The organism is Prevotella communis, assembly GCF_022024115.1.
Lineage (GTDB): Bacteria > Bacteroidota > Bacteroidia > Bacteroidales > Bacteroidaceae > Prevotella > Prevotella communis.
Window position 1 is genome coordinate 1,901,885 of the sequence record NZ_CP091792.1, and the last position, 230,686, is coordinate 2,132,570.

Consider the following 230,686-nt stretch of genomic DNA (forward strand, 5'->3'; position numbering starts at 1 on the left):
ACCGTCCTATCCTGACCGACTCGGGTGGTTTCCAGGTCTTCTCCCTGACCGGTATCCGAAAGTTGCGCGAGGAGGGATGCGAGTTCCGTAGTCATATCGACGGTTCCAAGCATATCTTCACCCCTGAGAATGTGATGGATACCGAGCGTATCATCGGTGCCGATATCATGATGGCGCTCGATGAGTGTCCTCCGGGCGAGAGCGACTATCAGTATGCCAAGAACTCCCTGGGACTGACCCAGCGCTGGCTCGACCGTTGTATCAAGCGTTTCAACGAGACCGAACCGCTCTATGGTCATCGCCAGACCCTCTTCCCCATCGTTCAGGGCTGTAAGTATAAGGACCTCAGACAGGATGCCGCCAAACATGTGGTCGACCGTCTGGGTATGCTCAACGATGGTGGTGGCGCCTCTATTGGCGGACTGGCCGTTGGCGAACCTACCGAGGTGATGTACGAGATGATTGAGGTGGTCAACGAGATCCTGCCCAAGGACCGTCCCCGCTATCTGATGGGCGTGGGCACACCCCAGAATATCCTGGAAGCCATTGAGCGCGGTGTGGATATGTTCGACTGCGTGATGCCTACCCGTAATGGCCGTAACGCCATGCTCTTCACCTATCAGGGCACGATGAACCTGCGCAACAAGAAGTGGGAACAGGACTTCTCGCCTATCGATCCCGACGGTTGCGACATCGACCGTCTGCACACCAAGGCCTACCTGCACCACCTCTTCAAGGCTCAGGAACTGCTGGCCCTGCAGATAGCCAGTATCCATAACCTGGCGTTCTATCTCCGACTGGTTACCGATGCCCGTCAGCATATTGAGCAGGGTGACTTCACCCAGTGGAAACGTTCAGTCATTAATGATTTAGGTCGCAGAATATGAAGAATCTATTGGCACGTATCTTTCCGCGACTGGATCGCTATATTATCAGTAAGTTCATAGGTACTTATATCTATTCTATCATACTGATAATCAGTATTAGTATAGTATTCGACTTCAACGAGAACTTAAACAAGTTTGCCACGTATCACGCACCTTGGACGGCTATCGTTTTCGACTACTATGCCAACTTCGTGCCATACTTTGCCAACCTCTTCTCGCCCCTGTTTGTCTTTATTGCCGTCATCTTCTTCACGTCAAAGTTGGCCGGCAATTCCGAGATCATCGCCATGCTCTCGGCAGGTGCCAGTTTCAAGCGCTTGTTGCGCCCCTACATGTTCTCTGCTGCTATTATTGCCGCCGTCAACTTCTACCTGGGCGCCTACGTCATTCCCCATGGCAACGTGGTGCGACTGAATTTCGAGACGCAGTATAAGAACAAGCGCCGTGTCACCTCAGCCAGTAATGTGCAGTTGCAGGTGGCACCCAATGTGATTGCCTATCTGCAGCAATACGACAATACCACCCGCCGCGGCTATGGCTTCTCGCTCGACCATTTCGAGGACAAGAAACTGGTGAGTCATATGACGGCCAACGTGATTCAGTATGACACCATCTCCGATTCCCGATACCATTGGAAGGCCTTGAACTACAAGATTCGTACGCTGAAGGGACTGCGCGAGAAGATTCAGACGGGCACGGAGATCGACACGATGATTATGATGGAGCCGATGGACCTGATATTCAATACCGACCAGCAGGAGACGTTCACCTCGCCCGAACTGAAACGCTATATCTCCAAGCAGCAGGAGCGCGGCTCGCAGAATGTGATACAGTATGAGGTGGAGTACCACAAGCGCATAGCCACCTCGTTTGCATCCTTTATCCTCACCTTGATAGGTGCCTCCCTCTCTGCCCGCAAGCGCAAGGGCGGCATGGGACTCTCTCTCGGCATCGGCCTGGCTCTGTCGTTCTCGTATATCCTCTTGCAGACCATCAGCGCCACCTTTGCTATCAATGCCGGCATGCCTGCTCTCCTGGCAGCATGGATTCCCAATATGATTTTCGCCGTCATAGCATACTTCTGCTATCGACTGGCACCAGATTAAAAATTGAAATTGACAATTAGATGACATTTGAAGAAACATATCTCAACGATAATATCCTTGATGCGCTGTACGACATGCACTTCGAGGAGATGACACCCATTCAGGAGCGATGCATCCCCGAAATCCTTGATGGTCACGACGTGCTGGGCGTAGCTCAGACGGGTACTGGTAAGACAGCCGCCTATCTGTTGCCTATTCTCTCCATGCTCGACGACGGCGGATTCCCCGAGGATGCCATCAACTGTATTGTGATGTCGCCCACCCGCGAACTGGCCCAGCAGATTGACCAGTCGATGGAGGGCTTTTCCTACTACCTGGAGAATGTGAGCAGCATCGCCGTCTATGGCGGTAACGACGGTTCGCGTTTCGACCAGGAGATTAAGAGTCTGCGTGGCGGTGCCCCTGTGGTCATTGCTACCCCCGGCCGCCTGCTCAGTCACCTGAAGGTGGGCAACCTCGACCTCTCGCGTACATCCTTCTTTGTATTAGACGAGGCCGACCGTATGCTCGACATGGGATTCATGGAGGACATCCTGCAAATCAACAAGCTGTTGCCCGACACCTGTCAGAAGGTGATGTTCTCGGCCACCATGCCCGACAAGATCCGCGAGCTGGCCGTATCGCTGCTGAAGAATCCCGTGGAGGTGAAGCTCAAGGTGAGCCGTCCTGCCGAGAAGATCCACCAGATGGCCTATATCTGTTACGAACCCCAGAAGGTGCGTATCATCGAGGATATCTTCAAGAAGGGCGACCTGAAGCGCGTCATTATCTTCTGTGGCAAGAAAGAAAAGGTGAAGGAGATCAACCGCACCCTTCAGAAGATGAAGATCAACTGTGCCCCGATGCACTCCGACCTCACCCAGCAGGAACGCGACGACGTGATGTATCGCTTCAAGGCCGGACAGGTGGATGTGCTGGTGGCAACCGACATTGTGGCACGAGGCATTGATATCGACGATATCGGTATGGTTATCAACTACGACGTGCCCCATGACAGCGAGGACTACGTACACCGCATCGGTCGTACGGCACGTGCTGCCCGCGATGGTGAGGCCATCACCTTTGTGAGCGATGCCGATTTCCGCTTCTTCAAGCCCATCGAGCATTTCCTGCAGAAGGATATCGAGAAGCTCCCCTTGCCCGAAGGACTGGGCGAAGGTCCCGACTATGCGACCTACAAGAGCAACAAGCCAAAGAAGTCGCACGGCTCCCATAAGTCCCGCAAGCCCCATAGAGGTGGCCATAAGGGTCATTCCTCTGGCACGCAATTTGCAGGAAAGCCTTCAAACCAACAGAAAGAAAGGAAGTAAATGACAAGTCAATTTTCACCAAAAGTCTCAGAGATACTCGCCTTTTCACGTGAAGAGGCCGCACGCCTGTCAAGCACCAGCGTGACCCCGGAACATCTCCTTCTGGGCATGATGCGACAGAACGACGGTCCTGTGAGCGATGTATTCAAAAGACTGAATATCAACAAAGAAGACATCAAATTCTCCCTGGAGATGAATGTGCAGCAGAGTGAAGGATTCATTCACCCTGAGAACCCGGATAATCTGGAGCTCAACGATAACGCATCCAACATCCTGAAGCTGGCCGTTCTCGAGGCCCGCCTGCAGCACGTAGAGTCTGTAGACCTGCAGCACGTGCTGTTGGCTATCCTGCACGACCGTGGTAACAACGGTGCCAGGAAGGTGTTGGAAGAGCACAATATGAACTACGACAACGTGCAGGATATCCTGAAGCCAAAGGATGTCCAGAATCCGACACAGACACCACAGGCGTCACAGCCTGCTCCGACGCCCCAGCCCCAGGATGCCCTGATGCTGCCCGAGGACGACGAGGAAGAGTCTCTGTACAAAAAGAATGAGCGAACCTCCAACACCACCACCGACAAGCCCAAGGAGAAATCAAAGACTCCCGTACTTGATAATTTCTCTACCGACCTGACGAAGGCTGCCCTCGACGGCAAACTCGACCCATGTGTCGGTCGTGAACAGGAGATACAGCGCGTGATGGAGATTCTGGGTCGCCGCAAGAAGAATAACCCCATCCTGATTGGCGAGCCCGGTGTGGGCAAGAGTGCCATCGTGGAGGGACTGGCCCAGCTCATTGCCCAGCGCAAGTGCTCACCCATGTTCTTCAACAAGCGGATTGTGAGCCTCGACATGACGGGCGTCGTGGCAGGTACCAAGTACCGCGGACAGTTTGAGGAGCGTATCCGTGCCCTGCTCAAGGAGATTGAACAGAACCCCAATATCATCGTCTTCATCGACGAGATCCACACCATCATCGGTGCCGGCAGCACGCCTGGCAGTATGGATGCTGCCAATATCATGAAACCTGCGCTGGCACGCGGCACTATCCAGTGTATTGGTGCCACCACGCTCGACGAGTACCGCAACAGCATTGAGAAGGACGGAGCCCTGGAGCGCCGTTTCCAAAAGGTGCTCGTAGAACCTACCAATGTGGAGCAGACCCTGCAGATTCTCTATAATGTCAAGGACCGCTACGAGGAGCACCATCATGTAACCTTTACCGATGATGCCATCCGCGCATGTGTCACTTTGACAGAGCGTTATATCACCGACCGAGCCCAGCCCGACAAGGCTATCGACGCCATGGACGAGACTGGCGCGCGCGTACATTTAAAGAATGCGCAGATTCCACCTGAAATCGAGGCTATCGAGAAGCAGTTGGACGAGGTGAAAAACAAGAAGCACGAGGCTGTGGTCAATCAGAACTACGAACTGGCAGCCAGCTATCGCGATAACCAGGTGCAACTGGAACAGCAGTTGGCCGAGGTGCAGAGAACCTGGACAGAGGACAATAACGAGAAACGTCAGACGGTAACTGAAGCCGAGGTCTCTGACGTGGTATCGATGATGACCGGCATCCCCGTGCAGCGTATGGCCGAGAACGAGGGTGTGCGCCTGAAGAATATGGCACCCACGCTCAAGTCGTGCGTCATTGCCCAGGATAATGCCATCGACAAGATGGTGAAGGCTATCCAGCGCAACCGTGTGGGCCTGAAAGCCCCCAACCATCCCATCGGCGCCTTCATGTTCCTTGGTCCTACGGGTGTGGGTAAGACCTACCTCGCCAAGAAACTTGCAGAACAGATGTTTGGCTCTGCCGATGCCCTGATTCGTGTGGACATGAGCGAATATACCGAGTCCTTCAACGTGTCGCGCCTCATTGGTGCGCCTCCGGGCTATGTAGGTTATGAGGAGGGCGGACAGCTCACCGAGCGCGTGCGCCGCAAGCCCTACTCTATCGTGCTGCTCGACGAGATTGAGAAGGCCCACGGCAACGTGTTCAACCTCCTGTTGCAGGTGCTCGACGAAGGACGCCTGACCGATGGCAACGGCCGTTTCGTGGACTTCCGCAACACGGTGATTATCATGACCTCCAATGCCGGCACCCGCCAGCTCAAGGAGTTTGGCAACGGCATCGGCTTCACCGCCTCCACCTTTGGTCTGAATATGAACGAGAAAGACCGCGAGCACGCCCGCAGCATCGTGCAGAAGGCCCTCTCAAAACAGTTCTCGCCCGAGTTCCTCAACCGTCTCGACGAGATCATCACCTTCGACCAGCTCGACCTCGACGCCATCAAGCGTATCATCGACGTCGAACTGAAAAGTGTCTTTAAGCGCATCGGCGACATGGGCTACCAGATTCAGCTCAGCGATGCCGCTAAGGAATTTGTGGCCACCAAGGGCTATGACGTGCAGTTTGGTGCACGTCCCCTGAAGCGTGCCATCCAGAACTATATCGAGGACGGTATCTGCGAACTGATCCTTGCCGACACCATTTCCCAGGGCGACACCATCGCTATCGACAAGCATCCTGAGAAAGAGGAACTGAAATTTGAAGTATTAAAAAACAAAGTTAGTAGAAAAGAAACGAAATGATTACAGTAACCAATCTGGCGATTCAATTTGGTAAGAAGGTTCTCTACAAGGACGTGAACCTGAAGTTTACAAGTGGTAACATCTACGGCATCATCGGTGCCAACGGTGCCGGTAAGTCTACCCTGCTCCGTGCTATCAGCGGAGAGCTGGAGCCCAACAAGGGTACTATCGAGATGCTGCCTGGCGAGCGCATGAGTGTGCTTGAGCAGGACCACTTCAAATACGATGAATTCTCTGTGATGAACACGGTGCTGATGGGACATCAACCACTGTGGGAGAATATGAAGGAGCGCGAGGCCCTCTATGCCAAGCCCGAAATGAGCGAGGAGGATGGCGTGCGCGCAGCTGAACTGGAGATGGCGTTTGCCGAGATGAACGGCTGGGAAGCCGAGAGCGAGGCAGCCCAACTACTTCAGAACCTGGGTATCAAGGAAGATATGCACTATGCACAAATGTCAGATATCTCTAATAATGAGAAGGTACGTGTGATGCTGGCTAAGGCCCTCTTTGGCCACCCCGACAACCTGTTGCTCGACGAGCCCACCAACGACCTCGACCTCGACACCGTGCAGTGGCTTGAGGAGTACCTCAGCGGCCTGGAGCAGTGTGTGCTCGTGGTCTCTCACGACCGTCACTTCCTCGATGCCGTCTCTACCCAGACCGTAGATATCGACTTCGGCAAGGTGACCCTCTTCTCTGGTAACTACTCCTTCTGGTACGAGTCCAGTCAGCTGGCTCTGCGCCAGGCCCAGAACCAGAAGATGAAGGCCGAGGAGAAGCGCAAGCAGCTCGAGGAATTCATCCGTCGTTTCTCTGCCAACGTGGCAAAATCAAAGCAAACCACTTCTCGAAAGAAGATGCTCGAAAAGCTTAATGTTGAGGAGATTACACCCTCTACACGTAAGTATCCCGGCATCATCTTCCAGATGGAGCGCGAGCCTGGTACACAGATTCTCGAGGTAGAAGGACTGAAGGCCGTAGATGCCGATGGCACCGTCCTCTTCGACAACGTGAACTTCACCATCGAGAAGGGTCAGAAGACCGTGTTCCTGTCTCACAACCCCAAGGCTATGACCGCCCTCTTCGAGATTATCAATGGCAACCGTGAGGCCCAGGCCGGTACCTATAAGTGGGGTGTTACCATCACCACCGCCTACCTGCCCCTCGACAATACCGATTTCTTCCAGAGCGAGATGAACCTCGTCGACTGGCTCAGCCAGTGGGGACCCGGCAACGAAGTCACCATGAAGTCGTTCCTCGGTCGTATGCTCTTCAAGGAAGAGGACGTGCTGAAGCATGTCAACGTGCTCAGCGGTGGTGAGAAGATGCGTTGTATGATTGCCCGCATGCAGTTGAAGAATGCCAACTGTCTGATTCTCGACACCCCCACCAACCACCTCGACCTGGAGTCTATTCAGGCCTTCAACAACAACCTGATCCAGTTCAAGGGCAACATCCTCTTTGCCTCTCACGACCACGAGTTCATCAATACCGTGGCCGACCGCATCATCGAGCTCACGCCTAAGGGCACCATCGACAAGCTCATGAGCTATGATGACTATATCTACGACGAGGCCATCAAGGAGCAGAAAGCCAAGATGTACGAATAATATTATTCCCCTATCCACTATACAAATGCAGCTACATTCCAAAGTGTTTGTAGCTGCTATTATTATAGCAATGAAGATTATTCATGTGGACATGGACCAGTTCTTTGCGGCTGTAGAACAGCGTGACAATCCAGAACTGAAAGGCAAGCCAATAGCTGTTGGCCACGATGCAGAGCGTGGTGTGGTCTCAACAGCAAGCTATGAGGCACGTCGTTTCGGCGTTCATTCTGCCCAGTCCATACAGGTGGCCAAAAGACTCTGTCCGCAGCTCATCATCGTGGAACCGCATTTCCAGCGGTATAAGGAGGTGTCGGTGCAGTTACATGGAATATTTCACGATTATACGGATCTCATCGAACCAATCTCGCTTGACGAGGCATTCCTTGATGTGACGGAGAATAAGAAAGGAATTGATTTGGGTGTTGAGATAGCAAGGGAAATCAAGCAGCGCATTTTGGAGACGACAGGACTGACTGCCTCTGCTGGCGTGAGTTACTGCAAGTTCCTGGCAAAAATTGCCTCTGACTGGCGTAAACCGGATGGCTTGACAGTTATCCATCCTGACCGGGCTTTGGATTTCATCGCTCAACTGAAGGTGGAGAAGATTTGGGGTGTTGGCAACAAGACGGCTGAGAAGATGCACCGCATGGGCATCTTTACCGGAGCAGACTTGAGAAAGGTGTCACTTGCTCGTTTGAATCAGGAATTTGGTAAGATGGGCAGCGTGTTCCACGATTTTGCCAACGGCATTGATACACGCCCCGTCATATCTGAATGGGAGCGCAAATCGGTCAGCTGTGAACGGACTTTTGAGAAGGATATCTTCGACAATGCTGCTGTCACCATCCATCTGTATCATACAGTCCTGGAGCTAGTACGCCGAATTGAGAAGGCTGACTTTGAAGGGCATACCTTGACACTCAAAGTAAAATTCCAAGACTTTCAGCAAATCACACGCAGCGTAACTGTTGATTATATCCTCAGGACAAAGGAAGATATTCTTCCATTGGCTAAACAACTGATGGGCGATGTAGAATTTCATTCGCATCCCATCCGTTTGTTAGGACTAGGAGTAGCCAACCAAAAGTCTTCAACTGTTCACGAGGATCCCCGTTGGGTGGAACTTGAACTAGAGTTCGAACCGTGGCCAGAGGCTTAGTGCCATTCCATATATTAACAAGAATCCCTGGCCTGCTAAGCAAGTCAGGGATTTACTTTTGTCAGGTCCAAACCTCATAGCCTTAAGCTAATCATTTTTTCTGGAATCTTTCACCAACGAAGCCTTGTCCAACCTCGCCTGCAATGAGGTCAAAATGCTGAAATACAGGTGGTGTTGGAGATAAATCATAATAGTCCATCTCTGCTATTGGCAGACAAAAGTATTCCATCTGGTCATAGCTCGTATAGAGTCGTGAAAGCACATCGTTATGCTCGTAGATCCACCGCTTTACATCATCATCCACATTAAAGTTCACCATCCCTGAACACCGAACAGAGATATTACCTTCATAGGCCAGTATTTCAACATTGGGATTCTGGCGTAACTCGTGCCAAACGGCTTTCTTGGCAGAAGTAGCAAAGTAAAGCACATGCCCTTCCTGCTTCATAATCTGGAAGATGCGTAACTTTGGCAGATTGCCCTCGCTGGTTGCAAGGGCAATCTCTTTGTGGTCTTTCAGAAACTGAATAGCTTTGTCGAACATCTCGCTTACCATTTCAGTTCTTCCTGCAGGATGACACCATCGGTCATGGGGCTGTCAGCCTCGGTGAAGGCATTGGCCTTGTACTGGATGCAGAGCATAGTCAGGTTCTCGCTGCCCGTGTTCTTCAGCGCACGCTTGCCATCGGGAGCGACGCGGATGATGGTGCCCTCGCTGACAGGGAAGATCTCACCATCCACCTGATACTGGCCTTCACCCTTCAGGATAATGTAAAGTTCCTCGTGAGTCTTGTGGGTGTGCAGGAAACCGCTGTCCTGACCAGGAACGAGTGTCTGGAAACTCAGTTCGCTGCCTGTAGCACCTACGGCCTGACCTGCGAACACCTTGCCCTGAATGGTTACGTTCGGTCCCATGGGGAGCACGTGCTCGATAATCTCACTCATCTTACCTACGCTTACTGCGCTGAAATTCTTTCCACTCTTAATTGTTTCAATCTGTTTCATAATTCTTATTCGTTTAAAATGTTATTTATTCGATTTCGAGTGCAAAGGTATGACAAGAATTTCACTTCCACAAGAAGGCACTTTTTGGTACCATAGTTACCAAAAAGTAGGAATTAGGATGTTATCGGACTCCCGTGAATGTAGCGTTAACTTAGATTAACTAAGTATAATTTGGTAATTCAGTAACTATTGGTTACTTTTGCATTAAAATCATGAATTATGGCAGATATCAAAGCTGAGTATTTAGCCTGTCCTATCAGGCAAGTAGTGAGTCGTTTCGGCGACAAGTGGTCCATGCTGGTGCTCTACATGCTTCACACCAGCGAGACTGGTGTATTGCGCTTTAACGAGATCCGTCGTCTGATGTCGGACTGCTCTCAGAAGATGCTTTCGCAGACGCTGAAGAATCTGGAGCAGAGTCATCTCGTTCATCGTAAGGTCTATCCGGAGGTTCCACCCCGAGTGGAGTATTCCCTGACAGAGACAGGCAAATCGCTGATGCCAGCACTTACGGCTCTGATAGCTTGGGGCAAGGAGCATTTCAATGAAGTGGTAACAGATTAAAAGTTACAGATAGAGTATTATGACTGACTACAACTCAATCTGGCGCACGCAGGACGAGATAAGGACAAAAGCCCTGGCCTGCAAAGCAAGTCAGGGTTTTACTATTTAACAAGACGAACTGTTTACGAGACCTCAATGGCCTTGGTGACTTTCTCCTTCGCCTCGGACTTTGGCATGGTGATGGTCAGGATGCCGTCCTCTACCTTGGCAGAAATCTTGTCGCGGACCACATCATCAGGCAGCGTGTAGTTCTGCTCGTAGTTAGAATAGCTGAACTCACGGCGCAGGTAGTGGCGGTGACTGTCCTCATGCTTGTGTTCCTGTTTGTTCTCAATAGCGATGGTGAGGTTGCCCTCGTCATTGACGCCTACGCGGCAATATTCTTTCTTGATGCCTGGAGCTGCAAGTTCCATGGTGTAGGCCTTTTCACTCTCCTTGACATTGACTGCGGGTGCTGTACTGTTGGCACGAGGCATCCAATCATTGTTAAAGAAATCCTCAAATACTGTTGGCATCCAACTGTTCTGAAACATTACTGGTAACATAATCAATACCTCCTAATTATACTTTTAGTTTAACTTATTTGTTCTTGATCGCCTCGGCTCATTCCCGAGCAAGCTCGCCTACCCGTGGCCTTTCGCTCCGGCTTACACCTACAAATAAGCAAAGTACATGCCCAAGAAAAAAAGCGCTCGTAATCTTGTCAAGATGGCAAGGATTTTAAACTCGATTAAACGATGCTGACAATTCCTTAAATTCAATTTAACATGACTGACATTCCTTTAAAATCCCTTAAACTTTGGACGGAAAGTCTGTCAGTCTTCAGGTCCAGAACTCCTTTTCTCCAGTCTGCTCCATCCGGCCCTGGCACTTGGGACAAGTATGTCCGTCCCATAGTCGGATATGCTCGCTGCCGCATTGCAAACAAAGCCTGCCGACCTCGCTTCTGTACGAGGGTGCCACGTCGGCAATGATACCGCCCACCACAATGTTCTGGATGCTCTTGCAGTCGGGACACGACACGGCACGTATCTCTTGGCGGAAGAGTCCTCTGCCTTCGTACACCTCGGCTTCGTAGCCACACTGGCTACAGCGATATTTGAGTTTCCAGGCCATTTCTTTACTGAAAATCGGTTTTGCTGGGGCAAAAATACATAATTCTGCCCGATTTTTCGTACTTTTGCAGCAAAATTGCAATTAAAGATGATTAGAAATCTGTTATTGGTAGCATTAGGTGGAGCCGTCGGGTCTGTATTAAGATATCTGATATCTTCTTTGAATACCTCATTCCCTTGGGGTACTTTCGCCGTTAATATACTTGGCTCCCTGCTGATAGGACTTTTGGTTGGCTTCGTAAGCAAGGGAGTGCTGTCACCTGAAATGAAACTGCTGCTCGTGACTGGTTTCTGTGGTGGTTTCACCACATTCAGCACTTTTGCCAGCGAATCCTTTGGCATGATAAAGGCAGGTGATGCCCTGCAGATGGCTCTTTATGTTGCAGCCAGTGTTATTGTCGGTATCATGGCAGTCTGGAGCGGCATGGTACTCTCAAATCATCTCATTCGTGGATAGCAGTATGACGCTCCGTGAACTCATAAACTCAGTTGATGCAGAGCAATATAGTGAATCAACACTATTCCTGCAGCTCACAAAGACCAAACCCGAATATGGCACCAACCGACATATTCAGGTGGCCGAGTCAGATGGGCACCATCGACAAGCTCATGAGCTATGATGACTATATCTACGACGAGGCCATCAAGGAGCAGAAAGCCAAGATGTACGAATAAAAAAAACGATTATATAAAATGAGCCTTCACCATCGCTGCAATCATCTGTTTGTCATGCAGTTTCGGTGAAGGCTCTTTTTTTGTCCCCAAGCCTTTGAATTTACGAAGTTATTTCATAAGCACTTTCTTACCATTCACTATATTTATACCGCGGCTAAGTCCTTTTTGTCTTATCCCCATCAGATTATAGACTGGTTCCGTTTTCCTTTCACATATCTCCACGTTATCAATTTCATTAACCTGATAGTCTTTGCTTGTTTTATGTTCAGCAGTAATGTTTCCAGAGCCCTCATTGTACCAATACCAGTAATAGAAGGACTGCAATGGTTTATCCCACAAATTAATACCAGCCCTGGAAAATTGAGTCATTCCCTGACTTAGAATAATCAGATTTCCGTCATATCTTCCAAAATAATCTCCATTAGGGTTGGAATTCTTGAATGTCGGGTCTGTAGGAATCCATCCATAATCTTCATGATAGAAGTCTGGCCACACATGATAGCCACCATTCACCCATACACCCATATTATGACGGGCGGGAATCCCCTTATATCTCATCAGATTGACAAACAATGTCGAAAAGTCTCCACATTCACCTCCTCCTGCCCGAAGGATTTCAGCAAGTGTACGCCAGCTGCCATTGATATAGCTATAGTTTTCGGCCACATATTCATAACAGCGCTTCGCATAGTCCAGGATGTCAGAGGACTGACCCCACAATTGATCCCCAATTTGCTTGATGGTATTGTTATCAAGATCAATATAGTAGCCATCACTATCGAGATATTCATCCGGATCTACATCAGTACATATATTCTTTTTCGACTTATCATTGAAATCTATCTGTACCGTTTTTGTCTTGTATTTGAATGACTCATAAACACTAAAACTTTTGCCTTCAAAAGTGCCATCGTAGAACAACACCTTATTAGTGGCGTTAGCATCAATAAACGTACCACAGTTTGATTCCAACATACTAATCTCCTGATACTCATTTGTAACAGGTGCAGGAAGCAAGGTGATTAATCTTGTGACATTCATGTTCCCTGTTTTCGAGAACACAGCCTTGTTCGTAAAACTAATCTCACTCTGGCTATAGACAGACAATGAAACTAGCGAAAGAATGACGACGCAAAATAACTGTCGAAAATCGTAATAAACTGCTTTCATAAGGTAAAAATTATATAATCTGCTACAAAAGTAATACTTTTCTATCAATTCCAATGATTCTTGTTGTATTTTTTTAGAAGCAACTTCATTTTCCCTCAGCCCTCAGCATTCTGCCTTCAAACATCAGCCTTCAGACATCAGACATCAGACATCTTACATCTTCCCTCTTACATCTCCCGACATCAGCCCTCGGCCTTAATACGCCAATTTCGCCTCTTTGGCCAAAACCTGGCGTACAAATGCATTAATTGTAACCCCAGCCTGCTGAGCCATAGCAGCAATCGCACTATGGATTTCGGGAGAGACCCTTACATTAAACGTTCCGCTATACGGCTTACATGGTTCTACTCCACGTTCAGCGCAAGAAGCCAAATAATCCTCAACAGCACCCTCAAAGTCCTGTCTCAGCTCATCCAGTGTTTGTCCTTCATAAGTAATCGTATGCTTGCTCATGCCTTGCACTTTCCCAAACAGACAATTATCTTCTTCACTATACTCCACACTTCCCGTGTAACCTTTGTACTTCAGAAATCCCATAATTATTCCTCCTTTTTCTTTAAATATCCGTTTGCATCTAAATAGGTAGACGCAAAAGTAACTAATTTTAGTTACACACCCAAATATTTACGAAACTTTTTTTGAAAATCATCCCTCATCCCTCAGCCCTCTTACATCTTCCGCCCTCAGACATCTTACATCTTCCCTCTTACATCTCCCGCCATCAGACATCAGACATCAAACATCAGCCCTATAGTATCCCTTCGCGTTGCAGAATCTCCAGCATCTCTGCAGGTGTAACCACAATGGGCTTCTTTGGAAAATGCTTTGTATTGCCTGTCACAAGATAGGCATCTTCTTTCGACATGGCAACTTCATAGAAAACGACATCCTTAGGATCAGGAAAGAATTCATCACTCAACACACGTTCTCCACGAACTCCATTACTGACTATTTTGTCTAACGCCCATTTAACAAGATGCTCAGGGATGCCAAACTTCTTACGACGTAGCACCTCTGAATACTCACTGAGAATCTCCTCATTGTAAATGGGCGTCAGTTTACATTGCAAAACAGCCTCCCATAGTTTGGAAGTTGCTGCTTCCAGATTCTTAGTTATATATGCCGACACAATCACATTTGTGTCAATGACTGCTTTAATCATTTCCGACCAGCCCTTTCTTTACGTGCCAGTCGAATTTCTTCGTTGATTTCATCCAACGTGAACTCAGGTCTGTCGCTGGCTGCAACCATATTTCTGAATTCACGAAATTCCCTCAAGGCCTCATCCTCCACATCCTTTGGATTTGCACTTATCTTAAAAGGAATGCTGCGCGTTCTCACAACAGCATTTGCGAAGATGTTGATAGCAGCATTAACACTCATGCCCATACTTGAACAGAGTGCATCAAAATTCTGTTTCAGCTGTGAGTCCATTCTCACCGTCATTGATACCTGTGCCATAATCTTTCATGTTTTAACGCTGCAAATATAAACAAATTATTTCATTCTGCAATCATTTTGACGTAAATTTCAATCTAACAGCATCGTTTTTTACTCATTTTTATATCTAAAGACTGAAAAATGAACTCAGACATCAGCCATCACACATCATAGATCAGACATCTTCTTGCCATACTGCTGCCATAGTCTAGCCTTACTCTAGCCATACTCTAGCCATACTCTAGCCTGCTTCGTGAGTGCTCCACGGAGCAGCCTAGGAGCAGCCTAGGAGCAGAGTGATTGCTGCCTAAGAGCAGGCTAGAAGCAGAATTAGTGCCTTTTCCTAAACTCACTTGACAGTTTTCACTGGGTTAAACTGAATTACTTGTCAACATCGTTTACATCGTACTGAAAACCTTGTCACTCTCTGCAGGCTAGAAGCTGAATTAGTGAAAACACAAAAAAGTTGTGACATGAATTTCATTCCATCAGAATCAGATTCGCATAGCCTATACACAGGAGATTTCCGCGATTTTATGACAATACAGAGTTGTGACACAAACTGAAATAAAAAGGATGCAAAAAGATAAAAATATACATCGTTAACCATAGGTTAACACATCGTAAACCATAGGTTAACGACTTAAAAACCATAGAGTAATGAAGCAATGAATCAGTACATTAGTTCCCTTCTCATGATCGTTGAATTGTTAAATCATAGCAAAAAATTAGCTAAAACGCTCGTGGTATCAAAAATAATTCCTATCTTTGCGAAAGAAAGAATAAGGAGAACAAGCCTATGAAGATTAAGGAGATTTGGTTCGATGCCGAACACATTTACGGCCGTGACGAGGAAGGACATGAGTACAGCCAGTCGCTCCTTTGGTATCCTAAGTTGCGAACGGCTACCGACGAAGAAAGGGCTGCTTACACTTTTGGTTTCGACGGTATCCATTGGCGTGGACTTGACGAAGACATCAGTTTCGAGAGTTTCGCATATGACGATAACGAGCCAACGCCCCTGCAACGATTCTTCCTTACTCATAAGGAAATCAATGTCGCCGAGTTTGCCCGTTCCCTGGGCATGAATGCCACCCTGTTACGCAATTACATCAATGGTTTCAAAAAGCCTTCTGCCGAACGTGAGAGTGCCATCCTCGCCCACATCCATAAGTTGGGCAAAGAAATGCTGGCAGCATGTTTCTGAAACGACCTTCTCATTATTGATAAGATTATATAAAGGTCATCAGGGAGAGGCGCTCGTCTTGCTCCTGATGTCCTGGACAACAGGAGGTTGGAAATACTGGAAACTATGGTTGAAAGGTAAGTTCAAGGAGTAGCAAGGTTAATGATGGTCATTGACACGAGAAACATGTGCTCTCATCTGCAGAAGAAGCTATTTGAAGAGGATGGCTTATATCATCCTCTTTGGATAGCTATGCAGGATGATGCTGAGCTGACGGCCGTAGTCCGTTCCCGCCAACTCCATATCTACCGCAACGGTAAGAAAGTTTTGGTGTTGGCTGGCAAATCAGCTCCTAAAATTATCAGAGAAGATAAACTCTGTGAAATGCTACAACAATGACGCTGACCTACATCTTCCATAGCGGCTTTGTGCTAGAAACAGAAAAGTCCATCCTGATATTCGACTACTGGTTGGACGTGAGTGGCATTGTGCCACCGTTCCTGAAGAAGGATAAGCATGTCTATGTCTTCTCCAGCCACTTCCACGAAGACCATTTCAATAGTGCCATCTTCGAATGGCGAAAGCAACATGAGAACATTACCTATATCCTTTCTAAGGACATCTACAAGCATCGGAGAGCCAATAAGGAAGATGCAGACGTATGGTTGGCCAAGGGCGGAGCGTGGTCAGACGACACTTTGTCCGTATGGGCATTAGGCAGCACAGACAGCGGTGTTTCGTGGATAGTAGAGACAGAGGGGAAAAGTATCTTCCATGCCGGCGACTTGAACAACTGGTATGCGCGGTTCCTGCCAGAAGCCGTGCCTGGCGAGACCATCTATAGTGAGGAGTTTGACGAAGAGATTGACCCAATAGCCCATGAAAAGCAATACTTGGGCGAGCTGAAGGATATCCGCAAGATTACCGATAGTTTTGATGTGGTGATGTTCCCAGTTGATGGGCGCATCGGCAACGGCTATACCCTTGGAGGCCGACAGTTCATAGAGCGCTTCAAGGTTGGTCTCTTTGTGCCTATGCATTTCGTGTCCAGCGGCTTTGAATCCGCTTGGCGCATGAAAGAGTTCACAGATGAAAAAGGCATCTCCTTCTGGGAAATCAAGAAAGAGGGAGAAACTATAGATATCTGAATGATTGAGAAAAATACAGGGGTTGCCAGGGGACTGGTACCTGCCAACCTTTTTGAAGAATATTTTCAATCTCATATCAGGAAAAAAAAGCATATACCTAAAAACACTTAAATATCTCAGCAAAAATACCCAAATAAGCTCTTAATTCCGTATCTTTGCAGAGATATTTGAGTTTAGATAGAGAAGATATGAAAAAGGTTATAGTCTGGTGTATATCAGCAGTCCTGGTGATAGTCATTATTAGTATCATCGGAGGCAGTTTCTATATGCTTGACTATTCCCTATCTCCTGATCCTGAAAGGACTGATACTGCCCAATGTTTCCGTGAACAGTTTAAAACCTATCCAGAGACACAACCTTGGATCGACTCTTTGAGGAAAAGCGGTGCGCTAAGAGACACTTTCGTTACCATGCCGACGGGAGAAAAGCACCATGCACTCTTTATAAGAAAAGGTGGAAGCAAAACGGCTATGGTACTGCATGGATGGCGTAATTGTTCTATCGACTTCCTGTGGCTGGCACGGATTTACGAAAAGGAGCTAGATTACAATGTCGTGATGCCAGACCTTCATGCACACGGACTAAGCGAGGGTGACGTGATTCAGATGGGATGGCTTGACAGGAAGGATGCCCTATACTGGTTATCCATGTTTCAGTCTGACACGATGGTTGTACATGGTGTGTCAATGGGTGCTGCAACTACCATGATGATGTCCGCCGAGAAAATGCCGGAGCAGATTAAGGACCTTCGCTTTATAGACGATTGCGGATATACAAGTGTTTGGGATGAATTTTCAGGTGAGCTGAAGAATCAGTTTAATCTTCCGGAGTTCCCATTGATGTTCTCAACAAGTCTGATATGCAAACTGCGCTATGGGTGGAGTTTTGGAGAGGCATCGCCCATCAAAGAGGTTAGCAAGTCTCCCTATCCGATGCTATTCATTCATGGTGCTGCCGATACCTTTGTGCCTACAGATATGGTGCACCGCCTTTATGATGCCAAGTCCTCGAATAAAGAGCTTTGGATAACCGAAGGAGCAGAACATGCAGAGTCATACTTGAAGCACAGGAAAGAATACGTCAAACATCTAAAGGATTTCTTGTCGTGTACAGCATTATAGACTGTGATATCTGTCAATCGCCGGTCCCTCGTAAAGGATTGGGGACTGGAACCTCTTAAGAAAATTGGCAGAATGCTTGGTTATTCGCCTAAGAATACCTATCTTTGCAGCGTGAAAAGGAGAAACCAAGTAGAGCCACGATGTGCGGAACGGTGGCATGGCTGTGGAAACACAGAGATGATGAGCGATTCGACCTCGCCGCATGGTTTCTTTCACTCAAATAAAAAGCTGGTCACACGTGACCAGCTTTTATTGTATCCCATTTTAGGTTGGCAGGTACCAGTCCCCTGCCAACTATTGTAAAATACGGATTAAAAGTCAGTAATATCGGTTTTGTTTCTAGGTTAAACAGACCGACATCACACATCAGACATCCTCCTCTTCTTCCTTATTTAGTAGTGATGAGTTTTTGGGAAGAGAGAAAGAGAAGAGAGGAGCGTTTTCGTAAAAGCGCTTGCGTCTTTCTGCCCTCACCTTTTCCAGCTCCCGTTCCTTTTCCCGTTCTGCCTCTTTGCGTTTCGCAATATCAGCCAACTCATTCAAAGCACGGATTAATCTTTCTTCATCTTTCATAGGCAATACATGTTAATGGATTCGTATTGACCAAGGGGTGTAGCATACCATAACAAATTCTATGCGACCAGTAATAATGCAGCAAGAACACCAAGTCCTTCTGCTGCGATTTTACCATTCCATGAGCCATCCGTCAACTTATGTTCAATGATATACTCACGTAGTTTTATTCTCCACTCCCTATTTTGCAGCAATATCCATAGCGATTCGTCGAAATAAGCGAATTCAACATTGTCTTTTAGCCAAGCCTTAGATGGAGTGCGACCCTTGCTAAGTCGTTTTCCCTGATAGTTCAAATGCCAAAAACCATCGGTTTCCAAATGCCAGAATGGCTTCTCTATACTTGTACTATCATCAAACTGCGAATTCCTAGCATATTGTGACATCAGCATTTTGTACCTTCCTTCTAGCCAATCATTAATGGAAAACTGGTTGTTCCTAAATACATTTCCCTCAATACCATCTATGATTGCCACCATGAACACAGGCTTCGCAACGATAGTCTCGCCATGAATCTTGGCCTGCCTGATGCTCATTATTCGCTTAGTGTAGTATTTATAGCATTGTTCGTAACTGAAGAATTGGATTGTTCTATTCATAGCCCTTCATTATTGGTTTTCGAGGGCAAAGATAGCAAATAATTACATTCATTGAGTATAATAATAAGAAAAAAGTGGCAAACTCAAATGAATTTGCCACATAATCGTATTTTATCTACTTTGGGAATCTATTTTATCACCATAATAGTCATACCATATACCTCTAACTTTAATTTTATTTTCTTCGCGCTTATTTCCCTCGACGAAGTCCTCTATATCATCCATAAAGTTTGAACTTGAAAGTTTAGGATACAAGGCGGATTCTGTATATGCGACAAGCATCTTACTGCCCTTCACCCATTCGCCACCAACACGTTTAATATCTTTGACTGTCATACACATGGGTTTCATATTGAAGCGATAAATCTTGTCATTGAAAATTTTTAGAGGTGCTTCATCAGTATAAACAACCTTGCCAGACTTATTGATAACAGTTCCTCCATTTTCTGTATTTTTTACTGTAACATTTAGCGGCATTCTAATCAATCCTAACTGCGACAATTGATATTGAACAGAATAGAGAGATTTTTCTAATCTTTCTGCTATTCTATTTAGTTCCATGTCATGTTCGAAGTACATGGTCAACCTTTCAATTTCATCTTCATTCCATGGCTTCTCTGCTTCTGCGCGCAAGGATTCTTCATCTATGGAATCATCTTCTAATTCTTCATCTTCGAACGACTCTATATCTTCTTCAAAATTTTCAACATCATCATTTCCTATATTGTCATCAGAGATAAATGACGTGAATATCTTAAGAAACGCTGAGTCCTTGAACAAACTATTCGGATCATCCTCTAACATATCTTCCAAATAATGAAATCCGTAATTTGCATACTCTTCCATTTTATGCTTTAGGGAATTAGCAGCGTCATCAACACTCACTTCTCCCTTTTCCAACGAAATAAAATCAATGTCAGTTTTTGTGATAAGAGCTGCAAACATATACTCTTGAATCTTTTTGTACGATGTTCGCCCTAGTTTAAGCTTACCTTCTTGACTACCCCAAAACATTATTTTATGTCCAAAGTGCTTACGCTTCGATTTGTCATCTGTCAATTTCCTTGTCTTATCAAAATATAATCCAATGAAAAAGCCAATGATAAACATCTCATATCCTGCACCAAAAATTTTACCTCGTGACTCAGTGTACTGACTAGTTCCTCTACCATAGTCAGTAAAGGGCATCATTAGCAACTCTTCGTATTTTTTCTCCCATTCAGGGTCTTTATTGCTCCAAGCATCAAATAGAGATTTCATAATTAATCCTCCGTTTTAATTTCTTTCACTAATGTTCTTATAGTTGACAAATCCGAGCTATTGAATCCTTCCGCCTTCTGTATTCGATATACCCGGCATGTAAGTTTGTCAACATCGTTCATTCTGACTTTTCCTCCTGTAATGAAGTCTTTCGTAATAACAATACATTGCTTTTTTACATCATTGATAATGTTATAGAATTCTTCTTCTTTAGCATCACCAAATGAAGAAGTAGCTGCATCGAATATGAGAGGATACTCTTCATCCGTCTTCTTATGGGCAAAATCAGAAACAGCAAATAATATTGAGATATACATTACTGTTTTCTGAGAATCCGATGGTTTTGTAATATACGTACCATTGGAACTTTTCAGTCTAATTCCAGCCTCATCTTTGTCTTTTTTATAGAAAAGACTTACTTCTCCATGGAAGTCCTTTGTGCTCAAACGATCCATGTACAAATTTGCACCTTCCCTTAATGCGTTAAGAAAGTTATAAAGATTCTTTTCTTTTGCTCTCATCGAAGCCTGTGCGATTTGATCAAATGCAAAATGTACTTTTTGGTATAGCCTTGATAAAGAATTTCCGGGTTTGAGATTAACCATTTTCTCTTTAACTTCTGCTTCACGATTCAATTTGTCTTTAAGATCAAACTCAAGATCTTTGATTTCTAATTCAGCTTCATTCTTCCTTCTGAACATATTATTTACGTCAGAATTGTTTTTCTTCATCATTTCCTCGGAAATATTACCCGCCTGTATCAGTAAACGAGAAATATCCTCCTCTATTTCCTCTATTTCTTTTTTGACCTGTGATAATTCATCCGATTTTCGACTTACCACCTCAAGTCTGTCATTGATATCATTTGCAATACCTGAAATAAAAGCCTCTTCCGGTCCTGACAGTCTGTTTGCCAAAACATTGATTTCGTCTATGTATTCCTCAGTGAAGAGCTGTTTTTTACTTAACTTAACTTGTTCTTCTTTAATTCTTGCTCGTTCATTGATGTGCTTCTTATATTCTTCAAGCTTATTGACCATGAAACGATATGCCTCTGAACCTTCTGGAGCAGGAGTATTGCATACTTTGCATCTATGCACCATGATCATCTCCTTCATATATTTATCATCAGGGATATACCAAGGCAATTTAGCATCGTCGTTTAGAAGTGATTCATTCTCTTTTTTCAGTGCGTCTAGTTCACCTTGTTCTTTACCTCTTTCCAATAGAAATTCATCGTGTAGCCTTTCTTTCTCTCGTCTCAACTGGGCACATTTGTCCTTGAAGGCAGAAAGGATATCAGGAAAAGCACACATTATCCAATACTGGTCAAGGAGACTTGTGTTCAGGTTAACCTTGTCTATGCTCGCTTTTAAACTTGTTGCATTAGCTTTTTTCCCAGCCAAAGCTTGCGACAATTCATTATATCTGTCTCGCGTGTCTTGATTCTGTTCCAAATCTTTTAGCATAGTTTCGTAAGAGCTTACAGCAGTAGACAATTCCTTGATTTGCTTACGAATATCCTGTATTTCTCCACTCAGTTTTGTCAATTCATTATCGAATCTAATAGCTTCACTTCTTGTATTCTCATCGTTCTTACTTTCCTTACGAAAAGCCTTATCTGCAGAACTTTCAAAGTTTGAAGTAAGATTCACGAGTTCATCAAAATACTTGATGTCAGAGTATTTGTCAACAAGCATTTTTAATGCTTTGGGGCCATCAAGCACATCAAGTCGGGACTCACCTTTGAACATTGAGAAATGTTGCATTTCTGCATCAAAACAGCGTTTTATCAATCCTCTTCCGTCTGGAGAAAGTCTTCCTTCGTCCGTATCTTCTTTGCCCTTGAATTTTATATCACTCACATCATAATAGTCCTCTCCTTTTTTTGTAATGACAAATAGTTTCTCCACAGACTTATGTCCATCATGTTCAAAGTCCATCTTCACCCTAAGGTTGGCTGATTCACCTATTTCAAGTTTGGACTTCCTCATTTCAGAGAAGTTGTCTAATGCATGACTTTTCTGAGCATCATCTGTGCTGGAAATGTCAAGTAGCCACTGAAGAGCTTCGAAAACAGTTGTTTTACCATCGCCATTGTCACCTATAATCAAAGTAAGGCCTTCCCCAAATTTAAAAACGTTTTCGTTACCATAGTAGCTACGAAAATTTTCTATCTCTATTCTACGTATTATCATAGCTTCTTTTTTAGTAATTCGTTTACAGTATTATATATCTCTTTTTCCGACTTCTTTTCACTTAGTCCTTCAATGATAGTTGCAACAGCACCAACAATTGCATTGTTAGAACCAAGAGCATATTCAAGAGACGTAATCTCAGAAGGTTCATACTGGGCATACTCCATTAATTTTTCATCTAGGAGAACTGCCTCAAGAATCTTGTTATAATTCTCATTGTATCTTTTATTCTTTGCCATAGTGTATAATGTTTTAGGTATTATGTTAATCTAAAAGTGGAACATTATAGAAGTTTAGGACCTCTTCTAATTCTCTGTAAGAATAGTCAAGGTTTCTTGATAATGATGCGAAATCTCTTACTCTCTTTAATTCAGAAAGTATAAGTTTTCGCTCCATCTCATAATCTACACAATCTGCACCAATATCAGGAACGACCACAAGATCGTGAATATAAGCATATTTCTTATCCTTGTGCGTTCTAAGAATACGACCTCTGCGTTGTATAAATTGACGAGGGTTCCCTGTACTTGCACAAAATATAGCCATTTCACTTCTTGGTACATCCACACCCTCGTCAAGGCATTTCATAGACGTCAAAACTTCAAGGTCGCCATTCGCAAAATCTTCAAGGATGGATTCCCTGTCCTTTTGCCCTGAAACAAATTTCCTAACCGTAGTTGTTTTGCTAACATTCATTACTATTTGTGTATATTCATCAATTAGTTTATCTGATTCTGCATCATCTCCAACAACATCAAAACTATCATAAACGTCAGCAATAGAATCAGGCTTTAGGCCTTCTGGAACATATACCAAGGTATATTTGAGATTTCCTTTTTCCTTGTATCGTTCTTCAATGATGTTCTTGAATGCATCTTTTTTGTTTCGTGCTTTATGTATAATGCGTCTTCTTTTCAAGAGTAGAGCCCTAACAATCTCATCTTCAAGGTCAAGATAACCACCATTATACCTATAGATTTTACCAAGTTTCTCAGAGATCTCCATGTAGATATACATTTCGTCATCGCAAAGTCGTACTACATGCGGATAATAGTAATATTCACAAAGGAACTTATTCTTGATAGCTTCCTCCATTGTATACAAAAAGGTATAGCCATTTTCTGAATTAAAGAAATGCCTAAGTTCTTTATTGCCTTTTTCATCAAACTGACGTTCTGGTGTTGCAGATAAACCTATTCGACGTTTAAATCTTTTGCTAACACTATCTATCCTATCAAGGATTCGTTTAGATCCCATGTTATGTGCTTCATCCGCAATAAGCAAGCATTTCTTAGAAAGCGACATCAAATCATGAAATACATTATCTCTGGCAAATGACGCATAAGTCGAAATGACGACATAGTTGATAGGTGAATTTGTTGGGTTGAAATTCTCTTTCATCGTGAGCCTATCTATCTCACCTTTCCAGTCTTTGTTTTTCGAGCAAACCTTTACTATATGTTGAAAATTGAACTTTCTACATTCCTTTTCCCATTGCTCAACCAATGTAACTGTCGGAACAAGAATTATTGCCTTATAGTATCCAAACTTTTTATAAATTTGCAAAAGACAATTGAGAGATGTCAGCGTTTTACCTGTACCTGTAGCCATATTAAACAGGCCACATTGACTTTTTTTCCAATTATCGAACGCTTTCTTCTGATAATCACGAGGACCACTTGGGTAAGGGAAGTGAGGCTCAATTTCTACAGTTTCTTCTGCAGCCATCCATGGCGTTTGTAAGTTCTCCGCATCCTTCCGTTTCTTATGTTCTCTCAGTTTCTTTTCCACATCAAGAAGTTCTTCAATATCGGAATCACCATAGTTAGTGCTTATCGCTTCAACCAAATCTTTGGGCGAGAGATAATCAATCCCATTCTTTTCCCTAGACATAATGGCGTCAAAATCCTTTCTTTGCTTTTCAATTCTTTTCTGCACCATTCTATCAACAGAATCACTTCTGTCAATCTTTATTTCCTCTATATTATTAAAGAGTCCACTTATCGTAAAATTGGCAGAGCCGGTAAAAGCAGTTATACTGTCGCCATCTCTGAATTGACCAGATTTTGTATGTGCAATTCCCTTCTGTCCTTTAGGTTTGATGATTCTGATATCAATACGTTTTTGCGATATCATATAGGCCAGACAACGGAAAAACTGCTCTTGGTATTCATTGAACGTTGTCTTGAGATACTGGAAATTTGAAAGGTCTGTACAGTCTATGACATTCCCCATTACACCATTTATTATTGCTTCTTTATCCTTTTTCGAAACAATATGGTTGATGATGAGACGCATATAGCCACCTCGTGAGATAAACGTAGCAAAGCCTTCTGCTAACACACTAATCGCAGCAGAACTAAAATAGCCCAGTTTCAAATCAAACTCTGTGCTATTCTTTAGCCCATCATCGAAGAAACGTTCTGGTGAGTATTCTTCACCTGGTACATACGTTCCGTCATCTGCCCAATCTACCTCGTAAAGCATATACGTTTATTATATAAAGCAGTTTGTACACATAATATCATCGCCAAGGATTTCAGCGAGGGTGGTTCCCTTGTTGTTGGCTAGATTTTCTTTTTGGCGACGGATGATGTCGAGCTTTATCTGGCGAATACGTTCTGGTTTGATGAGGTCTGCAAGACTCTCATTCTGATTCCACGTATAACCATCTTTCTCGAACTCCATTGCTTGTTTAAAGAGGTCAGGATGTTGCTCATAGAGCCATATCCATTCTATCTTCTGCTGGAAGAAACAGAAGTAGCATCCAGAACGACTGCGGCAATAGGTACCCGTCTCGCCATCTACCTCGAAAGGAATCTCCTCGTAGTAGGCTGGTACACCTACTCCACTTTCTCTCAGCAATCTGAAGATATCGTCCTTTACCAATATGTCTGTATTATCAAGCAGGGGGAATTCATCAAGTTTTCCCACCGGATAGTCAGTCGTTTTCAGAAACTCAAACACGGCATGGTTGAACAGTTTGACGTCGTAGTCAAGTAGCGCATTCATCTTCTTTGAGTAGTAGAACTGCTTCGTGATGGGCTTCCTTACCGTTTCCAAAATCTCCTCACGCAGGAATCCCTCAGGACATAGACGCTCGTAGATTTCAGTAATCTGTTCCAAGTTCTCATTGTGCAAGAACTTGTTAATGACATCTATACTCCATATGTTCTTGCGGAACGGGAATACTGCCTGTATATTGGGTTTTGAAGATATATAACCGTCTCTGTCCTCATCACCACGGATGCCAACGTATGACACAGCATAGTCATCACCCACATATTCTTCAAACTTGTCGAGTTTCATCTTCTTGGTACACCAGCGAGCCTGTGGCGAAGGCAGGAAACCTCCCATCGCTTTCAGAAAATGATGGAACGGAGTTGGCTCTGGACTACCCTCAGCAGCTCTCAGTCTTTCAATCTTACCTAGATAGGCCTCCAGGCGATTAATCAACGTTTCGGTTTCTGCCAGTTCACAACCAGTATCTGAATTGTAGTACTCAATCTTTAGCGATGGGTACGTTTTCTTCAGATAGATGGCGAGAGCAGCACTATCCTTACCTCCTGATATACCTAATATATGTCTAACCTTTGTCATTTATTCATTTTCTTATTGAGTATCGACAGCAGAGTGCAAACGTCGATATTGTTATCACCTGAGAGCAGTTTGCTGATTTTCTGTTCCAGGTCTTTTGCCTTAGACTTATCTTTTTCAGGCAATACATATGTCTGAGTCCTTACGCTGGTTCCTTTATTCGTCACCATATCGAAGGAATAAGCCTCATTCTTCTCAGAGTCACCCACCTTTTGGGAAATGTCTGAGTACTTCTCACATTCTCTGAACAGATATACCAAGTCATCAGCCAACTTGTCTTCCTGTTCGTCCCTCAAAGCATCAAGACGTTGTTCGAGAATTGTATAGCAGATTGACTGATACCATTGGATGCGATTATCATATTCTGTCATCACATGATGATAGAACTCTCGCTGTTTTCCAGTTAACAGATAGTCTTTCACATGGGCAAGTCGCTCACGTACTTCAACGATATATTCCGAATAGTCATAGCTCTGCAAGCCAAACTCTTCTACCAAACGAGCCTCAATTCGGTCTATCAGCTGACTATAGCAAGAACGCAATTCTCTGATTGCTCTCTGGATGATTTTGCCATACTCGTTAATAAACTCTTCTTGCTTCAGTTTCTCCTGAGTAAAGCCAAGAGCCTCTGGTAAATCCTCAAAAAAAGCTTTCTCTGGGTCTTTTGCTTTGGCCAACACATCACGGAATCTCATCGTTGACTCATGGTCAAACTTACGAGTGTGCTTGGTGTATTCATCCAGACGTACATAGAAACTGAGGAATGGTTTGATGGTCTCAATAAAATTGGTATTCGTAATAGTGAACTCATCACCCAGATTAACGAAACGTCGATACTGATTAAAGAAGTCCAACTTTACGCCATCGACTGCATACTTCTTGATTTCAAAATCACCAGGATGTTTCTGGAGCAAATCAAAGAACTCCATATTCACGTTAGGCATGAATGCGCCCTTTGAAGCATCATAAAGCGCGAAATCCTGACGCTTAATGAATAAATATGTAGGAATCCAGAACTCCAGGAATCCCTGTTTCAACTTATAAGGCTGTGCAGATAGTATCTTTATCAACTCTGATATTTTTCTAGCCTTATTCTCAGAACTTTTCAGGAAATCTTCACAAGCATCCCACAACGGCATGAAGCCCTTGTTGGTAGGAGCATCTGCAAAATCACCATTTTGATGCAGACCAGTATTCAACAGCAACGAAGAATAGATGGTTTTCTCTGGTGGAAATTTGTCTTCTGGGAAGCCCATTCCATTCTCAGAGTAGTGCTCTGTCAAGTAAGTAAGATAACTCTTACGAGCAGCTGTAATCGTACCACTAAGCTTATGTTTGTTGAACAACTCGTTAATCATCACAGGCGTTTTGCTGTATACTTGGTCGCATACTTTCGAAAGCAGCTGGTTGAAGTCACGATGGGACTCAACCTTCTGTTCCTTTCCTGCAAACACCCAAACAACTCGTTTCTTGTATGAGAAGAGATTATCGCTAATGGCCTTATTAAGCATAGTCTCTTCGTACTCCTTTAACTTCTGGATTTCAGACACAGCCACTCTATCGTTCTTATCGAGTACACGCTCCAACAGATACATGTACTTCTTGATGTTGTAAAGGTGGTCAATGATGTCCTCCGTATTTGTGAAATAGGCAAAAATCAAAGCGTGATCAGTTTCTGAACTGAACTTCTTGATTTCCTCCAAGGCCTTCTTGTGAGTAGAGAATATCAGCTCTATGTAGCCGTCTGTGTCGCCAGTAGGTACTGCATCCAAAGGCTCTTCACGAATCATGTAGTCAAAGAATCGTGGTGTACCTTTCTGGTAGAAATGCGCCTTCACAGGAGAAATTCTGCGATTGAAGAACACATTCAGTTCATCAACAAAGGTAACAGGACGTGATACCATCATTCCTGCTTCGCGAATCTCAGCTTCAATATCTACGTCAGTACCCTCAAACAGCATCAGACGTTCTTTGTATGCCGCATATCGAATGATTTTCTTAGCAGATAGTTTCTGGATAATTTCCTTTGCATTGCCTATCGCCATTGCCTCACGAGCATAGTCAGTCAGATTTCTTTCTGTGAGCTTGAATCCAGCTGTACCAAAAAGGTTCAATAGGCCTATAGCTTTCACTAATTGTACAGCCTGCAGCATTTCCTCTTCATTACTCCAGTCCTGACCTTCCACACGTTCTATAGATACCTGAATAGTGCTCCAGCTCATTGAATCAGCATTGGCATCCTTCAGATATGAATAAAAATTGTGGAGCACGTAATCATAAACCTTTTGCAGGTTATATGTCAGATGCTCTGCTGGTTCGAACTCAGAAATTGAGTTCGTGCCTTTGGCGGCCAAGAATGTAAAAAGCGAACGTTCATTCTGACCATATCGTTGAATAGCCGTAGTAATAGTGTATGCGGAAAAGAGATCCAACGGGAATAGTTGTTTGGCAGTTTCCATTGAGAAGTCTTTCGCAACATATCGTGTTTCTTTAGCTAGTTCATATAGCGGCACCACATTCTCTGCATCATATTCTTTCCTTTCTTCTTTAAGCTGCGACGATGCTAAATACAGCAACTGCTCAACAGGCTCCACAAAGGTTATCTCCTTGAAACGTCCTTTTACCTTTGTCCACTCATTGGCTTGCTCTTCTGTAAGGCCTTTGGCATATGCACCAAAGTTCTGATGAAGCGTAGTAAGAAGCATTATCTGACGAGTGGGTACATTCACCAACTCAGAGAGCTTCTGCAAGAAATACAATTCCTTTTCTGGATTGTTCTTGGCAGCATGTTCTAGCACTTTACCAAACTCGTCAACAACAATCAAAAGGAATTTTCCTTTCTTCTGGCATTGGTTATAATAATCTTTCAAACTATCAAGAATGCTGGTGGAATTACCCTCCACATTCAAAGCCTTACTCAATAGTGTAGACATTTCGGCATAGTCGCCCACGATGTTCATAATCTCGAACGACTTCGCATTTGATAGATTCTTGGCATCTAGCAGATACTTATGCTTGCCTGTCTTTTTCAAGTCAGCCTCCAACGCCAGCAGGAAGCTCGACTTACCTGTACCGTACGAACCAATGATAGTGAAAGAATGAATGCCAGTACGGAAATCGTTCACAATGTTGTGAATAGCATTCTGGGCATTTGGCGTTACCAGGTATTGCATCCCTTCGGCAAAGCCGTTCTCTATATTTGCAGATAAACTAAATGTCTTTGCCATAATAATCGTCTAATACCTGTTTAACATCCAAGTCCTTAGTAAACTGAACTTGTTTGATACCAGCCACATCACTATAAGCGAGATACTGACTGTAATCGCTAGCCAACTGTTTCAGCATTTCAATAGTTTCAAAATCCTGCATACAGAATACGAGTCCAACTCTTTCATGAATAGTATCGAAAGATATGGTATTATCACCCTCTTGCTCCTTCAGTTTCAGAAGACCATAAAGGAAAATCTCATTTGTTACCTTGCGCTTACCATCAACATTGAAGAAGTAGCCCTTACCTTCAGAATTCTGACGAATCAAGTCAAGATCAATCAGTAATGATGAGAAATCCTCATTCGATTGTGGCTTACGTGGCAGAGTGTAGTTTTGAAGCAGTACACCAATATCTTTCTTTACTGTATTGGCATTGAACAATCCGTTCTTATTAGCTTCCGCCATTTTCAGTTTGACATAAGTAAGAACTTGTTCACGTTCAAAACGAGTACGTTCGCGCTGTACTCCACAGAAAAACATCTTGTAAAGGGTAGCTTCCTCCGAAAACACTAAGTTAAAATGGAGCAACCATAAAGTTGCAATATCTTCCAAATATTTGTCTTTACCCTTGTTTTCATCAAAGAGATAACCACCAAGTGAAGTTATCTCATCATTCTCAGTAATCCCAAAAGCCTTAAGCCAATACCGGATAGATGCTACCATATTTTTGCCAACACCTAATCCAATGACAGCTTCAGGACTATTGAAGTCGTTTCCTGAAACAACAAAATCATATCCTTTTTTTAGCCAAAGCGACTTGCAAGGAAACGACTCGTGCCCTGAAAAAGTGTATTTCACGCCTTTTGCTTTATTTATAGCACTCATTGTTTTAAGTTATTAAAGTTAGGGGAAAAAGAAAGCGCACCCTCATCCCTTATGCATTTACACTCTAGCCGTCGGCAAACAGGCTATGACACATTACACAAGGAAGGGTACGCCTATACAGGCGTATCCCGAATCCCGCAGAGCTGTGTCAATATTAGTTTTGCCGACTATTTGAGTGTAAGCTCTATCGAAATTTGAATACTCTAATTTCATCCCACGATGTCCTGCACCGCAGTCCTTACTCTCTTCAGAGCTAGGTTTATGCTCTCAAAAGCACATGGCAATTTCAAGCAAACACCGCAATGCGCCTACAAAGGTAGTAAAAAAAAGTAATCTTGTCAAATAGTACAAGAAAAAAATGAGATTTAGAAAGATTTCCTCTCAAAAATTTGACCCGACGGGCGAATTTTTTCACGACTCAGCAATACAAATGCAAGCATTTATTGCATTCGCTGCTCAAAAATTTGGAATTAACGAAAATACTTTCTATCTTTGCAACGTGAAAGGAGAAATCAGGTAGAGCCACGATGTGCGGAACGGTGGCATGGCTGTGGAAACACAGAGATGATGAGCAATTCGACCTTCTTGCGTCCCTTTGGTAGCAAGCGAACAAGTTCGAGCGGCCGCCTGATTTCTTTCACTCAGATATAGAGCTGGTCACGTGTGGCCAGCTTTTATTGTACTTTGATATATCGCTTCCCGTTAAACTCCTTTTTATCAGTTCTGCGTGTGGCTGTGATAAAGTTGGGTGATGAGAAAAATGCGTATCCATCTCCATTTTGCCAAGGAAAAAGCAGAAAATTCACCCTATATAGCTGAAATCATGAATTCACTCGAGTGATTTCATGACTTGAGCTAGCTAATTCGATGAAATCACTCGAGTGAAGATTTTGGGGGTATTACGTGACAGGAAGGATTGATGTCAATCATGAATTGCCTAATAAAGTCTTGATTGCGCGAATAAAATCTACTACTTTGGGAGTGTATTCGTCTATCATTTCCTTATCGCAATATACAAAGTCGTCATAATCTCCACTATGACGGATTTCGAATAATCTACTGAAGGTCTTACCGTATTCATTAGAGAGTAGCCCTTTAGAGACAAAATGTAAGCCCAATAATGTTTTGGCTCCAGCATGTGACTGTGTATTTAGGCCATTTGCAATAAGAAGTGCAGAAACAGCATAATAACACGCATAATACAATCGGTTAGCTGCTGCATTATAATGCGCTTCCTTGGCAAGAATCTCAACTTCTTTAAGAGTCTCGTCTGCCCTGTCAAGTCTATACTGTATAAGTGCCTCTCGACTCTGTTCGTCTAATGTCTCTTTCATAGTTTTATTCCTTCATTCATTACATTAACATAGAATGGGGTCTTGAATGGACGATTTTCCCACTGTTTGCGTAGTATTATCATAGGACTGATCAGAACACCAGTGTTGAGTTCCAAGTCATATAACGCACCAGATATTTCTTCCTCTCTACGAAGATTCCTCTTATCGCCTTCAAGCAGAATCAGCACGTCAATGTCGCTATCAGCACGGGCATCGCCTCGTGCTTCTGAACCATATAAAATCGTCGTTGCCGTAGGCTCCGTCTTTTCAATGGTTTGCTTGATTTGCTTAACAATCTCTAATCTTCTCATTCTCTTGGAAGTTAATTTCTCCGAGTGCAAAGATAAGAAGTTTTTCTGAACTCCCAAAATAAAAAGGATACTTTTTGAGTAACTCGTCCTTTTGCAACAAGAGAAACGTCGTTTCTCGATGAGCAACACGTCGTTTCTCGGACAGAGATACGACGAAGTGAAGTGAGAGGCTGGTATTGATTCCAAAGATAAAAAAGTGAACAAAAAAACGGGCCGAAAATGGCCCGTTAACTAGATTAATCGTTTGAGTTAACTCAAATCACCAATCGAGTTAATTCAAATCATGATTTTAGTTAACTCAAATTTTCAGGGGTATTATAAGGGGGAAATATAAGAATTGAAAATACTATACAAAACAAAAAAAACGGCTCCTGAAGCGGAGGTGCTTCAGGAGCCGTTGGAGGGGGTTATAAGGGGCTGTTATCTCAGGACATCATCATCATCCAGATCGTCGTTGGGATCATAGTTTAATTCCTCGGCATTACTGCCGCCCAATAACTGCACATCACCACTAGTAGCCATCAGGTGTCCCTGGTGTTGCAGCACCACGGTCTGCATCTCCGGTTTCATATATATCTTCTTCATAATTCTTTTGATTCTATAATTTATATTCTACGGATTTATTTTGTCTACGGACTTCAAGGACTTTTTGGACCTTGCCGCCAAGGCGGCGCTGGCGCTGCCACTGTCCTTTTAGTCCCAAGAGTCCGTAGACCTTTATCACTCCTTAGCGAACAAATTTCTTTTTGCCATTCACGATATACAGCCCCTTCTTGGTCGGCTTCCCGCTGAGCTTCACACCATCGAGCGTGTACCACTCAGCAGCGGTAGCAAATTCTTCACTCTTCACTATACCCTTTTCCCTTAACAAAGTTGTGTCGTCGTCGCCGAAGTTCATCACAAAGCTGCGGGCGGTCTGGCTGTCAGAGAAATAGAAGTATGCGCGGCAGGTGCCCAGTGCCTTTTTGTTAGCGATAGTGCGGTCCGTCTTGGCATAGCCCAGCTTATTGTTGCCAGACAGCAGCAGCACTTTGCTGCGGTTGGCATCGGTAATCTCCAGCGGAGCGTAGGTGCCCTTGAACGAGCCGCCCGTGAAGTTCACGTCGCGGTTGCTGTTGTCGATGGTAACGCCGGTGAACACAGGGTTCACGAGGTCATAGTTGCTCGGATTGGCATCATATCCAGCATCCTTGCTCCACTTCACGATATACGGCTTACCAGCCTCGATGGCCGTCAGGGCATCGCTGAAGTTCAGCTTCAGCGTGCCGTTGTTGTCGAGGTTCGATGTCGTCAGCAGTTCCTTCACCGTAGCGTCTTCCAGCGGTGTGCCCGTGAAGTCGCTGATAGCGAACGGCAGCACCAGCGTGTTCCAGTAGCCGTCCTTGTAGAGCGTGCGGCCAGAGAGGATGACGGGAGTGGTCTGACCATTGAGAGCAGTGATTTGGGTGCTATTGTCCGCGTTGTTAGCCAGAGAAACAGCACTCACTGCACCGTTATTCGGAGCCCAGTCAGTAGTGCGTACACCTGAGTCCTTTATATATTCGATGTTTTCATCCCAATTCTCATACTCGTAGCCGAAGCCCACGTTGGTGGCATTGGCCACACCGCCGACCGTGCAGTTGGCGTAGAAGTTGCTATTAATGTAGCCATTGAAATTGGCAGCGAATAATGCACCCTCTACGTATAGTGCTTTGGCGGTTGTGCTTCCGATAGCACCATAGTACTGGCCGACGGCGGGCACAGTGGCACCGACTGCGAGGCAGTTATTTATATTGCCAATCGCTTTGCCAGCAATACCGCCATAGTAATTGCAGGTAGTGGCATCCACATTAGCGTCGATGCTGAGCTGGACGGCGCTGGTGCAATGGCTGACGGTCACCCCAGTTCCTATGGCATAGGGACCACCTGCGATACCGCCATGATAGTCTGAACCCTCTTGTTCTGTGTTGATGGTGACGCTATTGGTTACGTGGCAGTTCTCAATGGTGCCACCGTTATAGTAGCCTGCAATGCCACCAACAAACTTATAACCAGTGATGACAGCATCTGTCAAAGTAACATTCTTAATCGTTGCTCCCGAAATACATCCGAAGAGACCTTGACAGTGAGCGTCATCGCCTGTGCCATCACGATATATGCGGATGCCGCTGATGGTATGACCATCGCCATCGAATGTGCCTTTGAAAAAGTTGAAATCCCATTCGATACCTGATGTCCCCTCGGCTTTACCTATGGCGGTATAGTTGCTCTCGGTGGCGCTGCCGCCAGTATAGGTAATGTCACGGTCCAGCTTGAAATAGTAGCCGTAGAAGGGCTCGCCAGCGTTGACTATCGTTGCCAGCTGGTCGAGGTCGGTGGGGCTGCTGATGATATAGGGGTCATTCTCGGTTCCCGATCCCTCACTCCAAACGAAAGAGAAATCCTTACTCCATATGGCCGTGAGGGTCATATTGACCATTGTGCCAGTGGGTACGGTGATGGTGGTCTGCGGCGTGTCATATATCCATCCTGTCCATCCTACAAAGGTGTAGCCTTCGCGGGTGGGAGGATTGATGGTGAAGGTCGCTGTCTCAATGTTATATTTGTCGGGGTTGCCAGCGGCGTTTGTACCGCCATTCAGATCGTAAGATATCCAATAATTTTTAGTTATCCATGTGGCTTTGTACGAACGGTTGCCCGTAGAGCCTGCGGGGATGGTAATATCATTTGTAGGGATGTCAGTGTCAGTAACCTCCCAACCATTGAAACTATAACCATCACGAGAAGGGGTGTATGTGATTTCGAAATCTTCATTCGACTCGTTGTAGCCAGTGGGGACTGTCACCAAGGGATCAAATGCGCCGCCATTCAGATTGATGGTGATGGCGTATTGGTATTCCGACCAGTTGGCCGTATAGCTCTTATCGCCCATCGAACCCTGGGCAATGGTGATGGTGGTTTCAGGCGCTATGCCGTTGCTGCCCGTCCAGCCAACGAAGTTGTAGCCCGGACGCAATGGGTCGCTCAGCGTGGGGTTGTTCAGCGTAAAGGTCTCGGTCTCTATGTTATAAGTGGTGGGGTTGGCTGTGGCCACGCTGCCGCCATCAAGGTCGTAGGTGATATTGTAAGTGATGGGGGTCCACTGCGCCGTATGCGTGATGTTATCGGCAGGCATTGTTGCAGGCAGTGCCGGACTCCAGCCCGCGAAGTCGTAGCCCACGCGCGAAGGGTCGGCAGGTGCAATGATGTCGGTGCCGTAGTCCTGTGTAATAGCATCGATGGTGGCTGGTGTTCCGCTGTTGGTATCGAATGAAATCGTGTACTCGTTAATCGTCCACTTAGCATAGAGCGTCACCGTGCCGCCGTCAGTAGTAGTGAGGTTATTGACGTTCTCGCCGTCGGCGTAAACCACATCACTATTAGCTGACTTTGCCCAACCGGCGAAGGAATAGCCTGTGCGGGTAAATGCGTTGGCGGTAAGGTTCTGAGCAGCGTCGTAGGTAAAGTTCTGCGCATCCATACTTCCTCCTGTATTGCCATTGCCGTCGAATGCTACGGAGTATGTGATAGGCGTCCACTTGGCATAGAGCGTGGTGGCTTCAGCAATGTTCCATGCAGTTGCACTCGTGCCGTCGGCATTATAGTACTTGGTGCCGCCGCCATCGGTTGCTGTGTAGTAGCCACCAAAGGTGTAGCCCGTCCGTGAAGGCACGGTGATGGCGGGCATCGCTGCGTCGTAGGTGGCGGTGACCTCAGTAGTACCGGCAGTGGTGGCGCTCTGACCATCGAGTGTCACGGTATACTCGTTGGCCGTCCACTTAGCGTAGAGGTCCAACGTACCGCCGTCGGTAGTGACGAGGTTGCTGACGCTCTCTCCGTCAGAGTAAAGCACGTTGCCATTGGCCGACGTTGCCCAGCCTGCAAAGGTGTAGCCCGTGCGGTTGAAGGCGCAGTCGGTGAGGTTCTGTGCTATGCTGTATTCAAAGCCTTGCGGGCTCATGCTGCCACTCGTAGAGCCGTTACCCTTGAAGGTGACGGTATAGGTGAAGTTGCGCAGCGATGCATTGATGGTGACATCGGCAGAGGCAATGGTCACCGTGGCGCTTGTCTTGTTGCCGGACAGGGTGTAACTGGAGCCCGTTCCGCTGGCACTGAAGTCATTGTTGAAGGCCTTGTAGGCAGGAGCCGTCAGCGTGATGGTAGAGTTGGCAGCGAAGTAGCCGTAGTCACCATGACTGACGCAGAGAGCAGCACTGGTAACACCGCTGGGAATGCCGCTAACGGCACGCACAAGGGTGGTGCTGGCTTCGGGGGCGCCATGACCGTAATCGCCTACGGGACGGTAGTAATTGTTGGTGACAACATTATCGCTGCCGTTAGAACATCCTATGAGGATTTTGAAATAGCTGAGACTGGATGTGACGTCGGTGCTATAGCAGAGGCTGCCGCTCACGGGCGACGCCCCGTAGTTATAGCCCACGATGCCACCGAAGTGTGCTTCGTTTTGACGGTTAACCAAAACAAACTTTGCTCCCACGGTGCAGTTGGTGATAGTGCCGATATCGGTGCCAGAACTGGTGTTGCCTCCATTCTGGGCAGTGATACCTCCACAATACTCACTGGTACTGGTTGTGTTCGCCGTGAGTGTGACGGTACTTTCCACATGGCAGTTGCTGATGGTACCCGAGTTTTTACAGGTGATACCTGCCACCCATCTGTCAGCGGTGAATTTACTGTTGGCCACGGTGAGATTGCTGATGGTACTCCCTGTAGCTAGATTTCCGAAGGGGGCTGCGAAGTTGTTGCTTCCCCTGTTCATGCTGATGTTCTGGATGGTGTGCCCCTTACCGTCGAAGTGTATGTAGCAGGAACCAGGCGTTGACTCTTGGGGATTCTGACCGAAACGATTAAAAGTGCTCCAGTTGAAGTCAATGTCGGCATCCAACTCAATATACACATGGTTGCCGTCATTGTAGTAATACTTCGAGTCCTGACCAGCAGTGTTCCAGTCGCTCGCGTTGTGGATGATGTAAGGGTCTTGCTGCGTGCCGCTACCCGTAATCGTTGCCCACGCCGTGGTGGTCGTGAGCAGCATCATGAGCAGCGCGAGGGCCGCCCTTGAAAACAATCTAAATGGTTTTTGTCTCATGTTTGATATATTTTTAATGTTTATTTTCTATGGCCGAAGCGTGCCCTTAGGGACACGAAAGTATCTAAACGGCTGCAAAGGTACACATTTCTTATGAAATAAGGTGTTTAAAATTCGGAGTAGGTGTTAGAAATTCAAGAATTAGGTGTTAAAATTCCGCGAATTCTAACACCTAAACCGATGAAATCACCAAAAATGATGCCGGGGACTGGTACCTCTCTATACAAAACAATAAAATAACGGCTCCTGAGGCGGATGTGCTTCGGGAGCCGTTGAAGGGGTTGTAAGGAGCTGCTAGTCCTCGTCGTCCCATGAGAACGCGCGCGACAGCTGTTCGTCGGCATCGGCCTCTTCTTTTTCGTTTATGTCAAGGGTGAGAGTCAGACCGCCGCCTTTGGGATCGCTAGCCATTAGCAACTGAGTCTGGGTGATTCTCACTACCGTGGTCTCTGGCTGAATATATATCTTTTTCATAATCCTATAATTACTATTATTTATATTCTACTTTTTTTATTCTACGGACTTTAAGGACTTTTTGGACTTTGCCGCCGAGGCGGCGCTGGCGCTGCCACTGTCCCTTTAGTCCCAAGAGTCCGTAGACTACTCCTTAGCGAACTACGACCTTTTTGCCTCCATGGATATACAGGCCCTTCTTGGTCGGCTTCCCGCTGAGCTTCACACCATCGAGCGTGTACCACTCAGCAGCGGTAGCAAATTCTTCACTCTTCACTATACCCTTTTCCTTTAACGAAGTTGTCTCGTCGTCGCTGAAGTTGAGCACAAGGCCACGTGACTTGATGGGGTCTATGTGCAACTGCAGGTAGGCGCTGTAGGGTTTCAGGGTGCCTTTGCCGCTGAGCGGATAGAAGCCCACATTGCCGTTCTTCTTTGCCAGGATATAGTGAGTCCAATAACCGTCGGTCTTGTCAATCTCCATAGCGTCTATCACATGATGGAGTCGGTTGTTCTGGTAATTCTGCATGTTACTATTGATCGTGGGCACAACATAGGTGGTAGAGGGCTCGCCGCAGAGCACCATACCCGTCAAGCTCTTGGGCTTATAAGTGCGTGTCAGCGTGATATTGCCTTTGTCATCAGCATCGCTCAGGGCCACGTAGGCACTCAGACCGCTGACGTTGGTAAAGTCGAGACTTTCCAAACAAGAAAAGCTCATGATGCCAATGCTGTTCATGGTCAACTTGACTCTTTTCGTGCCGGTACAATCGGCAACAGGGAAATGGTGGGCAAGCAGGACAGATCCCATCATCATATCACCATTTACATGAACAAAACGTACGTTGGCCGTGCAATTGAAGGTGCCGCCATTCACTGTCATGCTGCCATTGTTGAGATAGATGGCATAATCGCCGCCATTCGCATTGATGACGCCACCGTTTACAACGAGGTTGCCGTAATCAACATATAAAGCCTTACCCTTCTCATCAGCTACATTGACCGTAAGCGTGCCGGTGTCCTGACTCTGGCCGTAGATGCAGAGTTTATTAAAGGCATAAATACCATAGCTACCTCTACCGTTGACGGTAAAGCTGGCGCCGTCGCATAATATAATATGTACGCGTCCGTAAGTTTGGAGATAAGTAGCATTGAAAGTATAATTGCCGCTGGCTACGTACCAGGTGTCCAGCAGTGTGTTGCCAATTATGTTATCCGAGATAAAAACGCCATTGGAGAGGATTTGGTAATTGCTGCAGGTCTGAGTTTCACCGTTCTCATCGATGTAGCTGACGTCGCCCAGAGCCTTCATCATCGTCTTGCCTGCAATGGCAACCTTCTGCTCGTCGGTGAGGGTACCGGTGTATGTATTGGCAGAGTAGCCATCGGTAAGCGTCTGGCCGTCAGCAATAGTGAGGGTAGCGCAAGCATAGCTGCTGGCAGTGATGCGGTCGTCGACAGTGGTATAGCCGAGGGTAATGGTGCCAGTGGCGTCGTAGCCTCCGGCTTTGATGACGGTGGCGGTGACATTGCCGCCCAAGATACTGATGTTGCGATACGCGCTATAGAGGCCAATGCCGCTGGTGCTGTGAGCGGTAGCGTTGACGGTGCCTCCAAGAATGACGATGCCACTACTTTTACCAAGATCACGGATGCCAAAGGTTGAGCCCGTTGCGGTGACGTTGCCTCGGCGGATGGTAATACTACCACCACTACTGATACTGTTTGTGATGGCGGCATATCCGCTATTTGTGATGCCGCTGATAATTCCGCCGTTCAGGTTTATACTGGTCTTGGAGCTGATGGCAGAATAGTCGCTGGCTGTGGCCACGATGCTGCCCGTACCCAGACTTTGTCCGTAAATGGCCAGGGAGCCATTGTTGGCATCAATGCCATCACATCCAGTCGTCGTGGCATTGCTGGTGAGCGTGGTGCCGTCGCAGAGAATGATGTTCACCTGCTGGTCTAGGAACTTGACGCCCTGGGTACCGCTGATGGTCACATCACTGTTCACCACATACCATCCCTCGGTTCTACCAAGGGTTTGATAGCTAGTAGTGCCTTCCACGATGGGTGTGCAGGCGTAGCTCTGCGGGTTGCCGTCGGCATCGATATAGGCAATGACGGGTATCTCGGTGGCGCTGACGGTGATGTCGGCAGTGGGCATCATGGAAATTCTGTAGGTGTAGTCTCCATTATCGGTGAACTTTACAGCCGTGTTGTCTGAAGTCTTCTTGACAGAAAGCAGGACATCATAGCCTTCGGTGATTGTAGCGGGATCGTAAGAAAGGTTGACCACCGACAGACCCTTGGCGTAAGGCACACCATTGATATCAGCACCGTTGTCGTAGGTGGCATTGTCAGTGCCAGGGAGCGCAGTACCCGTGCGCACCACTGAGGCATGATTCGGCAGAGTGATGGCCCAGAGAGGCTGAGCACCGTCAACGTCGCTAGTGGTCTTACTGTCAGCAGTGCCCTGGCCTACGCCGGAGGGGGTCACGCTGTTGCTGGCCACCTTACAGTCATGGTAATAGTTGCGGGTGAGGGTGCCGTTGTTGTATAAGACACCAACGATGGCGCCGCGGGCGTTGACATCGGGGATTACGACATCGGTGGCAATGCAGTCGGTGATGGCATTTTCGTTGCGACCCACAATGCCGCCGTAGCCAGAGGTTGATATGCCGTTCTTGACGGTGAGGTGGGCGCTGCTGATGCAACGTTTCACGCTTCCCAAGTTGTAGCCGACGACGCCACCGTGGATACTGCCGCTATATATTTGGTGAATGCAGACATTGGCAGCTACCGTACAGTCCTCCACGGTGCCCATGTTGTAGCCCACGATGCCACCAACTGTGCTCCTACCAGTGATGCGGGTGTCAGAGAGGTTGACATTGCGGATAGCGCCATTGGATTTGACATGGCCGAAGAGGCCCTGGTAGTTGTCACTATCGGTATTATTGTTCCTGTAGATGCGGATGCCACTGATGGTGTGGCCGCCGCCGTCATAGGTGCCTTCAAAGTTCTTTTGGTCATAGGAGGCCTTGTAATAGCCGATGGCGGTATAGTTGTTCTCAGTGCTGTTGGCATTGTTCCAGTTGGTGGTGTGGGCAAAGGCGATGTTGGCCACCTGCAGGAAGGTTTTGCCCGTTGTGGCTCCACCGCCGTTAACATAGCCAGCCAGACCAATCAGGTCTTCGTGCGTCTTAATAAGGTAGTTGTCACCGTCTTTCTGGAAATCGTCAATGGTGTAGGCAAAGTCGTTATCGAGGGTGCAGATGCTGCTGGCGGTGACGCCACCGCTCAGGCTATTGCCTGCCAAGTCCTGAATTGTACCGCTAATGCCGGTGATATTGAGGTCGCCAGTAGCATTCTGCGGGATGGTGGTGCTGAAGGTGAGCACGTTGGTACCGGAGCCAGCCACATACGTCAGGTTGCCCCATTTATTATCGGCAGTGGTAGTCAGCGTAGGTGTGCCCGATACGGTCACAATCTCGCTGAACGCCACGCTCACATAAACGGTATTGCCTTTGGAGTGGCGGCCGGGAGCAACGCTGACGGCAAGCTTGGTAGGTGCGGTGGCATCCACGGCCTGGATATGGGCCTTGACGTTCTTAGCATACCAGTTATCGTCATTGTCTCCACTGGCATCAAAACGGACTACCAGCGTACTGAAATTTGTCGGCAATATGAGTTTTCCATCACTTGCACGGCAGCCTGAGTAGAACTTCTGATTATAGAGCTTATTGGTCACACCGTTGCTCCAAGCATTATTTATAAGACCACAGTTGTCTGAGGCCGTGGTGAGGGGGAAGGTATAACTGGCATATGTAGTATTTTTGTCGCCCGGATCGTGTGCGAAACTCACCATATAGCGGGAGAGGCTGGGCGTGCCCGGTTCCCCATTTTTATTACCGCCATCGCAGGTGCTAGTATTGTCGACCAGAATCTGCAAATGCTGATAGCCATCATCGACCTCCTTCACGTCAAGACCAAGAGTCATGTGCAACTCAGCACCGGCTGAGACGAGGTACTCTTTGGGAGCAGCCAAGCTGTAGTAGCCACTTGAACTAACACTCCGTGCGGGATTTGTAGCATCGGAATAGCCTTTGTCTGTGACCTTGAACTCTGCGCTCTGCACAGTGACACTCTTCTCGGCAAAAGCATCGCTACTGTTGATGCTTGTGCCGTTGGTCATGGTGCGGTCGGCACTTGCCAAAATAAAACCAGCGCGGTCAGTCACCTCGAAGCGGTATTTACGGTTGGTGGTACCATTCTGGTACTTGTAGGATCCACTGGGGGTGAGCTCTGTGACGGTGACGGTCTTCTCGTCTTCGTTGGCAGGGAAGGTGTAGTCCATGTTCACCGCCGTGAAGTGCTGACCTGCGTAGGCACTGAGGCTGATGGTACGGAAGTGCACAGTCTGCGCGTAGCCCTTCTCACTACGCTTGATGGTAAACGTGTTGCTACTGCCGTTGCTATTCGTGACAGTCCACGAACTCTCGGCCCACGCCTCTTGCCCCGTCACGAGTGCCACTATCGTCAGCACCAGGGCGAGGATTCGGTTGAGGAAAATAGTTCTTAGATTTTTCATTGTTTGTTATTATTTATAATGGTTATTTTTTGCTATTGAGGGATGATGATTAGGTTAGTCATGCTGCCGTATCTGCCATAGGATATACACAACATACCCCACGAGGCCGATGTAGATCGCCGCGAGCGGTATGCTAAGCCATAATGGCAATGAAAGGAACTCATGCATGCTGATGATTATGGTTAATGGGTGAGTAAATTTTTATTATGACGATGCAAAAATAGGAATTATCTGTGATAATGGGTGTCCAAAAAACGCCTTTGGTGTCAGAAAAACAGGGGTAAGGTGTCTAAAAAATGCGTTTTTTAGACATTTTTGTTGTCTTTTTGTCGGATCTTACAAAGATTTTGTTTAATTTTGCGGTCAATTTAAAACTATATGATTACAACAGGAGAAATGCAGATTAGCGGTATGCTGACAATGACGGTATTGTCGGTGATGCTAGTGATATGTGCTCCGGGGCGCTCCACCCGTCGCATCAGTTTTGCCAAGGCACGCTGGATGATGGCAGGAGGCACGGGACTCATAGCGCTGCAATTCCTGCTGCAACATGCCTTCGGATTCCGACAGATGGGCGTCACACAGGCGGTATGTTGCAACCTGCTGTTCTTCACCCCGTCGTCGCTGCTCTGCAGTATGTCTATCCTCTACATGCAGCGTCAGGGAAAGGTGAGCTGGAAGGAGTGGCTCATAGGCAGCAGCATCTACGCCCTGTCGGCCGGTATATTAATAGGTACGGCAGTGCTGGACGGCGTGCCCTTCAGGGAGGAGTCGATGGCGCTGCGCATAGCGGAATATGTGAGTTCGGTGCTCTACGTGGTGATGCAGACCTATATCTTCTCCATGCAGTATAAGGCCTACATGCGACTGGAGACGGCGGTAGATGAATACTACGACCGCAGTCGCCGCGACCTGTTTGGCTGGATGGGACTGAGCATGAAGACCATGGCGCTGATGGTATTCCTGGTGCCGCTGGTCATCTTTATGCAGGGCGCCCCACTGGTGCTCTTCTCCATCAGTTTCTTCTTTATAATCTCCTACTCTACCATCAGCCTGTATACCTACGGGGTGAGTAAGGACGTGGAGAGAGTGGAAGAGTCTATAAGGGAAGAGGGAATAGTGAAAAGTGAAAAATTTGCTACCGCGGATGGAAGGGAAGAAAGGAATATTGAAAAATTTGCTACCGCAGATGAAAGCAACGAAGACTCTGCAGCGGCAGCAAATTTTTCACTTTTCACTATTCACTCTACCCTTGACCGCTGGATAGCCAGCGGTCACTACCGGGAGCACAACCTGACGCTGAGCATCGTGGCACGCCAGATGGGGGTACCACAGAAACAGTTGCAGGAATGGCTCAGGCAGTCGGAATACAAAAAACTGGCAGGACTGGTGAGCAGCCTGCGCATCAAGGAGGCACAGCGCGTGCTGATAGAGCATCGCGACTGGTCGGTGGAGAGCGTGGCCGACTACTGCGGCTTTAACGACAGGAAATACTTCCACCAGGTGTTCCAGCAGTATACGGGCACCACGCCGGCCAAGTTCCAACAGAATAATTAAAATCATTTTTATATATATTATGAAACTGAACGACATACTGAGCGGCCAGTTGAATGCCGCAGAATGGGAAGCCAAGGGCTACGAGCTTCCTAAGTTTGACATCAAGGCCCTTCGCGAGAAGACGGCCAAGGAGCCCACATGGGTACACTTCGGTGGTGGCAACATTTTCCGTGCATTTCCCGCCGCTATCCTGAACGACGCGTTGAACACGGGTAAATACGACCGTGGCGTCATCGTGGCAGAGACCTTCGACTTCGAGGTGATCGACAAGGCATACGCTCCCTACCAGAACCTGTCGCTCTGCGTGAACCTCTGCTCTGACGGTTCGATAGAGAAGAAAGTGATTGCCAGCGTGACAGAGGCCCTGAAGGCCGACCCCCAGTTTGAGGATTGGAACCGACTGGTGGAGATTTTCCGTAACCCGTCATTGCAGATGATCTCATTCACCATCACGGAGAAGGGATACACCTACAACGAGGCCGACCTGGCCCGCGGACTGAAGCCCGTATTCGCCATGGGTAAGGTGTGCGCCCTGCTGCTGGAGCGATTCAACGCCGGACAGCTGCCTCTCACCGTGCAGAGCATGGACAACTGCTCGCACAATGGCGACAAGGTGAAGGCTGGCGTGATGGCCTATGCTGAGCGCTGGGTCAGCGACGGACTGGTGCCTGCTGCCTTCCTGGCTTACCTGAAGGACGAGAAGAAGGTGACGTTCCCCTGGTCTATGATTGACAAGATTACGCCACGTCCGCACGAGAAGGTGAAGGAGCTGCTGGCTGCCGACGGATTTGAGGACAACAACTATATCGAGACGGAGAAGCACACATTCACGGCACCTTTTGTGAATGCCGAGGAGGTGCAGTATCTGGTCATCGAGGACAACTATACCAACGGTCGTCCCCCACTCGACCTGGGCGGTGCGCTCTATACCACACGCGACACGGTAGACAAGGTGGAGACGATGAAGGTGACTACCTGTCTGAACCCGCTCCACACGGCTATGAGTATTTATGGCTGCATGCTGGACTACACGCTGATTTCTGCGGAGATGAAGGATGAGGACCTGCGTGCCTTTATCCAGAAGATTGGTTATATCGAGGCGATGCCCGTGGTAGTGGATCCGGGTGTGCTGAATCCGTATGAGTTTATCGGTGCCGTGATCAACCGCCGTCTGCCCAACCCCTTCATGCCGGATGCGCCTCAGCGTATTGCCTGCGACACGTCACAGAAGTTGCCTATCCGCTTTGGTGAGACGCTGAAGAAGTATATTGCCCGCGGACTGGACAAGAGCAACCTGGTGCTGATTCCGCTGACGCTGGCCGGATATGCCCGCTACCTGAAGGGACTGAAGGACGACCTGACCAGCTTTGAGCCGTCGCCCGACCCCATGCTGGCAGAGCTGCAGGCTATCGTGGCTCCGCTGGAGATTGGCAAGGCCGATCAGGACTGGAGCTGCCTGAAGACGCTCTACAGCCGCAAGGATGTGTTTGGACTGGATCTCTACGAGGCTGGTCTGGGCGAGCAGATAGAGGGTATGGTGAAGGAACTGTATGCCGGCAAGGGTGCCGTTCGTAAGACACTGCACAAGTACGTATCAGCAAGATAAGAGTTTTGACCTTATATATAACAAGAACGACGTACTCAAATGGGTACGCCGTTCTTGTTATTACGTATTATTCGTTATCTATATCAATTCCTCATACGCCATGCTTTAGCCCTAAGAGCCATATTCTTCTTTATGCACTCACTATAGAGCCAAGGCTCACAACTATGGATATCGCCTACATTGATAAAATTCTTATAGGCAGGATACTCCGAACCACTATAGCCTGTAACCACGAGAACGTGACGCTCAGGTTCTAATGTGACGGTAATCGTATCATGGAGTGTAGCAGGCGTGGCATCCGTACGCCAGTTCACAGGATTGATGCCTATACATGAGGCAGCAATAATGGAATTGATGTACTTCACGTCTTTCACCGTATTATAACAGATAGTCACGCCCGTATCGTCAGCCCCTTGCGCAGCCTTGATATGTTTTGTTTGCAACGTATCCTCTGGTGTCACCTTATAACCCAGTACGTAAGCAGCAGCCAACTGTCCGTAGGTCTCGTCACTCATGTGCTTCAGCAGTTCCACCACCGCCATGCCACCTTGACTGAACCCTGCAATAATCAGCGGACGACTCTGGTCACGCTGAGCTTGGAAGTAATCAAAAGCCGCACAGACATCATCCATAGCCATGCGGGCACGATTCAACACACTATCCTCACTCTCCATCATAAACGCATCAATCGTTGTATGACGGTAGAAAGGTGCATAGAATCGGTTACCTGGAGACATATAACCAGCAGCCTTATTCATTTCAATAGCCATGCGCTCACGATGCTTTGGATTCCATACGTCAGCATAGTGACAAACGATACTATCAGCCGTCATCCAATCCTCTTCCCATGTTGACACTACATAAAACACATCGGCTCCCGTTCCGTGCTGGTCGCCATCTGCCGTAATCCACATGATAGAGTCATCATAATCTGGAGCCTCAGGAATATACGATACAGAGGCATTAGCATCCTGAGCTTTTCTTACATGACCGTTAAAACAATTCGTCAGACTAAAAGCGCAAATCCCTAAGAGGAAGACTTTTGCTGAAGCTTCAAGAATCATTTTCATCCTGTAGTAGTTTATATCATTTGTATTCATCAATGTTCCTCAGGCCCTATTTCACTATAGTGAACTTGGCGAACTTCAGGAGCAGCTGTTTGGTGCCCACATTACGGAACTCGACCGTGGCTTTCTCGTTGTCGCCTGCACCTTCGAGCTTCACCACCGTACCAACTCCAAAGCGCTGATGCTCAATGACAGCCCCCTCGTGGAGGGAATGGGGCGCGGATGAGGACTGAGCGCTGACGGCTGAGGTCTGGCGGGTGCTGGCCACGGGCTTGAAGCGTCCACCACTGGCGATGTTCAACTGGCGCTTGAAGCCCTCGCTGAAGGGGTCTACCTTAGGCTCCGGACGACGGGGTGCCACCTGACGGGGCTTGGGGTCAGCACGGAACTGGGTAGCCACAGGACGGGGGTTCTGCATCCACTCGGGACCCTCGGAGGCACGTTGCCAGGGCAGGCGCTGGGCCGACTGGTCAAAACTGCCCAGAGTGCCCTCTACATGGAGCAATGAGGGGTCGATATCCTTGATAAAACGTGAGGGCGTGTCGTACTCCATGCGTCCGTAGCGGAAACGGTTTTGCGCACAGGTCAGGATGCAATGGCGCTCGGCACGGGTGATGGCCACATAGAGCAGGCGGCGCTCCTCCTCGAGCTCGCGCATGCTGTTGGTGCACATGGGCGACGGGAAGATATTCTCCTCAAGGCCCACGACAAAGACCGTGGGGAACTCCAGTCCCTTGGCGGAATGGATGGTCATCAGCGACACCTTGGGCTGGTCGGCATCGCCCTCGCTGTCGAGGTCGGTGAGCAGTGCCACCTCCTGCAGGAAGTCGCTCAGGGCAATCTGGTCGCCCTGGTCCTCCTCACGACGGCTCTCCACGAAGTCCTGCATAGCGGCGAGGAACTCCTCCAGGTTCTCCTGACGGGAGAGGTCCTCGGGGTTGCGACTGGAATAGATCTCCTTGGAGATTCCGCTCTCCATGATGATGGCGTGGCCCAACTGGTAGGCATCCTCGCCATCGAGGCGCATGCGCCAGCCGTCAATCAGCTGACAGAAATTATTGATCTTGGTGAGGGTGCCCTTGCTGACTTCGAGATGTGCCGGCTGGGTCATCACCTCCCAGAGCGACTTGCCTTCCTTAGAAGCCGTATCCACAATCCTGGAAAGCGTGGTGTCACCAATACCGCGCGTGGGATAGTTGATGATACGCTTCAGGGCCTCCTCATCATTGGGATTGACCACCACACGGAAATAGGCAATCACGTCCTTGATCTCCTTGCGCTGGTAGAAGCTCAGGCCGCCATAGATGCGATACGGGATACCGTCCTTGCGCATCTGTTCCTCAAAGGAACGGCTCTGGGCATTGGTGCGGTAGAGGATGGCGAAATCGCTGTATTCGCATCCCTCCTCACGACGGATACGACGGATATCCTTGCACACGATGATGGCCTCTTCCTTGTCGCTATAGGCAGGTTTCAACTGGAGTTTCTCGCCCTCGTCATTCCGACTGAAAACGTCCTTGGGAATCTGTCGTTCGTTCTTACGAATCAGACTGTTGGCAGCACGCACGATGAGCTGCGTAGAACGGTAGTTCTGCTCCAGTTTGAAGAGTTTGGCATTATCGTATGACTCCCTGAAGCTCAAGATATTATCAATATTGGCTCCACGGAAACTATAGATACTCTGAGCATCATCGCCAACGACGCATACACGCTGTCGCTCACGTGTCAGCTGGAGCACGATTTTCTGTTGGGCGAAGTTAGTATCCTGATACTCATCGACCAGCACATACTGGAAGCGCTCCACGTACTTGCGGCGCACATCCTCATGGTTCTCGAAGAGCAGGAATGTCTGCACCAGGAGGTCGTCGAAATCCATCGCGTTAGCTTGTCGGCAACGCTCGGCATAATGTACGTAGATCTCGGCCACCTTGGGTTTCTTGGCATCATAGAGCGAGCACTTCACGAAGGCATGGGGCAGGATAAGATGGTTCTTGGCCATGGATATCTGGTCGCTCACACTGGAGGGCTTATATACCTTGTCATCGAGGCCCATCTCCTTGATGATACTCTTCACCAGCGAACGGGCGTCACTCTGATCGTAGATCGTGAAGTTGGAGCTATACCCTATCCGCTCGGCCTCGGCCCTGAGGATACGCGAGAAGACGGAATGGAACGTGCCCATCTGCAGGTAGACGGCCTGATGCTGACCTACCAGTCGGGCAATACGCTCCTTCATCTCGCGCGCCGCCTTGTTGGTAAACGTCAGGGCCAGGATATTCCAGGGCTTCAGTCCTATCTGCTCCATCAGATAGGCTATCTTATAGGTCAGCACCCGCGTTTTTCCGGAGCCTGCACCAGCAATTACAAGTGAGGCACCATCGCAATATTCCACCGCTTCGCGCTGACTATCATTGAGTTGTGAAAGTATGTTGTCCATATCGTTAAAATTCGTCTGCAAAGTTAATCATTATTTATAAAATAAAAGCCACTTTTTCACGTTATATTTTCAGTATGAAAAATTCTCCTGAGGAAAAGATGCTGATTTCAGTTGTGACGCCTGTGTACAATGGTGAGAACTTTGTGAAGAGCGCCTACGACTGTCTGTGCCGCCAGACCTACCCGGACTGGGAATGGGTGGTGGTAGACGACGGCTCTACCGACGGCACGGCCAAGTGTCTGGAGACCCTGGCCTCAGGAGACGAGCGCATCCGGTTCTTTCAGCAGAAAAACAGCGGGACGGCCAAGCAGCCCCGCGACCATGCCGTGTATGAGGCGAAGGGCGGATTCGTGTTGCCCCTCGACATAGACGACCAGCTCTCAGACGACTACCTGGAACGGATGGCGGAGCGTCAGCAACAGACGGATGCCGACATCATCTACCCCCAGATGCTCTTTGTGGACCTGGACTCGGGAAAGACCACGCAGACGCTGCCCGCAGAGGGATTTGACACGGACAAGGTGTATGAGGCCAGGGAACTGGTGAAGGAGACGGTGCCGGAATGGCGCATCGGGTGCAACGGCGGACTGTATCGCAAGAGTGCCTGGATCAACATGAGCTACCCGGAGAAGAAGGAACCCATCTGGATGAACTCCGACGAAGTGGACGAGCGCCTGTACCTGATTCACGCAGGGAAAGCGGCATTTGCCAAGGCGCGCTACTACTACCAGAACCACGAGGCGTCGACCACGACACGCATCTCGCCAAAGGTTTTCCATACGCAGAAGACGGCCCTGCAACTGCTCGACATCATGGAGCGGGAATTCGGCAAGGACAGCGAGGAATACCGCAGGACGATGCGTCGCACATTCTGCGACTGGCGCTGGAAGATGATGCTGTTCGTGAAGCATCACGAGGAACTGACGGATGCCGATGCTGAGATACAAAGGAACCTGTCTGACTGTTTCAAGCGTCTGGATGCCAGTGTGCTGACCAAGGCAGAACGTATACAGTTCCTGAACCTGAGGAGTTTTCCGCTGGTGCTGGCGCTATACTGCCTGAGATACAACCGGGCGCTGCTCAGGGAGAAGGTGATGCAGCGCAGAAATCCGGAGGGATTTGCCAACACCTACACCCGGAAGCGCGAGGAAGAGAAGGTGCGCAGGGAGACAGCCAGGAGCTATCTGCAGGGAAAGACGCTGAACAACTACGAGCCATACGTCATCAGCATGTTTTGCGGCAACGCGCCCAGCGGCGGGCTGATAGACCGTCTGAGGGGTGCCGTGAGCGTGTATCAGGAGTGTCTGGCTACAGGACGCGCGTTCAAGTTGCACTTCACGCATCCGTTCCTGCTGACAGACTATCTGGTGCCGGGTACATACGACTGGACCGTGAGTCCTGACGAGGTAAGCTTCAGTCCGATGCAGTCACGCACGCTGATAGCCAGCAGCGTCTATGACTCGCCAGGGGAACGGCAGATGCACCTGAAACAGATACAGCAGGCGCTCGTCAGCAGCAGGGACGTGCAGACGCACGCCTACACGAATGCTGCCTTCTGCTATGACAACGGCTTTGCGCAGTCGTTCCGGGAACTGTTCAAGCCCTCGGCACGGCTGCAGCAGCATATCGACAAGATCAAGGCGGAGATTGGCGGGAGCTACGTCACGGTATCGGCCCGCTTCTGCAACTGTCTGGACGATTTCAACGAGGAGGTGTACTGCGAACCGCTGTCGGTCACAGAGCGTCAGCAACTGCTCCATAGTTGCATTGCCCGATTGCAGGCTGTCAGGGATGAGCATCCACACGACAAGCTGGTGATCTGCTCGGACAGCACGACCTTCATCGAAGAGGCAGGGAAGCACTTCGATATCTACACGACGCCTGGCACTATCTCGCATATCGGGAACGACGGCGTGCACAACTACGAATACTACGAAAGGACCTTCCTGGACTTCTACATCATCGAAGGGGCCAGCGCAACCTACCTGCTGAAGGGGCCGCACATGATGATGAGCGGATTCCCGTATGCGGCATCGCTGGTGGGAGGAAAGGAACTGAAAACGATACAATTCTAAACGGACATGACCAACGAGAGGAAAGTCAGCGCATACCGCAGAATCATGTCGAGCACGGCCATCTTTGGAAGTGCTCAGGTGCTGAATATTCTCGTGAATATCATCCGTGCCAAACTGGTGGCCCATATCCTGCACTCTACGGGTATGGGTATTTCCTCGGTATTCAACTCGGCGGCCAACACCATTCAGCAGTTTGCCCTGATGGGACTGAACGTGTCGGCGGTGCCGCCAATCTCGCAGGCCGGCAATGATGCTGACCCGAAGGTGCTGGCCTTCACCGTGAGGCTGGTAAGGCGCATCGTGCTGATGGCCTCACTCCTGGGTCTGGTCATCACGGTGGTGTTCTCGCCATTGCTGTCGGCCACGTCGTTCAACGACCAGAAGCATATCCCGTATTTCCTCCTGCTGAGCGTTGCCGTATTCTTCAACGTGATGGGCATGGGCGAAATGGCGGTGATGCAGGGTATGCGGAAATACAAGATGCTGGCGTTCTGTTCTATCGTGCCGCCGATGTGCGGACTGATGTTGAGCGTGCCTATCTACTTCGTATGGGGTATCGAGGGTATCGTGCCGGCCATGATCGTGGGCAACGTCATCTACTTCGTCGTGATACGCCTGTTGTCCTACCGCCATAAGAAGGAGATGCCGCAGGAGAGGATTTCGCTGAGGACCATGTGGACACAGGGACGCGGCATCATCAAGTTTGGCGCCGTCATGACCCTGGGGTCGCTGATTGGCACACTGACCACGTATGCCCTGGTAGCGTTTATCAATAATATAGGCAGTACGGAGGACGTGGGTTTCTATCAGGCTTGCAACGTGATAACAGTGCAGTACACCGGACTGGTGTTCACGGCGATGGCAACCGACTACTACCCTAACCTCTCGAGTCTGATAAAGACGAACATACAGGAGGCTTTCAGGGCGGTGAACCAACAGACGGAGATTACGATGCTGATAATCACGCCACTGGCTATGATACTGATGCTGACGGCCCCGCTGGCTATACGCATCCTGCTGACAGAGGAATTCCTGAGCATTGAGCGGATGGTGTGCTTCATGGGTATGGCCACGGTACTGAAAGCGCTGTGTTTTGCGCGCGACTATATCATCTACGCCAAGGGGGACAACAAGATGATTTTCTGGGTGGAGGCCGTATGGGGCAGTACGAAGACATTTGTCATCATGGCTGTGTTCTATTATTTCCTCGGACTAGACGGACTGGGCTATGGGGCGCTGTGTGTGTCGGTGGTAGAGGTCATCGTCAGTCTGATACTGATTCCGTGGCGCTACCATTTCCGCTTCACGCGCAAGACCATCAACCTGATTATCATCACCACGGCGATGGCAGCCATCTGCCTGACAGGCTCGCAGATTCCCTCCACACTGGAGAAATATGCGGTCATGGGCATCATCAATGCCGTCTGCATCGGCTACTGCATCATACAGCTCAACAAGCGTATGGATCTGCGTGCTATCGTCAGACGGTATAAAAACAAATGCAAAAAGGTGGAGGATTAGAAAAGTTATTCGTATCTTTGCATCATGAAACTGAGTATCGTCATACCTGTATATAATGTAGAGGACACGCTCGACAGATGTATCGAGAGTGTGCTCCGTCAGGGCATCGACGATTTCGAGGTGATTCTGGTGGACGACGGGTCAAGGGACAAGAGTGCGGCAATCTGTGATGAATGGCAGGCAAAAGACGCGCATATCCTCGTGATTCACCAGGAGAACCGCGGACTGAGTGCTGCGCGCAACGCAGGTATCAGCAGGGCTACAGGCGAACTGATTACGTTTGTGGACTCTGACGATTTCCTGAAGGAGGGAACATACAGCGGCATCATTGCGCTGGCAGAGAGATATGATATCGTGGAATATCCAGTATGCAGATTTCACCAATCCTCCAGTCAGCAGATTATTTCTTTCTCGGATAAGGTCTATACAGACCCTAAGCGCTACTGGCTGGACGCGAAAGGCTACAGTCATACCTACGCTTGTAATAAGCTATACAAACGGAGCCTATTTGACAATATACGTTTTCCTGAGGGTCAGGTATTCGAGGATGCTGCAACCCTGCCCCGATTACTGCAGACAGCAAGGAATATCTGCACGGTGAATCAGGGACTGTATTACTACACGCTGAACGAGAAAGGTATCACAGCCACAGCAAACGGGAAGGAGTTAAAGAACCTGTTGGACAGTCATATCCATACGATGCGCCAATGGAACGACACCCTGTATTATATGCATGTGCTGAATATCCAGATGGACGTCTGTGAACTGTCTGGCGAGGCACCTACCCTACCCTTTATGCGCATCAATCCCTTGGCAAAGAGACTGCCGGCAAGACTGCGTGTCAAGGCGTTACTCCTGGACTTGTTTGGCATCAACGGAATATGTATAATCAATAAAGCGATACACCAATGGAAGAAACCCCGTTCATAAGTTTCATCATACCGGTCTATAACGTCCCCACGGAGATGTTATGCGAATGTCTGGACAGTATTATCCGACTCTCCTTGAGGAAATCGGAACGGGAAATCATCGTCATAGATGATGGCTCGCAGGTGTCGCCCCTCGGTGCGCTCAACAACTACCTGGACGATATCATCTATATCCGTCAGAAGAACGGCGGACTGGGATGTGCGCGCAACAGGGGGCTGCAGAATGCTACGGGACAGTATATCCAGTTTGTGGATGCCGATGATGCGCTCATCACCAATCAGTACGAGCATTGTCTGGACATCGCCCGTTTCAAGGGACCGGACATGGTGATGTTTGAGTTCAGCAGGCAGGATCAAAGTCAGAAGGTATATGCCGACCAGAAGGCTGCCACGGGACGCTATCTGCTGCGTCACCAGAATATCAAGGCTACGGCATGCGGGTATCTGTTCAAGGCTACCATCCTGGGTAACCTGCGCTTCACCACGGGTATCTATCATGAGGATGAGGAGTTTACGCCGCTGCTGATTCTGCGTGCCGGTTCTATTATACAGACGGATGCGGAGGCGTATTTCTACAGGAGCAGGGAGGCCTCGATCACAACGAGTCAGGATGCACGCAACACGGTGAAGCGGCTCAACGACTTCAAGGCGATTATCTACCGGCTGTACCAGTTTGCTGCCGTCATACCGGGAAGCGACCGCATGGCGCTGCTGCGACGGGTCCACCAGCTGACGATGGACTATATCTATAAGGTGATTGTGGAGACGCGCAACAGGCATTACCTGGACAAGCAACTGGAGGAGCTGCGCAAGAAAGGACTATTCCCACTAGCCGACAAGGACTACACGAAGAAATACAAGTGGTTCCGCCGACTGACGAACACGAAGATAGGACTGGCCTTCCTGATGCGTACGCTGCCATTAATCAAGAGAGAGAGATGAGGATACTGCTACTAGGAGAATATAGTAACGTACACGCCACGCTGGCCGAGGGACTGCGCTCGCTGGGACATGAGGTCACAGTGGCATCGAATGGTGACTTCTGGAAAAACTACCCAAGGGATATTAACCTCAGCAGGCAACCTGGAAAACTGGGGGGACTGAAGCTCTTGGCAAAGGTCTATGCCCAACTGCCGCGATGGAGAGGGTATGACGTGGTGCAGCTCATCAACCCGATGTTCCTGGAACTGAAGGCGGAATGGATATTCCATATATACAGATACCTGAGAAGATATAACAGGAAGGTGGTGCTCTGCGCCATGGGCATGGACTGGTACTGGGTCAACGAGTGTACGAACAGGAAGCCTCTGCGCTATAGCGACTTCAACATCGGCGATGAGTTGCGCACGGATGAACCTGCATTGAGGGAACAGCGCGACTGGATAGGTACAACGAAGGAGAAACTTAATAAGTTTATTGCGGTTGACTGCGACCAGATCATCGCCGGTCTCTACGAGAACTACGTGTGCTACGAACCTTACTTCAAGGAGAAGACGCACTTCATCCCCCTGCCCATCAAGATGCCAGAATCAGACATCTTACATCCGCTCGAGCTCCGCTCGCTTGCTACCGAAGGGACGCAAGAACCATCACCCCTCATCCCTCAGCCATCAGCCCTCATCCATCAGCCCTCATCCATCTTCATCGGCATCAGCAAGGGACGAAGCGCCTACAAGGGTACCGACATCATGCTACGAGCAGCTGAGGATGTATTGCGTGCGCATCCTGATAAGATGAAACTCATCAAGGCGGAGGGTATCCCGTTCAATGAATACCAGAAACTGATGGACGGTAGCGATGCTATCCTGGATCAGCTCTACAGCTACACCCCATCCATGAATCCCCTGCTGGCTATGTCAAAGGGTATTATCTGCATAGGTGGCGGTGAACCCGAGAACTACGAGATACTGGGAGAGAACGAACTGCGCCCTATCGTCAACGTACAACCTACATACGAGAGTGTGCGCGATGAACTGGAACAGCTCGTCCTTCATCCTGAGCGCATCCCTGAACTGAAGCGCCAGAGCATAGAGTACGTACGCCGCCATCACGACTATATCAAAGTGGCCCGGCAGTACGAGCGCATCTATTCTGAATAGAAAAAAAAATAGAACGCAGCCCTTTCCAAAAAGAAAGACTATCAAGACACAAAAAAAAGGCTGTACACATGATTGCGTACAGCCTTAATTATTTAGATAAAAAATATAATCTAACTAGATTAGTTCTTGAAGAAGTCCTTAACGGCTTCGTTGGGAACCATCTGCTCATCGAAGATGTAAGCACCAGTCTTGGGGCTCTTTACCATCTTGATAACCTTAGAGTAAGCGCGACCATCCTTCGAACCTTCGTGGAGGGTAGCAACGGTTTTCTTTGCCATTCTTTCTTACAATTACTTAATCTCCTTATGAAGAGTCATCTTCTTCAGGATGGGGTTATACTTCATCAACTCCAGACGCTCAGCTGTGTTCTTACGATTCTTGGTCGTAATGTAACGGCTTGTGCCGGGAAGACCACTATTCTTCATCTCGGTGCACTCCAGGATAACCTGAACGCGATTGCCTTTTGCTTTCTTGCTTGCCATGGTCTATTAGTCTCCTATTACTTTAATGTCTTTCCAATCCACGAAGCCTTTGGCTACAGCCTGCTTCAGAGCGGCGTCAAGACCTACTTTATTAATCATACGAAGGCCAGCAGCGCTGATCTTCAACTGAATCCAGCAATTCTCCTCTACATAGTAGAACTTCTTGCTGAACAGGTTTACGTCAAAGCTGCGCTTTGTGCGGTGCTTTGAGTGAGACACATTATTACCAATCTGTGCCTTCTTTCCTGTAATTTGACAAATTTTAGACATTGCTATCTACTTTAATTGTGTTCCTTTTTAGTAACTTACTCCAAACAGGGTGCAAAGGTACGAATTTTTATTGGAAATTAAAAATAGAGAATTGACAATTATTAAACTCTTAAAGTTTTTTAACTTTCCTCGCCTTCACTGGTTGCATCCTCGGCCTTCAAGAAGTCGCAGAACATCTGTACAGCTTTATTGGTAGCAAAGGTCAGATTCATGTCTCGACCATTGTCTTCTTCTATCTTACATGTAACCACTTTTTCCGATGTACCACATGCCAGCCAGATAGTACCAACAGGAATTTCTTTTGTACCACCTCCAGGACCAGCTAAGCCCGTCGCCGCGATAGCATAATCGGTGTTCAACACCTTGCATGCGCCCTTCACCATCGCAACAGCAACCTCTTCACATACAGCGGTTTTCTCTTCTATCAAATCATGTGAAACTCCCAACAGGTTTTCCTTCACTTCATTCACATAGCAGATGATACCACCCTTAAAATATTTAGAAGCACCTGGTACAGAGATAATTGCTTCTGCAATACGACCACCAGTACAACTCTCTGCAGTAGAAACAGTTTTTTCTCTTTCCCAAAGCAGCTGACTAATCTCTCTGCTTATAATCTTTCCTTCGAAATCCATATCTTTTTACTTAAATGTTACTTTTGAAAAAGCAGGTGCATCTATCGGACAGAACTCACCATCCAGATATTTATAATGACCCACGATACCTATCATTGCTGCATTATCCGTGGTATAGCTGAACTTAGGAATATAAATGGTCCAGCCATAACGGCGGGCGTGATCCTGGAAAGCATTGCGCAAACCATTATTTGCGCTGACACCGCCGGCAACGGCAACATGCTTGATACCCGTCTGCTTCACAGCCAGACGCAGTTTCTTCATCAGGATATCCACGATTGTCCATTCCAGAGAAGCTGCCAGGTCCTCCTTGTGATGCTCCACGAAATCAGGATCTTCCTCCACCCATTTGCGCAAGTTGTAAAGGAAGGAGGTCTTCAAACCTGAGAAACTGTAGTCGAAGCCAGGAATCTGAGGTTCGGAGAACTGATAGGCCTTTGGATTACCCTGACGGGCCAGACGGTCGATAATAGGACCACCGGGATAGCCGAGTCCCATCACCTTCGAACATTTGTCTATAGCCTCGCCTGCAGCATCATCGATAGTCTGACCAAGCACCTCCATATCGTTATAGGCACGTACAAGCACAATCTGTGAATTACCACCACTTACCAGCAAACAGATGAAAGGTAATGGCGGACAATGCTGGTCATCTTCAGACTCCTTGATGAAATGGGCCATGACATGACCTTGCAGATGGTTTACGTCTATCAGGGGAATACCCAAGGAGCGGGCGAAACCCTTGGCGAAACTGACACCTACCAGAAGGGAACCCATCAAACCGGGTCCACGGGTAAAGGCTACAGCCGTCAACTGCTCCTTTGTGATACCAGCTTTCTTAATTGCCTGATCTACAACAGGTACCACATTCTGCTGATGGGCACGGGAAGCCAATTCCGGCACAACGCCACCATAAGCTTCATGCACCGCCTGCGAAGCAGTAACATTGGAAAGTAAGACGCCATTTTTCAGCACTGCAGCCGAAGTATCGTCACAACTGGACTCTATACCTAATATATATATATCACTCATTTCTATCAATCCTCTCAGTTTAAATATCACCAAAAGAGACTGCAAAGGTACTAAAAAAAATAGCACGTACGGCAAAAAAATATGCGAAAAATTTGGTCGTTACATATTTTTTACCTACTTTTGCACCGATAAACCTTTATTATTAACTCATAAAAACAAAATTTATTGCCTATCGAAACAAAATTTACTTCATAAAAAATTACTTGACATATGAAGAATTTTGAAGGAGTATCCGACGAAGCGTTGGCACTACTCTACGTAAAAGGTGATAACCGTGCGTTTGATGAGTTAATCAGTCGCACCCAGACAAAGTTGTTCACTTACATCATGTTCGTAGTTCGCGATCATGACATTGCTGACGACATCTTCCAAGAGACATTCGTCAAGGTCATAACCAAACTGCAGCAAGGGTTGTATACCGACTCTGGCAAGTTCCAGTTTTGGATTACACGCATTGCGCACAACTGCATCATGGACTGGTACCGCCAGCAGCAATCTGCCCATATCGTTGACGCCAACGAAGAGAACGACCTGCAGAACCTGAAAAATGCGTCTGTCATGGACTCCAATAAGGAGGCCGAGATGATTAATGAGCAGATTCTCATCGACATCAAGAAGATGATGAACACTCTGCCCGCTCCTCAGCGTGAGGTTGTCTATATGCGATACTTCCAACAGCTTTCTTTCAAGGAGATTGCCGATCTGACCGGTGTCAGCATCAACACATCACTGGGACGTATGCGCTACGCCCTGATTAATCTCAGGAAGATGGCCAAGGACAACAAAATAGAACTGGCGCTCTGCGAATACTAAATCCTTATCAGCAAGGAGCCGCGGTTACAGGCTCCTCAACTGATGGATGACGTCTTCAGGACTAGAAGCTTTGAACACATAGCTTCCACTGACAAGCACGTCGACACCCGCAGCAACCAGACGTGGTGCTGTTTCACCTTGCACACCACCGTCGACTTCTATCAATGCACGACTGCCCGACTCATTTATGAGCTGACGCAGTCGTTTTACTTTCTGAATCGTATTCTCAATGAACTTCTGTCCACCGAAGCCCGGATTCACACTCATCAGAAGCACCATATCCACATCACAGATCACATCCTCGAGCACGGAGACAGGCGTTGCCGGATTCAGCGTCACACCAGCCTTCATACCAGCCTGATGAATCTCCTGGATAGTACGATGCAGGTGCAGGCAGGCCTCCTGGTGCACATTCATCATCATAGCACCAAGCTTTGCCGTCTGCTGAATATAGCGCTCCGGTTTCTCAATCATGAAATGAACATCAAGCGGCTTCTTACATGCTTTCGCCACAGCTTCCAATACGGGGAAGCCAAACGATATGTTGGGCACAAACGAACCATCCATCACGTCCAGGTGAAGCCAGTCAGCCTCCGAACGGTTAATCATTTGAATATCTTGGTCGAGATGCAAGAAATCGGCCGCTAGAAGAGAAGGTGAAACTAAAGTCATTTTTTCTTTTCCTAATTAATTGAGGCAATAAGCCTGCTTATTTTCTACCCGATAGGTATAAGCTATTTCTTTAATCAGCTTGAGCGTCTTCTCGCTCGGATGCGTTTCATCATAAGTAAATATCTGCATAGGCATCTCCTTTTATATGTTTACATTATTAGTAACGTGATGCCTCGCAAAATATTATATCATACAGCAGAATATTTTTCTATCTCCTTCATGCCGTTGAGGAAAGCCTGCGCATCCATACGTTTTTTTCCAGCCAGCTGCAGCTCATCGATTTGCAGCCAGGCATCTGCACATGCGATATACAGATGTTTTCTGTCAGCCATCAAAGTGCCTACCCTGTCATTTACCTGTTTATCTGTCTTGGTGGCACGGAATATCTTCAGAACCGTATCCCCACCCTTTTCGTCTTTCAGGACCGTCCATGCACCGGGATAAGGCGACAAGCCACGCACAAAGTCGTAGATACGCTTTGCGGGCTGGTTCCAGTCTATCTGACACGTCTCCTTGAAAATCTTCGGAGCCGCTTTCAACTCGGCACACTCTTCCTGGGGAATACTTGCAGGATGTCCGTCGGCAGCAACGATAGCCTCGAGTGTCTCCATACAAATCTCTGCGCCCAGATGCATCAGGCCATCATAGACATACTCCACATTGGCGTCATCAGGAATAGGAAAATGCTTCTTCATGATAATACGTCCGGTATCAATATCATGATCCAGGAAGAAGGTTGTCACACCCGTCTCTGTCTCACCATTGATAACTGCCCAGTTAATGGGGGCCGCGCCACGATACTGAGGCAGCAAGGCGGCATGGACATTGAAAGTGCCGTATTCAGGCATAGCCCATACCACCTCAGGCAGCATACGGAATGCTACCACGACCTGAAGGTTGGCTTGATACGAACGAAGCGTCTCCACGAACTCGGGGTCTTTCATCTTCACGGGCTGCAGCACGGGCAGATTGTGCTCCAACGCGTATTTCTTCACCTCTGAAGGCTGGAGCTCATTCTGATGACGGCCTACGGGTTTGTCTGGCTGGGTGACAACAGCCACCACATTATAATGGTTTTCAACAAGTGCTTTCAGGGTCTCGACGGCAAACTCCGGAGTACCCATAAATACTATTCTTAAATCTTCTTTTTGCATTTTCATATCGCTTTCAGAGTGCAAAGATAGATAAAATTTCTATTATAGGCCCTCAAAGTCGATTATTTTTTGTACTTTTGCACCCAAATTATGATTAACAACTTTTTATGGCAGAAACAACAAACAGTATTTTACAGAAACTTGACGGATTAGAGAGCCGATTTGAAGAGGTTTCAACACTCATCACCGACCCCGCTGTGATTGCCGACCAGAACCGTTTCGTGAAACTCACGAAGGAATACAAGGACCTGGGCGACATCATGGATGCACGTAAACGATACATCAACTGTCTGAACAGCATTAAAGAAGCAAAAGATATCCTGGCCAACGAGGACGATCCCGAGATGAAGGAGATGGCCCGTGAGGAACTGGCTGCCAACGAGGCCCTCCAGCCCCAGTTGGAAGAGGAAATCAAGATAGCCCTCATTCCGAAAGATCCTGAAGATGCGAAGAATGTACAGATGGAGATTCGCGCCGGAACAGGTGGTGACGAAGCCTGTCTCTTTGCCGGCGATTTGTTTAAGATGTACAAGAGTTTCTGCGACTCAAAAGGTTGGACACTCTCTGTGACCAGCGTCAGCGAAGGTGCTGTAGGCGGCTACAAGGAGATCGACTTTGCCGTGAGCGGTGCCGATGTATACGGCACGTTGAAATACGAGAGTGGTGTACACCGCGTTCAGCGTGTGCCTGCCACGGAGACCCAGGGCCGTATGCACACATCAGCAGCAACGGTAGCCGTCCTGCCCGAGGCCGACAAGTTCGAGGTACATATCAACGAAGGTGAAATCAAATGGGATACCTTCCGTTCTTCTGGTGCCGGTGGCCAGAACGTGAACAAGGTGGAGTCTGGTGTTCGCCTGCGCTATATGTGGAAGAACCCCAATACCGGAGAGACCGAGGAAATCCTCATCGAGTGTACCGAGACGCGCGACCAGCCAAAGAACAAGGAGCGTGCCCTCTCGCGCCTGTACACTTTTATATATGATAAGGAACACCAGAAATACATGGACGATATAGCCAGTCGCCGTAAGACGCTCGTCTCTACCGGTGACCGTTCGGCTAAGATCCGCACGTACAACTTCCCCCAGGGACGTGTGACCGACCACCGTATCGGCTATACGACTCACGACCTGCAGGGATTCCTTGGTGGTGACATCCAGGCAATGATCGACGCCCTCACCGTGGCCGAGAATGCCGAGCGAATGAAAGAAAACGAATTATAACCAGTTGAGTATGTTACTGTGGTACAGCAACAAACAACCATAAAGAATATGACACGTCAAGAACTCATTCAACAGATTAAGCAGAAGCGCAGTTTCCTCTGCGTAGGTTTGGATACAGACCCTAAGAAGATGCCCCAGTGCGTCTTCGACCTGCACGACCCCATTTTCGAATTCAACAAGGCCATCATCGATGCCACTGCCCCCTACTGTGTGGCTTACAAGCCCAACCTCGCTTTCTACGAGGCCTATGGTATCAAGGGTATGGAAGCTTTCGTGAAGACCTGCGAATATATCAAGGAGAATCACCCCAACCATCTGATTATCGCAGATGCCAAGCGTGGTGATATCGGTAACACCAGTCAGATGTATGCCCGCACGTTCTTCGAGGAATACAACATCGACGCACTGACCGTGGCACCATATATGGGTGAGGATTCCGTGACACCCTTCCTGCAGTACGAAGGCAAGTGGGTTATCCTGCTGGCCCTGACCAGCAACAAGGGTTCGCACGACTTCCAGCTCACGGAGGATGCCCAGGGCGAGCGTCTGTTTGAGAAAGTGCTGAAGAAGAGTCAGGAATGGGGCAACACCGACAACATGATGTATGTCGTAGGTGCCACTCAGGGCAAGATGTTCGAGGACATCCGCAAACTGGCTCCCGACCATTTCCTGCTTGTGCCTGGCGTAGGTGCCCAGGGCGGTTCTTTGCAGGAAGTATGCAAATATGGCATGAACAAAGACTGCGGTCTGCTGGTCAACTCCAGCCGTGGCATTATCTATGCCTCTAACGACGACCACTTTGCAGAAGTGGCAGGCAACAAAGCCCGCGAACTGCAACAGGAGATGGACGAGGAACTGACAAAAGCAGGTCTCTAAGTCTATCCTACAGGTTAAAAAAACATAAAAGTTTAGCATTATATCCGGTGCAATAGGTTCTATGTAATAGAAAATTAGTACCTTTGCACCCCGAAATGAGTCCGTGGAGGCAGGGTTAAGTGTGTACGGACGTGCACCGCCTTACGGAAAAAACCCTATTTACAAACAAAATCAAATGTACGCAATTGTAGAAATTCAGGGTCAGCAGTTTAAGGTTGAGGAGGGCAAGAAGCTCTTCGTGCACCACATCAAGGACGTGGAGGCAGGCAAGACTGTTGAGTTTGACAAAGTGCTGCTCGTAGATGCCGACGGCGCTGTCAAGGTTGGCGCACCCACCGTAGAAGGTGCAAAGGTAGTAGTAGAAGTAGTGAACCCGCTGGTAAAGGGCGACAAGGTGATTGTCTTCAAGATGAAGCGTCGCAAGGACTCTCGCAAGCGCAACGGTCATCGTGAGCAGTTCACTCAGGTAGAAGTTAAACAAGTAATCGCTTAAGGAGGAACAGCAGTATGGCACATAAGAAAGGTGTAGGTAGTTCTAAGAACGGCCGCGAAAGTGCAGCTCAGCGACTTGGTGTGAAAATCTGGGGTGGCCAGAAGTGTATCGCCGGCAACATCATCGTTCGTCAGCGTGGTACAAAGCACAACCCCGGTAACGGTGTTGCTATTGGTAAAGACGATACCCTCTATGCCCTCATTGATGGCACAGTGAACTTCCACAAGGGTAAGTTCAACAAGAGCATCGTTTCAGTAATACCCGAAGCTGCTGAAGCATAACACAACTTACAAACAAAAACACTTATTCCAAACAAACAACAGAGCCCTGTCTTTCGAGACAGGGCTTCTGCTTTATCTGTACCAGGGGATTTCCCTTAGAGCTTCACCGATTTCTTGGCGGGTTTACTCTCATTCTGCAAACGGTTCAGGGCTGTCACTACATAATAATACTTCGTGCGTCCATCCGTATATGGGAGTTTATAGAAGGTGTTCGACGTGATTGTCACAATCTTTGAAGGATCCTCAACATTCACCTTCTCACCCTTTGCAAAACGATAGACCACATATTTCGTGGCTTCGTCATTCCATTTCTTACTCTTTGGAGCAGTCCAGAACAGGATATAGCCATCGCTGGTCCATACGGGCTTCACCTTACGGGGCTTCCCTGGCTTTACTTTATCAATAAACGACATCTCAGGCTGCAAGGCAGGATGACGCCAGTAGTTCTGACGCAGCATCGTACCATAGTTGCCCGTATTATCCACAGCAGCCTTGGCATACCAGAGCACGGTACCCTTCACATTCTGCATCTGCTGGGTCAGACGATGCTTGGCCGCCTGCTGATGCTGGTTGGGATTCTGCAGGTCCTTGTTCTTCACCGTACGCTCGATATCCTCACCGATAAACAATGGACGGGCGCCAGCGTACTGGTTCCACCAACGGATCAGCGTCTCGTAATCGGCAGCCTTATTGCCAATCTCCCAGTAAATCTGAGGCACACAATAGTCAAGCCAGCCATTATTCACCCACATCAGCACATCAGCATACAAGTCATCATAGTTCTGCAAGCCGTTGGTATTACTGCCGATAGCAGCATTCTTCTTGTTACGGTAGATACCAAAAGGAGAGATACCCACCTTTACCCAAGGCTTCACGGCATGTACCGTCTCATAGAACTGCTTGATAAACAGGTCTACGTTATACCTGCGCCAGTCGCCACGATCCTTGATGCCATTACTATGAAGACGATACTGCGCATCATCAGGAATAATCTGTCCTGCTGCAGGATAAGGATAGAAATAGTCATCCATATGAATACCATCCACATCGTAACGGGCCACGATATCCTTGGCCACCTCACAGATATAGTCACGGTTCTCAGGAATACCAGGATTCAATATCTTCAGTCCGTCGTAGTCAAAACATCTCTCAGGATGCTGAATAGCCACATGAGTGGTAGCCAGTGCCGTTGTACCCTTTGTCTTCGCACGATAAGGATTGATCCACGCATGCAGCTCCATGCCACGCTGATGACACTGTTCAATCATCCACTGCAAGGGATCCCAATAAGGTGATGGTGCCTTACCCTGCTGACCTGTCAGGAAACGGCTCCAGGGTTCGATACTGCTCTGATAGAGTGCATCACACTCCGGACGCACCTGGAAGATAATCGCATTGACGCCATCCTTCTGGAGCTCATCCAACTGATACATCAGGGTCTGCTGCATCTTCTGCGTTCCCATGCCCTGGAACTGTCCGTTCACGCACTGGATCCAAGCACCACGAAACTCACGTTTTTTCTGGGCACTTACATTGATGGCCAAGAAAGCCAATAGAAAGACAAGTAGTTTTTTCATTCGAATAGTTTGGTTTTGCGGCGACGTGCCTCGTCGAGCGAGAGCAGTTGCTGCTGTTCTTGAATATATTGTTCGCGCAGGTGCGCATAAGTTCTGTTCAGTTCCTCGTTATACCCCTCTGCATCCGCCATCAGTCGCTGAGCCACCAGGGGATTCTGTGAGGCATCCTTCAGCCATACCACCGGACCGCCATATACCGGCGCAATCTTCAGTGCCACATGCAGTTCGCTGGTCGTAGCACCACCAATCATGATGGGTATATCCAGTCCGGCCTTCTTCAGTTCGCTGGCCACATTGACCATCTCTTCCAGACTGGGCGTGATCAATCCCGAGAGACCAATCATATCCACATGTTCCTCCTTGGCACGGGCCACTATCTGGTCGGCAGGCACCATCACGCCAAGGTCAATCACCTCGTAACCATTACAAGCCATGATAACCCCCACGATATTCTTACCAATATCATGAACGTCGCCCTTGACGGTAGCCAAAAGCACCTTCCTCTGATTCCCGGTTGTTCCCGTCCCTTCCGTTTTTCCAGAGTCAATAAACGGCTGCAGGATCTCCACCGCACGCTTCATCGTACGAGCCGTCTTCACCACCTGCGGCAGGAACATCTTTCCTTCTCCGAAGCGGCGTCCCACCTCGTTCATGCCAGCCATCAAAGGCCCCTCAATGATATCGACGGCACGCGGATACTTCGCCAATGCCTCCTTCAGGTCATCATCCAGATGTTCGCCGTTGCCCTTGATAAGTGCCTCCTGAAGACGCTCTTCGAGGTTCAGGCTAGCACTAGTTGAACTTGTCTGACTAGTTTCACTAGTATTCCCCGTCTCCCCCGTCAGCTCCATCAGTTGCTCCGCCGACTCCGGATGCCTGTTCAGCACCACATCCTCTATCAATGTCAGGTGATCTTGCGGGATGTCATCGTAAGTCACCTTGGCCGAAGGGTTTACGATACCAAAGTCCATACCGACCTGTATGGCATGATACAAGAACACGGCATGCATGGACTCACGTAGGTAGTTGTTGCCACGGAACGAGAACGACAGGTTGCTGACGCCGCCGCTGACATGCGCTCCAGGCAGATTCTGATGAATCCACTCCGTAGCACGGATAAAATCCAGCGCATAGGCATTATGCTCCTCCATACCCGTAGCAATAGCCAGCACGTTGGGGTCGAAGATGATATCCTGAGGCAGGAAACCCACCTTGTCAACCAACAGTCGGTAGGCCCTTTCTGCTATTTCAATCCTGCGCTCATACGAGGTAGCCTGTCCCTGTTCGTCGAAGCACATCACCACCACGGCAGCACCCATGCTCTTCACGTCGCGTGCATGACTCAGGAACACCTCCTCACCCTCTTTCAGGGAGATGGAGTTCACGATGCTCTTGCCCTGCACACACTTCAGGCCAGCCATAATCACATCCCACTTACTGGAGTCAATCATCACAGGCACACGGGCAATATCAGGCTCAGAAGCTATCAGGTTCAGGAAATGCACCATCTCTGCCTTCGCATCCAGCAGTCCGTCATCCATATTGACATCGATGACCATGGCACCATCCTCCACCTGTTTGCGTGCTATCTGCAAAGCCTCCTCGTAGCTCTTCTCCTTAATCAGTCGCAAGAACTTACGGGAACCGGCCACGTTACAGCGTTCGCCCACATTGACGAACGTAGCCTCGCCGGTATTCAGGAGTTCCAGGCCCGACAGCCATAGAGACGTCGGTTTCTCCACAGGCTGATGGGGCTCCTTACCCACCACCAACGGTGCATATTTCTCAATGAAGGCAGGTGTGGTACCACAGCAGCCACCCACGATATTTACGAGTTTCTCATCGATAAACTCGGCAATCTGCGGGGCCATCGTCTCCGGCGTCTCGTCATAGAGGCCCAGCGAGTTGGGCAAGCCGGCATTCGGATGACAACTAATATAATAAGGTGCACGACGACTCAGTTCCTTGAGATAAGGCTTCATCTGACGCGCACCAAACGAACAGTTCAGGCCAATACTGAAAATAGGATATGACGACACACTCGCCAGGAAAGCATCCAAGGTCTGTCCACTCAGCGTTCGTCCGGCAGCGTCACTGATCGTCACACTCACCATGATGGGAATGTCACGACCGTCAATGACCCTCACGGCCGCATCGATGGCAGCCTTGGCATTGAGCGTGTCAAAAACCGTCTCAATCAGGATGACATCCGCACCACCGTCTACCAGTCCGCCAATCTGCTCCATATAGGCCTCCAGAGCCTGGTCGTAAGTCAGCTCACGATAGGCCGGGTTCGACACGTCGGGCGACATCGAACAAGTCTTGTTCATAGGTCCTACAGAACCTGCAACAAAGCGGGGTTTTCCTGGTGTGGAATACTTCTCTGCCGCCTTCTTGGCGAGTCGTGCACTGGTTTCATTTATTTCTCTAACAAAATCGCATAACCCGTAGTCACTCTGTGAGATACGTTGTGCATTGAAAGTGTTGGTTGAAATAATGTCGGCACCAGCTTTCAGATACCTTTCATAGATATCACCAATCACGTCAGGACGCGTCAGATTCAGGATATCATTGTTACCCTTAATCAGTCCTAGCAGATCCTGAAAACGGTCTCCACGGAAGTCTTTTTCATCAAGTCCATACTCCTGAATGACAGAGCCCATGGCTCCGTCGAGAATCAGGATGCGTTTAGTTATTTCCTGTTGTATCATTTGTAAACCTTCATGGCGCGATCCATCTCGCGGCGGTCTTCTTTTTCCTTCAGCGTCTGACGCTTATCAAAAGCCTTTTTACCTTTACAAAGAGCGAGGTCCATCTTAGCCCTGCCGTTCTCGTCGATAAACACGAGTGTTGGTACGATGGTGTATCCAGTCTGTTTCGTAGCACTCTCCAGTCGGGCTATCTCACGCCTGGTCAGCAGCAACTTACGGTCACGCTTCTGTTCGTGATTATTATAAGAACCATAGAAATAAGGACTTATCGACATGCCCTTCACCCACATCTCACCATGGATGATGGTGCAATAAGTATCCACGAGACTTGCCTTACCAGCCCTGATCGACTTGATTTCGGTACCGGTAAGCACAATGCCCGCCGTAAATTCCTCAATGAAGAAATACTCGAATGAGGCCTTGCGGTTCTTTATCTGTACAGGACTCTTCTTACGGAGTTCCTCTTGTTGTTTATTCATTCTACTACAGCAAATTTCTCTATATTCCTGTCCACATAGTGGGCAATCTCATCCGTCCATCGCTCTTCGTTCTCGATGAACATATCGTCATAATCATCAAACTGCGGATGCTGTTCAAACAGCGCCATGAACTCCTCATCGGTACACTCAGCCTCCAGGGCCTCGCGATGCTCCAGCCACAACGTGTGCACTTCATACAGCATCTTCGACAGGTCGCGCATGCCCCACATCTTATTCAGCGCCTTGGCGAAGGGGTTCTTGAAGATAAAAGGACCGTAACCGTTATGGATCAGTTGCACGAAGCCGCCATCCATCACTTCCTGGTGAAGGGTGTCCCAACAGAGCAGCGTCACCTGGTCAGCATTCAACTCCTGCAGACTCTCCGCAGTAGGCTCTCCTCCCACGGCCTCTCTCAGTGCATCAATAAAGACTTGCAGGAAGGCATCCATGCCCTCCATTGCTGCTTTACTTAAATCCGCGTCTTTTACAATAATCTGTTTCATAGAGTGCAAAGGTACGTCTTTTTTTTCAAATACGTATGAAAATCTATAAAAAAAGGACTTGTCAACAAAAAATCACGCCAATATGTTTGGTGGTTCAGAAAATATATTGTAACTTTACACCCAAATTTCGAAACAATAACTAAAAGTTTAATTTTTTAATTCAACAAAACGATGAAAGCATTCAAGGCTTCACTATTCGGATTTGGTGCACTCATGGCTCTCACGATGATGTCGTGTGACCCCAAAACAGCACCTGTAGAGTTAACAGCATCGGGCCTTAACCCTGCTAAGTTTGACACTGTTGTCAATGGCGACACCGTGCGTCTTTACACCCTCAAGGGCGACAAGGGCATGGAGGTATGCATCACCAACTATGGTGCTCGTATCGTGTCTATGATGGTACCCGACAAGAACGACTCGCTCGTTGACGTAGTACTTGGCTTCGACAACATTGCCCAGTACATGGAGAAGACCACCGACTACGGTTCAAGCGTTGGCCGCTATGCCAACCGCATCAACATGGGTCGTTTCGTCCTCAATGGCGACACCATCCAGCTGAAGCAGAACGACAAGCACGACGGACGTGACCACTGTCTGCATGGCGGCGGTGATACGGGTTGGATGAACCAGATCTACAAGGCCGAGCAGATTGACGACCAGACATTGAAGCTGACCATCGTTGCTGAGGACGGCGAGAACGGATTCCCCGGCACCGTAACGGCAACTACCACTTATAAGATTGTCAATGGCAACACCATCGACATCACTTGGGAGGCTACCACCGACAAACCCACCATCATCAATCAGACCAACCACAACTACTACAACCTCTCTGGTGACTTCGAGGAGCCTGCAGGTGGTTTGAACCAGTGGTTGAGCGTGAATGCCGACTCGTTCACCGTGGCCGACGACTCTTACATGCCTACAGGTGAGATTCGTGCCGTAGAGGGTACCACGATGGACCTCCGCACCGAACATGCTATCATCGACGGTCTGGATCGTGAGTACGACCAGGTGGCTAATGCCAATGGCGGTTACGACCACAACTGGTGTCTGAACACCAAGGGTGATGACACAAAGGTTGCAGCCACGCTCTACAGTCCTAAGACCGGCATCTTCATGGAGATGTTCACCAACGAGCCAGGCGTACAGGTTTACACTGGCAACTTCCAGGGCATCCAGGGCGAGGAGAACGTGGTTCGCAAGCATGGCAAGCACTATCCTCAGTACATCTCTGTATGCTTGGAGAGCCAGAAGTACCCCGACAGCCCCAACCATCCTGAATGGCCCAGTCCCGTGCTGAACCCCGGCGAGAAGTACTACAGCCACGCTGCCTATAAGTTCTCTGTGAAATAATAGAACTAACAATACATATTAATAACAAAAAAAATTAAAACACATTCAACAAATGGATAAGATTATTCAGGCGTTAAGCAACAATGGCTTCGCATGGCAGGACTACATGGTCTTCGTCATCTACATCATCATCCTTGTTGGTATGGGACTGTTCCTGTCACGTACCAAGAAAGGCGAAGAGAAATCATCAACCGACTACTTCCTGGCAGGTAACACCCTGACATGGTGGGCTGTCGGTGCATCACTGATTGCAGCAAATATCTCTGCAGAACAGTTCATCGGTATGTCGGGTTCTGCCTTTGCATCTGGTATCGCTCCCGCTGCCTACGAGCTGATGGCTGCTGCCACACTGCTCGTTGTGGGTAAGTACCTGCTCCCACTGATGATTGAGAAGAAGATTTTCACCATTCCTCAGTTCCTGCGCGAGCGCTACAACTGGGGTGTAGGCTTTGCCTTCTCCCTGCTGTGGCTGTTCCTCTATGTATTCGTTAACCTCACATCAGTAGCATGGCTCGGTGCACTGGCTATCCAGCAGATCCTGGGCTTGCCTACCGACATGACCATCATGGTAGCAGGCATGGAGATCGACCAGGTTCGTATGGTCATCATCCTGTCTCTGTTTATCATTGCCGGTGTATACTCTATCTACGGTGGTCTGGCTTCTGTGGCATGGACCGACGTGATGCAGGTGACCTTCCTCGTTGGTGGTGGTCTGATTACTGCCTATGCTGCCCTCTCATTCATCGGTGGCGAGATGGGTATCGGTGGTGCCTGGGACACACTGGTACATATCAAGGACTATCTGGCACAGGATCCTGCAGATACGCACTTCAACCTGGTGGTGACGCGTAATGCCGAGGCTTATCCTGTGGTTCAGGACGACCCCTTCTTCACCAATCCTGGTATCGTGCTGATCTTCGGTGCCCTGTGGCTCACCAACCTGGGTTACTGGGGTTTCAACCAGTACATCATCCAGAAGGGTCTGGCTGCCAAGTCACTCGACGAGGCTAAGAAGGGTATGGTATTCGCTGCCTTCCTGAAGATTTTGATTCCCTTCATCGTATGTATCCCCGGTGTATGTGCATTCTATATCATGAACGCTCCTGAGTGTGCCGACCTGCGTGCTACGCTGGCTGGTTCTATCGGCCGTTCAGACGATGCATATCCCTTCCTGATCCGTAACTTCACACCTACGGTTGTCAAGGGTCTGTCATTCGCAGCTCTTGCCGCAGCCGTTATCTCTTCACTGGCTTCAATGTTCAACTCTACCTCTACCCTCTTCACGATGGATATCTACAAGCAGTTCATCAACAAGACTGCCTCTGAGAAGAAGTTGGTTACCGTTGGACGTCTCACCTCTGTATGCGCTCTGATCATCGCCCTGATTGCCGTATATCCCCTGATGGGTGGTATCGACCAGGCCTTCCAGTTCATCCAGGAGTATTCAGCCTTCGTATATCCTGGTGTAGTAGTTATCTTCGGCTTGGGTCTGTTGTGGAAGCGTGCCAGCGGTACAGCTGCCGTTGTCTGCGCCATCGGAACCTTCGCCTTCTCTATCATCTACAAGTTTGCCTTCCCCGACATGCCGTTCCTCGTACGTTCAGGTGTTGTGTTCATCACACTGGTTATCCTCTTCGTATGGATTTCACTGAAGAGCAAGAAGTCTGTACCTGCTGACGAACTCGACGAGCACACCGTCAAGACCCAGCTGTTCTGGAGCCATGTCATGTTTATCGTTGCAGCCATCTCACTGGCTCTCTGCATCGGTGGTTTCTTCAACGAGACTATGCACATGCTGGGCTTCGAGGGTGCCATGATCTTCTTTGCAGCCATCACTGCAACCATCGGTATCTACCTCCGTTCAAATGCTTTGGACAAGGTACAGGATCCAAAACTTGTAGCTATCGACCTCAAGATCTTCCAGACCGACCGCACTTTCAACATCGGTGCATTCGGTGTGATCATTATCTTAACCATTCTTTACATTGCCCTGTGGTAATCAGAAACTAGCTATGACCTATTATAAAGAATATTCGAAAGTCTGGGTGTCGGTCGACGTCATCATCTTCGGTTTCGACGAGAAGAAGCTGAAGGTGCTCGTTGGCCGTCGCCAGATGGATCCCGGACGCGGAGAATGGAGCCTCTACGGAGGCTTCGTCTCTGCCGACGAGAGCATCGACGAAGCTGCTAAGCGCACCCTTCGCGATCTCACAGGCCTCGACAACCTGTACATGCGTCAGGTAGGCGCCTTTGGTAGTATAGATCGCGACCCCGGAGAACGTGTGATATCTATCGCGTACTACGCCTTGATTAACGTGAAGGACTACGACGAGAAGGTGCGCAAGGAGCACGGTGTGGAATGGATTGACATCAATAGCATCCCCACCCTCTATTCCGACCACAACCTGATGGTGGACCAGGCTCTGCGCATCATGCGTCAGAAGATCAAGACGGCACCTATCAGCTTCCGTCTACTGCCTCAGCTGTTCACCCTCACGCAGTTGCAAACCCTTTATGAAGCTGTGGTTGGCGAGGAAGTCGACAAGCGCAACTTCCGCAAGCGTATCAAGGAAATGGACTTCATCGAGAAGACCAATCTGATTGATAAGAAATCATCGAAACGTGGTGCCGCCTTATACCGCTTTAATAATAAGGCGTTCAACGAAGACTCTAATTTTAAATTATAATCACTATGTTAGAAGAACTGAAACAGAAAGTATTCAAGGCCAATCTGGACCTGGTGAAGCAGGGCCTCGTTATCTTTACCTGGGGCAATGTCTCTGGTATCGACCGCGAGAAAGGTCTCGTTGTCATCAAACCCAGTGGCGTGAGCTACGACGAGATGAAGGCAGAGGATATGGTTGTTGTCGACCTCGAGAGCGGCAAGGTTGTTGAAGGCGACCTCAACCCCTCAAGCGACACCCCTACCCACCTTGTTCTCTATAAGGCATTCCCCAACATCCAGGGCGTGGTTCACACCCACTCTACCTATGCCACAGCCTTCGCTCAGGCAGGTAAGGACATCCCCAATATCGGCACCACCCATGCCGACTATTTCTACAAGGATATCCCCTGCACCCGCGATATGACCGAGGCCGAGGTGAAGGGTCAGTACGAGTTGGAGACCGGTAATGTCATCGTAGACGAGATCCTGAACATCCGTAAGATTAATCCCGACCACACACCTGCTGTGCTCGTGAAGAACCACGGTCCGTTCTCATGGGGTACCTCTCCCGACAATGCCGTTTACAACGCCAAGGTGATGGAGCAGTGCGCCAAGATGGCTTTCGTAGCCCTCAGCGTGAATCCCAACCTCACCATGAACCCTCTGTTGGTTGAGAAGCACTATATGCGTAAACACGGTCCCAATGCCTACTATGGTCAGAAGGGACAGAAACACTAATTATAACTAACATCAATACTAAGAAATGAAAGCATTTGAAAATTTAGAAATTTGGTGGGTCACAGGTGCTCAGCTTCTCTACGGAGGCGATGCCGTTGTAGCTGTTGACGGCCACTCAAAGGAGATGGTAGACGGTCTGAACAAGAGCGGCAATATCCCCGTGAAGATTGTATATAAAGGTACAGCCAACAGCTCTAAGGAGGTGGAGCAGATCATGCTCGCTGCCAATAACGACGCCAAGTGCGTAGGTATCATCACATGGATGCACACCTTCTCTCCCGCCAAGATGTGGATCAAGGGTCTGCAGCAGCTGCAGAAGCCCCTGTGCCACTTCCACACACAGTATAACGCCGAGATACCCTGGAGCGACATCGACATGGACTTCATGAACCTCAACCAGAGTGCTCACGGCGACATCGAGTTCGGACATATCTGCACTCGCATGCGTGTAGCCCGCAAGGTGGTTTGCGGTTACTGGAAGGATGAGAAGGCCCAGAAGCAGATTGCCGTATGGGCTCGCGTAGCAGCTGGTGTTGCTGATGCTCACAACGTACGCTGTCTGATGTTCGGTATGAACATGAACAATGTGGCCGTGACCGATGGCGACCGCGTGGAGTTCGAGCAGCGCCTGGGCTACCATGTGGACTACTACCCCGTATCATCTCTGATGGAGTACTTCAAGCAAGTTACCGACAAGGAGGCCGACGAGCTTGTTGAGGAGTATAAGAAACTCTACACCATCAAGATCGACGAGAGCGGTGAACAGGTTTACTGGGAGAAGGTGAAGAATGCTGCCAAGGCCGAGATTGCCCTGCGCCGCGTACTGAAGGACGAGGGCGCTACAGCCTTCACCACCAACTTCGACGACCTGGGTGATGCCAATATCGACGATCCCAACTTCTGCGGCTTCGACCAGATTCCCGGTCTGGCTTCACAGCGCCTGATGGCCGAGGGTATCGGTTTTGGTGCCGAGGGCGACTGGAAGACAGCCTGCCTCTATCGCACCCTTTACATCATCCAGCAGGGCATGCCTACCGGCTGCTCATTCCTGGAGGACTACACCCTCAACTTCGCCGGCGACAAGAGCTCATGCCTGCAGAGCCACATGCTCGAGGTTTGTCCTCTCATCGCTACCGACAAGCCCAAGCTCGAGGTTCACTTCCTCGGCATCGGTATCCGCAAGCAGCAGACCGCCCGTCTGGTGTTCACCTCAAAGACCGGTGCAGGTATCAAGGCCACCGTTGTGGACCTTGGCAACCGCTTCCGCCTGATTTCTCAGGAGGTAGAGTGCATCGAGCCCAAGCCCATGCCTAAGCTCCCCGTGGCTTCTGCCCTGTGGATTCCCCAGCCCAGCTTCGAGGTTGGCGCTGCCGCATGGATCCTGGCTGGTGGTACTCACCACAGTGCTTTCTCTTACGATATCAACGAGGAGTACTGGGAAGACTTCGCCGAGATGCTTGGCATTGAGTATGTGAAAATCAATAAGCAGACAAATATTGCCGACTTCAAGCAGACCCTCCGCAACAACGAGGTTTACTACATGCTGAACAAGGCACTCCGTTAATCTGATTACCCTATCAATAGAGCCTTCACCTGCGCTGCAACTCCCTCGTTGCCAGGCCGCCATGGTGAAGGCTCTTTTTTTGTGGGCTATTGTGATGTTAAAAATTGCATAAACATGTAGAAAAGTCGCAGATTATATGTAATTTTGTAGTCTCATTGATTGATGAGTTTTTTAGAGACTAAACGAAAAAGACTATATACAAAATGAAAAAGACTATGAAGAAATGGATGCGTACTGCCATGATGGTGGCAGTAATGGCAGGCTCGTCGGTACAAGCCAGTGCGAGTCAGGCGTTTACGCCCCTATGGTTGCGAGATGTGATGGTGAGCCCCGACGGACAGCAGGTGCTGTTCTGCTATAAGGGCGACATCTACAAAGTATCTACAAAAGGTGGCACAGCCGTGCAACTCACCACACACGACAGTTATGAATGCTCGCCCGTTTGGAGTGCCGATGGCAAGCAGATTGCCTTTGCCAGCGACCGTCACGGCAATCTCGACATCTTCACCATGTCTGCCGATGGCGGTTCGGCCACCCGTCTCACCTACAACAGTGTGGCCGAGGTGCCCCAGGCTTTCTCGCCCGACGGCAAGTGGGTGCTCTTTGGAGCAGCCATTCAGGACCCTGCAGCGAGTGTGATGTTCCCCGACAACACCCTGCCCGAATTATATAAGGTACCCGCGAAGGGCGGTCGCACCCTCCAGGTGCTGGGCACCCCTGCCGAGATGCTCAGTTTCGCTGCCGATGGCAAGAGCTTCTATTATCAGGACCGTAAGGGCTACGAGGACGAGTGGCGCAAACACCACACCTCTTCTATTACACGCGATGTGTGGTTCTACGATGCCAAGAGCGGTCAGCACACCAATATCACGGCCCATGCCGGTGAAGACCGCAACCCCGTGGCCAGTGCCGATGGCAAGACGCTCCACTTTCTCAGCGAACGCAATGGTGGCAGCATGAATGTGTATGCCCTGAATACTGGTGCAAATAACGGTCAGCAGCCCGTTGCCGTCACTACTTTCAAGACCCATCCCGTGCGTTTCCTCAGTGCAGCCCGCAATGGATTGCTGTGCTATACCTATAATGGTGAGATCTATACGCAGAAGAACGGCTCACAGCCTCAGAAGCTCAGCATCACGCTGACACGCGACGACGAACCCGTCATCTCCGACCTCACCTTCACCAGTGGTGCGCGCCAGGCTGTGGTGAGCCGTGATGGTAAGCAGGTGGCCTTCGTAGCCCGTGGCGAGGTGTTTGTCACCAGCACCGAGTATGCCACCACCCGTCGCATCTCTCAGACAGCTGGTGCCGAGGCCGATGTGGACTTCGCCCCCGATGGGCGCACCATCGTCTATGCCTCTGAGCGCAATGGCAACTGGCAACTCTATACGGCTAGCATCGTGCGCAAGGAAGACCTCAACTTTGCCAATGCCACGCTGATTAAAGAAGAGAGCGTGTTCCCCGAACTGCCAGCCCTGCAACTCAATGGTAAGCTCGACTTCTCGCAAGTAGAGCGCCAGTATCCTAAGTATAGCCCCGACGGCACAAAACTGGCATTCATCGAGGACCGCATCAAACTGAAGGTGGTCGACCTGAAGACCAAGAAGGTGACGCAGGTCACCGATGGCAGCAAGTGGTACCGTCAGGACGGTGGCTTCGACTATGAATGGAGTCCCGATGGCAAGTGGTTCGTGCTGAGCTATATAGCCAACAAGCGCGACCCCTATACCGACCAGGGCATTGTGAGTGCCGAGGGTGGCGAGATCCACCCCATCACGCAGAGCGGCTATATGAGTGGTCGCCCCCGTTGGGTGATGGATGGCAAGGCTATCATGTTCGAAAGCGAGCGCTACGGCATGCGCAGTCATGCCTCGTGGGGCAGTCAGGAGGACGTGTTCCTGGCGTTCCTCACACAGGATGCCTACGACCGTTATCGCCTGTCGCCCGAGGACTATGCCCTGCTCAAGGAGCTGGAGAAGGCTAAGCCCGAGAAGAAGGCCGATGCCGACAAGAAAGTTGATAAGAAAAGTAAGAACAAGAAGGACGACAAGAAGGCTGATGCCGACTCTGTGAAGACGCTCAAGATTGAGTTCGAGGGCATCGAAGACCGCATCGTGCGCCTCACGCCCAACAGCAGTCGCCTGGGCGATGCCATCGTGAGCAAGGATGGCGAGAGCCTCTACTACTTCGCTGCTTTCGAGGGTGCGCCCGACCTGTGGAAGATGGACCTGCGCAAGCACGAGACCAAGCTGCTGAGCAAGGGTGGCAGCGGTGTGCTCCAGATGGATAAGGACGGCAACCTCTATTCTTTGGGCAGCAGCATGAAGAAGATTGAGAAGGGCGACAAGATGACGACTATTGCCTACGATGCGCAGATGAAACTCGACCTCGCTGCCGAGCGCGAGTATCTGTTGCGCCATGTGGCCAAGCAAATCAACAAGAAGATTTTCCGCACCGACTATAATGGCTGCGACTGGGACCTCATGGTGAAAAACTATGCACGCTTCTTGCCACATATTGCTAACAACTACGACTTTGCCGAGCTGCTCAGCGAGTTGCTTGGCGAACTGAATGTGAGTCATACAGGTGGCCGTTTCCGCCCTGCTGCCAATGGCGACGCCACAGCCCAGTTGGGTCTGCTCTACGACCTCACCGAGGCTACCGACGGTCTGAAGATTACGGCCATTCTCGAAGGTGGTCCCTTCAGCAAGGCCAGCAGCAAGGTGAAGGTGGGCGATGTCGTCACGGCCATCAACGGACAGCCTCTGACCAAGGATACCGATCTGGCCCAACTGCTCAACCTCTGTCGTGGCAAGAAGACGCTCGTGAGTCTCAAGGGCAATGCCGGCACCTGGGACGAGGTAGTACTGCCTATCAGCCAGTCTGAACAGTCTGCCCTACTCTACAAGCGCTGGATCAAGAGTCGTGCTGCCGAGGTAGAGCGCCTGTCAAACGGTCGCCTGGGCTATGTGCATATCGAGGGTATGGACGATGCCAGCTTCCGTGATGTCTATTCCGACATTCTGGGCAAGTACAACCTCAAGGAGGGTATCGTCATCGACACCCGTCATAATGGTGGTGGCCGTCTGCACGAGGACATCGAAATCCTGTTCTCTGGTCATAAGTACTTCACGCAGGTTATCAGAGGTCGTGAGGTGTGCGACATGCCCAGCCGTCGCTATAATCACCCTAGCATCATGCTTCAGGCCGAGGGCAACTACAGTAATGCCCATGGCACACCTTGGGTATATAGTCATCAGAAGATTGGCAAACTGGTGGGTGCGCCCGTGCCAGGCACTATGAGTTCGGTCAACTGGGAGACCATGCAAGACCCCACGCTCATTTTCGGTGTGCCTGTAATTGGCTATCAGCTGCCCGACGGCACCTATCTGGAGAACACCCAGCTGGAGCCCGACGTGCCCGTGCTCAACAAGCCCGAGACCGTTGTCAAGGGTGTTGACCTGCAGTTGGAAGCCGCTGTGCGCGAGTTGCTCAAACAACTGTAATCGAACCATTCATACTCGACGGCATTCCTCACATAAAAATGCTGTGGCATGAATAAAAAAAATAGGGCTGCTACCAACCGGGTAACAGCCCTATTTTTTTATTAACACTTTTCCCATTTTTTAAACCTCTTTTCTGCAGTAAAATCAAACAAAGAGCGCCCTTCTCACGAAGAACGCTCTTTCTAAGCTAATGAGTGAGACACCTCTCACAGTGAATGTTATATATAATGAAAGATTTATGTTATTTGTTTCGCATAAGATAAGGATGCGGCGGCGGCAAGGGTATCCCCTCTTTCTGTCTTCTTTCCCTGACAATCCTGTCACGCACGCCCTTAAAGTTATCAACCATCTTCGAGTAATCAGGACGATACTTGAAATGATATTGAGACTCCATTTTCTGCTCCTTGTGACGAAGAATAACCGACTGGCAACTGGCGGTGTCCTTATCCTGCTTGCTGTCTAAGGACATCTGCATCAGATGCGGCTTGGAACGGTGATACAGGCTTATGTCAAATTCAACGGTCAAAGGCGGGAGCTTGGGAAAGTGGTCTGCATGCTTCCATGAGATGGCGGGGGATGTCTGTGCCATCGCCATAGGGCAGCACAGGAAGATAGTGACCAACAGTATTCCAACTTTTCTCAATTTCATATGCATTATTTTTTTATAGACTTACCATAACTGCAACCGCTTCTCCTTGGGGATGAAGAGCTTGTCGCCCTCCTTGATGCCGAAGGCCTCGTACCAGGCGTCGATATGAGGCAGGGCACCATTGATGCGCCAGCGGCCCTGGGAGTGAACATCGATGATGGTGAGGTGACGCAACCCGGCATCGGTGATGTTTTGCGCCCAGACATTGGTGTATGACAAGAAGAAACGCTGGTCGGCAGTGAATCCGTCGATGGCGGGCAGCGTCTTAACGGCGTTCTTGTAGGCCGTCCATGCCACCTGCAGGCCACCATGGTCGGCCAGGTTCTCACCCAGCGTCATGCGCCCGTTGGCATGCAGACCAGGCAGCACCTCGATAGCATCGAAGAAGTCGGCATACATATCGGCCTTCTCACGGAACTTCGCGGCATCTTCGGGTGTCCACCAGTCGCGCAAGTTGCCGTCCTGGTCGTAGAGACGCCCCTGGTCGTCGAAGCCGTGGGTCATCTCGTGGCCGATAACCACGCCGATGGCACCATAGTTGACAGCATCGTCGGCTTCCAGATCGAAGAAGGGCGGCTGCAGGATGCCGGCAGGGAAACATATCTCGTTGGTGGTGGGGTTATAGTAGGCGTTGACGGTCTGTGGCGTCAACTGCCATACAGTGGGATCCACAGGGTTGCCGGCCTTACGCCTGACATTCTCCGCATTCCAGTAGCGTTTACACAGCATGACGTTCTCAGCGTACGACTTGCTGTTGTCGATGTGCAAGGCGCTCATGTCGGTCCACTTGTCGGGATAGCCCACCTTCACGATGAAGGCGGCGAGTTTCTCCTTGGCGGCGGCCTTGGTGGCAGCACTCATCCAATCCTGTGCGTCAATGCGCTGGGCAAGGGCCACCTGCAGGTTGCTGACCAACTCAAGCATGCGCTCCTTGGCGGCGGCAGGAAAATACTTCTCGACAAACAACTTGCCTATAGCCTCGCCCATCAGGTAGTCCATTTGAGAAGAGACGCGCTGCCACAGGGGATAGTCCTGCTGACGTCCCGTGAGCACACGTCCGAAAAAGTCGAAGTAGATGGCCTCCGCGGTGTCGTCAAGGCATTGGGCGTAGTCTTTGATTTCCGTCCACTCCATGTAGTCACGGTACTCGTCGGCAGTCATCGCAGCCAAAAGTTGGTCGGCACCGGCAAAGAAGTCGGGCTGTTCCACCACAAGCTCCTGAATATAAGCCGACGGCACGTCAATGGCTCTCATCAGTTTCTCCAGCTGGATATGGGGATAGGCAGCGTTAAACTGAGCCAGCGACATCTTGTTGTAGTTGGCCTCGGGGTCGCGCAGTTCGGTCTGAGAGCGGCTCACCTTGGCCAGTTCGGTCTCCGTATGCATCACGTTCTCCATCTTCTGCGAAGCCTGCTGTTCGGTGAATCCGAAGTGCTGGAACATCTTGGCGATGGTCTGTTTGTAGGCCTCGCGGATGTCGGTGGTGGCGGCGTCGGTGTTGAGGTAGTACTCTTTCTGCCCCATCCCTATGCCACCCTGTTTCACCTTCAGTATATTCTGCGTGGCGTTCTTCGGGTCGGCAGAAAAATTGGTGTAGAAGAATGCATAGAGGTTCTCCGGTACCAGTTGCAACTGAATCTGGAACAACTGCTCCACCGTGGTGGCCTGCTCCATCTGACCGATAATGCCCATCAGCGGCTCCACGCCCTGCTGGTTGCGGCGCTGACTGTCCATGCCCATTCGGTAGAGGTCGGCCAGTTTCTGCTCCGTAGAGCCCTCGGCAAAGTGAGCTGTCTGCAGGTCATCAAGGATAGTCTTGAGGCGCGCCTGGTTATCCTCTGACAACTTTTCAAAGTTGCCGTAGCGCGAATAGGCTGCGGGCAGCGGATGATTTTTCATCCACCCGCCACAGGCATACTGATAGAAATCATCACCAGGACGTACTGACGTGTCGAGGTTTGACAGGTCGATGCCCGACGGCTGCTGCCCCTGCTGCGTGGTATCGTCGTCGGTGCAGGCGGTGAAGCCCAGCACCACGATGGCCATTGCCATCAGATAGGAAATCTTCTTCATTCTCTAAATATTTTATTTCACCTACATGCAGAAAAATCAGTTGCCAGTGGTGCAGAACTGGAGGGCACGCTCCAGCTGCGTGTCACGACCAGTGGTGGTGTAGAGGGAGACATTGAAATCGACCTCGATGTCGGGAGTGACGCCTACACCCTCAAGGATCTGCTTATCCTTGGTCAAGGTGACCATCTGGGGGATGTAGAGGAAGACGGGAGTCACGTTCATCTGGCCAATGACACCGGCATAGTTCTGATAGTAGACGAAGGGATCGGTGACGAGCGAGCAGACGCCGCCATGGGTGCGCTTGCCGATAAATGTGCCGTTGGGCAGGCTCTGACAGCTCAAGGTGGTCATCTCGGCCATGCTGACGGAGGCGCAGTTGGCAAGCACGACAATCGGTTCGGTGATGGTCTCGTGGGCTGTTTCAAGGGTCTTCACCTTGAAGGGCGACAGCGGCGAGTAGTCGTAGCGCCCCACCCCACGCTTGAAGCGCGAGTAGCCTGCCTGGAACCCTCCGCTGGGCAACATGCTGCCCAGGACGAATTGGAAGTCGTTGAGCATGCCGCCGCCATTGTTGCGCAGGTCGATGATGACACCCTTGAGCTGGCCGCTGGCATGGAGCTGCTGCACCTTGTCATACCACGCCTTCCATGTCTGCTGCACGCCCAGGGCAAGAAACTGTGTGATGGCATCTTTCTGGCCGAACAACTCCTGCAGATACTCGTCAACGACATAGGGCGAGAGATTGAAACCGTCGAGATAGAGGTAGGCAATATTCTCCTTGAAGAGGGCATACTTCACGGTAATGCCAAAATCACCCGCATCAGCAGTATGGGTATCGGCCTCCTTGTAGTCCAGGATCTGGTTGCCCGTGCCGCCAAACGCAGCAGGGAGATAGGCACTCAGGTTGTGCGTGGTATTCTGCGTAGCCTCAAAGTCATCGCGTTCTTTGCTGCGTGTGTAGCTGGGACTGGCCGCAACGAAAGTACCCGTGAGATGGTTCTGCATCTGAGCCACGAAATGGCCATCGTGCAGGGGTGCCACAGTCTCATCGAGCAGTTTGCGGAGCTCCTCGTCCGTGACGTCGTTACGCTGGTCGAGGGCCTCGTATTTAGGCAGGTACTCATCGTAGACGGCATCCCAGTCAACCCCCTGGCTACGCTCATAGTCCCAGATGCCATAGTTCTGGTCGAGGGCTTTCCATAGCACCTTGAACTTACCGGCAAAACTCTTTCGTGCCTTTTCAAATGCCAGTCCGTCGTTGAAGGCATAATTCTGCAGGGCGTCGCTCTCTTCGCGACAGCTGGTGACCATCACCAGCAGGAGCATAGCTCCTAAAATCATTATCTTGTTTTTCATATTGTAATTCATAATTGCGGAAGCAAATTTTTCACTTTTCACTTTTCACTATTCCCTTAAAAGTAGTACATCACTCCTGCTTGCAGTCCCAGCGTGGAGTGGTAGCGCTTGTCCTTGAGGTGAGGCTGCTCCTTGCGGAAGCTGGTGGTGCTGTAGTAGTAGCGGGCCTCAACCTGGGCACCCCAGTGACGGGCAAAATGGTACTCCAGTCCCAGGCCACCCACGAAGCCGCAGTCCCAGCGCTGGTCGCGGTCGTTGTCGAAGTCCACATCCTCATCAAAGTCGTAGGTATAGTCAGACACATTATTAAAATCCGTACCTTTGCGATGGCTGTTGAGCCAGTAGCCGCCATACACACCCACGTTGCAGAAGCCACGGAGCTTCTCGCCGCCGAAGCCAAACGATGCCATGACGGGCATCAGGAGATAGTTGTTAGTGTACTTGTAGTCCTGCTGGTCGTAAACCACACGCGTCTGACGATAGTTTTTCTGCGTCCAGTCCAGTTCGGCACGCACACCCAGCCAGTCGTTGAAGTCGTACTGTCCCATCAGACCGAAGTTCACGCCACTGCGGTCCTTATACACAAGGTCGGTCATGTACTGTTTGTCAATGGTAGGATGGTTGTAGGACATTCCTACGTTGGCACCCACACGCCACTGGGCAAAGGCCAGCGAAGGCAGCATCAGTGCCAGAAAAATAATGGTTCTTTTCATCGGGTTTAAATTTTTTATTGATTGCATAAATTCTTACTAAAGTTTCGCAAGTGATGGCGCACCTGCATAATTTAACATAAAATAGGAATAAAAATGGCTTCGAAGTTTGCTCAACTCACTGAAAATGAGTAACTTTATAGTCGCCAAACAATAAAGTTCAAACTTAGAAGCCGTGAGCAAAGGTACAACAATTATTTCAGATTTGAGAAGCTTTTTCTCAGAAAATGAGAATAACCGTGCAATTAATGCGATTATGAGAGTGATGGAGTGCATAAACATACGTCCGGAGCAGATAGGGCCAGAGAAGAAAGAGAACTGCAAGTTCACGAACGTGCAGGTCCTTAATCTTTTGATGCTGTTCCCTTTCTTCGTCGTCAGGAATGCATACCGGTACTCTGGCTCTTCATTAAGCCGCTTGTTCTGTTGTGAGAAGGACATGTTCTATCGTTTTATGAATGATGGTGATATCAAGTGGCGCAAACTGCTGTATGCGATGAACCTCCAGCTGCTGCGTAAGATCAGCCGTAGCACCGAGGCTGAGCATGACAAGCCTGTCTGCCTGATTATCGATGACACAGACGCTCCAAAGAGTGGTCGCAAGAGTGAACTTATCGGCAAGGTTTTCTCTCATATCCAACATAAGAGCATCCTCGGCTACAAATGTCTGACGCTGCTTCTGTGCGATGGCATGAGCCAATTGTTTCTCGATTTCTCGCTTCATGGTGAAGAAGGCAGTAATCCTGACAAGAAGCAAGGGTTGACGGACAAGCAACGCAGTGAGCGTTTCTCTGCCGACTATACGGGGCAATGTGTTGAGGAGCGCATAAAAGAATACACCATGAAGAAGACTGACAAGGCAATCGAGATGGTGAAGTACGCTATCAAGCGTGGAATACGTTTCGACTATCTGCTGGTTGACAGTTGGTTTACCAGTGCAGACTTCGTTCGCCTGATTACCAGCCGCCACATCAAGTGTCATTTGATTGGTATGATAAAGATTGGAAAAACCAAATACCACACCCAGTGGGGTGATTTGACTGCTAAGCAGATTATCAAGAAGCTCCAGAAGCAGGGTCTCACCAAACATAACAGGACACTCAGATGTACCTACTGCACCATCGATGTGAAGTTTGCAGGTACCACCGTGCGTTTGTTCTTCTCGAAACGAGGCAGGAATGGGCTTTGGAATGGATTGCTCACTACGGACCTCTCGCTTAGTTTTCTCAAAGCATACAGGACGTACGCTATCCGCTGGACTACCGAGGTGGCTTATCACGACCAGAAGCAACTGCTCGACTTCGGCAGATGTCAGAGCGTACACTTCTCTGCACAGATTGCCAGCTTTACGCTGATCATGATGCAGTACAACATACTTTGCACGGTGAAGCGGTTTGAAGCCTACGAAACCGTCGGGGCGCTCTTCCGTGATACCACTGGCAACACTCTCGAGCTGTCCGCTTCGGACAGGATATGGGAACTTATATTGGACACCATCCTGGAAATCGCAGAGATGATCTCTGCCGATGCCAGTGAACTGCTTTCTGCGGTTATTGATGCCAATCCTAAGTTCCATAAGCTATATCAAATGTATAAATTAGTCGCTTGATGAATGAATATTCACTTGCGAAAGTTCAGATTCTTATTTTTAACGGACGAATATCTTCTTATTACCCTGGATATAGAGACCGCGGCGGGTGGGTTTACCGCTGAGCAGACGTCCCTGAAGGTCGAACACGGGGCCTGCGGCATCCTCGCTCTTCACGTCCTCAATGCTGGTAGGATCGTCGATGGTGAAGCGGTGAACTTTGGCACAGCAATAGCTGACCAGCTCATTGTTCAACACTTCGGCGAGGTAGGAGTCGTAGTAGTAGTCACCTGGCTGGTCTACCTCAACAGGCATCTGGTAGGTGAAGGTATAGTCGCCAGTGCCGATGTTGTCTGGCAGGGCGGCGAGGTATTCGTAGAGGCCATCGGTTACTCTGTCGAACTTCACTTGTTTGTCATTGAGAAAGTGGCGTACACACAAGCGCAGATTCGGTGACGGAATCCAGTGCGGCATCTTCACACCAGTGCGGTCGGCCAGCTCCACGTTCCAGTACCACTGGCCGTTCTCCTTCGAGAGATAGCTCTTGTTCTCCAAATAGGGGAAGTAGTTGGCCAGCGTGTCATTGTTGAGTGTGAGCGGCAGTTCGCCGATGTAATGGTTATCGGTGTAAGCACAGAGGGCCACCATGCCGCCGTATTCGGGAACGAAGCTAAAGGTGACGTCAGCCTCGCCATTGGCCGGGATATAGGCGCCGCATATCATCTTCTCACCCCTTGCGAGAACGGGAGCGGTGCCATACTCCTCTGGATTAATGCGGCCGAGGTAGACAGGTTCAAGATAGAGGTTGCCGATGTAGTCCGATGCCTCGTTGTTATGGACGCGGATGGTGAGGTCGCTGCGCTCACCCAGTCGGCCGGTGCCCTTGGTGATGTCTGCATCAGTGGGGTGCAAATCATAGTTCTGCTCATTCAGGTACATAAGGAAGCGGCCATCCTTGTCGCAGCCTGCTATCATGCTATAATCTGTCGGGGGGATCAGCTGCCACTGTTCGCCAGGATGGCGGAAGCGCAGCATGGGATGGAGGATTATGCCCTGCCCGGGGGCAAACATTGTAGAGTCAATTTCCACCATGAAGTAGTTGTAGTCTTCAACCATATATGAGTAAACGATGCTGTCGTTCGGATCGGCCATGAACAAGGGGTGGAGATTGCCTTCGGAGTCGATGGCACCTAAAGCGTGGTCGGCCACCTCGTTGTAGGTCTTATCGAATGTATAGTAAAACACTGCGATGTTATTCTTGAGAAGACGGATTGGCGTAATCTGATAATAGCTGCTACCGAAATCGTGGTGCAGCAAAGGCTGCTGCTCCATGTGCGGGTCGGTATAGATGACGGCGCCTTCACCGATACAGAATCCTATGCCGCTGCTGCCGCTGCCCGCACTGGTGTTGTTGTAGGGATTGAGCACGGCAAGCGAAAAATAGCCATCATCATGGCCACCCCATCCCCAGTTGATGTGGAACAGTCCATTGCCGTCGTAGCCGTCGCACACGAAGGAATGGCCGCCCAAATCGCTTGCGCCGCAATAGACCATCGGACGCCCTGCGGCCAACTCGCTGTAGATAATTTCCTCCCATTCATCAATACTAGGGAAGCGCGCGTGGCTGATGTATTGGGGCGTGTTATAGTCGAAGTAATTGAAAAGTGCCTTTGCAACATCACTGGTATATGCACCAGAGCCGTCAGGACTGTACATCATCTCGATAGACTGTCCGCAGTAGCGCATCAGCGTGGCCACAGCCTTGCGCTGTTCGTCAGTGCCCAACTGGTCGTACTGCTGGGTCTCTTCGTTCCACACCCGGTAATCGTTGAGCATCAGGTCCCATCTGAACGTTGTTGGCGACAAGGCATCGAGATGCCACGTGTATTTTTGTTTGTTATATTTAATAACATAGTTGTAGTCTGGCAGTCCGTCGGGCACCGCATTGGGCCACTGCCAGTAGTTCATGACCTGCGCCATGGCAGTAGCCACACAGCCCGTGTAGCACTGCTTGCCGCGCAGACTCAAATCCGGTCCCTGGTAGGTAGGCACCTGGTCCCAATAGGGGGCTGTCTGATCCCAGTGGGTCTTGATGAGAGGCTCCACGGCAGAACGGCTGGCACGTCTGTTGACCTGCTCTCCATCCGCCTTACGCATCTCACCGTCCTTAAAGTCCATGCGGTGGCCCAGTGTGGCGATAGTCTCGTCATATTGTTTCAGCCATGAGCGCATGTTCTCAGGCATCTGATCCCAGTCGATGGTGCCAGTGGTACTGTAGCCCAAAACGGGCAGGGTGCGACTGTCGGCCGAGGCGATGACGTAGCCCCCACCCTCCATATTGAAGGCATAGATTTTCCTGGCCTCGGTTTTAGCAGGCGTAAACTTCTTCTTTCCCTTGAGGGCGGGTGCAGCCATCCGTCGGGCGTTGGCCGACGACTTATTGCTGTTGATGTACTGCAGGGCGCGCTCCATGGCTTCCTGCTCTGTCAACTGTTGGGCGTAGATTGTCACCCAGCAGAAAAAGACGGCAAATAGCGTCAATAGAATCTTTTTCATTTTTAATAACTTTATAGACATTGGTTGATGTTGTTACTTTACAAGATGGTTCAGGTCGTTCTGGTCGAACGGCTGGAAACTGATGGCCCAGCTGCCACCGTCCTTCTTCCAAGAGGATACCTGCACCTCGATGGCCTCGTCGGCAGAGAGAAACATATAGGTGATGTCGGCGTTGAAGTCGTCGAAGCGGATCTCGCCCTTGTTCACAAAACCGTGACGTTCCAACTCGGCCATGACTGGTTCTAACGGCATAGGAAAGAAGAAGTCGTATGAAACAAGACTGAGACTGGTTCCGTCGATATTGGCAAAATAGAAGCCCAACTTGCGGTTGCCCTTGGTATACTCCTTTGAGTAGTAACGGTCAACCTCTTCCTGATCGAAAGGCTCCAAGTCCGTGGTCTCCCACTCGACAAAATCGGTATAAGTCTCCTTGAGATAATTCTCTACGCCATCTATCGACGAGCCAAAGGCCAGGTAAGGCTTAATGACGATTGAGTCAAGGTTAATCACTAAGACCGCAGAGTCAGCAGGAACCTCCCCCGTTGCAATGTTGTCTTTGTTGCCGCAGGCAGTGAATACGGTTGTTGTCATCCAGCAGCAAAGGGCGGCTGCTATCGCCATTCGGAAGTTGCTTAGATACTTCATAATTACAGGTTTATTTACTTGTTTATCATTTAGTTATCTTACTATTCTTTTCATAAATATCTTTTCATACTTTTTTCTTGAATTAATGATGTCACCAATACGCCAACGTTGGTATATAATCATGGTCACAAGCACCAGCACCACCACGATGAAGGAGGCGACAAAGGCAACTGGAAAAATAAGTGATATATCCATATGCATTGTTTGTTTGATTTCGGTTGCAAAATTAGACTGTCTTCAGAAAACAATAGTCCCACGGTGGGAAAAATAAGTCTCAAAACGGGAAAAAGTAAGCCTGACAGAGCTGCCAGGCTTAAAAATATCGATGAAATGGGTGATTTTTCTTCAACGAGTGGTCAGATACTCGGCCATGGTGTTGCTGTAGACGCTGCCAAAAAGTGGAGCGTTATAAACCTTCACATGGGAACCTGTGGTGTGGGCGGCCAGCGTGTAGTAGAGGTCGCGCAATGAGATGGTGGGGTTCTGGGCGATGGCTTCCTGGAAACCACGGGTGAAACCGTTGGATAGATAGACACCGACATCCTCACTCCATACATCGGCATGACTGGTCTCGTAGGGATTGGCAGCTGTGATGAAGAGTGTGCCTGGCAGTCCCTGGCAATAGTCACCCAGACCGCCGCTATAGCAGGCTTCGATAGTGAAGAGCAGTTTGCGGTGGGGAGTACTCTCAAGTATGTCGCGCATCGTCTGATAAAACATTCGCTGCGAACCGCCGAAGTCCATCGATCCGGGCGAACCGTGGCTGCTCCAGAATACGAAGACGTTGTCATCAGCATCAGGATGGAGCACCTGCGGCAGGCGGTCGGAGGCGCGACCAGCGAGGATGTCGCCGATGTCATCAGGCTTGAGGTCGCTAAGACGGTAGTCGATGGCTGCCGCGTCATAGACGTTAGCCCCCGTGTCGCTGATGCGCAGTTCGCCAGGATGCGGGTTGTTGGCATGGTGGGCCACATCGTCCTCGCAGATAAGCACGATGTGGTCGTCTGCATACCCATGCTGCCGCAGCAACTGGTACATAGCGAAGACATCACTCTGGAAACGGTAGTTGGCCCAGCCCTTCGAGGCGGCTATGAGCAGTGCCCAACGGTCGTCGAGGGCGGGGTAGCTGAGACCATTACCCTCTTCGGCACTGAAAGACTGCATGTGCGAAGCCGTCCAGTCCCACATCGTCTTGGAGGAAGTAGTACGGCGCGAGCCCTCGGTGCTTAGATATTCGGTTGTCAAGTACTGACCGTCGTAGAGCCTCCAGCGACGGAAAGTGCTGCCACAGACACTGGTGTGGGTCTTCACGTCAAACGTCCACGAACTGGAAACGCCGTCAATGTCAGGAGTCCAGCCCTGAGAGAGCTGTTCAAAGTTGCGGGCCATGTCGGCAGGCAGCCATGCCCCACCCTTGCCGTCGCGGCCGTCCACCACGGCGAGGATGGCATCGTTCAGGCTAATGCCTTTTTTCAAAGACAGAGCGGCGGCGTATGCGACAAGGCAAAGACCGTCGTAGAACTGTGCCTCGCCATTGACCAGTTCTTGGCCGAAACGCTGGCAGTAGGCCTGGTTGAAGCCCGACTCAGGCGAGGCATACAGATCCACGCCCTCGTAAGTGGCATTCTTCACCGTTGCGGCAATCTGTTGCGACACAAAGGCATCACTGCATCGGATTTTCGGCGTATAGAAATACTTACCCTCAGGCACAGCAGCTTTCACCTTGCCCATCTCATCGTCGAGTGCCAGTGCCATCTCTGGCGACGAGGGATTGAAAAGCAGATACTTGCTGCCCATGCGCCCGTCTGTGCCGCAGAACTCATGCACGTAGCGGCGCAGGTCGGTTTCGTTCTTGTACAGATAGACACCATCAACCGTCAGTCCATATTCTTCGGCAATGAATCCGAACCACTCAGCATAAGCATTACGGGCCTCCCCGTTGCCATCATCGGCACAGAGCAGCATCACGGAATGTTGGCTGTAGAGCGTACTGGCTATGCCCGACAGCAGAACCTCCAACTGGGCGATGTCGCCCTCGGCCATGTTCCAGACGTATGGTACAGTGGAAAACTTGCGCTGATATTCCACCTGCGTACACGATGGTGTAATCATCGGTTTATTATATGTCTTGCGTTTACTCAACGCTATAGCCATCTTTTCGGCACAGGCCGATGTGGTGGGACCAACGACAGCCACGATGGTTGTATCCTCAGCGACCTGTTGCATATACTGCTCAATGTCGCTGTCGTCCTGACTCTTGAAGGTCAGTTGCAACGCCACCCTATCAGTCATGCCATACTGCGCCTCAGCGATATTCTCCAATGCCCACTTGGCCGTGCGCTCCCAGCGCGCCTGTTCACCGCTTTCCATGATGACCGCCACCTTGTAGGTCTGGGTAGTGACAGAGGGCGAAGACGATGAATCGTCGGAGGAACATGAGGAGAGCATCAACAACAGACCCATCCCCAGCCCCTCCCTGTAATGGAGGAGAGTAAGTAGTTTTTCAAACAGTATCTTTATCATAATTGTCTTTATTAACATGGGTAACTACTCCCTCCCTCACAGGGAGGGTAAGGGGAGGGTCTGTTCCTTCTTCATTGCCTCATCCTTATATTTCTCATACAGCCGCTGGAACGTGTCGGGATCGGCATAGCGATTATCCCATAGGTTCAAGTGACGGAAGAAATTGGGTGTAACCACAATATCGGCGGCACCGTCTTTCATCCCAAACTGCATATGTCCGGGCCATTCGCGCCCGCTGGTCCAGTCGTTCAGGCATTGACGCAATACGTCGCCAATACGAATGACCACCGAGAATGGGATACGCGATGACTGTCCGCTCTGGTCAACATCCATTCCCACCATCAGGGACAACGTAAACTCATCATCATTCATATAGCGTAGCACACCAGACTCAGAGCCTCCAAGTAACGGGAAAACCATCTCGTCATAAAAGAAAAAATCGTCGGCACGTCGTACAATATATCGGTATGCCGAATCTGGCATGGCAAATCCCATCTCATTGTCGGCCAGATAATGCAAGGTAGTCTGGCAGGGCTTGCCATTATTCTCTCCTGCGTAGATCTCGCGTGCATCCTGATAGCCTGATATAGACTCTTCCAATGCCGGTACGCCCTCTGTAGCAGCAAGTATCAGCGCATCGAAGCCCTGCGACATAGCTCCCGCAAGGTAACTCACACCATAGTGGCTGACAAGCACCGTAGAGACACCGTCAATCACAGCATCGCTCTCGAACAGCAACACACGACTACCCTGCCCCGTGAGTGCCGCGTGGTTGGACTGTGCTAAGCTTTCATATACCGAACTGCCCAGTATCATCACTGCCGAGTCCTGTGTGGCATTATCCGTCAGCCATTGGCGATACATGTTTTCTGCCTCCGCCTCATCCTTAGGCAATAGCAGACGTAACCTGGTCCCCGTCGCATTGGCAAAGGCGAAGATGCCCTCTGCCGCCGCATCGTTATAGCCATTGTCACCCAGGCCGTTCGGAGTTACAAGAAAGGTAACCGTGGCTACCCCTTTCGGAGCATCCACAGTTACCGTTTCGTCATCCTTGTTGCAAGCCGTAAGCAGCAAGAATAATATCAAGGCTATGTATGATACATTTCTCATCATCTACGTCCTGAAATATCGAAATTCACGAAGCCATCTTTATATGTCCTTGTTTTCTCATTATAGAAGTCGCCGTAGAATCGATAGGCAACGACCTTGGGATAGGTGACATGATCGTAACTCTTGTCGTAGTTACGGGAAGTCCATTCATTATACCACCACGCCCCATTCCCTTGCGTATCTTTATTCCATCCCGCAACATTGCGACTGGCGAATGAATTCCACTGTTCATCCAACACCCTACTATCCCAATAATGGTTTCTCATGATGTACCAACGACTACCGCACCACTTATACGTACATTTCTGAGTACCTTCTCTCCATTGATCCTTTCTAAACCAATAGCCGGTGCTATAGTACCAAAGCTTATATTCATGCTTGTTTTCTGTTCGCACATCCCATTGGTAGCCATTACAGCAAAAATATCTTCCATCCGTATAGATGGCATTATATAGTTCGGTTGACATGAAATCCGTGTTAGAGAAAACATCCACGGCTTTCTCGTAGCGTGTTCCATCATTGTTATACATGAACATATTGAGTACTCTCAATTCATCTGCTAGCGCGTAGCATCCATGTGTCCATGCTATCCAATCCCTATCATTTGAGTAAAAATAGAGATATTGCCATCCGTCCCATTTGGGATTTCCCGGGCCGTTTACATCGTCTTGTCCATTACACGCAGGATCCCTGATCTCTTTCAAAGCTCCTCCCCAGAAGGCCCCCTGTTTATCGTCGAAGGTCACCAAAAGGCCGTATTCCGAGCTTTCAGGGGTTCTGACACATACCCACTTAAAACCTTGCGGAGACTTGAAGGTCTGTCCGATGTAGGTACCTCCATCACCATCGTTCAACGGCCATGCCTCGGTCTGCAGCCACACCACTTGTGTGAGGTCAGGAATTTGTGGTATGTCCACGTTGAGAATTCCCATGCGGCCATCACCTTGCGTCCGTTCAAATTCAATACTGCCTTTCTCGCCAAAGTCAATGCGGACGGTGGTTCCATCGTCATTGGCTCCTGCGAATTCTATAGCCGCAGCGAACGCCAAGCGGAACTGCGCCAGCGCATCTTCTGCATTCTCTGCCATTTTATAGCGCACGGTGGGGGACGCTTTATAGAGCATGGTGCCATAATCGGGAGCATAATTTTCCGATGGTTCCACTATACTATCGGTCTCACAAAGTGTACCGACGGCACTCTGGAACGCGACGTCGAGCGAGTCCTGTCGTGTCAGTTGCTCGGTTTCTCCTGTGTATTCCACAGGTTCGTCCGTCTCGGAGTCTTCACTATCATTGCTGCACGCTGTCCAGCAAAAGGACATGCCATATACCATCAGCAGCAAACTCAGTAGTTTAATTTTCTTATCCATTATCTTTTGTTTATTATAAGTCAAGGTGTCTGTATTTTGAATCACGATATAAGCGGACTGGATACCAATTGTCGTAGACGTCTTCTATGGGACATTCCCTCAGTGAATAGTCGGACGACAGCATCAGAGCCGTGCCGCCTGTGGCACGGTCGGATCGAGTATTCTTGAAGGCGATGAAACACTTCTCGCCCTGATAGCGTAACGTCCGGTTGTCCAGTTCCTCGTTTGTCAGAAAATCATGATACATCATGCAACCGTCGAAAGTGGCCTCAAAGCCCGTCTGCTGACGGTGGAACAATGTCTTGGGGTTACGTCCTATATATTGCTGAAGCGCATTCAACTCTTGCGTAGAGGGCAGATACCAGTAGCCCTCGGGAATATCACCTGTATGGGAGTCGGCAGTGCCAAGAGCATCACACTGTAACATAAGCGGATTGCGCGGGTAGAACACATCTGCATAGAGCACGCCTTGATATTCTTGTTCGTAATAGTGCCAGCTGGTGGTCGACAGTCGTTTGCCAAAATAGAGTCGCTTCTCAACATTCGTGCGAGTCCAGAAGCCCGGGCCTATCTTTACGATAGCATAATCGGGATGTTGCTGAATCTTCAGAAACTCGTCCTTGACGGTCATCTGATAGTTCGGGATTTCGATGCCCATACTAGTGGGATAAAAACCACCGTCAATATAATATAAAGTGGTGATACGGTCGTCTGGGTTGTATTTTTCCAGTTGTCGCACGTAGCAGCCACCCTCTTGGTCGAAGGTCACCTCGGCGGGAGTGTTCTCACCGTCGCCAAGGAAGAAGCCGCGGCGGATGTTGGTCTTCCCCTTGTAGATGGGATAAAAGATGGTGACACGACGGTCGGCGCGCAGTTCCGGCACATACTCGTTGCACACCTCCACCTTGGGCAGTCCCTGGAAGTAGATAATCTTGGCCAGGGTGCTGCCGGCATCGCTGCCAAACTGCTGCATCTCGTTGGTCACGTCGAAGCGGTAGTAGTTATCCAGTCCCAAATCCTGCAGACGGGCACCCACCTCGCCGGCCTCGCTGTAGGCAAGTGCCAGGATATGGCTGATGATTTTCGCACGGGCCTCCTGATTGGTGAAGAGTTGCCAGATGGGCTGTAGCGTGGTGCACACGAGCGAGACACTCTGCGGGTCGCTGGTCTTGATGCTGTTCAGCCACTCCCCCAGCACACCCGGGTCTACCTGTCCATAGCGGTCCTTGGTGCTGGCATGGTTCTCCAGTGCGGCGATGACTGCCTCGGTACCGCCGTAGATATCGAAGTGAAGACCGCCGTTGCTGATGATAGCGTGCGATGCCGTCTGGGTATCTTTATCCTCCTTTTTCTTCCCGTTCTTGTACTTCAGGTACTTTTCCACGGTCTCGCGGCTGGTCTCCTCGGAACGGAAATTCACAGAGTAGTCCAAACGTCCGCCCAGGTCGGCATAAGTCACGAGGTGCGTGCCGAACTTCTGTATCATCTGCCGCACATTCTCATTGGTGGGACTGCTGTTCACCTGGTTGTAGATGTCACGGAACTCCCGGGTGAAGATGTCGTCGCCCTGCCGGATAATGCTCTGCACCTTGCCCTCGTCGACGTAGCGCGTAGCCACCACCTTTCTCAGCGAGCTGTAGCCGAAGGTCTGCTGGCTCAGGTCGTATTCTGAGGTCTGCTGGTACTTTTTGACAGACTTGTTGACAAAGAGAAAATCAACTTCGGTGGTGGTCTGCTGACTCATCCACGACGACATCTCCTCGACGCTGTATGAACTATGGTAACTGAGGCTCTGATGTGCGCGGCCCTCCTCTGCAATGATGGTACCCCAGGTCTGCTCGGCCTGTACCAGTTTCTCATAGTCGAGGATGGGTTCGGTGACACACTCAGGATTCATGTAATCGATGAGCATGTTGTAGCCCCAGCCCACGCGGGCCTTACGGGTGATGGAATCGCCGTTCAGTGCGTTGGCATCGTCCTCGGCCTCGCAGCGTTGGTGGACAGAGAATTGAGAATTGAGAATTGAGAATTGAGACTTCAATGTGAGGTTGATAATGCCGTCGCGGCTGCGGCCACCAGTATTGGGCTTGACGTAGAATGTCAGGCGTCCGTCGCGGCTGATAGTGTCGGCCTCCAGGCGTATCCAGTCAGCATCGGTAGTGGCATGGACATCCTGAAGCGAAAGGTCTGAGCCGTTCACCTGCATCGTCACGCTGTAATAGCGTCCGTCGCTGCCTATCTCCACCTGCTGTTCGCTCAACTCCAAGGGTGTCACCTCCACGGGCGGCACGTCGTGATCATCGTCACTGCACGAGAAGCAGAGCGAGGCCATGATCACGAGACCAGCCACGGCTGTCAGCGATTTGAAAAAATATTTGGTTGCTTTCATCAGAAATTCACTTCGTTAGGATTCCAGTAATAATAATAATTCTTTTCGCGCACCATGCGTCCGTTTCTCAGCGTCCAATTGGGCAGACCGTTCAGGTTACCTAACTGCTCCTGACCGTCAGCTGTGCGCAGCATGAAGTCTGCGCCACTCTTGTAGGTCAGATAGTAAGGCTTACTCATATCCACCGTGCCATTCTTGGTGATGGCCAGCGGCCACTCATAGCCGATGACGGTGTGGCAGGGCTGGTATTTGATGTTGGCAAACTGTACGCTGCCAGGCACACCGTAGGTCATATAGATGGTGCCGTCGGCCGAGGGCGCACTCTGTGTGTCCTGCTCAACTTCGCACTTTCCGCCTATCCATTTTACTTTGTAGGCCTTGTCGCCGTAAACAGCATAGCCGCAGCCAAGGTTTACCTGCTGGTTGTAGATGGGATAGACCACTTGCAACTCTCTCAAGCCCAACTCCGGCAGGTCAATCTGCTCGCGACAGATGGTGGCCACATAGCGGCCCGAGGCGATGACATTGGCCACGGCGGGCTGACTAAACGTAGTGTCCTGTCCGCCCATCTTGCAGGTGACACTCTGGGGCAACGGAAAACTGGTATTGGTGAAGTTCTGGTAGCCGGTCTCGTTGATGAGTTCATCGGAAGTGCCCTCAACACGGAGCCTCACCAAACGGGCAACGTCCTCATTGGGGATGAAGTTCCAGATGGGCACAATCTCCATTTGGGTCATCTCAAGGTTGTTGTGAGCGTAGTCGTTGGGGTTGTAGTTAAGACTGGCAAGCCACTTTCCGGCAAATGCCGACAGGTTGGGCCGCTCGCTGAAGCGGAAGTGCATCAGTTCGTTGGGGATGGTTCCCAAGTCACCGCCTTTGACGGTGATGCTACAGTCGGCAGAATTGAGCAGGTTAAGTTCCTTCTGGTATTTCTCGCTCTGCGACATCGTCGAGAAGATTTCTCCCACGGTGGCCGCGCCCAACTGTTCGTTGGTGTAGATATCGGTGAGTGAGTCGCGCTTCATGGTCATGTGAATGTCGATGGAGCCTCCCACGGAAGCACTTACTACAACGTGCGAGCCATAGCTCACGAGGAAGGAATCGACGATGGCAGTGACGAAGGTGGAATCGCGGAACTTGTATATCCAGTCAATAGCGTCGCGGAAATTGGGTGTCAGCATTTCCGTGCGGCCTTCTTCCATCAAAAACGCGGAGATGGAGGCGTCATGCAGTTCCATCTTCATGGACGGGGCTGGATAGCTGACGTCGCAGAAGAAGTCGTTGGCGTGACCGCTTTCCACTACACTGATATTGGCCGCATAACTGCCATTGAACACCAGCAGTTTAGCATCGGCATCTGCTTTGAAGGAGGTAGCCTGTGTGTACTCACTGTGGCTGAGGGCCGTCGTGCATTCGACGGTGCCCTCATGGGTTGAAGAAGCGGTGAACAACTGCTCGCAGAATTCATCGCCACACGCCCGCACCTTCTCCAAGTCGAGCACACGGCTGTGTACGTCGCGCAAGTTGCAGGGCTGGCCCCAGATGCCATCGTAACTGAAACCCACGCCGTAACTGCGGCGGAAGTCCTTGATGGTCATGGCATCCTCCTGGGCGGCGCGGGCTAAGGGCGAGACCTCCATACCCGTCGGTGGCGCAACGTCCAAAAACTCATAGTCGTGGCAGGCCGACAGCACTAAGGCTGCCAGCACTGTCACTGCGATAGAGAGATATTTTCTGTCGTGGTTCATTGGTCAGATTGTTGTGTTCAACGCTGGTTCTTCTTTACGCCCATGTCGTCGATTGAGATACAGGTAGACTTGCCTTGGTAATATTCATCTATGACGGCCTTGACCTCGTCTGCGACATCCCAGGGGAAGAGGTTCCAGATGCCAGTGTAGTTGACGCTGATAACTGCGGTGTTGTCATCCGAGCCGTTGGAGCTTCTGATAGATTTCATCCACTGCTGGGCGGCATCTCTCAGTGCCATGCGGTCGGGAATGTCGGAATTCATCTGTTCTAGCATTTTAGAATACGACGATTGGTCACCGCCTGAGACGGCACAGTAGAAATGAGAGTTCTGCCAGATGTCCGTACCTACCTTGGAATAACCAGCATTTACTTCGCCATTTATTTGGATGGCTGCCAATGCCAAATTGGCTTTAACCGCACCACCGACCTTAAAACTGTCAGCAACACACAACGAGTCGTACTCAATGGCCGTGAAGATACTGCCACCGAGGGTAGCACCATCGACAAACACGGGACCGAACTGGGAAATCATCTTGTTAACGGCCTTTTTAAAACCTGTAGAATCGCCCTTGTTCTTCATCACGTTGGCCCATGCACTGCGGAACCCTGCGGAAACAACTTTCTTCGACATCTCCGGATTGCTCACCCATTTTTTGTTCGATTCATCCCAGTCTTCCTCTAAAAAAGATGCAATGTCAGCTGACGAGGCAGATGCAAAGAGGTATTCCAGGTCTTGAGATCCGGTATAGATGGCCTTATGCTCCACCTGCTTGCCTTTGTTCTTGTAATCCACCTCCAAGCCTAACTTGAACTTAGCAAATTTCACATTAATTGTAGCGTGTACGCCTAAAGAGTCGAGGTTGTTCTCCAGCGTGTCTTGCAAAATTACATCGGCGGTCATTCCAGGACGGGCCTCCTGAGTGAACAGCGTGGCATAATCATTTGAGTCCTTGGCCAGATTGATGACATTCTTGATGTTCAGGACGAAGTTGTTCGACATATCGCCCGTCAGCGGGTTGAGACCCTTGCCAATGCCCTTGCCATGCCACAGGTCTGGATAGTACTCAGTGGCATCATTGTCAGCCGACTCACCATCCTTCAGTCCGATGTACTGGCGAAGGGTGATGGTCTGCGTCTTGTCGCCGTTCTTCACGGTAATCAGGGCATTGCGCTCATGTATCTGAAGTGCGGGATTGAAATAATCGACGTTCACGGTCAGCGCGCCGTTACCGTTACCTTTTTCCTGCTCCACGTCGCTCCAGGGAAGTTCGTCCATCTCGTTGCCAGAGATGGTGGCCGTCCACTCGCCGTTGGCCTTAATGGGAATCTCCACCGAGCCACCCAGACGGTTGATGGCTACTTCCGTATCACCGTTGTTTATTACAAGGTTTGACGACAACGAATCATCGTCTGTACATGCACTGAATGACAGTGCCACGATGGCCACAGCCATCTGATAGAAAATCTTTTGCATGATTTCTCTTTTGTTAAATGGTTATTGAATAGGGATATTGAAATAAGTTATCATTGAACTGTCCTGATCTGGTTAAAGTATTCCTGCTTTCCTCAATTTCTGGCGCTGCTCTTCGTTCTGACGGATGAAGCGCTCAATGAAGACGTTCTGGTCGCCGATACGCCAACGCTGGTATATGATAATGGCCACAAGCACCAGCACCACCACAATGAAGGAGGCGGCCAGGGCAACTGTGAGAATTAGTGATATATCCATACGCATTGTTTGTTTGATTTCGGTTGCAAAATTAGGCTGTCTTCAAAAAACAATAGTCCCACGGAAGGAAAAAAAAGTCTCAAAACGTGAAAAAGTAAGCCCGACAGAGCTGCCAGGCTTACTTTTTCCGATAAAATGGGTGATTTTTGTTATTTCCTTGCTACCTTGCGATAATCCGAGGGCGACATGCCATAGGCATCGCTGAAGATGCGGAAGAACGAACTGCGGGAGAAGCCGGAGAGTTCGGCAATGATAGCTACGGCATCTGTTGTAGTGGCCAACAGGTGGGCGGCATGGCGCACACGGTACTCGTTGAGGAAGGCGGTTATACTCTTGCCATTGGTACAATGACGGATGGCATCGGTGATATAGCGCTCGTTGGTACCAAGGAGCTGAGCCAGGCGGTTGCGGTCCAGGTCGGCATCGGTAAAGATATGATCCGGAGCTTCCATGAGGTCGCAGATGCGGCAGAAGAGTTGCTGATTGGCTGAAAGGTTTTCCTGGGGTTCCGCTTTCAGCTGCACGATGGTCTGCTGCTCCTCCTGTTCGCGCTGCTCTATCTCGGTCAGCAGGCGGCGGTTTTTCTCAAGGAGCTCCTTATTATATATACGTACGCGCACAAGAAAGTAGCCAATAAGCAGGATGACAAGGATGGCAGCGGCAAGCAGTACACGATGGATGCGGGTCTCACTTTTAGCATCGTTCAGGGCCAGTTCTTTCTCTTGGCTCTGGTAGATAACAGCCAGTTCGGCCGCATTGTTTTGCTTCTGCCAGACAAGGGCAGAGTCGATGGCAGCGCTGACACTGTCGGCAAGTAGCAATGCATCGGCGTTGCGACCAGCCTTGCGGTAGGCCGTGTAGCGGGGAGAAAGACGGTCGGCGATGTTGTCGAAGGTCATCTTGGCGCCATCCGTAGCCAGATAGGTGCTGTCGAGTTGTTCATACCAGTAGGCCGCCTCGTCGTAGCGACCAGCTGCCATCAGATATTCGGCCGCCTCTCTGTAGGCATTGGGCTCCATCAGTCGGCTACGTGGGATGGCGGCATATGTGGTCTGGGCTTCGGCAGTATGACCGGTTTCTTGTAGGAGCAGCGCACGCTGCAGTGCCACATGGCCTTTCCATTCCTCAATCAGCAGCGAGTCATCATGCTCTTGCTCAGCGCGTTCGAGCCCATGTGCGCTACGGTCAAGCCATGCCAGTGCGCCTTCGAGGTCACCTGATGTATGGTAAATAGTGGATATATTCATACAGATCCAGGCCATACCCCACCCTGTCCGGCTCTTATCTTGGGTATCCTCTTGTTTTGCCTCATAGGCTTTCTGTGCCGTGAGTTGTGCTTCATGGAACTGGTGCAACTGTAGTTGGATTTCCGCCATGAGCATCAGCAAAGCAGACTCTGTATGTTTGGGGAACGCTTTGTTTTCCTTTGCCAATGGCAGTAACTTGGCGATGACGTCCATGGCTCCCTCTGTGTCGCCCCGGCGAAAGCGAAGACATGCCCAGCGATAGCCCGCGTCGGTATAGGTATGCCAATCCTGCGATGGGTCTGAGGCATAGCCTTGATAAGACTTCCTGTAGAATTGCTCCGCTATCCGCATCTGCCAGCCTTGGTCGTAGACGAGTCCACGCAGGTGATCGGCCTTGGGCGTACAGACAATCTTCGCTGTCTCCATGCTGTCGATGACGGCCAGGGCGCGGTTCAGGTTCTTGGCATCGTAGGCTTCGGAATACCGCTGCCACATAGCTTTTGCCTTCGCGTCGTCCTTCGCATCGCCGCAATGAGAACAAGATGCCAGCATGGCTAGCACGGCACATATAAGTGTGAGGGATATCCGATGCTTCATTTCCAGTTAATGACTAATTCTCTTTTTCCAGACTCCAATATATACGATTATTGTTATTTTCGTGCTGCCTTACGATAATCCGAGGGCGACATACCGTAGGCATCGCTGAAGATGCGGAAGAACGAACTGCGGGAGAAGCCGGAGAGTTCTGCAATCAGCGAAATGGAATCTTTCGTGGTTGCCAACAAACGGGTAGCATAGCGCAGACGGTACTCGTTGAGGAAGATGTTCACGCTCTTACCATTGGTACAGGTACTGATGGCATCGGTCACGTAGTGCTCGTTGGTGCCAAGGAGCTGGGCCAGACGGCTACGGTCCAGGTCGGCATCGGTATAGATGCGGTCCGGCGACTCCATGAGGTCACAGATACGACGGAAGAGCTGCTGCTCGGAAGTGAGGTTTTCCTGGGGCTCGGCCTTCAACTGCTCGATGCTCTGCTGCTGCTCCTGCTCACGCTGTTCTATCTCGGCCAGCAGGCGGCGGTTTTTCTCAAGGAGTGCCTTGTTATGCTGATGAGAACGCCACAGGAAATAGATGATAAGCAGACAGATGAGGATGGCGGCAACGAGGATGATGCGGTGGATGATGAGCGACTGGCGGCGACTGGCAATCTCGGTCTCCTTCTGACGGATTTCCTGCTGCTGCTCCACGTCTGTCTTCCATTCCTGTATGCGGATGGAGTCGGTCAACTGGCGCATGCGGTCTGAAAGGACCTGTGCCTCGTCTTTACGTCCGGCTTTCTGCAGGGTCTCATACTGGTTCATCATGTAGTGCTTGATGTATTCGGTAGTGATAGCACTACCCTGGGCCAGATAGAGCGAGTCGGTCTGGCGGAACAGGCGGACAGCCTCGTCGTAGCGACCAGTCATAGACAGATAGCGGGCATCAGCGCCAATGTCATAGACCTTGCGGTTTTCAGCCTCACGATGCTTCAGATAGAGGGCCTCGGCCTTGTCGTGCTGACCGTTGGCGGCATAGATCATGGCCTGGGCAATCATTATATTATTGTGGCGGATCTGGCGAACGAGGTCGGGCAATTCACCGCAGCGATCCAGTCGGGCTAGGGCCGTGTCGCCTTTAGCCACCAGAGACAGGGCCTTTTGGGGCATCCCCTGCTCAAGATAGAACTCTGTAGCCTCTCCAACGGCGATAATCATGGCGTCCATCACCCAGTAGTCGTCAGTATGCTTCACACCGTCCATCATGATGTCAATAGCCTCCAGGAAATACTGCTCGGCTTTGTCGGGATGCTCCATACTCAGCTCACAACTGCCCTTGAGCGTCAGCGCACGACTTTTCACTCGCAAAGCCACCTCCTCGCTGATGCCGGATTCTCCTCCACCCTGCTTCCGCTCATTGTCCACGTCGGCAATGATATCATCACACAGGCTGAGGACCTTGGCATACTCGCCATTTCTCTCCAGCCATCCGCCCAGCATGAGAAGGGCTGAATAGTAGGAAACACCTTCACGCTTCAGTTCTGGTACATTCTTTATCTGTTCACCGTAGAATATAGCCAACCGTGTCTGTCCTATCTGTCCGTAGTGGTTAGTTCTGAGGAGGTTGGCAGTGGCAGTTGAAAACAACCCCACCCGCTCAGCACTGTCAATCTTTGCAAATGCCTTTTCGGGTGTCGTGAATGCTATTTTCTGTAACTCTTCTTTCAGTTTCTGCTCCTCCTCGCTGCGGTCAGGTTTCGTGCAGCCCATCATCAGAGCTATAACAGCGGCAAGAACTGTTAAAATTATGGTTGAAAAACTCCTTCTCATATAAGTTATTGATAATAATGGTTGCAAAGGTACACTTTTTTACTAAACAAACAAATACTTATGTTATTTTTTTCTACTTTTCTCGTCGTTTTTTCAGAATTACAAAAAAAAACGGCTCCCCAAAGCGCCATGCTTAGAGAGCCGTTTTTTATATTCTAGTCTAAGAAATGCCCCCCTCAGACATCAGCCATCAGCCCACATACATTTGGCTGTTAATCAGTTCTTATACGATATTACCACAAATACAGGAGATTTTTGCGATTAGATCAAAACTTAACAAAATAGATCAAAATAGATTTGTTCCATCCACCCAATCTCTGACCATCGCACAAAAAAAAGAGCACTCTTCTCACGAAGAACGCCCGATTTAAAAATAATCTTGTGAGACACTTCTCACAAAAATTAGAATTTATAACTAAAATTACTTTAGATCCCCCCTTCTCACGAAGAGAAATAACCTAAAACAGTTTATAAATCATACCAATCTTATTAATAACATTCCTAAAACTTTTGAATTAATCAACCTTGCCGCAAAGGTACTGATTAAAATCTAAACAAACACAATTTTTTTCTTTTTTTTTAATTAATGATATATTTTTTGGGAGAATAGCATAAAAAAAAGAGTGTAGGGTTTCCTACACTCCAATATAAGGATTATCCTAAATAGATTACCACAGGGGCAGACGCTGCTCCTTGGGGATATACATCTTGTCACCGGGCTTCACACCGAAGGCCTCGTACCAGGCGTCGATATGAGGCAGGGCGCCATTCACACGCCAGCGACCCAGTGAGTGAGGGTCACTCTTGGTGCGGTTACGAATTTCTGCCTCTGTGATGTTACCTGCCCACACACCGGCATAAGCCAGGAAGAAACGCTGGTCGGGGGTAAGACCATCGATAACGGGAAGTGGATGATTCTTCGTTGCGTTCTTGAAGGCAGCATAGGCCACCTGCAGACCACCATGGTCAGCCAGGTTCTCACCCAGTGTCAGACGACCATTGGCATTGAGGTCGGGCAGCACCTTGATAGCAGAGAAGAAATCAGCATACTTGTCGGTGCGGGCCTTGAACTGCTCACCATCAGAAGCAGCCCACCAGTCGTGCATATTACCATCCTTGTCGAACTGACGTCCCTGGTCGTCGAAGCCGTGGGTCATCTCGTGGCCGATAACCACACCGATAGCACCATAGTTGAAGGCATCGTCGGCTGTCATATCAAAGAAGGGCACCTGCAGAATACCAGCAGGGAAACAGATTTCGTTGGTGGTGGGGTTGTAGTAGGCGTTCACGGTCTGAGGATCCATGTACCAGTCGTCGATATCCACGGGCTTGCCAGCCATATGGTCAATCTCGTACTCGTTCCAGAACTTACGACAGGCCAACAGGTTCTCGTAGTACGACAAAGAGGGGTCGATAGAGAGCTTAGACATATCAATCCACTTGTCGGGATAGCCCACCTTCACGTAGAACGTGTTAAGCTTCAGGAGAGCGTTCACCTTGGTAGAATCTGACATCCAGTCCTGAGCAGCGATACGCTCGCCAAGGGCAATCTGCAGGTTCTTGATGAGCTTGGTCATACGCTCCTTAGCTGCTGCAGGGAAATATTTCTCCACATAGATTTTACCAAGGGCCTGACCCATATAGCGCTCCACCTGACTGGTGGCACGACGCCAAGCGGGATGATCCTGCTTACGACCAGACATCACCTTACCAAAGAACTCGAAGTTGGCCTCGCGAACGGCATCGTTCAGGCAACCAGTAGAGCTCAGGATAACGCTCCACTCCATCACGTCGCGAAGGGTAGCGGGCTTCATCGTGGCCAGAATCTTGTTGGCACCCTCCATGAAGGCTGGCTGACCAACAACCATCTCCTGCATGAACTCACTCTTCAGTCCCTGAGCGTTCATCAACTGCTCCAGCTTGAGGTTGGGATACTTCTGATTAAACTCCTTCAGGGTCATCTTATTATAGTTGGCCTGAGGGTCGCGCAACTCGGTGCGACTCTTTGAAATCTTAGCCAGTTCAAGTTCCAGCGCGAAGATATTCTTCATCTTCTTAGTAGCCGCAGACTTACTAAAGCCATAAGCCTGGAACATTCTGACAATATGCTTCTTATACTCGTTACGAATCTTGGCTGTAGCCTCATCATTCTCCAGATAATAATCCTTCATACCGAGGGTCAGTCCGCCCTGATTTACGCTAAGGATATTCTGAGAAGCGTTCTTCTCGTCGGCACCCAGTCCGGCACGATAGAACTCCATGTTACCATACTTAGCCATCTCCATCTGGATAGCGAAGAGCTGCTTCATGGTCTTGGCAGACTCGAGTGCCTTGAGCTTGCTCATCACAGGCTGCAGACCCTCCTTCTCACGACGTACAGAGTCCATAGCCAGTTTGTAGAGGTCAGAGAGTTTCTGTTCGGTAGTACCCTTGGCATAGGTATTGTTGAGCAGTTCGTTGAGGATGTCATTGATACGCTTGTTGTTGTCCTCACCCAAACGGTCGAAAGAACCGAAACGTGAGAAGGCAGCAGGCAGCGGATTCTTCTTCATCCACCCACCACAGGCATACTCATAGAAATCGTCTGCAGGACGCACCGATGTGTCGAGGTCGCCCAGTTTGATGCCCGACTGCAGTTCAGCCTGTGCCGATGCAGCGAGCGACATTGACGTTAAAGCCATTGTCATAAAAAGTTTTGTTAGTTTCATTGTTTATGTGTATTGAAAAAAAATATTATTTCAAGCATCCAGAAGTTCCTGAAGCTCTTCTGAGAGTTTTTCCCAGCGTTCTACCTCTTCATCCATCTGGCGCTTAGTGTCGGTATACTCCGTGACGAGCGTCATATCTGAGGCATTCTTTGGATCGCATAGCAGCTCATCAAGTTCCTTGAGGCGCTGTTCCATCTTGGAGATTTTCTTCTCACACTCTTCAACAGCCTTCTCGGCACGCTTCTGACGACGCTGCTGCTCCTTGCGCTCGGCATAAGACTCTCCCCCAGCGGACTCTCCCCCTTGCCCCTCTCTGTGAGAGAGGGGAGTAGATAGATTTTGCTTTGCGGATGGGGTTTCCTTAACAGGAGATGCTTTCTCCAGTTCGCTCATATCTGCGATTTTACGCGCATGCAGGAAGTCGTAGATACCACCGATATGCTCGCGCACCTTGCCACCACCAAACTCATAGACCTTGGTGACCAAGCCATCGAGGAACTCACGGTCGTGGGACACGATGATAGCGGTGCCGTCGAAAGCGCGGATGGCCTCCTTGAGCACATCCTTTGAAGGCATGTCGAGGTGGTTGGTGGGCTCGTCGAGAATCAGGAGGTTGACAGGCTCTAAGAGCAGGCGAATCATGGCCAAGCGACTACGCTCGCCGCCACTGAGCACCTTGACTTTCTTGTCGGAGGCCTCGCCACCAAACATGAAAGCTCCGAGGATATCATTGATACGCAGGCGGATGTCTCCCTTTGCCACATTATCGATGGTCTGGAACACGGTGAGATTCTCATCGAGCAACTGTGCCTGATTCTGAGCGAAATAGCCAATCTGCACGTTATGCCCCACCTTCAGCGAACCCTCGAAAGGAATCTCGCCCATGATACATTTCACCAGGGTAGATTTACCCTCACCGTTCTTACCTACGAAAGCCACCTTCTCACCGCGCTTGATGGTGAGGTTGACATGGTCGAAGATAACGCGGTTGTAGGCTTTCTTCACTTCATCGCAGATAACGGGGTAATCGCCAGAGCGGAGGCAGGGCGGAAACTTCAGGTGCATGGCGGAATTATCCACCTCGTCCACCTCGATAATCTCCATTTTCTCCAACTGGCGCAGGCGCTGCTGTACCTGCACGGCCTTGGTTGGCTTATAACGGAAACGCTCTACGAAGTCGCGTATATCAGCCATCTCCTTCTGCTGATTCTCATAGGCACGGAGCTGCTGTTCGCGGCGTTCTTTTCTGAGCACCACATACTCATCGTACTTCACACGGTAGTCGACCACGTGTCCACAGGAAATCTCCAGCGTACGGTTGGACACATTATTGATAAAGGCACGGTCGTGACTGACCAGCACCACTGCCCCACTCCACGTAGCCAACAACTGTTCGAGCCATTGGATAGACTCGATATCAAGGTGGTTGGTGGGCTCGTCGAGCAACAGCACATCAGGACGGCGTAACAGAATCTTGGCCAACTCGATACGCATACGCCAACCGCCCGAGAACTCGGAGGTAGGACGGTCAAAGTCGGTACGCTCGAAGCCCAAGCCCATCAGCGTGCGCTCTATCTCGGCCTCGTAGCCCTCGGCACCCAACATCTGGTAGCGTTCGTGCTCAGTAGAGAATTTCTCTACAAGCGCCATATAATCCTCACTCTCATAGTCGGTACGCTCGTTGAGCTGCTGCTCCATACGTGCAATACGGTCGGCCATCTTCTGGATATCGGCAAAGGCCTTCTGAGCCTCCTGACGCACGGTGGTGTCGTCCTGCAGAATCATGACCTGAGGCAGATAGCCAATGGTGCTCTCGCTGGCCACGCTCACCGTACCAGCCGTGGGTTTCTCCATGCCACAGAGAATCTTGAGCATGGTAGACTTGCCTGCACCGTTCTTACCAACAAGGGCGATACGATCCTTGTCGTTGATGACAAAGGTGGCATCTGTAAACAGGGGTTTTACCCCGAATTCAACTTTTAATCCTTCTACGGAAATCACTTTCTAATATATTAAAAGAGGTGTATCATTAATAAAATCAGCTTGCAAAGGTACAACCTTTTCGCGGAATGTCCAACTTTTTTACATGTTTTAGCATGCTATCGTCAGAACTGGAAATAGATAAAGGGCTGTATCTCACTGCTTTTTACCTGGATGACCAGATAGATGACAGCAGTGATGAGGAGGGCACACAGCACTACACCGCCCCACTCCAACACACGCACGCAACGCGCCTGGAAGGTATCGGGCACGAAATGGGTGACATAGCCAAACAGCATCATGGCGAAGACAATCCAATAGCCGGTGACAACCTGCTCGAAGAGCTCAGGATGGAAATTGGTGGCAATCTGCGTGATCATCACCCACGAAGCCTCGAAGGTGTGATTGCGGAAGAATATCCAGCAGAAAGCCACGAAATGGAATGTCAGGAGCACAGACAGCAACCAGCGCAGACCCGTGCTGTGATAGTGCTTTTCGTGATGGAACACATGTTCGCGCGTCCACTTATGCAGGGCCAGTGCCACACCATGCATACCTCCCCACGCTACAAAATTGAGACTGGCACCATGCCACAGTCCGCCCAGGAGCATCGTGATAATCAGGTTGACATACTGGCGCACCTTACCCTTACGGTTGCCTCCCAGGGAGATATAGATATAGTCACGAATCCACGACGACAGCGAGATATGCCAGCGACGCCAGAAGTCAGTGATGCTCTCAGAACGGTAAGGGGCGTTGAAGTTCATGGGAAAACGGAAGCCCAACAGCAGGGCGATACCGATAGCCATATCACTATAGCCAGAGAAGTCGCAATAGATCTGAAGGGTATAGCCATAGACACCCAAGAGATTCTCCACACCACTATAGAGCGAGGGATTATCGAAGATGCGGTCCACGAAATTCAGGGAGATATAATCGCTGATAACGGCCTTTTTGAACAGACCGATAGCGATGAAATAGCAGCCCTGGGCAAACATCTGCGAGGTAATCTCAAGAGGTTTGCGAATCTGTGGGGCGAAGTCGCGCGCACGGACTATAGGTCCTGCCACCAACTGGGGGAAGAACGACACATAGAAGGCGTAGTCGAGCAACGAAGGCAAGGGTTTCAGATCACCACGATACACGTCGATGACATACGACATAGACTGGAACGTGAAGAACGAAATTCCCACTGGCAGGAAGATGTCCCAAGGCTGGAAATTGCTGCCCACCATCTGCGCCCACATGCCGGCGAAGAAATTGGTGTATTTGAAATAGCCAAGAAGACCCAGGTCGATAAATAACGACAAAGCCACAAGCCATTTAGACCGATGAACAGACAGGACGCGTGCTATGATATAATCGCTCAGCGTGACCACAGCCAACAGACCGAAATAGAGGCCGCTGGACTTATAATAGAAATAATAGGAGAAGGCGGTCACAAACAGCAGACGCAGGGTGAGCGTACGCTGAAGGAGCATATATATAAAGGTAAAACACAGGAACACCATCAGAAACAAGCCCGAGGAGAATATCATGGGTTCGTCTGAATGGTAGGTCAGAAGATGCAAAAGACGTTCACTCATGGCTGTTGCTGTTTATAAATATCGAATCCTGCTAAAAGACTCTTTACCAGATGGGTGGCCAGTCGGCGCCCACCGGCATGGGAGATATGGGTATAGTCCTTGTTGGCATAGCCCTTGTCCACCAGCGTCTTCATACTCTCGCGTCCGCCCATGGCCTGGAAGAGGTTGAAGAAAGCTACCTGCTCATTGGCTGCCATGATCTGCTGATAACCAACGAACGACTCAACGCCCGCCATGGTGTGGATACCCTCCATAGAACGCTGGTCGCGGTCGGTCATACTGACAACGAGGATGCTGGTATGGGGATAGGCTGCCTTGAAATGGCGGATAACGCTTCCCATCTGATGGATATATGAAGAATAGTTGCGTACCTTCTCATTGGCCACATTCAATCCGAAGTGGAAGATAATGAGGTCGTAAGGACGTTGGGCAGCAAACTCGCGCAGTACGGCAGAGGGAATAGAACCCAAGGTGACACCCGACGAGCCACGCATACTAAAATTGTCCACAATGATGCCCTGATTACTCTCCAAAGCAACGCCATAAAGGTAAGTCTTGGGCGAGGCAGCAGAGACGGAATAGATGATTTTATGCATGGAGGGATGATGCTTGGTGAAGGTCTGGAGCTGTCCGTCGCCACCAATAACGTCACTGACAAGTGTGTCGCTATTCATCTTTGTTGCCACGGTGATAGTATCTTCCGTCCTAAAGAAGAAGGTGGCTTTCTGCCAGTTGTTCAGGTGCTTGCGCGACTTAGAGCCCTGATAGACAAACGTGGCTCTGTTGCCGTCGATGGTGAAATAGCGCTGGGCGATGCTCTGCACCTGCGCATTGAACGGGCGCTTCACCACTTCGTATTCTCGCAAGCCCTCGAAGGAATGACGGACGGTCTGACGGAAGCCATAGATCTGACTGGCACAATCGACCCACCCCACGCCATTGCCGCCAAACTGCGTCTGTAGCTGTTCACGGAGGTCGCACGACAGGATATCGCCCTCTACGAAAGAGTCGCCGAAATAAGCGATGCGCACCGGACGGTTCAGCTCCTTGACACGTGCCAACTGCTGATAGAAATGGTGCATGCCGCCAGATTGCCCCTGACCATAATCGGCAATCATCGTAACACCTTCCGGCGTGGTCTGGGGCTGTATCATTCGGGGGATGACGGTATCAACACCGTCAATGGAATCGTACACCACGACGGTATCGGGAACCGACGCCACAACAGATGGGGGCTCGGGAATGTCAAGCACCTCTGTGCTGTCTGTCCCTGAAAGTGTTTCGGGCAACAGGTCGCTGAGTATATTCACTTGGCGCAACTCATTATCTCCCAGATAGATTGTCGGGAGAAAACGCATCGCAAAAAGAATCACCACAACCAGCCCTACTAATATGAAGGTACGTGCTGCTTGGTTCATTAAGCCTGGGCTTTCAGGAATTTATCGAGCACCTCGATACCTTTTATCGTACAGATGCCTCGAAGAGAGATAAACATGATATTATTCAGGACACTCTCAATAGAGAAATGTGCATACAGACGCTTCTGAAGGAAGAGCTGACCAATAGAGTCAAACAGAATGGTCACCAGGTCATGGTGGATGTCTTCACGGAAATAGCCCTCCTTGACACCCTTATCCAAAAAAGCAGCCAACTCCTTTCTGTTTTCCTCACGGCTCTTCTCCAAGTACGCCATCACCTTGGGATATTTCTCTATGTCATCATAGAACGATGGACTGGTGAAACGAAACTCTTCCACCTTTACCTTGTAGACATTCAAGATAATATCCATCACATTCGTGTTACCCTTTACAAACTCGGACATTTCTTTCTCGCGTCGCTGATTGTAGCTCTTGATACCTTCAAAGAGCAAAACCTCCTTATTGTCGTACAACTCGTACATCGTACGCTTGGATATATTCAGCGTGCGGGCAATGTCGTCCATCTTAACGGCCTTAATGCCTTTTTTAGCAAATAATGTCATCGCAGTATCCAGGATTTTTCCTTTCAACCCCTGCCGATATGCCGATAAACTCTTTAATTCTTGCATAAGTATTAGTTTTACGCTGCAAAGTTACTAAAAAGATTAAAAAACACTTGTATTTTTCGTCGATTTTTTGTACTTTTGCATACCATTTTTAATTTGACTCAATTATCTATTACACGTATGGTAAAAATTTCTAAAGAGGCAGCTTTGGAATATCACCAAAGCGGTCGCCCAGGAAAAATTGAAGTAAAGCCCACGAAGGCTTACAGAACACAAACAGATCTAAGCTTGGCATATTCTCCTGGAGTAGCTTATCCATGTCTGGAAATTCAGGATAACCCAGATGATGCTTACAAGTACACCGACAAAGGTAATCTGGTAGCAGTTATCTCGAATGGTACCGCCGTCCTCGGACTAGGCGATATCGGTGCCCTGAGCGGAAAACCCGTGATGGAAGGTAAGGGACTGCTCTTCAAGATTTACGGCGGTATTGACGTGTTTGATATCGAAGTCAACGAAAAAGACCCTGAGAAATTCTGTGAGGCTGTGGAGCGTATCGCCCCCACTTTTGGTGGTATCAACCTGGAAGACATCAAGGCTCCTGAGTGCTTCTACATCGAGGAGCGTCTGAAGAAGACCCTCGACATCCCCGTGATGCACGACGACCAGCATGGTACTGCTATCATCAGTGCTGCCGGTTTGAAGAATGCGCTGGAGGTTGCCAAGAAGGACATCAAGCAGGTGCGCATCGTGGTGAATGGCGCTGGTGCAGCTGCCATCTCTTGCACAAAGCTCTACATGGCACTGGGTGCACAGAAAGAGAATATCGTGATGCTCGACTCAAAGGGTGTGATCAGCACCAGTCGTACAGACCTAAACGAGCAGAAGAAATTCTTTGCTACTACCCGCACGGATATCCACACACTTGCCGAGGCCGTGAAGGATGCCGACGTATTCGTAGGCCTGTCAAAAGGAAATGTTCTCTCACAGGATATGGTTCGCTCAATGGCGAAGGACCCCGTGATCTTCGCACTGGCTAACCCTGTGCCCGAGATTTCATACGAGGATGCAATGGCCGCTCGTCCCGACGTACTGATGTCAACAGGTCGTACGGACTATCCCAACCAGATTAACAACGTTATCGGTTTCCCCTATATCTTCCGTGGTGCGCTCGACGTACACGCTACGGCTATCAACGAGGAGATGAAGATGGCTGCCGTTCACGCTATCGCCGACCTGGCCAAGAAGCCCGTGCCCGACGTGGTGAACGATGTGTACAAGGTGAACAACCTGAAGTTCGGACGTGACTACTTCATTCCAAAACCTGTTGACCCACGACTCATCTCTGAGGTGAGTGCCGCTGTGGCAAAGGCTGCTATCAAGAGTGGCGTGGCCCGTAAGAAGATTGAGAACTGGGGACAGTACAAGGCTTCATTGTCAGTACTCCTCGGACAGGAGACCAAACTGACCCAGAAGCTCTATGCTACCGCTGCTGCTCATCCCCAGCGCGTAGTCTTCGCTGAGGCTGTACATCCCACCATGCTGAAAGCTGCTGTTCAGGCTAAGAGCGAGGGTATCTGTCAGCCCATCCTGCTGGGTAACGACGAGGTGATCGAGAAGATGGCCAAGGAACTGGATCTGAATCTGGATGGCATCGAGATTGTGAACCTGCGTCATCCCAATGAGCAGGAGCGCCGCGAACGTTATGCCCGCGTACTGGCAGAGAAGCGTCAGCGCGACGGCTATACTTTCCAGGAGGCTAACGATAAGATGTTTGAGCGCAACTACTTCGGTATGATGATGGTAGAGACGGGCGATGCTGATGCTTTCATCACAGGTCTGTACACCAAATACTCTAATACAATCAAGGTAGTAAACGAGGTGATTGGAATCCGTCCTGAGTACAAGCACTTCGGCACGATGCATATCATCAACTCTCCCAAGGGTACGCTGTATGTAGGCGACACACTGGTGAACGAGAACCCTGATACAGAGACACTGGTTGATATTGCAAAACTATCGGCAACGGCTGTACGCTTCTTTAACGAGAAGCCTGTCATCTCCATGATTTCCCACTCAAACTTCGGTTCTTCCCAGAGCGACGGTGCCAAGAAAGTGCGTGCTGCTGTAGAACAGATGCAGAAGGACTATCCCGACCTGGCTATCGATGGTGAGATGCAGATCAGTTTCGCACTCAACAAGGAGTTACGCGACGAGCAGTATCCATTCACTCGTCTGAAGGGTAAGGATGTAAACACACTGGTATTCCCCAACCTCACCTCAGCACGTTCAAGCTACAAGATGCTGCAGATGCTGGATGCCGACGTGGAAATCATCGGCCCGATTCAGATGGGACTGAACAAGCCCATCCACTTCATCGACTTCGGTGCTTCAGTTCGCGACGTGGTCAACATCGTGGCTGTGGCTGTGATCGATGCCTATGTGGATAAGATCAAGACAAGAATCAATAAACGATAAGAACTTATGGTGATGCATCAAGTAATTCTTTCACTCGGTGCCAACTATCAAGCGGAAAAGAATCTGCCCGAAGCACAAAAAAGCCTCGGGCAGATACTCTTTTCACCACATTATACGGATGCTATCTGGACAGAACCGATAGCCAGTAAACGAACGGATCTTTATCTGAATCAACTGGTCAAAGCACAGACAGAACTTGATTTCGAGGCTTTGATAAAGGCTATCAAGGAGATAGAGATTTGGCACGGACGCACGCCGGAAGAGCGCGAACAGGGTATTGTACGTATAGATATTGACGTCTTAGAGTTTGACGGCGTACATCATCACCAACGCGACTGGGAACGTCCTTACGTAAAAGACCTCTTACCTCAGCTTTAACGCATCCCCTACCCTGATCTGGTAATCGGGACTCAGGTGATTCATCTTATACAGCGACTCCAGACGGATGCCGTATTTCTGGGCAATAGTATACATGGACTCACCTTCACGGATATAGTGCAGTCTGTCCTTGTATTCCTTGGGCGCACGCTTCTGTTTTTTCTTCAGCCAGATAACTTCACCTTCCTGCAAGCGGTCGTCGCGGTCGCGCTCATTATAGCGGGCAATCTTCTTGTATGAGATACCTATCTCTTCGCCAATAGAACGGAACGTGTCTCCCCTGCGCGCATAGATAAAGTAGTTCTTGTTATACTTACCCATGGGATGAAGGGGCTGACCATTCTGCATGTGGTCCTTCGTATGGGCTTCCAAAGTCTTATCGTACGAGCGCGCCTTGTCGTACTCATAAAGATGGTACAACTGGATGATGTCTATCAGGCGATCGGCATACTTGGGGTTGGTAGCATAACCGGCAGCTTTCAAGCCACGGGCCCAACCTTTATAGTCGGTAATCTTCAAACCGAAGAGTCCACGATAGCGCTGACCGGAAGCCAGGAAACGAGAGTGGTCTTCATACGACTCGTAAGCAGAATTATAGGAACGGAAACACTCGTTGCGCGCATCATCATCCTTATAGATAGTACGACCTGTCCACCCGTGGCACTTAATACCAAAGTGGTTGTTGGCCTTACGGGCCAAGTCGCTGTCACCAGCCCCACTCTCCAGCAAACCCTGAGCCAAGGTGATGCTGGCAGGAATCTTCCATTTCAGCATCTGCTCAATAGCACAATCCTTATACTGGTTGATATAGTTCTGGTAACGGGCATTCCAGACAGACTGGGCACTCGCTACAGAGGAAAGACAAAAAGCGACAAACGCAACGAGATAAGTTTTCTTAATCATTTCTGCAAAAGAGAAGAAGGGCTCTCGAATTTCTTCGGGAGCCCATCGGGATATTAGAGTTTCAAATCTTTCTTCAGGAGTTCAATCTTAGCTTCTGCTGCCTTTGTGCAACGCTCATAATCGGCTGCGCCAGAGAAGCTTGCGTCCTTAATTTCCGTGTAAAACTTAATCTTTGGCTCAGTACCTGAAGGACGAACGGAAACCTTGGTACCGTCCTCACAGAACCACTGCAGTACGTTAGAGGTGTCAGGCATATCCAACTTGGTAACATTGCCCTGAGCATCCTTAGCCTCAAGGGTCTTGTAGTCTTTCACCAAGACAACCTTTGAGCCGCCCAATGTCTGGGGAGGATTGTTACGGAAGTCGGTCATCATCTGCTTAATCTCATCGGCACCGGTCTTACCAGGACGAACCACGTTGATAGTGTACTCCTTAGAGAAGCCGTACTCCTTATAGATATTCATAAGCAGGTCATAGAGCGTCATACCGTTGTCACGAGCCCAAGAAGCAATCTCACAAATCAAGCAGATAGAAGCGGGAGAATCCTTATCGCGTACCTTGTCAAATGGCAGGAAGCCAAAGCTTTCCTCACCACCACCGATATACTTCTTCTTGCCTTCGTTCACGCGAATCTCGTTGGCAATCCACTTGAAGCCGGTGTAGCAGTCCATCAGTTCTACGCCATTCTTCTTGGCAATCTCGGCAATAACCTCGGTAGTCACGATAGTCTTCACGAGGAACTCATTACCCTTCAACTGACCAAGTTTCTTCTTGTTGGCAATGATGTACCAGCAGAACATCATACAGGTCTGGTTACCATTCAGGATTTCCCACTCACCCTTGGCATTGCGGCAAACAATAGCCAAACGGTCGGCATCGGGGTCTGAGGCAATCACCAGGTCAGCATTGAGCTTCGTACCCAGTTTCATACCCAGTGTCATAGCCTCGGCATTCTCGGGGTTAGGAGAAACGACTGTGGGGAAGTTTCCATCGATAACCATCTGCTCGGGTACTACATGAATATTCTGGAAGCCCCAAGAACGCAGAGCCATAGGAACAATCACACGACCAGTACCATGCATAGGTGAGTATACGATATTGAGGTCTTTCTGACGCAGGATAACATCCTGATCGACCATAGCCTCTTTTACGGCTGCGATATAGTCCCAGTCCATCTCACCACCAATAGGAATGATCAGGTCTTTGTTGCCCTGGAACTTCACATCCTCAATCTTAACCTTGTTTACCTCGTCAATGATACCCTTGTCATGGGGAGCCAATACCTGAGCACCATCGTCCCAGTAAGCCTTGTAACCATTATACTCGCGGGGGTTGTGAGAAGCGGTGACATTGACACCAGCCTGACACTTCAACTGACGGATAGCGAAAGAAATCTCCGGTGTAGGACGGAGGCTCTCAAAGAGATAAACCTTGATGCCGTTGGCTGAGAAGATATCTGCAACTGTCTCAGCAAACATACGGCCATTGTTACGACAGTCGTGTCCTACAACCACAGCAGGCTGCATGTTGGGGAATGCCTTGTTGATGTAGTTGGCAAATCCCTGAGTAGCCATACCTACAATATACTTATTCATGCGGTTGGTGCCAGCACCCATAATGCCACGCAAACCACCCGTACCGAATTCCAGATTCTGATAGAAAGCGTCGATAAGTGCACTTTTATCCTCTGCGTCAAGCATAGCCTGAACTTCCTTGCGGGTCTCCTCGTCGAAAGCAGGAGAGAGCCACACCTTTGCCCGTGCCTCGCACTGGGCAATGAGTTGAGCGTTGTTTTCCATTTTATGTCTTTTAAGTTAATAATTCATCTGAGGGGCAAAGTTAATAAACTTTTCCCAAATAACAAAGAAAAAGAGAGGTTTTATTTTTCCAAAGGCTTTACGTAGCGCATGTTGGCACGTATCTGCCTCTGACGTTTTTTCATATAGCGACTAGGTTCCTTACTGCTAAACCGACGTGGATTGGGTAGCGTGGCAGCAATAAGGGCACACTGACTGGGCGTCAGGTCCTTGGCATCACATCCAAAATGCTCTTCGGCTACAGCCTGCACGCCATAGATACCAGGTCCCATCTCGATGGAATTGAGATAGACTTCCATGATACGTTCCTTTGACCAGAACACCTCTATCAAGACAGTAAAGTAGGCTTCCAATCCCTTACGTACCCAGGAACGACCGGGCCACAAAAATACATTCTTGGCTGTCTGCTGACTGATTGTCGAAGCGCCCAATCTGTTTTTCTCAGGATGCTCTTTATTACGCTTGGCTGCATACTGGATAGCTTCGAAGTCGAAGCCCCAGTGATCAGGGAATTTTGCATCCTCACTGGCCATCACAGCAAGTGGCATGGATGGCGACATCTCGTCTAGTGTCACCCACGTATGACTCAGCTTCATCTCGTCCAACTGGAAGAGACGGATAAACATCAGCGGGGTGTAATAGACTGGTAAAAACTTCAGCACTACCACAGAAAGAATGGTAGTGCCGAAGAATAATGCCAAGCCCCATTGGGCTATTTTTCTAATGCGTTGAAGAATTGCTTTCAATTGTTAATTGTCAATTATCAATTCTCAATTGCCGTTTACTTCAATGTGCCAGCCTCAGCAGCCTTGACCATAGCCTCAGAAGCATACATATATACTTCTACGCGACGGTTCTGCTTCTTGCCCTCTGCTGTAGAGTTATCAGCAACAGGATTCTTTGAGCCCTGACCCTCTACACGCTTGATGTTAGAAACACCAAGTTTCTTCAGCTGGCTCTCAACAGCCTTTGCACGCTTCTCTGAAAGAGGATTGTTGATAGCATCGGTACCTGTGCTGTCTGTGTGACCAAAGATAGCTACGTCTACATCGCTGTTGTTCTTCAGCACATCAGCAATCTGCTTGATGGTGTTCTGAGAAGAAGCGTTCAATGTAGATGAGTTGGTAGCAAAGAGGATACCGCTATCAAAAGTAACCTTCACACCCTGCAGGCCATTGGCATCAGTAACGGTCTCAACCTGAGCGTTCTTCACAGCCTCAGCCTCAGCCTTCACCTTATCCATGTGCTTACCAATCAGAGCACCAGTACCAGCACCAACAGCAGTACCGATAGCAGCACCTACTGCTGTATTACCAGCTACCTTACCAACGATAGCGCCAAGCACTGCACCGCCGGCTGCACCGATTGTTGTTCCCTTGGCCAGATTGCTACAACCTGCCATGACGATTCCTGCACAGAGTGTCAGGATGATTGTCTTCATTTTCTTCATAACGTTTTAGTTTTTATTTATAAAAATGTTAAACATGCTCTTTTCAACGTGCAAAGATAGAAAAAAAACTCAATTCGCAATCTACAATTCTCAATTATTTTGTACCTTTGCACAAAATTTTTAAAGATATTGAACAAAACATGGCAAAAGAATTAAAAGATTTAACAAAAAGAGCCGATAATTACAGCCAGTGGTTCAACGACCTTGTTGTCAAGGCCGACCTCGCTGAACAGTCGGCTGTACGTGGCTGTATGGTTATCAAGCCCTATGGATATGCCATTTGGGAGAAGATGCAGCACGAGCTTGACCGTATGTTCAAGGAGACTGGCGCTCAGAACGCTTATTTCCCCCTGCTGATACCAAAGTCATTCCTCAGCCGTGAGGCCGAGCACGTAGAGGGCTTCGCCAAGGAGTGCGCCGTGGTGACTCACTATCGTCTGCGCGCCAAGGAAGACAAGAGTGGTGTTGAGGTTGACCCCTCTGCCAAACTCGAAGAGGAACTCATTGTCCGTCCTACTTCAGAAACAATTATCTGGAACACCTATAAGAACTGGATTCACTCTTGGCGCGATCTGCCCCTGATGTGCAACCAGTGGTGTAACGTAATGCGCTGGGAGATGCGTACACGTCCTTTCCTCCGCACCAGTGAGTTCCTGTGGCAGGAAGGTCACACCGCTCATGCCACTCGCGAAGAGGCTGAGCAGGAGGCACAGAAGATGCTGAAGGTCTATGCCAAGTTCGCTGAGGAGTGGATGGCCGTACCCGTTGTCCAGGGTGTTAAGAGTGAGACCGAGCGTTTCGCCGGTGCACTGGATACCTACACCATCGAGGCTATGATGCAGGACGGTAAGGCCCTACAGAGCGGAACCTCTCACTTCCTGGGTCAGAACTTCGCCAAGGCTTTCGAGGTTACATATCTCAATAAGGAGAATAAGCCTGAATATGTATGGGCTACATCATGGGGCGTTTCTACCCGTCTGATTGGTGCACTCATCATGACACACTCTGACGATAACGGTCTGGTATTGCCTCCACGTCTGGCTCCTATCCAGGTAGTGATTATTCCTATCGCCACCAAGCCCGAGCAGATGGAACTGGTCAACAAGGAGGTTCAGCCTATCATCGAGAAGCTTCGCAAAGCTGGCATCACAGTGAAGTTCGACGACTCAGACAATAAGCGTCCTGGATTCAAGTTTGCCGACTACGAATTGAAGGGTGTTCCCGTACGTCTGGTACTGGGTGCCCGCGATCTTGAGAATGGCACCATCGAGGTGATGCGTCGTGACACTCTGGAGAAAGAGACTCGCTCTATCGAGGGTATCGCAGAATATGTTGAGCAATTGCTCGAGGATATCCAGAAGAACATCTTCGAGAAGGCCAAGACTTATCGTGATGCACATATCTACGAGTGCGACAACTACGAGGAGTTCAAGGAGCGCATCAAGGACGGTGGTTTCTTCCTCTGCCACTGGGACGGTACAGCCGAGACCGAGGCAAAGATCAAGGAAGAGACTCAGGCAACTATCCGCTGCGTGCCATTCGGCGTAGAGCAGACACCTGGTGTCGATATGGTAAGCGGCAAGCCTTCCAAGGCTCGTGTTATCATTGCCCGCAGCTACTAAGTTCCGGAACCAAATTACAACAGAATAGAAAAAAGACCGATATCCTTCGCGGGTATCGGTCTTTTATTGTATCAATAATCCTAGCAGAGCAAAGAGCCTATCTGATAGACCACAGCAGAGACCACCCAGGCAAGACAAGTGGTGTAAACGGCAGACACGCAAGCCCAACGCCAGGAGCCGGTCTCGTTCTTAATAGCAACGACAGTAGCTATACAGGGGAAATAAATCAGCACAAAGAGCAGGTAGCAATAGGCCTGCAGAGGCGTGAGCGACTCCAGTCCGCCCAGCACACCAATAGATGATGCAACAATCTCCTTAGCGCCAACACCGGTGATAAGCGATACATCCAACTGCCAGTTGAAGCCCTGAGGGGCAAAGACTGGTGCAACGGCCTGTCCCATGCGGCCAATGATACTGGTCTCCATCGACTCTGCCACTCCCGTAAAACTGAAATAGCCCATAGCCCACACCAGGATACTGGCAACCAGGATGATACCACCCATTTTCTTCAGATATTCCTTACCCTTCTCCCATGTATGGCGCACCACAGCCTTCAGTGTGGGGAAACGATAAGGCGGCAGTTCCATCACAAACGGAGTATCGTCACCCTTGATGATAAAGGAAGAGAATACCTTACTTACCACCACCGAAAGCAGGATACCAATGGCATAGAGGGATATCATAATCCACGACTGATACTCTACGGCGAAGAAGGTACCGATAATCATGATATAAATAGGTAGGCGTGCAGAGCACGACATCAAGGGGAGTATCATCATCGTGATGAGACGTGAGCGACGGCTCTCAATGGTACGGGTAGCCATCACGGCTGGCACATTACAGCCAAAGCCCATGACAAGAGGGATGAATGACTTGCCGTGAAGTCCCATCTTATGCATCAATTTGTCCATGATGAAAGCAGCACGGGCCATATAGCCAGAGTCCTCCATGATGGAGATAAAGCAATAGAGGATAAGAATCTGGGGAAGGAACACAATAACGCTGCCAACACCGCCAATGACACCGTCGACAAGCATCGAACGAAGCGGACCGTCCTCCATCGTAGTACCTATCCACTCGCCCAACCACTCTACACCGGCATCTATCCAGTCCATAGGATACTGGCCCAGCATGAAGGTGGTCTGGAACATGATGAAGAGAATGGCGAAAAAAACGGGGAAGCCCCATACCTTATGCGACAGTATATGGTCTATGCGGTGGGTCGTGCGATAGGTATCCTCCTTGGTTCCCGTCACATAACCAGCTTCCTTCAGCGCACCATTGATAAAGCCATACTTGGCATCCATGATGGCGGTCTCGGAATCAGAACCTGTTTCCTCCTGCACACGTGCAGCAGCCACATCTCGTGCCTGAAGGAGCTGCTTACGATCCTCAGGACGATGTTCCTCGGCAAGATGCTGTCCAATATACTGCAGCACATCACTATCGTGCTCCAGGAGCTTGATAGCCAGATAACGGGTAGAATAACGCTGACGGATATGTTCATCAGCCTTCAGGTACTGCTGGATATGACTGATACCCTGTTCTATCTCGTGACCATAGTTGATATGCAGATGTCGCGAGGTACCCTGTTTGCCCTCATAGACCTGAATCACGGCACGGAAAAGTTCCTTGAGTCCCCTACCCGTCTTAAACGACGTAGGAATCATGGGCATGCCAAAAAGAGACGAGAGCGTAGGGATATCCAGTTTGTCGCCACGACGTTCAAACTCGTCATACATATTCAGGGCGCACACCATACGCACATTCATATCCACCAACTGGGTGGTGAGATACAGGTTGCGCTCCAGATTAGAGGCATCCACCACATTAATCACCACGTCGGGCATCTGTTCCGAGAGATGTTTTCTGACATAAAGTTCCTCAGGACTATAGCACGAGAGGGAATAAGTACCGGGCAGGTCGGTAAGCAGAAACTCATAACCGAACATCTGTGCGTGGGCCTCGGCGGCATCCACGGTGACACCACTATAGTTGCCCACATGAGCATGGGCACCAGAAGCGAAATTAAATAGCGAGGTCTTACCACAGTTGGGATTGCCCACCAGTGCCACATGTATCGTACGGCGCTGCTGCAAGGCCCGGTGCTGTAGGTAGTCCTCCTCGTGCCCTTGCAGCACTACCTGCGATTCCATCTCGTGTGCTTCAGAGACAGAAACCACCACCACCTGCTCGGCCTCCTGACGACGAAGTGACACCTCATAGCCCATTATACGGTATTTCACGGGATCCTGAAGGGGCGCATTCTGCAGCACCTCTACGGTCTGTCCCTTGATAAATCCCATCTCTATGATACGCTTGCGGAAGCCACCGTGACCCAACACCTTCACGATAACACCCTGCTCTCCATTTTTCAATTCAGAAAGTTTCATGTTTTAATAACGCTTCTTTGACATGCAAAGTTACAAACTTTTTGCGGAAAAGCCAGCAATACAGTTTGTTTTTATAAAATAATACCTATAAATAAGGAGTATATCACAGTATTTTACCTGAACTACTCCTCAATATTTGTGAGCGACCTGGCAAACGACGAAAAGAGGTTTGCGATGCTCTCTGCTGGATTATATCGGAAAAAGCGGGCGGAGCGACGTGCGTTCCACACCATGGCCGACTTATTACTTGTATGAACAAAGATATCTTTTCCCTGAGAGAAGCGCATCTGCTCCTGACTATGCGGGATGGCCGATGCAAAGCGGTCGATATCAAAGTTGGAAGGAAGGACCTCAAAAGGCAACTCTTCCTGTTGCAGGCCCAGCAGTTCTACGAGGAGGGCACCTTCCAACTGTATCATCTTATGAAGATGCAGCTTCTTAAACCACGTTTTAATCTGCTCCCTGTCCACCTGAGTGCCACGCTCGCGAATCAGCTCGCCGGTAACCAACATCTGTCTCACCCACTGGTCATCACGCAGCAGAGCATAAGCCAAATGAACAAAGGCATCCAGCAACTGATAGTCGGCAGAGGCAGTATCGGTCTTCTCGGCAATAGCCGCAAGCCCTTTCTTCAAACGGGGAGACAGTAAGGAGAGGTCATACTCAGGACGAGCGCGGCGGGAGGAAAATAGTGAAGCCCACTCTTTGACCACGTCAGGGGAGATAATCTGAATGAAATACTGTTCATTGAGCACCTCCAGTCCGGCATAGGTCTCGGCCTCGACACCATGAGCCTGGGCAAACAACATCGTCTTCCGCCATTTGCATGCCGACATCGGTTCGACCTTTTCCTGTTGACCGAACACGCCTGCACGCAAAAGGCGAAAGAAATTTCGTGTTGTTACATCCATTCTATTTTAATGCTCAAATCCTCAAATTTCAAACCTTAAATCTCAAACCTCAAACCTATAGCGTTACGCCGTTCTTGAATATTGAAATCTCGCGGTAGTCGTTTTCCTCATTACGGGCTTTCTCGCCAGAGGCAACAGCCAGCACCTTATCGATAAACTCGGGCACGAGTTCCTCCATCGTACGACCCTGAATGAGTTGTCCGGCAGAGAAATCCACCCAGTTGGGCTTACGCTCGGCCAATGTAGGATTGGTGGCAATCTTCATCGTAGGAACAAAGGTGCCGAAGGGCGTACCACGGCCAGTGGTAAACAATACCAGGTGACAACCGCAAGAAGCCAGAGCGGTAGAAGCCACGAGATCATTACCAGGAGCAGAGAGGAGGTTCAGGCCTGTAGCCGACAGGCGGTCTCCGTATTCCATCACACCGCTCACAGGGGCACGACCACATTTCTGCGTACAACCAAGGGCCTTATCCTCGAGGGTAGAGATACCACCTGCCTTGTTACCAGGACTGGGGTTCTCGCCTACGGGTTCGCCGTGGCTCAGGAAATACTCCTTGAAATTATTAATCATCGAAACAGTCTTCTCAAAGAGCTGAGGCGTCTCGCAACGGTTCATCAGAATCGTTTCAGCACCAAACATCTCAGGCACCTCGGTCAATACGCTCGTACCACCCTGTGCCACGAGCCAGTCGCTGAACTCACCAACAAGGGGATTGGCGGTGATACCGCTGAATCCGTCAGAGCCACCACACTTCAAGCCTACACGCAGTTTGCTGACAGGCACATCCTCACGGCGGTCTTTGCTGGCAATAGCGTAGAGCTCACGCAAAATCTGCATGCCAGCCTCAACCTCGTCGCCATCAACCTTCTGAGTAACGAGCAAGCGGATGCGGTCTTTGTCGTAATCGCCCAAGAGCTTCATGAAGTCATCAGGCTGGTTGTTCTCACATCCCAGGCCCAGTACCAATACTGCTCCGGCATTAGGATGAAGCACAATGTCGCGAAGCACCTTGCGGGTATTCTCGTGGTCACCGCTCAGCTGCGAACAACCGTAGTTGTGATGCCAGGTATAGATAGAATCGATATCCTTGCAACCGGTCTCCTCACGCAACTGTTTTGCGAGGCGCTCGGCAATACCGTTGACACAGCCCACAGTAGGCACAATCCATATCTCATTACGTACGCCCACATCGCCATTCTTACGAACATAACCCTTAAAGGTCCTGTTCTCCTTCTTGATATTAAGTACCTCGTTAACAGGAGAATATGTATATTCAAGCGTACCAGACAGATTCGTCTTCAGATTATTCTCATTCACCCATTCGCCAGCTTTCAAATCCTTAAGAGCATGACCAATAGGATAGCCGTATTTAATGATGTTCTCACCCTGCTTCACATCGCGCAACAGCACCTTATGACCAGCAGGTACATCCTCGGCCAGCACCACACGTTCGCCACCAGCTTCGATGACGTCGCCTTTTTTCTTTTCTACCAAACAGACAACGACAGAGTCTGCAGGATTGATTTTGAGATAAGTTTTAAGTTCCATAAATAATAGTTTGTTTTTTATCCGACATTCGTTCGGCGATAGAATTCAATGTTTTCCTTGACCAGCAGTTCAATAGGCATGTAGTTCACGGGATTCACCTCCTTCTTCAGTACGATAGCCTGGAAAAGGGTCTCCACGCAGGCATAGCCCTGCATATAGGCATGCTGGGCAATCAGGAACGAGATACTGCCCTGGCGCACACATTCGGCATTCTTTGGCACCATATCGTAACCCATAATCTGCACGTTACGACGATTGGTACGCAACAGGAACTCGCCAACGAGGTGGGCCTTGGAATTGAAGGTGATACAATGGTGCACATGAGGATGCTCCTTGAAGAAGTCCTCCAGGATCTTATCGTATTGTGCCTTCGTACCACCAAGAGGGAGATCAACGTCAATAATTGAAATTTCAGGGAAGTGGTCACGCATATAATGACGGAAGCCAGTCTCACGGTTGGACTGCTGCTTAGAACCGACATGTCCGTTGTTGAGCTGCTTCATCATCATAATCTCCTGTTCCTTAGATGCAATCAGCATCATCATACGGGCTGCAAAATAGCCACTCTGGAAAGAGTCCTGACCATAGAAAGCCAATGGCTTCAAATCCGGCAGATAGGAGTCAAGCAAGATGAAAGGAATAATACGGTCGGACAACTGTTCCGTGAAATCGCGAGTGATATCCAGTCGGGCTGGCACTACGATGACACCATCAGGATTAGCATCCAGACATTCCTTGGCAATATTCTCAAAAGAAGCCGAGTTGAAGCGCTCGTAATACAAAATCTTCAGGGAGATATGGAAATCACGCCTGAGGGCGGTACATGCCTTCACGCCTTCTTCAATCTCGTCCCAATAGGCTTCACTTTCGTGCATCGGAATGACGCAACAAAACAAATAATCCTTATTATAAGCCAATGCTGAAGCATATACATTAGGCTGATAATCCATTTCTGCCAAGGCCTTCTCTACCTTCTCCCGTGCTGCAGGAGACACGTTAGGCCTTTCATGCAAAACGCGGTCGACAGTGCCCACTGACACTCCCGCCCGCTCTGCGATATCCTTAATTCTAATCTTTTCAGTTGCCATAACTTTCTGATATTTCGTGTAAAGGTATGAAATCTTTGCCGAATAACAAAAAGTTATGGCAGATTTTATTCATATTTGATAACGACGTTGCGTTTCTGAACGGTGTTCGTCGTGGGCGCACCCAGGATGGTGACACGCTGTTTGGGGTCTTCTGTATCAACACCATTGTCGAGCGCCCAGCTCTTCACACATTTAGCCGTGAACGAGCCGCCACTGACAACAATACCCTTATCGCCCTTCACAGCCTTGGGCTTTCCTTCGTCATTACCACCTTTTGTCTCGGCATACAGCGTTCCGCCACAGAACTTCACGCTATCGGCGCAGTTGATACCCTTGCCGCCATCACCCTTACTGGTGATAGTCAGGGTTCCGGCTGTCATCAGGAACAGGCTGTCACACTTGATACCCGCTGCAGAAGAGGCATCCTCTACCCCTTCGACAGTTTCAGTCTCACAGTCGCCAGATGTCGTGATGGTCGTAGTACCACCAGCTATCGTGGTACGGGCCTCACAACGGATACCGCGAGCCGCATCAGCTTTCACGTCAATGGTCAGCACACCATCGTTAATCGTGAAGCCATCGTTTACTTTGATGCCGTTAGAACCCGTATCTTCCACATCAATCTTGATGGTGCCGCCATTCATAACGATATAGTCGTCGCAGGCAATGCCATTCTTTCCGTTGCCATTGATTGTGAGTGAACCAGTTCCGCCAAAGTAAATCTGTCCCTCGCTGAACAAAGTACCCTTCTGGTCGAATGTCCGTTCGGCATAATTTTCACCATCCGTCAAGGTATTCACCGTACCATCCGCCAAGGTCAGGAACAGACTTTTGCCACACTGGTTATTGATTGCGGCTCCATCCGGATTGGTAATACTGACACCATTCAGGATGATGCCATACTTCTTCAGGCTGTAGACCAGGAGAGAACCATCAGAGGTTGAACCACTAAGGGTCAGTTCCAGGAATCTGTCGATATTGGAGGTAATCACCACATCGCCACCCGTTTGCGTATAGGAGACAGAGTCAACATCACCTGTCAGTTGGACGGTGGTACCATCCCATACGATATTCACGGCAAGGGTGTCACGTACAACGACCGTAGTATCGCTGTCATTCTCCTTTTCATCATCCGTCACGGTCTTATATCCATCATATTCGCTGGTATCGTCATCGCCACACGATGTCATCATGCCACCAGTTAGCGCCATCAGGAAGACGGCAAGAAAATACTTTTTCATCATCTTTACTTGTTTTAGAGTTTTAGTTTATAGCCTACGCCGAAATAATGCATATCAGGATCGGCATCCTCGGCATCCGAGTTTCGCATATCCTGGAAGCGATAGTAGAGGCCGAAAGAATGCTGTTTGGTGATTTTGATATCCGTGCCAACGGTATAGCGGATTTTCTCGATAGCCATACTGTTATAGAACTCCACATTAGCGTAGGGAGTGAACATAGCACGCTTCTGGTCCCATTCCACCTGCAGTCGGGTGCGGAGCTGATGCTTGCCTTTTGACTCACGGATATAATCACTATCCAGCGATTTCGTCTTCAGGGTTTCATCAATCTTCCAGCGTTCTACACTCTTCTCGGGGCGATAGGTATACTGCCAACGCTCACGAAGTGACACGCGAAGATTGCTCCACACTTTGTAGTCAGCCCCCAAAGAGGCATGAAAGCGATGACGCGGTCCCCAGTAGCTGGGACGCCATTTCGTCTTCGATGCCCCCTTCGTGATCTTCTCTCCGAAATGAGTATTCAGATAAGTATAGCCAGCGTCGGCCTTCAGCCACTTGGCCAACTTATAGTCGGCATTCAGCCCCACGCTCCAGCGGTCGGAGGTCTTGAAGTCATTACGACTACGGTAGTCGGCCTCCAAGCTGACACCCAACTGCTTATTGATTTTCTTCTCTACCTCCAGTCCTAGAATCATACCTGACTCACTCTGGGCATACAGCCGGGGCAGCGCTGCGACTACGGCCAGCAACAAAATAATCAGACGTTTCTCCATTGTGATTTTCTTACCGTGAATTGATTATCTACTTCATTAGGCTTACTGTCGTAGGTGACGCGCAGCACCACAGAATCCTTGAGGAAATCGATACCGCCGACCTCTACCTTGATAATCTTAAGACCGGTACGTTCCTCCAGGTCAGCAATCAGCTTCTCCTTGTTTTCCGGCTTACAGAGTTCCGGGCGGTCATACTGAATGAGCTTATTACTCAATATCTTCAGACGGCGCTCACACATGCTGATAGCAACGAGTACGATGACATCGATGACACCCAACTTCAGGAAGTCTGCCAGGACATCAGGGGTCGACTCTACATCCACCATCGCATGAACCACAGAGAGACATATGATAATAAAGAGGTAAGTCATCTCGCGCACAGGCATCGTGTCGGTACGATAACGCATGATACTGAAGATACCAAACAAGCCGAGACCTACGCCCATTGTGGCCTTACCGCGATCCATACCCATCATGAAGTAAACCAGGAAGAAAATGGCCACGGAGATAAGCATGAACGTGAAATAGAAATCGCGACGACGTGACTTTTTGTAATACAGGCGGTCAATAATCACCCAGTTTACAAACATGCACACTACAAAACGCAGAAGTGCCAATCCGAAGTCACCTGAAAAGAAATTCAAAATGTAATCCATCGTTTTTTACCTTATTTTTACCTTATTTATTTTTATTCCTTATTTAATATAAGTTCCACATCCCTCAGTTTCTGCTTAAAGCGGTTGATGGGTAAATGGCTATTGGTCATAGCTGCTCCCATACAGTATTTGCTGAATCCATGTGGGTGTATGTGGAGCGTGCGCAACATCTCCAGCACGGGCGAGAAAGCCATTCCGTCACGCTTCAGTTCTATAATGACCAGCGGTCCCATATCCTTGTTCGTGTGGGTCTGCACATTATTAAACTGTAACGCAGTATCTATGGTAAGTCTTTCCGTCTTGGCTTTATTGACCAACGTAATCCTGCGGAAATAATTATGCATATGAGGTATCAGGGTATCTGCATCAAACCTGAGCGTCTTTGCCAGGAACTCACGCTTCTGCTGGTCGTCAAGGTTCATATCCTCCACCTCGATACGTTTCTTCTTCGTCCTACCGTGATTATTCTTGGTCTTCACCTCCATGAACTGCAGATGACTGCTCACATAGGTACGGAAACGGATCTTCTGTCTGTTGGCATGACCATGCTGATGTTCCTTATACATATCATAGTCGCGCGTATCAAAATAGGTGGTATCATAAAGCATGTTGCGTTCACCATCTATTTCTTGCGCGTAATAGTCTCCCTGAGCCATCTCCAGCAACCGGATGAGCATAGGCATACTGGTCACGAATTTTGTATCCGTGCGATTCATCAGTTTCACACCGCTCATCTCATCAAGTGTGATGGGAGCAAAGGAATATAATAATTCTTCCATTAAAACGGCTTTAGTTATCGATTTGTTGGCAAAATTACACATTTCCCATAAACTGAGCAAATTTTTTCCACAAAAACAACAATTCAATCAGCAAAATGGCCCTAAAATTGTTAAAGGATGTTATCTCTAAAAAAATTCCTTCGAAATGTTTTTTTTATTCAAGAAAAAGTCATACCTTTGCACCCGCAAAACAGCAAAGAGACCTACAATGGTGCGTTAGTTCAGTAGGTTAGAATGCCTGCCTGTCACGCAGGAGGTCACGAGTTCGAATCTCGTACGCACCGCTTCTCTAAAACTGGTGAGCAAAGCAAACATTACGGATTGGTGCGTTAGTTCAGTAGGTTAGAATGCCTGCCTGTCACGCAGGAGGTCACGAGTTCGAATCTCGTACGCACCGCAAAAAGAATAAGGCTCATTGATTTTCAGGAATCGATGGGCTTTTAAATTATCAACCAAAAAGTAACAAGCAAGACTATGATTAAGAAAACAATTCTTTTGACAATGTTTGTAATGGCTGCACTCGTTTGTACAGCCCAACAGCGCACAACTCAGGCCACACTTTACAAACAATTCAAGCCATCGGTTATTACCTTAAAAACCGGTCGCACCATTAACCAGTCACATACCAACGTCTTCCTGAAGAATGGCTCACTCGTTTACCTGAATGGTGAATATACGATGGAAGCCAACATGGAGACCATTGCCGCTGTGGAGTTTGATGACAGGAAGTTTATCAATATCAAAAACCAGCTGGCTTATATGGTGGACTCTGTAGGTTCAAACATCCTCTATCGTATAGATTTGCTGGACCTGAATGCGTATAATCAGAATCTCCGCAACAACATCAACATCTCGAACATGGGATTTGAGAGTGGAGCTATCACCACTACATCCATGGACCTGAACAGCGAGGACGACTATAAGCTCCCTATCTTCTCACACTACTACTTCTTTTATAACGGAGAGTTTGTGAAGGTGCACGAGCGCGATATCTCACGTGTCCTGCCAAAAGACAAGGACTTGAAACGCAAATACCGTACCATCATCGGTATGGACGACTTCAGCTGGAATAGCGACAACAGTCTTATGAAACTGTTGAAAGCCATTACCGTGAAGGAAGGAGAACAATAAAGGGGATGCTTATGGGTAAGACAAATATCAAGGAGTATTATACCACAGCCGTTAAAGTAGCTGACCAGGTTTTGAAGGACCCTCAGAACAGCGTGAATGAGGTTCTGAAGAACCAGTTGGGCTACCATAACGGTATTAAGGGGTTTCTGACAGACCCTTGGAATATCATCTGTCTTGCCAATCCTGTTTCATTGGGCGCGCGTGTACTCTATAGATATACGCAGACCAAGAAACGTCAGGCTCAGGAAGCTGAGATGATGAAACGTACAATCATTGCCAAGCAGCAGGCTATCATCAAGAAGATGGAGGAGGAAAACCTCCAGAATGAGGAGCAGCGCAAGAATCTTCAGGAGACCATCGAGTTCCTCGAGGAGGCATTGAAACGTATTGAAGAGGGAAAGAAGGATAAGTAAGGAACTGACGAATGGCTGACAGGGAATATACAGATGACGAGAAGCGTACCCTTCGCGTGCTGAAGATGCAGGAGGGCGATTTGTCACGTCTGCAGGAACAGACGGACAGTCACACACAGCAACTCTCGCAGATGGACGACAGATTATCAGAACTGAAGCGTCGTGCATCAGCCATCGCACAGGAAGAAGGCATAGAACTGCCGGAAGAGCGTCATCTCACCACTACCCCAACCCATCAGAAAGAGAAGATGGCCGTTGACGCCATCCCTTCATGGCAGTCGATTGAGGAGCGTGCCGACGAGACAGGCATCCCCCACGATATCGTCATCGAGGATCTGCTCACAGGCAAGGAGATAACCTATGCCCTGAGTGAAGTGAATCGCATCAACGAAGAGTTTGCCAGTCGTACTGGTCTCACGCGCAGCGACCTGACTTTCCTCGTCATTGCCACCAGCATCCAGTCCGCCCGTTGGGCTATGACACCCAAGATTGCCGGACAACTGGGAAAATCAGGCCGGATTATTGCAGCCCTGTCTCCCTCGGCCATGGCGATGCTGGAGCAAAAGCCGGATACCAAGGAACTGACCCTCATAGACGAGACCAATCAGGAATTCATAGAGGAAGCCGGGGAGATCCACGAAGGACCTAAGTCCTGGGAGGAGATTCTGGAGCAACGCGACGAGATGCCCGACAAAGCTTTCGACAACGACTCCATGAACTGGCTCTTCGGCATTGTCAATAAGATAACGGGCACACGTACTGGCAGCAATTTCACCTCTACAGATGCCGTTACGGGCGAGGATGTGAGCACGCCTGGCATGCTGGCAGAAGCATTACGCAATATCAAGGAAGATCCCAGACGACTCACCGCTGCCGTCTATTCGCAATATGCACAGGTGAAAGCAGCAGAAGGCGACCCTGTTGATGTGCTGAAACCCGTGACGGAAGCCCTTCAGCCCGGCATGGAGAGCGAACTGTTCCAGATGCAGGCCCAACAGCTGGCATCGATGACAGACCTGACGCTGATAGGCAGACAAGCTGCCTTCCCCCTGATGGTCAATATGGCTGTCAGTCTGCTTCACGGACTGCTGTATAACCCGGAGAAAGACGGGCCACGCGAGTTCTATGACGCCCGCACCCGCAAGATCCTGTTGCTGTCAAACCTCTTTGCGTCAGGCAGCAACCTCACGTTTACCATTGCCGCAGAACAATGGCAGAAACTGGATATCGGCGGACTCCTCGTCACAGGTGCACGAGCCGTTCAGGACCTTGCCTATCTGACAAATCTGGAGGACCACTTCATGAAACAGCAGATGGATAAAGTATACGAGAAGGAACTTCAGGATATCGACAGTCACTTTAAAAACGAAATTATTAAAACACAATAATATTAAGAAATGACACAAACAATTCAAAAAACTCTGCGTGACAGCGCCGCCATGCGCTGGACCGCCTTGCTGCTCCTGGCTCTCGCCATGTTCTGCAGCTACATCTTCATGGACATTCTCTCACCTATCAAGGACCTGATGCTCTCTGAGCGCGGATGGGACTCAAGCGCATTCGGAACCATGCAGGGCTCTGAGGTATTCCTCAATGTCTTTGCCTTCTTCCTGATTTTCGCAGGTATCATCCTCGACAAGATGGGCGTGCGTTTCACCGCCGTTCTCTCTGCCGTAGTCATGCTGGTAGGTGCTGTCATCAAATGGTATGCCGTTACAGACGCATTCATTGGCACAGGTCTGGAAACATGGTTCACCAATAACCTGAATTATATTCCCGTATTCGACGAACTGGGTGTTTCACCTTTCTACGAGGGTATGCCCGCTTCTGCTAAGTTCGCAGCCTGCGGTTTCATGATTTTCGGTTGTGGCTGTGAGATGGCAGGTATCACCGTCAGCCGTGGTATCGTGAAGTGGTTCAAGGGTCGCGAGATGGCGCTGGCCATGGGTTCTGAGATGGCCTTGGCCCGTCTGGGTGTTGCCACCTGTATGATTTTCTCACCCTTCTTTGCCCGTCTGGGTGGAAGCATCAGCGTGAGCCGTTCTGTGGCTTTCGGTGTTGTTCTGCTGTGTATCGCCCTCATCATGACCATCGTCTATTTCGTGATGGACAAGAAACTGGATGCCCAGACTGGTGAGGCTGAGGAGAAGGATGATCCCTTCAAGGTTTCAGACCTCGGCCAGATCCTCACCTCAAGCGGTTTCTGGCTCGTTGCCCTGCTCTGCGTGCTCTACTACAGCGCTATCTTCCCATTCCAGAAGTACGCCGTCAACATGCTGCAATGCAACCTCACCCTTGAAGCTCCTGCAGCAGATACCTTCTGGGCACAGCCAGATGTGACCATCGTACAGTATATCATCATGCTGCTCGTAGCAGGTTTCGGTTTTGCCAGCAACTTCCAGAAGCAGGCCAACCGCAAGTACATCCTCCTGGGACTCTCTATCCTGTCGCTCATCACCTATTGCTATATGGGTTACATGCGCCAGTCGGCCGAGTCAATCTTCGCCGTGTTCCCCCTGCTGGCTGTGCTTATCACTCCTATCCTGGGCAGCTATGTTGACCATAAGGGTAAGGCAGCCTCAATGCTCGTTCTGGGCTCATTGCTGCTGATTGCCTGCCACCTCACCTTCGCCTTCATCCTGCCTATGTTCAATGGCAGCACCGTTGGCGGTGTCATCGTGGCCTATGCCACCATCCTCGTCCTGGGTTCATCATTCTCTCTGGTGCCCGCATCATTGTGGCCCAGCGTTCCCAAGCTTGTTGACGCAAAGATTATCGGTTCTGCCTACGCGCTGATTTTCTGGATTCAGAACATCGGTCTGTGGCTGTTCCCTCTGTTGATTGGTAAGGTGCTCGACAAGACCAATCCTGGTGTTACAGACCCCACACAGTACGACTACACCTGGCCTCTCATCATGCTGGCCTCACTCGGTGTAGCAGCCTTGATTCTTGGTCTGCTGCTGAAAGTGGTTGACAAGAAGAAGGGCCTTGGACTCGAAGAACCAAACATCAAAGAATAGTCTGTTCAGAATGGGGCTGTAACTTACAGCCCCATTCTTTTTATCATAAAGACCTTAAACAGGATGATGACAGTACAGGAAATCTTTTCACTCCGAATGACGGGACATATAGAGGAGGCTTACGAAGAAGCACGTAAGCTCTATGCCATCAACAAGGGAAGGCACGCCCTTTCGGCCATGTTCTGGACGGCTACCGATATCCTGAAGCTTCGCATCCAGGCAGGACGAACCGACGAAGCGCGGAAAATCCTTCTGGCCCTAGAGCGTCTTTTGACACACGTCGAGATACCAGAGCAACTGATGGAGAGGCAGTTTGTGAGCTGCAAGAAACTCCTTGAGAAGGCTTCCTCCCGCAAGCAGCTCTACGAGAAAGCTCCCAAACATATCCAGTTGGGTATCCGCGGAGAAGAAATAGCAGCAGCCTACCTGCGTGAGAAAGGCTATGTGATCCTGGAGCGCGACTGGCATTCCAGCCATCGTGACATAGACATCATCGCACAAGATAACGACTGTACGGTATTTGTAGAAGTAAAGGCCCGGCAAAACCGTCTGTTTGCCGAGCCTGAATCTGCTGTCAACTATCAGAAACTGAAGAATCTGAGCCTTGCCATCAACCACTACATCAAATACCGTCAGATAGACAACCCCTGGCGTTTTGATGTCATCACCGTCGTAGGCGATTTAGGTTGCCAGGCACCCGAGATTCAACATATCCAGGATTTCCAACTGTTCTAATCCACGTTGATGATTAGAATTCCACGAGGATTCTGAACACCTTGCCAGGGTTCTCACTCCACCAACGCATCGTCTCAAGTGCCTCCTCGGGCTTGATGACCTTGGTGATAAGGGCATCGACCGGACAGGTGCCACGCTCCAGATAACGGATAACGGCACGGAAGTCGGAAGGCTGCGCATTACGGGAGCCACGGATATCCAACTCCTTCTGTACGAAGTATTTCGTCTGGAACGACACCTCAGACTTGGCATAGCCGATACAAGCCACACGACCCGTGAAAGCCACCTCATTGATAGCCATCTGATAGGTAGGCACACTACCCACGGCCTCAATCACCACGTCAGGGCCAAACCCGTTTGTCATCTCCGACAGACGCTGGTGCGCATCCTCGGTCTTGGTATTCAGCGTATAGGTTGCACCCATCTTCTTGGCCAGGGCCAACTTCTCATCATCGATATCGGCAGCGATAACGGTTGCACCACGCATCACACTGCGAACGATGGCACCCATACCTACCATACCACAGCCAATCACCATCACCACGTCGATATCAGTAACCTGCGCACGACTCACGGCATGGAAGCCAACACTCATCGGCTCTACCAGGGCTGTCACCTTCGGCGTGAGCGAACCAGCAGGGATAATCTTCTCCCAAGGCAGGACGATATATTCCTTCATGGCACCATTACGCTGCACGCCCAGCGTCTCGTTGTACTGACAGGCGTTAACGCGTTGGTTGCGACAAGAAGCACACTTGCCACAGTTGGTATAAGGGTTACATGTCACCACCATGCCCGGTTTCAGCGTCTCGGGTACGCCAGCACCAACGGCCTCAATAACGGCACCTACCTCGTGACCGGGAATCACGGGATTGAGCGCCATCGTGTTGCGCCCCATGAAGGTATTGATATCTGAGCCACAGAAGCCTACATAACTGAGGCGAAGCAGCACTTCACCCTCGCCAGGCTGCGCTGGTTGTGGCAGCTCTACGATGTTTAATTCTTGCGAATGCGTAATTTGAATTGCTTTCATTATACTACTGATTACTTATTAGCTTAACTCATTTAACTATTAATGATTCTCTTTCACCTCACTCAGACATATTCTTGATATAAGGCAGTTCCGGCAGGTTCTCAAAGCCATAGAACGACTTCGCGTTACCACCCAGGAACATCGCCTTCTCGCTATCCGTCAGTTCCGATGATTTCTCCACGAAATCATACGACATACGATAAGTAATGGCGGTAATGGTGCGAGGATAGTCGGAGCCCCACATCAAACGCTCCATACCTACTAGGTCGGCCGCCTCGCGAATACGGCGGATGGCCGTGGGGAACGGATAGAACTCAGAGTTGTAGAGCCACGTGATGCCCCCCGACTCCACCATCACATGACGCCCCTGACGAGCCAGGAGCACCTGACTGCGAAACGAGGCCGTGCTAGGCATGCCGAAATGACCGATGGCCACCTTGAGGTCAGGACATTCCTGGATTACCTCCGCCATCTGCCCTATCTGCTCTTCATCATCAGCCAGACACATGGACAGCACCATCTCCTTGCTCTCCATGAGTTTGAAGACAGGCATCAACGTGAGCAACGACTCGTGGATACGATGACCAGGGAAGGCGATACCCTTCAGTCCGGCGTCGATGACAGCCTGTGCCTCGTCCGTATTCCAGGCCATGCCCATACAGAAAAAGCGGTCGGGATATTGCTGTTGCACCTTCGTCAGGTAGGCGTTCTGACAACCATCTATCACCTCCTGTACCACGACAGCGGCTCCCACCTGCGCATAGTTCATGTTCGACAGGAACACCTCAGCCGTGTTCTGTCCGTCAATCATAAACGGCGGCAACATCTGCACCTCCTCGTCCATGAAAATACTCCGGCCGTTCTTCAACGACAAGATACGCTTCCCGTCGACGGTGGTATCCTGTTTCAGCCACAGATGACTGTGGGCATCGATTATGAGTTTGCCCATGTGACGCGCTGCTGGTTACCGATAATCTCTTTCACTTGGCGCACCAAGTCCCAATCGGGCTCTTCGTTAGCCCACTCGATATTACGGCGCACATTCTCAGGATTAGCCGAAGAGAACAGCGTCGAAGCGATGCGAGGATTACTTACAGAGAACTGTACAGCCAGTTTCTCGATAGGATAATTCTTCTCGTTACAATACTGGGCAGCCTTCTGACAAGCCTCTACCAAAGCCTTGGGAGCCGGATGCCAGACAGGAACGCCACGCTGTGACAGCAGTCCCATGGACAAGGGCGACGCATTGACGATACCGATGCCATGCTGCTCAAAGAAATCCAGGTAATCCACGATGGCATCATCGTTAAGGGTGTGGTGACAGAAGTTCAGGATACTCTCTACCGTACCAGCCTCACTATGTTCGATAACCCACTTCAGGTTCTCCAACTGCAGGTCAGTAATACCCACATGACCTACCACGCCCTTCTTCTTGAGTTCTACCAGGGCGGGCAATGTCTCGTCAACAACCTTCTGCAAGCCGCCGGGCAATGCAGCCTGGAACTCGATATCATGCACGTTGATCAGGTCGATGAAGTCGATACCCAGACGTTCCATGCTCTCATAGACACTATCCGTCACGCGCTTGGCAGAATAGTCCCAGGTATTCACGCCGTCCTTACCATAGCGGCCTACCTTCGTACTCAGGAAATATTTATCACGGGGTATATTTCGCAGGGCCTTACCCAATACCGTTTCAGCCTTGTAATGACCATAATACGGACTCACATCAATAAAATTGATACCTCCCTCGACAGCTGTTTCCACGGCTTTGAAGCTCTCGCTCTCGTTCGTCTCACGAAACACGCTGCCTAAAGAAGAAGCGCCGAAACTTAGGTGGGATATCTTCATCCCCGTATGTCCTAATTCTGTGTACCTCATTTTTGCTTTTAATTACTGGTTATACTATATAATTACTTAATCTTCCGACATATCGGCAACCATCTTACGATATTGCGTATAAATACGTTCGCGTGAGAGGTAGCCCTTCAGGTGACCATCCTTATCGAGTACCGGCAACCAATTGGCATGCGTCTGGTCGAAGGTCTTCATCACCACACTCATGGATGCCTGGTCGCTCAGCGTGGCCGACGGCTTCTGCATCAGTTGGCTGGCCGTGAAATGATGGTATAGCTCCGTACGGAACACCACATTCCTGTTCTTGGCAATATCTATCTCGCCCAACAAAGACCCTGCGGCATCCAGCACGGGAATCACGCTGTTGCGCGAACGACTGATTTTCCTGACGATATCTGACAGTTCGGTATCAGGACCCACGGCCAGCACGTCGCGCTCTATATAGCTGTCCATCTGCATCAGCGTCAGCACAGCATGGTCTGTATGGTGCGTAATCAGTTTGCCCTGCTTGGCCAGTCGCGAACTGTAGATGCTGTGCGGCTCAAACAGGATTATCGTCAGGTACGAACTGATAGACACGATCATCAGCGGCAGGAACAGGTTATAGCCACCCGTCAGTTCGGCAATCAGGAAGATACCCGTCAGCGGTGCATGCATCACACCCGACATCACGCCCGCCATACCCATCAGGGCAAAGTTCTTCTCAGGCACATAGACGCCAATCTGGTTGATGTTCCAAAGGCGTGAGAACAGGAAACCGCTGAAACAGCCGATAAACAGGGAGGGGGCAAACGTACCGCCACATCCGCCGCCACCATTCGTGGCCGAGGTGGCAAACACCTTCGTCAGCAGTACCAGGGCGATATATGGTATCAGCATCTCTATCTGTCCGGAGAACAGCGAGTTATCCATGATACGGCGCCAGTCGTCATCCGATGTGCCATTCAGAAGGAGGTTGATAGGCCCATATCCCTCTCCATAGAGCGAAGGGAACAGGTAGATCAACAGGCTCAGCATCACGCCGCCGATGGCCAGTTTGACGTAGGGCTTGTCCTTGAAACGTGCGAAGATATCCTCACAGAAGCCCATCGTCCTGATGAAATACAGGCTCACCAGACCACAGAATACGCCCAGGCCGATACAGGCAGGAACACGCTCCACGGACCAGGGGTTGTCCAGATGGAATGAGAACAGCGCCGCGTCGCCACTGAAGATATAGGTAAAACAGGTCGCCGTGACGCAGCTCACAAGGATAGGCATCAGCGACGCCATCGTCAGGTCAATCATCAATACCTCAATCGTAAACACCAGTCCTGCTATCGGCGCCTTGAAGATACCGGCAATAGCACCTGCGGCACCACAACCAATCAGCAGCATCAGCGTCTTACTGTCCATCTTGAACAGTTTTCCCAGGTTACTGCCGATAGCCGAACCCGTCAGCACGATAGGCGCCTCGGCACCCACACTACCACCAAAACCGATGGTAATGGCCGACGAGATGACGCTTGACCAGGTATTGTGAGGCTTCAGTCGTGAACGGTTCTGACTGATGGCATAGAGGATACGCGTGATACCGTGCGAGATATTATCCTTCACCACGTAGCGCACAAACAGCGACGTGATATAGATACCCACAACAGGATAGACCAGGTACAGCCAGTTTGATGAAGAAGCATCAAACGAACTGGTCAGCAATTGTACAATCTGATTAATGAGCCAGTGCAGCACCGCGGCTGCCACAGCAGAGAAAAAGCCCACGAAGAAAGCCAATACCAGCACGAACATACGGTCGCTGATATGCTCCTCGCGCCACTCATGCAGACGCGTCAACCAACTTGCCGAGGAAGAATCTATGGTTGTATCCGCCATCCTTCTCCTAGGATTTCAGAAGATTCTCCAAAAAGTCGTCCAAGTCTTTGTCCAGGCCCTCCATGAGGTCAGGATCCACGATCACCGTATCGCCATCCACGACGTAGAGTTCCGCAACGGCTTCACGGTCGTCGTCCTCCAGCACGAAAGCATAGGGTTTCAGGATAGACAGGTTGTCGGCCAACTGAGAATGAGTTGACAGGCAGTGACGGATCACGGGCGTTATCGACTCGTAGAACTCGTCATCCTTATTGTCTATCCACTCCTCTACCACGCAGCGCGTCAGTTCACGGTCGTCATCATCAAGGATCGTTACCTCGCCAGTATCCTGACTCACTCGGAAATGAATATCCGAAAGCATTGTAGCTTCCTGTTCTGCAGGAAACTTTTCTGCCAATTTGCGCAATGCGCGCTCAAGTTGCTGCTGTGTCTGCTCTTTAAAATTCATATGCACTTTCTCAAATTATACTGCAAAAGTATCAAAAAAGATTGGTATTTGCAAGCGAATGTGATTTTTTTTGAAAAATAAATAGATATTCTTAATTTGGATTTCACAAAATATTCGTATCTTTGCACGCAAATGGAGAACTCAATACGTCATGAAGGCACAGTAGAATCAGTCGATGGCGAGCATATTCGCGTCAGAATCCTACAGCATTCTGCATGCAGCGCTTGCAAGGTAGCATCTCACTGTAGCGCCTCGGAATCGAAGGAGAAGATTGTTGATGTATTTCATTACAGGCAACATCATCTCAAGGTCGGTGACGCTGTGATAGTAGGCACTTCAAGCCATTCGGTAGGAAAAGCACTTTTACTCGGATTCGGCTTACCGCTATTACTGCTTCTGCTGGTGACAGGAGTCCTGTTTGCAGCCGGTGTCAACGAAGGCATCACGGCATTGGCAGCCCTTGGGGCACTCATACCTTATTATATAGGACTATGGATCTTCCGACAACGTATCGCCGACAACATTGCGTTCTTCATCGAGGATGTCTGAGACAGATATTCCCCTACTACAATAGACAAACTAACAAAACAAAATAAAACAAATAACTATTATGGATTTTATCTTGATTGCAGTCATTGTACTTGGAAGCATCGGACTCATCGCAGCCATCGTGCTGTTCGTCTGTTCCAAGAAGTTTGCTGTCTTCGAAGATCCCCGCATTGCGCAGGTCAACGAGGTGTTGCCTGGTGCCAACTGCGGCGGATGTGGTTTCGCCGGTTGTGGCGGAATGGCCGACGCCTTGGTAAAAGGTGCCGACAGCGGGAGCATCGACGGACTGAACTGTCCTGTTGGTGGTGCCGACGTGATGGGTCAGGTGGCCGACCTTCTTGGTATGGCCATTGCGAATGGCGAGCCAAAGGTAGCCGTTGTCAGATGTAACGGTACCTGCGAGAATCGTCCCAAGATAGCCGAATATGCCGGTCTGCGCACCTGTGCGGCCATGAATGCCTGCGGTGCCGGTGAGACGGCCTGCGGCTTTGGTTGCCTGGGATGTGGCGACTGTGTCGCTGCTTGTCAGTTTGACGCCATTCACCTGAATCCCGAGACGGGTCTGCCCGAGGTTGACGAGGATAAGTGTACCGCCTGCGGTGCCTGTACGAAGGCTTGTCCGCGCGGCATCATCGAGCTCCGCAAGAAGGGCATCAAGGGCCGTCGCGTGTTCGTGTCGTGTGTCAACAAGGACAAGGGTGCCGTGGCCATGAAGGCTTGTAAGGCCGCTTGTATCGGTTGCGGCAAATGCGAGAAGGAGTGTCCGTTTGGCGCTATCACCGTGGCCAACAACCTGGCCTATATCGACTTCAGCAAATGCCGCCTTTGCAGGAAGTGCGTTGCCGTTTGTCCCAAGCAGGCTATCCACGCTGTCAACTTCCCCGCTCCTAAACCCGTAGAAACTGTAAAAGAAGAAAAGGAGGCTCAAGCATGAAGATCAAGACATTTAGCATAGGTGGTATTCACCCCGAGGAAAACAAGTTGACTCACGAGGTGGCCACACAGGTGGCTCCGCTGCCAAAACAGGCCATTTTCCCACTCTCACAGCATATCGGTGCACCTGCTACGCCTGTGGTCCAGAAGGGCGACAAGGTCAAGGTGGGCACCCTGCTGGCCGAGGCCGGCGGTTTCGTATCAGCACCCATCCACTCTTCCGTGAGTGGTACGGTTGCCAAGATTGATACCGCTATCGACGCTACCGGCTATCGCAAGCCCGTGATTATCATCGATGTGGAAGGCGACGAATGGGAAGAGAGCATCGACCGCAGCGAGACGCTGGAACTGGTGAAGGATCATCCCGAACTGACGCCCGAGGAGATTGTGACACGCATCAAGACGGCTGGTGTCGTCGGTATGGGCGGTGCCTGTTTCCCCACGTTCATCAAACTGACCCCTCCCCCTACGGCCAAGGCTGAGTGCGTGATTATCAACGCCGTAGAGTGCGAGCCCTATATCACAGCCGACTACCGTCTGATGATGGAACATGCCGACGAGATTCTCGTGGGTCTGGAACTGCTGATGAAGGGTGCGAAGGTGACAAAGGGCTATATCGGCATCGAGACCAATAAGCCTGCCGCCATCGATCTCCTCACTAAAAAGTGTACCGAAGCGTTCGGCGCTTCGGAATACCAGGTAGAGGTGGTTCCCCTGGCTCAACGCTACCCTCAGGGCGGTGAAAAACAGTTGGTTGATGCCGTTATCAACCGTCAGGTTCCGGCTCCTCCAGCCATCCCTGTCAACGTTGGAGCAATAGTTCAGAATGTAGGTACTGCCTTTGCTGTTTATCAGGCAGTTATGAAACATAAGCCCCTCTTCGAGCGCTATACCACCGTTACCGGTAAGCGCCTCCAGAATCCAGGCAACTACCTCGTTCGTATGGGCACCCCCATGCAGACGCTGATAGACCTCTGTGGCGGCATGCCCGAGGGCGACAACAAGCTCCTCGCCGGCGGTCCTATGATGGGCAAGGCCCTCACCTCTACGGAAGTGCCAATCTGCAAGGGTACCAACTCCGTGACAATTCTCTCTGGCGATGATGCCCGTCGCAAGGAGCCCCAGCCCTGTATCCGCTGTGCCAAGTGCGTGGGCGCCTGTCCTATGGGCCTGGAGCCTTATCTGCTGGCCAAGCTCTCAGCCTTCAAGAACTGGGAGCGTGCCGAGAGCGAGGATATCACCAGTTGTATCGAGTGTGGCTCGTGTCAGTTCACCTGTCCTGCCCACCGTCCGCTGCTCGACAATATCCGCCAGGGCAAGCAGACCGTGATGGGCATCATCCGCAGTCGTGCTGCAAAGAAATAAAAATGTTTAATCTTTAATGTTTAACGTTTAATGTCAAAGTTAATTGTATCACTTTCGCCACATGCCCACGGAACGGACTCCGTAGAGCGCAACATGTACGGGGTTATCATTGCCCTGATTCCTGCGCTGCTCGTCTCGTTCTTCTATTTCGGCATCGGCTCAGCCATCGTGTGCCTCACAAGCGTATTGGCCTGTGTGCTCTTCGAGTGGGCTATCAATAAGTTTATCCTCGGCCGCCAGGAGAATACCATCCTCGACGGCTCGGCTGCCCTCACGGGTCTTCTTCTGGGCATGAATCTGCCCTCAAACCTCCCCATCTGGATCATCGTCATCGGTGCCCTCTTCGCTATCGGCGTGGGCAAGATGACCTTTGGCGGACTGGGCAACAATATCTTCAATCCCGCATTGGTAGGTCGTTGCGTGCTGCTGGTGGCCTTCCCTGCCCAGATGACCAGCTGGCCCAAGCCCGGCCATCTGCTGGAATATACCGACGCCGCTACAGGTGCCACGCCGCTGGCTGTGATGAAGCAGGCTATCCAGAATGGTGATGCCAACGTGCTCAACCAGCTGCCAGATGCGTTCAGCCTGCTGCTGGGCGACTATTCCATTGGCGGTGGTGCGGGTACCATTGGTGAAATCTGCGGTCTGGCCCTGATTGCGGGGCTACTGTTTATGCTCTGGCGTAAGATTATCACCTGGCATATCCCCGTGAGCATCATCGGCACCGTGTTTGTGTTTAGTGCCATCATGCACCTCATCAACCCCATCTATGCCGATCCTACCACGGTGATTCTGAGCGGCGGTCTGCTGTTGGGTGCCATCTTCATGGCTACCGACTATGTCACCTCGCCCATGACGCCCAAGGGTCAGATTATCTATGGTGTCTGCATTGGTCTGCTCACCATCATCATCCGCAACTGGGGTGCTTATCCTGAGGGTATGTCGTTCGCCATTCTGATTATGAATGCGTTTACACCGCTCATCAATAATTATGTGAAACCCAAGCGCTTCGGTGAAGAGCCGGCCAAAAAGTAAAAAGGTATAGATTATGAAGAAGCTTGAATCATCATTACTGAATATGGTGCTGGTACTCACCGGCGTGGCCGTCATCATGGGTGCCATCCTCGCATGGGTCAACAGCGTGACCAGCGGTCCTATTGCCGACCAGAAGGAGAAAGCGCTGGCCGACGGTATCAAGGCCGTGATGCAATGTGACGAGTTAACCGTCACCAGCACCGACACCGTGAAGCAACCAGATAATAAAGGCAAGGAACTGACTTTCGTCGTCTATCACACCCAGAATGCCGACAAGCAGAACCTCGGTGCTGCCGTAGAGAGCACTACCGACGGCTTCGGCGGTAAGTTGCGTGTCCTCGTAGGATTCAATCCCGACGGCACCATCCTGGGCTATACCCTCCTGGAACATGCTGAGACACCGGGACTGGGTGCCAAGGCCGACAAATGGTTCCAGGCCGACGGCAAGGGCAGCATCATCGGACTGACACCTGCCGAGCCCCTCGTAGTATCCAAGGACGGCGGACAGGTAGATGCCATCACCGCCTCTACCATTACCAGCCGTGCCTTCCTGAAGGCTGTCAACAATGCCTATAATGCCTATAAGAAGCCTCAGGCCGACGGACAGACGGGAGCTACGGAGCAAATTGAGAATTGATAATTGACAATTGACAATTGAGAATTATGAACTATATAAATATCATCAAAAACGGCATCATCAAGGACAACCCCACGTTCGTCCTGATGCTTGGTATGTGTCCTACGCTGGCCACCACCACATCGGCCTCCAACGGACTGGCCATGGGACTGGCCACGATGGCGGTGCTCATCTGCACCAATGTAGTGATTTCATGCATCAAGAGTATCACGCCCGACAAGGTGCGCATCCCCGTGTTCATCGTGGTTATCGCTGCCTTCGTCACCCTGCTCCAGATGCTCATCAAGGCCTATCTGCCTGATATCGACAAGTCGCTGGGACTCTTTATCCCGCTGATTGTGGTCAACTGTATCATCCTGGGACGTGCAGAGGCTTTTGCTGCCAAGAACTCGCCCCTTGCCTCTCTCTTCGACGGCATCGGCATCGGACTTGGCTTCACCCTCGGTCTCACCCTGCTGGGTATCGTCCGCGAGATTCTGGGTTCTGGCGCCATCTTCGGCTTCGCCTTCATCCCCGAGAACTACAACATCCTGCTCTTCGTACTGGCTCCCGGAGCCTTTATCACGCTGGGTTATCTCATTGCGATTGTGAACAAATTCAGGAGTTAAGAAGTTAAGACATTAGATTATGGAATATATATTGATTTTCATCAGCGCCATCTTCGTCAACAATATCGTGTTGGCGCAGTTCCTGGGTATCTGTCCCTTCCTCGGCGTATCTAAGAAGATTGACACCTCGCTGGGCATGTCGGCTGCCGTAGCATTCGTCATGGTGCTGGCCACGCTCGTCACCTGGCTCGTCCAGACCTACGTCCTCGTACCTGCCGGACTGGAGTATCTGCAGACCATAGCCTTCATCCTGGTTATCGCCTCACTCGTCCAGATGGTCGAGATTATCCTCAAGAAGGTATCACCCACCCTCTATCAGGCGCTGGGCATCTTCCTCCCGCTCATCACCACCAACTGTGCCGTGCTGGGTGTGGCTATCCTCGTCATCCAGAAAGAGATGAACCTGGGCCAGTCTATCGTCTACGCCCTCTCTACGGCTATCGGCTTCGGACTGGCGCTCACCGTCTTTGCGGGTATCCGCGAACAGCTGGAGCTCACCAATGTGCCCAAGGGCATGCGCGGCATGGCTATCGTACTGGTTTCTGCCGGTCTGCTGAGCCTCGCCTTCATGGGATTCTCGGGCGTTGACAACGGCTTGCGCGCCCTGTTTGGCCTGAATTGATCATACTGAAGAGTGAAAAGTCAGGAAAAATTTCGCTGCAGTAGCAAATTTTTCCCTTTTCACTCTTCACTTTTCACTTTTATTCGTATCTTTGCACTTCAAAATCGCAAAACTATTGTTATGAAACAGACGATCCTAGTGACTGGTGGTACAGGTTTTATTGGAAGCCACACAACCGTAGAGCTGCAGCAGGCAGGCTACGAAGTAGTAATTATCGACAATTTGTCCAACTCTAACGCAAATGTTATCGACGGTATCGAGAAGATCACCGGCATCCGCCCCGCTTTCGAGAAGGTGGACTGCTGTGATTTCGAAGCCCTCGAGAACGTATTCAAGAAATATCCCAAGATTGAGGGTATCATCCATTTCGCCGCCTCTAAGGCCGTTGGCGAGAGCGTAGAGAAGCCCCTGCTCTATTATCGTAACAACCTCACCTCGCTCATCAACCTCCTGGAGCTCATGCCCAAGTACGACGTGAAAGGTATCATCTTCTCTTCAAGCTGCACCGTCTATGGCCAGCCCTCACAGGAGAATCTGCCCGTTACCGAGAATGCGCCTATCCAGAAGGCTATGTCGCCTTATGGCAACACCAAGCAGATCAACGAGGAGATTATCCAGGACTATATCCACAGTGGTGCCAAGATCAAGAGCATCATCCTGCGCTATTTCAACCCCATCGGCGCACACCCCTCTGCCCTCATCGGCGAACTGCCTAACGGTGTGCCCATGAACCTCATCCCCTTCGTTACCCAGACAGCCATGGGCATCCGCCAGCAGCTGAAGATCTTCGGTAACGACTACAACACACCCGACAAGACCTGTATCCGCGACTATATCTATGTCGTAGACCTGGCTAAGGCCCACGTCAAGGCTATGGAGCGCGTGCTCGACATTCCCGAGTGCGAGGCTGTTGAGATCTTCAACATCGGTACCGGTAAGGGCCTGTCAACCCTCGAGGTTGTAGAGGGCTTCGAGAAGGCCACAGGCGTCAAGGTCAACTGGACCTATGCTCCCCGTCGCGAAGGCGATATCGAGCAGGTTTGGGGTAATGTAGACAAGGCCAACAAGGTGCTGGGATGGAAGGCCGAGACTCCTACAGAGGAAGTGCTCAAGACCGCTTGGCGCTGGCAACAGAAGTTGCGCGAAGACGGTATCCAGTAATGCCCGTCAAGCAACTGGCATAAAAATAAATGGACGAAGCAACTGTTGTTTCGTCCATTTTTCTTTTTCCGTTCTCCGTACCCCTACTCCAGCGGTATCTCAGGATGCTGCACAGCCAGCGGCAGGTCCTTCTGCGACAGGTAGAACATATAGAGGATACAGTCCTTCGTGCCGCGGTTCTCGCCGTGGTGAATCGAGCCCACCATCTCTACTACCGGCTCACCCTCGTGCACCACCTTCGTCTTGCCGTCCTGACCGATAATCGTCAGTTCGCCCTGCACCAGCACACCATAGTTCATAGCCACGTGGTGGTGCCATCCCAGCTTCTTGCCGGCAGGGAATACATACTTCACCGCCACCAGTTCCGGACGTCCCTCAAAATAATCGGGCAGCTCCACGCCGTCCCAGCTCTGACTGGTACGTATCAGTTCCGTACTCACTACCTGCTTCACGCTGTCCTCAGCCTCAGCCTGTTCCATCTGCTCCGTAGCCTGCTGACAGCAGTCCGGCGTACTACTCTTCTTGCAGGCGTTCATCAGCGCTGCCGAACCACAAATCAAGGTGACAATCATCACCCAGTTCATCATTTTTTTCATAGTTCCCTTATTTATAGTTTTATATGGTAAATATTATTCGGCGGCTAAATTACGAATAAATTCCGACATCTGCAAGGATTTCCGGGAAAAAAGCAGTAATTTTGCAGTCGTGAAACGAGAAGTCTTTGAAAGACAGAAAGCATTTGCCGGCGAGAAGAAGCCATCGATGTTAAGGCGCTGTGTAGATCACGACTATACAGACCGCATGATGTATATGATCACGATGACCACTGAGGGGCGACGCCCGCTCTTTGGCAGGATTGTAGGGCGCTGCGACGCGCCTGCAGGTAGCAAGGATGCACCAAGGATAGAACTCAGCCCCCTGGGCCAGAGGGTGAGCGATGAATGGTGGGGCATCCCCAGGTACTACCCCCAGGTAGAAATCATTGCCCTGCAGATGATGCCCGACCATATGCATGGCATCATCTTCATCAAGGAGAAGATGGAGAAAGACCTCAGCAGGATTATCCGTGGCTTTAAGACCGGCTGCGGCCGCAGTTACCGCGAGCTATTTCCAGATGCCGCTGTTCCTGCCGTCCCCGCGGTTTCCGCCGTCCCCGCTGTCCCGTATGTTGCGACTCAGTCGCGACAAACCCAACAGGGGCAGCGCCCGAAAGAGGACCGCACCCATGGCCTGCTCTTTGCCCGCGGCTTCAATGATAAACTGCTGCTGCGCCGAGGACAGCTGGACAACTGGCGTCATTATCTCAGCGATAATCCCCGCCGCCTGCTGATGCGCCGCGAATACCCAGGGCTGTTTCAGCGTGCCCTCTGCATCAAGATCGACGGCGTGCGCTACAGCGCCTTCGGCAATATGCTCCTGCTACGCCAGCCCGACAAGAAGCAAGTGCACTTCCATCGCCGCACTAACGGCATACCAACAGAAAATACCCCCGTCTGGGAAGAGGGCCGCCGGCAACTGACGGCTGATGCCAAGGGCGGCTGCGTGCTGGTGACACCCGGCATCTCTGAATGCGAGAAGCGCATGAAGCATATCGCCCTGGACGAACATCTGCGCCTGATACACGTTCAGACAGGCCCCATCACCGACTACTGGAAGACGGAGCGCAGCCGTTTCGAGGCCTGCGCTGCCGGCACCCTGCTCATCCTGGCACCATGGGCCGAGGATATGCCCGTTTTCAAGAGCGACTACGAGCGTTTTCACTACCTGAACCACCTGGCCGAAGCCATCTGCAACATCAGTCATGAGACCCCTATCTCAATTCAGAATCCGCATGCCTAAGATTATGGGGACAGGTGTTTGATTTCTAGTCAAATGAGAGGAATCGAACATCTGTCCCCATGATACTGTTGGTCTTTAGTGTTTATGTGATGCAAAGATAACCATAAAATCTAACATAACCAAATATTTCATTAGCAAAATCCGGAAAATGGGACGTTGGGACTTTGGGACGCGGGACGTTTTGGTATATTTTATGTGTAAGAGAGGGGAAACAAATAAAATCGATAATTATATATATTATTATTCATATTATTATATATATTATAATATATATAATAATATGTTTATTTTCCTTTCATTTTTGAAAACACCAAAACGTCCCAAAGTCCCACGTCCCAAAGTCCCAAATCGTGGTGTTTTCTATCAATTCTATAGCACATTTATTTTTCTGCATTTTTAGCCCGAAAAATACACCTCAGAAAATGGCTGTTTTGGGGATATTTTTTTGACAGTCTCAGATATTTTTCGTACCTTTGCATTGTCAATACGAAGGAGAAAAATAACGCTCTAACTAGCGAGAAAAATTTTCCTAGTGCACGAGGAAGTTTGGAAGCACGAAGGCGTATTTGAACCGGAAATTGACGAAAGTAAAAACATTAAACATTTAATAACCATTTAAAACACATTTAGATTATGTCAATGAAAGTAAAAGCAAAAGAACAGTTGCAGAAGGTAGGCACCTACGCTGGTAAGTATCGCTACGTGATGATGCCTGAGTTGTACACCGCCCTCACACAGGACAAGGTAATTAAGGAGGCTGCCCTTCGCAGTGGTGTGAGCCGAGGCGTGATGCAGGCATGCTGGGATGCAGCCGGCGATGTCATCAAGGCATGGGCAACGGAAGGTCACTCGGTGGCACTGCCTGGACTGGGTACCATGCGCTTCGGACTGCGTGCCAAGAGCGTAGAGACGGTGAACGAGGTAAAGGCAGAGCTGATCACCAGTCGTCGTATCATCTTCACGCCCGACACAGACCTGAAGGAGGAGCTGGCAAAGACTGCCATCCAGATCACCTGTTTCGACCGAGACGGTAAGGAGGTGAAGCGAGTCACCTCAACATCGGGCGAGGTAGAAGACCCCGACAACGGAGGCGGCGAGAACCCTGAGAACGGCGGAGGCGGTTCTAGCTCCAACTCAGGGAATGGCGGCGGACCCGTCAATCCTTAAGCCTCGCGCAGAGGTGATAATCTCACACAGAAATCACAGAAATCACAGAAATGAGAATCGCCAGCGATTCTTTATCCGCTGAATCCGATTAATCCGTGGTCGAAAGATTTCCGTGATATCTGTGGTTTCTGTGTGAACTTAAATAATCTATCGGTGTGAAATTAAAACATTATTACCATGAAGAACAAGACATTTTGGAAATTCGCAATCCAGACAGCCATTAGTGTGCTGTCGGCCATTGCTACTGCACTCGGTGTCACCTCGTGCATGGCATGAAAAGGTAAAAAAGTAAAAAGGTAAAAAAAATGTAAAATGAGATGGCAGGGCCGTTCCCCTGTCATCTCTCTACTTATGCCTCTACGCAACACGATTATCAAACTTTGTACCACGAATTTGGAGATATCAGTTTTATTTCGTACCTTTGCACACATTATGAAACTATCTATTAAAATGAACAGAAAACAATTAATCATCACGCTGCTCTGCCTGCTGATGCCCGCTATGTGTATGGCCATCGGATGGGACGAGCAGAAGTACCAGGAGATTGAGAAGAGCATCCAGCAGCCACAGATTGGCAAGGCCACGGTGCTGATTACCAAGAATGGCGCCAAGCCTGGCAACAGCGCTGCCGACAACCAGAAGGCTATCCAGAAGGCCATTGACAAATGCTCGAAGAAAGGTGGCGGACGCGTCGTCGTTCCCGCAGGCATGACATTCCAGACGGGTGCCATTCACCTGAAGAGTCACGTAAACCTGGTCGTCGAGGAAGGTGCCGTGCTGAAGTTTGTCTTCCAGCCCGAACTCTACCCCATCGTGGAGACCTCGTGGGAGGGACTGGACTGCTACAACCTGTCGCCCTGCATCTATGCCTTCCAGCAGACCGACATTGCCATCACGGGTAAGGGCACCATTGACGGTGGCGGTTCGAAGCAGACATGGTGGCCCTGGTGCGGTGCTGAGCGCTTCGGATGGAAGCCCGGCATGATTGCCCAGAAGCACGAGGCCCGTCCACGACTGCTGAAGAATGGCGAGGACGGCGTGCCGATGACCGACGAGAAGGGTAAGCGCACGAAGGAGCGCACCTTCGGACCGAAGGATGGTCTGCGCCCACAGCTGGTCAACTTCACTCAGTGTCAGCGCATCCTCATCGAGGACGTCACCCTGCTCGACTCACCTTTCTGGGTGATTCACCCCCTGAAATCGCAGGATATCACCGTGCGCGGCGTGCATATCAACAACGACGGTCCTAACGGCGACGGATGCGACCCTGAGTCATGCGACCGCGTGATGATAGAGAACTGCTTCTTCAACACGGGCGACGACTGTATAGCCATCAAGAGCGGACGCAACCGCGACGGACGTGAGCGTGCCATGCCTTCACAGAATATCATCATCCGCAACTGTGAGATGAAGAACGGACACGGCGGCGTGGTTATCGGTTCGGAGATCAGCGGCGGCGCGAAGAATATCTTTGCCCACGACTGCGTGATGGACTCGCCCAATCTGGACCGTGTGCTGCGCATCAAGACCAACTCGTGCCGAGGCGGCATCATCGAGGATATCTTCGTGAAGAATATCACGGTGGGCCAGTGCGGCGAGAGTGTGCTGAAAATCAACCTGGACTACGAGCACAACGAGATTTGCTGCCGCGGCAACTACCCCACGGTGCGCAATGTACTGATGGAGAATGTCACCTGCGAGAAGTCGCGCTACGGTGTTCAGATCATCGGACTGGAAGAGGACACGTTCGTCAACGATATCACCGTGAGGAACTGTCGGTTCAACGGTGTGCAGCAGGGTAACACCATCACCGGCAAGACCCGCAACATCACCTTCGACAAGCTCTACGTGAACGGCGGACTGTCGCTCACCAAAATGCCCTACGAGCACTACTCGGAATGGATGACTCGCTCGGAGATGAAGCGCTATCCGAAGTCGTACCTGCTGGATTTCTCCACACGTCCGAAATGGAGCTACGTGATGGGCATCGAGCTGGAGAGCATGCTCGACACCTACCTGCGCTACGGCGGTCAGGACATCTTTGACTATTGCAAGCTCTACACCGACACGATGATTAACGAGAAGGGTGAGATTCGCGGATACAACATCCTGGATTATAACCTGGACAATATCCGCACAGGTCATTTCGTGACGCGCATGTACCAGCAGTTGCCCGAACAGAAAAACCTCATCGCCATGCAGACGCTGATGAAGCAGTTGCAGAACCAGCCCCGCACGGTGGTGGACAAGGTGTACTGGCACAAGGCTATCTATGCCTACCAGGTATGGCTCGACGGTATCTTCATGGGACTGCCCTACCGTTGTCTGACAGCTCCCATCACGGAACGGAATGCTAAGTCCGTGACGAGCATCTACGACGATGCCGTGGACCAGCTCACGATTACATATAACCGTACGCTCGACCCCAAGACCGGTCTGAACCGCCATGCCTATGATGAGAACAGGAACATGTTCTGGGCCGACAAGGAGACGGGGCTGAGTCAGCATTGCTGGGGACGCGCGCAGGGCTGGTACACGATGGCACTCATCGAGGTGCTGGATGCCGTGCCTGCCGACTATCAGCGCCGCGGCGAACTCATAGAACTGCTGCAGAAGGATTTAGACGCCATCCTGAAATGGCAGGATAAGAAATCGGGCGTGTGGTATCAGGTGATGGATTCTCCTGCCCGCGAGGGAAACTACCTGGAGAGCACCTGTTCGGCAATGTTTACCTACGCCCTCCTGAAGGCATACCGCAAGGGCTATGTAGGCACCAAATACCGCGATGCTGGCATCAAGGCCTATCGTGGCATCATCAATAACTTCATCAAGGTCAACGACGACGAGACCATCTCGCTGACCAACTGCTGTTCGGTGGCAGGACTGGGGCCTGGCGTCAGCGCCGAGGTGGAGGCTGCCCTGAAGCGCATCAACCCCAAGGCAAATGTCAAGGAGAACAAGCGTCGCGACGGGTCGTACAACTATTATCTCTCTGAGCAGATCCGCGACAACGACGCAAAGGGTCTGGGTCCGTTTATCTGGGCCAGTCTGGAGATGGAGCAGATGGGATTCACCACGGGGAACGTGATGAAGCCTATCAGCAGGCAGGCCGTGACAGGACGCAACAACCCCGTGATTACCAAGGCCGACCCCTTGGCTTCGCTCACCGTAGGTAACGGACATTTTGCCACCACGGTGGACGTGACGGGTCTGCAGAGTTTCCCTTTTGATTATGAGGCTGGTGTGCCCCTGACGGCGATGTCGGACTGGGGATGGCACTCATTTCCTAACACCGGCCTCCTGAAACCATCTGAAAGTGAGAAAGAATTTGATCTGGGCCATGGTCACAAGGAGGTCTATGCCGTAGAATACAAGAAGGCAGAGGATGGTCGCCACAAGCAGGCCACCGAGTATTTCCGCGTGAACCCTCATCGTCTGAACCTGGGCATCATAGGACTCGACATGAAGGACGGCAACGGCAAGGAGATTACGCTGAACGACCTGTCGTATATCCGTCAGGAGCTGAAGCTCTACGATGGTGTCATTGAGTCCTCTTTCCGTGCCGACAACGAGCCCGTGGAGGTGACGACTGCCGCCCTGCAGGACAAGGATGCCGTGATTTACCGCATCAAGTCGGCCATGCTGAAAGACGGGCGCGCCAGGATCCGTATCCGTATGCCCTATCCCACCGGCAAGCATGCCGATGCGGCTGCCGACCTCACCAAACCAGAGCGTCACCAGTCGCGCATCATCATCAGCGACGGCCATGCAGCCATCATTGAGCACACGCTCGACTCTGTGCGCTATTACCTGAAGCTCAACTGGGCTGGCAAGGGTGAACTCGTACGTATGGCCGAACACGACTATGTGCTGACCACGTCGGATGATGTGCTGACAATCAAGGCAGAATACCTGGCCGACGCCACAACGAAGAAAGACAAATACGGGAACTACATCCCAGAGCCCGTCATCGTCTATGACCAGGAACTCAAGAGTGTGCTCAAGGCGTGGAACCGCTGGTGGAACGAGGGGGCTATCGTGGATTTCTCGGAATGCAGCGACCCTCGTGCTAAGGAGCTGGAGCGCCGCGTGGTGCTCTCGCAATATCTCACGCAGGTGAACTGTGCCAACAATATGCCGCCTCAGGAGACAGGACTGACCTACAACTCATGGTTCGGACGTCCGCATCTGGAGATGACGTGGTGGCACATGGTGGACTTCTCGCTCTGGAACCGTCCGAAGACGCTGGAGACGGTGCTGAAATGGTATAACACCACGGCTTATCCCGTAGCCAGGAAGATTGCTGGGCGTCAGGGATTCAAAGGTGTACGCTGGATGAAGATGACCGACCCCTGGGCTGGTGAGGCTCCTTCAAACACGGGGTCGTTCCTGATCTGGCAACAGCCACATTATATATATATGGCTGAGGAGATGTATCGCGCCAATCCCAGTCAGGAGACGCTGATAAAATACGGTAAGCAGGTGGAGGAAACAGCTGCATTCATGGCCGATTTCGTCAGTCGTGATGCCAAGACCAGGAAGTACTTCCTGCAAGGGGCTACGGCCATGCAGGAGAGCATGTCTAAGGATTTCTCCTATAACCATCCTTTCGAACTGGCTTATTGGCAGTACGGCCTCAGCGTGGCCAACCTGTGGCGTGAGCGTCAGGGCATAGAGCGCAACAAGCAATGGGATGATATCATCAGGCGCCTGACAGCCCTGCCCGTTCAGAAAGGTATCTACACGGCTGGCCTGCCCAAGGGCAAGACGGATAACCTGACAAGTTTCGACCCCTTCGATGCGGTGGCCAGTGGTGCCAAGCCAACGGTTGCCACAGAGACCTTCACAGAGAAATGCCGCAACGACCATCCAGCCGTGCTGGGTGCCTGCGGCATGTTGCCCGTATCCGACGTTAATCCTCTCTATTCAGAGAAGGTGATGAAAGCCACACTCGACGACGTGATGCAGAACTGGAACTGGGCTACGACCTGGGGATGGGACTACGGTATGGTGGCCATGACTGCTGCCCGCCTAGGTCAGCCCGAGACGGCCCTGAAGGCGCTGCTCATCGATACACAGAAGAATACATACCTGAAGAACGGGCACAACTTCCAGACCTCAGACCGTCTGCGTCTCTACCTGCCTGGCAATGGCGCCCTCCTCTCGGCTGTCGCCATGATGTGTGCCGGATGGGACGGATGCGAGAACCCGTTCAATCCCGGTTTCCCACAAGACGGCACATGGAATGTACGCTGGGAGAACCTGCAGCGCATGCAGTAAGATACCAGGAATGGGATAAAAAAACAGACAAGAAAAAGCGACGGGGAAACTTAATCCCCGTCGCTTTTTTCTTCGCCCTGCAGAATGGGTAGCGATATATGGTAGCGCACGGCCAGGAAACGTATCAGGCACGTCACCACGAAACTCACCACAGCCGTGATTCCCACAGGCACGCCTAGTTCGATACCGCCCCAATAGGCCAGGCCACCGACGACGCAGGCCATCGCATAGATTTCCTTGTGGAAGATGACGGGTTCATTGTTCAGCAGCACATCACGAATCACACCTCCGGCAGCACCCGTGATACAACCCATGATGATAGCCACCCAGAAGGCCTGTCCGGCATCAAGACTACGCTGGATACCGGCTATCGTGAAGAGGGCCAGTCCAAAGGTATCAAACACGAACCACGCATTCTTCAACGGTTCCATCCACTTGCTCATAAAAGCAACGGTGAGCAATGCCACCGCCGTACATATCATATAAATAGGTGTGGTCATCCAGAAGATGGGTACGTCGAGTATCACATCACGTATCGTACCGCCACCAATAGCAACGGCAATACCACACACATAGCCACCGAACCAGTCGAAGTGCTTGGCTGCGGCATGACGAATTCCTGAGATAGCAAAGGCAAATGTACCCAGTAACTCAATAACTTTTATAATGATATCCTGGTTCATCATATTGAAATTTGACTACAAAGGTACAATTTTTCTCTATTTTTTTCTTCATTTTTATTTTTTTTATTATATTTGCACCGAGAATCAGAACTAAAAACCTGACCTTTATTCTATGAAGCAAGGTTTAAAACTAAAAAACTACTGGCTGCTAGCCCTTATTACATGTACACTCCTCATGGCGTGCAGTAGCGATGATGACGAGATGATGCAACCGTCACCATTGGCTACCCATTTGGGCTTTGACCGGCAGAATCCGCTTATCTTCAGTATCGATGCCGACTATGCCCCACTGGAATTTGTGGACGAGAACGGCACGCCACAAGGTTTTGACGTAGAGTTCACGGGCTTGCTGATGAAGCGTCTGGGCATTCCCTTTACATACCATCCCAATTCGTGGAAGAACGTAGCACCAGATATCATTCATGGTAATGTGGACCTCGGCATGATGATCTACTCGCCCTATCGCAAGGACAGCACCAACTACTCACGTGCCGTGTTCCGTCTCTATTATCAGGTGGTGTACCCGAAGAAAAGTGACGATGAGCGTTTTGACTTCCGCAACCTGGAGGGAAAGCGTATTGCCTACATGAACTCACGTCCCGTAGGTGAACTGCTGACCAGCGAGGGTGCGGTGAAGTTTAGCGTGACCAATCTGGACCAGGCCATGTGCGACCTGGTAAAGGGTAAGTATGACGCGGTTATCTGCTACCGCTATCAGGCACGTTATCTCATAGACCTTCATCATTTTGACAACCTGCTTACTGACGACATCTCATTGCCTCCACGCGAATATTGCTACGTGAGCCATAGCAAGCAACTGATCCACTTCATAGACCGCGAACTGCTGAAGATGGAGATGGAAGGTGTGACGGATGAGGTATATACCATCAAGTCTACCTTTGGCGGTATCCGTATCCCTTCGTGGGTATGGTATTTGTTGGGCGGCATTGCCATTCTGGCTCTGATCATCATCAACGTCATCTACAGCATGTCGCGCAAACAGTTGGAAAAGGCCAACATCGTGCTCGAGAAGGGTAACCAGGAATTGAAGCAACGCAACGAGGAACTGGTCATCGCACGTGAGAAAGCTCTAGAGTCAGACCGTATGAAGTCGGCATTCATCCAGAATATGACACACCAGATACGTACACCACTCAATATCGTGACGGGATTTGCACAGGTTATCAACAATGACTATGAGACGCTGCCGAAGGACGAGATAAAGATGATGGTAGGACAGATGATGAAGAATACTGACGTCATCACGGCTATCATCACCAAACTCATTGACCTCTCTATCCAGGAGAGCCGACACAGTATTGAGAAGCAAGACTTTGTATCGTGCAACAACCTCTGCCGTGAAGCGATTCGCAGGGTCAGCTTCACACACCAGGATACGGTAAAGGTAGACGTGGAGACAACTGTGCCAGACTCGCTGCTCATCCTCACCGATAAGATAGTTATACTGAAGGTGCTGCATGAGTTGCTCTCTAACGCCGATCAGTTCACTCCAAGCGGCAGCATCACATTGGGTTGCTATCAGCCGGATGAGGCAACGGTTTGTTTCAGCGTCACGGACACGGGACAAGGTATCCCTGAAGAGTACAGGCCAAAAATATTCACGAAATTCTTCAAGCCCAATGAATTCTCAGAAGGTCTGGGCCTTGGTCTGACGCTCTGCCAGACGGCTGTAGAACAGATGGGTGGCAACATACGGTTAGACGAAACATACACCACGGGTGCACGTTTCATCATCACGCTGCCTTTGAAATAAGAAAAAGCTATGGGTTATTCCTCAAAGCGTTTACCCCAATAGTTCACCATGCGCTGGTAGAGCTTTTCCTCGGCAGGATTATGCTGTCCGTGCCACAGACGCTTATCAACCAGTTCGTCAGGCATATACTGCTGGGGGGTAAAATGTCCGGGATAATCATGCGGATACTTATACCCATCGTGATAGCCCAGTTCTTTCATCAACTGCGTAGGCGCATTGCGGATAGGCAGGGGAACAGGTTGGTTGCCCGTCTCACGCACCAATGCCAGGGCAGCATCAATACCCAGATAGGCCGAGTTGCTCTTGGGCGACGTAGCCAGATAGACAGCACACTCAGCCAGGGCAATACGGGCCTCGGGCCATCCAATCTTCATCACCGTATCGAAAGCGGCATTAGCCAACAGCAGGGCATTAGGGTTAGCCAGACCAATATCCTCGGAAGCCGAAATCACCATTCGCCGTGCAATAAACTGCGGATCCTCACCACCTTCTATCATACGGGCCATCCAATAGAGGGCTGCATCGGGGTCGCTACCCCGGATACTCTTGATAAAAGCAGAGATGATATCGTAGTGCATCTCACCATCCTTGTCGTATGCCAGCGGATTCTGTTGAAGGCGGGCCACTACGAGTTCGTCAGTAACAACGACATCACCACTCTCCGACTCTACCACCAGCTCCAGGATGTTCAGCAGTTTACGCGCATCACCACCACTATAGCGCAGCAATGCATCGGTCTCCTTCAGTTCTATATGGCGCTCCTTCAGGATGAGGTCCTTCGTGATGGCACGTTCCAGCAATTTAAGCAGGTCATCCTTTTCCAGCGACTTCAGTACATACAGCTGGCAACGTGACAGCAACGGACGTATCACCTCAAACGAGGGGTTCTCCGTTGTAGCGCCTATCAGCGTCACGATGCCCCGCTCCACAGCGCCCAACAGGGAATCCTGCTGCGACTTTGAGAAACGATGAATCTCGTCTATAAATAAAATAGGTGACGCCTCGTTGAAGAAACGTCCCTTTTGCGCCTTCTCTATCACGTCGCGCACATCCTTCACACCACTGGTCACGGCCGAGAGCGTATAAAAGGGCGTCTCTAACTTATTGGCAATAATCTGCGCCAATGTAGTTTTACCCACACCCGGAGGTCCCCAAAGGATAAATGACGAGATGCGCCCCGAGTCAATCATTCGTCGGAGCACAGCCCCCTCGCCTACCAGGTGTTGCTGACCAATATAGTCATCCAGCGAGCGCGGCCTGAGTCTTTCTGCTAAAGGTTCTGACATAATCTGTTTGCAAAATTACGAAAAAAGGAGCGAACCGCAAAGGATTATCACGCTTTTATTTTTACTTTTTTTTCGACAAATTCCTTGTATATCGATTTTTTATTGTATCTTTGCGGTGTGAAACTAGAAAAACAAGAAAATAAAGAAGTATGGAACAGCAAGCAGAGAAGAAAGCGCTGACACTGAAGACGCTAACGAAAAGCACAGTGTGGGACATCCAGGAGAATGATATCTTCCGTATGTGGGAAGGTGCCGACAAGGATGTAGAGGTTAAGGAAAACTATCGTCATTTCGTAGATATTATCCGCTCGGCCTTCATGATTGAGGAAGTGCCTGGCGACTCAAAACTCATACAGGCAAAATATGAGAAGCTGGGATACAAGGTAGCACAGGTAAAACTGGATGGTGACCAGAAAATCACATGGGCCATCAAGAAGCGCCCCATCATGCGCGTCACAGACCTGACCTACGAGAATATCCGTCATATCACGGCTGCTAAGCTTATTGAGGTGCTGGACCGTAACTTCGGTGGCGGATGGGATTCTCTGTCACAGAGCATCAAGGACATCATTGAGAGTGGCTTTGACATCTCTACAACCACGCTGCCCAAAGACCGTCTGCACAAGAAGGGCGGATTGTACGAGAAAAAGGTAGCCGATGGTTTTGAGGTGCTGGAAGTAGCAAAGGGTTCCTGGATAGAGGCCATCTTTGCGAAGGTGAAGCCCGAGAGCGAGAAGCCACGCATGAAGTTCAACTCATTCAGTAGCGATGAGGATGAGGACGACGATGCAGATGTAATCATTGAGGACAACTACAACAAGCCCGATGAGGACGATGTGGAGATTGAGGGTCCCAACGATGATGATATCACAGAGGACAACTACTCAACGATGATGGACTTAGGAAGCGGTGATCCTGATGAGGAAGCCGAGAACTTGTCTGACTACGGAGACGAGTAATCCCTGACAGAATAAGCAGAAAAATAAATTAGCCATCTTCAAATGAAGGTGGCTAATTCATTATAGATACGTTGTACGGGAAGTCCCATCACATTGAAATAACTGCCGTGGATACTGGTGACACCCACATAGCCTATCCACTCCTGAATACCATAGGCACCGGCTTTATCATAGGGCTTATACACCTCAATATAATGGTTGATTTCCTCGTCAGTAAGCGTTTTAAAGGTCACATCGGTAGTCACAGAGAAATGATGCTGACGAGTCTTGGTGGTCAGACAGACGCCCGTTGTCACCTGATGCGTGACGCCACTGAGTTTCTTCAGCATCCTGCGGGCATCATCGGCATCCACAGGTTTTCCCATCACTTCATCACATGCGATGACCACGGTATCGGCAGTAATAATCAAATCGTGATCAGCCATCAGCTCACGATAAGCGGCGGCCTTCTCCGTGGAGATATACTCTGCTATCTGACTAACAGGCAGGTCGTCAGGATAAGACTCTTCGATATCAGGCAGCACCTTTACTTCGAAAGGAATCCCCAACCCTCCCAGTAACTCCCGTCTGCGTGGCGAATTACTGGCCAGAATGATATGATAATTCTTCAGATTCTCAAACATTACCATCCAAACGCTTTTTCGTCCTTCAACCATTTTCCCTGGGCACGCAGCACCTGCTCTACCACATCACGGCCACAACCGTAGCCTCCATCACGCTGACTCACATAGAGGCTCACATCCTTGACCTCCGTACAGGCATCCTTAGGACAAACCGGGCAGCCTACACGGCGCATGACTTCCAGATCGGGGATATCATCACCCATATACATCACCTCTTCCTCCTTCAGATGGTATTTCTCAAGGAAAGCCTCGTAGGTCTTGATCTTTACAGAGCATCCTATATAAATATCCTGCACGCCAAGTGCCTCATAGCGCACTCGCACAGACTCCACATTGGCACCAGTCATAATGGCGATATGAAGTCCCATCTTCACAGCCAGCTGAATGGCATAGCCATCCTTGATGTTCACCGTACGGAGCGGCCATCCATCGGTGCCCAACGTGATTGTTTCTGCCGATAGCACACCGTCGATATCAAATATCACGGCACGTATCTTTTTCAAATCGTAATTAATCATTAGAATTCAATGTTTCAATAATGCTTTTACTCATGATATCATATATCTGCTGCATCTGAGGATTGTCGGCAAGAAGGGCTTTCTGGGCGTCCATCACATTTTCATCACGACGCGCAGCTGGTCCAGTCTGAGCCTCACGCGGGTGAACAGTCTCCACCTTCTCTGCAGTCTCTCTTATCAACGGAAGCATAGACTCGAAAGGAAGTCCGTGGGCCTCCAGGATCTGAGCGGAAAGGGCATAGCAATGATTGGCAAAATTGCAGGCGAAAACTGCAGCCAGATGCAGATAACGGCGCTCAGAACTGTTGAGCTCATGCACATTGGCACTCAGCGTCTGGGCAACTTTCCGGGCCAAATCCAATGTACCGGCATCACGACCTTCAATAAATATATGTACGCGCGAAAAATCGACAGCCTTTTCCTTTGAGAATGTCTGCATAGGATAAAACACGCCACAATGCTGGTGTTCACCAAAGACACTCATGGGAATAGAACCCGCTGTATGAAGAAAAACCTGCTGTTCCCTACCCTTCCTGAGTTCTGAGATGACATCCTTTAAGACGGAATCCTTCACAGACAGGATAAAGACATCGGCCTTTTCAGGCAAGGCATCAATACGATTCGACGGTGTCGCATGAACCTCGCCTGCCAATGCTTCTGCAGAGGTAATTGTGCGACTGTAAACAGCCGTAATACGGTGTCCACCGGCATACAACGCCTTAGCAAGATGTGTTGCCACACGACCAGCCCCTACAAATACGATTTCCATCAGAACTTGTCAATATGTACGTTTTCCCACTTCAGTTTATCCTCATTCTGGGGCTGACGCTCATCGGCCTTATGACCAAAGGCTATGACGCACAATACGTTATAATTCTCGGGAATATCAAGGATACCACGAATCACGGTATCTGCACTTGTGCCGTCACTCAGTCCACGACCACGCATCTGCACCCAACAAGAACCAAGTCCCAGTTCCTCTGCCTGATACTGCATAGAGATAGCAGCAATAGAACCATCCTCTACCCAACAATCGTTCTGCATAGGGTCACCCAGCACAACGATAGCCAGCGAGGCTCCTTTTATAAGTTGTCCACCCATATCCTTAGCGTCAGACAGCTTTTCAAGGTCAGCCTTATTGTCAACTACCACAAATTGCCAGGCACGCTGTCCTTTTGAAGTGGGCGACATCAAGGCGGCACGGAGAATCAGTTTCACGTCATCGCCATCAATTTCCTGTTCGGTAAACTTGCGATGCGAACGGCGCATCTGCGCCAGAGTCTTAAAGTCAGTCATAGTCTATTTCTATATATTTTTCATGCAAAGGTAACAATTTCCCACAAAAACGCACGCTTTTTAAGAAAGATTTTGTATTTTTGCGCCCGATGAGCGAGCTAACCATTAACATCTACACAAACCCAAGTCATCTGCCAAAGGGACTGCATGAAGAAAACATCTTTCATAGCAGACAGTATTTCCTGTTGGCAAAGAACACACCCCGGCTGAAGCCTTACATGGTAACTGTCGAGACTGGGGATCATGTGATTATTGCCCAGATGTTAGCATTGATTCGCTATCGTGCCTCATGGATTCCTCCTTATTTATATCGCCACTGCATGATACTTGGTGAAGGGGTATACGATTCTGACTATGCCGAACAGCGAGCAGAACTCTTTGGTATGATGCTGGAACAACTCACGGCTAAGATTGGCAGATGGACGCTGTATATTGAGGTGAGCCACCTGAGCAGTAAGATGTTTGCATATAAACAGTTACGCGAACGCCATTTCTTCCCGGTACGCTGGAACAGCATACACAACTCCCTGCATTCACGAACGCCAGAGGAACGTATCAACGACCGCTTACTGCGTCATATCAAGTCTTCCTATGAACGAGGTGTCATCACCGACGAGGTAAAATCTGAGGAGGATTTCATCTCATTCATGAAACTCATGAGACGACATAACAGACTGAAGCCCAAGCGATATATCCCTGCCGATGAGTTTTTCCGGGGATTACACGAAAGCGAAAACGGATGTTTGTATGTCACCCGTTATCACGGACACATTATCGGTTGTTCTGCTTTAGTCTATAGTGAGAACCAGGCTTATCTATGGTATTCGGCTTACAGACGTAAGACTTTTGCATTCCTTCACCCTGCCGACATCACCATCTGGCATGCCATCAAGGATTCCTACTCCAAAGGCTATGAGCATATCTATTTCATGGATGTAGGACTGCCTTTCCGCAAGAATGCCTTTCGCGAATTCCTGCTCCGTTTCGGAGGAAAGCCCGCCAGCAGCTACCGATGGTTCCATTGCACTATTGGGTGGATAAACAGTCTGCTTTCGTGGTTTTATCGCGACTAAAAATAATAAAAGCATAATTCTTGCGTTATTATTTTTGATGAAACAATTCACCAAACGATTCATGCTTTTGTCTGTCATCATCATGACAGGCTTATGTGCTATGGCCCAGTCGTTCACCTTAAAGGGAAAAGTAACCGATGAGGATGGAAACGCCCTGGAGCTGGCAACTGTGTCATGTGTAGAACAAGCTACGGTGACGATGACGAACCTGAAAGGTGAATTCCAGGTAAAATTACAATCGGCCGATTCTGTTGTGGTGAAATTCTCAATGATTGGCTATAAACCTCGCATCCGCGTCCTGCGTAACCCCAAAACCACGCAGACACTCCTCATACAACTGCACGGACTGGATGAACTCAACGAGGTGGTGATTACACAAAAGCGCCGACAGACAGAGCAGATGGAACAACTGGACATCAAGGATATCCAGGCGATGCCATCAACCACAGGCAATGCTGTAGAGGAACTAATACAACAACAGGCAGGCGTATCTACTCATAACGAATTATCCAGTCAATACAACGTGCGCGGTGGCTCATTTGATGAGAACTCTGTTTATATCAATAATGTAGAAGTATACCGTCCACTACTCATCCGGAGCGGGCAGCAGGAAGGTCTTTCTGTCATCAATCCCGATATGGTTGAGAAGATTGGATTCTCAAGTGGTGGCTTTTCTGCAAAATACGGCGACAAGATGTCCAGCGCACTCGATATCACTTATAAACGTCCAAAAGCTTTCGAGGCGTCGGCAACAGCATCACTACTTGGTGGAAGCGGCTATGTGGGTATGAGCAACAAGAAATTTTCCATGAGCCACGGTCTGCGCTACAAAACCAACCGATACCTGTTGGGCTCTTTGGAAACCACTGGAGAATATCGTCCGAACCAACTTGATTATCAGACGTATATCACCTATACCCCCAATCGCAGTTGGACATTGGAGTTATTAGGAAATATCTCCGAAAACCATTACGACTTCAAGCCTAAAGACCGCGAGACGTCTTTCGGAACGATGGAAGATGCAAAATCATTCAAAGTATATTTCGATGGTCAGGAGAAAGATATCTTCCGCACGATTTTCGGTACGGCAGGTATCACTCGCCACCTGGGTGATTCTACACATATCAAGTTACTTTGGTCTGCATTCCACACCAAAGAACAGGAATGCTATGATATCCAAGGACAATACTGGCTGAACGATGCACAGAGCAGCGATCAGCTTGGCGTTGGCACTTATGCTGAACATGCACGTAACTACCTCACAGCCAACGTGCAAAGTTTAAAGTTGATATATAACCGCCGTTTCCGTCAGCATGACGTGGAAGCTGGTCTGACATATAAATGGGAACATATCAAGGAACAAAGTCGTGAATACGAAATGCGCGACTCCAGCGGGTATTCCATTCCTCACACCGCCAATCGTCTGGATATGATTTACACGCTCTCATCAAAAAACGATATCAAGTCCACCCGTACAGAGGGATATATTCAGGACATCCTTCGTTGGCATCGTAATGACACGCATTACACGCTGAACTATGGTGTCAGATTCACCCATTGGTCCTACAATAAAGAGACGCTGTTATCCCCCCGAGTCTCACTGGCTATCGTGCCGGCTTTCAATCAGGACCTGACTTATCGTTTTGCTGCAGGCCTCTACTATCAGGCTCCATTCTATAAAGAGATGCGCGACACGACAACCACAGCAGGCATTACAGTTGTCAAGCTCAACAAAAATATCAAGAGCCAGCGCTCCCTACAGTTTTTTGCAGCCATGGACTACCGTTTCCGCATGAACGAGCGTCCATTCAAGTTCACAGCAGAGGCCTATTACAAGGCATTGTCAAACCTGATTCCCTACAACGTACAAAACGTAAAAATCACCTATTACGGTGAGAATCTCTGTTCTGGCTATGCTGCAGGTCTCGACTTCAAGCTCTACGGTGAATTTGTACCAGGTACAGACTCTTGGATATCACTCTCATTGATGCGCACCCAACAGAAGATGAATGGGCAATGGATATCGATGCCTACTGATCAACGCTATGCACTAAACCTGCATTTCACCGATTATTTCCCTGGCACGGAACGATGGAAAATGACGCTCAAGCTAGCCTATGCTGATGGCCTACCCTTTGGTGCACCCCACAGAGGACTGGAGGGTCAGAACTTCCGTGCGCCAGCCTACAAGCGTGCAGATATTGGTATGAGCTATCTGGCTTATGATTCCAAAAACACGACAAACAAATCCTTCTTAAAAAATATTTGGTTAGGCATTGATTGCCTTAATCTCTTCGGCATTTCCAACGTTAACAGCTACTATTGGGTAACTGATGTCACCAATAGGCAATGGGCTGTGCCTAACTATTTAACAGGTAGACAAATAAACGGAAAAATCATCATCAACTTCTAATACTGTTAATTTTTTATAAATTAAGCACAAAAACACACCGTTTGTCGAACAATTTACTACCTTTGCAGCATATAATCATTAAAAATATAGATTTATTCGGCAAATAATTTTACACCAATATGAAAAAGCTACATTTAGTCCTAATGACAGCCGCATCTTTGCTGTTTGTCAATTGTATGAATCATGATGACGACATGAACGTCAACATTCCTCTTGACAAGAATGCCGTCTCTGAGAATGCGAAAGAGTTATTTGGTGAAATTGACCCCAGCCAGGACTGGAGTTCAATTACCCAGGGTTCTATCATCGTTACAGCCGATGCTGATCTGAAAGACATTGAGAAGGTGCAGATCCTGACTGAGTCTCCTTTCAGCAACAGCAATGCTTTTGTATTAAACGAGGCAAACGTCAGCAAGGGACAGAAAGTTAAACTTGTTTACGACGCACCAAACGTTTATGACACATTGTTTGCCGCATGCATTAGCAAAGACAAAACCTATTATGTCAAGGTATTCTCTGTTAACGATAGTGAGGTTAGTTTTACTGAACCTGCTAACGCACGCATGAACAGAGCAAGTGAAGCTACAAACGGATTCCCCGCTGCCAGTGCTATTATATTGGGACAGCCTAAGAAATCTGTCAATGCCTTGCGTGCAGAAGCTTCAAAAGAAAAAGGCTACTTCGCTGCAAATGAAAAGGACAATGGTACTGGAAATTATTGGAAATACACAGAATGGAACAACGACTCTTGGCTGAATGACTATCTGTGGGCTCCCGTGGATGTTGCAGCAGGAAGCAATGGTTGGACCATTAAGGATGGAAATATTTACAGAACAAATCCTAATCAAAAAGAAGACCTAACCACCATTCAGTGGTTGGTGAGATATTATCTTCCCAAAAAGGATGATAATGGTGGTAAAAACAACAACTGGAAGAGTATTGTTGAAGGTACCAACTATTTCAAAGAGTATAAAAACCACTTCGTCAGCGATGGTAATCCTCTGACAATTGTTCCCCTCCAGATGAACACCACAGAAGGTAACTACAATGCTATCTATTATTACTATTTCAAGCCAGAAGAACTGGTTGGAAAGACTGACGAGCAGTTGGCTGAATTTATCAAGGCATTGCCTAAGTTCAAAGCTATCAACGGCTACAAGGGAGATAATGGAGCCTATCATAATGACAAAGAGTACCTCCTTCCCTATTATGGCGACAATGCCATTGCAAGTGGCAATACAGCCATCGCTAGTCTCAGCATCCCCAAGGGCTATTTGATTGGTTTCATGAATCAAAAGACCAAGGATGAGACGATTAAATTAGCTATTAATGGTTGTACCTACGGCTTCGGTCCCCTGAACAAGGAAAGCAACCACCTCGTTGGTCACTATTTCTCTGCACTATCCAAGGAGGTTAGTCAGCAGTCAATAAAGGTTTGGTACGAAAACGATGAAGAAAAAATATCAAGCAAAACCACGACCAACTACGGTCTAACAACTGACGGTATGACTTGGGACAGCCCTCGTATTGGAATCTTCAGTGCAAACAAAAAGACATTCTTGTGCTTTGAGGACGGTTCAGACTGTAACTTCAGTGACATGATTCTCGAAATCAATAGTGGTGTTGAACTCAATTATGATCCTATCGAACCACAAGCTGCCTCATATGTCATGTGCTTCGAGGATGAGCCTGAGACAGCTGACTACGACATGAATGACGTTGTTCTCCGTGGTATCCGTCTCAACGATGAGCAGATTGAAATCACTCTGATAGCATGTGGTGCTAACGATGAATTGGAAATCAAGGGTCTGCAGAACACACAGCGTTTGGGCAAGAAAGAAGTGCATAAGTTCTTTGGCGTAACCCCCGGTGAAGGTTTTATTAACACAGTAAAGGGCGAGAAGTACTTCACACCAGTTTCAGAAGTATTCAATATCGACAAGAATATCAGCGTTGAAGACTTCCTGAAGACAGTTTCCGTTTATAACCGCACCACAGGAAAGACCATTACAATGCCAAAGGAAAGTGAGCCTCCTTATGCAATCATCGTTCCTCTGAACTTCCGCTATCCCATAGAGAGATGTAGCATCATCAGCGCATATCCTGATTTTGTAAAATGGGCACAGAACCGCAACGAGGCCACAGACTGGTATCTGAATGGTGTTGAGAACCGTCTCTATCCTGATATGTTCAGCACAGCAGAATAATTATTATAGAAATATACCTCTTTAAGAGATTATTGCCGGGTTTCTGGCAATAATCTCTTTTTTCTTATAAAAAAGCCAAAAAAGGTAAGGCAATCTCACATATCTTTTGTACCTTTGCACCACATTTAAGTTTAAACTTTATAAAGTATGAAGATTTCACACATTGAGCATTTGGGCATTGCTGTCCAGAGCATCGAAGAAAGCCTGCCATTCTTTACGGATGTGCTGGGCTTGGAGTGTTACGCTACAGAAGTTGTAGAAGACCAGAAAGTGAAAACTGCCTTCTTAAAGTGTGGCGAGGTGAAACTTGAACTATTGGAGCCCACAAGCCCCGAAAGCACTATTCAAAAGTGGCTTGACAAAGGCAACAAAGGTGTCCATCATGTGGCTTTCTGCATTGAGGATGGCGTAGCAAACTCATTGGCTGAAGTCAGCGAAAAGGGCGTTCGTCTTATTGACGAGAAGCCCCGTAAGGGTGCAGAAGGTTTAAACATAGCATTCCTTCACCCAAAGAGCACCTGCGGTATATTGACAGAACTCTGTGAACATCCGGAATAAATATTGTAACATCGTAATAACGAAATAACGTAACAACGAAATGTCAAAACAATTAGAAAAAATCAAGCAACTCATCGAGAAGCGCGAACAGGCCCGTCTCGGTGGTGGTGAAAAAGCGATTCAGAAACAGCACGAGCGTGGTAAATACACAGCCCGCGAGCGCATAGAGATGCTCCTCGATGAAGGTTCTTTCGAGGAATACGACATGTTCAAGGAGCACCGTTGCCACAATTTCGGCATGGAGAAGAAACAGTTCCTTGGCGATGGTGTAGTAGCAGGTAGTGGTACAATTGATGGCCGTCTGGTCTTCGTTTTTGCCCAGGATTTCACCGTTCATGCTGGTTCTCTTAGTGAGACCATGAGCCAGAAGATCTGTAAGGTAATGGATATGGCCATGAAGATGGGTGCCCCTGTTATCGGCATCAACGACTCAGGTGGTGCACGTATTCAGGAAGGTATAAACTCTTTGGCTGGTTTCGCAGAGATTTTCGAGCGTAACATTCTGGCCTCTGGTGTTATTCCCCAGATTAGCGGTATCTTTGGTCCTTGCGCAGGTGGTTCTGTTTACAGCCCTGCCCTGACAGACTTCACCCTGATGATGGAAGGCACCTCATACATGTTCCTCACTGGTCCTAAGGTTGTAAAGACCGTTACCGGTGAAGATATTGACCAGGAGCATCTGGGTGGTGCCAGCGTTCACGCTACCAAGTCAGGTGTAACCCACTTCACAGCCAAGACTGAGGAAGAGGGTATGCAGATGATTAAGACCCTGCTTTCATACATTCCTTCTAACAACATGGAGGTGGCTCCTCGCAAGAAGTGCGACGACCCCATCAATCGTATGGAGGACTCTCTGAACGAGATTATCCCTGAGAATCCCAACGAGGCTTACGACATGTATAAGGTAATCGGTGCCGTTGTCGACAATGGCGAGTTCTTCGAGGTTCAGCCTAAATTTGCCAAGAACATCATCGTTGGTTTCGCTCGTTTCAACGGTCAGAGCGTTGGTATCGTAGCCAACCAGCCTTCATGCTACGCAGGTGTTCTCGATGTAAACGCCAGCCGTAAGGGTGCCCGTTTCGTACGTTTCTGCGACGCTTTCAATATTCCTATTGTTAGTTTCGTTGACGTTCCCGGATTCTTGCCCGGTACTGGTCAGGAGTATAACGCAGTTATCCTCCACGGAGCACAGTTGCTCTATGCCTATGGCGAAGCCACAGTACCCAAGATTACTGTCACCCTGCGTAAGTCATACGGTGGTTCACACATCGTGATGGGTTCTAAGCAACTCCACACCGACCTGAACTATGCATGGCCTTCTGCAGAGATTGCCGTGATGGGTGCCAGTGGTGCTGCAGCAGTTCTCTATGCTAAGGAAGCTAAAGCCAAGAAGGAAGCAGGTGAGGATGTTAAGGCATTCATCGCTGAGAAGGAAGAAGAGTACAACGAACTCTTTGCAAATCCCTATCAGGCTGCTAAGTTCGGATACATCGATGATGTTATCGAGCCTCGCAACACCCGTTTCCGCATCTGCCGTGGCTTAGCCCAGCTCGCAACCAAGCGTGATGCCCTGCCTGCCAAGAAGCACGGAAATATTCCTATGTAAACGAGGAGTTAAGAAGTAAAAGAAATTTTAGTTATGAAGCAAAATGAAGTCTATGCTGCCATAGCAATGGCTCTTCATGAGCATTTGGGAAATAACGTCCATGATGTGGAGACCGGCATCATCACGATTGCGGAGCGCTCTACACAATGGAACGGCTATGCCCAGACAATGACAGCACGTCCCTAAATCATTAATGAAATGAAAGAATACAAGTATACTATCAACGGAACGAAATACGAGGTTGCCGTAGGCGATATTGAGGAAAACATCGTTACCGTCACCGTCAATGGCGAAGAGTATAAGGTTGAAATGGAGAAAGAAGCTGAGCCCGAGAAGAAAAAGCCCGTGCTTGGTAAGCCTGCAGCAGCTGCTGCAAGCACTTCTGACGAACCTGCAACCAATAAAGCAGCTGTAAACAAGAACAATGCCGTCAAGGCTCCCCTGCCTGGTGTTATCACAGACATCAAGGTTGCCGTAGGCGACGAAGTTCAGGTTGGCGATACTATTGTCGTACTTGAAGCCATGAAGATGGCAAATAACCTGCAGGCCGAGAAGGCTGGTAAGGTCACTGCCGTATGCGTGAAGATTGGTGAAAGTGTGATGGAAGATGACGCTTTGGTTGTTATCGAGTAAGACCCATCATTGAAATATCTAAAAAGTAAGAGGAATGGATTCGTTTCCATTCCTCTTCTTTTATAGTCCATTATTTCAATTTCGATAATAGTAATAATACCAATACGACTTTTGATAATTATCAAAGATACGGTATCTTCGCTCGGGCTCTTTGGAATATTTTACTTTCAGTTGTTGTAGATTATTCCAGTCTTCTGCCAAGACAGCATCATGATAGACTATCAGAGGATGAGCCGTTAAATGCTGATAAAGCACCAAAGCCTCTTTGTAATGTCGTGGCAGAGCCACAGAATCAGACACCTCATAGTATCTCGGCAAAACACGCACAAAAGAATTCAAATCGCGATTCATGAGATATCCACACAGCCTATAGTCAGCCATTGCGGAAGTACCTAATGTGTCACGCTCCATTCTCTCATAATAGAACTCTGAATTCACGGTCTTTGCACAACGCGCCCCCAGATGTTTCCATATAGAGTCTTCCGGCATCAACTGTGGTTTCAATTGCATGGGCAATAGCGTCTCGCTAGTTCCCTTCACAGGATAACCAAATAATCCGTCTGCCAATTTTCCTTTTTTTGACAAGGCATAGGCACGTAACATGGTGAGACGTTCATTTGTTTCCAACGAACGATTCCCTACCCTCAAGGCTTCATCCACATCATCATTCATCAGAGCTACTTCCATATGAGTGCTATAATGAAAGACGGCGTTAGTATTACCTACCAGTACAACACCCAGCATCATAACTGTCATCTGAAGTAAATTCAGCCAGAACTTCCTGGCAGAGAATACTGTACCATACTGTCCCTCATCAAGACTATACGACATTGCCTGACGTGCGAACCATACGCAAACACCCCAAATCAACAACAGGAATGGGAATACCCAAACCCAGGCACCAAAAGAAAAATGCTGGTCAATGTCCTGATTAACATCCGAGACCACGGCCAATATCAGCATTGAAGGAAAATATGTCAAGGCATACGATCTGCGTGACAGTTTCGTAAAGTTAGCAATACATCTCTGCAAGATATATAGCACTATCGTTATCAGAATAGCACCGACAGTCCTATTATAATGCGTCACACCTTGACTCAACACATGCTGGGCTATAGTTAATATATCAGTCTGAAACTCATATAGCCACAAGAATGAGAATATAAGAAAACAAACAGCACACATCACCTTGTGGGTGATGGTGCCTTGTTCTTTGTAATTATATCTGTTTCTCATTAGTTCTTCTTAAGAACTACTGCCGAACGGGCAGGTATATAAAGTTTAAGCCACTCCTTGCGGTCGTTGACATACAGAGGATCATAGTTCGTGAAATGCGTCACAGTATCGTCAGCAAAACCAAAGCCACCGAAATCTTTCGAATCAGTATTCAGCACAACGTCGTAGCTGCCGGTTGGCACAAGGAATCCATAGTCTGTAAAAGACTGTGTGGGTGAGAAGTTAAACACGAACAGCAAGTCACCACGCATAAAGGCAAGAATCTGATCACCGTCATTGTGCCATATCTCTACCACGGGTTTATCCTGGAAGTTGCGTACACTCTTCACCACTTTTATCATCTCACGGTCAAAATCACCCAACCAGTGATAACACAAGTCCTTATTATCCACAAGACTCCACTGGCGACGCGCGTATTTGTACGACCAGCCATTTCCCTCACGTGGGAAGTCAATCCATTCCGGGTGACCAAACTCATTACCCATAAAGTTCAGGTAACCACCATTGATTGTACCCAACGTCACCAAACGGATCATTTTATGCAGAGCAATACCTCTCTCAGCCACGCCATTAACGTCCTTCTTGGCGAAATGCCAATACATGTCGGCATCTATGAGACGGAAGATGATCGTCTTATCACCAACCAATGCCTGATCATGACTCTCACAATAAGATATCGTTTTCTCATCAGGACGACGGTTCTTTACTTCCCAGAAAATGCTGCTTGGTTTCCAGTTCTCATCCGGCTGTTCCTTAATGGTCTTAATCCAATAATCAGGAATATTCATAGCCATACGATAATCAAAACCATAGCCTCCATCTTCAAACCTTGCAGCCAGGCCAGGCATACCACTCACCTCTTCTGCTATCGTGATAGCATTCGGATTTACCTCATGAATCAATTTATTTGCCAATGTCAGGTAACAGATGGCATTATCATCCTCATGACCATTGAAATAATCAGAATAGCTACAGAAGGCTTCTCCCAGTCCATGGCTATAGTACAGCATAGAGGTAACTCCATCAAAACGGAAGCCATCAAACTGGTATTCCTCTAACCAGTAACGACAGTTGGAGAGCAGGAAATGCATCACCTCATCCTTACCATAATCGAAACAAAGTGAATCCCATGCTGGATGCTCATGACGATCACCGGGATAGAAGAACTGATTAGGATCTCCAGCCAGATTTCCCAAACCTTCCACCTCGTTCTTCACCGCATGAGAATGTACGATATCCATGATGACAGCAACACCATTCTTATGTGCCTCATCAATGAGTTGTTTCAACTCTTCTGGCGTACCAAAACGACTACTAGGTGCGAAGAATGAAGAAACATGATAACCGAATGACCCATAATATGGATGCTCTTGAATAGCCATCACCTGGATGCAGTTATAGCCATCCTTGATGACACGCGGTAGCACGTTCTCGCGGAACTCATTATACGATCCAACCTTCTCAGCATCCTGTCCCATACCTACATGACATTCGTAGATAAGTAACGGACTCTTCTTTGGCTTGAAGTTTCTCTTCTTGAAATCATACTTTTTGGCTGGGTTCCATACTTGGGCAGAGAAAATATTCGTTGTCTCATCCTGAACCACGCGGGTGCACCATGCAGGAATACGCTCACCTTCTCCTCCATCCCACTTCACCTTCATTTTGTATAGTTGTCCGTGTTTCAGGTCACGTTCACGTAATTTCAGTTCCCAGTTTCCAGTTCCGGCTATACGCTTGCACTTATATTTTTCATCTTCCTTCCAGTCATTAAAATCACCTATCAGATAGATTTCCGTGGCATTAGGGGCCCACTCACGGAACACCCACCCACGCAACTGCTTATGTAATCCAAAATAAAGATGACCAGATGCGAAGTCTTTCAACGACGTTTTACCATTGCGTGTCAACTGATTCAGTTTCCACACAGCATGCTCATGGCGTCCACGGATTGCATCTTCAAAAGGCTCTAACCATGAATCGTTCTGTACGAGGCCAATATGCTTAGGCTGCACCTCCTCTTTTTTCTTTGCTGCCATAGGAATTAAGCTTTAACCTTGAATATCGCTTTTTTAATCTCTGGTGCCATTGAGATACACGGTGCATGACCGTCTTGAGGGAAAAATACCGCAAACATACCTGGTTGACAGTCAATAAAACTTTCTGCCATGAGGTCAGGGTATTTTGTGATATCCTTTTCTGCATTATATTCCTGTTCTGGCAGTCTGCACAATGGTGTATAGCCATAGGTCTCAGGTCCATCAATAGGAATCTGAATGTCTATCATCTTGACATGAGTCTCCAACACGGCCTCATCGGGTGCTTTGCCCTTAGCCGTAGTGATATTGACAAAGAGGTCCTTATCCTTAATAGGATATTTACCAGCCTCCATCGTGTTTAGGTCGTTCTTCTTCAGGAACTCTACCACATCAGCAAACAAAGGATTTAATCCTACGTATTTGCCCAAATTGTCAAGCGTGTCAATAATCATAACATATAGTTTTAAAGTGGTTTATTGATAGTCTATTTTTCTATTTTACGATAACCGTTGCTATAAGTACCCTGGGCAACAATTGCGCCGTTACGGTCTTTCTCGACAAACGCTCCTTCACGTTTACCATTCTCATAGTGGCACTCAATACGCTTACCGTCCTTATCTTCTTCGATGGCAGCACCATGACGCTGTCCATTCTTATACTGGGCCTTAAATTTAGAGCCATCGGCCAGATGACCGATACACTCTCCTTCAGGCTGTCCGTTTTTAAATTGTCCTTCCACAACGTCACCAGCCTTGGTCGTCAGTTTTCCACGACCATTCGGCTGGTCATTTTTCCACTGTCCAGAATACGAATTACCATTTGCCCACAGGAAGGTGCCTTGTCCATTTTTATCACCTTTCAGGAACTGTCCGTTATAACGGTCGCCATTAGCAAATTTCACGATACCATTACCTGTACGCTGACCATTCACATAGTCACCCTCAAAGATATCACCATTCTGGAAACGATAGACGCCCTTGCCATGCTGCAAATCATTCTGCCATTGGCCTACATAGACGTCACCGCTGGCATATTTAAACACGCCCTTACCGGAACGCATATTATTTTTCCATTCACCATCATAGGTTGAGCCATCAGCCCAATCATGGAAGCCACGGCCTTCTTTTTTGTCATCTTTCCAGTCTCCGTTATAATAAGCTCCACTGGCATAGACATATTTTCCTTTGCCATTACGCTTATCTTCATGCCAGTTACCCTTATAGGTGTCGCCATTGAAATAGTACATTTCACCATAGCCCTGCTGGTAGTCCTTAAACCAGAGACCTACATATTTATTATTATTCTGGAAATAATATGTACCCTGACCATGCTGATGGTCCTGCATCCATTGCCCTTCATAGCGTTCTCCATCCGTGAAAGTATAAATGCCATGACCTTCGCGTTTTCCTTTTACATATTCACCTTCATAAAGATTTCCGTTCTTCCACACCGTTTTTCCTTTGCCGTGTGGTTTTCCTGCAGCCATCTCTCCGTTATATTCACCTCCGTCTTTTGTTGTACATGTACCCAACGAGATTTTCTGGGCAGACAGAGAGAGAGGCATAGTAAGTAGTGTAAGCGATAAAATATATGATGTCAATTTCATTGTTTTCAATTTTTCACTCCAAAAGTACAAAAAAAAGTGTAAACAGGCAAGAATTTCCCTTTTTTGAAACTAAGAATTAAGAATTATTTGTAACTTTGCGTCAAAAATTAGTAAAGCAGATGAAATTCATTGGTATTATTCCTGCGCGTTATGCATCTACGCGTTTTCCAGGCAAGCCGCTGGCGATGCTAGGCGGTAAGCCCGTCATTCAAAGAGTTTACGAACAAGTAACAAGTGTATTGGGCGAAGCCTATGTTGCCACCGACGACGATAGGATTTTCAAGGCTGTAGAGTCATTTGGAGGCCATGCCGTCATGACACGCACCGACCATAAAAGCGGTACTGACCGTATTGAGGAAGCTGCCATAAAATTGCAGACCAACGCCGATGTCATTATCAACGTACAAGGCGACGAGCCCTTCATCCAGAAATCTCAGTTGGAAACAGTAAAACACCTATTCGATGATCCAAACACACAGATAGCTACCCTCGGAAAACCTTTCGAAAGCATGGAGGCTGTTCAGAACCCCAATTCTCCAAAGATTGTATGTGATGTTAACGGCTATGCCATGTATTTCAGTCGCAGCGTCATTCCATATATCAGAGGAAAAGAAAGTAGCGACTGGCTGTTACATTTTCCTTTCTTGAAGCACATTGGCCTTTATGCCTATCGTCGTGAAGTATTGTCACAAATCACGAAATTGCCCCAAAGCCCTCTGGAACTGGCAGAGAGTCTGGAGCAATTACGCTGGCTTCAAAACGGCTATCGCATCAAGGTGGGCCTTACCGATGTAGAAACCGTCGGAATTGATACACCTGAAGACCTTGAGCGAGCAGAACAGTTTCTGAAGGAATTCAAGGATTAACCTTGTTGCATCTGCCTTAGCAACTCCTGTTGACGAGCACTCAGACTCGTAGGCAATGTAACCTGATAGGTAATAATCAAATCCGCACCGTTCTGACCTTTGCCACGCAGTCTGGCCTTAGTGCCAGGCTGCGTGCCAGGTTTTAGTTTCAGACGTATCTTTTTCCCATCTGGCACGGTGACGATGACATCACCACCCAGCAAAGCCGTGTACATATCTATATTGACACTAGCCTGCGTCTCACGTGGTTGCTGATGGGCAAAACCACCAGCGCCACGTCCTCGCATGGCACCACCAAACAAATCCTCGAAGAATGAGCTAAAGCCACCGCCACCCCTTCCATTAGTAAAGTTTGAGAAATCAAACCCTTCGAATGGAGAGCCACCACCAGCACCTGAAGAAAAGCCGCCGAAGCCACCTGTACCACCAAAGGCATCAGCTTGCTTCCACTGTTCACCATACTGATCGTATTTCTTTCGCTTTTCAGGATCACCAATCACATCGTATGCTTCATTCAAAGCCTGAAACTTTGCCTTGGCCTTTGGGTCGTCAGGATGCAAATCCGGATGAAACTGCTTGGCACGTTTCAAATAGGCTTTCTTCACATCCTTCTGTGGAATGGTCTTATCAACCCCTAGAATCTTATAATAATCTATGAATGCCATAATCTCAATCTCCTTTCTTTTTTAATTATTTACAGCAAATTCCATGCCGAAAATTTGGCGTTTCATATGACATTTCGTAATTTTGCGCCATCAAAACAGATAAATATGAAAAAAGCACTCATATTAGGAGCACTCTTATTTGGCACTTTGCCTCATACTATGGCACAAACAAAGACGGTGAACTTACGAATCGTTGAGACAAGTGATGTCCATGGCTATTTCTTTCCATACGATTTCGTAAACCGCAAGCCCTTGGAAGGAACATTAATGCGTATCAACTCTTACGTAAACAACCTACGCAATCAATATGGCGAGAACCTGCTGCTGATTGACAATGGTGACATCCTGCAGGGACAGCCCACTTGTTACTGGTCCAACTATGTGATGACCACAGATCAGAACATTGCAGCAAGAATGGTAAACTATATGAGGTATGATGCCGAGACAATAGGCAACCACGATGTAGAACCTGGTCATGCAGTCTATGACAAATGGATTCGTGAAGTACGCTGTCCTATCCTGGGTGCCAATGTGGTAGAGAAAGAAAATGGGCAGCCATACCTCAAGCCTTACGCCCTTTTCGTACGTGATGGCGTAAAGATTGCCGTCATCGGACTTCTCACTCCTACCATCCCCTGTTGGCTTAACGAATCTGTATATGAAGGATTGGAATTCCACGAGATGGTCAGTTGTGCCAAGAAATGGGTGAAGCAGGTACGGGAGGTAGAACATGCCGATTTGGTAATAGGTCTTTTCCATAGTGGAAAAGAAGGCGGACTGGTATTAAATGGTGCCGAGGAGGATGCCACAGCTCGTGTAGCACGTGAAGTACCAGGTTTTGACATCATCTTTTTTGGTCATGACCACCAGGTACACAATGAATGGATTGAGAACACAGATGGGAAACAGGTTCTGACACTCGACCCCTCCTGTTTTGCAGTGAACGTTGCCGATGCACAAATCTGCCTGACTTATGAGAAAGGAAAACTCAGGAAAAAGGACATCAAGGGCGATATCGTCAGTGTACACAAAGAGCAGATTGATGAGCAAATGAGTCAGTATTTCCAACCAGACTTCAATCGCATTAAATCGTATGTTGACCGCAAGATTGGGCATTTTGAGACAACGGTAAGCACACGCGACTGTTTCTTTGGTAATTCTGCTTTTTCTGATTTCATTCACAGTCTGCAGTTAAGCATCTCTGGAGCAGACATCTCATTTAATGCCCCCTTGGCATTTGACAGCAAGATTGAAGCCGGAGATGTCACGATGGCAGACATGTTCAAACTCTATCGTTTTGAGAACAAGATGTACGTACTCAATATGACAGGAAAGGAGGTACTTGGACATCTGGAAGAAAGCTATGACCGATGGGTAAACACCATGAAACGTCCAGAAGACCACCTGTTGTTACTCAACGATGCCTCAAAAGAAGACCAACAACGTACAGGTTTTCTGAACTATACATTTAATTTCGACTCAGCATCCGGTATCGACTATGAGGTTGACGTTACAAAACCTAACGGACAGAAAGTCAGGATTCTCAGAATGTCAAACGGCGAACCATTTCAAATAAACAAAACCTATAAGGTTGTCATGAACAGCTATCGCGGCAATGGTGGTGGTGACCTGCTAACAAAAGGTGCGGGCATTCCCAAAGAGAAACTAAACAGTAGGATTATTTATCAATCACCTCTGGACTTGCGCCATTACCTCACACAAGAGATTGAACGTTTAGGAAACGTATCCCCTCAAGCAGCCCACAACTGGAAATTCACGCCAGAGGAATGGACCATCCCTGCAGCAAAACGTGATTACAAGCAATTATTTGGAGAAGAAAAGCAATGAAACAATACTATTTCGTATTCTGCAAAGACGACCTGATGCTAGAACGTCAGGCTGACGGTACGTACACGATTCCCTGCCAGGAAGAACCACCTACAGAGATAAAGCCCTGGACTACGATTCTAAACATCACGCCCCTGGATGGTATTGAAGTGAAAGCCTACAGCATTGACACGCCCCCAACAAACAGCCCCAACTTTCAACTTTCAACTTTAAACTATCAACTCTATGAGATGTGCCCCCTGCGTCAGAGTTACTACAAACTCCCCTACCCACTCTATCTGAAGGCAGGCAAATGCGCAGAGTTACTCTATTGGGACCGCAACACAAAGTTCTGTGGTGTCTGTGGTGGTCAGATGCATTTTCACACAGACATCAGCAAGCGTTGTGAGATGTGCGGAAAAGAAGTTTGGCCCCAATTAGCCACGGCAGTTATCGTACTTATCCGCCGAGGCGACGAAGTATTATTAGCTCGCGGTCGTAACTTCCGTAGTGAATTCTATGGACTTATTGCAGGTTTTGTTGAGACAGGTGAGACTTTGGAGGAAGCCGTCAAGCGAGAGGTGATGGAAGAGACCGGCCTCACCATTAAGAACATCCAGTATTTTGATTCCCAGCCTTGGCCCTACCCCAGTGGATTAATGGTAGGTTTCACTGCCGATTATGAGAGCGGAGAGATTCATGTGCAGCGCGAGGAACTAACAAAAGCAGGTTGGTTCAATCGCACCAACCTGCCCAAGCTTCCAGAAAAGCTCTCTATTGCCCGCCGGCTGATTGACAACTGGCTCGGAGAGGATTAATATTCCAATAGTTTCTTGGTCATCTGACCATCAAAACCGATAAGTGTCTCTACCAGATAACAACTGGCAACATCCGGTATACAGAGGTTGGCATTGAAGTGGACGCCACGTGAATCGACGTGATCGTACTTAATATTACCCAAAACAGCCTGATCAAGGAACTGTTGTGGAACATCGTCAGCAAACATCTGTTTCTTGATATCACGTGAGAAAAGACATACAGACCCACGATAGAGACTAATGTGAATGATGTTGTCGTAATAGACATTGTCTACACTGACGCCATCACTATTATAGGTTTCCTTGGTCACCTTATACCTTGTTGGGTTTACAGCAATATACCAGTGATATCGCTCACCCCCAAACAACACCACGGAGTCAATTTTCAGGACTTCGTTCAGTGACAATATCTCTGGTTGATTATCCAAGAATGCCAAAGAATCCTCTTTGTTCTCACTCTTCTCCAAACGGACCTCTTCACCAGCCTGATTCTGGAAGCAGAACAAATGCTCCGTCTGTTTGGTTATTGCATATCGGTTTTCACCCAGGCAGAACGAGTCACTGACAATACGGAAATAAGAAGGCTGACTCGTAGAATCCGGAAAGAATATCGTATCGCCCTTCGCCAGGAACGAGACCTCTTCCGTCTCACTTTCAATCCAGATACCTTGCAGCATGGCTTTCGCCTCCAAGTCTTCTGGCGTTTCATTTCCTGAGACGTCATTACGCTGTTGCTTGCAAGCTACAAACGACAGGATTAAAAGAGATGCTATGATACAATACCTTATCATTTACCTATGCAATGATATTCAAATCCATTCTCGTCAAGTTCCTCTACATCAAAGATGTTACGTCCATCAATAACTAAAGGTCTGTGCATTGCCTTCTTGATAACGCCCCATGTAGGCAAACGGAATTCCTTCCACTCTGTCAGCAACAAAAGAGCATCCGCATCAAGAACCGCATCATACATATCCCTGCAATATGTTACTTTATCACCAATTCTACGACGGCATTCATCCATGGCAATTGGATCATAGACACGGATACGACAACCTGCTGCTAGGAGTTTATCAATCATCACCAATGCAGTTGACTCACGCATATCATCAGTCTCAGGCTTAAACGACAAGCCCCACATCGCAATGGTTTTACCTTTAAGGTCTTCCCCCTGGTAAGCTTTCTGCAATTTATCAAAGAGTACAGACTTCTGCTTTTCGTTTACGCGTTCCACAGCCTTCAGGACTTCCATTGAATAGCCATTCTGATCTGCAGTCTTAATAAGGGCTTTCACATCTTTGGGGAAGCAAGAGCCACCATAGCCACATCCAGCATAAAGGAACTTTCTTCCGATACGCGTATCGCTGCCAATACCTGCACGGACCATATTCACATCAGCTCCTACCCGTTCACAAAGATTGGCAATATCATTCATGAAAGAGATACGTGTAGCCAACATGGAATTTGCAGCATATTTTGTCATTTCGGCAGAAGGGATATCCATGAAGATAACACGGAAATTATTGATAAGGAATGGCTTGTAGAGCTTTGTTAAAGCCTTCTTTGCCTTTTCACTTTCAACACCAACCACGACGCGGTCAGGACTCATAAAGTCCTTGATAGCATTACCCTCTTTAAGAAACTCCGGGTTCGAAGCCACATCAAAGGGAATATCAACTCCACGCTTCTTCAGTTCTGCTTCAATTGTCTGACGTACCTTTTTAGCCGTACCGACAGGAACAGTTGACTTGGTCACCACCACAAGATAGCGGTTCAGGTTCTCACCAATGGTCTTAGCCACCTGCAACACATATTTCAAATCTGCAGAACCATCTTCATCGGGAGGTGTACCAACTGCAGAGAATACGATTTCCTGTTCATTAAGGATAGAAGCCAAGTCTGTTGTGAACTTCAATCGACCAGCCTTAACATTCTTCAGCACCAACTGATCCAGACCTGGTTCATAGATGGGGATTTCTCCATTTTTCAAACGTTCAATCTTCTGGGCATCAACATCCACACACGTAACATTCACGCCTGTTTCTGCAAAACAAGTACCAGAAACCAGTCCCACATAACCTGTTCCTACAATTGCGATATTCATATACCTTATTATATATTAATCAAACACGACTGCATCTTTCAGCAATGGCTGTTGTAAGTCTTTCTCACTTGTCAACACCTCTTTGGGATCAATAGGCCATTTGATATCAAGCACTGGATCGTTCCAACAGACGCCAGCCTCAGCCTGAGGTGCATAGACATTATCAACCTTATAGGTAAAGATAGCCTCTTCACTTAACACCAGGAAACCATGGGCGAATCCACGAGGAATGAAGAACTGGCGCTTATTATCCTCACTCAATTCAACCATGACGTGCTTTCCAAATGTAGGGGAACTCTTACGGACATCAACAGCCACATCAAGCACACGACCTTTGATGACACGTACCAATTTTGCTTGTGCGAATTCACCTTTTTGATAATGCAGTCCACGGAGCACACCATAGGATGACTTAGACTCATTATCTTGGATAAAATCCACATGACCGATATTGGCTTCGAACTCTGATTGTTTCCATGCTTCGAAGAAATAGCCACGCGCATCATTAAACACTTTTGGTTCAATTATAAAGACACCCTTTATTTCTGTTTCAATAAAATTCATCACTTTTTCCGTATTCTTGTTTCAATGGTGCAAAGGTACGACTTTATATTCAGATAAGATAAGATTTTTGCATTTTTTATTTGCCCGATTCAGAAAAAAGCCGTACCTTTGCAACGTGAATGTACTTGAAAGACATATAGAGATTTTATTGTTGAGCAATGATTGTGTCATTGTTCCCGGTCTTGGTGGCTTTATGGCACACCATGTTGATGCCCGATATGACGAGACAGACGGCACTTTCCTGCCACCACTTCGTACGCTGGGTTTCAATCCCCGTCTTACGATGAACGACTCTCTGCTCGTTCAATCATATATTGAAGCTTACGACATCAGTTACCCCGAAGCACTCAGACGCATCGAGGCTGAGGTTGCTGAGATACGTCAGCATTTGGAATCAAAGCGTGAATACGAGCTTAACGACATTGGTATCCTTCGCCTCAACCAAGAAGGAAATTTGGAATTTGAGCCATGCGAGGCAGGCATTCTGACACCATATCTTTATGGTCTCAGTTCTTTTGAGATGTCCCCACTCGTCGTAGAGACAAAGGTTCCTGTAGAAACACCTCAGAATGAAGACACAGCAAAGGTTCCTGAAGAAAGTGCTATTACCATCAAGATGTCATGGTTGCGCAATGCTGTTGCAGCAGCAGCAGCTATTATAGCATTCTTCATGATTGGCACACCTATTTCAAACGGTGACAGCGCCATGGAGATGCAGCAAAGTGCTTTCATCGCCATCCCTCAGCACACCATTATCTCACAGCAGCAGACTGCAGACGACATACAGGAGACACAGACCGTTTCCAAAGAAGATGCCAAAGACAGCATCTCTGCTGATGCTGATATAACCACAGAAGAAACCTCTTCAAAATCCACATACTGTATTGTATTGGCAAGTCAGGTAACCCAGAAGAATGCAGAGATCTTTATTGAGAAACTCAGCAAAGAAGGCTACTCTGAAGTCCGGTTAGTGACCAGCAAGAGCAACATGCTTCGAATTGTATATGGCAATTATGCCAGCGAAACAGAAGCAGCCAACTCGTTGCGCAGTCTTCGCAATAAGAGCGATTACTTCGAACAGTCATGGGTATTGGAGATTAAAGACTAAGCAACCCCCTTTTAAACACTTGTAGATGAAGCGCGTACGCTGTCCGAAATGCGAGAACTATATCACATTTGACGAGACCAAATACACAGAAGGTCAGTCGTTGGTATTCCAATGTCCAGAGTGCAATAAGCAGTTTGGCATCCGCATTGGCGTTTCCAAACTTAAGAACACACAAAAGGAGGAAAACAGACAGATGGCAGACAGCAACGCTTCAACAGGAGAAACACCCTGCGGCAGTATTGTTGTTATCGAGAACGTGTTCCACTACAAGCAAATCATTCCCCTGCAGATGGGCGACAATGTTATCGGACGCCACCAGAAAGGAAACCCTATTAACACAGCTTTCGAGACAGTAGACCCCAGCGTAGACTTAAACCACTGTACCATCAATGTAAGCCGAGACAAGCAAGGCAGATTAAAGTATATCCTGCGTGACAACAACAGCAATACTGGTACATTCGTTGAAAATGTTGAGATTCCACCTCGCGAGCGACGTGTCATCGAAAGCGGCACCCTCTTCACGATTGGTGCAACCAGTATTATCCTTAAGGGCCCCGACGAAGAAGATTAAAGACAACCAAACATAAAAATAAAAAAAATGGAGGCATTCAATTGAACGTCTCCATTTTTAATATCCGTTTCCTTTACAGGTTTTTATTCAATGTCTCTTTCCAAGCGGCATAAGCAGCTGCATATTCTGCACGATGCTTCTCGTCTGGTTCAATAACCTGCAACTTCTCCAAGGAAGCGAAAGCCTCATTTGCATCCTTATAGATACCAGCACCCATGCCTGCGCCCTTGGCAGCACCAACAGAGCCATCTGTATCATAGAGTTCAATTGTTGCTCCACTTACACCTGCCAATGTATCACGGAACAGTGGGCTTAAGAACATATTGGCCTTGCCTGCATGAATCTTCCTGATATCCATACCCATCTGCTGCATGATTTCCATACCATAGCAGAATGAGAAGACAATACCCTCCTGGGCAGCACGTACCAGATGAGCCTGTGAGTGCTTATTGAAGTTCAACCCGTTGACTGAGCAACCGATTTCACGATTCTCAAGCACACGCTCTGCACCATTTCCAAAAGGAACGATTGTCACGCCATCACTACCAATAGGAGCCTGAGCAGCCAAATCGTTCATCTCTGCATAACCAATACCAGGAGTAATATTACGGTGAACCCATGCATTCAGGATACCGGTACCATTGATACACAACAGTACGCCAAGACGAGTCTGGTCAGCCTGGTGATTAACGTGAGCGAATGTATTAACGCGTGATTTAGGATCATAGTTAACGTCACCCAGCACGCCATATACCACACCTGAAGTTCCTGCTGTTGCAGCAATCTCGCCAGGATTCAACACATTCAAAGAGAGTGCATTATTGGGCTGGTCACCACCACGATAAGTAATTGGAGTTCCTGCCTTCAGTCCCATTTCTGCTGCAGCAGCCTCAGATACAACGCACTGCTCAGAGAAAGTTGGCACGATATCAGCTATCAATGACTGATCAAATCCATAATAGTCAAGCAAGAATTTGGCGACCTGATTCTCCTTGAAATCCCAGAACATGCCTTCAGACAAGCCACTCACCGTTGTGTTAGCAACTCCTGACAGACGCAATGCCAGATAATCACCAGGCAACATCACCTTATATATTTTATTATACAGGTCAGGTTCATTCTCCTTAACCCATGCCAACTTAGCTGCAGTAAAGTTACCTGGAGAATTCAGCAAGTGCGACAGGCACTGCTCACTACCCAGATCACGGAAAGCAGCTTCGCCATAAGGCACAGCACGTGAATCACACCAGATAATAGCAGGACGCAAAGGCTGGTAGTTCTTGTCTACGCAAACCAATCCATGCATCTGATATGAAATACCAATGGCCTTAATTTCTTCAGCCTTAGCGCCACTTTCAGCCATAATCTTCTTCAATGAGAGTTTTGCATACTCCCACCAAGAGTTAGGATCCTGCTCGGCCCAACCTATTTTAACAGCCATAATAGGTGCTTCCTTTTCTGGGAAGAAAGCAGAAGCCACACACTTGCCGCTATCGGCGTTGACTAATGATGCCTTGACAGAAGAACTGCCAACATCAAATCCTAATAAATACCTCATTGCCATTTATTTAAAAATTATTTCTTTACCTTAATTTATACGTCAAAAACGTCTTTTTCCCTAAAATATTTTCCAATAAAGACAAAAAACACTTTTATTGTTATTTTTTTTCTACATTTTGTGCTCATTTCATTTTTTTTATATACCTTTGCACGTGATATATCAACAAAATAAGGTTAAAACGATTAAAATCATATTCATATATGAAAAAGAAAATTCTAATACTTGACGACAAAGAGACCATTGCAAAGGTCCTCTCGATTTACCTGATGAGCGACTACGATGTACAGTGGTTACCTGATGGATTGCAAGGTGTTAAATGGCTTCAGGCTGGCAACACACCAGACCTCATTATCTCTGATATCCGCATGCCGGGTATGCGAGGTGATGATTTCTTGGAGTGGATTAAGCAGAATGAGTTATTCAGTCACATTCCCGTCATCATGCTCTCAAGTGAGGACTCTACCAGCGAGCGTATCCGTCTGTTGGAAATTGGTGCTGAGGACTACATTGTGAAGCCCTTCAACCCCATGGAATTAAAGATCCGCGTCAAGAAGATTTTGCCGAACTAAGATAGATTATGGTTGGTGTCGTATATATAGGTAATAATCCCCAGTCAGAAGAGCGTTTGAAGTATCTGCCTGGAAAGCATGTCATTTTCAAGAAAGACTATTCAGAGGCCGCTAGCGAGTGTAACACACGCAAGCTCTACGACCACTATATTATCTTCCTAGAGAAGACATCTCCTGGATATGATACGGCAGCCATCACCTATCTGAAGCAGAACTGCCCAGGCATTTACATCATCCTGCTCACATCTGGTTTGTCAAGTGAAGAGCGAAAGCAATACCAGCAATGCGGCATTAACGACACGCTTGATATCAACGCTTCTGTAACGGTTATCAGCAAGAAGCTACAGTTTGTATGCGACAGGGAAGACATGCTGTTTGACACAGTAGTCACCAAGAGGAACCTGCTCCAGTTTAAGATTCCTGTATGGAAACGTCTCTTTGACATTTTCGTTTCATCTTTGGCCATCCTTGTCACATCACCAATCATGATTATCACAGCGATTGCCATCAAATTGGAGAGTCCTGGTCCTGCCCTATTCAAATCAAAGCGTGTTGGTACCAGTTACCAGATATTTGACTTCCTCAAGTTCCGTTCTATGTATATGGACGCAGAAAAGCGTCTGCAAGAACTGAGCAAGACAGGAAATCAGTATGCCAAGAAGACAGACAACGACAATACCACCACAGAAGCATCATCGTTCAGCAATTCCGCTGCAGAAGACGAGATGATGGCCAAGTTAGGGCTTGAATCAAACATGATGATCAGCGATGACGAGGTTATGCTGATTGGTGATGATTTTGTCGTAGCAGAAACAGATTTCAGCAAGCAGAAAGAAGAAGACATCAACAATGCCTTTGTAAAAATCGAGAACGATCCACGCGTTACGAAAGTTGGACGTTTCATCCGTAAATACAGCATTGACGAACTGCCTCAGCTCTTCAACATCCTGAAAGGCGACATGTCTGTTGTCGGCAATCGTCCTCTCCCACTCTATGAAGCAGAGAAGCTTACTGCCGATTCTAGCATTGACCGTTTCATGGCCCCTGCAGGACTCACAGGTCTGTGGCAGGTAGAGGAACGCGGCAAGGGCGGCAAGATGTCTGCTGAGGAGCGCAAACAACTTGACATTATCTATGGCGAGACCTATTCTTTGGCACTCGACCTAAAGATTATATTCCGTACCCTCTTTGCCTTTGTGCAGAAAGAGAACGTATAATATCTATTGCGAAAAAACCTACATCTATGATAAAATACCTATTTACTATAGCCATATCGTCTCTGTGTCTCACGGCTTCCGCCCAGTCTGCCGATGACAGCGGAATCAGTGCAGGTTTCTTTGACTCAAGTCAGGAGAAGGATATCAGCTTCTCAGAATTCAAATTACCACCATTGGCTGTGTTGTTTGAAAATGCAAAGTCAAATCCTACCATTTTACAATTTGCGAAACAGCAGGAAATCGCTCAAGCTGAAGTGGCAAAGCAGAAAAAACACATATTCTCTTATGTCAGCGGATCTGCGAGTGCCAGCTATGGTTTATCAGACATTTGGAGTGGCTCTCAAGGCACAGGCTATGGTTCTGGTATGGTATGGCAACCTCATTCTAGCGAACAAAGTTATTGGAATGTTGGTGTAAGTGTTAGCTTACCTTTAGAAGACATTTTGGATTTAGGCCCATCTGTCAAGCGCAAGCGCCTAGAGGTTGAAAACATCCAAATTCAAAAAGATGCCGCATACGACCAACTAAAATTACAAATTGTTACCCTCTATATAAAAATCACCAATAATTTGGTAGCCCTGAAATCTGCTGGTGAAAGTGCCGCAGCATCTCAAGGTGCCAGTTCACTCAACGAGGTAGAATTTCACCACGGAAGCATGGAGATTGAAACCTATGCTAATACAGGCCAACGTAGTATGGAAGCAGTCAACACTTATCAAGCACTATTAACTGAAATTACAACCGACATTGTAACTCTTGAAATCCTGACTCATACACCTATCATAACCAACACGACTACCGATATCACGCTTGACTCTACCATAGAAAAATCTCGGAGGCAAATCGCCAAGGAGAATCGTGCAGTAGAGAAGCGCATCAAAAAAGCTGCAGAAGAAGAAGCTAAACGTGAAAAAGAGATTCTTAAACAGGAAGAGAGAGAAGCAAAGCAAGCCGAAAAAGAGGCGGCAAAAGCAGCAAAAGAAAAAAACAAATAATATCATCAACTTTAGTTATTGAACAGATGGATATATTCAGATATATTGTTAGATTCTTGTATAAGATTCGTTGGTATCTCGTTGTTTTGCCAACGATAGCATTGGTTGTCGCATGGTTTATGACACGCAATACAGAACGTGTTTACGATGCGAGAACAACAATCTATACAGGTATGATTACGGGATATAACATTGAAGGTGGAACAGGTGCTGCTGGTGGAAATCCACAGACAAACATTATCAACCTCATGTTGATTATCCAAACAGATAACACGATTCATGAGGTCGCTCTGAAATTATTTGCGCGCTGCATGATGTATGGGAACCCCAACAAGGACAATAATTATATCACAGCAGAGCACTTCCGTCAACTGAATGCGAGTGTACCTCCAGAAGTAAAGGCACTCATCAACCCACAAAACGAGTTAGAGACTTATCGTAACTTGAAAGCCTACGAGCGTCCCTCGCAGGATAATTACTTGTTTGGTCTCCTCAACTATCATCCATATTTTAGTATCAATAGTATAACAAGTCGTCTAAAAGTATTACAGCTCAGTGGCAGTGACATTATCGACATCTCTTATTCCGCCAATGACCCTGGCATATGTTATAACACACTTGACATTTTAAATGAGGTTTTCGCCAATCAATACCAACAACTTCGTTATGGCGAAACCATGAATGTTATCAAGTTCTTTGAGAAAGAAGTAAAACGACTTTACCGAAACTTGACAACAGCAGAGAATGACCTCATTAAATATAATGTCAAAAATCGCATCATCAATTATGGTGAACAAACCAAACAGGTTGCAGGTCTTGAAGCGCAGCAGCAGGTAAAAAACAATGAGTTGCGTATGAATATTGCAACCACAGAGGCATTGATAGCCTACCTGAAGCAGCAATTAGGTAGTCGTGCAAAGATTATTGAATCCAATCAGGAATTCTCCGCATTAGTTCGCGATATCACCCGATTGCAATCACGTATTGCTAATCTTAAATTGATGAGCAGCGAAAATGGCGGAAACAACAATGAAGCCCAATTAGAGTTGTCTAAAGCAGAGCGTCAATTGGATGCTACCACCAAGAAAGTCAAGGAGTTAACCCAAACACTTGAAGGAGCAAATTACAATACCGACACAGGCATCAAATCCGCAGATCTTATTGATCGTTGGTTGGAACAAGTCATCCTATTGGAGAAGACAAAAGCAGAATTAAGTGCCCAAGATATCATGCAACAAAATATCGACCAGCAGTTCATTTTCTTCTCTCCGATAGGTGCAACACTGGATCGTAAGGATCGTCATATAGGTTTTATTGAAGGCAACTATATGGAGATGCTAAAAGCATTAAACTCAGCTCGTTTGCGCCAGCGCAACCTCCAGATGTCTACAGCTGTATTGCGTGTGCTTAACCCGCCCATGTTCCCGTTGAATGCACAGCCAACCAATCGTATGATGACTTTACTTGGTTCTTTCATGCTGGCTTTCGTTTTCACTGCAACCTATTTCTTCATCATTGAGATGCTTGACCGCACATTGCGTGATCGTATGCGCTCTGAACGTATCACACAAGTACCTGTCATGGGATGTTATCCCAAGGAGAGTACCCTGCGCTATCGCCGTTTCAATAAGACCATTAACGACATGGCGCTCCGCCAACTAAGCAAATCATTGCTTCCCAACTTCAAGGAAGGGCAGCAAAACGTACTCAATTTACTGTCAACAGATGCTGCCAATGGAAAAAGCTATATTGCTCAGGAGTTAGAGAACTATTGGCTCAGTTTGGGTTTGCAAGTACGCCGTCTTACCTACGACGAAGATTTCTTGGCCGAAGATAGTCGCTATCTGATGGCAACAGACATAAAATCAATTTGCCCAGATATTATGCCCAACGAGATTGCAATCATTGAGTATCCCAATTTGGATGACAACACAATTCCAACAGGTCTCTTAAATATGGGTACCATCAACTTAATGGTAACACGTGCAAACCGTACTTGGAAAGATGTTGATCAGAAAGCGCTTAAAGAATTACAGGCACGTCTTGAAAATAAGAATTCATTATTCTTATATCTTACTGAAGCACAACGCTATGCTGTAGAAGAATTCGTAGGGCAGTTACCGCCTTATACGAAATTCAACAACTTTATCTACAGATTATCTCAACTTGGCCTGACAGCTACAGAAAACAGCCATGCAAAATAGTAGAGTGTGTGACTATGAATACACTTAGAACTACATCAAGCAGTTTAAGCGGAGGAAGAGTTATCATACTCTTTCTCCTATTCATATTGGCAATATATGAACTCGTTACCGCAGGATTCAATGCTTTTGCGATTATTTGCATTCTACCAATTGGCGTATTATTTGTCATTACTTCTTTTAAGCAACGCATGTTTACCTTTTGGTTGCTTTGTTTTACAAATTATTTTATCCAGCTTAAAGATCTTACGCTCCCAATTCCCATGTCATTGCCTAATGAGATGTTAGAACTTCTCTTACTCGCATTAGCATTCATGGATGTGGCAGAATTAAAATTAGAGCGAACACTCAATGTTATGTTTGCATGTCTACTTATATGGAGTGGATATTGTACATTAGAGCTATTCAACAACACCTGTAACCTTGGACTAAACGTTGGAGGTTGGTATACCTCTGCCCGACTGATGGCCTTTCAATTGGTTTATGCCTTTTTGGTTTTTTCTCTATACATTTCCTCCCCAGAAATGCTCAAGAAATATCTTTTCCTATGGGGAGCATTAGCATTATTTGCGGCTTTTTGGGTATGGAAACAACAACGCTTTGGATTTACCAATGCAGAAAATCATTGGATTCAGACACGTGGCCGATCCACTCATATTTTGCAAGGTGGATCCTTGATTCGCTATTTTTCCATTTATAGTGATGCGGCAAACTTTGGAATAGGAATCGCGTCAACAGGTGTTGCATTTATTATCTTTGGCATCACCAGTAAAATCAAAAAGTTAAAATACTATTTTTTAATTACAGGCATTGCTTGTATTTGGGCAATGTTTCCTTCTGGTACGCGCACGGCAACCTTTTGTTTGGGTGCAGGATTTTTTACATACATTTTCCTTTCAAAGTCCATAAAAATCGCTATACCATTTACGATTATATTCAGTCTTTCATTTTTCATTCTTGCTTTTACAAACATTGGCCAAGGTAACCAACAAATTCGACGTATGCGCACAGCATTCGATCCCAATGATGCATCTGCTAGTGTACGAACAATAAACCAAACCGCCATGAAAAGATACATGAAAGAAGCACCATGGGGAATAGGTTTATTAAATGAAGTTCCTACCAACAATAAATATGCATATATGGCCACAGTTCCCCCAGATTCAGAATACGTATTCATATGGATACGTACGGGGAAAATAGGAATTACAGTATTCTTGATTACAACTATCATTATGTTAATAGGAGCTTGTTGGATTGTCCTATTTCGTATAAAAAGTCCATCACTCCGAGGAATTGGAGCTGGTTTTTGTTGTGCCTTTGTCTCCCAACAATTAGGAGGCTATGGCAATCAAGTTTTAATGCAGTTCCCCAACTGTCTGGTTTTTTATGGGGGCTTAAGTATAGTCTATGTATTGCCATGGATAGAACAAGAATGGATTGAGTGGGAAAATAAGAAATTAGCATTAATAGAAGAAAAGAAACGTATCAAAAAAGAAAAACGAGAGAAATCTAGAATAAAAACTTGGCTAAGTTGGAAATAATAATAATATCTATCATTACCATCAATTACAACGGGCTTAAAGACACCTGTGAGTTAATTGAGTCATTACCTTTAGAGGATAAGTCCATTGAGGTAATCGTGGTAGATAATGCTTCCGAGGAAGACGAAGCTACCATCATTACCAATCGTTATCCACAAGTAAAAGTGATTCGTAGTGAAAAGAATCTCGGCTTTGCAGGTGGAAACAATCTCGGCATCAAAGCTGCTCAAGGCAAATACCTTTTCTTCATCAACAATGATGTAATTCTCAAACCTCAGACTTCAGACATCAGACATCTTATCAGTCGTTTAGAGACTGATGACAAGATAGGGGCAGTTTGTCCGAAGATACGCTTTGCATGGGATGATTACCCAATTCAGTTCGCAGGCTATACCCCACTCTCTCGCTATACAATGCGTAACCGCTCGATAGGCTTTGGCGAAACAGACAAAGGTCAGTATGACACTGCTCACCAAACCCCCTACGCCCATGGTGCAGCCATGATGGTAAAACGTGAAGTTCTTGAAAAGGTTGGACTAATGCCAGAATGCTATTTCCTTTATTACGAAGAACTCGACTGGTCCATGATGTTCACACGAGCAGGCTATGCTATCTGGTACGAACCAGCCTGCACCATCTATCACAAAGAGAGCCAGGCAACTGGCCAAAACAGCCCACTAAAGACATATTACCTCACACGTAATCGTCTGTTGTTTGTTAAACGTAACATACAAGGACTACGTAGATATATTACATATACATATTTATTACTTGTTGTTGCTCCACGTGACATCTGCAGATACATCATGCATCGGCAGTTTAATCTTGCATCAGCCACGATAAAAGGTATTATCAATTATCAATTATCAATTTTCAATTATCAATTCGAGAAATGAACTTCTGGTGGATACTATATACAATTGATTGGGTACTGTTTCTGCCTGTTGCATTAACAGTAGCGTATATTCTGTTCTTTGCAATTGCTGCAATTTTCAGAACGTCCACGACTCCTCCCAAAGCAAAAGGACAGAACCGTTATATCATCCTAATCCCCGCATATAAAAGTGATGTTAGGATTCTTGAAACAGTCAACTCCATTTTAGGACAGACCTACACCCAAAGGAATTTTGATATCGTGGTTATCTCTTGTCATCAGAGCGAGATGATTAACATGCGATTAGCACAACTGCCCATCACACTGCTTACGCCCAATTTTGCGAGGAGCACAAAGGTCAAGGCACTTCAATATGCCATACTCAACTTGCCTCAGTTTAAGATATATGATGCTGTCATCCTTCTTGACGCTGGCAATATCGTAGAACCAGAATTTATAGAACAAGTCAACGATGCTTTCGAAGCCGCTGGTACAAAAGCATTCCAAACCCATCGTATGGCACGTAATCGTGATACGGCTATTGCCCGTTTAGACACGATTTTTGAAGAGATTAACAACACCATATTCCGCCGTGGTCATCAAGCTGTGGGTCTGTCGGCCTCACTCAATAGCTCTGGATCTGTCTTCGACTTTGCCTGGTTCAAGCGCAACATTATGAAGATTCGTTCTGCAGTTGGAGAAGACAAGGAATTGGAAGCATTATTGGTACGTGACAGCATATACATCGACTATTTTGAAGATATTCTCGTGTATGACGAGAAGACACGTAAGGTACATGATTTCAACATTCAGCGTGGTCGTTGGACCTATATCCAACTCCATAACCTGTTGAGCAATTTCCGTTTCATACCTCTTGCTTTCATGAACAGCCAGTATGACCTTGTAGACAAGATTATCCAATGGGCACTCATTCCTCGTACCATCATGATGGGCATCGTCTCCATCATGTGCCTCACCCTTCCCTTTATCTATTTCACGTTGGCATTAAAATGGTGGGCTATCACAGCCATCGCCATTTTTGCCTATGCATTAGCCACCCCTGACTATCTCGTTGATAAAAATTGGGATCGAGATTTCCTTCGTGCTCCTCTCATTACTATTGGTGCTCTCTTCAATATCTTCAGAGCAGGCCGAGACGAAACTGGCGCCCGTTTGGATGCCTTCAGTCACATCATTCATAAATTAAGAGCAAGAAAACAATGAACATACAGGTCATCATCACCATCATAGATGTCCTGCTATGGCTTGTCATAGCAGCCAACGTGATGTATGTCCTATTCTTCGCCCTTGCATCTCATCTTCCCAAGAAAACACATCTTCCATCAGCCATCTTGCGTCCCTTTGGTAGCAAGCGAGCAGAGCCCGAGCGCAGACATCAGACATCAGACATCAGACATCAAACATCTTTCCTCGTCCTCATCCCTGCATATCACGAGGATGCAGTCATCATCAATACGGTGAAGTCATTCCTCCAACAGGACTACCCCAAAGACCTTTACCATCTTTGTGTCATCTCCGACCACATGGATGTCTCTACCAATGAAAAATTGGCAGTCCTCCCCATCACCCTACTCCAACCCACCTTCGAGAATAGCAGCAAAGCCAAAGCTCTGCAATATACAGTCTCAAATGTCAGACATCAGACATCAGACATCTATGACTTTGTCATTATTCTCGATGCCGATAACATCGTTGCTCCAGATTTCCTATCACGTCTCAGTCAAATCGCCCACCCAGGTATTGCCATACAATGTCATCGCACTGCAAAAAATGCTAATAATAACATTGCAGCTTTGGATGGACTCAGCGAAGAAATCAACAACAGCATCTTCCGTCGAGGACACAACCGCATTGGTATGTCCTCTGCCCTGATTGGCTCAGGAATGTGCTTTGAATACAATTGGTTTAAATCCAATGTCACAAAACTAAATACTGTCGTAGAAGACCGAGAATTAGAAGCTCTGCTCATGATGCAAGGCATTTATATCCACTATGCAGAAAATATACATGTTCTAGACGAGAAAGTCAGCGATAACGACAATTTCCAGCGTCAGCGTCTCCGCTGGATGACAGGTCAGGTGCAAGCATTATTCCAGATGCTCCCTGATGTTCCCAAGGCCATCATCGCCAGAAATATCAATTATATCGACAAAACTATTCAGCAGGCCCTTATTCCCCGCTCTATCCTTCTTGCCCTCATCCCACTATTGTGTGTGATTGCAACCACAAGTTCATACATCTTCCATCTTCCATCTTCCATCTTCCATCTTAAATGGTGGTTTCTATTCATTAGCCTTTGTATCGCACTTTTTCTAGCGATACCAAAGCGTATGCACCGAAAAACTTTATTCAGCAAACTCATAGCACTCCCAGCATTAGTCTGGAAGATGTTACTAAATATCATAAAAATTAATCACAAAAACAAGAAATTCATTCATACCACTCACGATAAATAACGTATAAGCATATGTCAAACGATTGGGATATCATCATTACAAATAAGAACCGCCTGTTCAGTCTTGATTTGAGCGAGGTATGGCGCTATCGTGACTTATTATCCATGTATGTCAAGCGCGATATCATCACTTTCTATAAACAGACCATACTAGGGCCGCTTTGGTTTGTTATCCAGCCCCTGTTTACCACCATCATGTTCATGTTTGTATTTGGCGGCATTGCAGGTATTTCCACTGATGGCATTCCACAAGCCGTATTCTATCTGGCAGGTCTCGTATGTTGGAACTATTTCCAGGACTGTCTCAGTAAATGCTCAGATACTTTCAATGCCAATCAGGCCATTTTCGGCAAGGTTTACTTCCCCCGACTGGTTGTTCCCTTGTCTATTGTCATCTCAAATCTGATAAAGATGGCTATCCAGTTTGCCCTGTTCCTGGTGGTCTATATCTATTATTTCGCCTCTGGGATTGATTTTCAAGTCAATGTCGCACTTCTGCTCATCCCCCTACTCATCATCATGCTGGGTGCTTTGGGCTTAGGTTTTGGGATGATTATCTCTTCGATGACCACAAAGTATCGCGATTTGCGATTCCTCATAACGTTTGGCATTCAGTTGTGGATGTATGCCACACCTGTCATCTATCCTCTATCGGTAATGAAAGACACCTATCCCAAGTATATCTGGGTGCTAGTGGCCAATCCTCTGACAGCTATTCTTGAGACCTTCAAATATGCCTTCACTGGCGTTGGCGAGTTCAACTGGTTCTATTTAGGCTATAGCTTTGCCTTCACCATCATCATCCTGATGTTGGGTATTGTGATCTTCAACCGCGTACAACGCAACTTTATGGACGTCATCTAACGCATTCTGACTATGAGTAACACTGTTATAGAATTCAACAACGTAGGCAAACAATATATACTGGGCTCCATTGGTACAGGCACACTAAGTCAGGACCTCAATCGTTGGTGGGCACATATCAGAGGTAAGGAAGACCCCTATCTGAAGATTGGCGAAACAAACGACCGCACCCAAAAGGGCGACAGTCGTTTCGTCTGGGCTCTGCGCGACATTAGTTTCAAGGTAGAGCAAGGCGATGTCGTAGGAATCGTGGGTAAGAATGGTGCAGGCAAATCAACCTTGTTAAAGATTCTCTCGCGCGTCACATCACCTACAACTGGAGACATCAAAATCAAAGGCCGCATTGCTTCACTATTGGAAGTCGGTACGGGATTCCATCCTGAGATGACTGGTCGTGAGAATATCTTCATGAATGGCTCTATTATGGGCATGACCAAGGCTGAGATCAAAAGCAAGTTCGACGAGATTGTCGACTTTGCTGGTGTCGCTAAATACGTAGATACGCCTGTTAAACGCTATTCATCAGGTATGATGGTACGTCTGGGTTTTGCCATTGCAGCCCATTTGGAACCAGAGATTCTGGTAGTTGATGAAGTCCTGGCTGTGGGTGATGCTGAATTCCAGAAGAAAGCCATCGGCAAGATGCAGGATGTCAGCAAGGGCGAAGGTCGCACCGTTCTCTTCGTAAGTCACAATATGGCAGCAGTTCGCAGTCTCTGCACACGTGGCGTCATGCTGAAAAACGGTATGGTAGATTTCATTGGTAACATTCCTGATACGCTTGAGCATTATCTGAAGATTGATGATAGTGCCCAAAAGGAGAAGATCATCGATAATGTAAAATTCACCAAGAGTACGTTGAAAATCAGCAATATAGAAATCAATGGTACTAACCTCTCTGAGTCCACCATTCAAAGTAATCAACGCGAACTGACCGTAAAGATTGAGGGACATTCTAAGGAGGACCTGAACTACGACGTCATGCTTATTATTCGAAACAAGGACGGTATGCCCTATGCCACCTATGCCAAAGGCCATTATATGGGCGACATTCAGCATCAGCCTGCAGGTGATTTCGTGATAGAGCGCACCATCCAACTGCCAGAGATTCTCACACGTGGTGCTGTCTATGTTGATCTGTTTCTCCATCACCCCATGGTGGAATATCAGCTTAAGGCGCCCAACTGCTGTATCCTCGAGACCATGGGCTATCAGCAAGGTTTCGGTTCTGCCATGAACCAAATAGACAACGGTTTTATGGGCCTCAACGACAAATAATGAAGACAGTCATATTGCTCACAGGATGCATTAATCCCAATGGGATGCCTTTCACACATTTAAACGATGTTAGTGAAAGGCAAAAGCAGTATGTGGACGCTATACATTATTATATAAGTAATACTGACTGCGAAATTGTTTTCTGCGAGAATTCCAATACAGACATCAGCCCACTTTTCGAGAACAAACAGGAACGATTAGAAATTCTAACCTTTTCTGGTAATCAAAACAAGCAGCGAGGCAAAGGCTATGGTGAAGCAGAAATCATAGATTATGCTCTTCAGCATTCTTCTTTTATCCAAGACAACTGTATTATCATTAAAATTACAGGCCGCCTCATTATCAACAACATCCGTCAAATCATCAATTCTCAGACTTCCAAGCATGACTTTGTGACATGCCTATTTCATTCTGACTTAAAATTTGCTGATAGTCGTATTTTCTGTGGAACTGTCCCTTTTTATAAAGAGTTTTTAATAAACAAAGAAAAGATGAACGATGGAAAAGGCGTATTCTTTGAACATGTCCTTGCTTCCACAGTTTTAGAATCATCATTCCGCTTTATTCCATTTACCCAAGAGCCTCTTATTACCGGCATCTCAGGAACAACCGGTGAGTCGTATCAGGAAACTACACCAAACAAAAAGAAAACAGTATTATATAAAGCCTATTCATGGATGCAATTAATGCAAGTTTACAAAGCGTCAACTCATAGAAAGCTTAGAATTTTTGGAAAAATTGCAATTCAATTCAAAATAGTAAAGTATAAAATATCATCTTACTTTACTTATCAGTGAATCTATTCCATATTTCAACAATAAAGGAATACTAATACCAGCAAAAGCATACAACATCCACCACCAAGAACCAATAGAGGTGTCGATATTCTGTATAACAGGATGCTCTGCTACATGAACAAAGTCAATATTATAAATAAAGACTAGAACTACGCTAACAAGCCTAAAGCAAAGGAAATGAAGTGCCAGAATCAATAACGTATGGTTTCCAATATAATACATGACAGGACAAATTAATGACGCTTTTTTCTCTAATGCATAGGAAAAAAATAAAACAGCTAATATACCAGAAATGGCAGCAATTGCATAAGGAATGACTTTATTATATCCGCATTCCATTTTTACAACGTCACCAAAATAAAACATCGAAAGCATTAGAGTCAAACTGCACGTCGCAAGTACATATTTATTTTTCCAAATATTTCCATATTGATTCTGAAGATTACCAACAATAAAAAACAAAGCTCCAAAAGTACCCATTGACATATCACTCCATAATTCCGTATTATTTAAATATCTTCTAATAAGAACCGTTAACAGAAGAAATATCAAGCACATTAATTCATGATTATACATTGGAACTTTACGTAGCAGGATTGAAAAAACTACGATTGACAATGATGATAAAAACAATGCTCGAATAAACCAAAATCCTCCCAATAGTTCATCATAACCATGCATCGTAAACAAAATCATTCCCAAATTATTCAATGTTTCTTTAATTCCATAGAACAAAGAACCTCCTTCAAAACCATATTGTGAATTATATATCCCGACCAGAATTAGAAGGTTATGAATTAAAAGAAAAAACACAGACCATTTCACAAATGGCACATACAAACCCACAAATCTCTTCTTCAAAAAAACGAAAGCATTATCTTTTGATATTATTTCTTTAAAAAAGATGCCAGAACAAAAAAAGAATAATGGCATGTGGAACAAATAGATGAATCTAAACAGCAATGCAGGACAACCAGAATGCCCTATCACCATTAAGATTATTCCTATCGCTTTTGCAACAGTAATGTAATTGTTATGAACTATTTTTCCCATGTTTGTTTGCAAAAATACAAAAATAATTCGACAACACTAGAGAATTGTCAGAAAAAAAAGTTATCTTTGCAAAAAATATCATCATATGAGATACTCCATCATCACCATTAACTATAATAATAAAGAAGGACTGGAACACACAATCAAGAGTGTTATTAATCAGACATTCAAGAACTACGAGTATATCATCATTGATGGTGGTTCTACAGATGGTAGTGTAGAGATTATCAAGCAATATACAGACCACATCAACTATTGGATCTCAGAAAAAGATAAAGGCGTATATAATGCTATGAATAAAGGTGTTGCTCAGGCAAAAGGAGATTATTTGGTATTCATGAATTCTGGCGATTGTTTTCATTCACCAAATGTTTTAAGTTCTGTAACTAACTATAAGGAGGATATCATTTGTGGAAAAGTATTAAAGGGCAATTCGACTACACCAAGCGGACACCACAAGTCTTCCATCACGTTGGTAGACTTAATGCGTGGCAGCCTACCCCATCAAGCGATGCTTATCAAAAGAGGACTGATGGTAAAGCATCCTTATGATGAGAATTACAAAATACTCTCTGACTGGAAATTCTGTATTCAGGCTCTTGTTTTTGACAACTGTACATTCCGTAATAGCGATGTCGTCGTTGCCGACTATGACATCAACGGCATAAGCACCAATTCAAACGGTCTGTTGACTAAGGAGCGTGAAATCATCCTGAAAGAACTCTTTCCTCAACGAATCATAGAAGACTACGAGTTATTGACACCTGTTGATGATGAATTACTTGACCAGTCACTTCTCCTTACTCAGACAGTAGGTGCACGCAGACTGGTGAAAGGTTTTACAAGTCTTATATTACAATTCACCCGCAAAAAATAAGCCGTATGGATGTAAGTGTTATTATTCCCGTTTACAATACAGAAAAATATCTGAACGCCTGCGTTGACAGTATTCTTCTGCAAGCAGATGTCTCCTTAGAGATTATTCTTGTTGATGACGGTTCTACTGATGCATCACCCATTATCTGTGATGATTATGCTCAGAAACATGAAAACATCCATGTGCTCCATATTCAAAACTCAGGTCCTGCAACAGCCAAGAACGAAGGGCTCAAACTTGCCAAAGGAAACTATATTGCTCTCACAGACAGTGATGACAGAATGGAGCCATTGATGCTTAACAAAATGGTAAGTGCAGGTTATGAATATGATGCAGATATTGTTTGTTGCAATTACAAACAGATAGACGAGCAAGGCAATGTATCACATCTCAACAGCACCAACCAGCAATATGTCCTGAACCACGAAGAAGGACTCATTCACTTTTTCTCCAAAGACAAAATCTATTCTCAGTGCTGGACTAAGCTTTACAAGCGCCAGATGCTCACTGACAACCATATCGAGAATGATTCTGGTCTTCGTACTGACGAGGACTTTATCTTCAACATCCGTGCTTTTGTTCATGCAAAGACAACTGTTATCGTTGATGAGCCACTCTACGAATATACGCATCGCGAAAATTCACTTGCTCATGCCTATTTCAAAAGCCACATCTACCAGTATATCGACAATCGAATCCAGAGAGTAAAAGTCACTCAAAATGCTGTTAAGAATGAGTCTGACACTATCAAGCATTGGAGCACCGTACATATTATCATGTACCATAACGAGCTCTTGGGTAAAGTGGCTTTATTCCCAGAATACTACGCAGACCCACGAATTAAAGAAATTCTCAGATTCATCAAACGCAACAAATCCATTCTCAATCAGCATTATGCCCTCTGTGGATTTAGCAAAATTGGAAAGATGTTGATTACATATCTGCCTAGTTGTCTCTACATGAAATATAGAAAATCTAAAGTGTAAAGAGATGAAGAATTCTTTATTAAGCATCATATCGCCCGTCTACAATGTGGAAGCCTATCTGGATAGAAGTGTTCAGAGCATCTTGTCGCAGTCATACCGTGATATAGAATTGATTCTGATTGATGATGGTTCACAAGATGGCTCGTCTACTATGTGCGACAATTGGGCGGAAAAGGATTCACGTGTTATCGTCGTCCACCAAAAGAATGCTGGTGTCAGTGCAGCCAGGAACACAGGACTGCAAAAAGCGAAGGGCGACTATCTTACCTTTGTCGATCCCGATGATTTTCTCGCTTCTGAGACCTACGCCCTAAACATGACTTATTTGATTGAGCATCAAGATGTTGACATACTACAATATCCTTATTGCAACTACATCAATGAGCATAACACACCTGATTATCATCGACCAGCAGTAGCATTGCTGAAAGGCGCAGAGGAGATTTTCCGCAACTGGTGGTCTGGCACCCCTCTGGAGTATGTCATTTGGAACAAAATTTATAAGCGCCATCTTTGGAATGATGTCCACTTCAACGTAGGGCACATCTCTGAGGATACATGTTTAGTACCCAAATTCGTAAAGCAAGCCAACGCTGTATATATCTCAGACCAAGGACTCTATTACTACCAGCGCGAACGCATGGAGTCCTACACATATGAGTATAATTTCGACAAGCATCTCGACCTGTTCTATGCCCATGCAGTCATCTACGATTGTTTTAAAGACTTTCCTAATATGACTACAGAGAAGGTACAGGCTTTTACTCGTCTTTACAGACGACTGATAATTGCCAAGCAGACCAATCCCAGTGCCAATACAACAGATGCCCAGCAATTATTATCCAAGATGTTCCCAACATGGCATGAGATTCTATCCTCTCAGCATACTGAGAAATCATGGTTGGCTGCATCCAAGATTATCGGAAGCCGACTATTCACATTGCTATACCTATTCTATTTGTCGTTACGAAATCGCTAAATAAAAACAATACTGACACTTATGCTACTATACGTAAAACACTACGCACAGATGTGCAACCGTTTATGGGCCTTTATTCCGGCACTAGCCTATGCATTGCATAAGCAACAAAAACTTAATGTCTTCTTTGCAAAGCAATCATACTTAGACTTATTTCCCCATCTGAAGCGCTGCCATCAAGTGCGTTTCCTCTGCAGTCACAACCGTCCCACGCCAGCCCCACTGGAATGGCGACTCGCCTTATGGTCGGAGAAAAGGCATCTTGAAATAGCAACGGACTTACGTAAGGCACATAAGACAAAGTGTTTCTCTTTTATCGATGGATGGCAGCATCGCAGCGATATTTCCTTTATCGTAGAGCAGAAAAGTAAAATCGTAGAACTTTTCAAGCCTGCGGACGACGTAATTCATCGTGTAAACAGCTATTTTGAGAACTATGACGGAATAACTATTGGGGTCCATGTGCGCCGTGGTGACTATAAGGAATATCTTGATGGTAAATACTATTATGCCGATAGTGTCTATGCACAGGTCCTCGAGCAACTACGTTCTTTATTTGGTGAAGAAGGACAAAAAGTGCGCTTTCTAATATGTTCCAACGAGCCCTTCAATGTGTCCACTACACAAAATGACACATTCTTCATCAATGACGCCGATGCCATTACCGACCTCTATGCGCTGAGTCGCTGTGATTACATCGTTGGCCCTCCCAGCAGTTTCTCCCAATGGGCCTCGTTTTATGGCGATGTTCCACTTTGCCAACTATTTAATGCGAATCCCTCATTTACGAAAGAATCATTCTCACCAATTGTCCGCATGGATACATTTGCTAATGGTCTACAAATTCTAATGAATGAAGATAAGCAGGCTTTTTATCTAGGATGAATACAATAAGCATGAAAGCATTCACAATTATCATCGCAACAATAGCAAGCCTTCTGTTTACCGCCTGCCAGGAGAATTACGAACATAAGACGGTGGTTTGCATTCCTGTCTATGGTCAGAGTCTGGCATTAGGCGAGGAGGCTGAACGCATGACGGATTTCGATTCTTTGGCTGCCTATGCTGATGGTCGCATTGTAACAGAGAATTTGGACCATCATTTCGGATACTTTGATAACGACCATAAAAAACAATGGTTCAAGAAGGCAATAGGTTATAAGAAACGTGCCTATGAGCTATCTGTATATAAAATGGCACAGATATTGGCAGATCAATTTGGAAAAGACACCCTGATTTGTATTTTCCCTGGTGGACAAGGAGCCACAGCCATTGCTAACCTAAGCAAAGGAACTTTACCCTATCAGAGATTTATTGAAAACATACAAACGGCATTCGAGACATCTCAAGAGCGAGGATGGGATTTTTTCATTCCAGCAATCTGCTGGATGCAAGGAGAGTCTGACATCGTGGACTATCCCAATACTGTATATCAAAACATGTTGACTCAAATCTGGAAAGACATGAATGATGATATCCTGCGGATAACCCAACAAAAGGACAGCATTCCTTTCATTTGCTATCAGTCCAATTCCTTAGGAAGAGCCATAAATTTTAAAGCAGACACATTTCTATGTAAGGAAACAGAAGTTCCTCAGACCTTTGTGGAACTGCTACTTGACAATCCTCATTTCTGGGCGAGTGGACCTACTTATCCATATGCTTGTGTCAACGAGAAGATACATATTGATGCAAAAGGCCAACAAAGCATCGGTGCACTTGCGGCAGAAACAGCGTTCAAACTCATCAAAGGCGAGAACCGTTTCCGTGGACTAATTCCCCTACGGTCCACAATCTGTGACAACGTCGTCAAGATTGCATTTAATGTACCTAACCCTCCCCTTACACTCGATACTATCCAAGTAAGTAAAGCACGCCTTTATGGCTTTAGCGTAATCAATGATAAGAATAAAGACATTGCTCAGTCCATTGACATTGATAATAATTCCGTGATAATTCTCTGTTCAGAATCACCGATAGGCTGCCGAATTCGTTATGCTGTAAATGGTGACTATATGAAGAGTGGCAATCTTCATGGTCCACGTGGAAATCTTCGTGACTCCAACAATCATTGGTGTTATCAATTCGATCTCCCAAGCATCAAGATTCCATTATCAGATGAATCTGAGTCTAAAGAACTATCAAAATAAGAAAACAAAAAAATGAAACAAAGGGTTTGGTATTTTGATATTCTCAATGTGGTAGCATGCATCTGCGTAGTATGCTTGCATTGTAATGGCTTTGTGCATTCTTTCATAAAGGATAGCTGGTGGTGGCTAAGGGTACTTGTCGAGGTGGTTTGTTTCTTTGCTGTTCCAGTATTTTTCATGCTTTCAGGAGCAACTCTTCTGAACTACCGAAAAAAGTACACAACGACTACATTCTTCAAAAAACGTTTTACCCGCACTTTCATCCCCTTCATATTTTGGAGTATATTCTTCTATTCATTATACATCTCTTGCCATGGGACCGACCTTCTTTCATGGAGAGAGGTTTTGAAAAATATCTGTACAGGCAAGATACCATTAACCAACTATTGGTTTTTTATCGACCTTTTCCTAATCTATGCTTTCATGCCATTCCTTTCAATTCTGAAGCAAGCCATGTCCATGAAACAAATCATGTATCTATGCCTGCTGTTAGGTCTGTTTCAAACGGTTATTCCAACAGTATTCTACTTCACAAATATACAAGTAGACATATCATTCCCTATTGGAGGGTATGCTATATACGTATTTGTTGGTTACTATCTTAGTCATTCAACAATCGAGACAGACGACCTATGGATGACACTGTTAGGGGCTATAGCTCTCGTCTCTCTGACAGGACGCTATGTGCTAGTCTATTTTTCTGAGTCAGAGAATCCAGCCTTATTCTCATATCTCGGCCCTTATGCCATTTTTCCTGCCATCTTTATCTTCCTTCTTTTCAAGAGGCTGTTTACAATAAATGAAAAGAATCATCGCATTTGTACCTTTCTTTCCTCGAAAAGTTTAGGAGTGTATCTAATCCATACGTTTCTTATCTCAATTATTGGAAAAGTAATCAATAGAGAGGAGGTGGTATTTATACCCATATCTATCATCATTGTATATCTTTCATCAGTACTTCTTGTGTACCTTCTGCAGAAGAATAAATATCTCAAATATTTAGTACCCTAATCTACAATAGTCATGAACATCATTCGTTTTGAATATAAAGATATCTCAACCTATCGCTCTGAACTGATGGGATGGGCCATCATTTGGATTATGATGCTACATTTCACTTTTACCCAAATCACGCCATTGGGTTTTGTAGCACAATATGGATTTGCGGGTGTAGACATCTTTATGTTGGTATCTGGCTTTGGCCTGTTTTTCTCTCTTGACAAAAATCCAAACATAAGCCAATATTACCAACGACGCATTTTGCGCATTTTCCCGACCTATTTCTTTTTAGGAATCTTTGCTAGTCTGATTGTTTTCCATGATAGTATTTTAACCTATCTAATCCGCTATACCACTATTGGGTTTTGGACTGGTATCCCCTATTGGGAATGGTATATTCCAACTATCATATCCTTCTACCTCATAGCCCCATTTATCAAGTTACTGATAGACAAAAGAAAGCACATTACACTCTCAACGATACTGACCATCATCTTACTTAGTGCCTTTTATGTTGTAGCAAAAGACATCTTTGAAGCCAAGGATCCTCATTTTTTCATGCTATATCGTTTTCCCGCTTTTGTTTTTGGAATGTTATGTGCATATTGGATGAAAAATGAAGCCTCAAAAATGTATTACTATAGCATCCTTGCAATTGGTATTCCGTGTTTTGTGTTCTTATTTCCTCATCATCATGAGATATACAACTATAAGTATTTCTCTCTATTATTTTTATTACCAGTCTTTGCCTTCATTTTCATTTTCATTTCAAAATGCATCAAGAAGATTAATCCTATCATCTCTCATATAGGAAAAGCAAGTCTAGAAGTTTACCTTATTCAATGTATCTTCTTTAACTTGATTATAGACGGAAGATTTATCGTTCCCTCTGCATGGCACGACACCATCACATTCGCACTCATACTTGTCTCATCAATATTGGGCATACTGACCCATTGGCTCATTAACCGACTCACTAATAGATTTTTCTCGTAAATCATTGGCAATAGCCGTAGCTATCCCCGTATCAAGAAGTTCATAGCCCTGGTGATTAAGATGAATGCCATCGTTAAGGAAGAAAGACCAATTCATTTCAGCGCTGTCACCGTACCAATCCCTCAGAGAAACAATCAAGACCTTATCTCTAAGGCCATTTTCATCAAGCATAGCAAAAAGAGCTTCACGGTATTCTGGATAATTATACATACCGCTATGAGTCATAGTAGATCGTAAAAAATCTACGAACGAGTCTTTAGTGTTTTTTCCTTTATATAGTCCTTTAATGTCAACATTTGGTATTTCTATGACTACAGGGCAAACACCATTGAACAAAAGAAAATTTATTATTTTGAGATAGTGGGCACAAAACTGTTCTGTACCCCAATTAGCAGCAGCATCGTTAATCCCAGCAGAGATGATGCAATAATCAGCACCAGACAAGAACAACTTTTTGGTACCATCACCTTCAGATTGGAACAACAATTGATATATCCCTTTGCTTTTTTCTCCACCTCTTCCTTTTGACTTTACTGCAACCGGCTTGGTTACACGTTCTTCCAGCCTTTCCTGAAGAAAAGAATCCATCTGCATCCAAGAATGATTGGCTGCCCAACTGTCACCTATTATCAATACACGAATCGTGTCATCATCAACCTTGTCTATTTTATAGATTTCACAAGTTGAAGCAATACTCCACATATGCTTCCAATTACAATAATAATAGTAATAAGCCCCAACAAGCATGGTCATTATCAGAACAACCAAAACACCTAATATCAAAAAAGAACGTTTCATATCAGAACAACTACTATCATCATTAGACTAAACACACCATACACAGTTCGTGCAAAAATACGAACTTTCAATAAATTCTCCAAAAGAAGTTGCAATTTATTTTTCAAAAGCGTTGGCAACATCCGTTTTTCTTATTATCTTTGCACAAAATAAGCCAATTATGAACAACAAGAAAGACTACGACCTACTCATTGTTGGTGCCGGCATCTATGGTGCTACCGCAGCTTATAAAGCCAAGCAAGAGGGCAAGCGCTGTCTTGTCATTGATATCCGTCCGCACCTTGGAGGCAACATCTATTGCGAAAACGTTGAAGGCATCAATGTACATAAATATGGTGCTCATATTTTCCACACAAGCAACAAGCGCGTGTGGGAATTTGCGAATGGCATCGTAGAGTTCAATCGCTACACGAACTCCCCCATTGCCAACTATCAAGGTAAACAGTATAACTTGCCGTTCAATATGAATACGTTCTACCAGATGTGGGGCGTTCTGACCCCTGAAGAAGCTCGTCAAAAGATTGACGAGCAACGTCAGGAGGCACTGACAAGGATGCGAAACGATGGAATTACGGAACCAAGGAATTTGGAGGAGCAAGCCCTATTATTAATTGGCAAGGATATTTATGAAACATTGATAAAGGGATATACAGAAAAACAATGGGGGCGCAAATGTACAGACCTGCCTGCTTTTATCATCAAGCGTCTGCCCGTTCGTTTTGTTCATGACAACAACTACTTCAGTGATCGATACCAGGGGATTCCCATTGGGGGATATAACAAACTCATAGATGGATTACTTGATGGTATTGAAACACATGTCAACACGAATTTCTTTGAAGATCGACAGCATTGGGAAAATATTGCGGACCACATTCTCTACACTGGCAAGATAGATGAATTCTTTGACTATCGCTTCGGGCAATTGGAATGGCGCAGTGTTCGATTTGAGCAAGAGACACTCGACATGCCCAATTACCAAGGAAACGCCGTTATGAACTTCACTGACGCCAACGTTCCCTATACCCGCATTATTGAACATAAACATTTCGAGATGTTTGGAGATGAGGTTTACCAGTGCCCCAAGACCGTCATTTCCTGGGAATACTCTTCAGAATGGCATCCTGGCATAGAACCTTTCTATACCGTTAACGATGAACGAAACAACCAACTTTATACGAAATACAAGGAACTTGCTGATCAAGAGCCACATGTCACCTTTGGAGGACGATTGGCGGAATACAAGTACTACGATATGGCACCAATTATTGAGAAAATAATGCAATTCTAAACACATTTATTGTGAAGATATTGACTTATTTGATAGCATTGAATTTTATCATATACATATTCTGATTATTTGACACGTATACACTCCAAGCATACTCATGAATGTATCGAGTGTCACGAGATTTTAACCTTTTCCTATAGAAAATACATTTGGCTCGAGGTGAATAGTTTCCTTATAGAAAGGTAGTATTTCTCGATACACTCGAATCACAAATATGATATATACTTTAGTATATATTATATTTGAAGTTTCATGCAAAGAAAGACAAAATTACCACATTTTGACATTCAACTTACTTTTGAAGAGTAATCAACTTAGAAAAATTATTTTTCAACCTGTTTTTGAGTCAAAATCAAGTTATTTTTTGAATAACCCACGACACACGAATACATGCCACAAAAATCAGGACAAAATCCTAAAATCGGAACATCTGACAGAACTTCTCTCCCTCACGGAAGCCTTCCTCGTAGAGACGTTCCAACTTTGCGACATCGCCACAAGTTCTACCCACTTCCATCTTGCGCTGCGGACGGATGACGAGTATTTCCCCCCAACGCTCCATGCACTCCACCATCTCCAGTTGTTGGTTGTAGGCCTCAACACGGTGGCTCAAAGCTTCACGCAGATGCGGATACTCTTTATATATAAAAGAAGGTATATTGACATCGCGCTCGGTAGAACGAAAGCCCTTGTTGCGTGTCATGACAACGACATTAAACGGATGACCTTGACTAGTAGCACGAAGTACGGGAATGGAGTCGATAATGCCACCATCGAGCATAGGGATACCATCGACCATCGTGATCTGGGCGACGTAAGGCAGCGAGCTGCTGGCTTTGGCTATTGCCGTAATACGACGTGCGTCATGCTTCTCACTGAGATACTCAGCCTGTCCTGTAAGACAGTTGGTGGTGACCATCTCAAAAGGAGCCGGATTGGCAGCATAGGCCTTATAGTCGAAAGGAACGATTTCAGCAGGAAAGCGCTCATAGAGGATGTTGGGATCAAAGATGCAACCCTGAACAAGGAGATTCTTCAGCGAGATATAGCCATATTTGCGCAACATGTCGATATTGGAATAACGCGCACGACGAGGCTGCCGGCTCATATACGAAAGACCATTGCAGGCACCTGCCGAAACAGCTACCACATAAGGGAAATATAGTTCATATTTCATGAAGGCATCAAGCACCCCACTGGTGAATACACCACGCATGCCACCACCCTCAAGAACCAGTCCTGTATGTCTGTCAAGACGCTGAATCATCACTATTAAAGTTTTTTATGCTGCAAAATTAATATTTTTCCATAAAAAATGCGTAATTTTGCAACGTTTTTAAACTTTGGACTTAATTTTCTTATCAAAATGTTTGAAAAAGAGACTTATATCAGACGCCGTGCACAGCTGAAAAAGCTGGTAGGAAACGGTGTGGTGGTGCTCTTCGGTAATAACGAGTCGCCCGCCAATTATCCTGCCAACGGCTATGCACCTTTCCGTCAGGACTCTTCGTTTCTGTACTACTTCGGTCAGCACAGAGACGGACTGGTAGGTGTTATCGACATAGACAACGACGAGGAATGGCTCTTCGGTGATGATATCGACGTAGAGGATATCGTATGGATGGGCTACACACCCAGTGTGGCAGATTTGGGCACTGAGGTAGGTGTCAGCAAGACAGCCCCTATGGCACAGTTAAAAGTTCTTTGCGACAAGGCTAACGGACGTTCTATCCATTTTCTGCCGCCATACCGTTTCGATACCAAGATCCAGATTATGGACTTGCTGGGCATCCACCCATCGCAACAGAAGGAAAAGGCTTCACTCGATTTGATTAAAGCTGTGGTGAAGATGCGTGCTACGAAGGAGCCGCAGGAAATAGAGGCTATTGAGAAAGCTTGTGATGTAGGTTATGCCATGCATACCACAGCACAGCTGCTGATTAAGCCTGGTGTGACCGAGCGCTTCATCGGCGGACAGGTAGATGGCATTGCCCGCAGTCTGGCACAAGGCGTCAGTTTCGCCACCATCTTCAGTCAGCATGGCGAGATTATGCACGGCAACCCATCTGACGCTCCCCTGGAGGACGGACGATTAGTACTGTGTGATGCCGGTTGCGAACTGAATGATTATTGCTCAGACAATACACGTACGATGCCCGTTAACGGTAAGTTCACCCAGAAACAACTGGAGATATACTCTATCGTAGAGGCTTGTCACGACTACGTACTGGAGGTGGCTAAGCCTGGCGTGAAATACGCAGACGTGCACTTCGCCGTATGCCGTCTGATGACCGACCGGTTGAAGGAATTGGGACTGATGAAAGGTGACACGGAAGAAGCCGTACGTGCTGGTGCCCACGCCATGTTCCTGCCTCACGGACTGGGACATATGATGGGTATGGACGTACACGATATGGAAGGACTGGGCCAGATATACGTAGGTTTCGACGAGGAGACACGCCCCAATCTGGAACAGTTTGGTACCAACTGCCTGCGCATGGGACGCAAACTGGAACCAGGCTTCGTCGTAACTGATGAACCAGGTATCTACTTCATCCCCCACCTCATCGACCTTTGGAAGAAAGAAGGACACTGCAAGGAGTTCCTCAACTTTGACCTGCTAGAGACCTACAAGGACTTTGGCGGTATCCGCATTGAGGATGACCTGCTGATTACTGAGGACGGTTGCCGCTTCATGGGCAGCAAGCGTATCCCCTATCACCCACAAGAACTGGAAGACTTTATGAAAAACAATTAATTATTAAACACCAAAAAATGAAGAAAGTTTTATCACTCGCACTGATCAGCCTCATGGCTGCTGGTGCACAGGCTCAGGAGGCCGAGAAGAAGGCCAGCAACAAGCCTGTATTCACAACCATTAAGGAGAATCCAATTACAAGCATCAAGGACCAGAACCGCAGCGGTACCTGTTGGGACTACAGCACCATCTCATTCTTCGAGGCTGAGATTCTGAAGGCTACAGGCAAGACATACGACCTCTGCGAGTCATTCGTTGCCAACAAGACCTATATGGAACGTGCTACACAGGTGGTTCGCTTCCATGGCGACTGTCAGTTCTCTCAGGGCGGTAGCGCCGAAGACGTGCTGGCTACGATGAAGAAACACGGTATCGTACCCGAGGGCACCATGCCTTTCCCCGGTTCGCTGTATGGCGACTCACTGAACAACTTCAATGAGTTTTTCTCTCTGATGGAGCCTTACGTGGCTGCTATCGCCAAGAGCTCAGCCAAGAAGATCAGCGGTCAGTGGAAGGTTGGTCTGCAGGGGATCCTCGACGCCTACCTGGGTAAGTGTCCTGAGGAGTTTACCTACGAGGGCAAGAAATACACCCCACAGACTTTCGTGAAGAGCCTGGGCATCAATCTGGATGACTATGTCAGCATCACCAGTTATACACACCACCCCTTCTATAGCGCTTTCGCTGTAGAGGTGCAGGACAACTGGCGCTTCCCCCTGTCATACAACCTGCCTATGGACGAGATGATGAAGGTTATCGACAATGCCATTGAGAAGGGTTACACCATAGCATGGGGCGGCGACGTGAGTGAAGATGGTTTCACACGTCAGGGTCTGGCCTACGCCATCGACACCAAGAAGACCGAGAGTCTGCAGGGTAGCGATATGGCAAAATGGCTGAAGATGACAGCTGCCAAGAAAAAGAACCTCATCGACTCTCTGGGCTGCAACGTGCCTGAGATTACACCTACACAGGAACTGCGTCAGGAGCGTTTCGACAACTGGGAGCTGACCGACGACCACGGCATGCTGATCTACGGCGTGGCCAAGGACCAGAACGGCAAGGAGTACTACATGGTGAAGAACTCATGGGGTGAGACTGGCGAATACAAGGGTATTTGGTATATGACCAAGACCTTCATCGCAGCCAACACAATGGACTTCCTCGTCAACAAGAACGCTATCCCCAAGGATATCCGCAAGAAACTGGGAATCTAAGGAACCCCATCATATAACTACAAATGAAAAGGCCCTGCTTCACAGCAGAGCCTTTTCTTATATTAACCTTAATTAAAATTACTATAAACAGATTTTTTATGAATTCAATAATACCGCTGTACGCACACGACTCAATGTCTCTGGCGTCATCTGCAGATAGCTGGCAATATATACCAAGGGAGCACGCAACACCAGCTGCGGACTGCTCTTCACCAGTTTCTGATAACGGTCCTGAGCACTCTCGAAGCGCAACATATCTGCATGCTGCTGACTGATAATCAGCGACTCCTCCAGAATCTTACGATACAGAATCTGAATGTTCACGCTACGCATAGCCACAGCCTCAAGTTCTTTCTTTGGCATCGCATAAACGATGGTTGGCTCGAGCGCATGGATGATCTGCGAAGAGGGCTTTTCCTTAAACAGACTCTCGATACTCATCACGATGGTGTTCTCGGTAGCCATATACTCCGTCAGTTCCTTACCGTTCTTGAAGTAATACTGTCGTACCAAACCCTTGACTACCCAGTAAATATATTCACATGTTTCACCTTCGCCCAGAATCTTTTCGTTCTTGGCAAACTTCATGGGCACGAGCACGCTCTCAAGGATATCAAGCTCCTCGTGTGTCATTGTACTATATCTGCGGGCCAGTTCGCGGGCCACATCGCGCGGGGTTAAACTTAGGTTTGGCATAATTTATACGTATTTATAACGTTAGTAGAAAATAAAATCTTAATCAAGTTTCAACACAGCAAGGAAGGCTTTCTGTGGCACTTCCACATTACCAATCTGCTTCATGCGCTTCTTGCCTCGCTTCTGTTTCTCCAGCAGTTTACGCTTACGACTCACGTCACCACCATAACACTTGGCCAGCACGTCCTTACGCACCTGCTTCACCGTTTCGCGAGCTATAATCTTTGCGCCGATAGCAGCCTGGATAGCAATATCAAACTGTTGACGCGGAATCAGTTCCTTCAACTTCTCACACATCCTGCGGCCAAAGGTCACGGCATTGTCCTGATGGGTCAGCGTAGACAAAGCATCCACAGGTTCGCCATTGAGCAGAATATCCAGTTTGACAAGCTTTGAGGGACGGAACGAATCGATATGATAGTCGAACGAAGCATAGCCCTTAGAGATACTCTTCAGCTTATCATAGAAGTCAATCACGATTTCACCCAGCGGCAACATGAAATGCAGTTCCACACGGTTTCCGCTGACATACTGCTGGTCCAAGAGTTCACCACGCTTATCCAGGCAGAGCGTCATGATAGGTCCGATAAAGTCGGCTGCCGTAATGATTGATGCACGGATATAAGGTTCCTCGATATGGTCTATCATCGTCTGATCAGGCAGACCAGAGGGGTTGTGCACCTCTTTCACCTCGCCCTGCTTCGTATAACACATATACGATACGTTGGGCACGGTGGTAATCACATCCATGTCGAACTCACGATCCAAGCGTTCCTGGACAATCTCCATGTGGAGCAGTCCGAGGAAACCGCAACGGAAACCGAAGCCCAGAGCCACAGAAGACTCAGGCTGGAAGGTCAGTGAGGCATCGTTAAGCTGCAGTTTCTCAAGCGATGCACGCAGGTTCTCATAATCTGCAGGATCGATGGGATAGACACCGGCGAAGACCATAGGCTTCACTTCCTGGAATCCCTCAATCGCCTTTTCGCACGGACGGTCTATATGGGTAATGGTATCACCCACCTTCACCTCCTTTGAGTTCTTGATACCGCTGATAATATAACCTACGTCGCCAGTACGCAACTCCTTACGGGGAATCATGTCCATCTTCAGCACACCCACCTCGTCGGCCTCGTATTCCATACCGGTATTAAAGAACTTCACCTTGTCGCCCTTACGGATGACGCCATTATTTACCTTGAAGTAAGCAATAATACCACGGAAGGAATTGAATACAGAGTCGAAAATCAATGCCTGAAGCGGAGCCTCCTCATCGCCCACGGGATGAGGGATACGATCCACCACGGCATTCAGTATGTCGTCAACACCCTCGCCCGTCTTTCCTGATGCACGGATGATATCCTCAGGGTCGCACCCAATCAGATCTACGATTTCATCCTCCACCTCGTCGGGCATAGCGCTGGGCATGTCAATCTTGTTGATAACAGGAATAATCTCCAGATTGTTATCAATAGCCATATATAGATTTGAGATGGTCTGAGCCTGTACACCCTGTGTAGCATCGACCACCAGCAGAGCACCCTCACAGGCAGCGATACTTCTTGATACCTCGTACGAGAAGTCCACATGGCCCGGAGTGTCAATCAAATTCAGGATATATTTCTCGCCATCCTTCTCATACTCCATCTGGATAGCGTGACTTTTAATTGTAATACCTCTCTCGCGTTCCAAATCCATATCGTCAAGCATCTGACCCTCAGTCACTTGAATGGTTTTGGTACGTTCCAACAATCTATCGGCAAGCGTTGACTTGCCGTGATCAATATGTGCTATTATACAGAAATTTCTGATATTCTTCATTAACGTATACGTGTCTTTTCGATGCAAAGTTAATAAAAAGAACGGAAATAAAACATCGATTTTAGTTTTTTTTCGTATCTTTGCCACAAAAATAATAATTTGACACCTTTTATGAAGAATATTTTACTCTTTGCAACAGCATTACTCCTGCTGACTTCCTGTCAGGAATCATTGGAGGAAAAGGCTGCTCGTGAGGCACGTGAAGTGACAGAATCAAAATGCCCCATGCCGATAGGCGACAACATGTATCTTGACAGTATTGTGTTTGACATCCCCACCCTCACCCAGACACAGTATTTCCGTTTTACAGGCAATAGCGACAACGACAGTACGGTAGAGAATATCGTCAGCAACAACGACTTAAAAGGCACTCTGGTTAAGGAACTTAAGAACACGCCGTCCTACAAAGCCCTGATGAACAAAGGCATCAGCTTCCGCTATATTTACGGCTCTACAGCCGAACCGGAGAAGACCTACATAGACATCACAGTCACAAAAGAGGACTATCAATAACGACACGAAAAAAGGGAACCGATTCGGTTCCCTTTCATTTTGCGGAGAGTGAGGCTCCTTTTTGCGGAAGGTGAGGGATAATCTCACGAGTGCTCTTCTACGCTGATAATCAGTCGCTTATCTCCGACTAAGGGTTCAACCTATTATTGGGGTGTAAAACATTTGTAAAACACTATTTCACGCGTTCATAGTTATATTGGAACGGATGACCATCGACTCTCTCGAAAGTAAAATGGTCTGCATCCTCTTCATGTACGCTATACGAGCCTTCTCCGTCTATATATAGAGAGCAATACTCGTACTCGTAGTAGTTACCGTGACCGCCCATCATTTCGCCAACGCTCTTTCTGACTGAAAGCGAATACGGAACAGAATCGTTCATCATGCCGTCAGAGGAAAACTTGATAGTCTTTCCCCAGACACCATAATGCTCTTCACTCGTCTGCCATGTGCCGACGAGTATCTGCTTGAAGTGAGCAAGGTCTATCTTGTTCACCACATCGTCGTTGCCGTCATCGTCACCACATCCGACGAAGGCAAAAGCCATCAAAGCAAAGATTAGCCATTTCCTCATATCAAAACACTCTAACTAAACCTACAACCAAACTGACAGAGTAAACATCTTCCCCAGGAACGAAGAACTCAGGGTACTGCTTATTGTCAGACACACACCGAAATCCATTCTCCCCTTCATACAGTCTCTTGACGACAATTCCCTGCGAGGTGAACAAAACGTGAGGCTTTCCCCATTGAACGAAAGCCTTCTCGTTCACTTTCAGGCAAGCTATCTCGTCGCCACTACGAAACTCTGGCTCCATGGAGTCGCCACGAACCATGATCGTGAAGTCATAGCGAGGCATCTGTGCTATCACAGGCATTGGCTCGCTATATTCTTCTATGGCTTCTGATAATGTACCCGCGCAAGCGTATGTGAGAATACGCGGGCGCGTGTCCTTTTCAGACACATTCCCGCAGAGCCAGTCGAGACTCACATCAAAAACATCTGCAACCTTCTCGGCGAGAGGCATGACGTTCTTCTTGCCGCTCAGCATCTCAGAAATCATGGAGTCGCTAAAGCCTACCATCTTGGCAAGCCCCTTCTGATTCAGATTCCTGCTGGTGAGCAAGGCTTTTATGTTCTTTGAAACCTCGTCTTTGTTCATAGGAATATGTTTAATTGTGTCACTTTTTTCAAAAGTTTGTTATTATTTCGCAGATATTTCTCGATTAGCGAATTATAATTCTTATTTTTGCAAATGGTTTCGCAAACGAACTCGTAACGGATGCGTCCGCAATCAATCTTGGGTGCAAAGATACGCATTTATCACCATTCGTATGCATATTCCTGCGAATAATACGCGAATAATAACAAAATTTGGCAATAAAACGTGAATAATTAACAAATAAATACAAAACGATGAAAGCAAAAAGAAAACCCATCATCCAAGTGCCGCACGGCAATGTAGATAAAATCTGCAAGGCCGTCCGATGCAGACGTACCGCCGTTTACGATGCGCTGGCCTTCAAGACCAACTCAGAACTGGCCAACCTCATTCGCCAGACTGCCATCAGTACATACGGTGGCGTGAAGACTACGAAGCTCATCATGTCATAACATGGCTCTCGTCACTCTCCTGACTGTCTGCATAGCAGGAACAGTCTATCTCAGAAAAGAAATCAGTTACCTGTCTCAAAATTTATGGAAATAGAACTCTCACCAAAGTCAATCAGCCTGCTTGCCGACGCTCTCGCTCCACGTGTCGCCGTCATCATCATGCAGAAGATGAACGAAGACCCGATGAAGGAAGAGTGGGTTGACACAAGAACAGCAGCAAGGATTCTCGGTATCAAGCCCAATACATTGCGTAAGAATATCGACAAGTACACTCACGTCAAGTCCGGCGACAAAAGGCAGGGACATTTGCTCTTCCTACGCTCCGAACTCATAAACGCTTTCGCAAAATGATACTACCAGACCCATTCGCAGGATGGACGAAACGAGAGAAGAGAGACTTCTGGTTCTCACTCTTCTTCACCGTCATCGGCTGCATAGCATTATTCACAATTCTAATTATCACCGCCCCATGAGCAAAGCAAAAGCACTTGAACGGATGAAGAAAAGCAGTCCGTCAACCTACAACAAAGTAAAGGCACTGATCGAACAGCATGAGTGCCTGTGGAACCTACCCTTCGACAAGTTCCAAGAGCTGTGCGGAAAGACACTCCGACAGCTGGTTAAGGAAGGACACTGCAAGAAGCCGTTGTCCGAAGATGTTCTCAGGGCCAAACACGTACTGGCCATCTAACGGCTCTTCGCCGTCGCTGCTCCTGCAGCACATTCGCTCTTTGACTTATTGATACAACAAAGGAAGGATGAAACGCTTATGCGGTTCGGTATGTCCGAAGTGGATTCACGTTCTGATTACTTACTCTTTGTGGCTACGACTCTTAGGCCAGCACATGACAAAACAGAACGCCACGACTTGGGTTGCGCCAAGCGCCGCAACACGGATGGTTAGTTCAGCAGGTAGAACGTCGGTCTCCAAAACCGAATGTCGGGGGTTCGAGTCCTCCACCATCTGCAAGATTCGCAAAGAACTCATAAATGATACCTATGGCTCTGGCGAGAGCCGAAAAACCTAAACCCACCCTTTCCTCTCGTGAGAGCCGGAAGGGTTTTTAATAAACGACAATTCACCCTATTTATTCACATAAAATCATTCAGCATGAAAGATTCAACAAACATCAAGATGCAGCTCCTTGATAAATATGGGGATGCAAGTTGCATGGAGTCTGTGGACTTCTGCCGTGCGGCCTATCGGTTCATTACCGAAGAAGATGATGCCGCAACACCTTCTACAGAACAGCATGACATCGTTTCTGCTCCAGCCCACGTGCAGGCTATTGATCTTGGCCTGCCGTCAGGAACTCTCTGGGCCGATCGTAACGTAGGTGCCAAGTCACCCGAAGATTACGGAGCATTCTTCTCTTGGGGAAACACAGAACCTCTCTATCCTGTAAACAGCGGAAATGACTGGGGTGACGATGATGATGTTTTCGCCGAGGAATGTGCTTTCACCGAAGACAACTACAAGAAGACTGAGGGTTACAAACTGAAAGGCGATATCGACATCTCTCACGACGCTGCACGTATAAACATGGGAGAACCTTGGTTGATGCCTACATCAGAGCAGTTCCAGGAACTCTACGATAACTGCACTTGGATTCGCAAGACGATCAACGGAATGAACGGCTACTTGGTAACGTCGAAAATCAACGGCAACTCCATCTTCTTCGCGTGTGCGGGATATTGTTATGGTGCGTCGCTCTACCTTCGCGGATCGTACGGCTACTACTGGTCGTCCACGTACTACTCTGCCACGAATGCGCGCTACTTGAGCTTCAGTAGTTCGAGTGTCAGTCCTCAGAGCTACAGCAGTCGGCGCTACGGCTTCTCTGTGCGGGCTGTTCAGAAGTTGCCTAAGAAGTAATCACACATTCTTTCACGCCCATGCCGATTACCGCCATCCACAAGAGGGCGCGGCATGGTCGGAAAGAATGTCATCCAACCGTGGCAGAAAGTCCGTAAAATGGTGCGACGGATAAGTAAGTTTGGCCTGAGCGAGGTTCGAGTCCTCCTGCCACGACCAACAAATCTTTTAAGAATATGAACTACAAGGAACAAAAAGCAGAATGGTTGCGCAAGCATCCGAAAGCAACAGCAGAAGAAGCCTACGAGGCAGGTTATCAACAGTCAACGGACAACTGGTGCCGACGTGAACGATGACGGCTCTCGACATTCTCTTCAACCTGCGTCAGCAACGACGCGACGCGCACATCCAACCTGACTTCGTTCCAGAAAATACACTGTTCAGAGCGCTTGATGGTTCTGCCGTCGAGAACCCAAAGCAGCAACTCAACGAGGCGTTCCGGCAAGGAAAGATTCGTCTTCACAGAACCGTCAACGGACGCTCCGTAGAACTCATTGACTGAATTTCCCAATCAATCTTTATACGATTAATAAGGAGTAAAGCCTCTCGCGACGAGCCGTATTACTCAGATATATTTATTTGTGAAATTCATAAACCAGTGGATGCCACCTGTGAAGGCCGCATCCATTTCTCCAAGCAGTCTCTCGCTCAGCGGCTCTTCCGCTGAGTACACATAACCCCAAAACACAAGATTATGAAGCAAAAGAAAAAGAAATTCTCGTCAGCCGAGAAGATGCTGCCGCTACTTCAGCAGCTACAACAGACCTACGCCAACAGGTGTGACTCCTTTTGGATTCACACAAGAGCAGAAAGCGGACGTTTCTGGATAGACGTTTCCGTAAACACTGATGGACTCGCCTTTGCCGACTTTAGCTTCTACCAGTTCGACAAGGCAGAGACACTTGAACGTAAGTACAACCGACTCTGTGATTATCTCAAACAAGTTTATTTTCTAATTCATTCGCTTATGAAATTCGTAGTTTCAAAGAAAGCACTCGAAGAGGACATCAAAGCCCTCTCGAAAGTCATCAACAAGAAGAACGCGCTGCCCATCCTCTCGGACTTCGTGCTCGAAGTAAAGAACACCACGCTTATCATCATGGCTTCCGATGGTGAAATCTGTGTGCAGACACAGGTGCAGCTCTCTGAGAATGAAGGTGGCGACGGTATCTTCTGCCTGCCACAAGAGGACATCACCAACGCCCTCAAACAACTCTCTGAACAGCCCATCACCATCGAGGCATCGCTGGAACTGGGCAACTGTACGGTCACTCATTCCTCTGGCTCCTTCTCGTTCATCTGCGAGTCTTCCGACGAGTACCCGAAGCCTCACTTCCCATCGCCTGAGTCCACGGCCATCAACATCGACACCGAACAGGTGAAGAAAGCCATCGCCCGCTCTCTCTTCGCAGTAGCTCACGACGAGTTGCGACCAGTAATGAACGGCATCCACTTCAACTTCACCAAGGACTATACCGACGTGGTGGCATCCGACGGTCACCGACTCATTCGCAACCGCGAGTATGGAGTCATCGTTGACCATCCCGCCTCGTTCATCATGCCTGCCAAGGCTGCAAAGTTCATCAACACCGCTCTTGGCAAAGATGGTGGTCAGGTGACGTTCCAGTTCGATGACAACAACTGTGTGGCCACCTTCGACTCTACAACGGTCAACTTCCGACTCATTGAGGGCCGCTATCCTAACTACGATAGCGTTATTCCAAAGAAGACCAACCACGACGCAGTGGTTGACCGCCTCTCATTGATCAACGGCCTGCAGCGCGTCAGCCCCTTCGCCAACGAGTCAAGCAATCTCATTAAGTTCACCTTCAATGACAATGTGCTCACACTCGACGCTGAGGACTTCGACTTCTCACGCACGGCAACAAACCGTGTCGCCTGCGACTTCTCTGACAAGCAGCTCGCCATCGGATTCAAGGGTGCCAGTGCCATCGAGATTCTTAAGAACCTCACGGCTCCCGAGGTCATCTTTAAGATTGTTGACCCCTCTCACGGCTGCATCATCATCCCCAACGACGATGACATCACCGAAGAGGAAATCACCGCTCTGCTCATGCCAATGCTTATCAACGACTAAGCCCATGAACGAGCAGAAGACAACAGTACCCTGTGCATCAGCGCAGGGTTTCCATCACCCTCCTGGCTCTTTCAAAGAGCATCGCCAGTATTACTACCGTCGTCATGGCCGTTACTTCGAGATTATGAAGTCCGACCCGCCATCACCTAATGGTGTAATGACAGCATCACCGCTCTATCCCAATGAGCGCTATCTCTCTCAGCAGGAAGCCAGTCGCCGAGTGTATGAACTCAACGGCTGGCCTCAGAAACAAGAAAGCAAACCAATCCATCTTTAGTTTTTATGACAAACATCTTAGAACAGCTCAAAACCATCGAGCACAACAAGATTCCTGACCTCGCTCGTGACAAGTTCATCGAGGTTTACACTCAGAAGTATGGCGCTCAGAACGCCGAGGCCTTCTTCGAGGAACAGCGTGGGTTCTTCCTCGCAGAAATGACATCAGGCTCTTACAAGAACCTGCTGGCCGCTGCCACTGGAACAAGTATTTACTTCGCATTCCTCTTCCTCGCCATCAACAACCTCTCGCTCGAAAAGGGTCTCTCTACGACCTGCTACCTCGAATGTCGCTCACAGAAGATTGGTGAGAAGCCTGATCCAAACGGTGGCCGTCCGCAAGCAGTCTATGAGCGCTCTGCCGTCATCACCGTCACAGGCTATGGCGAAATCCTGCTCCGTCAGCGAGCCAAGCAGATTCGTTCTGTTGACAATCCGAAAGTGGTCTATGACTGCGACACCTTCCGCTATGGGGAGGACAACGGACAGTCTTACGTCAAGTACGAGAAGGCCATCCCTCGCCCACAGGGAGCGCGTATCATCGCCTGCTATGTCCGCATCGTCAAGGCCGACGGTACCGTTGACTACTTCGTGCTCGACACCGACGAAATGCTGCGCTTGAAGCAGTATTCTGGCAAGTCGAACTTCGGAAAGCCTAACGCGCTCTACGGCCAGTCTGCCGACTGCTCCGATATCGACACTGGATTCTTGAAGTCAAAGACGGTAAAACATGCCTTCAAGGGCTACCCCAAACTCTCTATCGGAACAGGTGGCGCTATGGAGTCCGACAAGGACGAAGAACCTACACCGGCTCCCGCTGCCACTACCGCCGCTCCTGCCGCACAGGGCGTTCAGGTAGATGCTCCAGAAGACACTCCATTCAATTAAACCAGTAATCATCATGGACGATAACAGACAACTCGCAGTCATCACACAGCAGACTGCCGAAATCACAAAGAGTGTCGCTTCTATCAAGACCGACATCACCAATGCTGCAACCGACAACAACAAGTCGCTGCAGGCCTGCCTCTCAGCAGGCGACCTCCTGCTCTCGCGCTCGTCGGAAATGAACGACGAACTGGACGCAGAGATTGCTTCCTTCATCAAGAAGGCCAAGGCTACGGCCAAGGCAATGAAAGACCGCCGTTCTACCGTCACACAGGTCTTTGACCTCGTGAAGAAAGGCTTCACCACCATGGAGAACTTCCTCGATGCCAAGTCTGAGGAATCCATTATCTACAAGCTACAGAAGAAACGCGACGAGTACGCCGCTTTCAAACTGGAACAGCAGCGTAAGGCCGAAGAGGAACGTCAGCGGCTCGCCCGCATCGAAGCAGCCAAGACTCAGCTACGCGAGGATGTCATCACGGTCTGCAACCAGATTGTCAACGAGAAGACTTCCGAAGCACTCGACCGTCTCTCTGAGAAGTTCCGTCTGATGACGCTCGACAATGCGGAACAAATAAAGAAGGAAATATCTGAATATCCTACAGAAATCAAGATTGCATCCTTCCTTGCCGACCGCAAGCCGTCGTTCTCGCCTGAGATTCCTGCAGAAGAGGCGCGAAACATCATGAACGCGGCCTATAAGGAGGTGAACGAATCGCTCACCAAATCCTACGCCGACTCGGTGGCTTCTACCAAACAGGACCTGCTCGACACCTTCGACTCAAAGGTTTCTGAACTACAGGAACAGAAGCGTCTCGAAGACGAGCGACGCAAGGCCGAAGAGGAAGCGAAGAAAGCTGCCGACGAGAAAGCCAAGGCCGAGGCTGAGGCTCGCGCCAAGGCTGCTGAGGAAGAGCGTAAGAAGCGCGAAGAGGAACTGAAAGCGGCTGAGGCACAGGCTGAGAAAGAACGTCTGGAGAAAGCCGAGGCCGAGCGTAAGCAGCGCGAGGAAGAAGATCGCATCCGTAAGGCGCAGTCGCAGACGCAGACGCTCTTCGACCAGGCTCCCGCCATCGCCGCTCCTGTCAAGGCGAAGGTCTCTCACCATATTGAGATAGATGATCCTACTGGCTTCCTCGCCATCATTCAGATGTGGTGGACGCACGAAGGCTCGAAGATGTCACTCGAAGACCTCAACAAGAAACTGGGCTTCATGGTCAAGACTTGCGAGAAGGTGAAGAACAAAGAGGACATCACCGTCATCGACCCTGCCGTCCGCTATGTCGAGGACATCGTGGCAAAATAGTCTCTCTTGGGAAGTGTGCAGCGTGGTTTTTGCCACGCTGTCCTCCCCACTATTTGTCTAACCCCTTAAAAGAATAGTGTATGAACAAGTACAAGACTGTCATCGTCGTTCAGCCTGTATCATGGACTGGCGACAAAGTGAACAAGTATCAGGCTACTGCCACCGTCTCTAATCATGCTAACGAGGTTGTCAAGCGCATCCAAGGCGACCCCAAGCCCAACGAGGCGCTGGCCAAGCAGTCGCTTCTCGAAGAGTTGCGCATCTGGCGTGACGTTGCCATCGAAGCCTATGCCGATGTGAGCGACATCCTCACCGAAGAGGCAAAGGCCGAAGCAGCCATCAAGGAAAGTAAGTAGTCACAGTGCCCTGCGGTTCTCCGCAGGGTTCCCATAACTCCCATCAGCATGAATCACGACCCTTACTACTCTCGCTCAGAGGTCTCTAACTCCGACCTCACAGCCCTGCGCAACAAGCTACACCCTGCCCTCGACTTCGTGAAGCCTGCGGCACGTGCCAAGGCGTTCCACCTCGGTACGCTCGTCGATGGTCTCGTCACAGAGCCTAAGAACTGCAATCACTACAGGCTCACCGTTGGCGACGAGAAATATACGTCCGACGAATGGAAGTGGGGCAAGCAGCAGCTCGAAAAACTGAGAAAGGCGGCAACGAAAGATGCTTTTCTCGACTACGTGCTGAAAAATGCCGTCGGCCAGCAGGTCTTCGTCAACCCCTCTCAGCACTTCGACCTCGGTTGCTACTCCTTCGACCTGCCTACGCGCTGTAAGTTCGACTGGCATCTGGGCCTCTTCGGTGGCGACCTGAAAACATGCAGCGCAACGACACAGGATGCTTTTGAACAGAGCATCGACTTCTTCGATTGGGACAGAAGCCGTGCGTTCTATATGGACCTCACGCACTCTCTCAATCCTTCTCTGGGCAATCAGGACTTCATCTACGCTGTCTCAAAGACGGCAAACAAAGTCTTCTTCAAGAAGATTGTACGTGGCGACGAACTCTACGAGCGTGGCCGACAGAAGTACCTCGAACTGGCCTTCCAATATTGGCTCTTCACTTAGAGCCATCGTTTCCATAGTCTTCGGGCAGGGCGCCACCCTGCCTACTAACAACCGTTTTTATTCACCCATTTTAATAACAAGCATTATGAAAAAGACTCATTCAAACAAGAAGAGAAGTTCTTTCATTTCGGCCATCCGTGCCAGTAAGTATCGCAATGTCCGTCTCAACGGAGCAAAGCCTGTCTTCACCAAGAGCTACACAGACAAGCGAGTGGCGCACTCCGCTCATGGCTTCAGCGGCATCCGCGACGAAGAGGCCGTTCAGACGCTCACGGTCAATCTCGTAAAGTACCTGCAGAAGAAGGTCGAGAACTTCAACCCGAAGAAGCAGCGCATCGCCATCGAGAACCCGACACTCACAGGCTTCGTGCTCTCCTTCTTCACTGGCGGCAAGCGTCACGAGAAGTACATCTGCTTCAAGACCATGCCCAACCGTGCGGTCTATCGTCGTTGTAACCAATTCGTGCAGGCTTATGCCTAAGTATCAGCCTTACCCATATCAGGAAGTCGGCATTGCCAAGACCCTCGAAATGAAGCGCTGTATCAACGGCGACGAAATGGGTCTTGGCAAGACCGGCCAGGCCATCGTCAGCGTGGCTCGCGCTCACGCTACGCCATGTCTGGTCATCTGCCCTGCATCATTGAAGATAAACTGGCAACGAGAGGTCGAGAACTTCACCGACCTCCGACCGCTTATCCTCAAAGATAGCGTGAAGTCCACCTTCCCTTATCTCATAGGAAAGATGAACCTCTATGATGTGGTCATCGTCAACTATGAGTCATTGAAGAAGTTCTTCGTCGTTCACGAAGAGCGTGGGGCCAAACTGAAAGACATCGTCTTCCAAGAGGTCATCAAGCAGTTCCGCTCTGTCATCATCGACGAGTCACACCGCTGCAAGAACCCAACCACGGCAACGGCAAAGCACGTCATGGGCATCTGCCACGGCAAGGAGTATATCAACATGCTCACTGGCACACCTGTTGTCAACGACCCGAAAGACCTTGCCACTCAGCTATGCATCCTCGGACGTATCGCTGACTTCGGAGGCTACTCTGAGTTTGTCAATCAGTATGGCGACGGTAAGCACCTCGCAGAACTCAACGCCATCCTGCATAACTCATGCTACTTCCGTAGGGCCAAGAAAGAGGTGCTGAAAGACCTGCCTGACCTCACGCGCTCTCGTGTCATCACAGAACTCGCCAACCGCGACGAGTATGATCTCTGTGCCAACGACCTGCGGGCATGGCTCAAAGATTATAAGGGACTCACCGATGCTGAGGCTCGTCGTAAGATGCGTATGCAGGCACTCGTCAAGTTCATGAACCTGCGTAAGCTGGCAGGACAGGGAAAGGTTGATGCTGCCGTCCAGTTCATTAGCGACACCGACGAACAGGTGGTGGTCTTCGCTGAGCACCACGACATCGTGGACGCGCTCAAAGAGGCCTTCCCTGATGCTGTCTGTGTCACAGGCCGTCAGAACGCTGTCGAGAAGCAAGCTGCCATCGACTCGTTCCAGGCAGGCAAGCGTCGTGTCATCATCTGCTCCATCAAGTCTGCAGGTGTAGGACTCACGCTCACCGCCTCTTCCAACGTCATCTTCATTAACCTGCCTTGGACAATGGCCGACCTCTCTCAGTGTGAGGCGCGCTGCCACCGCAACGGACAGAAGAACGCTGTGAACTCATGGATTCTCATAGGTGAGAACTCCATCGACGAATATCTCTACTACCTCATTATGAAGAAGGGTTCAGTCGCTTCGAAAATCACTGGAGCATCCGACGATGCTATCAAGGATGAACATTACTTCGACGAACTCGCCGACCTCTTCATCAATGGTATCAAGAAAGAAGAAAATGTTTAGTCACTTTTATTTATTATGGAATTAACAGGTAAAGTAATTGCAATCATGGAGGCCAAAGGTGGCGTGTCAGCACGTACCGGCAATTCATGGATGACTCAGGAATACGTCATAGAGGTTCCAGGTCAGTACCCACGAAGAATGCTGTTCAACATCTTCGGTGAGGATCGAATCAAGCAGTTCAACATTCAAGCGGGCGAAGACATCACCGTACAGTTCGATATCGACGCTCACGAGTACAACGGTCGTTGGTTCAACGAGGTTCGAGCCTACAATGTCCTGCGCTCTAATCAGCAAGGCGCGGTTCCTGCGGCTACCACAGCAGCACCACAAGCTGCCGCTCCTACCGCCGCCCCTGCTCCTGCAGCAGCTCCAGCACAGGGTCAGCAGCCTGCTCAGAATCCTTTCCCGCCTGCCGCTCCTGAAGCCGAAGGTGGCGAAGGCTCCGATGACCTGCCATTCTAAAACGATAGGCCATGAAACTGCTCCTTCTTAACACACGTCAGGGCCTAAAGCCCATGTACGACGAGGACTACGACGAGAAGAAGAAGTTGAAAATCGACGAGGTGTACGAGGCAGAGATTCGTCTGCCTCGTAACCTTAAGTTCCACCGCAAATACTTCGCGCTCCTGCGTTGCGCGTGGGAATATCTCAACGAGAAACAACAGACATTCTTCAAGAACGACATCGAAGTCTTCCGTAAGTCGCTCGAAGTGACTGGAGGATGGTGTGAACCTATCTTCGACATCGAGACTGGTGAATGGCATCACGCACCAAAGTCTATCTCCTTCGAGAAAATGAAGGAAGAAGAGTTTGAACGACTATACAATGCCGTCAGAGACATCATCTTCCGAGCACTCATTCCTCAAATCTCTAAAGAAGAGTTTGATCGTGCCCTCGCTCATTTCTAAATCCTTAAACGTATGGACTCAAAAACATTCCTCTCTCTTACCGACACTTTCTGGCGCATAGACCACGAGGTGCCTTTCACGCCAACAGCAGCGAAACTCTATCTTCATCTTCTCTATCAGGCGGCACAGATTGGCTTCACCAACCAGTTATCCCGCTCTGATGAAATGCTGGCCGCTGAGCTGGGAATGTCGCGCAACACCATGCTTCGTGCCAGAGAAGAACTGATAGGTAAGCAGTTGCTCTCTGTCTTCTCATTCGGAAGAGGGCGTGGACGCAATCTTTATCAAGTTAATGTTCAGGATAATGTGCAAGGTATTGTTCAGGTTATTGTTCAAAATTTGAACAATAAAACAGCAAATACACCCCAACTTATTGTTCAAAATTTGAACAATAACGCATCATCCGAGACTGATTGTAAACCTATTGTTCAAAAATTGAACAATAAATCGCAATCTAATGTTCAAAAATTGAACAATAACTTGACAGATGAAAATTCGGACAATATATATATAATAAATAAAGAAGAAAATAATATAAATAATATATCGTCCGAAAGTGAAAATGAGCCGTTCTTTGCACCCTTATCTGACTCATTACCCACCTCTCAGCCACAAAACGCTCCTACACCCCCTAAAAAGCCTCACAAGGCCAATCCTCAGTCTGAGGGTGAAGCCGTTCTGCCACTTCAAATAGATGACCCTTACGACTTCGCTCATTTTTGGGAACTATACGACAAGAAGGTAGGTAAGCCGAAAGCGGAAAAACTATACGCCAAACTATCTCTTCGTGACCGAAAGGCTATCTTCGAGTATATACCTCGCTATATCGCCTCTCAGCCAGACAAGCAATACAGAAAGAATCCTGAAACATTTCTGCGTAATCGCTCGTGGGAAGACGAGGTAATCTCTGCTTCCGCTCCTGCGGCTTCTCCTGCGGGCACTATCCTAACAGATAACTCACCCTCTAAATTTGATAATGACTTATGGCAAAGAAACAAGAAAGCCTGACCGACTCCATCAATCAGCAGATGCAGCGACTCGCCGCTGGCCGACCTGTCGCCGACAACCGCATCCATATCGCTCTGCCTCATGCAGAACATATATTGCAGCGTGGACTCGTTCATTTCCTCGGAAAAGATGCTCAGTGGCTTCCAGAATATCACGAGATAGCGGAATGGCTCACAGACAATAAGAAGAAGGGCCTGCTCTGCTACGGAAACTGCGGACGTGGGAAGACGCTCATTACTCAGCATATTCTACCCATCGTATTCATCTATTACTACCGTCTCGTTGTCAGCACACACACGGCGCTCGAACTCAACGAGAACTACAAAGACATCGTTTGGAAGAAAATCATTTCCATCGACGACGTGGGAACAGAACCAGAGGCGAATGACTACGGTGTCCGTCATCGTTACTTCGCCGAACTCGTTGACGAGTGTGAGCGGAAAGAAAAACTCCTTATCGTCAGCACAAACCTCACGGGCGACGAACTCCTTGCGCGCTACGGCGAAAGAACGATTGACCGTCTCTTCGCGCTCACCAACCAAGTGCTCTTCAAAGGAAACTCGCTACGAAAATGAGCATCTTCGCTGAAATCTCTCCGTCTGATACTTACGTCATCTACGACCAGTTCCACTTTGGCTGTCCTGACCATATTGAGGTGCCAGTCAAAGGACGCGACGAGGCGTTGAAGACGTACTCATTCTACAAACAGTCCTACCCAAAAGAATCTCTCGGACTCGTTACCATCGAATATTACAGACATCTTAAACTGAAAATCTCATGAATACTACTCCTACCACCGTGCCCGAAACATCCGCTTCGGACTTCTGCTGTGGCAATTGTGCCAACATGAATCATGAGGACATCTTCGGCTGTGGCTTCTGTGCCGCAAAGAAACGTCCTGTCTATTGTGGCGACAAAGCCTGCTCTGACGACTTCATCGAAGAAGACAAAATGGAATGGGAACCTAAAGACTACAACGGCCTATGATTTTCATTTCCATCCTCTCTATCTGCTGCACCATCATTGCAGCAGTCATCCTCTACCGCGAACTATACGCCCTCAACCGCAAAATAATACACTTTCAGGAAGAGGTGCGCAAACTGCAACAGTCACAGTGCGCTGAGGTTCAGCCTCAGAGAAAGAAAAAGAAGCGTGTTCGCATCATCACCCCAAACAGGGTTTTCTAAGTATTAAACAATCAAAGTATGAACAGACAGAAAATAGTGTATATCAGCGGCAAGATTGGCGAGAAGAAACTCTCGCCCATTACTGTCAAAAAGTTCCAAGACGCGCAAGACCTCCTGCTCAGTCAGGGCCATGCTGCCGTCAATCCTGCCGACAAGCAGTATCAGAAAGAAATGAAGCATCATGTGGCCATCGAAAAGAAAAGATACGAGAAGCAGCATTTCAAAAAGGACTTCGACGAATATGGCCAAATGTTGCTCTACGACATGCATTTCATCTGGGGATGCGACGCTATCTATATGCTTCCCGACTGGCGCAACTTGCCTGGAGCAACAGCAGAACATTCCTACGCGAAATCCTGTAACAGAGAAATTATCTACGCCGACCCATCAACAGCAGAATGACTATGAACTCAATAAAACTTCTATACATTGACCTCTTCTGTGGCGCAGGTGGCACATCTACAGGCGTGGAGTTTGCACGCCTCAATGGTGAGAAATGTGCGCGAGTTATAGCCTGCGTCAATCATGATCCAAACGCTATCCTCTCACATCAGGCCAACCATCCTGACACCATGCACTTCACAGAGGACATCCGTACACTCGAACTCTCTGGACTCGTAGAACATCTGCAGAAGAAGAAGCTGCAATATCCTGACGCTCACGTCGTACTCTGGGCAAGTCTTGAATGTACCAACTTCTCCAAGGCCAAAGGTGGCCAGCCTCGCGACGCTGACTCTCGCACTCTGGCCGAACACCTCTTCCGCTACATCGAAGCCATCGACCCCGACTATATTCAGATAGAGAATGTTGAAGAGTTTATGTGTTGGGGAGAACTCGACGAGAACGGCCATCCTATCTCGAAAGACCAAGGCAGCAGTTATATGCGCTGGGTGCGCAACGTGCGCGCCTATGGCTATGACTTCGACTGGCGCATCCTCAACGCTGCAGACTATGGCGCTTACACTTCTCGCCGTCGTTTCTTCGGTCAGTTCGCGCGCAAGGGTTTTCCTATCGCTTTCCCTGAACAGACCTACGCTAAGAATGGCGACGGCTCAGTATGTAGCGATGGTATCGCTACGAAATCGCTCTTCCCCAATCAGTACAAGAAATGGAAGCCTGTTCGCGAAGTTCTCGACTTCTCCGACGAAGGTGAGTCTATCTTCATGCGCAAGAAGCCGCTCGTGGAAAAGACGCTGGAGCGTATCTATGCAGGACTCATAAAATTCGTGGCTGGTGGCAAGGATGCTTTCATCGTCAAATACAACTCCATGAACAGGGGTGGCCATTATGTCGCTCCCTCTGTTGACGAGCCGTGTCCTACCGTCGCCTGTCAGAACCGTCTCGGAATGGCACAGGTGCATTTCCTCTCAAAGTATTACGGTGGCAAAGACCACAACGAATCTCTGGAGGAACCTGCTGGAACAG

Annotated in this window: 208 protein-coding genes and 3 tRNA genes (2 of these 211 cut by a window edge); 114 read left to right on the plus strand and 97 right to left on the minus strand. The window is 48.3% G+C overall.

Annotated features, from left to right (window positions below; all coding sequences use genetic code 11):
* From tgt to dinB, 6 genes are all read left to right on the plus strand, one after another.
* Positions 1–887, plus strand: partial view of a tRNA guanosine(34) transglycosylase Tgt gene (tgt, locus tag L6468_RS07700; RefSeq protein WP_091818619.1) — the 3' portion only. It extends 256 nt beyond the left edge of the window; only the last 887 of its 1,143 coding nucleotides appear in the window; its start codon lies beyond the left edge, outside the window; the stop codon is at positions 885–887.
* Complete coding sequence (locus L6468_RS07705) at positions 884–1,993, plus strand: LptF/LptG family permease (protein ID WP_091818618.1); 1,110 nt, start codon at positions 884–886, stop codon at positions 1,991–1,993. The genes tgt and L6468_RS07705 overlap by 4 nt, the downstream gene beginning before the upstream one ends.
* 20 nt (positions 1,994–2,013) lie before the next feature.
* Positions 2,014–3,303, plus strand: a complete 1,290-nt coding sequence (locus L6468_RS07710; protein ID WP_237792822.1) for a DEAD/DEAH box helicase — start codon at positions 2,014–2,016, stop codon at positions 3,301–3,303.
* Complete coding sequence (locus L6468_RS07715; protein WP_237792823.1) at positions 3,304–5,904, plus strand: ATP-dependent Clp protease ATP-binding subunit; 2,601 nt, start codon at positions 3,304–3,306, stop codon at positions 5,902–5,904.
* Positions 5,901–7,514: an ABC-F family ATP-binding cassette domain-containing protein gene (locus L6468_RS07720; RefSeq protein WP_237792824.1), complete on the plus strand. Its 1,614-nt coding sequence runs from the start codon at positions 5,901–5,903 to the stop codon at positions 7,512–7,514. The genes L6468_RS07715 and L6468_RS07720 overlap by 4 nt, the downstream gene beginning before the upstream one ends.
* Before the next feature lie 70 nt (positions 7,515–7,584).
* Positions 7,585–8,673 (plus strand): DNA polymerase IV, encoded by a 1,089-nt coding sequence (gene dinB, locus L6468_RS07725; protein WP_237792825.1) that lies wholly within the window; start codon positions 7,585–7,587, stop codon positions 8,671–8,673.
* Between the two features lie 91 nt (positions 8,674–8,764).
* Here dinB and L6468_RS07730 read toward each other — a convergent pair whose 3' ends face one another.
* Both L6468_RS07730 and L6468_RS07735 read right to left on the minus strand, forming a co-directional pair.
* The gene (locus L6468_RS07730) at positions 8,765–9,229 is read right to left on the minus strand and encodes a pyridoxamine 5'-phosphate oxidase family protein (RefSeq protein ID WP_237792826.1); all 465 of its coding nucleotides are present in this window, start codon (positions 9,227–9,229) and stop codon (positions 8,765–8,767) included.
* Positions 9,223–9,678: a cupin domain-containing protein gene (locus tag L6468_RS07735; RefSeq protein ID WP_237792827.1), complete on the minus strand. Its 456-nt coding sequence runs from the start codon at positions 9,676–9,678 to the stop codon at positions 9,223–9,225. The genes L6468_RS07730 and L6468_RS07735 overlap by 7 nt, the downstream gene beginning before the upstream one ends.
* 219 nt (positions 9,679–9,897) lie before the next feature.
* Here L6468_RS07735 and L6468_RS07740 point away from each other — a divergent pair, with 219 nt between their 5' ends.
* Positions 9,898–10,242 (plus strand): winged helix-turn-helix transcriptional regulator, encoded by a 345-nt coding sequence (locus L6468_RS07740; protein WP_027455668.1) that lies wholly within the window; start codon positions 9,898–9,900, stop codon positions 10,240–10,242.
* Positions 10,243–10,364: 122 nt separating this feature from the next.
* Here the strand turns inward: L6468_RS07740 and L6468_RS07745 are convergent, their stop codons facing one another.
* Together L6468_RS07745 and L6468_RS07750 are read right to left on the minus strand one after the other, a co-directional pair.
* The gene (locus tag L6468_RS07745) at positions 10,365–10,787 is read right to left on the minus strand and encodes an Hsp20/alpha crystallin family protein (protein ID WP_431356683.1); all 423 of its coding nucleotides are present in this window, start codon (positions 10,785–10,787) and stop codon (positions 10,365–10,367) included.
* 277 nt (positions 10,788–11,064) lie between these two features.
* Entirely contained in the window at positions 11,065–11,358 is a 294-nt protein-coding gene (locus L6468_RS07750; RefSeq protein ID WP_091819329.1) for a hypothetical protein, read from the minus strand.
* 87 nt (positions 11,359–11,445) lie between these two features.
* Here L6468_RS07750 and crcB point away from each other — a divergent pair, with 87 nt between their 5' ends.
* Positions 11,446–11,814, plus strand: coding sequence for a fluoride efflux transporter CrcB (crcB, locus tag L6468_RS07755; RefSeq protein ID WP_237792829.1), 369 nt, complete (start codon positions 11,446–11,448; stop codon positions 11,812–11,814).
* A gap of 95 nt (positions 11,815–11,909) precedes the next feature.
* Positions 11,910–12,032: a hypothetical protein gene (locus tag L6468_RS14700; protein ID WP_255779386.1), complete on the plus strand. Its 123-nt coding sequence runs from the start codon at positions 11,910–11,912 to the stop codon at positions 12,030–12,032.
* Positions 12,033–12,140: 108 nt separating this feature from the next.
* Here the strand turns inward: L6468_RS14700 and L6468_RS07760 are convergent, their stop codons facing one another.
* The 4 genes from L6468_RS07760 to L6468_RS07775 form a co-directional block, all read right to left on the minus strand.
* Positions 12,141–13,202 (minus strand): transglutaminase-like domain-containing protein, encoded by a 1,062-nt coding sequence (locus L6468_RS07760; RefSeq protein WP_237792830.1) that lies wholly within the window; start codon positions 13,200–13,202, stop codon positions 12,141–12,143.
* A gap of 195 nt (positions 13,203–13,397) precedes the next feature.
* Positions 13,398–13,739, minus strand: a complete 342-nt coding sequence (locus L6468_RS07765; protein WP_237792831.1) for a type II toxin-antitoxin system HicB family antitoxin — start codon at positions 13,737–13,739, stop codon at positions 13,398–13,400.
* Between the two features lie 211 nt (positions 13,740–13,950).
* On the minus strand, positions 13,951–14,364 hold the full coding sequence (locus tag L6468_RS07770) for a putative toxin-antitoxin system toxin component, PIN family (RefSeq protein ID WP_237792832.1): 414 nt from the start codon (positions 14,362–14,364) through the stop codon (positions 13,951–13,953).
* A complete protein-coding gene (locus tag L6468_RS07775; RefSeq protein ID WP_237792833.1) occupies positions 14,361–14,663 on the minus strand; it encodes a type II toxin-antitoxin system RelB/DinJ family antitoxin in 303 nt (100 codons plus the stop codon). The genes L6468_RS07770 and L6468_RS07775 overlap by 4 nt, the downstream gene beginning before the upstream one ends.
* A 778-nt stretch (positions 14,664–15,441) precedes the next feature.
* Here L6468_RS07775 and L6468_RS07780 point away from each other — a divergent pair.
* The 4 genes from L6468_RS07780 (at position 15,442) to L6468_RS07795 (ending at position 18,097) form a co-directional block, all read left to right on the plus strand.
* Positions 15,442–15,849, plus strand: coding sequence for a DUF2442 domain-containing protein (locus L6468_RS07780; RefSeq protein WP_091819315.1), 408 nt, complete (start codon positions 15,442–15,444; stop codon positions 15,847–15,849).
* Between the two features lie 144 nt (positions 15,850–15,993).
* Entirely contained in the window at positions 15,994–16,227 is a 234-nt protein-coding gene (locus tag L6468_RS07785; protein ID WP_237796659.1) for a CBS domain-containing protein, read from the plus strand.
* Positions 16,224–16,976 (plus strand): MBL fold metallo-hydrolase, encoded by a 753-nt coding sequence (locus L6468_RS07790; protein ID WP_237792834.1) that lies wholly within the window; start codon positions 16,224–16,226, stop codon positions 16,974–16,976. The genes L6468_RS07785 and L6468_RS07790 overlap by 4 nt, the downstream gene beginning before the upstream one ends.
* Positions 16,977–17,164: 188 nt before the next feature.
* Entirely contained in the window at positions 17,165–18,097 is a 933-nt protein-coding gene (locus L6468_RS07795; RefSeq protein ID WP_091854317.1) for an alpha/beta hydrolase, read from the plus strand.
* A 366-nt stretch (positions 18,098–18,463) separates the two neighbouring features.
* Here the strand turns inward: L6468_RS07795 and L6468_RS07800 are convergent, their stop codons facing one another.
* The 15 genes from L6468_RS07800 to L6468_RS07870 all read right to left on the minus strand — a co-directional run bounded on the left by L6468_RS07800 (position 18,464) and on the right by L6468_RS07870 (position 42,236).
* A complete protein-coding gene (locus L6468_RS07800; protein WP_237792835.1) occupies positions 18,464–18,670 on the minus strand; it encodes a hypothetical protein in 207 nt (68 codons plus the stop codon).
* Positions 18,671–18,729: 59 nt separating this feature from the next.
* Positions 18,730–19,269 carry a phosphorothioated DNA-binding restriction endonuclease family protein gene (locus L6468_RS07805; RefSeq protein WP_237792836.1) on the minus strand — a complete coding sequence of 180 codons (540 nt, stop codon included), beginning with the start codon at positions 19,267–19,269 and terminating at the stop codon, positions 18,730–18,732.
* 111 nt (positions 19,270–19,380) lie between these two features.
* Positions 19,381–20,529 carry a hypothetical protein gene (locus tag L6468_RS07810; RefSeq protein ID WP_237792837.1) on the minus strand — a complete coding sequence of 383 codons (1,149 nt, stop codon included), beginning with the start codon at positions 20,527–20,529 and terminating at the stop codon, positions 19,381–19,383.
* Between the two features lie 2 nt (positions 20,530–20,531).
* Positions 20,532–22,727 carry an AAA family ATPase gene (locus tag L6468_RS07815; protein ID WP_237792838.1) on the minus strand — a complete coding sequence of 732 codons (2,196 nt, stop codon included), beginning with the start codon at positions 22,725–22,727 and terminating at the stop codon, positions 20,532–20,534.
* Complete coding sequence (locus L6468_RS07820; RefSeq protein ID WP_237792839.1) at positions 22,724–22,966, minus strand: hypothetical protein; 243 nt, start codon at positions 22,964–22,966, stop codon at positions 22,724–22,726. Before L6468_RS07820 ends, L6468_RS07815 begins: the two co-directional genes overlap by 4 nt.
* A gap of 25 nt (positions 22,967–22,991) precedes the next feature.
* Positions 22,992–25,214: a DEAD/DEAH box helicase family protein gene (locus tag L6468_RS07825; protein WP_237792840.1), complete on the minus strand. Its 2,223-nt coding sequence runs from the start codon at positions 25,212–25,214 to the stop codon at positions 22,992–22,994.
* 9 nt (positions 25,215–25,223) lie between these two features.
* Complete coding sequence (locus L6468_RS07830; protein ID WP_237792841.1) at positions 25,224–26,327, minus strand: adenine nucleotide alpha hydrolase family protein; 1,104 nt, start codon at positions 26,325–26,327, stop codon at positions 25,224–25,226.
* On the minus strand, positions 26,324–29,551 hold the full coding sequence (locus L6468_RS07835; protein WP_237792842.1) for a hypothetical protein: 3,228 nt from the start codon (positions 29,549–29,551) through the stop codon (positions 26,324–26,326). The genes L6468_RS07830 and L6468_RS07835 overlap by 4 nt, the downstream gene beginning before the upstream one ends.
* On the minus strand, positions 29,535–30,419 hold the full coding sequence (locus L6468_RS07840; RefSeq protein WP_237792843.1) for a DUF4007 family protein: 885 nt from the start codon (positions 30,417–30,419) through the stop codon (positions 29,535–29,537). The genes L6468_RS07835 and L6468_RS07840 overlap by 17 nt, the downstream gene beginning before the upstream one ends.
* A 926-nt stretch (positions 30,420–31,345) precedes the next feature.
* Complete coding sequence (locus tag L6468_RS07845) at positions 31,346–31,753, minus strand: HEPN domain-containing protein (RefSeq protein WP_237792844.1); 408 nt, start codon at positions 31,751–31,753, stop codon at positions 31,346–31,348.
* A complete protein-coding gene (locus tag L6468_RS07850) occupies positions 31,750–32,064 on the minus strand; it encodes a nucleotidyltransferase domain-containing protein (RefSeq protein ID WP_237792845.1) in 315 nt (104 codons plus the stop codon). The genes L6468_RS07845 and L6468_RS07850 overlap by 4 nt, the downstream gene beginning before the upstream one ends.
* Positions 32,065–32,484: 420 nt before the next feature.
* Positions 32,485–32,649 carry a hypothetical protein gene (locus tag L6468_RS07855; RefSeq protein ID WP_237792846.1) on the minus strand — a complete coding sequence of 55 codons (165 nt, stop codon included), beginning with the start codon at positions 32,647–32,649 and terminating at the stop codon, positions 32,485–32,487.
* A gap of 142 nt (positions 32,650–32,791) precedes the next feature.
* The gene (locus tag L6468_RS07860; RefSeq protein WP_237792847.1) at positions 32,792–37,192 is read right to left on the minus strand and encodes an InlB B-repeat-containing protein; all 4,401 of its coding nucleotides are present in this window, start codon (positions 37,190–37,192) and stop codon (positions 32,792–32,794) included.
* Positions 37,193–37,486: 294 nt separating this feature from the next.
* Positions 37,487–37,666, minus strand: a complete 180-nt coding sequence (locus tag L6468_RS07865) for a hypothetical protein (RefSeq protein WP_237792848.1) — start codon at positions 37,664–37,666, stop codon at positions 37,487–37,489.
* A 133-nt stretch (positions 37,667–37,799) separates the two neighbouring features.
* Entirely contained in the window at positions 37,800–42,236 is a 4,437-nt protein-coding gene (locus L6468_RS07870) for a hypothetical protein (RefSeq protein ID WP_237792849.1), read from the minus strand.
* 378 nt (positions 42,237–42,614) lie between these two features.
* Between L6468_RS07870 and L6468_RS07875 the strand changes: the two genes are divergently transcribed.
* Together L6468_RS07875 and L6468_RS07880 are read left to right on the plus strand one after the other, a co-directional pair.
* Positions 42,615–43,793, plus strand: a complete 1,179-nt coding sequence (locus L6468_RS07875; RefSeq protein WP_237792850.1) for a helix-turn-helix transcriptional regulator — start codon at positions 42,615–42,617, stop codon at positions 43,791–43,793.
* 19 nt (positions 43,794–43,812) lie between these two features.
* On the plus strand, positions 43,813–45,399 hold the full coding sequence (locus tag L6468_RS07880) for a mannitol dehydrogenase family protein (protein WP_237792851.1): 1,587 nt from the start codon (positions 43,813–43,815) through the stop codon (positions 45,397–45,399).
* An 83-nt stretch (positions 45,400–45,482) separates the two neighbouring features.
* On the opposite strand, the gene L6468_RS07885 is transcribed toward L6468_RS07880, so the two are convergent.
* Both L6468_RS07885 and L6468_RS07890 read right to left on the minus strand, forming a co-directional pair.
* A complete protein-coding gene (locus L6468_RS07885; protein ID WP_237792852.1) occupies positions 45,483–46,469 on the minus strand; it encodes a DUF3089 domain-containing protein in 987 nt (328 codons plus the stop codon).
* A 46-nt stretch (positions 46,470–46,515) separates the two neighbouring features.
* Positions 46,516–48,903 carry an ATP-dependent helicase gene (locus L6468_RS07890; RefSeq protein WP_237792853.1) on the minus strand — a complete coding sequence of 796 codons (2,388 nt, stop codon included), beginning with the start codon at positions 48,901–48,903 and terminating at the stop codon, positions 46,516–46,518.
* 74 nt (positions 48,904–48,977) lie between these two features.
* Between L6468_RS07890 and L6468_RS07895 the strand changes: the two genes are divergently transcribed.
* The 5 genes from L6468_RS07895 to L6468_RS07915 are packed head-to-tail and all read left to right on the plus strand — an operon-like array spanning position 48,978 to position 55,527.
* The gene (locus L6468_RS07895) at positions 48,978–50,978 is read left to right on the plus strand and encodes a glycosyltransferase family 2 protein (RefSeq protein WP_237792854.1); all 2,001 of its coding nucleotides are present in this window, start codon (positions 48,978–48,980) and stop codon (positions 50,976–50,978) included.
* Between the two features lie 6 nt (positions 50,979–50,984).
* A complete protein-coding gene (locus tag L6468_RS07900; RefSeq protein ID WP_237792855.1) occupies positions 50,985–52,499 on the plus strand; it encodes an oligosaccharide flippase family protein in 1,515 nt (504 codons plus the stop codon).
* Positions 52,500–52,523: 24 nt separating this feature from the next.
* The gene (locus L6468_RS07905; RefSeq protein WP_237792856.1) at positions 52,524–53,429 is read left to right on the plus strand and encodes a glycosyltransferase family 2 protein; all 906 of its coding nucleotides are present in this window, start codon (positions 52,524–52,526) and stop codon (positions 53,427–53,429) included.
* Complete coding sequence (locus L6468_RS07910) at positions 53,408–54,370, plus strand: glycosyltransferase family 2 protein (RefSeq protein ID WP_091818251.1); 963 nt, start codon at positions 53,408–53,410, stop codon at positions 54,368–54,370. The genes L6468_RS07905 and L6468_RS07910 overlap by 22 nt, the downstream gene beginning before the upstream one ends.
* The gene (locus tag L6468_RS07915; RefSeq protein ID WP_237792857.1) at positions 54,367–55,527 is read left to right on the plus strand and encodes a glycosyltransferase family protein; all 1,161 of its coding nucleotides are present in this window, start codon (positions 54,367–54,369) and stop codon (positions 55,525–55,527) included. The genes L6468_RS07910 and L6468_RS07915 overlap by 4 nt, the downstream gene beginning before the upstream one ends.
* 119 nt (positions 55,528–55,646) lie before the next feature.
* On the opposite strand, the gene L6468_RS07920 is transcribed toward L6468_RS07915, so the two are convergent.
* From L6468_RS07920 to tsaD, 5 genes are all read right to left on the minus strand, one after another.
* Positions 55,647–55,805 (minus strand): DUF4295 domain-containing protein, encoded by a 159-nt coding sequence (locus tag L6468_RS07920; RefSeq protein WP_091818262.1) that lies wholly within the window; start codon positions 55,803–55,805, stop codon positions 55,647–55,649.
* Positions 55,806–55,817: 12 nt separating this feature from the next.
* Positions 55,818–56,009 carry a 50S ribosomal protein L33 gene (rpmG, locus tag L6468_RS07925; RefSeq protein WP_091818264.1) on the minus strand — a complete coding sequence of 64 codons (192 nt, stop codon included), beginning with the start codon at positions 56,007–56,009 and terminating at the stop codon, positions 55,818–55,820.
* Positions 56,010–56,015: 6 nt separating this feature from the next.
* A complete protein-coding gene (gene rpmB / locus L6468_RS07930; RefSeq protein WP_091818266.1) occupies positions 56,016–56,279 on the minus strand; it encodes a 50S ribosomal protein L28 in 264 nt (87 codons plus the stop codon).
* A 119-nt stretch (positions 56,280–56,398) separates the two neighbouring features.
* Complete coding sequence (locus L6468_RS07935) at positions 56,399–56,914, minus strand: CinA family protein (RefSeq protein ID WP_091854137.1); 516 nt, start codon at positions 56,912–56,914, stop codon at positions 56,399–56,401.
* Positions 56,915–56,920: 6 nt separating this feature from the next.
* Positions 56,921–57,946 carry a tRNA (adenosine(37)-N6)-threonylcarbamoyltransferase complex transferase subunit TsaD gene (gene tsaD, locus L6468_RS07940; protein ID WP_091818390.1) on the minus strand — a complete coding sequence of 342 codons (1,026 nt, stop codon included), beginning with the start codon at positions 57,944–57,946 and terminating at the stop codon, positions 56,921–56,923.
* Between the two features lie 210 nt (positions 57,947–58,156).
* Between tsaD and L6468_RS07945 the strand changes: the two genes are divergently transcribed.
* The gene (locus L6468_RS07945; protein ID WP_237792858.1) at positions 58,157–58,759 is read left to right on the plus strand and encodes a sigma-70 family RNA polymerase sigma factor; all 603 of its coding nucleotides are present in this window, start codon (positions 58,157–58,159) and stop codon (positions 58,757–58,759) included.
* A 24-nt stretch (positions 58,760–58,783) separates the two neighbouring features.
* Here L6468_RS07945 and rpe read toward each other — a convergent pair whose 3' ends face one another.
* Complete coding sequence (rpe, locus tag L6468_RS07950) at positions 58,784–59,431, minus strand: ribulose-phosphate 3-epimerase (protein WP_237792859.1); 648 nt, start codon at positions 59,429–59,431, stop codon at positions 58,784–58,786.
* Positions 59,432–59,619: 188 nt separating this feature from the next.
* A complete protein-coding gene (fmt, locus tag L6468_RS07955) occupies positions 59,620–60,585 on the minus strand; it encodes a methionyl-tRNA formyltransferase (protein ID WP_237796660.1) in 966 nt (321 codons plus the stop codon).
* Between the two features lie 107 nt (positions 60,586–60,692).
* Between fmt and prfA the strand changes: the two genes are divergently transcribed.
* From prfA to rpmA, 4 genes are all read left to right on the plus strand, one after another.
* Positions 60,693–61,808 (plus strand): peptide chain release factor 1, encoded by a 1,116-nt coding sequence (gene prfA, locus L6468_RS07960; protein ID WP_091818276.1) that lies wholly within the window; start codon positions 60,693–60,695, stop codon positions 61,806–61,808.
* A 48-nt stretch (positions 61,809–61,856) separates the two neighbouring features.
* Complete coding sequence (gene pyrF / locus L6468_RS07965) at positions 61,857–62,684, plus strand: orotidine-5'-phosphate decarboxylase (RefSeq protein WP_091854129.1); 828 nt, start codon at positions 61,857–61,859, stop codon at positions 62,682–62,684.
* A 175-nt stretch (positions 62,685–62,859) separates the two neighbouring features.
* Entirely contained in the window at positions 62,860–63,177 is a 318-nt protein-coding gene (rplU, locus tag L6468_RS07970) for a 50S ribosomal protein L21 (protein ID WP_091818280.1), read from the plus strand.
* Between the two features lie 14 nt (positions 63,178–63,191).
* The gene (gene rpmA, locus L6468_RS07975; protein WP_091818282.1) at positions 63,192–63,458 is read left to right on the plus strand and encodes a 50S ribosomal protein L27; all 267 of its coding nucleotides are present in this window, start codon (positions 63,192–63,194) and stop codon (positions 63,456–63,458) included.
* A 95-nt stretch (positions 63,459–63,553) separates the two neighbouring features.
* Here the strand turns inward: rpmA and L6468_RS07980 are convergent, their stop codons facing one another.
* From L6468_RS07980 to L6468_RS07995, 4 genes are read right to left on the minus strand one after another with little or no spacing between them, the layout of a single operon-like run.
* Positions 63,554–65,035, minus strand: a complete 1,482-nt coding sequence (locus L6468_RS07980) for a glycoside hydrolase family 10-like protein (protein ID WP_237792860.1) — start codon at positions 65,033–65,035, stop codon at positions 63,554–63,556.
* Positions 65,032–67,746 (minus strand): methionine synthase, encoded by a 2,715-nt coding sequence (metH, locus tag L6468_RS07985; RefSeq protein WP_237792861.1) that lies wholly within the window; start codon positions 67,744–67,746, stop codon positions 65,032–65,034. Before metH ends, L6468_RS07980 begins: the two co-directional genes overlap by 4 nt.
* Positions 67,743–68,225, minus strand: coding sequence for an SsrA-binding protein SmpB (smpB, locus tag L6468_RS07990; RefSeq protein WP_091818288.1), 483 nt, complete (start codon positions 68,223–68,225; stop codon positions 67,743–67,745). Before smpB ends, metH begins: the two co-directional genes overlap by 4 nt.
* Positions 68,222–68,728 carry a DMP19 family protein gene (locus tag L6468_RS07995; protein ID WP_091818290.1) on the minus strand — a complete coding sequence of 169 codons (507 nt, stop codon included), beginning with the start codon at positions 68,726–68,728 and terminating at the stop codon, positions 68,222–68,224. Before L6468_RS07995 ends, smpB begins: the two co-directional genes overlap by 4 nt.
* Before the next feature lie 171 nt (positions 68,729–68,899).
* On the opposite strand from L6468_RS07995, the gene L6468_RS08000 reads away from it, so the two are divergent.
* The 6 genes from L6468_RS08000 (at position 68,900) to L6468_RS08025 (ending at position 78,557) form a co-directional block, all read left to right on the plus strand.
* On the plus strand, positions 68,900–70,084 hold the full coding sequence (locus L6468_RS08000; protein WP_237792862.1) for an aldose epimerase family protein: 1,185 nt from the start codon (positions 68,900–68,902) through the stop codon (positions 70,082–70,084).
* Positions 70,085–70,136: 52 nt separating this feature from the next.
* Complete coding sequence (locus L6468_RS08005) at positions 70,137–72,083, plus strand: sodium:solute symporter family transporter (RefSeq protein WP_091818294.1); 1,947 nt, start codon at positions 70,137–70,139, stop codon at positions 72,081–72,083.
* A 13-nt stretch (positions 72,084–72,096) separates the two neighbouring features.
* Complete coding sequence (locus L6468_RS08010) at positions 72,097–72,771, plus strand: NUDIX hydrolase (RefSeq protein ID WP_091818297.1); 675 nt, start codon at positions 72,097–72,099, stop codon at positions 72,769–72,771.
* Between the two features lie 5 nt (positions 72,772–72,776).
* Positions 72,777–73,487 (plus strand): L-ribulose-5-phosphate 4-epimerase, encoded by a 711-nt coding sequence (locus tag L6468_RS08015; RefSeq protein ID WP_091818298.1) that lies wholly within the window; start codon positions 72,777–72,779, stop codon positions 73,485–73,487.
* 25 nt (positions 73,488–73,512) lie between these two features.
* A complete protein-coding gene (gene araA, locus L6468_RS08020) occupies positions 73,513–75,051 on the plus strand; it encodes an L-arabinose isomerase (protein WP_091818300.1) in 1,539 nt (512 codons plus the stop codon).
* Between the two features lie 215 nt (positions 75,052–75,266).
* A complete protein-coding gene (locus tag L6468_RS08025) occupies positions 75,267–78,557 on the plus strand; it encodes a S41 family peptidase (RefSeq protein WP_237796661.1) in 3,291 nt (1,096 codons plus the stop codon).
* 241 nt (positions 78,558–78,798) lie between these two features.
* Here L6468_RS08025 and L6468_RS08030 read toward each other — a convergent pair whose 3' ends face one another.
* The 4 genes from L6468_RS08030 to L6468_RS08045 are packed head-to-tail and all read right to left on the minus strand — an operon-like array spanning position 78,799 to position 83,348.
* The gene (locus L6468_RS08030; protein ID WP_237792863.1) at positions 78,799–79,200 is read right to left on the minus strand and encodes a hypothetical protein; all 402 of its coding nucleotides are present in this window, start codon (positions 79,198–79,200) and stop codon (positions 78,799–78,801) included.
* A gap of 27 nt (positions 79,201–79,227) precedes the next feature.
* The gene (locus L6468_RS08035) at positions 79,228–81,279 is read right to left on the minus strand and encodes a M13 family metallopeptidase (RefSeq protein WP_237792864.1); all 2,052 of its coding nucleotides are present in this window, start codon (positions 81,277–81,279) and stop codon (positions 79,228–79,230) included.
* Between the two features lie 36 nt (positions 81,280–81,315).
* Entirely contained in the window at positions 81,316–82,635 is a 1,320-nt protein-coding gene (locus L6468_RS08040; protein WP_237792865.1) for a S41 family peptidase, read from the minus strand.
* A gap of 56 nt (positions 82,636–82,691) precedes the next feature.
* Positions 82,692–83,348: a porin family protein gene (locus L6468_RS08045; protein ID WP_237792866.1), complete on the minus strand. Its 657-nt coding sequence runs from the start codon at positions 83,346–83,348 to the stop codon at positions 82,692–82,694.
* 172 nt (positions 83,349–83,520) lie between these two features.
* Between L6468_RS08045 and L6468_RS08050 the strand changes: the two genes are divergently transcribed.
* Positions 83,521–84,954: an IS4 family transposase gene (locus L6468_RS08050; protein ID WP_431356549.1), complete on the plus strand. Its 1,434-nt coding sequence runs from the start codon at positions 83,521–83,523 to the stop codon at positions 84,952–84,954.
* Between the two features lie 39 nt (positions 84,955–84,993).
* On the opposite strand, the gene L6468_RS08055 is transcribed toward L6468_RS08050, so the two are convergent.
* The 17 genes from L6468_RS08055 to L6468_RS08135 form a co-directional block, all read right to left on the minus strand.
* Positions 84,994–87,489, minus strand: a complete 2,496-nt coding sequence (locus L6468_RS08055; RefSeq protein ID WP_237792868.1) for a C10 family peptidase — start codon at positions 87,487–87,489, stop codon at positions 84,994–84,996.
* Positions 87,490–87,522: 33 nt separating this feature from the next.
* Positions 87,523–88,134: a hypothetical protein gene (locus tag L6468_RS08060; protein ID WP_237792869.1), complete on the minus strand. Its 612-nt coding sequence runs from the start codon at positions 88,132–88,134 to the stop codon at positions 87,523–87,525.
* Between the two features lie 33 nt (positions 88,135–88,167).
* On the minus strand, positions 88,168–88,329 hold the full coding sequence (locus tag L6468_RS08065) for a hypothetical protein (protein WP_176944311.1): 162 nt from the start codon (positions 88,327–88,329) through the stop codon (positions 88,168–88,170).
* 150 nt (positions 88,330–88,479) lie between these two features.
* Positions 88,480–90,657 (minus strand): C13 family peptidase, encoded by a 2,178-nt coding sequence (locus L6468_RS08070; RefSeq protein WP_237792870.1) that lies wholly within the window; start codon positions 90,655–90,657, stop codon positions 88,480–88,482.
* A 36-nt stretch (positions 90,658–90,693) separates the two neighbouring features.
* The gene (locus L6468_RS08075) at positions 90,694–91,770 is read right to left on the minus strand and encodes a type 1 periplasmic-binding domain-containing protein (RefSeq protein WP_237792871.1); all 1,077 of its coding nucleotides are present in this window, start codon (positions 91,768–91,770) and stop codon (positions 90,694–90,696) included.
* Positions 91,767–93,137, minus strand: coding sequence for a hypothetical protein (locus tag L6468_RS08080; RefSeq protein ID WP_237792872.1), 1,371 nt, complete (start codon positions 93,135–93,137; stop codon positions 91,767–91,769). Before L6468_RS08080 ends, L6468_RS08075 begins: the two co-directional genes overlap by 4 nt.
* A gap of 13 nt (positions 93,138–93,150) precedes the next feature.
* Positions 93,151–95,526 (minus strand): MAC/perforin domain-containing protein, encoded by a 2,376-nt coding sequence (locus tag L6468_RS08085; RefSeq protein ID WP_237792873.1) that lies wholly within the window; start codon positions 95,524–95,526, stop codon positions 93,151–93,153.
* Positions 95,526–97,274: an MAC/perforin domain-containing protein gene (locus L6468_RS08090; protein ID WP_237792874.1), complete on the minus strand. Its 1,749-nt coding sequence runs from the start codon at positions 97,272–97,274 to the stop codon at positions 95,526–95,528. Before L6468_RS08090 ends, L6468_RS08085 begins: the two co-directional genes overlap by 1 nt.
* 17 nt (positions 97,275–97,291) lie before the next feature.
* A complete protein-coding gene (locus tag L6468_RS08095; protein WP_237792875.1) occupies positions 97,292–98,749 on the minus strand; it encodes a hypothetical protein in 1,458 nt (485 codons plus the stop codon).
* 72 nt (positions 98,750–98,821) lie between these two features.
* Entirely contained in the window at positions 98,822–99,004 is a 183-nt protein-coding gene (locus L6468_RS08100) for a hypothetical protein (protein ID WP_143010149.1), read from the minus strand.
* 149 nt (positions 99,005–99,153) lie between these two features.
* Complete coding sequence (locus L6468_RS08105) at positions 99,154–100,848, minus strand: helix-turn-helix domain-containing protein (RefSeq protein WP_237792876.1); 1,695 nt, start codon at positions 100,846–100,848, stop codon at positions 99,154–99,156.
* Positions 100,849–100,901: 53 nt separating this feature from the next.
* Positions 100,902–102,560: a helix-turn-helix domain-containing protein gene (locus tag L6468_RS08110; protein WP_237792877.1), complete on the minus strand. Its 1,659-nt coding sequence runs from the start codon at positions 102,558–102,560 to the stop codon at positions 100,902–100,904.
* A gap of 725 nt (positions 102,561–103,285) precedes the next feature.
* Positions 103,286–105,325, minus strand: coding sequence for a M13 family metallopeptidase (locus L6468_RS08115; RefSeq protein ID WP_237792878.1), 2,040 nt, complete (start codon positions 105,323–105,325; stop codon positions 103,286–103,288).
* A 30-nt stretch (positions 105,326–105,355) separates the two neighbouring features.
* Positions 105,356–107,326: an ABC-F family ATP-binding cassette domain-containing protein gene (locus L6468_RS08120; RefSeq protein ID WP_091819179.1), complete on the minus strand. Its 1,971-nt coding sequence runs from the start codon at positions 107,324–107,326 to the stop codon at positions 105,356–105,358.
* Between the two features lie 104 nt (positions 107,327–107,430).
* Positions 107,431–108,891: an MBOAT family O-acyltransferase gene (locus L6468_RS08125; protein ID WP_237792879.1), complete on the minus strand. Its 1,461-nt coding sequence runs from the start codon at positions 108,889–108,891 to the stop codon at positions 107,431–107,433.
* Positions 108,888–110,309: an SGNH/GDSL hydrolase family protein gene (locus L6468_RS08130; protein ID WP_237792880.1), complete on the minus strand. Its 1,422-nt coding sequence runs from the start codon at positions 110,307–110,309 to the stop codon at positions 108,888–108,890. The genes L6468_RS08125 and L6468_RS08130 overlap by 4 nt, the downstream gene beginning before the upstream one ends.
* On the minus strand, positions 110,309–110,938 hold the full coding sequence (locus L6468_RS08135; RefSeq protein WP_091819182.1) for a TetR/AcrR family transcriptional regulator: 630 nt from the start codon (positions 110,936–110,938) through the stop codon (positions 110,309–110,311). The genes L6468_RS08130 and L6468_RS08135 overlap by 1 nt, the downstream gene beginning before the upstream one ends.
* A gap of 117 nt (positions 110,939–111,055) precedes the next feature.
* On the opposite strand from L6468_RS08135, the gene L6468_RS08140 reads away from it, so the two are divergent.
* Entirely contained in the window at positions 111,056–113,353 is a 2,298-nt protein-coding gene (locus L6468_RS08140; RefSeq protein ID WP_091819183.1) for an NADP-dependent malic enzyme, read from the plus strand.
* A 12-nt stretch (positions 113,354–113,365) separates the two neighbouring features.
* Entirely contained in the window at positions 113,366–113,731 is a 366-nt protein-coding gene (locus L6468_RS08145) for a 2-amino-4-hydroxy-6-hydroxymethyldihydropteridine diphosphokinase (RefSeq protein ID WP_176944349.1), read from the plus strand.
* Here L6468_RS08145 and L6468_RS08150 read toward each other — a convergent pair.
* The 4 genes from L6468_RS08150 to L6468_RS08165 form a co-directional block, all read right to left on the minus strand.
* Positions 113,717–114,634, minus strand: coding sequence for a glucosaminidase domain-containing protein (locus L6468_RS08150; protein ID WP_091819185.1), 918 nt, complete (start codon positions 114,632–114,634; stop codon positions 113,717–113,719). The two genes, L6468_RS08145 and L6468_RS08150, sit on opposite strands and share 15 nt — an antisense overlap.
* A 53-nt stretch (positions 114,635–114,687) precedes the next feature.
* On the minus strand, positions 114,688–116,433 hold the full coding sequence (locus L6468_RS08155) for a phospho-sugar mutase (RefSeq protein WP_237792881.1): 1,746 nt from the start codon (positions 116,431–116,433) through the stop codon (positions 114,688–114,690).
* 80 nt (positions 116,434–116,513) lie between these two features.
* On the minus strand, positions 116,514–117,188 hold the full coding sequence (gene mtgA / locus L6468_RS08160) for a monofunctional biosynthetic peptidoglycan transglycosylase (RefSeq protein WP_237796662.1): 675 nt from the start codon (positions 117,186–117,188) through the stop codon (positions 116,514–116,516).
* 44 nt (positions 117,189–117,232) lie between these two features.
* Positions 117,233–117,901, minus strand: coding sequence for a YiaD family glycine zipper/OmpA-like lipoprotein (locus tag L6468_RS08165; protein WP_091819187.1), 669 nt, complete (start codon positions 117,899–117,901; stop codon positions 117,233–117,235).
* 140 nt (positions 117,902–118,041) lie between these two features.
* Between L6468_RS08165 and proS the strand changes: the two genes are divergently transcribed.
* Positions 118,042–119,523: a proline--tRNA ligase gene (gene proS, locus L6468_RS08170; RefSeq protein ID WP_091854979.1), complete on the plus strand. Its 1,482-nt coding sequence runs from the start codon at positions 118,042–118,044 to the stop codon at positions 119,521–119,523.
* Positions 119,524–119,603: 80 nt separating this feature from the next.
* Here the strand turns inward: proS and feoB are convergent, their stop codons facing one another.
* The 8 genes from feoB to L6468_RS08210 form a co-directional block, all read right to left on the minus strand.
* Positions 119,604–121,916, minus strand: coding sequence for a ferrous iron transport protein B (feoB, locus tag L6468_RS08175; protein ID WP_091819189.1), 2,313 nt, complete (start codon positions 121,914–121,916; stop codon positions 119,604–119,606).
* Between the two features lie 122 nt (positions 121,917–122,038).
* Positions 122,039–122,827, minus strand: a complete 789-nt coding sequence (locus tag L6468_RS08180) for a hypothetical protein (protein WP_237792882.1) — start codon at positions 122,825–122,827, stop codon at positions 122,039–122,041.
* Positions 122,828–122,882: 55 nt separating this feature from the next.
* Positions 122,883–124,379: a UxaA family hydrolase gene (locus tag L6468_RS08185; RefSeq protein WP_091854975.1), complete on the minus strand. Its 1,497-nt coding sequence runs from the start codon at positions 124,377–124,379 to the stop codon at positions 122,883–122,885.
* Positions 124,380–124,396: 17 nt separating this feature from the next.
* Positions 124,397–125,467, minus strand: coding sequence for a LacI family DNA-binding transcriptional regulator (locus tag L6468_RS08190; RefSeq protein ID WP_237792883.1), 1,071 nt, complete (start codon positions 125,465–125,467; stop codon positions 124,397–124,399).
* A 65-nt stretch (positions 125,468–125,532) separates the two neighbouring features.
* Positions 125,533–126,711: a carbohydrate-binding domain-containing protein gene (locus L6468_RS08195; RefSeq protein WP_091819193.1), complete on the minus strand. Its 1,179-nt coding sequence runs from the start codon at positions 126,709–126,711 to the stop codon at positions 125,533–125,535.
* A gap of 11 nt (positions 126,712–126,722) precedes the next feature.
* Positions 126,723–127,481 (minus strand): DUF2490 domain-containing protein, encoded by a 759-nt coding sequence (locus L6468_RS08200; protein ID WP_091819194.1) that lies wholly within the window; start codon positions 127,479–127,481, stop codon positions 126,723–126,725.
* On the minus strand, positions 127,466–128,137 hold the full coding sequence (locus tag L6468_RS08205; protein ID WP_237792884.1) for a DUF4956 domain-containing protein: 672 nt from the start codon (positions 128,135–128,137) through the stop codon (positions 127,466–127,468). The genes L6468_RS08200 and L6468_RS08205 overlap by 16 nt, the downstream gene beginning before the upstream one ends.
* Before the next feature lie 32 nt (positions 128,138–128,169).
* On the minus strand, positions 128,170–128,916 hold the full coding sequence (locus L6468_RS08210) for a polyphosphate polymerase domain-containing protein (protein ID WP_237792885.1): 747 nt from the start codon (positions 128,914–128,916) through the stop codon (positions 128,170–128,172).
* Between the two features lie 210 nt (positions 128,917–129,126).
* On the opposite strand from L6468_RS08210, the gene L6468_RS08215 reads away from it, so the two are divergent.
* From L6468_RS08215 to L6468_RS08245, 7 genes are all read left to right on the plus strand, one after another.
* A tRNA-Asp gene (locus L6468_RS08215) sits at positions 129,127–129,200 on the plus strand.
* A 39-nt stretch (positions 129,201–129,239) separates the two neighbouring features.
* Positions 129,240–129,313: transfer RNA gene (locus L6468_RS08220), tRNA-Asp, on the plus strand.
* Between the two features lie 77 nt (positions 129,314–129,390).
* Complete coding sequence (locus L6468_RS08225; RefSeq protein WP_237792886.1) at positions 129,391–130,047, plus strand: hypothetical protein; 657 nt, start codon at positions 129,391–129,393, stop codon at positions 130,045–130,047.
* A gap of 11 nt (positions 130,048–130,058) precedes the next feature.
* Complete coding sequence (locus tag L6468_RS08230) at positions 130,059–130,460, plus strand: hypothetical protein (protein WP_143005817.1); 402 nt, start codon at positions 130,059–130,061, stop codon at positions 130,458–130,460.
* 11 nt (positions 130,461–130,471) lie between these two features.
* Entirely contained in the window at positions 130,472–131,848 is a 1,377-nt protein-coding gene (locus L6468_RS08235) for a hypothetical protein (protein WP_237792887.1), read from the plus strand.
* 9 nt (positions 131,849–131,857) lie between these two features.
* Positions 131,858–133,480 (plus strand): MFS transporter, encoded by a 1,623-nt coding sequence (locus tag L6468_RS08240; protein WP_237792888.1) that lies wholly within the window; start codon positions 131,858–131,860, stop codon positions 133,478–133,480.
* 63 nt (positions 133,481–133,543) lie between these two features.
* Positions 133,544–134,215 carry a YraN family protein gene (locus L6468_RS08245; protein WP_237792889.1) on the plus strand — a complete coding sequence of 224 codons (672 nt, stop codon included), beginning with the start codon at positions 133,544–133,546 and terminating at the stop codon, positions 134,213–134,215.
* A 13-nt stretch (positions 134,216–134,228) separates the two neighbouring features.
* Here the strand turns inward: L6468_RS08245 and L6468_RS08250 are convergent, their stop codons facing one another.
* Genes L6468_RS08250 through L6468_RS08270 form a run of 5 tightly spaced genes read right to left on the minus strand, consistent with a single transcriptional unit; the run spans position 134,229 to position 139,422 of the window.
* Positions 134,229–135,248: a zinc-binding alcohol dehydrogenase family protein gene (locus L6468_RS08250; protein ID WP_237792890.1), complete on the minus strand. Its 1,020-nt coding sequence runs from the start codon at positions 135,246–135,248 to the stop codon at positions 134,229–134,231.
* Positions 135,249–135,306: 58 nt separating this feature from the next.
* Positions 135,307–136,197 carry an amidohydrolase family protein gene (locus L6468_RS08255; protein ID WP_237792891.1) on the minus strand — a complete coding sequence of 297 codons (891 nt, stop codon included), beginning with the start codon at positions 136,195–136,197 and terminating at the stop codon, positions 135,307–135,309.
* Positions 136,182–137,129, minus strand: coding sequence for an aldo/keto reductase (locus tag L6468_RS08260; protein WP_237792892.1), 948 nt, complete (start codon positions 137,127–137,129; stop codon positions 136,182–136,184). The genes L6468_RS08255 and L6468_RS08260 overlap by 16 nt, the downstream gene beginning before the upstream one ends.
* A gap of 36 nt (positions 137,130–137,165) precedes the next feature.
* On the minus strand, positions 137,166–138,974 hold the full coding sequence (locus L6468_RS08265) for a chloride channel protein (RefSeq protein WP_237792893.1): 1,809 nt from the start codon (positions 138,972–138,974) through the stop codon (positions 137,166–137,168).
* A 7-nt stretch (positions 138,975–138,981) separates the two neighbouring features.
* A complete protein-coding gene (locus tag L6468_RS08270) occupies positions 138,982–139,422 on the minus strand; it encodes a hypothetical protein (protein WP_237792894.1) in 441 nt (146 codons plus the stop codon).
* Between the two features lie 132 nt (positions 139,423–139,554).
* Here L6468_RS08270 and L6468_RS08275 point away from each other — a divergent pair, with 132 nt between their 5' ends.
* The 8 genes from L6468_RS08275 to galE all read left to right on the plus strand — a co-directional run bounded on the left by L6468_RS08275 (position 139,555) and on the right by galE (position 146,332).
* Positions 139,555–139,971, plus strand: coding sequence for a SoxR reducing system RseC family protein (locus L6468_RS08275; RefSeq protein WP_091819206.1), 417 nt, complete (start codon positions 139,555–139,557; stop codon positions 139,969–139,971).
* Positions 139,972–140,032: 61 nt separating this feature from the next.
* Positions 140,033–140,905: a Fe-S cluster domain-containing protein gene (locus L6468_RS08280; protein ID WP_237792895.1), complete on the plus strand. Its 873-nt coding sequence runs from the start codon at positions 140,033–140,035 to the stop codon at positions 140,903–140,905.
* Positions 140,902–142,269 carry an electron transport complex subunit RsxC gene (rsxC, locus tag L6468_RS08285; protein WP_237792896.1) on the plus strand — a complete coding sequence of 456 codons (1,368 nt, stop codon included), beginning with the start codon at positions 140,902–140,904 and terminating at the stop codon, positions 142,267–142,269. Before L6468_RS08280 ends, rsxC begins: the two co-directional genes overlap by 4 nt.
* Before the next feature lie 30 nt (positions 142,270–142,299).
* Positions 142,300–143,304 (plus strand): RnfABCDGE type electron transport complex subunit D, encoded by a 1,005-nt coding sequence (locus L6468_RS08290; RefSeq protein WP_237792897.1) that lies wholly within the window; start codon positions 142,300–142,302, stop codon positions 143,302–143,304.
* 13 nt (positions 143,305–143,317) lie between these two features.
* Entirely contained in the window at positions 143,318–143,941 is a 624-nt protein-coding gene (locus tag L6468_RS08295) for an RnfABCDGE type electron transport complex subunit G (protein WP_091819217.1), read from the plus strand.
* Positions 143,942–143,967: 26 nt separating this feature from the next.
* The gene (locus L6468_RS08300) at positions 143,968–144,549 is read left to right on the plus strand and encodes an RnfABCDGE type electron transport complex subunit E (protein ID WP_091819210.1); all 582 of its coding nucleotides are present in this window, start codon (positions 143,968–143,970) and stop codon (positions 144,547–144,549) included.
* A 19-nt stretch (positions 144,550–144,568) separates the two neighbouring features.
* Positions 144,569–145,171 (plus strand): electron transport complex subunit RsxA, encoded by a 603-nt coding sequence (gene rsxA, locus L6468_RS08305; protein WP_237792898.1) that lies wholly within the window; start codon positions 144,569–144,571, stop codon positions 145,169–145,171.
* Between the two features lie 120 nt (positions 145,172–145,291).
* Entirely contained in the window at positions 145,292–146,332 is a 1,041-nt protein-coding gene (gene galE / locus L6468_RS08310; RefSeq protein WP_237792899.1) for a UDP-glucose 4-epimerase GalE, read from the plus strand.
* 83 nt (positions 146,333–146,415) lie between these two features.
* Here the strand turns inward: galE and L6468_RS08315 are convergent, their stop codons facing one another.
* Positions 146,416–146,928, minus strand: coding sequence for a cupin domain-containing protein (locus L6468_RS08315; protein ID WP_237792900.1), 513 nt, complete (start codon positions 146,926–146,928; stop codon positions 146,416–146,418).
* A gap of 109 nt (positions 146,929–147,037) precedes the next feature.
* Between L6468_RS08315 and L6468_RS08320 the strand changes: the two genes are divergently transcribed.
* From L6468_RS08320 to L6468_RS14755, 4 genes are all read left to right on the plus strand, one after another.
* On the plus strand, positions 147,038–148,171 hold the full coding sequence (locus L6468_RS08320) for a transposase (RefSeq protein WP_237792901.1): 1,134 nt from the start codon (positions 147,038–147,040) through the stop codon (positions 148,169–148,171).
* 633 nt (positions 148,172–148,804) lie between these two features.
* Entirely contained in the window at positions 148,805–149,338 is a 534-nt protein-coding gene (locus tag L6468_RS08325; RefSeq protein ID WP_237792902.1) for an HU family DNA-binding protein, read from the plus strand.
* Positions 149,339–149,515: 177 nt separating this feature from the next.
* On the plus strand, positions 149,516–149,614 hold the full coding sequence (locus L6468_RS08330; RefSeq protein ID WP_176756895.1) for a smalltalk protein: 99 nt from the start codon (positions 149,516–149,518) through the stop codon (positions 149,612–149,614).
* 174 nt (positions 149,615–149,788) lie between these two features.
* Positions 149,789–154,618, plus strand: a complete 4,830-nt coding sequence (locus tag L6468_RS14755) for a glycoside hydrolase family 88 protein (RefSeq protein ID WP_348535105.1) — start codon at positions 149,789–149,791, stop codon at positions 154,616–154,618.
* 50 nt (positions 154,619–154,668) lie between these two features.
* On the opposite strand, the gene L6468_RS08340 is transcribed toward L6468_RS14755, so the two are convergent.
* Complete coding sequence (locus L6468_RS08340; protein WP_237796663.1) at positions 154,669–155,301, minus strand: trimeric intracellular cation channel family protein; 633 nt, start codon at positions 155,299–155,301, stop codon at positions 154,669–154,671.
* Positions 155,302–155,413: 112 nt separating this feature from the next.
* Between L6468_RS08340 and L6468_RS08345 the strand changes: the two genes are divergently transcribed.
* Positions 155,414–157,075: an ATP-binding protein gene (locus L6468_RS08345; protein ID WP_237792903.1), complete on the plus strand. Its 1,662-nt coding sequence runs from the start codon at positions 155,414–155,416 to the stop codon at positions 157,073–157,075.
* A gap of 14 nt (positions 157,076–157,089) precedes the next feature.
* On the opposite strand, the gene L6468_RS08350 is transcribed toward L6468_RS08345, so the two are convergent.
* Positions 157,090–158,361 (minus strand): replication-associated recombination protein A, encoded by a 1,272-nt coding sequence (locus L6468_RS08350; protein WP_237792904.1) that lies wholly within the window; start codon positions 158,359–158,361, stop codon positions 157,090–157,092.
* A gap of 149 nt (positions 158,362–158,510) precedes the next feature.
* Between L6468_RS08350 and L6468_RS08355 the strand changes: the two genes are divergently transcribed.
* On the plus strand, positions 158,511–159,320 hold the full coding sequence (locus L6468_RS08355; RefSeq protein WP_091819134.1) for a hypothetical protein: 810 nt from the start codon (positions 158,511–158,513) through the stop codon (positions 159,318–159,320).
* A 38-nt stretch (positions 159,321–159,358) separates the two neighbouring features.
* Here the strand turns inward: L6468_RS08355 and L6468_RS08360 are convergent, their stop codons facing one another.
* Genes L6468_RS08360 through L6468_RS08375 form a run of 4 tightly spaced genes read right to left on the minus strand, consistent with a single transcriptional unit; the run spans position 159,359 to position 161,757 of the window.
* Positions 159,359–159,949 carry a Maf-like protein gene (locus L6468_RS08360; protein ID WP_237792905.1) on the minus strand — a complete coding sequence of 197 codons (591 nt, stop codon included), beginning with the start codon at positions 159,947–159,949 and terminating at the stop codon, positions 159,359–159,361.
* Positions 159,943–160,461 carry a KdsC family phosphatase gene (locus tag L6468_RS08365; RefSeq protein WP_237792906.1) on the minus strand — a complete coding sequence of 173 codons (519 nt, stop codon included), beginning with the start codon at positions 160,459–160,461 and terminating at the stop codon, positions 159,943–159,945. The genes L6468_RS08360 and L6468_RS08365 overlap by 7 nt, the downstream gene beginning before the upstream one ends.
* Entirely contained in the window at positions 160,454–161,230 is a 777-nt protein-coding gene (locus L6468_RS08370) for a Rossmann-like and DUF2520 domain-containing protein (RefSeq protein ID WP_237792907.1), read from the minus strand. The genes L6468_RS08365 and L6468_RS08370 overlap by 8 nt, the downstream gene beginning before the upstream one ends.
* Positions 161,230–161,757, minus strand: a complete 528-nt coding sequence (locus tag L6468_RS08375) for a nitroreductase family protein (RefSeq protein ID WP_237792908.1) — start codon at positions 161,755–161,757, stop codon at positions 161,230–161,232. The genes L6468_RS08370 and L6468_RS08375 overlap by 1 nt, the downstream gene beginning before the upstream one ends.
* Positions 161,758–161,846: 89 nt before the next feature.
* On the opposite strand from L6468_RS08375, the gene L6468_RS08380 reads away from it, so the two are divergent.
* The 7 genes from L6468_RS08380 (at position 161,847) to L6468_RS08410 (ending at position 170,247) form a co-directional block, all read left to right on the plus strand.
* Positions 161,847–162,830 (plus strand): GNAT family N-acetyltransferase, encoded by a 984-nt coding sequence (locus L6468_RS08380; protein WP_237792909.1) that lies wholly within the window; start codon positions 161,847–161,849, stop codon positions 162,828–162,830.
* A gap of 37 nt (positions 162,831–162,867) precedes the next feature.
* Positions 162,868–165,243, plus strand: a complete 2,376-nt coding sequence (locus L6468_RS08385) for a TonB-dependent receptor (RefSeq protein WP_237792910.1) — start codon at positions 162,868–162,870, stop codon at positions 165,241–165,243.
* A 119-nt stretch (positions 165,244–165,362) separates the two neighbouring features.
* Complete coding sequence (locus L6468_RS08390) at positions 165,363–167,450, plus strand: DUF4842 domain-containing protein (protein WP_237792911.1); 2,088 nt, start codon at positions 165,363–165,365, stop codon at positions 167,448–167,450.
* A 147-nt stretch (positions 167,451–167,597) separates the two neighbouring features.
* Positions 167,598–168,008: a methylmalonyl-CoA epimerase gene (gene mce / locus L6468_RS08395; RefSeq protein WP_091819126.1), complete on the plus strand. Its 411-nt coding sequence runs from the start codon at positions 167,598–167,600 to the stop codon at positions 168,006–168,008.
* A gap of 40 nt (positions 168,009–168,048) precedes the next feature.
* On the plus strand, positions 168,049–169,614 hold the full coding sequence (locus L6468_RS08400) for an acyl-CoA carboxylase subunit beta (protein WP_091819125.1): 1,566 nt from the start codon (positions 168,049–168,051) through the stop codon (positions 169,612–169,614).
* 33 nt (positions 169,615–169,647) lie between these two features.
* Complete coding sequence (locus L6468_RS08405) at positions 169,648–169,800, plus strand: hypothetical protein (protein ID WP_176756998.1); 153 nt, start codon at positions 169,648–169,650, stop codon at positions 169,798–169,800.
* 12 nt (positions 169,801–169,812) lie between these two features.
* Positions 169,813–170,247 carry a biotin/lipoyl-containing protein gene (locus tag L6468_RS08410; protein WP_091819124.1) on the plus strand — a complete coding sequence of 145 codons (435 nt, stop codon included), beginning with the start codon at positions 169,813–169,815 and terminating at the stop codon, positions 170,245–170,247.
* Between the two features lie 75 nt (positions 170,248–170,322).
* Here the strand turns inward: L6468_RS08410 and L6468_RS08415 are convergent, their stop codons facing one another.
* Genes L6468_RS08415 through L6468_RS08430 form a run of 4 tightly spaced genes read right to left on the minus strand, consistent with a single transcriptional unit; the run spans position 170,323 to position 175,128 of the window.
* Entirely contained in the window at positions 170,323–171,483 is a 1,161-nt protein-coding gene (locus tag L6468_RS08415; protein ID WP_091819123.1) for a DUF6057 family protein, read from the minus strand.
* Positions 171,483–173,522, minus strand: coding sequence for an alpha amylase C-terminal domain-containing protein (locus L6468_RS08420; protein ID WP_237792912.1), 2,040 nt, complete (start codon positions 173,520–173,522; stop codon positions 171,483–171,485). The genes L6468_RS08415 and L6468_RS08420 overlap by 1 nt, the downstream gene beginning before the upstream one ends.
* Before the next feature lie 5 nt (positions 173,523–173,527).
* The gene (locus tag L6468_RS08425; protein ID WP_091819121.1) at positions 173,528–173,974 is read right to left on the minus strand and encodes a NanQ anomerase/TabA/YiaL family protein; all 447 of its coding nucleotides are present in this window, start codon (positions 173,972–173,974) and stop codon (positions 173,528–173,530) included.
* 32 nt (positions 173,975–174,006) lie between these two features.
* On the minus strand, positions 174,007–175,128 hold the full coding sequence (locus L6468_RS08430; protein ID WP_371836500.1) for an MORN repeat-containing protein: 1,122 nt from the start codon (positions 175,126–175,128) through the stop codon (positions 174,007–174,009).
* A 119-nt stretch (positions 175,129–175,247) separates the two neighbouring features.
* Here L6468_RS08430 and kdsB point away from each other — a divergent pair, with 119 nt between their 5' ends.
* Positions 175,248–175,994: a 3-deoxy-manno-octulosonate cytidylyltransferase gene (gene kdsB, locus L6468_RS08435; RefSeq protein ID WP_091819119.1), complete on the plus strand. Its 747-nt coding sequence runs from the start codon at positions 175,248–175,250 to the stop codon at positions 175,992–175,994.
* On the opposite strand, the gene L6468_RS08440 is transcribed toward kdsB, so the two are convergent.
* Positions 175,991–176,659: a DnaJ domain-containing protein gene (locus tag L6468_RS08440; protein WP_091819118.1), complete on the minus strand. Its 669-nt coding sequence runs from the start codon at positions 176,657–176,659 to the stop codon at positions 175,991–175,993. The genes kdsB and L6468_RS08440 overlap by 4 nt on opposite strands.
* Positions 176,660–176,764: 105 nt before the next feature.
* On the opposite strand from L6468_RS08440, the gene L6468_RS08445 reads away from it, so the two are divergent.
* Both L6468_RS08445 and nudC read left to right on the plus strand, forming a co-directional pair.
* Positions 176,765–178,507: a bifunctional metallophosphatase/5'-nucleotidase gene (locus tag L6468_RS08445; protein ID WP_237792913.1), complete on the plus strand. Its 1,743-nt coding sequence runs from the start codon at positions 176,765–176,767 to the stop codon at positions 178,505–178,507.
* Positions 178,504–179,304 carry an NAD(+) diphosphatase gene (gene nudC / locus L6468_RS08450; protein WP_091819116.1) on the plus strand — a complete coding sequence of 267 codons (801 nt, stop codon included), beginning with the start codon at positions 178,504–178,506 and terminating at the stop codon, positions 179,302–179,304. Before L6468_RS08445 ends, nudC begins: the two co-directional genes overlap by 4 nt.
* On the opposite strand, the gene L6468_RS08455 is transcribed toward nudC, so the two are convergent.
* From L6468_RS08455 to rfbC, 3 genes are read right to left on the minus strand one after another with little or no spacing between them, the layout of a single operon-like run.
* Positions 179,301–180,095, minus strand: coding sequence for a DUF4738 domain-containing protein (locus L6468_RS08455; RefSeq protein WP_237792914.1), 795 nt, complete (start codon positions 180,093–180,095; stop codon positions 179,301–179,303). The two genes, nudC and L6468_RS08455, sit on opposite strands and share 4 nt — an antisense overlap.
* Positions 180,092–181,408, minus strand: coding sequence for a UDP-glucose dehydrogenase family protein (locus L6468_RS08460; RefSeq protein ID WP_091819114.1), 1,317 nt, complete (start codon positions 181,406–181,408; stop codon positions 180,092–180,094). Before L6468_RS08460 ends, L6468_RS08455 begins: the two co-directional genes overlap by 4 nt.
* 15 nt (positions 181,409–181,423) lie before the next feature.
* Positions 181,424–181,972, minus strand: a complete 549-nt coding sequence (gene rfbC / locus L6468_RS08465) for a dTDP-4-dehydrorhamnose 3,5-epimerase (protein WP_091819113.1) — start codon at positions 181,970–181,972, stop codon at positions 181,424–181,426.
* Positions 181,973–182,087: 115 nt separating this feature from the next.
* Here rfbC and L6468_RS08470 point away from each other — a divergent pair, with 115 nt between their 5' ends.
* Together L6468_RS08470 and L6468_RS08475 are read left to right on the plus strand one after the other, a co-directional pair.
* Positions 182,088–183,080: an HU domain-containing protein gene (locus L6468_RS08470; protein ID WP_237792915.1), complete on the plus strand. Its 993-nt coding sequence runs from the start codon at positions 182,088–182,090 to the stop codon at positions 183,078–183,080.
* A gap of 25 nt (positions 183,081–183,105) precedes the next feature.
* Entirely contained in the window at positions 183,106–183,651 is a 546-nt protein-coding gene (locus L6468_RS08475; protein WP_237792916.1) for an FHA domain-containing protein, read from the plus strand.
* A 73-nt stretch (positions 183,652–183,724) separates the two neighbouring features.
* Here L6468_RS08475 and L6468_RS08480 read toward each other — a convergent pair whose 3' ends face one another.
* Positions 183,725–185,215 (minus strand): xylulokinase, encoded by a 1,491-nt coding sequence (locus tag L6468_RS08480; protein WP_237792917.1) that lies wholly within the window; start codon positions 185,213–185,215, stop codon positions 183,725–183,727.
* A gap of 197 nt (positions 185,216–185,412) precedes the next feature.
* Here L6468_RS08480 and L6468_RS08485 point away from each other — a divergent pair, with 197 nt between their 5' ends.
* Genes L6468_RS08485 through L6468_RS08535 form a run of 11 tightly spaced genes read left to right on the plus strand, consistent with a single transcriptional unit; the run spans position 185,413 to position 198,027 of the window.
* Positions 185,413–185,781, plus strand: coding sequence for a response regulator transcription factor (locus tag L6468_RS08485; protein WP_091819110.1), 369 nt, complete (start codon positions 185,413–185,415; stop codon positions 185,779–185,781).
* An 8-nt stretch (positions 185,782–185,789) separates the two neighbouring features.
* Positions 185,790–186,998 (plus strand): sugar transferase, encoded by a 1,209-nt coding sequence (locus L6468_RS08490; RefSeq protein ID WP_237792918.1) that lies wholly within the window; start codon positions 185,790–185,792, stop codon positions 186,996–186,998.
* 26 nt (positions 186,999–187,024) lie between these two features.
* Positions 187,025–187,993: a TolC family protein gene (locus tag L6468_RS08495; RefSeq protein ID WP_237792919.1), complete on the plus strand. Its 969-nt coding sequence runs from the start codon at positions 187,025–187,027 to the stop codon at positions 187,991–187,993.
* 26 nt (positions 187,994–188,019) lie between these two features.
* Positions 188,020–190,197, plus strand: coding sequence for a GumC family protein (locus tag L6468_RS08500; RefSeq protein ID WP_237792920.1), 2,178 nt, complete (start codon positions 188,020–188,022; stop codon positions 190,195–190,197).
* Between the two features lie 14 nt (positions 190,198–190,211).
* Complete coding sequence (locus L6468_RS08505) at positions 190,212–191,738, plus strand: O-antigen ligase family protein (RefSeq protein WP_237792921.1); 1,527 nt, start codon at positions 190,212–190,214, stop codon at positions 191,736–191,738.
* Positions 191,720–192,634, plus strand: coding sequence for a glycosyltransferase family 2 protein (locus L6468_RS08510; RefSeq protein WP_431356684.1), 915 nt, complete (start codon positions 191,720–191,722; stop codon positions 192,632–192,634). Before L6468_RS08505 ends, L6468_RS08510 begins: the two co-directional genes overlap by 19 nt.
* On the plus strand, positions 192,631–193,836 hold the full coding sequence (locus tag L6468_RS08515) for a glycosyltransferase family 2 protein (RefSeq protein WP_237792922.1): 1,206 nt from the start codon (positions 192,631–192,633) through the stop codon (positions 193,834–193,836). Before L6468_RS08510 ends, L6468_RS08515 begins: the two co-directional genes overlap by 4 nt.
* Positions 193,833–195,089, plus strand: a complete 1,257-nt coding sequence (locus tag L6468_RS08520) for a glycosyltransferase family 2 protein (protein WP_237792923.1) — start codon at positions 193,833–193,835, stop codon at positions 195,087–195,089. Before L6468_RS08515 ends, L6468_RS08520 begins: the two co-directional genes overlap by 4 nt.
* Before the next feature lie 11 nt (positions 195,090–195,100).
* Entirely contained in the window at positions 195,101–195,952 is an 852-nt protein-coding gene (locus L6468_RS08525; protein ID WP_237792924.1) for an ABC transporter permease, read from the plus strand.
* 12 nt (positions 195,953–195,964) lie between these two features.
* Complete coding sequence (locus L6468_RS08530; RefSeq protein ID WP_237792925.1) at positions 195,965–197,230, plus strand: ABC transporter ATP-binding protein; 1,266 nt, start codon at positions 195,965–195,967, stop codon at positions 197,228–197,230.
* Positions 197,230–198,027, plus strand: a complete 798-nt coding sequence (locus L6468_RS08535; RefSeq protein WP_237792926.1) for a hypothetical protein — start codon at positions 197,230–197,232, stop codon at positions 198,025–198,027. The genes L6468_RS08530 and L6468_RS08535 overlap by 1 nt, the downstream gene beginning before the upstream one ends.
* Here L6468_RS08535 and L6468_RS08540 read toward each other — a convergent pair.
* Complete coding sequence (locus tag L6468_RS08540; protein ID WP_237792927.1) at positions 198,004–199,080, minus strand: acyltransferase family protein; 1,077 nt, start codon at positions 199,078–199,080, stop codon at positions 198,004–198,006. The genes L6468_RS08535 and L6468_RS08540 overlap by 24 nt on opposite strands.
* A gap of 85 nt (positions 199,081–199,165) precedes the next feature.
* Here L6468_RS08540 and L6468_RS08545 point away from each other — a divergent pair, with 85 nt between their 5' ends.
* From L6468_RS08545 to L6468_RS08570, 7 genes are read left to right on the plus strand one after another with little or no spacing between them, the layout of a single operon-like run.
* Positions 199,166–199,957, plus strand: coding sequence for a glycosyltransferase family 2 protein (locus L6468_RS08545; RefSeq protein ID WP_237792928.1), 792 nt, complete (start codon positions 199,166–199,168; stop codon positions 199,955–199,957).
* Between the two features lie 5 nt (positions 199,958–199,962).
* Entirely contained in the window at positions 199,963–200,943 is a 981-nt protein-coding gene (locus L6468_RS08550; RefSeq protein WP_237792929.1) for a glycosyltransferase family 2 protein, read from the plus strand.
* Between the two features lie 4 nt (positions 200,944–200,947).
* Positions 200,948–201,922, plus strand: coding sequence for a glycosyltransferase (locus tag L6468_RS08555; protein WP_237792930.1), 975 nt, complete (start codon positions 200,948–200,950; stop codon positions 201,920–201,922).
* Positions 201,923–201,973: 51 nt separating this feature from the next.
* Positions 201,974–202,807, plus strand: a complete 834-nt coding sequence (locus tag L6468_RS08560) for an alpha-1,2-fucosyltransferase (protein WP_237792931.1) — start codon at positions 201,974–201,976, stop codon at positions 202,805–202,807.
* An 11-nt stretch (positions 202,808–202,818) separates the two neighbouring features.
* Positions 202,819–204,072, plus strand: coding sequence for a sialate O-acetylesterase (locus L6468_RS08565; RefSeq protein ID WP_237792932.1), 1,254 nt, complete (start codon positions 202,819–202,821; stop codon positions 204,070–204,072).
* Between the two features lie 12 nt (positions 204,073–204,084).
* Positions 204,085–205,083: an acyltransferase gene (locus tag L6468_RS14805; RefSeq protein WP_431356685.1), complete on the plus strand. Its 999-nt coding sequence runs from the start codon at positions 204,085–204,087 to the stop codon at positions 205,081–205,083.
* A gap of 12 nt (positions 205,084–205,095) precedes the next feature.
* Entirely contained in the window at positions 205,096–206,067 is a 972-nt protein-coding gene (locus L6468_RS08570) for an acyltransferase family protein (RefSeq protein ID WP_237792933.1), read from the plus strand.
* Here L6468_RS08570 and L6468_RS08575 read toward each other — a convergent pair.
* Entirely contained in the window at positions 206,005–206,865 is an 861-nt protein-coding gene (locus L6468_RS08575) for an SGNH/GDSL hydrolase family protein (protein WP_237792934.1), read from the minus strand. The genes L6468_RS08570 and L6468_RS08575 overlap by 63 nt on opposite strands.
* Before the next feature lie 160 nt (positions 206,866–207,025).
* On the opposite strand from L6468_RS08575, the gene glf reads away from it, so the two are divergent.
* A complete protein-coding gene (gene glf, locus L6468_RS08580; RefSeq protein ID WP_237792935.1) occupies positions 207,026–208,156 on the plus strand; it encodes a UDP-galactopyranose mutase in 1,131 nt (376 codons plus the stop codon).
* A gap of 415 nt (positions 208,157–208,571) precedes the next feature.
* Here the strand turns inward: glf and L6468_RS08585 are convergent, their stop codons facing one another.
* Positions 208,572–209,423, minus strand: coding sequence for a patatin-like phospholipase family protein (locus L6468_RS08585; RefSeq protein ID WP_237792936.1), 852 nt, complete (start codon positions 209,421–209,423; stop codon positions 208,572–208,574).
* Positions 209,424–209,522: 99 nt separating this feature from the next.
* On the opposite strand from L6468_RS08585, the gene L6468_RS08590 reads away from it, so the two are divergent.
* Entirely contained in the window at positions 209,523–210,914 is a 1,392-nt protein-coding gene (locus tag L6468_RS08590) for an aminopeptidase P family protein (protein WP_237792937.1), read from the plus strand.
* A 17-nt stretch (positions 210,915–210,931) separates the two neighbouring features.
* Positions 210,932–212,131 (plus strand): C1 family peptidase, encoded by a 1,200-nt coding sequence (locus L6468_RS08595; protein ID WP_237792938.1) that lies wholly within the window; start codon positions 210,932–210,934, stop codon positions 212,129–212,131.
* Positions 212,132–212,227: 96 nt separating this feature from the next.
* On the opposite strand, the gene L6468_RS08600 is transcribed toward L6468_RS08595, so the two are convergent.
* Positions 212,228–212,827 (minus strand): Crp/Fnr family transcriptional regulator, encoded by a 600-nt coding sequence (locus L6468_RS08600; protein WP_091819030.1) that lies wholly within the window; start codon positions 212,825–212,827, stop codon positions 212,228–212,230.
* A gap of 39 nt (positions 212,828–212,866) precedes the next feature.
* Positions 212,867–214,648, minus strand: a complete 1,782-nt coding sequence (gene lepA / locus L6468_RS08605; RefSeq protein WP_091819029.1) for a translation elongation factor 4 — start codon at positions 214,646–214,648, stop codon at positions 212,867–212,869.
* 111 nt (positions 214,649–214,759) lie between these two features.
* Between lepA and L6468_RS08610 the strand changes: the two genes are divergently transcribed.
* Positions 214,760–215,161 carry a DUF8479 domain-containing protein gene (locus tag L6468_RS08610; protein WP_237792939.1) on the plus strand — a complete coding sequence of 134 codons (402 nt, stop codon included), beginning with the start codon at positions 214,760–214,762 and terminating at the stop codon, positions 215,159–215,161.
* A gap of 172 nt (positions 215,162–215,333) precedes the next feature.
* Here L6468_RS08610 and L6468_RS08615 read toward each other — a convergent pair whose 3' ends face one another.
* Together L6468_RS08615 and L6468_RS08620 are read right to left on the minus strand one after the other, a co-directional pair.
* Complete coding sequence (locus L6468_RS08615) at positions 215,334–215,735, minus strand: hypothetical protein (RefSeq protein ID WP_237792940.1); 402 nt, start codon at positions 215,733–215,735, stop codon at positions 215,334–215,336.
* A gap of 1 nt (position 215,736) precedes the next feature.
* Positions 215,737–216,324, minus strand: coding sequence for an XRE family transcriptional regulator (locus tag L6468_RS08620; RefSeq protein WP_237792941.1), 588 nt, complete (start codon positions 216,322–216,324; stop codon positions 215,737–215,739).
* A 254-nt stretch (positions 216,325–216,578) separates the two neighbouring features.
* On the opposite strand from L6468_RS08620, the gene L6468_RS08625 reads away from it, so the two are divergent.
* The 24 genes from L6468_RS08625 to L6468_RS08735 form a co-directional block, all read left to right on the plus strand.
* Positions 216,579–216,776 (plus strand): hypothetical protein, encoded by a 198-nt coding sequence (locus L6468_RS08625; RefSeq protein WP_237792942.1) that lies wholly within the window; start codon positions 216,579–216,581, stop codon positions 216,774–216,776.
* An 84-nt stretch (positions 216,777–216,860) separates the two neighbouring features.
* A complete protein-coding gene (locus L6468_RS08630) occupies positions 216,861–217,127 on the plus strand; it encodes a helix-turn-helix domain-containing protein (RefSeq protein ID WP_237792943.1) in 267 nt (88 codons plus the stop codon).
* Entirely contained in the window at positions 217,124–217,249 is a 126-nt protein-coding gene (locus L6468_RS14705) for a hypothetical protein (RefSeq protein ID WP_255779396.1), read from the plus strand. The genes L6468_RS08630 and L6468_RS14705 overlap by 4 nt, the downstream gene beginning before the upstream one ends.
* 23 nt (positions 217,250–217,272) lie before the next feature.
* Positions 217,273–217,467, plus strand: coding sequence for a hypothetical protein (locus tag L6468_RS08635; protein WP_237792944.1), 195 nt, complete (start codon positions 217,273–217,275; stop codon positions 217,465–217,467).
* 203 nt (positions 217,468–217,670) lie between these two features.
* Positions 217,671–217,743, plus strand: a tRNA-Trp gene (locus L6468_RS08640).
* Between the two features lie 144 nt (positions 217,744–217,887).
* The gene (locus L6468_RS08645; RefSeq protein ID WP_237792945.1) at positions 217,888–218,652 is read left to right on the plus strand and encodes a fibrobacter succinogenes major paralogous domain-containing protein; all 765 of its coding nucleotides are present in this window, start codon (positions 217,888–217,890) and stop codon (positions 218,650–218,652) included.
* A 292-nt stretch (positions 218,653–218,944) separates the two neighbouring features.
* Positions 218,945–219,154, plus strand: a complete 210-nt coding sequence (locus L6468_RS08650) for a hypothetical protein (RefSeq protein ID WP_237792946.1) — start codon at positions 218,945–218,947, stop codon at positions 219,152–219,154.
* 192 nt (positions 219,155–219,346) lie between these two features.
* Entirely contained in the window at positions 219,347–220,750 is a 1,404-nt protein-coding gene (dnaN, locus tag L6468_RS08655; protein WP_237792947.1) for a DNA polymerase III subunit beta, read from the plus strand.
* A 4-nt stretch (positions 220,751–220,754) separates the two neighbouring features.
* Positions 220,755–221,027, plus strand: coding sequence for a hypothetical protein (locus tag L6468_RS08660; RefSeq protein WP_237792948.1), 273 nt, complete (start codon positions 220,755–220,757; stop codon positions 221,025–221,027).
* A 5-nt stretch (positions 221,028–221,032) separates the two neighbouring features.
* On the plus strand, positions 221,033–221,914 hold the full coding sequence (locus L6468_RS08665; RefSeq protein ID WP_237792949.1) for a hypothetical protein: 882 nt from the start codon (positions 221,033–221,035) through the stop codon (positions 221,912–221,914).
* Positions 221,915–221,927: 13 nt separating this feature from the next.
* Positions 221,928–223,220, plus strand: coding sequence for a hypothetical protein (locus tag L6468_RS08670; protein WP_237792950.1), 1,293 nt, complete (start codon positions 221,928–221,930; stop codon positions 223,218–223,220).
* A gap of 80 nt (positions 223,221–223,300) precedes the next feature.
* Entirely contained in the window at positions 223,301–223,576 is a 276-nt protein-coding gene (locus tag L6468_RS08675; protein ID WP_237792951.1) for a hypothetical protein, read from the plus strand.
* A gap of 48 nt (positions 223,577–223,624) precedes the next feature.
* Complete coding sequence (locus tag L6468_RS08680; RefSeq protein ID WP_237792952.1) at positions 223,625–224,296, plus strand: PD-(D/E)XK nuclease-like domain-containing protein; 672 nt, start codon at positions 223,625–223,627, stop codon at positions 224,294–224,296.
* A gap of 85 nt (positions 224,297–224,381) precedes the next feature.
* Complete coding sequence (locus tag L6468_RS08685) at positions 224,382–224,777, plus strand: hypothetical protein (RefSeq protein ID WP_237792953.1); 396 nt, start codon at positions 224,382–224,384, stop codon at positions 224,775–224,777.
* Complete coding sequence (locus L6468_RS08690; RefSeq protein ID WP_237792954.1) at positions 224,770–226,158, plus strand: DEAD/DEAH box helicase; 1,389 nt, start codon at positions 224,770–224,772, stop codon at positions 226,156–226,158. Before L6468_RS08685 ends, L6468_RS08690 begins: the two co-directional genes overlap by 8 nt.
* A gap of 15 nt (positions 226,159–226,173) precedes the next feature.
* A complete protein-coding gene (locus tag L6468_RS08695; RefSeq protein WP_237792955.1) occupies positions 226,174–226,620 on the plus strand; it encodes a DUF3127 domain-containing protein in 447 nt (148 codons plus the stop codon).
* 11 nt (positions 226,621–226,631) lie between these two features.
* On the plus strand, positions 226,632–227,066 hold the full coding sequence (locus L6468_RS08700) for a DUF1367 family protein (protein ID WP_237792956.1): 435 nt from the start codon (positions 226,632–226,634) through the stop codon (positions 227,064–227,066).
* 12 nt (positions 227,067–227,078) lie between these two features.
* Positions 227,079–228,074, plus strand: coding sequence for a helix-turn-helix domain-containing protein (locus L6468_RS08705; RefSeq protein ID WP_237792957.1), 996 nt, complete (start codon positions 227,079–227,081; stop codon positions 228,072–228,074).
* Complete coding sequence (locus tag L6468_RS08710; RefSeq protein ID WP_237792958.1) at positions 228,050–228,649, plus strand: P-loop NTPase family protein; 600 nt, start codon at positions 228,050–228,052, stop codon at positions 228,647–228,649. The genes L6468_RS08705 and L6468_RS08710 overlap by 25 nt, the downstream gene beginning before the upstream one ends.
* Positions 228,646–228,855, plus strand: coding sequence for a hypothetical protein (locus L6468_RS08715; protein ID WP_237792959.1), 210 nt, complete (start codon positions 228,646–228,648; stop codon positions 228,853–228,855). Before L6468_RS08710 ends, L6468_RS08715 begins: the two co-directional genes overlap by 4 nt.
* Positions 228,852–229,061 carry a hypothetical protein gene (locus L6468_RS08720; RefSeq protein ID WP_237792960.1) on the plus strand — a complete coding sequence of 70 codons (210 nt, stop codon included), beginning with the start codon at positions 228,852–228,854 and terminating at the stop codon, positions 229,059–229,061. The genes L6468_RS08715 and L6468_RS08720 overlap by 4 nt, the downstream gene beginning before the upstream one ends.
* Positions 229,058–229,261 (plus strand): hypothetical protein, encoded by a 204-nt coding sequence (locus L6468_RS08725; protein ID WP_237792961.1) that lies wholly within the window; start codon positions 229,058–229,060, stop codon positions 229,259–229,261. Before L6468_RS08720 ends, L6468_RS08725 begins: the two co-directional genes overlap by 4 nt.
* Before the next feature lie 18 nt (positions 229,262–229,279).
* Positions 229,280–229,663 (plus strand): DUF4406 domain-containing protein, encoded by a 384-nt coding sequence (locus tag L6468_RS08730; protein WP_237792962.1) that lies wholly within the window; start codon positions 229,280–229,282, stop codon positions 229,661–229,663.
* 2 nt (positions 229,664–229,665) lie between these two features.
* Positions 229,666–230,686, plus strand: partial view of a DNA cytosine methyltransferase gene (locus tag L6468_RS08735; protein ID WP_237792963.1) — the 5' portion only. It continues 719 nt past the right edge of the window; the window shows 1,021 of its 1,740 coding nt (coding positions 1–1,021); it begins with the start codon at positions 229,666–229,668; its stop codon lies beyond the right edge, outside the window.

Excerpts from the sequence above, each read along its gene's own strand:
- L6468_RS07705 (WP_091818618.1), top strand. The coding sequence starts at position 884 with ATGAAGAATCTATTGGCACGTATCTTTCCGCGACTGGATCGCTATATT.
- L6468_RS07710 (WP_237792822.1), top strand. The coding sequence starts at position 2,014 with ATGACATTTGAAGAAACATATCTCAACGATAATATCCTTGATGCGCTG.
- L6468_RS07715 (WP_237792823.1), top strand. The coding sequence starts at position 3,304 with ATGACAAGTCAATTTTCACCAAAAGTCTCAGAGATACTCGCCTTTTCA.
- L6468_RS07720 (WP_237792824.1), top strand. The coding sequence starts at position 5,901 with ATGATTACAGTAACCAATCTGGCGATTCAATTTGGTAAGAAGGTTCTC.
- dinB (WP_237792825.1), top strand. The coding sequence starts at position 7,585 with ATGAAGATTATTCATGTGGACATGGACCAGTTCTTTGCGGCTGTAGAA.
- L6468_RS07730 (WP_237792826.1), bottom strand. The coding sequence starts at position 9,229 with ATGGTAAGCGAGATGTTCGACAAAGCTATTCAGTTTCTGAAAGACCAC.
- L6468_RS07735 (WP_237792827.1), bottom strand. The coding sequence starts at position 9,678 with ATGAAACAGATTGAAACAATTAAGAGTGGAAAGAATTTCAGCGCAGTA.
- L6468_RS07740 (WP_027455668.1), top strand. The coding sequence starts at position 9,898 with ATGGCAGATATCAAAGCTGAGTATTTAGCCTGTCCTATCAGGCAAGTA.
- L6468_RS07745 (WP_431356683.1), bottom strand. The coding sequence starts at position 10,787 with ATGTTACCAGTAATGTTTCAGAACAGTTGGATGCCAACAGTATTTGAG.
- L6468_RS07750 (WP_091819329.1), bottom strand. The coding sequence starts at position 11,358 with ATGGCCTGGAAACTCAAATATCGCTGTAGCCAGTGTGGCTACGAAGCC.
- crcB (WP_237792829.1), top strand. The coding sequence starts at position 11,446 with ATGATTAGAAATCTGTTATTGGTAGCATTAGGTGGAGCCGTCGGGTCT.
- L6468_RS14700 (WP_255779386.1), top strand. The coding sequence starts at position 11,910 with ATGGCACCAACCGACATATTCAGGTGGCCGAGTCAGATGGGCACCATC.
- L6468_RS07760 (WP_237792830.1), bottom strand. The coding sequence starts at position 13,202 with ATGAAAGCAGTTTATTACGATTTTCGACAGTTATTTTGCGTCGTCATT.
- L6468_RS07765 (WP_237792831.1), bottom strand. The coding sequence starts at position 13,739 with ATGGGATTTCTGAAGTACAAAGGTTACACGGGAAGTGTGGAGTATAGT.
- L6468_RS07770 (WP_237792832.1), bottom strand. The coding sequence starts at position 14,364 with ATGATTAAAGCAGTCATTGACACAAATGTGATTGTGTCGGCATATATA.
- L6468_RS07775 (WP_237792833.1), bottom strand. The coding sequence starts at position 14,663 with ATGGCACAGGTATCAATGACGGTGAGAATGGACTCACAGCTGAAACAG.
- L6468_RS07780 (WP_091819315.1), top strand. The coding sequence starts at position 15,442 with ATGAAGATTAAGGAGATTTGGTTCGATGCCGAACACATTTACGGCCGT.
- L6468_RS07785 (WP_237796659.1), top strand. The coding sequence starts at position 15,994 with ATGGTCATTGACACGAGAAACATGTGCTCTCATCTGCAGAAGAAGCTA.
- L6468_RS07790 (WP_237792834.1), top strand. The coding sequence starts at position 16,224 with ATGACGCTGACCTACATCTTCCATAGCGGCTTTGTGCTAGAAACAGAA.
- L6468_RS07795 (WP_091854317.1), top strand. The coding sequence starts at position 17,165 with ATGAAAAAGGTTATAGTCTGGTGTATATCAGCAGTCCTGGTGATAGTC.
- L6468_RS07800 (WP_237792835.1), bottom strand. The coding sequence starts at position 18,670 with ATGAAAGATGAAGAAAGATTAATCCGTGCTTTGAATGAGTTGGCTGAT.
- L6468_RS07805 (WP_237792836.1), bottom strand. The coding sequence starts at position 19,269 with ATGAATAGAACAATCCAATTCTTCAGTTACGAACAATGCTATAAATAC.
- L6468_RS07810 (WP_237792837.1), bottom strand. The coding sequence starts at position 20,529 with ATGAAATCTCTATTTGATGCTTGGAGCAATAAAGACCCTGAATGGGAG.
- L6468_RS07815 (WP_237792838.1), bottom strand. The coding sequence starts at position 22,727 with ATGATAATACGTAGAATAGAGATAGAAAATTTTCGTAGCTACTATGGT.
- L6468_RS07820 (WP_237792839.1), bottom strand. The coding sequence starts at position 22,966 with ATGGCAAAGAATAAAAGATACAATGAGAATTATAACAAGATTCTTGAG.
- L6468_RS07825 (WP_237792840.1), bottom strand. The coding sequence starts at position 25,214 with ATGCTTTACGAGGTAGATTGGGCAGATGACGGAACGTATGTACCAGGT.
- L6468_RS07830 (WP_237792841.1), bottom strand. The coding sequence starts at position 26,327 with ATGACAAAGGTTAGACATATATTAGGTATATCAGGAGGTAAGGATAGT.
- L6468_RS07835 (WP_237792842.1), bottom strand. The coding sequence starts at position 29,551 with ATGGCAAAGACATTTAGTTTATCTGCAAATATAGAGAACGGCTTTGCC.
- L6468_RS07840 (WP_237792843.1), bottom strand. The coding sequence starts at position 30,419 with ATGAGTGCTATAAATAAAGCAAAAGGCGTGAAATACACTTTTTCAGGG.
- L6468_RS07845 (WP_237792844.1), bottom strand. The coding sequence starts at position 31,753 with ATGAAAGAGACATTAGACGAACAGAGTCGAGAGGCACTTATACAGTAT.
- L6468_RS07850 (WP_237792845.1), bottom strand. The coding sequence starts at position 32,064 with ATGAGAAGATTAGAGATTGTTAAGCAAATCAAGCAAACCATTGAAAAG.
- L6468_RS07855 (WP_237792846.1), bottom strand. The coding sequence starts at position 32,649 with ATGAAGAAGATATATATGAAACCGGAGATGCAGACCGTGGTGCTGCAA.
- L6468_RS07860 (WP_237792847.1), bottom strand. The coding sequence starts at position 37,192 with ATGAGACAAAAACCATTTAGATTGTTTTCAAGGGCGGCCCTCGCGCTG.
- L6468_RS07865 (WP_237792848.1), bottom strand. The coding sequence starts at position 37,666 with ATGAAAAAGATATATATTCAGCCAGAGACCACGGTAGTGAGAATCACC.
- L6468_RS07870 (WP_237792849.1), bottom strand. The coding sequence starts at position 42,236 with ATGAAAAATCTAAGAACTATTTTCCTCAACCGAATCCTCGCCCTGGTG.
- L6468_RS07875 (WP_237792850.1), top strand. The coding sequence starts at position 42,615 with ATGATTACAACAGGAGAAATGCAGATTAGCGGTATGCTGACAATGACG.
- L6468_RS07880 (WP_237792851.1), top strand. The coding sequence starts at position 43,813 with ATGAAACTGAACGACATACTGAGCGGCCAGTTGAATGCCGCAGAATGG.
- L6468_RS07885 (WP_237792852.1), bottom strand. The coding sequence starts at position 46,469 with ATGAAAATGATTCTTGAAGCTTCAGCAAAAGTCTTCCTCTTAGGGATT.
- L6468_RS07890 (WP_237792853.1), bottom strand. The coding sequence starts at position 48,903 with ATGGACAACATACTTTCACAACTCAATGATAGTCAGCGCGAAGCGGTG.
- L6468_RS07895 (WP_237792854.1), top strand. The coding sequence starts at position 48,978 with ATGAAAAATTCTCCTGAGGAAAAGATGCTGATTTCAGTTGTGACGCCT.
- L6468_RS07900 (WP_237792855.1), top strand. The coding sequence starts at position 50,985 with ATGACCAACGAGAGGAAAGTCAGCGCATACCGCAGAATCATGTCGAGC.
- L6468_RS07905 (WP_237792856.1), top strand. The coding sequence starts at position 52,524 with ATGAAACTGAGTATCGTCATACCTGTATATAATGTAGAGGACACGCTC.
- L6468_RS07910 (WP_091818251.1), top strand. The coding sequence starts at position 53,408 with ATGGAAGAAACCCCGTTCATAAGTTTCATCATACCGGTCTATAACGTC.
- L6468_RS07915 (WP_237792857.1), top strand. The coding sequence starts at position 54,367 with ATGAGGATACTGCTACTAGGAGAATATAGTAACGTACACGCCACGCTG.
- L6468_RS07920 (WP_091818262.1), bottom strand. The coding sequence starts at position 55,805 with ATGGCAAAGAAAACCGTTGCTACCCTCCACGAAGGTTCGAAGGATGGT.
- rpmG (WP_091818264.1), bottom strand. The coding sequence starts at position 56,009 with ATGGCAAGCAAGAAAGCAAAAGGCAATCGCGTTCAGGTTATCCTGGAG.
- rpmB (WP_091818266.1), bottom strand. The coding sequence starts at position 56,279 with ATGTCTAAAATTTGTCAAATTACAGGAAAGAAGGCACAGATTGGTAAT.
- L6468_RS07935 (WP_091854137.1), bottom strand. The coding sequence starts at position 56,914 with ATGGATTTCGAAGGAAAGATTATAAGCAGAGAGATTAGTCAGCTGCTT.
- tsaD (WP_091818390.1), bottom strand. The coding sequence starts at position 57,946 with ATGAGTGATATATATATATTAGGTATAGAGTCCAGTTGTGACGATACT.
- L6468_RS07945 (WP_237792858.1), top strand. The coding sequence starts at position 58,157 with ATGAAGAATTTTGAAGGAGTATCCGACGAAGCGTTGGCACTACTCTAC.
- rpe (WP_237792859.1), bottom strand. The coding sequence starts at position 59,431 with ATGACTTTAGTTTCACCTTCTCTTCTAGCGGCCGATTTCTTGCATCTC.
- fmt (WP_237796660.1), bottom strand. The coding sequence starts at position 60,585 with ATGCAAAAAGAAGATTTAAGAATAGTATTTATGGGTACTCCGGAGTTT.
- prfA (WP_091818276.1), top strand. The coding sequence starts at position 60,693 with ATGGCAGAAACAACAAACAGTATTTTACAGAAACTTGACGGATTAGAG.
- pyrF (WP_091854129.1), top strand. The coding sequence starts at position 61,857 with ATGACACGTCAAGAACTCATTCAACAGATTAAGCAGAAGCGCAGTTTC.
- rplU (WP_091818280.1), top strand. The coding sequence starts at position 62,860 with ATGTACGCAATTGTAGAAATTCAGGGTCAGCAGTTTAAGGTTGAGGAG.
- rpmA (WP_091818282.1), top strand. The coding sequence starts at position 63,192 with ATGGCACATAAGAAAGGTGTAGGTAGTTCTAAGAACGGCCGCGAAAGT.
- L6468_RS07980 (WP_237792860.1), bottom strand. The coding sequence starts at position 65,035 with ATGAAAAAACTACTTGTCTTTCTATTGGCTTTCTTGGCCATCAATGTA.
- metH (WP_237792861.1), bottom strand. The coding sequence starts at position 67,746 with ATGATACAACAGGAAATAACTAAACGCATCCTGATTCTCGACGGAGCC.
- smpB (WP_091818288.1), bottom strand. The coding sequence starts at position 68,225 with ATGAATAAACAACAAGAGGAACTCCGTAAGAAGAGTCCTGTACAGATA.
- L6468_RS07995 (WP_091818290.1), bottom strand. The coding sequence starts at position 68,728 with ATGAAACAGATTATTGTAAAAGACGCGGATTTAAGTAAAGCAGCAATG.
- L6468_RS08000 (WP_237792862.1), top strand. The coding sequence starts at position 68,900 with ATGAAAGCATTCAAGGCTTCACTATTCGGATTTGGTGCACTCATGGCT.
- L6468_RS08005 (WP_091818294.1), top strand. The coding sequence starts at position 70,137 with ATGGATAAGATTATTCAGGCGTTAAGCAACAATGGCTTCGCATGGCAG.
- L6468_RS08010 (WP_091818297.1), top strand. The coding sequence starts at position 72,097 with ATGACCTATTATAAAGAATATTCGAAAGTCTGGGTGTCGGTCGACGTC.
- L6468_RS08015 (WP_091818298.1), top strand. The coding sequence starts at position 72,777 with ATGTTAGAAGAACTGAAACAGAAAGTATTCAAGGCCAATCTGGACCTG.
- araA (WP_091818300.1), top strand. The coding sequence starts at position 73,513 with ATGAAAGCATTTGAAAATTTAGAAATTTGGTGGGTCACAGGTGCTCAG.
- L6468_RS08025 (WP_237796661.1), top strand. The coding sequence starts at position 75,267 with ATGAAGAAATGGATGCGTACTGCCATGATGGTGGCAGTAATGGCAGGC.
- L6468_RS08035 (WP_237792864.1), bottom strand. The coding sequence starts at position 81,279 with ATGAAGAAGATTTCCTATCTGATGGCAATGGCCATCGTGGTGCTGGGC.
- L6468_RS08040 (WP_237792865.1), bottom strand. The coding sequence starts at position 82,635 with ATGAAAAACAAGATAATGATTTTAGGAGCTATGCTCCTGCTGGTGATG.
- L6468_RS08045 (WP_237792866.1), bottom strand. The coding sequence starts at position 83,348 with ATGAAAAGAACCATTATTTTTCTGGCACTGATGCTGCCTTCGCTGGCC.
- L6468_RS08055 (WP_237792868.1), bottom strand. The coding sequence starts at position 87,489 with ATGAAAAAGATTCTATTGACGCTATTTGCCGTCTTTTTCTGCTGGGTG.
- L6468_RS08060 (WP_237792869.1), bottom strand. The coding sequence starts at position 88,134 with ATGAAGTATCTAAGCAACTTCCGAATGGCGATAGCAGCCGCCCTTTGC.
- L6468_RS08065 (WP_176944311.1), bottom strand. The coding sequence starts at position 88,329 with ATGGATATATCACTTATTTTTCCAGTTGCCTTTGTCGCCTCCTTCATC.
- L6468_RS08070 (WP_237792870.1), bottom strand. The coding sequence starts at position 90,657 with ATGATAAAGATACTGTTTGAAAAACTACTTACTCTCCTCCATTACAGG.
- L6468_RS08075 (WP_237792871.1), bottom strand. The coding sequence starts at position 91,770 with ATGATGAGAAATGTATCATACATAGCCTTGATATTATTCTTGCTGCTT.
- L6468_RS08080 (WP_237792872.1), bottom strand. The coding sequence starts at position 93,137 with ATGGATAAGAAAATTAAACTACTGAGTTTGCTGCTGATGGTATATGGC.
- L6468_RS08085 (WP_237792873.1), bottom strand. The coding sequence starts at position 95,526 with ATGAAAGCAACCAAATATTTTTTCAAATCGCTGACAGCCGTGGCTGGT.
- L6468_RS08090 (WP_237792874.1), bottom strand. The coding sequence starts at position 97,274 with ATGAACCACGACAGAAAATATCTCTCTATCGCAGTGACAGTGCTGGCA.
- L6468_RS08095 (WP_237792875.1), bottom strand. The coding sequence starts at position 98,749 with ATGCAAAAGATTTTCTATCAGATGGCTGTGGCCATCGTGGCACTGTCA.
- L6468_RS08100 (WP_143010149.1), bottom strand. The coding sequence starts at position 99,004 with ATGGATATATCACTAATTCTCACAGTTGCCCTGGCCGCCTCCTTCATT.
- L6468_RS08105 (WP_237792876.1), bottom strand. The coding sequence starts at position 100,848 with ATGAAGCATCGGATATCCCTCACACTTATATGTGCCGTGCTAGCCATG.
- L6468_RS08110 (WP_237792877.1), bottom strand. The coding sequence starts at position 102,560 with ATGATGGGCTGCACGAAACCTGACCGCAGCGAGGAGGAGCAGAAACTG.
- L6468_RS08115 (WP_237792878.1), bottom strand. The coding sequence starts at position 105,325 with ATGAAACTAACAAAACTTTTTATGACAATGGCTTTAACGTCAATGTCG.
- L6468_RS08125 (WP_237792879.1), bottom strand. The coding sequence starts at position 108,891 with ATGAGTGAACGTCTTTTGCATCTTCTGACCTACCATTCAGACGAACCC.
- L6468_RS08130 (WP_237792880.1), bottom strand. The coding sequence starts at position 110,309 with ATGAACCAAGCAGCACGTACCTTCATATTAGTAGGGCTGGTTGTGGTG.
- L6468_RS08135 (WP_091819182.1), bottom strand. The coding sequence starts at position 110,938 with ATGCAAGAATTAAAGAGTTTATCGGCATATCGGCAGGGGTTGAAAGGA.
- L6468_RS08140 (WP_091819183.1), top strand. The coding sequence starts at position 111,056 with ATGGTAAAAATTTCTAAAGAGGCAGCTTTGGAATATCACCAAAGCGGT.
- L6468_RS08145 (WP_176944349.1), top strand. The coding sequence starts at position 113,366 with ATGCATCAAGTAATTCTTTCACTCGGTGCCAACTATCAAGCGGAAAAG.
- L6468_RS08150 (WP_091819185.1), bottom strand. The coding sequence starts at position 114,634 with ATGATTAAGAAAACTTATCTCGTTGCGTTTGTCGCTTTTTGTCTTTCC.
- L6468_RS08155 (WP_237792881.1), bottom strand. The coding sequence starts at position 116,433 with ATGGAAAACAACGCTCAACTCATTGCCCAGTGCGAGGCACGGGCAAAG.
- L6468_RS08165 (WP_091819187.1), bottom strand. The coding sequence starts at position 117,901 with ATGAAGAAAATGAAGACAATCATCCTGACACTCTGTGCAGGAATCGTC.
- proS (WP_091854979.1), top strand. The coding sequence starts at position 118,042 with ATGGCAAAAGAATTAAAAGATTTAACAAAAAGAGCCGATAATTACAGC.
- feoB (WP_091819189.1), bottom strand. The coding sequence starts at position 121,916 with ATGAAACTTTCTGAATTGAAAAATGGAGAGCAGGGTGTTATCGTGAAG.
- L6468_RS08180 (WP_237792882.1), bottom strand. The coding sequence starts at position 122,827 with ATGGATGTAACAACACGAAATTTCTTTCGCCTTTTGCGTGCAGGCGTG.
- L6468_RS08185 (WP_091854975.1), bottom strand. The coding sequence starts at position 124,379 with ATGGAACTTAAAACTTATCTCAAAATCAATCCTGCAGACTCTGTCGTT.
- L6468_RS08190 (WP_237792883.1), bottom strand. The coding sequence starts at position 125,467 with ATGGCAACTGAAAAGATTAGAATTAAGGATATCGCAGAGCGGGCGGGA.
- L6468_RS08195 (WP_091819193.1), bottom strand. The coding sequence starts at position 126,711 with ATGATGAAAAAGTATTTTCTTGCCGTCTTCCTGATGGCGCTAACTGGT.
- L6468_RS08200 (WP_091819194.1), bottom strand. The coding sequence starts at position 127,481 with ATGGAGAAACGTCTGATTATTTTGTTGCTGGCCGTAGTCGCAGCGCTG.
- L6468_RS08205 (WP_237792884.1), bottom strand. The coding sequence starts at position 128,137 with ATGGATTACATTTTGAATTTCTTTTCAGGTGACTTCGGATTGGCACTT.
- L6468_RS08210 (WP_237792885.1), bottom strand. The coding sequence starts at position 128,916 with ATGGAAGAATTATTATATTCCTTTGCTCCCATCACACTTGATGAGATG.
- L6468_RS08225 (WP_237792886.1), top strand. The coding sequence starts at position 129,391 with ATGATTAAGAAAACAATTCTTTTGACAATGTTTGTAATGGCTGCACTC.
- L6468_RS08230 (WP_143005817.1), top strand. The coding sequence starts at position 130,059 with ATGGGTAAGACAAATATCAAGGAGTATTATACCACAGCCGTTAAAGTA.
- L6468_RS08235 (WP_237792887.1), top strand. The coding sequence starts at position 130,472 with ATGGCTGACAGGGAATATACAGATGACGAGAAGCGTACCCTTCGCGTG.
- L6468_RS08240 (WP_237792888.1), top strand. The coding sequence starts at position 131,858 with ATGACACAAACAATTCAAAAAACTCTGCGTGACAGCGCCGCCATGCGC.
- L6468_RS08245 (WP_237792889.1), top strand. The coding sequence starts at position 133,544 with ATGATGACAGTACAGGAAATCTTTTCACTCCGAATGACGGGACATATA.
- L6468_RS08250 (WP_237792890.1), bottom strand. The coding sequence starts at position 135,248 with ATGAAAGCAATTCAAATTACGCATTCGCAAGAATTAAACATCGTAGAG.
- L6468_RS08255 (WP_237792891.1), bottom strand. The coding sequence starts at position 136,197 with ATGGGCAAACTCATAATCGATGCCCACAGTCATCTGTGGCTGAAACAG.
- L6468_RS08260 (WP_237792892.1), bottom strand. The coding sequence starts at position 137,129 with ATGAGGTACACAGAATTAGGACATACGGGGATGAAGATATCCCACCTA.
- L6468_RS08265 (WP_237792893.1), bottom strand. The coding sequence starts at position 138,974 with ATGGCGGATACAACCATAGATTCTTCCTCGGCAAGTTGGTTGACGCGT.
- L6468_RS08270 (WP_237792894.1), bottom strand. The coding sequence starts at position 139,422 with ATGAATTTTAAAGAGCAGACACAGCAGCAACTTGAGCGCGCATTGCGC.
- L6468_RS08275 (WP_091819206.1), top strand. The coding sequence starts at position 139,555 with ATGGAGAACTCAATACGTCATGAAGGCACAGTAGAATCAGTCGATGGC.
- L6468_RS08280 (WP_237792895.1), top strand. The coding sequence starts at position 140,033 with ATGGATTTTATCTTGATTGCAGTCATTGTACTTGGAAGCATCGGACTC.
- rsxC (WP_237792896.1), top strand. The coding sequence starts at position 140,902 with ATGAAGATCAAGACATTTAGCATAGGTGGTATTCACCCCGAGGAAAAC.
- L6468_RS08290 (WP_237792897.1), top strand. The coding sequence starts at position 142,300 with ATGTCAAAGTTAATTGTATCACTTTCGCCACATGCCCACGGAACGGAC.
- L6468_RS08295 (WP_091819217.1), top strand. The coding sequence starts at position 143,318 with ATGAAGAAGCTTGAATCATCATTACTGAATATGGTGCTGGTACTCACC.
- L6468_RS08300 (WP_091819210.1), top strand. The coding sequence starts at position 143,968 with ATGAACTATATAAATATCATCAAAAACGGCATCATCAAGGACAACCCC.
- rsxA (WP_237792898.1), top strand. The coding sequence starts at position 144,569 with ATGGAATATATATTGATTTTCATCAGCGCCATCTTCGTCAACAATATC.
- galE (WP_237792899.1), top strand. The coding sequence starts at position 145,292 with ATGAAACAGACGATCCTAGTGACTGGTGGTACAGGTTTTATTGGAAGC.
- L6468_RS08315 (WP_237792900.1), bottom strand. The coding sequence starts at position 146,928 with ATGAAAAAAATGATGAACTGGGTGATGATTGTCACCTTGATTTGTGGT.
- L6468_RS08325 (WP_237792902.1), top strand. The coding sequence starts at position 148,805 with ATGTCAATGAAAGTAAAAGCAAAAGAACAGTTGCAGAAGGTAGGCACC.
- L6468_RS08330 (WP_176756895.1), top strand. The coding sequence starts at position 149,516 with ATGAAGAACAAGACATTTTGGAAATTCGCAATCCAGACAGCCATTAGT.
- L6468_RS14755 (WP_348535105.1), top strand. The coding sequence starts at position 149,789 with ATGAACAGAAAACAATTAATCATCACGCTGCTCTGCCTGCTGATGCCC.
- L6468_RS08340 (WP_237796663.1), bottom strand. The coding sequence starts at position 155,301 with ATGAACCAGGATATCATTATAAAAGTTATTGAGTTACTGGGTACATTT.
- L6468_RS08345 (WP_237792903.1), top strand. The coding sequence starts at position 155,414 with ATGAAGCAAGGTTTAAAACTAAAAAACTACTGGCTGCTAGCCCTTATT.
- L6468_RS08350 (WP_237792904.1), bottom strand. The coding sequence starts at position 158,361 with ATGTCAGAACCTTTAGCAGAAAGACTCAGGCCGCGCTCGCTGGATGAC.
- L6468_RS08355 (WP_091819134.1), top strand. The coding sequence starts at position 158,511 with ATGGAACAGCAAGCAGAGAAGAAAGCGCTGACACTGAAGACGCTAACG.
- L6468_RS08360 (WP_237792905.1), bottom strand. The coding sequence starts at position 159,949 with ATGGTAATGTTTGAGAATCTGAAGAATTATCATATCATTCTGGCCAGT.
- L6468_RS08365 (WP_237792906.1), bottom strand. The coding sequence starts at position 160,461 with ATGATTAATTACGATTTGAAAAAGATACGTGCCGTGATATTTGATATC.
- L6468_RS08370 (WP_237792907.1), bottom strand. The coding sequence starts at position 161,230 with ATGGAAATCGTATTTGTAGGGGCTGGTCGTGTGGCAACACATCTTGCT.
- L6468_RS08375 (WP_237792908.1), bottom strand. The coding sequence starts at position 161,757 with ATGACTGACTTTAAGACTCTGGCGCAGATGCGCCGTTCGCATCGCAAG.
- L6468_RS08380 (WP_237792909.1), top strand. The coding sequence starts at position 161,847 with ATGAGCGAGCTAACCATTAACATCTACACAAACCCAAGTCATCTGCCA.
- L6468_RS08385 (WP_237792910.1), top strand. The coding sequence starts at position 162,868 with ATGAAACAATTCACCAAACGATTCATGCTTTTGTCTGTCATCATCATG.
- L6468_RS08390 (WP_237792911.1), top strand. The coding sequence starts at position 165,363 with ATGAAAAAGCTACATTTAGTCCTAATGACAGCCGCATCTTTGCTGTTT.
- mce (WP_091819126.1), top strand. The coding sequence starts at position 167,598 with ATGAAGATTTCACACATTGAGCATTTGGGCATTGCTGTCCAGAGCATC.
- L6468_RS08400 (WP_091819125.1), top strand. The coding sequence starts at position 168,049 with ATGTCAAAACAATTAGAAAAAATCAAGCAACTCATCGAGAAGCGCGAA.
- L6468_RS08405 (WP_176756998.1), top strand. The coding sequence starts at position 169,648 with ATGAAGCAAAATGAAGTCTATGCTGCCATAGCAATGGCTCTTCATGAG.
- L6468_RS08410 (WP_091819124.1), top strand. The coding sequence starts at position 169,813 with ATGAAAGAATACAAGTATACTATCAACGGAACGAAATACGAGGTTGCC.
- L6468_RS08415 (WP_091819123.1), bottom strand. The coding sequence starts at position 171,483 with ATGAGAAACAGATATAATTACAAAGAACAAGGCACCATCACCCACAAG.
- L6468_RS08420 (WP_237792912.1), bottom strand. The coding sequence starts at position 173,522 with ATGGCAGCAAAGAAAAAAGAGGAGGTGCAGCCTAAGCATATTGGCCTC.
- L6468_RS08425 (WP_091819121.1), bottom strand. The coding sequence starts at position 173,974 with ATGATTATTGACACGCTTGACAATTTGGGCAAATACGTAGGATTAAAT.
- L6468_RS08430 (WP_371836500.1), bottom strand. The coding sequence starts at position 175,128 with ATGAAATTGACATCATATATTTTATCGCTTACACTACTTACTATGCCT.
- kdsB (WP_091819119.1), top strand. The coding sequence starts at position 175,248 with ATGAAATTCATTGGTATTATTCCTGCGCGTTATGCATCTACGCGTTTT.
- L6468_RS08440 (WP_091819118.1), bottom strand. The coding sequence starts at position 176,659 with ATGGCATTCATAGATTATTATAAGATTCTAGGGGTTGATAAGACCATT.
- L6468_RS08445 (WP_237792913.1), top strand. The coding sequence starts at position 176,765 with ATGAAAAAAGCACTCATATTAGGAGCACTCTTATTTGGCACTTTGCCT.
- nudC (WP_091819116.1), top strand. The coding sequence starts at position 178,504 with ATGAAACAATACTATTTCGTATTCTGCAAAGACGACCTGATGCTAGAA.
- L6468_RS08455 (WP_237792914.1), bottom strand. The coding sequence starts at position 180,095 with ATGATAAGGTATTGTATCATAGCATCTCTTTTAATCCTGTCGTTTGTA.
- L6468_RS08460 (WP_091819114.1), bottom strand. The coding sequence starts at position 181,408 with ATGAATATCGCAATTGTAGGAACAGGTTATGTGGGACTGGTTTCTGGT.
- rfbC (WP_091819113.1), bottom strand. The coding sequence starts at position 181,972 with ATGAATTTTATTGAAACAGAAATAAAGGGTGTCTTTATAATTGAACCA.
- L6468_RS08475 (WP_237792916.1), top strand. The coding sequence starts at position 183,106 with ATGAAGCGCGTACGCTGTCCGAAATGCGAGAACTATATCACATTTGAC.
- L6468_RS08480 (WP_237792917.1), bottom strand. The coding sequence starts at position 185,215 with ATGGCAATGAGGTATTTATTAGGATTTGATGTTGGCAGTTCTTCTGTC.
- L6468_RS08485 (WP_091819110.1), top strand. The coding sequence starts at position 185,413 with ATGAAAAAGAAAATTCTAATACTTGACGACAAAGAGACCATTGCAAAG.
- L6468_RS08490 (WP_237792918.1), top strand. The coding sequence starts at position 185,790 with ATGGTTGGTGTCGTATATATAGGTAATAATCCCCAGTCAGAAGAGCGT.
- L6468_RS08495 (WP_237792919.1), top strand. The coding sequence starts at position 187,025 with ATGATAAAATACCTATTTACTATAGCCATATCGTCTCTGTGTCTCACG.
- L6468_RS08500 (WP_237792920.1), top strand. The coding sequence starts at position 188,020 with ATGGATATATTCAGATATATTGTTAGATTCTTGTATAAGATTCGTTGG.
- L6468_RS08505 (WP_237792921.1), top strand. The coding sequence starts at position 190,212 with ATGAATACACTTAGAACTACATCAAGCAGTTTAAGCGGAGGAAGAGTT.
- L6468_RS08515 (WP_237792922.1), top strand. The coding sequence starts at position 192,631 with ATGAACTTCTGGTGGATACTATATACAATTGATTGGGTACTGTTTCTG.
- L6468_RS08520 (WP_237792923.1), top strand. The coding sequence starts at position 193,833 with ATGAACATACAGGTCATCATCACCATCATAGATGTCCTGCTATGGCTT.
- L6468_RS08525 (WP_237792924.1), top strand. The coding sequence starts at position 195,101 with ATGTCAAACGATTGGGATATCATCATTACAAATAAGAACCGCCTGTTC.
- L6468_RS08530 (WP_237792925.1), top strand. The coding sequence starts at position 195,965 with ATGAGTAACACTGTTATAGAATTCAACAACGTAGGCAAACAATATATA.
- L6468_RS08535 (WP_237792926.1), top strand. The coding sequence starts at position 197,230 with ATGAAGACAGTCATATTGCTCACAGGATGCATTAATCCCAATGGGATG.
- L6468_RS08540 (WP_237792927.1), bottom strand. The coding sequence starts at position 199,080 with ATGGGAAAAATAGTTCATAACAATTACATTACTGTTGCAAAAGCGATA.
- L6468_RS08545 (WP_237792928.1), top strand. The coding sequence starts at position 199,166 with ATGAGATACTCCATCATCACCATTAACTATAATAATAAAGAAGGACTG.
- L6468_RS08550 (WP_237792929.1), top strand. The coding sequence starts at position 199,963 with ATGGATGTAAGTGTTATTATTCCCGTTTACAATACAGAAAAATATCTG.
- L6468_RS08555 (WP_237792930.1), top strand. The coding sequence starts at position 200,948 with ATGAAGAATTCTTTATTAAGCATCATATCGCCCGTCTACAATGTGGAA.
- L6468_RS08560 (WP_237792931.1), top strand. The coding sequence starts at position 201,974 with ATGTGCAACCGTTTATGGGCCTTTATTCCGGCACTAGCCTATGCATTG.
- L6468_RS08565 (WP_237792932.1), top strand. The coding sequence starts at position 202,819 with ATGAAAGCATTCACAATTATCATCGCAACAATAGCAAGCCTTCTGTTT.
- L6468_RS14805 (WP_431356685.1), top strand. The coding sequence starts at position 204,085 with ATGAAACAAAGGGTTTGGTATTTTGATATTCTCAATGTGGTAGCATGC.
- L6468_RS08570 (WP_237792933.1), top strand. The coding sequence starts at position 205,096 with ATGAACATCATTCGTTTTGAATATAAAGATATCTCAACCTATCGCTCT.
- L6468_RS08575 (WP_237792934.1), bottom strand. The coding sequence starts at position 206,865 with ATGAAACGTTCTTTTTTGATATTAGGTGTTTTGGTTGTTCTGATAATG.
- glf (WP_237792935.1), top strand. The coding sequence starts at position 207,026 with ATGAACAACAAGAAAGACTACGACCTACTCATTGTTGGTGCCGGCATC.
- L6468_RS08585 (WP_237792936.1), bottom strand. The coding sequence starts at position 209,423 with ATGATTCAGCGTCTTGACAGACATACAGGACTGGTTCTTGAGGGTGGT.
- L6468_RS08590 (WP_237792937.1), top strand. The coding sequence starts at position 209,523 with ATGTTTGAAAAAGAGACTTATATCAGACGCCGTGCACAGCTGAAAAAG.
- L6468_RS08595 (WP_237792938.1), top strand. The coding sequence starts at position 210,932 with ATGAAGAAAGTTTTATCACTCGCACTGATCAGCCTCATGGCTGCTGGT.
- L6468_RS08600 (WP_091819030.1), bottom strand. The coding sequence starts at position 212,827 with ATGCCAAACCTAAGTTTAACCCCGCGCGATGTGGCCCGCGAACTGGCC.
- lepA (WP_091819029.1), bottom strand. The coding sequence starts at position 214,648 with ATGAAGAATATCAGAAATTTCTGTATAATAGCACATATTGATCACGGC.
- L6468_RS08610 (WP_237792939.1), top strand. The coding sequence starts at position 214,760 with ATGAAGAATATTTTACTCTTTGCAACAGCATTACTCCTGCTGACTTCC.
- L6468_RS08615 (WP_237792940.1), bottom strand. The coding sequence starts at position 215,735 with ATGAGGAAATGGCTAATCTTTGCTTTGATGGCTTTTGCCTTCGTCGGA.
- L6468_RS08620 (WP_237792941.1), bottom strand. The coding sequence starts at position 216,324 with ATGAACAAAGACGAGGTTTCAAAGAACATAAAAGCCTTGCTCACCAGC.
- L6468_RS08625 (WP_237792942.1), top strand. The coding sequence starts at position 216,579 with ATGAAAGCAAAAAGAAAACCCATCATCCAAGTGCCGCACGGCAATGTA.
- L6468_RS08630 (WP_237792943.1), top strand. The coding sequence starts at position 216,861 with ATGGAAATAGAACTCTCACCAAAGTCAATCAGCCTGCTTGCCGACGCT.
- L6468_RS14705 (WP_255779396.1), top strand. The coding sequence starts at position 217,124 with ATGATACTACCAGACCCATTCGCAGGATGGACGAAACGAGAGAAGAGA.
- L6468_RS08635 (WP_237792944.1), top strand. The coding sequence starts at position 217,273 with ATGAAGAAAAGCAGTCCGTCAACCTACAACAAAGTAAAGGCACTGATC.
- L6468_RS08645 (WP_237792945.1), top strand. The coding sequence starts at position 217,888 with ATGAAAGATTCAACAAACATCAAGATGCAGCTCCTTGATAAATATGGG.
- L6468_RS08650 (WP_237792946.1), top strand. The coding sequence starts at position 218,945 with ATGACGGCTCTCGACATTCTCTTCAACCTGCGTCAGCAACGACGCGAC.
- dnaN (WP_237792947.1), top strand. The coding sequence starts at position 219,347 with ATGAAGCAAAAGAAAAAGAAATTCTCGTCAGCCGAGAAGATGCTGCCG.
- L6468_RS08660 (WP_237792948.1), top strand. The coding sequence starts at position 220,755 with ATGAACGAGCAGAAGACAACAGTACCCTGTGCATCAGCGCAGGGTTTC.
- L6468_RS08665 (WP_237792949.1), top strand. The coding sequence starts at position 221,033 with ATGACAAACATCTTAGAACAGCTCAAAACCATCGAGCACAACAAGATT.
- L6468_RS08670 (WP_237792950.1), top strand. The coding sequence starts at position 221,928 with ATGGACGATAACAGACAACTCGCAGTCATCACACAGCAGACTGCCGAA.
- L6468_RS08675 (WP_237792951.1), top strand. The coding sequence starts at position 223,301 with ATGAACAAGTACAAGACTGTCATCGTCGTTCAGCCTGTATCATGGACT.
- L6468_RS08680 (WP_237792952.1), top strand. The coding sequence starts at position 223,625 with ATGAATCACGACCCTTACTACTCTCGCTCAGAGGTCTCTAACTCCGAC.
- L6468_RS08685 (WP_237792953.1), top strand. The coding sequence starts at position 224,382 with ATGAAAAAGACTCATTCAAACAAGAAGAGAAGTTCTTTCATTTCGGCC.
- L6468_RS08690 (WP_237792954.1), top strand. The coding sequence starts at position 224,770 with ATGCCTAAGTATCAGCCTTACCCATATCAGGAAGTCGGCATTGCCAAG.
- L6468_RS08695 (WP_237792955.1), top strand. The coding sequence starts at position 226,174 with ATGGAATTAACAGGTAAAGTAATTGCAATCATGGAGGCCAAAGGTGGC.
- L6468_RS08700 (WP_237792956.1), top strand. The coding sequence starts at position 226,632 with ATGAAACTGCTCCTTCTTAACACACGTCAGGGCCTAAAGCCCATGTAC.
- L6468_RS08705 (WP_237792957.1), top strand. The coding sequence starts at position 227,079 with ATGGACTCAAAAACATTCCTCTCTCTTACCGACACTTTCTGGCGCATA.
- L6468_RS08710 (WP_237792958.1), top strand. The coding sequence starts at position 228,050 with ATGGCAAAGAAACAAGAAAGCCTGACCGACTCCATCAATCAGCAGATG.
- L6468_RS08715 (WP_237792959.1), top strand. The coding sequence starts at position 228,646 with ATGAGCATCTTCGCTGAAATCTCTCCGTCTGATACTTACGTCATCTAC.
- L6468_RS08720 (WP_237792960.1), top strand. The coding sequence starts at position 228,852 with ATGAATACTACTCCTACCACCGTGCCCGAAACATCCGCTTCGGACTTC.
- L6468_RS08725 (WP_237792961.1), top strand. The coding sequence starts at position 229,058 with ATGATTTTCATTTCCATCCTCTCTATCTGCTGCACCATCATTGCAGCA.
- L6468_RS08730 (WP_237792962.1), top strand. The coding sequence starts at position 229,280 with ATGAACAGACAGAAAATAGTGTATATCAGCGGCAAGATTGGCGAGAAG.